The sequence below is a fragment of the Pandoraea captiosa genome (assembly GCF_902459775.1).
In the GTDB taxonomy this organism is placed as follows: domain Bacteria; phylum Pseudomonadota; class Gammaproteobacteria; order Burkholderiales; family Burkholderiaceae; genus Pandoraea; species Pandoraea captiosa.
On record NZ_CABPSQ010000003.1, the window covers coordinates 400,153 to 614,074 of the forward strand.

The window sequence follows — 213,922 nt, forward strand, 5'->3', positions numbered from 1 at the left end:
ATGATGTGGCCGCAATCCGGGCACGCTGCCACGTCACCGTGAGGCGTGCGCCGCCGACCGAAGACAGGCTTCCAGTGGAACCCCATCCGCATCCGCACGCGGCCCAGGACGAAGAACTCCTGGGCCTGAGCGGGCACGCCCAACTGCTCGCGCAGTTTCAGCAGCTTGACCAGCGTGTCCGGGCCATTGAGCACCCAGACCTTGGCGCCGGCCACCGTCTCCTGGATTTCGCGCCGCCACTTGTACACCAGGTGGGGTGGCGAGAGCACCAGGGTGCGGCGGTAGCCTTCGGCGTTGAGCACGGCGGCCGTGGCGATGCCGACGGTCGTCTTGCCGCAGCCCATCTCGCCATTGACGACCGCGGCGCGTTCGCCGCGATCGACCAACAGCTCGGTGACGGCGTGGACCACATCGGCTTGCGCCGGGAACAGCTTGCGCTTGAGCGCGGCGAGGATCAGTTGCCGATGCACCCGCACCTGGCCGGTGTAGACCGGAGGATTGGCGCGGTTGAGTGAGTCGAGCAGTTCGTCGCCGAACTCCGATACGAAGTCCTGCAGGCTGAGCGTGAGGGGTGAAGCGGCCGCTTCGAGCAGGTCGCCCTGCACAGCGGTTTCGGGAACGGTTTCGAGATCGAGGGACATGGTGATGCTCCAAAGCAATGGGGGCATGCACCTCCCCCACGGGGCGGTGACATGCCCCTGGGTGGGAAGAAAGAAGCGGCGCGAGGCCGCTGGATGCGGATCAGTATTCGCTGGGCAACAGCAGCGTGGTGACGCTGCGATCCCATTCGGTGATGATCCAGAGCTTCAGGTCGCGCGTGACCTGGTAGGACGAGAACAGACGATCCTCGCCAGACTTCAGCGCGGCGTCGTTCTGCCGCCGATCGCTGTCGCTCAGGTCGCCCCATTCGCCATGAAGATGGCGGCGCAGGTACGGCGTGGGGTTGAGCCGGCCCTGTCGGACCAGCTCGTCGACGCCGGCGGTCATGACCACCTGCCCGGGCGAAAAGCGTGCTTGTGACGCGAGGTTGAGGACTGCGAGTGCCATGGTGGTTTCTCCTTCTGGAAGAAGGGGTCACGGCACCCCATCGGGGCGACGTGACCCCGGTGGGTGGATGAGGGCGACGGCGAACCGTCAGGGAACAGCGATCAGCGGATGGTCAGCACTTCGCCCCACGTGGGCGAGCCCAGCGTCAAGTCCCATGCACGAATGACCGGCACGAACTTGTCGGTGAGGATGCGCGTCTCGGCCACGGAGCCGTCGTCGCGTTCGGTGTATTCCGTCTGGAGGGTCTTCTCCTTGTGGGTATCACCTTTGACGACGAGCACGCGCCCGCTCTTGGACGTCACCACGCCGGAGATCGCGCCTGCGGCCAGAGCCAGGGCGAGATGCCAGTGCGACAAGGCCCGCGCGGGCGGACGCAGCGATTGCTGCGCGGCGCCCAGGTGGGTATCGAGCGCCGGCCAGAGCCCTTGCAGCCGGCCGACTTCATCGGCGAACTGCTCGGGCTCCATCGTCACGCGATAGAAGTGCTCCGGCTCGACCGGGCTGGCAGGGACGGTGTACGGCAGGAACGGCCATTCCAGCGGCAGCTCCTCGGCTTCGGCGTCGCCCTGTCCGATCTGCAGCAGCAGACCGCGCACGGCTTTGACCGACTCCGACGCCTGGTCGCGTTGACGAATCCTGCGACCGAAGATCACCACCTGCTTGAACTGCGTCTCCACCGCACGGTAGATACGCAGGTCGGCGAAGTGGCGCGTCAGCCATCCGACCAGCTCGGCGTCGAGCACGTAGGACGGCACGATGAAGATCAGCACGCCGCCGTACTGCAGCAGCGGCAGCGCACGCTGATAGAACAGCTTTTCCAGCCGCGCACGGCCCTGGCCCTGATAGCCGATGTTGCCGTTCACGTCCTTGCTCAGGTCGCCATACGGCGGGTTCAGCCACAGCAGCCCGAAGGACTGGCGCGAGATCAGCGTGTCCATCAGGTCACCGTGGATGCAGCGATCGACCAGTTGCCGTGCGTGGCGGGCACGCTCGGCGTCGTACTCGACGGCGAAGGCCTGGACCTGCTCGCGCCCGAGGGCGTGGGCGGCTTCGGCGATCGCCACGCCTTCGCCGGCGCAGGGATCGAGGATGGACATGGCGCCGGAAGACGGCGCCAGCGCGGACAAGGCCCGCTCCAGCGTCGGTTCGTCAGTGGGGAAGTAGCCGTTACGAATGAAATTGCGCGCCAGGCGCGGAAACATGAGTGCCATGGATTTCTCCTGATGATGGATGAGGGAAGGCGGGCACGCGCGGCGCGCATGCCCGTGGGGATGGCTCACGCCACACGCCGAAGCGGTGCGTTCGCGGCCAGTTCGTACTGCGTGGCGCCGAGGGTGCCGTTGCGGATCAGCTCGCCCAACGCCTTCGTCAGCGCCGGGACATCGAGGGCCAGCCGATGGCCTTCCAGCGGCCCGAGGGCCAAAGGAAGACCGGTCAGCATCCGCCGTGTCTGCAACAGCTCCAGCACGGTGTCGCGCCAGTGGTCGAGCAGTGGCAGCGGGCAGGTGTCCTGCACCAGCGTCCACAGCCGGTCGAGCCGGTGAGCGGAATCCCTGGGCAGAAGCGCCAGCGCGCTGGCGTTGGCCTTGTCTGGCTTCACGCAGCGACGATCGAACAGCCACACATTCGTCAGCGAACCGAACAGCGTTCGCCGATAGGCGCGGGTGATGCGCTTTTCCAGGTTTTCGACATTGCCGACGAAGACCGGGATGGATGCGCCCTGCTCGGTGATGACGTGGAACTGGTCGAGCCCCTGTTCATCCCGGCCGAGGGTCAGGCGGGCAAGGAACTCCTGAACGGCGGTGTCGCGCGCCCAGATCGAGAGAAAGACGAGATTGCCCTGCTCGTCACCGACGCAACCGTCGGCCATGAGGTCGGGACATTCGTCGATGCGGTACAGCGGTTTCGCGGAAGAAGGTGCAGGCATGGTGATGTCCTCTTGGAAATGAAGGAGCAACCACAGCCCGCGGGGCCGTGCTCGCCCCGGTTGGGTGAAGGAAGATGCGTGCCGCTAGACAGCGCGCCCCGCGTGGAAGCGGTGAACCCGCTCGCGCCACTCGGAGCTTTGCACCGGCGCCATGTCGAGATAGCGCAGCGGGCACGAGTAGTAGTACGGATGCACGGACTCATCGAGGGACTTGTAGCCCCAATCGCCGCCCGAGCTTTCCAGCAGATGGCAGCCGATGTAGCAGACGGACTCACCGGCCGCGAGGCCCATGACGCCCGCCTGCTTGGCGGTGACGCGAACCACGGTCCACAGAACGTCGCCGTCCAGCGTGTGGTCGATGATTTCGCAGCAGGCGCGTTCGGACGCCTGCGGAGCGAGCAGCTCGCGGATCAACTGATCACGCGTCTGACGAACGAAGGTCCAGCCCATGAGGGTCTCCTTGAAGAAAAGGCCAGAGCCCTCCCCGTCGGGGGAGAACCCCGGCGGGTGGCGGAATGCCGCGCAAGGCGGCGGATGGATCAGGCAGCTTTGAGGTGCCAGTCCTGGGACAACGGAGCGAACTCGTAGCCGAGCTTGTCGAGGCGGTCGCGCTGCTGACGCAGCACACGACGATCCACGGTCGCATCGAGCTTCACGGTCTCGCCCAGGGGCCACAAGGCACCGAACAGCGCCGCGTCGTCTGCCTCGGCCGAGGCCGCAGCGGACACGGGAGCCGGTTCGCTGCCGAACGGCGTGGTATCGACCAGGGGATCACGCGGACTGCGCGACTTCGCCTTCGGCTTGGCCGGGGGCGATGCCGGCGCGGGCGTCTGCGCTTCCTCGTCGATCGGATCGACTTCCTGCGGACTCAGCCGGCGGGCTTCGTCGCGGCTCAGGGCGTCGATGTTGGACAGCGTCATCCCGCCCAGATGGGCGCGGATCTCGATGACCATGCGGCCGTTGGCGTTGTACGTGGAGGGGCGAATCTCGACGATGACGAAATCACCGTCGTACTTGCCCTCGCGGTACTGATCGAGTTCGGCGTTCTTCACGACGAACTCGCCGATCGAGGTCGCCAGGCGGCCGACGTTGAAGTCGCCGTTCCTGCCGTGGATGGTCTTGATGGCCAGTTGGCCGGGAATGGTGATCATGAAGGTCTCCTGCGGACGAAGAGAAGACAAGGCCCCGGGGATGGGGCCTTGCGGATCAGAACGACTCGGCAACGGCCAATGCGGGGGCATCGGCAGCGTCGTCGGCAGCATCGGCGACGGGCCTGGAAGGCTCCGGTGCCGAGGCTTGCTGCGCGGCGGGCGCGTCGGACGTCACAGGGACTTCCGGGTCGCGCTCATCGGTCTCGGTCGGCTTGGGTTCGGCCTTGTAGACGAACTTGCCGTCGACCTTGATCCAACTGACGAACAGCAGGCGGGCCTTGAGGCTCACCCCCTGTTCGCCGGCACGCTTGCCCTTGGAGTAGGTGAAGGTGTCGGTCCACAGGTCGCCCAGGCGGAAGCCGATCATCACCTTCTTCTCGGCGTCGACCGCCTGAATGCAGCGGCGCACCAGGTGCTGCGCCTCCGATCCCGATACGCGCGTGTCGAAACGCACATACGAGACGTCATCGCTGGGACCATTGAGCGCTGCGATATCGCAGGCCAGGAACGCATCGCCTTTCTTGGGCTTCACTTCGCGGATGCGATTGAGGTACCCGAGGCCGGTGATGTGCAGATCGAAGTAGGACTTTTCGGTGGAAGTGGTCATGGTGAATCTCCTGAAGAACAAAGACGCGGAGACACACCCGACCCAAGGCGGGGAAGGTGTGAACCCCCCGCGTGGGTTGATGGAACAGCTTGGTGGCATCGCCATCGAGAACCGATGGCCGTTCGCGCATGGATGCCGGTGCGAACTGGAGTGATCAACGCGGTCGGAACCGCGTCGCAGCCTTGAAGATCGTGGCTGCCTGGGCATGTCGCTGACGGACGTCAGCGGAACATGGCCGGAAGCGTGGCGCCGGGACGGCGCGCAGGCGAGCGGCAATCGGCACTCGCGGCTGTCCGCATTGCCGGGAAGAAAGAGGCCCCGGAGCGGGGGCCAGGGATGGGCGGTCAGTTACCGCTGGGCGTGGAAGGAACCGCCTGCAGCGACAGGTGTGTCGCGGTGGCGGACACGTCGAGGTCGTCCTCGCTGTGCAGGATGCGCGCAAACACGCCCTCCTGCGGATCGAAGAACTCGCCGAAGTCGTCGCCACCGAACTCGGCGCGCGCCAGCTCCCACCAGTCATCGAACGCATCGACATCCGGGTTGCAGCCGGCGGTATAGGCGATGGTCTTCAGGCGACCATCGGGTCGGCGCTCGCCGCGCTCGGCCAGGAAGTACACGCCCTGATCCTTGACCAGGATGATGCGGCATTGATTCGCCACCGCTTCGGCGAGCACGGGCCGCAGCTCCGTGCCTTTGAATCGAACAGTCATGGGTGGGATCTCCAGGAAGGCAGGAAGAGAGGCTTCCCGCCGCGAGGGCGGGAAGCTGCTGGGAGGTCAGTGCCGGACAGCCTTGCGGCCCGACAGGCACTGCACGCGGATGCGCCTCCAGCTCCCGTCGTCGATCAGCCGTTCCAGCGTCTCGCCGAGGCTGTCGAAGAACACCTCATCGACCCGTTCGATCAGCTCGCCGTCGCGGCGCAGCTCCACCGCGTAGAGGTCGAGGCCACGCTCATACAGCACGGTGACGCGACCCTGGAACTTCGTCGTGGCGACGGTGAAGCCGATGGCCGGCGGCGTGCGGATGATGTCGGCGGGCAGCGGATCGACCCAGGTGATGTCCCGCGCACCGGCATCCACCAGCATGTGGGTGATGCGCCGGAAACCATCGGGAGCGGGCAACTGCTCAAGTTGGTCGACCAGCTCCTGCAGCTCGGGGCAGCGCGCCTCGGGAATCGGCAGCTTCGCTGGTGCGGACCCGAGCACGAACCGCTTCACCGTGTAGGGCTGGCCGTCGGCGGTGAACTCGGTCTGCTCCTCGGGCGTGTCCGCCCGCTGACCGTCGAAGCGGCGTCTGACATACGGTTCGACCTGCACCTTGGCGCCCTCGTCGGGCACTTCGGTCACGAGCGTGCGATCGAGCACCGCGAACTCGGCCCGTCCCGTCTTGACGACGATGGCCTCGTCGGTGGTGGCGATGACCTTGCCCTCAAAGGGCTTCGGGTCGATGTGAAAGCCCAGCGTCGAAACCTTGGGCTGGCCGTCGAAGATGTTGAACTTGAACGAACGAACGTTGGAAGGCACATGACCGACGACAAGCGTCGGCATCTGTGCACGGATGGCTTGGGTATCCATGGGGAGACTCCTTGTGGCAACCAAGGGACTCCCGCCCGCAAGGGAGGTCTGTCCCTTGAGGGTGAGGTGGATGGACGCGGGTGCGCCCGGAGAACGAAACAACCAGCACGGCGAACCGTGCCGCAGTCTTGAAGGTCTCGACTGCCTGGGCATGCTGCCGGCAACGCCAGCAAACATGCGGCCAGCGTGCGGCACATGGCGACGGCCGTCCGCCGGGAATCGGCAACGCGCCGCCACCGCGTTGCGCGAAAAAGAAGAGCCCCGCAGGGGGGCTCAGGAGGGGGTTACTCGTCGTCGTAGAGCGTCAGCCCGTCCAGCACGGGCGCGTCGGCATCGAACACCAACATGCGAACGTCGGCGTGCGCAGCCAGGTGCAACACTTCCACGAGGGACTCCGGCACGCCCTTGGCCCGGTGCTCCTGCCGCAGCTCTTCGGCGGTGATGCCCTCGACATGCTGCAGGTTCGCATCCGTCCAGGGCGTGGCGATCAGCTTCAAGCCGACCGCCGGGCTGTAGGGAATGCGGAAGGCGACGAACAGAAAACCGCTCGGCGTGGCGATGTCCGCCAGTTCGGCGAGGAAGCGGCCGGCCTCCTCGGTGATGTGCGCCGAACTGATTTCCCAGGCACGGCTGTAGAACCCGGTCTCGAAGCGCAGGCGGCGTACCACCTCGCGCGCGGCTTCCTCGGAGTAGGTGTCGCCGACGTGCAGCGGCTTGCCGGCTTCTTCGGCCATGACGGCGTAGACGAGGTTTCGGGCGATGCCGTGGCTGGGACACTGCGCGTCCAGTTCGGGCGGCACGTTCTGGCCTTCCGTGATCAGCGCGAAGTCGTCGCAGAAGACGCAGGCATGGCGCTCCACCTGGCTGTCCGGCAGGTGCGACTGCGAGACGTGCAGCGGCAGATAGCTCAGCGGGCAGTCGTCGTCGCAGGAAATGGCGAGCAGCCGCTGCACGGACAGGCCACCGTAGCCGCGGACGAAGGGATTGTTGGAATGGGACATGGGATTCCTCCAGCAGAGGATGGCCGAGGCAATCCCCTGCCGGGGATTGAACCCCAGCGAGTGGATGAAGTGGCAGCCGGTCAGCCGGCCGCGGCGTCGGGCCGCCCTGGTGGCGGGCGGTGCAGATCAGTGGAAGATCATGATTCGGGACATGGCCGCTCCTGCGAAAAGAAGGAGGGACATGGCCCCGAACGGGGACGCATGTCCCTCGTGGGGTGGGATGAAAAGACGGTGGGTTGCCAGGCGCGGCTCACCAGCCGTTGTAGTGCAGCGTGAGGTCAGCGATGACCTGGCGCCGTTCCAGATCGAGGCCGCCGAAGTCGGACAGCCCCTCGAAGCCGCAACGCTTGAGCATCGCGCCGCCCTCGCGGGAGTTGTAGAAGCTCACCATCGCGGACAGGAACATGCGTTGACCGCTGCTCAGCACGCCCAGGGCGTCGTTGAGCATCAGCATGTTGGGCCGCAGGTCCCACTTGGTGGTGGCACGCTGCAGACCTTCGCGTGTGCCGTCGCCGAACCACTCGTGGCTGGCGATCTGCGCGCCGCGCTTCCAGGCCTCGAAGAAGGCCTGCGGTGCAGCGTCGAAGTGCGCCTGTTCCAGCGCCATCTGATCGAGCACGTCTTCGGGTAAAGACAGATTCATGAGAGAACTCCTTGAAGGGTGGGAATCAGGGGTGAGCGCGCTGTGTCCAGGCATGGGTATCCAGGGCGCGCTGTGCTGCGAGGTGGTTTGGGAAATACTCGACGGACTCCCGCGATACCGGGCCTTCGTCGTCTTGCGTGCCGATGTAGTGGCCGGCCGCGCTGCGCAGCACCTGTAGCGGCAAACGCTTGCCGGTCCAGGCCAGCGCCAGCGCACCACTGCGCACTGCGGTTGCAGAGGAGGATGCAGAAGGTTCAGACATGCCGTGCTCCTTGGTGGGTCGAGGAGCACGCATCCCGTAGAGGATGGAGTTCCCCTCGGGTGGTTGAGAAAAGTGCATCGTCGCCAGGCCGGCGAGCGTCCGCGGTGGGCGATGCGAAGCGGACTGGATCGGTCAACGCGGCGAACCGCGTTGCAGTCTTGAAGACCGGGACTGCCAGGGCATGCCGCTGACGACTGTCAGCAACGCATGGCGTGAGGATGGGCGCGAAGCATGGCTGCCGTCGCAGGGAAAACCGAATCGCGGACGGCCCGCTTTAGGGCAGGCCCGCTCACGGGACAAGGCAAGGACCAGGGCGCCGAAGGCCACGCGGGCCTTCGGCTGGAGAGGAAGGAAAACCACCTGTGGGCTGCGTCAGCGCGGGCCGTCGTCAAAGCCGTTCGCTGCGTCAGCAATCGCACCCGGCCCGTTTCGTGGCTGGGGCCGGAATCCTCTGGCGTGCATCCACACACAAAGGGAGCCCGTTGTTCCGCCGGCGGGCACCGGCACGGAATACCCTCGGCCCAAGGGGCCTCCTCACGGCTCGCGCGGCGGCAAGGCGTCAGGAAGCCCCTCATGACCGAGGCAAGGCACACCGATCAAGGGAATGGCGGCGGGCGCGATTCGTGGGAGCAATGACCTTCTCGCCCCGTCGCCCGATGGCGGGCAGACGGGGCGCGCACACCGTTGCAGAAGGAGACGCGCGCTTTGGAGTCCCGCGCGGTGCGGGACGTTTGCCTCGCCGCCAGTGAAGGGCCGGCGCGGCAGGGGGAAGCGAGGATCAGGACGCCTTGGAGGCAGCGCGCCGCTTGCGCGGTGCGCTGCGCCGGCCCGTCGGGGACTCGATCGGCAACGTACCCATGCAGTCCGGGTAGCGCGAGCAGGACCAGAACGCGCCGCTCTTGCCCGTGCGCTGCTGCATCGGTGCGCCGCACTGCGGGCAGGCCGGCGCCGGCGGCAGCTTGAGCGAGAGCGTTGCGCCGCGGTACTGCTGCACGAGCTGGCCGACCCACACGGACTGCTTCTCGATGAAGGTGTCCAGCGCCATCTGGCCGGCCTCGATCATGTCGAGCGCCTGCTCCCACACCGCCGTGGTGCCGGGGTCGGCGATGGCCGAGGGCACCGCATCGATGAGCGTGAATGCCGCGTCGGAAGCGCGGACGGCGCGGCCTTTCTTGACCAGGTAGCCGCGACCGATCAGACCGTTGATGATGTTGGCGCGTGTCGCCTCGGTGCCGATGCCGGTGGTATCTCGCAGCTTCTGTTTCAGGCGCGGGTCGGTCACGAACTTGGCGACGGTCTTCATGGCCTTGATCAGCTCGCCCTGCGTGTAGGGTTTGGGCGGCAGCGTCTTCAGCGCCTTGAGATCCACCTTTCCGACCGGGCAGGACAGGCCCGCATGCAGGGCGGGCAGCACCTGGCTGCGCTGCGCATCCTCGCCATCGGCATCGTCCGGCCCCGGCGTCGCCAGCACCTCACGCCAGCCGATGACGGCAATCTGCTTGCCCACGGCTGCCAGCGACTGACTGCCGCACGAGAACTGCGCTACCGTCCGGTCGAACTCATGGTGCGGGAGGAACTGCGCGAGGTAATGAGCGCGGATCAGCCGGTAGACGGCCAGTTCCTTCTCGTTCATGGCCGACAGGTTGGCGGGCTCCAGCGTCGGGATGATGCCGTGGTGAGCCGACACCTTGCCGTCGTTCCATGCACGCGAGCGCTGTTGGCGATCCAGGCGCTCGATCAGCGGCCGCAGGCTGGGGTCGGTCTTGACCAGGCTGTCGAGTACGGTCGGTACCTCGGCCAGCATGCTCTCGGGCAGGTAGCCCGAATCCGAGCGCGGATACGTTGTCGCCTTGTGCGTCTCGTACAGCGCCTGGGCAATGTCCAGCGTCTCCTGCACGTCGAGGCCCAACTGCTTGGAGCACACCTCCTGCAGCGTGCCCAGGTCGAACGGCAGCGGCGGCCCTTCGCGAACGCGCTCGGTTTCTACCGACAGCACCTGGGCGGAGCCGGCCGTGCGCAGGCGCTCGGCGGCCTGCTGCGCCACCGGCTGTTGCAGGCAGCGGCCCGCATCGTCGGTGCTGCCTTGCGGCGGCGTCCAGCTTGCGACGAAGGACTGGCCTGCATGCGAAAGCGCAACCTCGATGGCCCAGAACGGTACGCAGACGAATCGCGCGATCTCGCGATCACGATCGACGACCAACTTCAGCGTCGGCGTCTGCACGCGCCCCACCGACAGCACGCCGGTATAGCCGGCCTGGCGCCCCAGCAGTGTGAACAAGCGGCTCAGGTTCATTCCGATCAGCCAGTCGGCGCGCGATCGGGCGAGTGCGGAGAAATACAGCGGCAGCGTCTCCGCCGAGGGCTTGAGCGCGCCCAGTGCCTTGCGGATGGACGCATCGTTGAGCGCCGACAGCCACAGACGCTGAATCGGCCCGCGGTAGCCGCATAGCTCGATGATCTCGCGGGCGATCATCTCGCCCTCGCGGTCGGCGTCGGTCGCAATCACCAGCTCGCCCGCCTTGGCGACGAGCTGCTGCACGACCTTGAATTGCGCTGCGGTCGCCGCCTTGGGCTCGACACGCCAACGCTCAGGAAGAATGGGCAGTTGCTCGATGGCCCAGCGCTTGTATTGCTCGCCGTAGCCTTCGGGTGGAACCGCCTCCACCAGATGACCGATGCACCAGGTCACGACGACACCGGCGCCGCTGTAGCAGCCGTTGCCGCGTAGACCGGCACCCAGCACACGGGCGATGTCCTTGCCCTGGGACGGCTTCTCGCACAGGAACACGCGCATGAAGCCTCCTTGGAAATGTGCGGTTCATCGGATGGGCGTCAGCTTGGCGGGGCCAGGAGATGCCGGCAGCAAGGAAGCCGATTGATGCAGACACCGCTTTGTGATCGGCAGGCGGTCCGTTGCCGCAGCGGTGCGCATAGACCGCAGGAGCTGGCACAGCAAGAGCGTCGTTTCTGGAGGGCGGCTGGAACTCTGTGGACGACCTTGGAGCTATCCCCTGGGGATAGCTCGCTGGTGCATCGCGGGCGTATGACGGTTGCTACAGCCGCCCTCGGGGGAACGGCGATGGGCGAATTACTGTCCGCCGGCGGGCTTGGCGCTGAGCGCCACCGACTCGATGCGGTACGGCAGGATGCCCACGCGCCGCGCCTCGACCTTGAACGTCACGCGCTCGTTCTCGTCGGCGTCCTCCCATTCGTCGCGCACGGTGCGGCCCTCGACCAGCACCCGCATGCCTTTCTGGTACAGCGTCTTCCAGTGCTCGGCGTCGCGGTGCCACAGCTCCACGGGCGCCCAGAAGCCGCCGCGATCTTCGTACTCGCCGTCCTTCTTCGGGATCGGGTTGTCGAAGTAGACGTTCAGGCGAAGCAGCCGGCGTGGCTCGTCGTTGCCGTTCGGAAATTCGCGGTAGTCCGGCGCAGAACCGATGTTGCCCTCGCCGACGAAGTGCGTGCTCATGGTGACTCCTTGGTGGTGGGTGGAACGGACGCGGTATGCCCGTGGACGCGCCGCAGGTAAGCCGCTTCGGCCTGCGCGGCCTTGTTGGCGCATTCCAGGGCTTGGCGAGCGATGCTGTGGGTCAGGCTGATCTGCATGTTCAGCACGATGCGCTGCAGTTCGATCGCGTACAGCTCGTCGATCAGCGAGGCCGGCGTCGCGGGGTTGGCCAGCAGGGCCTCCCACAACGCCACGCCCATGGAGGAACGGTCGAGGTTGCGCCAGCGCAGGAAGGTCGTCCCTGCGCCAGTGGCCTGCTGGGCCAGTTGCACGTCGAGCAGACTGAATGGATAGGCGCGCGCCTGGGGCAGCACGCGCCGCTGCGCCAGGCCAATCACGTCGTCGCGCAGCGCTGCGCACTGGCTGGCCCAGGTCTCCAGACTCCCCTTACCCTTAAAAGGCTGTAAAAGGCCTTTTAGGTAGCCTGCGTGTTCCAGCCGCTGGAAGTCCGCCTGTTCCAGCGCCACGAAGCGCGTGGAGTGGCTGATAGGGGGCGATGCTGTCATGCGCCAGCACCCTCATCGCCCGCCGCACCATCGGCTGCGCCACCCGTGGGAGCCTGCGCATCGGGCACGATGGCAGGCGCAGCAGGCGGCGTGCCGGGCTTGTTCGTCCGCCGCGCGATGGGTGGCGCGAAGCGCGAGCGGCGCGTGCCTTCCAGCACGTCCTGCGGCAACTCGCCGAACTTCTCCAGCGCCGCTCGCGCCGCCGCGTTCTTCGCCGCGAAGTCGTCGCGCGTCGTGCCCGAGTAGCGGTACTGCTGGGCCAGCGAGAACAGGCTGCGCAGCGCGTGCGCACCATCATTGAGCCAGCGCTCCAAGGTGCTGCGGTCGATCAGCGCCGTGTGGTGCGCCAGGATGAGTTTGCGTGCCAGGTCGTCGTAGTCGGCCAGCAGATACACCGCCATGAAGCCGAGCTGGGCGTTCACGAACAGCGGCAGCTTCACCGGCTGCACGTTCATGTTCTCGCCCAGCGACAGCGCCGCTGGCACGTCGGCCAAGGCCTGATCCACCTGGTCGCGCAGGGTCTGCAGACGGGTCTTGGTGTCGGCGAGCTTGTCCTCGATCCGCAACATCCACCAGTCCGAGTACGGGTCGTCCTGCTCGGCGCCGCGCTTCATCTTGTTCATGGCGCCGATGAAGCCGTTGAGACCGATGATGCCTGGGCGCCCCTCGGTCGGCGCGCGGCCGTGCCAGATGCGCGAAGCGTGGTGCGTGTGCAGCGTCAGCGACATCGCGCTGCGCAGCGATCCGAGATTCAGTTGCAGGGGTTCTGTGCGTTCGTTGGCCATGGGAGCGACTCGCGGTGAATTGGCGAGTCGCCAGCATCGGCATCGGCCGGAAGGCTGTCAGTCAACAAACCGCAGCCCATGCGCGCCCGGTTTGTTCCGCGCGGAAGGCTGTGTGTGCCGGCTATCCCCTGGGGATAGCTCGGCGGATGTGTTCGCGGCTCGCGCGGAGGTGAGACCGCGTTGCGGGGCTATGCTTCGCGAGGTCTGTACCAGGCGGCCCGTTGCCCCTCCACCTCACGGTAGCGAAGCTCGAACAGGCGGCACTCATGCACCACCTGCCGCCAACTGCTGCAGCCGTACTTGGCTGGAAGCTGCTCGGGATGCCGGTCCGCGATCCAGCGGCCAGCGGCGGCGATGGGTGTCCAGCCCTCGACGGCCAACTGCGCGGCGGCCTCGCCCAGCGCGCGGACGATGCCGGCGGCCGGCCAGTCCACCGTGCCGTCCGGCGCGATGCCATTGACCACCAGGTCGTGGAACACATCCGACTGGACGAACTCCGCTGCCAGGCGCCGCGCCTGATCCATGTGCTCGGCCCAGCCGCGCAGCTGCTCGAAGTGTTGATCGATGCGCGTGTAGGCGGAACCGAGTTCGTCCTGTGCAACGCGGCACCCGTCCACGGTCCATAGATCGTGCTGATCGATGAAGTGGTGCACCAGGGTGTTGCGCAGCGATACCAGGTCTTTGAGGTCGGCCTGGGTGTTGGCGTAGTCCTGCGCAGACAGGCTCAGTTGCACGCGCGTGCGAAAGGAAATCACGTCGCCGGGAAGATCGTCGTCGCGTTCCTCGCCGCCATTTCCATCGGTGACGACATACGAACCAAACAGTTGTCCGACCAACGTGCCCAGGGTCTTGGTCGCGGCATCTTCAATCCGCGCTGCGCGAATGGCCTCCAGCGAATGCGCCGGGCCTGAAATCTCGTGGTGGGCCACGATGGCTTTCATGAGGCGCTCGTATTGTTGAAGGCGCAACAGGCATCTGCCCAGCAAGCGCTGAACGTCTTGCTGTAGTGGTTGCAGTGCGTTTGTGGCGGGGGAAGTCGTCATGTCGATCGTCGGCCGGGCTCGTGCGTGGCTGTCCTCGTCTGATTCACAGGCGACAGTTTCGCCTGTCATTCGGCGGGCGACAATCGAGCGCGGCGGAAAGATGTCTGTTCCAGCTATCCCCTGGGGATAGTCAACATCAGCGATCACGCAAGGCTTCTCGGAGCTGAGCCAGGTAGGCTCGTGCGACCTCGGGGTCAGCCGCACGGGATGCCGGCGGTGACGAGGGCGCAGGTGACGGGGGCGCTGGCGGTGCCGATGCACTTTCTCCGGCCCAGGCCTTGAACTCCCCGCGGATCGCCTTCTGGATGATGCCAAACAGGTAGCCGGCCGGGTTGCGTACCGCGCTGTTGTGGCAACGTGCCGCCCACTCGTCGAGAACGGCCTGCCTCTGCGCCTCGTCCACCTGCTGCAGCGCCACCAGCGCGCCGGCCTGCTGCTCGTCCTTCAAGCGCAGGAAACGCTCGGGTAGCCGCAGGTTCTGCAAGGCCCTCGCGCGCGGTACTGTACGTACTTCATTTATACGATCATTACGTACTGTACGGCCCTCCTTCGGAATCCGAAGAGAGCCGTCCGGCGCGGGTTTCGGTCCTGCTTCGGATTCCGAAGACGGGCGCGCAGCATTCCGAAGAAGGGCTTCCTGGCCTTCTTCGGATTCGTGGTCCGCACCCTCCTGTGGATAACCTGGCGTCGTCCAGCCATGCAGCGCCATGCGCTGCGCCAGCACCTGCAAGCGGGTCGGCAATGTGCGGCCGCTGAGCAGCGGGTCTTCGGCAATCTCCTTGAGCGTGTTCATGCCCACGATCTGTACCGCCTTGGCGGCATGGGTCAGCGCCTGGCTGACCAGGCCGAGGTAGTCGGCATCGAGCTGCATCGCCTCGAAGGGCGACAGCGGTTCGTCGTGCAGCACGTAGAGGTTGCCTTGGATGCGGCCGGTCTTCGGGTCGCGCCGCCGCCGCACCAGGCTGAGCCAGCGCGTCAGCCGCAGCAGCGTCAAGGCGCGCGCCACGGTCTCGTGCGAGGCTTGCGCTGCACAGGGCATGGACGCCAGATAGGGGCGGAGCTGGTCGTAGGTGGGAAAGGCGGTCACGCCGTCGTCGTTGAGCTGCAGGCGGAACACCTGCCAGGCGTTGCGCTCCAGCGGCGTCAGGCGCCGGTCGAGGAACAGCCTGCGCGGCACGCTCTCATGGCGGTTGCCGCTGTAGAGGAAACCGTCGGCGGCCGGCGCCGTGCCCTGCGCCGGTTCCTTCGGCTCAAGGTGCCGCAGCGCCTCGTCGAACAACGCCGACAGCGCAACCGGGCCATCGCGCCGTGATGCGCTGCCCGTGGTCATGGCTACACCAGCCCCTGGTCGATCCAGTTCCGTATCGCCGACCAGATCACCGACATGGGCAGGGTCATGGCCTCGGCCAGGTCCATGGTCAGCGCCAGCATCGCCATGTCGTCGGTCAGGGCGATATGGCGCTCGGCGACGCCGGCCTTCCAGCGCTCCCACAAGGCCACGTCCTGCGCCTCGTCGAGCACCGGATGCCGGCCCTTGCGCTTGGGCAGCCTGAGGATGTCGCGGCGCAGCGCCACTTCCTGATGCGTGAGGCCGTAGAACTTGCTGACCATCTCCGTGCTCGCCCCCAGGCGCAGCATGCGGTCCACCGTGGCGATCTCCCGCTCCACGTCGTGCACCTGGCTCAGCAGCCGCTTCAACACTTCCCGGTTCACCGACACCGAACACCACGACACCGTGGCATTCACCAGCATGCTCACGAGCTCGGGGTGTTTCAGCGCATCCAGCTCCTCCTCGCCGAAGCCCATGGCCTTGCAGCGGCGCAACTGGCCGTTGCGCAGGTCATGCAGGGCCTGGGCGATCACGGCCTGGTTGAGCGGGTGCGGTGCCGACATACGGGAGCCTCCTGCGCTCAGGAATCCTGGCTCGCTACGCCGGCTTCCAGATCCAGCAGCCGGCGCGCCAGGCGCAGCAGACGGAACAGCTTCACCAGCGCAGCATCGCTCAGGCGTGTGGCCGAGCCGCCATGGCCATGGAGCAGCGCCGCCAGCTCGTCGGCCAGCCGCGCGCGGTCCAATCCGTTCGCGGCGGGCGGCGCCGCGCTCAGCGCATGCAGCAGGGTCAGCACCGCCCGCGCGAACGCCGGCAGCACCTTCGCCTGGCCCACGGCCGGCGCCACGCAGACGAAGCCGATGCCGCCGTCGCTGGCCTCGATGTAGTCGGCTACCGCCGCATCCCCGGCGATCTCGCGCGCGAACTGCGCGATGTGCACCCGCAGCCGATCCGGCGCGTCCAGCCCCGGCTCGATGTACCAGACGTCCGAGATGGGATAGAGCCCGCCCGCCTGCACAGGGATCGCACGCAGCGCATCGGCCTCGAAGTCGGGCAGCTTGTCGCCGAGCTGGTCCGCGACCATCCGCTGGATGGACTGCAAGCGCTCGGTGGTCGGTGCCGGTGTCACGATGTGCCCTTGCAGGCGCTCGTCGCGTTGCCCGTGCTGGTCCTCCGGCGCTTCGGGCCATGCAGGCGGTGTCGCTGCTGGCGCCGAAGGCGCGACCGGCGTGGTGTCGCGCGGCACAGACGAGGCGGGTGGCTGCTGAGGCGCGGAGACCGGCGGGAGAGGACCAGCAGGCGCGACAGGCGCTGCCGGCGGCGTCGGCGCCGCCGGTTCGCTGGTCAGCGCACGCTGGCGGCTTTCGCTGTCGTTGATCTCCAGCGCCAGCGTGTCGTAGTCCGCTTCCAGCAGCTCGGCCATCTGGCCGACCAGCTCGTCCTGCACCCGCTGCGGCGAGAAGTCGTCCGGCTGTGTGTCGAACTGTGTCAGAACGTCCTGAAACAAGGTGGCGAAGTCCACGGTCACGGTGCGGCCCAGTGCACGCCGCTCCCAGGTGCGCTCGCACGCCTTGCGCAGCACCGCGAGCCGGTCCACCTGATGCCGGCCCAATCCGCCGTACAACAGCGTCGGGATCGCCGGCAGTAGATAGCGCACCGCATCGTTCATGCGGCTGATGTGTGACTGCGGCACCGGATAGCCGTCGGCAGTAAGTCGCCGCGCGAGTTCGCTCTGCGACAGCGCCTGGCCGCTTTCCTGCTCGTAGAACTCGCGCGCCTTCTCGATGCCCAACGCCCGCTCGATGAAGGTCAGCCCGCCGCGCAGCTCGTTCTCGGCCAGATGCCCGGTCAGCGCCACAATTTCGCCGCGCGCCGGCCACGGGCGGAACAGGCACGCAATGCGGAAGAAGCGCTCCTCCTTGGTCTCGCTCCACAACTCGCGCAGGATCGCCAGCCGCGTGTTGCCGCCGTTGCGAATGATGTAGTGCGCCTCGCCCGGCCTGCGCGTGATCGCAGGGGGCGCGTCCAACCCGCGTTCGCGGATGGACGCCTTGATCTCCGCATAGGCCGGGTTGCGCGTCACGCGCGGGTCGTGGTCGTAGGGCCGCAACTGGTCCAGCGTCACCACCATCGGCGTGTCGGCGATGGGGTCGCTCAAGGTCGCGGCCGAAGGGCCGCTGCGCTCGAAGCCGGTGGCCAGCAGCTTGGCAGCCATGTCCTGCGGCGTCAGCTCAGCCACGGCCGTTCTCCTGCGCCAGCCGGTCGGCGCGGCGAAGTTGCGCGCGGGCATTGCGGTCAGCACGGTGGTCGCTCGCCGTCGAGCTGGTGTAGATCGACGCGCAGCCTTGCTTCGTGAATTTCAGGTGCCCGCCGGACGTGCGCACCACGCGCCAGCCTTCGCCCAGCGCGAACTCGATCAGCGCGCGCAGCCGTTCGCGGCCGCGCGCCAGTTCATGCGCGCTCGCCATGGCCGGCCCCTCCCGCATCGGCCCGGCCGGTGACCAGCGCGAAGCGCTCCCGCCACGCGGGGAACAGCTCGCCGGCCAGCGTGCGCATGGTCTCCAGCGCCGCGGGCGCCGTGCGCCCAGCCGGCTGCCGGTACTCCACCCGGTGCACCGGCAATCCTCGTGTCGCAGCGCGCGGATAGGCTTCGATGGCCGGCACGTCGGTGCCCAGCACCTGCACGCCGGCCTGTTCCTGGAACACCTGTCGCAGCGCCTGCTGGACCAGCCGCGCGTTCGACGACACCGGATGCACACGGTTGATGAGCAGGCGCAGCGGTGGCGGCTCGATGCCTAGGTGCCGATACGGCGCGATGTCCTCGATCAGTTGCAGGGTGCCGCGGCGCAGTTCGCGCGCGGCCAGAATCTCCGGCGTCACCGGCGACAGTGCCAGGTCGGACGCCAGCACCGCCATCTCCAGCAGCACACTGCGCGCGCCCTGCGTGTCGATCAACAGCAAGTCATAGTGCGTGCGGAAGACGGGAAGCAAATGGCGCAGTCGCAGGCGCCCATCCGGTGCGTGCAGCAGCAGCGTGTTCAGTTCGCCGCGGTCGTCGTTGGAGAGCACCAGGTCAAGGCCCGCGACCGCGGTGCGCGACACCAGTTGCTCGATGCGCCGCTCGTTGAAGGTCAGCATCTCGTAGATGCCGCCGGGCGCGCGCACGTCCAGCGTGAAGTAGCTCGACAGCGTGGGCTGCACGTCCAGGTCCAGCAGCAGCACGCGCAGCCCGGCATCGGCGATGAAGCCGCCCAGGTTGGCCGCCGTCGTGGTCTTGCCCACGCCGCCCTTGGTCGAAATGATGGACACCACCTGCATGGGCTTCTCCTCGTCGAATGGCATGAACCGAGAAGAAGCGTCAGGCGCGTTCTTTGAGGCGATCGGCGATCCACTGTTCGATCTCCACCGAGTCCCAGCCCACCGCGCGCACGCCCAAGCGAAGCGCCTTGGGGAACTTGCCTTCCTTCATCAGGCTGTAGATGTGCGCGCGCTTGAAGCCGGTCTTGGCTTCGACCTCGGCGCGGCGCAGGATGCGGTGCTCGGTCGGTGCCGCCGTGGCGGTGGTCTGCGAAGACATGAGGGTCACTCCTTAACGCTCAGTGGCGCTGATTGGCGTGACTCGCATTAAGGATGGTCTGAACAACGCTGCCTGATGTCTGGATTTCAGCGCCAAAGCGCCGGATCGACTTTGGGATGGTCTGAACAACGCTGCCTGATGTCTGGATTTCAGCGCCAAAGCGCCGGATCGACTTTGGTTTGATCATTCTTTCGCCATTTCTGGCGGTTTTGGATGGGTTTCCCCCTCCACCAGGCGGATTTACCCCGTCGGCTGCAGCAAACGTCGCCGCGCCATCCACAGGTTCGATAGCGCGAACAGTGTCAGCACCTGCGCCGTGTTCTTCGCCAAGCCGCGGTAGCGCACCTTCGTGTAACCGAACTGCCGCTTCACCACCCGGAACGGATGCTCCACCTTCGCCCGAACGCCGGCCTTGAAATGCTCCCAGCGCTCGGCGCAGGTGCGCTCGCGCTGGTTCTTCATCGCCTTGATCGTCGAGGGCTTGGCCGCGATCCAGAACGCCGCCTCTATGCCTTCCAGCTCCTCGCGCTTGTCCGCACCGGTGTAGCCGCTGTCGCCGCAGATCGTGTCTTCCTTGCCATGCAGCAGCTTGTGCACCTGGGTCACGTCGGCCACGTTCGCCGCCGTGCATTCGACGTGGTGCACCAGCCCGGAGTCGTCGTCCACCCCGATATGCGCTTTCATCCCGAAGAACCACTGATTGCCCTTCTTGGCCTGGTGCATCTCCGGGTCGCGCTCGCCATCCTTGTTCTTGGTCGAGCTGGGCGCGGCGATGATCGTGGCATCCACGATCGTGCCGCCGCGCAGGCTCATGCCCTTGTCCGCCAGCTTGGCATTGACCCTGGCCAGCATCTTCGCCGCCAGCCCGTGCTGCTCCAGCAGCCGGCGGAAGTTGAGGATCGTGGTCTCATCCGGCACCGCGTCCAGCCCGCCCAGCTGCGCGAAGCGGCGCATCACCGGGGTGTCGTAAAGCGCCTCTTCCATCGCCGGATCGCTGAGCGCGTACCACTGCTGCAGGAAGTGGATCCGCAGCATGGTCGCCAGCGGATAGGGTTGCCGACCCGGCCGGCCAAGCTTCGGGTAGCGCGGCTCGATCAGCGCCAGCAGCGCCTTCCACGGCACCACCTGCTCCATCTCCTCCAGGAACACCTCGCGCCGCGTGCGCTTGCGCTGGCCCAGATCCTCCGCATCACCGAACGTCAGCTGCATGATCGACATCCCACTCAGGTTGCGTCATTGTCGCTCAGGAAGGGGGAGTTGTTCAGACCTTCCTTAAGAACGCCGCGCTGAGGAAAGACACCGCAAATGCGGCATCCGCGACCGCAGATACGGTCTGGCATCGCTCAGGAAGTTGTGCTCTGCAGATTGCGCCGAGCCAGTGCGAACTTGGCCTGCAGCGTGCGCTCGGTGATGCCCATCGCGTTGCCGTGGTGCGCCACCATCGCGCTGATGATGGCTTCCTGCGTCAGGAAGCTGGAATACGGCATGCCGCTGGGAGACTTGCCCAGCAGTAGCGTCAGTAACCCGCCAACGATGTTCAGGTAGGTCGATTCGCTGCGCGGCCCAGGTGTGTTCGCACGCTCTGCGTCGGCTGTGTAGTCGGCGTGCGTTTTCAGCAGCGCCTCGTGCTCGGCGCGCAGCGTCTCGTGCACGCCCAAGTGTTCCGCCAGCCGCGCCTTGATCGCTTCCCGCTCGGCCAGCAATGCGCCCACTGTGTCCAGGCTGATCGCCGGGTGAAGCGCACGCTCGATCTCATCGAACAGAAACGCCGGTTTCTCGCCGGGGTAGTAGTGCGCCATCCAGGCTTTCAGGTCGACGTGCCGCACCGTCAGCGACAGGTCGTCCATCGTCAGGCCCTGCGTGTCCCGCACCAAACCCTCCTTGCCATACGGCATCTCGCCGTGAGCCAGCGCATCGAAGATTCTTTCGGTGTTCAACCGCAGCATCGGCCAGCGCGGAAACTCCGTTGCCTCCGGTAGAGGCCGCTGTCCCAAGGTCGCCAGGATGCGCCGCTCGAAGCGCAGCAATCCGCTCCAGCGGATTGCCGCCTCGATCGGGCGGTAGTAGGTCTTGGCACCATCGGCCAGGCTGCTCGACTTCGGCATATCGCGCGCCTCCATTCGTCATCGCACCGAGTCCACGCACACGCACCCGCCGTACAGGCGACGTGCGTGGCCGTCCAGAAGTCTCCGGGCGAAACGAGCAAGTGGCGAAGCGGCGAAGACTGTGGCATCGACGATGCCGCCGGTTTCGTTGCGAGATGTGCGTCTTGCCGCGCATGGCGCCATCACTCACAATTCGCAAGCCGCGAAACATGCTGTCACCAGCGTCATTCGCGGGCACCATGCCTGACCCGGATTACCAGGCCAAAGTCTTTGCAGGGGAAAACGCCCAGTAAAGCGCGATCAGCTCAACACGCCAGAGCCGATGCGCATACGGCAAGCACTGTTGCGCCGCGCGTCTTCGCTGTGACGCGACGCGATGGGCATGCAAGTATCATCGCAGGATGCCAACCGCAAGCGCGAGCAGCCTGAGTGCAGCACGCCCGTGCACCGCGTCAATGGAACCCCGCTATGACAAAACAGGTCTGGCACCTTGACCAAAATGGCATCGCCCCAACCCGCCTGAAGCAGCCTCATGCGAGCCGTTGCGTATCCAACGGCATATGGCCGACACGCTGAGCACGGTCGATGAAGTGGCGCAGCGGCTCCGACATCGCGCCCTCGGGATGTAGCAGGTAGGTCGTCAACGCCGCCGAGTCCTCATCCAGCGGCCGGACGATCACGTCCGCCTGCCGGCATGCCACCGCGTGCGCCGCGGTGGAAAATCCCACGCCATAGCCGGCCGCCACCAGGGCCAGCATCAACGAGTGGGTCGTCACGTACTCGGCCACGACCGGCGGTGTCTCCACCAGGCGCAGCAGGCGCTCGCATTGCCGGCTGCACTCCTGACAAACCTGCGGGTGACACAGCACCAGCGGGTAGCCCACCACCTCGTCCAGCGGTACCCGCTTGTGCGCCAGCAAGGGGTGCCGCGCCGGTATGGCCACCACCAGTGGATCTTGCCACACCGGCTTGGCGACCACCCCGGCCTCCATCTCGCCGGCCATCGCAAAGGCCGCGTCGTACAAGTCGTTGCCCAGGCCGCCCACCACCTGCGACAGCGGCGCCTCGAACAGCCGGATGCCCACTTCCGGCGCCTCCTCCCGGCACAGCGCGAGCAGCGCCGACAGCCGGGTCCGCCCGACGCCGCCGGCCAGGGCGATGCGTAGGGTGCCCCGGTGTCCCACCGCCACCGCCCGCGTCTTGGTCTGGGCTTGCTCAAGGGTCAGCAGCACGCGCCGGGCCTCCTCCAGGAACACCTGCCCGGCCGGGGTCAGGCGCACCCCGCGCGGCGTGCGCTCCAGCAGCGCCACGCCCAGGTCCGCCTCCAGTTGGCGGATCGTGCGCGACAGGGGCGACTGCTCCACATGCAGCCGCCGCGCCGCCCGGCCAAAGTGCAACTCCTCGGCCACGGCGATGAAACAGCGAAGATGGCGTAAGTTCATGTACTTCCCCCCAGAAAGTGGAGTCCATTGCTCTGGCCGTAGGGAACGGCATGAGTGCTTCCCGGTGGCGATGCCGGTCACAGAGGCCTTCCAGTTGCCGCCATCCGGCCTTCAGTCGCCGGCGAGGCGGCGAGTGTCCAGGCAAGGCCGGGTTATTCCATCGGTGTTGCCATATCACACAAAACCACGGACAATCAATAATAATTCTCATTAGCATCTGTGTCCGAATGGAGTGAAGCCGATCAAGCCCGACGTGGCGAACCTGTCCGTCACCACCCACGGCAGCGTGTTCTGGAACGACGAACGCATGGGCGACGAGCAGCTCGCGCAGCGGCTGCAGGCCTCCGCGCCGCGTCACCCGCAGCCCGAGGACTTCATCCGCGGCGACCGCCTGGTGTATCTACGAGCGCGTCGCCCAGGGGATGGCGGCTACGCAGAAGTCTGGGGTGTTGGAGCTGAGCTTCGTGACCGACCAGGCCATGACCGGGGTGAGCCGAAAGACACCCCCATGAAACTGCATCGGCACGCCCGCCCTGACGCCGGCGTGTCGTCGTCGGCTGCACCGATCGCGGACACCAGCCCGCGTGCGCGCCTGCGCGCGTGCCCGGCACACTGGCTGATTTACCAGCGTTGCGGACGCAGCACACTGACCATCAGCATTCCATGCCCGGGCTGTGTGCGCCGGCCTGTTCCGCGCGTGTCGGCGACGGGCCTGTTCCCGGCGGGCATGAGTGCTTCGACGCGATGCCATCGAAGGAGGTGCTAACGGGATGCGGATGAAGATGCTGGCGCCCGATAGGCCGAACCAGAAGAAGACAAACAGGAGGTGGCCTTGGATTTCAGGTTGCTGCGTTACTTCGTCGCAGTTGCGGAAGAACTGCATCTGGCCCGTGCAGCCGAGCGTCTGGGCATCGAGCAATCACCTGTGTCGCGTGCGATGCGCGACCTGGAAAGCCAGCTTGGCGTGCAGTTGTTCGACCGCAGCACACGCCTGACGCGGCTGACCTGGGCCGGCCAGGTGTTCCTCGGCGAATGCCGGCGCGTGATGGCCACCGTGGAGCAGGCAGTCAAGAGCGCCAAGGCGGCGGCACAGGGCTACCAGGGCCATCTGCGCATCGCGATCTGCGACAGCCTGGCGCAGCCCCGCATCGCCACCTTGCTGGCACGCAGCCGCGAGGATGAGCCCGAGCTGGAGATTCGCGTCTTCGAGCTGCCGTTCGCGCAGCAGCTCAAGATGCTGCACGACGATCTGCTGGACATCGGCTTTGCCTTGTCAAACGCGGTACATGATGGCCTCGTCGCCGAGCCGGTGTGGACCGATCCGCTGTCGGTGATCGTGCCCGCACGCCACCCCTTGCTGGCGCACGTGCAGGTGCCGCTGCCCGAAGCCCTGAAGTTCCCGTTGGTTCTGTGCCATCCCGAATCGGGATCGGGCTGCCGCCATCAGATTCAAGCGCTGCTGCAGGACGCAGGCGCGCCACTTAAGCTGGTCGATGAAGTGACCAGCCTGGGCGTGATGCTGACCTTGGTCGGCGCCGGCTACGGCATCGGCTTCGCCATCGCCTCGCAGGTGCAGACGCTACAGCGCCCGGACATCTCCATTCGTCCCCTGGCCGGCACCCCACCGATGCTCTCTACCTACCTGCTGCGCCGCCATGGCGAACCCTCCGAGCCCATGAAGCGGTTCATCGAGCGGGTGAAAGACGAGGCCGCACCGGTCGATGAAGAGCCAGTCCTTTGAGGACGCAGCTCGCCTGTTCGTTGCGACCTGTGGCGTGGTGTGCCAGTAGACAGATAGACTTCCGAATGAAATCCGATGCTCTGGCTGTTGATGGATGTGCTTGGCTCGCTTTGGATCACCCGCAACGGCTTGCGTTGACCAGGCCGAAGACTTGAGTCCACAATCGAGTCCATTCCGTGACGCTTGGATCGGAAAAGACGTTCGTAATAAACGAGTTAGCGACCGGGTGCTGTTCCCATCGCCCGCTCCAAGAATTCCTGAAGAAGCCGTCCTTGCGACGGCTTTTTCGTTTTCTGGCGTCGCCCGCCTTGTCCTCCGTCCCTGACCTTCCCCCTAATTCCACAACCGACATCCGGTTATTTGAACATTCAGTCAAAAATAACCTATAGTCACGCCATCGGACGGTGGCGTTGATACGTCCCCGCTTTTTCCATCCCTCCAGACCCAAGAGGCCCTTCATGAGCGGACGACCCAGAGAATTCGACGATGCTGCCGTCATCGACGCCGCCATGGACGTCTTCTGGACGAACGGGTACGAAGGGACGTCGGCTCAGGCGCTCGTCGAATGCACCGGACTCGGGCGCGGCAGCCTCTACAACGCCTTCGGCAGCAAGCTCAATCTGTATCACGAAGCGCTCGAACGCTATCAGACGCTCGGCCTTCAGAAGCAAGTCGACATTCTCAATGGCCCCGGCCTCGTCAAGGACCGGCTGCGCACGCTGCTGCAATCCGGTATCGACGAAGACCTCGATCCCGCCAAACAACGCGGCTGCATGTCCCTTTTCGCAGCGTTCGAGCGTGGCGCCAAGGACGAGAAAGTCCGGCAGATCAGTCAGGCTTACTTCATCCGCATCGAACAAGTGCTCGTGCACCTGATCGCCGTCGGCCAGCATAACGGCGAACTCTCCACCGAGCGCTCGCCCGTCGTGGTCGCTCGCACGTTCCTGTCGAGCTACTACGGTCTGCGCGCCCTGGGACGCACGGTTTGCGACCGCGCATTCCTCGAAGGCATCATGCAAGGCACGCTCGATCAGTTGTGACGCAAGGCCCCGCCGACGCATCGGCCCCGCGCCCACACCGCAACGAATTCCTTCTCGCGCAGCAAGCCACCCAAAACAACGGATAACCCCATTCACCCCCAGCGGGTCGCCTACGCATCCGCAAATATGGAATGATCGTTAAAGATATGACGCAAAAATCCACAATGCCACCGGTGGTCTATCTATTAGGACTCACCGTTTTTGCCATGACCACGGCGGAATTCATGGTCGCGGGGATGATGCCCGCGCTCGCCCACGCAATGAACGTTGGCATCGGCGACATCGGCAATCTGATCTCGCTCTACGCGCTGGGCATGACCATCGGCGGCCCGGTCCTTACCGCCTTGCTGCTCGCGCTGCGCACGCCACACAAGCGCGCGCTCGTCTGGCTGCTGACGATCAACGTTGCCGGTGGCGTGCTTGCCGCCGTGTCGACGCGCTATGAAGTGATGGCGCTCGCCCGAATCATCATGGGCGTGGCCAGTTCGGCGACGTTCGGTGTGGCGCTCACGCTCTGCGCCGATCTCGTTGCACCGTCGGTTCGCGGACGCGCCGCATCGTTCGTGCTCGGCGGTCTGATGTTCTCGCCCGTGGTCGGCGTGCCGCTCACCGCCTTCATCGAACAACACTACGGCTGGCGCGCCAGCTTCTGGCTCGTCGCCGTGCTTGCCGCGCTTTGCTCGATCGCCGTGGCGCTCTGGGCGCCGAAGGGGGAAAAGCAGGACGCAGAGGTCATCAGCCTGTCGGCGGAGTTTCGATCGCTGCTCAATCGTCCGCTGTGGGCCGCATTTGCGACCAGCGGGTTGATCATCGGCGCAACATTCGCTGCCTTCAGCTACTTCTCGCCGATCTTTTTGAATGTCGCCGGCGTGTCGGCCACGTCGATTCCGAATCTGCTGGCGATGTATGGCATCGCCAACATCATCGGCAACGCCGTCGTCGGACGTTTCGCCGACCGCCATACGCTGACGGTACTCGTTGCGGGTTTGTCAGTACTCGCACTCGCGTTGATCAGCTTCGCGCTTTGGGCACAGATCACGCCGGTCGGTATTGCCGCGTTCGCCGCCATCGGTCTGACGGGCGTGTCGCTCAATCCGGCCATGGTGGCTCGTGTCATGCGTGCCGCAGCGCCGGGGCCACTCGTCAATACGATGCACACGTCGGTGATCACGGCAGGCCTCGCCTTCGGCACGTGGGCCGGAGGTGCCGCCATCGATGCCGGTTACAGCATGCGTGCACCGCTGTGGATCGGCGCCGCCATGGCCGCCGTGGGTCTTGCCAGTCTCTTGCCTTACCTGCGCTCGGGTCTCGCGCAAGCGCCCGAGACGGTTTGCTCTGCGTCCTGAGCTGACGTCCAACCTCAGGCCCCGGTCGAGTCAACTCGATTGGTATCGATTCCGTGCGTCGCCGATCACATGAACAGGTCGGCGACGTCCGAGAAAAACTTGGCCACCGGCGCTGCCCGGCTCGCCCACGTCCCCAGCGTCACCAATCCGTCGCAAATCAGTCCCCAGCCCATGTCACACCTCCCGTGGTTCGTTTGAGTCGGCTGTTGCGGTTGATCAGAACAGCGCCATCACATCGTTGAGGAACTTCGCGACCGGCGCAGCGCGGCTCGCCCACGTGCCAACGGTCACCAGTGCGTCGCAGATCGGTCCAATTGCAGCCATGTCACACCTCCAGTGGTTCGTTCGATTGGGTTGTTACGGTCGATCAGAACAGCGCCATCACGTCGTTGAGGAACTTCGCCACCGGCGCAGCGCGGCTTGCCCACGTACCCAGCATCACCAGTCCGTCGCAGATCGGTCCAATTGCAGCCATGTCACACCTCCGGTTTCGTTTCGTTTGTTTCGCGTTTGTCGCGAGTTGGGTCAACGATAAACCTCGGGTCGGCACCTGAAAACTGAGATAAATCACAGTCGACCTCCTGACGGGCGATCGGCCCCGGCAAGATCGCCCGTCGGCATTCAGTCCTGCGACCGAAGGCCACGACCTCCTCTCGTCTGCCGCTCCCGGAATTCAAGCCCGAATGTGGCCTTGCGCACCCCACTGGTGCCCGCCCAGCCTCGCCGGACCGGTCAGTCGGGGGTCGAATGGCGCGCGCAGTGTAAACTGCTGGGTTTTCGACCCCCCAGTGGAATGGTGCAAGTGTCCCGGCGTCCCGTTATCAGCGCCCCAACACTCATACGCTCGCTGGCCCGTCTGAGCGCGTTCGTGCCCCCTGAGGCCCCGCCGTCGCTCTCGGACCGACTGAGCCAGTGGCTGGGCTGGACCGACGCCATCGCTTTGTCGTCGGCCCTCAAAGCCAACCCGTCGGCGGCAACGCCCGGCGCGCGTTCGGCTGCGCACGACCCGGCAAGCGAACTTGCGCGGATTCGCGTCGACCTGGCGGCCGCCATCGCCCGCGATTGCGGTCTGGCCGCCGCGCCGGGCGGGCAGATCCGCGCCCTGAGCGCCGCCGAGCGACAGCGCGCTGCGTCCTTCGCCGAATTTCCGGCGTATCGACAGCGTTACGCGACCTCGCAACAGACGATGGACACGGCAATCAGCGCCCTGCGCACCCGCCTGCGTGCCCAGTTGGCCACGCAGTCGTCGGCCGGGGCTCGCCTCGCCAGCGTCGATGCCGTCATGGAACGCGTGATGGGCGCACGTGAGCGCACACTGCTCGCGAGCGTGCCGAATTTGCTCGAAGGGCATTTCGTGCGGCTGCGCGATACGGAACAGGCAACGATGGCCGCCCCGCGCGTACCCGGCGCCCCACCGCTCGCGCCCGCCGGCACCTGGCTCGACACCTTCCACCGGGACATGCAGAGCGTTTTGCTCGCAGAACTGGATATCCGCCTGGAACCGATCGAAGGGCTGATCGCCGCCCTCGCCTCGGTTCCCCACGGCGAACACATGAGTGAACCCGGACAACATGACCCGCTACCTCGTTGATCTCGTTGCCTTCGTCGCAGGACTGGCCGTCGTCGGCTGGATCGCCATCGGCTATGCCGGCACCAACACCCTCGCGCTCGCCGTCGCGCTGCTGATCGCCGCCGTCTACCTCATCGGTGCGCTCGAACTCAAGCGGTTCCATCAGTCGACGAACGCCCTTGCCAACGCCGTTGCCGGCCTGAACGCTGCGCCCGCCTCGCTGCCGTCGTGGCTCGACACGCTGCCGGCCGGCCTGCGCACTGCCGTGCGACTGCGCGTCGAAGGCGAGCGCGTCGGCCTGCCCGGCCCGGCGCTCACGCCTTACCTGGTCGGCCTGCTCGTGCTGCTCGGTATGCTCGGCACCTTCCTCGGCATGGCCGCCACGTTGCGTGGCACCGGCATCGCGCTCGAAGGCGCCACGGACCTGCAAGCCATCCGCGCCTCGCTCGCCTCGCCGGTCCGGGGCCTCGGCTTCGCCTTCGGGACATCCGTCGCCGGTGTCGCAACGTCGGCCATGCTCGGCCTGCTCGCCGCCCTCGCGCGCAAGGAACGCGCACAGGTCGTCCAGTCGCTCGACGCCCGCATCGTAACCACACTGCGCGGCTTCTCCCAGCAACATCAACGCGAAACGACGCTGCAACTGCTTCAGCAACAAGCGACGCTCATGCCCGCGCTCGTCGACCGCCTGCAAGACATGATGGCGGCGATGGAGCGCCAGAGTCAGGCGCTCGGCGAGCGTCTCGTGGCGAATCAGGATGCGCTCCATGCGAAAACGGATGCCTCGTATGCGCAACTCACCAGCGCCATGCAGCAGTACCTGAAGGAGAGCGTCGCGACCACCGCGAGCGCGGCCGGTGCGGCGATTCGTCCGGAAGTGGAGGCCACCATGGCCAGCCTCGCACGCGAGACGGCCACATGGCATCAGACGGTGTCCGCCGCCGTGCAGGACCGCATGGACGGTCTGTCAGATCGCTTCGAAGCGACGACGGCGCGTGTCGCCAACGTGTGGAAGGATTCGCTGGACGCTCAATTGCGCACCAATGAATTGCTCGCAACCGATCTGCGCGCTGCCCTGGGCGACTTCACGCAAACCTTCGAATCGCGCTCGACGCGACTCGTCGACGATGTCGCCACACGCCTCGAGAGTGCAACGGAGAATGTGAGTCGCGCGCAGGCCGGTGTCGCCCAGACCTGGGAGACGTCGCTCGCCACGCAGCAGCGCGCCAACGATTCGCTCACCGAACGTCTGAGCACTGCGCTCACGCAATTCGCGCAGACCTTCGAGACGCGCTCGGCCCGCCTGGTGGATGAGGTCGCCGCTCGCCTCGAAGCCACGACCGGTCAGGTCAGCGCCGCACATGCCGGTATCGCGCAGACGTGGGAAACGTCGCTCGCCCATCAGCAGCAGACGAGCGATGCGCTCGCCAAGGCGCTGGGCACAACGCTCGCGCAGTTCACCGAGTCGTTCCAGACGCGCTCGGCCGGTTTGCTCGCAGACGTCGCCGCACGACTCGACAACGCTACCGGCAGCATCGCTACCGCGCAGACCACGGTTGCCCAGGCATGGGAACAGGCGCTGGGCCAGCAGCAGCAATCGCATGACGCGCTCACCCAATCGCTCGGCGCCGCGCTGGAGCGCTTCGCGCAGACGTTCGAAGCACGTTCCCATGCGTTGCTGGGTGACGTCGCCGCGAAGCTCGATGCTGCGAGCGGCAACATGAGCAGCGCCCACGAGCGCGTCGCGCAGGCATGGGACCAGTCGATCGCGTTGCAGCAGCACGCGAACGCCACACTGAACGCCGAACTCGCTGCCGCGCTCACGCGTTTCACGGATACCTTCGAGCAGCGCGCCGCGCATCTGATCGATGGCGTTAGCCAGCGCACGGAAGGCGCCATGCACAGCGTGTCGGAGACGGCCGCAGTGGTGTCCGGCGAATGGAAGCAGGCGATCACGGCGCAGCAGTCGGCGAACGATGCCCTCGCCCGCGATCTCGGCGCCGCGCTCGGCCGCTTCGCCGACACCTTCGAGGCGCGAGCGTCGCAACTGTTGCAGGACGTCTCGGCACAGATGGATTCGACGTCGACCCAAGTCGCGCAAACGTGGCGCGACGCGGTGGCCGAACACGCACGCACGAACGAACGTCTGGCCGACGGCAATCAACAGCTCGTCGCGGCCACGACACAAGCCTTCACCGAACACAGCGCCTCGCTGCTGCAAGCACTAAGCGCCGCCAATCAGGCGCACCACGACGCCACGGCCGAGCGCGAAACGCAGCGACTGTCCGCCTGGACGGACACGCTCGAAGGCACGCTCGCGACGCTTCGCTCGGAATGGCAGCAGGTCGGCGCGCAAACGGCCAGCCAGCAACAGGCGATCTGCGACACACTCGCGCGCACCGCTCTGGAGATGTCCGAGCAAACGCGGGCCAACGCGAGCGACACCATCGCGGAAATCTCGCGTCTGGTCCAAACCGCCTCGGAAGCGCCGAAAGCTGCCGCCGAGATCATCGGCGAGCTGCGCCAGAAGCTCTCGGACAGCATGGTGCGCGACAACGCCATGCTCGAAGAGCGCTCGCGACTGCTCGACACACTCGGCACGCTGCTCGACACCGTGAAGCATGCGGGCAACGAACAACGCGCGGCCGTCGACGAACTGGTGACGACCTCCGCACAACTGCTCGAACGCGCGGGGACGAATCTCGGCGACGCGATCGCGGCACAAACCGAAAAGCTCGCACAGGCCTCAGCGCAAGTCACCGGCAGCGTCATCGAAATCGCCAGCCTGGGCGACGCCTTCGGCGCCGCCGTGCAGTCCTTCGGCGAATCGAACACGCAATTGCTCGAACATCTGCAACGCATTGAAGCGGCGCTCGACAAGTCGATGGCGCGCAGCGACGAACAACTCGGCTATTACGTCGCGCAAGCGCGCGAAGTGGTGGAGCTGAGCGTGATGTCGCAGAAGCAGATTCTCGAGAACCTTCAGGAACTGGCAAAGACGCGTGCACAGGCCGGTGCCCAACCGGGTAGCGTGGCAGCATGAAGGACGATTTCGACGCGGATATCTCGGACGGCGACGTCGGTGCCGCCGCGCCGACGTGGGCCGTCTTCGGCGATCTGATGTCGGTGATGCTCGGCGCGTTCGTGCTCATCATGCTCGGCGTGATCGGCGTGCAGATCGAGCTGTCGGCCAAGCTGGAACGCGAGGTTAAGGAGCGCCAGGTCGAGACGCAGCGGCGCGAGACGCTGGAAAAAGCCCTTGCCGGACCACTTGCGGGCGGTCGTGTCACGCTGGTGAACGGGCGCATCGGCATTAGCGGCAACGTGCTCTTCGCGCTGAACTCGGACCAGTTGCAGCCGCAGGGGCGCGAGGTACTGCGCAGTCTGGCTGCACCGCTCGCCGCCTATCTGCGCGCAAGCGACGAGATTCTGATGGTCAGCGGCTTCACCGACGACCAGCAGGTGCGCGAGACGAACCGTCGGTTTGCGGACAACTGGGAGCTCTCGGCGCAGCGTGCACTGACCGTCACCCGCGAACTGATCGCCGCAGGTGTACCGCCCTCCTCCGTTTTCTCTGCCGCCTTTGGCGCTGAGCAACCCGTGACGTCCAACGCAGACGAAGCCGGGCGCGCCAAGAACCGTCGCGTGGAAATCGCACCGATGCCGCGCAGCAGCGCGAGCAACGCGGGGAAGCCGAATGCGTGACGAATCGGATGCGATGCGCGATCGGACGGACGACACGCCTCCGGAAGCGACTCCGGAAGTGCCTCCCGAAGCGCCGGCAGACACCGCCGGGCCGCGCGACAACGCGCACGCTATCGCGGCACAGCTCGATGCATGGCGCGCGCAGGGACTCCACAAGCGCGACCCGGTTCGCTTTCATCGCATCGAGGCGCTCTCGCGTCGTGCAGGCGCGTTCAGCGGCGACGTGCGACGCGTGCTCGACGAACGCCTCGCGGCACTCACACGTGAATTCTGCGGCGCGCTAGGTGCCGATGCGGACGTCGCACCGGTGACGTCCGACGCCGCTGACCGACCGAGCGCCGCTTCGCGTCAGACGACGACCGCGACTTCAGCCGCAACTTCAGCCGCAACGTCACCCACGACGGCAACTCTGGCCGCGCTCGCGCGCGACATGACGCAACGCGTCGGTGCGAGCGAGCGCGCCGCGACGTCCGACAGCCCTCGCGCCCTGACCCCGAGTCGCACATCGACGCCAAGCAGTCCGTCGGCCGGCCCCGCAATGGCGCACGGCGACGACACGCTACCGAAACGCCCTGTCACACAGCGAGCGCCGTCCGTGCCGCCGACCCTCGCCATCACGCCGACGGTCATCGCGACGGACGACGCCTTCGAAGACCTCGACGTCCTCGAATATTTCCGCGAGACGTGGTCCAAGCTGAGCACGGACGGCAACCTGCGCCAGTCGCTCGCGCAAGTGCCCGAGAACGCCGGACCGCTCAATTCGAGCCATCTCGTGCACCGCGCACTCTCGCTCATGCACGATGTCTCGCCCGACTATCTGCGCCACTTCCTGCGTCACGCCGATGCCCTTTCGTGGCTCGAAGACATGGAGACGACGGGCGTCTTCGGCGTGAAGGCCGCAGCACGCGCGCCCGCCCCGACCAGGTCGGCCAAGCCCGCGAAGTCGGCCACGCCGTCCAGACCGTCACGCGCCAAGGCTCGCTGACCCGCGCGGCATCGCGTGCAACGTTGCGGCCCAGAACATCAACGCAGTGACACTCACGCCTGCCCCGAGCACGCATACGCCGATCCAGCCATAGGCCGCATAAGTCGCTGTCGCCGCGACCGCGCCCAGCCCGCTGCCCATGGCATAGAACAGCATGTACGCGCCCACGAGTCGGCTCGGGGCATCCGTGCGTGCCGCGAAAATCAGGCTCTGATTGGTGACGTGGATCGCCTGCCCCGCCAGATCCAGCAACAACACCCCCAGCACCAGCCAGACCAGCGACGCATGCAGGCCCGCTAACGGCAGCCACGAGAGCGTGAGCACCACGAGCGAGACACCCGTCGTGCGTTGCGCCCATCCCCGGTCCGCCCACTGTCCCGCGCGCGCCGCTGCCAGCGCGCCCGCTGCACCGACAAGGCCGAACGCGCCCACCGTCGTATGCGAGAAATGGAACGGCGCGGCAGACAACGGCAACACCAGTGCACTCCAGAAAATGCTGAACGCCATGAACATCAACAGGGCAATCGCACCGCGAATCTGCAATGTACGCTCCGAGCGCAGAAGACCGAACATCGACATCAGCAATACGATGTAACGCTGTCGCGTGACCGATGCACCCGATGCTGCCGATGCGACCGATATCCCCGGAACGGCCTGACGCGGCAGCGCACGCCACAGCACCGCGCCGAGCCCGAGCATCGCCAGCGCCGAAGCGACGTACACCCCGCGCCACCCGGCGATGTCCGCGATCGCCCCCGACATCACACGCGCGAGCAGCAAGCCGACCACGACGCCGCCCTGCGTCGCCCCGACGACCCGCCCCCGCTCATGTTCGCCCGCTGCACTCGACGCGTACGCAATCAAACCCTGCGTCATCGCCGTGCCCAACATGCCGACGAACGTCATGCCCGCGAGCAGTGCCGCCGCCGAGGTCGACGCCGACACCGCCAGCAAGCTCACCGTGAGCAATGCGAGTTGCACCAGCATCAGACGACGTCGCTCCCATTGGTCACCCAGTGGCACGAGAAACAGCAGCGCCAGCGCGCAACCCACCTGTGTGGCCGTAATGACGCCGCCGGCCGCGCCCTGCGAGATGCCGAAGTCGTTGGCGAGGGCGTCGAGCAACGGCTGGGCGTAGTACACGTTCGCGACGCTCAGGCCCGCTGCGCACGCGAAGATCGACACGAGACTGCGCGGCATGCGACGAGAAGCGCCGGGCGAAATCGTCGCCTCCGTCGATAGGCATGCGGCGTTCGTGGAGGGATTCGAGGACATAGCGGCTCCCGGGGCGGATCGGTGCCCCAAACCAGTTTCAAATAAAGACTGGTTGGATCATAGCCAAACCAGTCTTAAAATGAAACTTAATTTTTGCCGATGTCCTTTCCGGGAAGACGAACACTCATGACCGAGACCCGCCCCGAGATCCGCGCCGTTATGCCCACGTCCCCCTTCGACACGTGCCCCGTGGCTCGCACCGTCGACGTGATTGGCGACCGTTGGAGCCTGCTCATCGTGCGCGACGCCTTCGACGGCGTGCGCCGCTTCGGCGATTTCCTGCGAAGTCTGGGGGTCGCCCGCAGCATGCTCACGACACGCCTGCGCGCACTGGTGGAGGCGGGCATTCTGTCGGTGCAGCCCGCGTCGGACGGCACGTCGTATCAGGAATACGTGCTCACGCCGAAGGGCCGCGAACTCTTCACGCTGATCGTGGCGCTGCGCCAGTGGGGAGAGAAATACCGGTTCGGCGAACAGGAGCGGCACTCGACGCTGATCGACACACGCACCGGCGAGCCACTGGCCGAGTTGCAGCCGAGGTCCGCCAGCGGGCAACCCGTCGCACCGGAACAGACGCAGGTCGTCCGCCCACGCTAGCGCCCGGTCACGGATCAGGCGGTGGCAGATGACGACGGAACGGGGCCGAGCGTCGCGGAATGCGGCGCGACGCCGTCGCCCGGGACGGGACCGACGTCGTTGCCGGGGCGCCCGCGCGGGCGTCGGCTTGCCAGTGGAGGGCGTTCCGGTAGATAATCGAGCCCGTTCCCGCTGCCGCAGCGCGGGACTTTTCCATTGAAAATCATCGTGTTGGGCGCTGACTCCGGCTTACCGCCGACGCTGCCGCCCGCCGCAGCATTCCTCGACAAGCCGTCGTCCAGACGGCTTTTTGTTTCCATGACGAACCACGGACATCCGCCGGCTGACGACGCGCAACCGGCTCACGACGACGACGATATCGGTACGTCGCCCACTCATGCCGAAGGCGGCGACGATGCGTACGTCGGCCCCGACGGCGTGGCGCACCCGCGCCGCATTCGCAGTTTCGTGCGTCGCGCGGGGCGCAGCTCGGAAGCGCAAAAGCGCGCCTTCGACGAACTCGGCCCGAAGTTCGTGCTGCCATACGCGCCCGAGACGCTCGACTGGCCGGCGGCTTTCGGGCGTGCCGACGCGCCGCGCATCCTCGAGATCGGCTTCGGCATGGGCGACGGCACGGCGCACATCGCCAAGTTGCGTCCGAACGACGATTTCCTCGGCGTGGAAGTCCACGAGCCGGGCGTGGGCGCGCTGCTCAAGCTCATCGGCACGACCCCGCTCGCGAACGTGCGCATCATCCAGCACGACGCAGTGGAAGTCGTCGAGCACATGCTGCCCGAAGGTTCGCTCGACGGTGTGCACGTGTTCTTCCCCGATCCGTGGCACAAGAAGCGCCATCACAAGCGACGTTTGCTGCAGCCGCCGTTCGTGGCGCTGCTCGCGTCGCGTTTGAAGCCGGGCGGCTATCTGCACTGTGCGACGGACTGGCAGGAGTACGCCGAGCAGATGCTCGAAGTGCTCGGTGGCGAAGCCTCGCTGGAGAACACGGCGGCCGATTACGCCCCGCGTCCGGACTATCGCCCCGTGACGAAATTCGAAAACCGCGGCTTGCGCCTCGGTCATGGCGTGTGGGATCTGGTGTTCCGCAAACGCGGGTGAGCGGCACCTGAGGGACGAAAGCGTGACGCAAGCGCGACGCAAGCGCGACGGTTGCACGCCGTCGCTGCGCAAAGACAAAGGGCACCCTGCGGTGCCCTTTTGTCATACGGCGTCCGGATAACGGACGACGAACTCAATCCGCCCAGACGACCAGCCCGCTGTACGCCGACGCCAGCACGATCAGACCGAACACGATCCGGTACCAGGCGAACGCCGTGAAATCGTGCGACGCGATGTAACGCAACAGCCACCGCACGCAGATGAAGGCGCTGATGAACGCGAAGATAAAGCCGATGCCGAACAGGCCGAAGTCTTCGACGGCCAGCATCGAGCGCGACTTGTAGAGTTCGTAGATCGTCGCGCCGAACAGAATCGGAATCGCGAGGAAGAACGAAAACTCGGTGGCTACGCGACGCTCCAGTCCGAACATCATGCCGCCAATGATCGTCGCCCCCGAGCGCGACGTACCGGGCACCAGCGCGAGGCATTGCGCGAAGCCGACCTTCAGTGCGTCGAGTGCGCTCAGGTCGTCGAGCGAGGTGACGCGCGGCAAGTTGCCCGCTGCCGCATTGCGGCGATTGTGACGCTCCACGATCAGAATGATCACACCGCCGACGATGAACGCCGTCGCTACAACCAGCGGGTTGAACAGCACCGCCTTGATGTGCTTGCCGAACAGCAACCCGAGCACGATGGCGGGCAGGCACGCGATGATGACATTCACCGCAAAGCGCCGCGCTTTGCTACTGCTTTTGCTGCTGCTAACCAATCCCAGTACGACCTGCGCGATCTTCGCGCGAAACTCCCAGCACACGGCCAGAATGGCGCCGAACTGAATCACGATGTCGAAGATCTTGCCCTTCTCGTCGTTGAAGTTCAGCAGACTGCCCACGAGAATCAGGTGTCCCGTCGAGGAGATCGGCAGAAACTCGGTCAGACCTTCGACGACACCGAGAATGACGGCTTTGAGCGCCAGCAACAAGTCCATGCAATGCGTTCCTGAAGAGGTTGAGTAATCGGAATTAGGGAATCGAGCGGATGACCGACGGTGGCGGCGAAGGCACGCCCGGGCGCGAGCCGCGTGAACTCATCGGGTGTCGAACTTCACGTTCACCCCATGCGCCAACACGGTAATCGCGCCGGGCTGGCGTATCGCGCCGCCGATATTGAGCTGCTCCGGCTTGAACGTGTAGATCGGCGCGCCTTGCAACAACTGCGTCGCGATCAGCGCACCGGCCGCATTCAACTGACGCGACCAGCGCTCGGGGAGTCCGTCGATGGTAAAGGTTTCGACCTCGGGGTCTCTCAGCACCACCGACAACGTCGCCGGGTCGTAAGCAAGTGCGCTGTCTATTGCGAGCGTGCCGGTGAGCGGCGCACCGCCGAGCGGGTGCGTCACCGTGGCGTCCACCGCCACCGCCAGACGGTTGCGATCGGGCAACAGCGTGAGGCGCGGGTGCGAGAGGTTGACGTCGAGCACCGCCAGCACACGGCGATCGAACGGAAACTTGCGCTCCAGCGCGCGCTGCAACTGACTCTCGGAAAACGTGTAGTCGTTACCGAACGGCAGCCCCGCGCAAGCGGCAAGTCCTGCCGCGACGGCCGCGGCGCCCGTCATCGTCAGCCAGCGGCGACGCGACACGCGACCGACGCGTGTTGACGGCGTTTGCGTTGCAAGCCCGTCGGTCTGCTGACGACAACCTGGATGGGAATAGGGGTTACCCGGCATGAGACGTTCCGCTTCAGGGCGCCAGACGCCCGACACGCGCGACTATAGCACTCGCCTGCGACACGACCCTACGTCTGCCTAATCAAGACTGGGACCGGCGCGGTCATCGCTTCCAGTGTCGATAACCACGCAATCGCCTGCGCGCGATCGTCACCGCACATCTCGCGCGAAGGCTGCAACGAACCGCATACGGCCGGGCGCAGCGGGCTGCCGAAGATCCGGCAGCGGTCGTCGTCGTCGAGCTGCACGCAGCGGGTATTCGCCGGCTTGCCGTTCGGCATGCCGGGAATGGGCGTCGAGATGGAGGGCGCGATGCAACAGGCCGCGCAATGAGGTCGGCAATTCATGGACGTGACTGGGAAGACGCTGGCCCGCCGGAGTTGGGCGTATGGCGCCGGCCGCTCGGGACGACACCCTGTCGGGCTGCGCATTTTACCGCGGGTGTTGCTTTGGACGTCCGAAGCGATGCGGACGTCCCGACAGCGCAAACTTACCAGGGCAGATCGCCCTTGAGGTCGAAGAAGCCGCCCGTGACCGGTCCGCGCTCGCCGAGCGCGAGCATCACCACGCTGCGCGTGCCTTCCGCCAGCCCCTGACGGCCGCGCTTGCCGTTCGCGTCGACGGCCAGATCGGCGGGTGCGCCTGGATCGACCGAATTCACCGTGATCGACGTGTCGCGCAGCGTCTGCGACAGTTGCACCGTCAGCATGTTCAGCGCGGCCTTCGACGCGTTGAAACCGATCTGCCGAAACGCGGCGTGCTCCCACGCCGGGTCGTTGTTGTGGGTCAGCGACCCCAGACCGCTCGACACGTTCACGATTCGCGCAGCCTCTGCACGCGCCAGCCACGGCAACATCGCCTGCGTCACGCGCAAGGTGCCGAAGAAGTTGGTCTGAAACACACGCTCCACGGCTTCGATGGAGGCCTTCTCCGGCGTGTCGTCGCGCGGATCGGTGACACCGGCGTTGTTCACCAGCACGTCCAGTCTCGCGTGATAGCGGCCGATGCGATACGCCGCGGCGTGCAACGTTTCCGGGCGCAGCAGGTCGATGACGAGCGTCTCCGCCTGAAAACCCGCTTTGCGCAACGGTGCGACGACCTCGTCGCCCTTCGCTTCCTCGCGCGCGCCCACGAGCACCGTCATGCCCGCCTCGGCCAGCTCGCGCGCCACTTCCAGTCCGATTCCCCGGGTCGCGCCGGTCACCAGCGCCACTTTTCCCACATGGCGTTCGGCATCGTCGCGCACCGCACTCTCGATAGCGTCCCGTTTCATCACTGCTCCCGTCGTATTGCCTGTTGTTCTGCGCCCGACCGCACGCAAATTTGTTAGCATCGAGTTTATGAAGAATCCTTCAGATTTTCTATTCGCATATGAAACCCGCCGCCCGATCCCCCGCAACGCCCCGTAAATCGCCGCAGCAGGCGCGCTCGCGCGTGACGATCGACGCCATTTTCGAAGCCGCGCTTCAGGTTTTGCTGCTCGACGGCGGGCGCCAGTTGACGACGACCCGTGTCGCCGAACGTGCCGGCGTGTCCGTCGGCACGCTCTATCAGTACTTTCAGAACAAGCAGGTGCTGCTGTATGCGGTGCTGGAGCGTCACATCGACCGGATCGTCGAGACGGTGGAGCAAACGTGTCTGGCCGCGCATGGCGAGTCGCTGGAAGTCATGGCGCGCGAGTTGGCGAGGGCTTATGTCGGCGCAAAGATGCGCGACATCGAGGAAGCGCAGGCGCTGTATCGGCTCTCGGAGGATCTGGACGGACGAGAGGTGTTCGCCAGCGCGTCGTCGCGCATGCATGCGGCCGTCCTCGCCATGCTGCGCACGGCGCACAACGCGCGCTTCGACGATCCCGAGACGGTGGCCTTCGTCTTCCTGAATTCGATGTCGGGGCCGATCAAGGCCATTCTCGAGAACCGCGCGCCCTCCGGCGTCTGCCACGAGACACTCTCCGGGCAGATTGCCGACCAGATGGCGACGATGTGCGGGGCCTATCTGCAATGCGTCGCGCAGGGCGGCACGGACGTTTCTCCCGCCGTGGCGCCGCCTGCCGAAAAGGCGGCCTGAGCCGAACCGGTCAGCGCGCCGCGATCGTGCCGATTTGCGGCAAAAGTTCACGCATCATGATGGCTGCCGCCCGGAACTGGTAAAATGCCGGGTTGTGTTTGCCTACTACCCACGAGTAATCGAAATGAATTACGAACAGGCCCGCTTTAACATGATCGAGCAGCAGATCCGTCCCTGGGACGTGCTCGATCAGGACGTGCTCAAGCTGCTCGAAGTCGTCAAGCGCGAAGATTTCGTGCCGGCGGCACTGCGCGATATCGCGTTCACGGACGTGGAACTGCCGCTCTCGGGCGCTGCCATCGCCAACAAGAGCCAGCACATGATGTTCCCGCGCGTCGAAGCGCGCATTCTGCAAGCGCTCGCGCCGAAGAAGAACGAGAATGTGCTCGAAATCGGCACGGGCTCGGGCTACATGGCCGCACTGCTCGCCTATAACGCGCACCACGTCACCACCGTCGAATTCGACGCCAACCTCGCGCAGACCGCTCAGCAAACGCTGCGCGCGAACGGCGTGACGAACGTGGAAGTCGTGAACGCCGACGGCGCCCAGGGCTGGAGCGCGGCCGCGCCGTACGACGTGATCGCCATTTCGGGCGGTCTGGCCGAACTGCCGCAAGCGTTCCTGAATCAACTGAAGGTCGGTGGCCGTCTGGCCGCATTCGTGGGCGGCAGCCCGGTCATGGAAGCCGTGCTCATTACGCGCGTGTCCGAGACCGAGTACCGTCGCGAAAATCTGTTCGAGACGCAAGTGGCCTATCTGGTCGCGCCGCAACCGTCGAGCTTCAAGTTCTGAGCCCGGCGACCGGGACGAGATTCGGTTCGTTCGCGAGCCGCGCCGGTCCCGGACGCCGTGAGCGGACCGGTCCCGCGCCTGTTTGTTTGGGGACGAACAGGCGGCAAGACGAGGACCGGACGCCATCGATTCGACACACGTAGAACATCATGCAAAACATTACACCGGCGCAATTGGCCCAGTGGCTCGCGGATGGGGAACGCAGCCAACCCACGCTCCTCGACGTGCGTGAGGATTGGGAAGTCCAGACCTGCCACATCGCCCAGAGCAAGAACGTGCCGCTCGGCGACGTGCCTGCCCGTCTGACCGAACTCGACGCCGACGCGCCCATCGTGTGCATCTGCCATCACGGCATGCGCAGCGCCCGCGCCGCAATGTTTCTGGAACAACAAGGCTTTACCCAGCTGTTCAATCTGGACGGCGGAATCGATGCCTGGGCTCGCCAGGTCGATCCGTCGATGCCGACTTACTGAGTCAGGGCCATGCGCCCCCCGAGGTTTGCCGCGCGGCTGCGCGCGGCCAGGCGTGCGCCTGCTCTGCGCACCGGCCGCGCGAGCGCCTTCGTCACCGCGACGGCGTTCTCCGCCTTTCTGGCCCTCATGGGTCACGCCGCCTGTGCCGGCGCGACCGATCTCCTCCAGCTCTACAGCGAAGCGCAGAATCGCGACGCGCTGATCGCCAGCGCCCGTTCGGCCTATCTCGCGAACATCGAAGCGCTACCGCAGGCGCGCGCCGCCCTTCTGCCGCAGGTCACCGCGCGCTGGGGCGCCATCAATACGCACTACGGTTCCGGCAACGTCTCGAATACGTTCGGCAGCAGCGGCTACAGCCTCGCGCTCACACAGCCCATCTTCCATTGGGACAGCTGGCAGTCGTACCAGCAGGGAAAGCTGACGGTCGCCAGCGCCGAGGCCGCGTTTGCGCAGGCGCAGCAGGACCTGATCCTGCGTGTGGCGACCGCCTACTTCGACGTGCTCGCCGCGCAGGACGATCTCGCGCTCGCCGGTACGCACAAGCAGGCCATCGCCGAACAACTGGCGTCCGCCAAACGCAACTTCGAGGTCGGCAACGCCACCATCGTCGACTCGAACGAAGCGCAGGCAAGCTTCGATCAGGCCACTGCCCAGGAAATTGCCGCGCAGAACACGCTCGATGTGCGGCGCGCCGCATTTGCGCGCATCGTCGGTCATCCGATCGGCTCGCTCGCGACGCTGCGTGCCGGCTCGACGTTGCCCTCACCCGAGCCGAACAACGTCGCGGACTGGGTCGCGCAGGCCGAGCAATCCAACTACGGCGTGCAGTTGCAAACGCTCGCGCTGGAGACCGCGCGGCGTGAAACGTCAAAGGCCAAGTCGGGTTACATGCCGTCGGTCGATCTGGTTGCCGCCGGGGCGCACTCGAATGTCGGCAACGCCAACAGCCTGCTGACGTCCGCCGTGTCCAGTCCGTCGAGTCAGGGCACCGGCCCCAGCTCCGCGGGTCAGATCGGCATTCAGATCAGCATTCCGATTTTCTCGGGCGGCTCGGTGCAAAGCAAGATGCGCCAGACGCTCGCGCTCGAAGACAAGGCGCAGAGCGATCTGGACGATGCGAAGCGACTCGCCGTGCTGGGAGCGCGCACATCCTACCTTGGCGTGTCCAGCGGGCTGGCCCAGGTCAAAGCGCTGGAAGCTGCCGAGCAATCGGCACAATCGTCGGTGGCGTCGAACAAGCTCGGCTATCAGGTCGGTGTTCGCATCAATGCCGACGTGCTCAACGCCGAGGACAAACTCTTCACCACGCGACGCGATCTCGCCAAGGCGCGTTACAGCACGCTGCTCTCGAGCCTTCAGCTAAAGGCCAGCGCCGCCACGCTCGTCGATACGGACCTGCAACTGCTCAACGCGCTGCTCACCGAGAATCCGGATGCCTCCGCCGCCATGGCGGGCGCTCGCGACACGGTACCGGCCAACGCCGGCGCCGGGCTGCCGGCGCGCGGTGTCCGCCCGGGCACGACGGCGCCGCTTCGTCGGTGACGGGTAGCGGCATTCGCTGACGGAAACGGAAGCCCATCGCCTTCGCACCTGCTCACCGCGCACCAAAGCAAAAAGCCTCGCATGCCGACATGGCAATGCGAGGCTTTTTTGCATGGCGACGTCCGAATACCTCGCCGGAGGTCCCCTGTCCTTCATTCCTGCGGCGTAACGAATCCCGTGTCGAGCCAGCGGCCAAGCGCAGTGACCGTGCGCGCGGTCGCTCCCTGATGTTGACGGGCGAACAACAACGCCGCCGTACGCATGGCAAGCCGCTTGTCGTCGTGGATCAGCAAGTCGGCCAACGTCGATGCAAGCTCGCCGGCATCGCTCACCCGTCGCGCCGCGCCCGCGCTCAAGGCGTTCTCGCTGGCCTGCGTGAAGTTGAACATGTGCGGACCGAAGACGACCGGGGTGCCTGCGGCGCAGGCCTCGATCAGATTCTGCCCCCCCAGTGGCAACAGACTGCCGCCGATGAACGCGACGTCGACCGCAGAAAAGTACGCGGCCATCTCGCCCATCGAATCGCCGAGCACGACGTCGACGTCGGCGGGAAGCGGCGTGTCGTCATCCGGCCATGCGCTGCGGCGCACGTAGTTTAGACGCACCTTGTCGAGCATGGCGGCCACTTCGTCGAAACGCTGGGGGTGACGCGGCACGAGCACCAGCAACGAACGGCGACCCACGTCGGACGCCGCCGAAAGCATCGCCCGCGCCTGAAGCACCAACGCTTCCTCACCGTCGCGCGTGCTCGCCGCGAGCCACACCTTGCGATCGCCGAAGCGCGCACGCCAGCGCGCCCCCAGCGCGAGCAGCGCGGGCGGCGGCGTCATGTCGAATTTGAGGTTGCCCATCACGTCGACGTCGGCGGCGCCCAGCATGCGCAGACGCTCGGCATCGGCATCGCTTTGCGCCAGCACGCGGCTGAATCCGCCGAACACAGGCTGGGTCGCACCGCCAAAGCGCGCAGCGCGCCGGAACGAGCGCGCCGACATGCGTGCGTTGGTCAGCACGAGCGGCACGCCGTCTTCACGGCACGTGAAGATGAGGTTCGGCCAGACTTCCGTCTCCATCACCACACCGACGCTCGGGCGCCAGTGCTTCAGGAAACGCCGGATCGGGCCGACCATGTCGTAAGGCAGATAGCAGCGCAACACACGATCGCCGAACAGCCCTTCGCCGGTGGCACGCCCGGTGGGTGTCATATGCGTGAGCAACACGCCGTGCGACGGATAGCGTTCGAGCAGCGCATCGATGAGCGGTTGCGCAGCGCGCGTCTCCCCCACGGAGACCGCATGCACCCAGATCAGCGGTCGGCCGGTGTACGGCGGTGTGCTGTAGAACCCGAAGCGCTCGCCGATATGACGGCGATAGCCCGGCTCGAACCGGCCACGCCACCACAGGCGCACCACGGCGAGCGGCGCGACGATCCACCAGAGCGCGCGATAGACGAGACGCAGCAACATTCAGATCAGCGTCCGGTGCGTGAGACGTTGCAACACCGCCAGCGGCGAGCACTCGGGGTGCACCATCGATTCGGCGGGCAGGAAGAAGGTCTGCTCCATCATGAACTGGCCCGACATCACGGCGTGCGACGTCTGATCCGAGAAGCAGATCCAGACGCTGCCGGGCGGGAACGGCATGGTCTGCTGGTCGGCCTCGCGCTGATAATTCATGTCGGCCTTCATGCCATCGTGCAGATGCAACATGATGTGGTCGTAGCCGCTGCGCGGGCGCTTGGTGATACCGACGGCGTTTTGCAGCCACGCGGAACCGGGCCACTGTGTCGGCACTTTCGGCAGAAAGCGCTTCGCCACGTCCTCGAACGGTTCGCCCACGCGCCACACGCGCGGCTGGCCCGCCGGGTTGATGTTGGTGAACACGCGCAAGATGCGCTCACCGTAATTCGGACGCGACGGGAATGCGTCCACGTGCAGACGGCTGTCGTCCTTGCGCCACGATGTCTGGCGCGTCTCCACCTGATGCAGACGCAGACTGGTCGGCGCGGCACGCAGCTTGCCGCGATACTCCGGCATCAGGCCGTCGATCAGGCTGCACGCCTGCGTGTAGTAGCGCTTGACCAGTGCGTGCACGGCGCGCTGCGTGGCGTCGTCGGCGGCCACGCCCACGAGCACGTCGGTATTCGGGTCGAGGCTGATGTTCTTTCGCTTCGGATCGGCGATCGTCGGGTCGAGCAGCCGCTGCTCGGCGGCGTCGAGGGCGAAGGCCAGATGCGGAAAGTAGAGCACTTTGCCGGCTTCGACGTCAGCCACCAGCGTCTCGCGCGAGACCGGCAGCTGGCCGCCCTGCCAGTCACCCGAGGCGACGGTGACAATCTGGCTGCTCTCGTTCGAACCGTTCCGATCGTTCACTGGGTTCGCTGGGTTCGCTGGGTTCGCTTGGTTCGTTCCATTCATGCGGATCGGTCCTCCTCAGGCTCGGCAGCGCCATCCGGCGCCGGTGCGAGCGACGGCGCGAGTTCGCGCACGGCGTCGCGTACCTGGGCGAGCGTGGGCTTGTGTTCGGCGTCGCCGAGATTGACGATGCGCGGCGACCAGAAGCCTCCGGTGCGCCACGCGGTGCTGAAATTGTATAGCTCGATGGTCGGGCGGTTCAGCGCTGCGGCGATATGTACCAGACCGGTATCCACGCCAACGGTGATCGCCCCACGATCGATGAGGCCAACGACCTGCGACAGATTCATCTTCGGCGGCACCCACGCCGCATCGCCCAGCGCGGCGGCCAGGCGCAGCGACACCTCGCGCTCCGCAGCACTGCCCCACGGCAGGACGATCAGGAACCCCTGCGACGCCAGATCACGCCCCAGCGCAATCCAGTTGTCTTCCGGCCAGGTCTTGTCGTCGCGCGAGGTCGCATGGACGAACACCGCATACGGGCGATCCGGACATTGGCTGTGATCGGCACGCTCGGTCGCAATGCCGAAATCGATCTCGCCCGGCAACTTGAAACCCAGCGCTTCGGCCACGAGCAGACGCGAACGTGTGACGACGTGCGTGTGCGGTTCGATGCGTACCATGTGCCGATAGAGATAGCGCACCGGCCACTCGTAACTCGCGCCCTCCGTGCGATTGCCCAGCCCCCACACGGCCCCGCGTGCGGTGCGTGCGATCCAGCCGGTCTTGACCAGACCTTGCGTATCGATCACGTAGTCATAGGGGGTTTCGCGCAAGGCACGGCGAAACGCACCGATCTCCTGCCAGGTGCGTGCCGCAAAGGGTTGCTTGCGCCAGCGGCGCAACGCAAAGGGAATGACCCGGCGCACACCGCGCACGAGTTTGACGAGGTCGACAAAGCCCTCTTCCACGACCCAGTCGATCTGGGCATCGGGATACTGGCGCAGGATGTCCTGCACCACGGGCATGTTATGGACGACGTCGCCGAGCGACGAGACTTTGACGATCAGAACCTGCAACCGAACGCCCCGGCGGTTCGGCCGGGCCTCGTGAGCAAAACCGCGATTTTACTCCGTCCCGGCCCGTCAATCATGAATGTTGCCCGCGCCGGGAAATCGGCCCCGCTCTGCCCAGTGCGCCGGGCGTGCGGGGCGGCTGCAATCGTCCCGACCGTCGCGGAGGCCGCGGGCGTCGCGGCCCCCCCGGGGAGACATCAGAACGGCAGCTTGGCGTCGGGCTTGACGGCCAGGATCGCGCGACGGAAGTCGTCCTGAATGCGCCGGATCGCAGCGTCGCTGTCGGCTTCGAAACGCAATACGACCACCGGCGTGGTGTTCGACGAGCGCGCGAGCCCGAAACCGTCGGCATATTCGACCCGGATACCGTCGATCTTGACGATGTCCTGCGCACCGTCGAACTTGGCGGTCTCGCGCAGCTTGTCGATCAGCGCGAAGTTTTCGCCCTCTGCCAGGGGAATCTGGAGTTCCGGCGTCGAGATCGAATTCGGCAGCGCATTGAGCACGGTGCTCGGGTCGGCTGTCTTCGAGAGGATTTCGAGCAGACGCGCGCCCGTATACAGGCCGTCGTCGAAGCCGTACCAGCGGTCCTTGAAGAACACGTGGCCACTCATCTCGCCCGCCAGCGGTGCGCCGGTTTCCTTGAGCTTCGCCTTGACCAGCGAGTGGCCCGTCTTCCACATGAGCGGCTCGCCGCCGTGCTTGCGCACCCAGCTTGCCAGGTTCCGCGTGCACTTCACGTCGTAGATGATCTTCTCGCCCGGGTTGCGGCTCAGCACGTCGGCCGCGAAGAGCATCAGCTGACGATCCGGATAGATGATCTGGCCGTCCTTGGTGACCACGCCGAGACGGTCGCCGTCGCCATCGAACGCCAGACCGATTTCGGCATCGGTCGTCTGCAGCGTGCGGATGAGGTCCTGAAGGTTTTCGGGATGCGCCGGATCCGGATGATGATTCGGGAACGTGCCGTCGACTTCGCAGAACAGTTCGACGACTTCGCAACCCAGCGCCTGAAACAGCGCCGGGGCGTAGGCGCCGGCCACACCGTTGCCACAGTCGACCGCGATCTTCATCGGGCGTGCCAGATGCACGTCGTTGGCAATGCGTGCGCGATACGACTCGCCGATCTCGTCGGCCGTGTACGTGCCCTGACCGGATTCGAAGTCCTGTGCCTCGATCAGTTTGGCCAGGCCCTGAATGGCGTCGCCGTAGATCGCACGGCCGCGCAGGACCATCTTGAAACCGTTGTAGTCGGGCGGATTGTGGCTGCCCGTGACCATGATGCCGGAGTCGACGATACGCCCGTGCAGGGTCACGTTCGTTGCGAAGTACACCATGGGCGTGACGACGACGCCGATATCGACCACGTCGACGCCCGCTGCGCGCAGACCGTCGGACAGTGCGCCGACCAGCTCCGGGCCGGAGAGGCGGCCGTCGCGGCCGACGACGACGGCATTGCCGCCCTCGCGACGCAGTGCCGTACCGAAGGCGCGTCCGATCAGGTGTGCGACGTTGGCATCCAGCGTCTTGCCGACGATGCCGCGAATGTCGTAAGCCTTGAAAATCGCAGGCGAAACTTGCGTGGTTTGCGTCATGGGAAAGAGTCTCTCGGAAACGAGGAGGAGAAGTTGCACAGAAAATGTCCGGGCGTACGGCGTTTGTGCATGGACGCCACAGACATCGAATCCCGGCGGAAGGCCCGGCCGGGAGCGGCTGCATTACGCTAAAATTATACGAGACTTCGCCGCACTGCGGCATTTCTCCAAACCCTTGTCAGCCAGCACCTACATTCGGTTCTGCCAAGCGCCGTCGAGCGACCCGACCCGCGCCGACAATCCAGTTTCGGTCCACACGCACCGGCCCTCGCAAGGCCGGTTTTGCTTATCCTGAGAACGAGTGAGACGCGCGAGCGCCCCATGCCCTACCGAACGTACCGGAACATTTTCCGCAACATCCTCTGGATGCTGACCGAGCGCGGCGCGCAGATCGCCGGCGGCATTGCGGTCTCCGGCCTGCTCGCGCGCAGCCTCGGCGCAGCCCAGTTCGGCCTGTTTCAGTACGCACAATCGCTCGTATTTCTTGCGGCGTCGCTCACCCTGCTATGCGGCAGCGAAGTCGTGGTGCCGCGCCTTGTCGGCAAGCCCGAGGCCGAGCAGCGCACCGTCATCGCGCACGCTTTCGTGTTGCGGCTGGCCGCGGCCGCCGTCGCCTACACCCTCCTCACGATCTATGTGCTCGGCTTCGCGGAATCGAACCTCGTTGCCGTTACGCTCTGGCTCGGTGTCGCGCTGTGGTTCCGTGAGCCGTCGGGTATCGTGATCGCGTGGCTGCAGGCCCGCACGTTCAACCGCCCCAGCGTGACGGCGAATCTGTGCGGGCTGGCGGCGAAGCTCGCGCTCGTGGCGGTGCTCTTCGTCACGCATGCGGATGTGACGGCGTTCGCCGTCGTCTATGCAGTGGAGGCCATCGTCGCGGCCGCGCTGCTCGTTCGCTATTACGTGACGCATTCGCCGAAGACCGTCATCGTCTGGCGTCGCTCGCTGTTGCTCGAACTGCTGCGCAGCGGCGCGGTGTTCTGGGGTGGGCTGATGCTGATGATTCTGTTCAAGCGCATCGACCAGCTCGTGCTCAAACCGATCATTCCATTGTCCGAACTCGGTGCGTATGCGGCTGCGATGCAAATCACCGAGAACTTCGTGCTGGTCGCACCGATCATCGCGAATTCGCTGGCGCCCCAACTGATTTTCCAGACCACGGACAATGCCACCGCGCGACGCAACACCGTGCGCGCCGTCTGGCTGATGGTGGCTGCCGGCGCGAGTCTGGCGGTGCCGATCGCCTGCCTCGCACCGTGGATCGTCCACCTGATCTACGGCGCAGGGTTCGCCGAGTCGGCACAGATCCTGCGCATCTCCGCGCTGATGGGGATTCTGGTGTTTGCCGACGCGGCGCTGAACCTGACGCTCATCCGGCGCGGCGCGGGACGCTGGGTTGTTGCGAAATGGCTGTGCGCGGCTGTCGTGGCCTTCCTGGTCGTGCGGGGACTGGCGCCGCAGCTCGGCGCATTCGCCGGGGCGCTGGGGTATGGCGCCGGTTACGCTGCGGCGCTGGTGCTCGGTGTCTGGCTGTTGCGACGGGATTGAGGCGATGACGATGATCGATTCGCGCAAGACGTCGCAGGCTTCACAGGTCCGCACGATCTGTCTGTTCACCGGCACGCTGGCGGCGTTCGCCGGGGCGGAACGCGCCACCGCGACGCTTGCCAACGCACTCGCCGCGCGCGGGCACCGCGTTCACGTTTTGTCGCTCTGGGGACATACGCCGGTGTTCGCCTTGTCGCCCGGCGTCGCGCATCACGCGATGTTCGCCGAACGCGTGGCGTTCAAGCGTCACTATCCGTCGATCGTTCGTCAGGTGCGGGCGTACGTGCGCGCACATGGCATCGAGGTGATGATCGACGTCGATCCGATGCTCGCGCTCTACACCCTGCCCGCCACGTTCGGTTTGTCGCTGCGGCGCATCGCGTGGGAACACAGCACGTATGCCAGCGACCTTGGGCGGCGCTCACGTCGCTGGGCGCGCACGCTGGCGGCCAATCGATACGATGCCGTGGCGGTGCTCACGCACGCCGATTGCCGGGCCTGGCAAGCCCATCATCCCCGCGCCCGTGCGAAGTTCGTGACCTTGCCCAATGCGCTCGGCCTGCCGATGCCCGACACCGCGCCCACGCCGAGCGCCGCGCGTTGCGTCCTCGCCGTCGGACGTCTCGTGCCCGAGAAGGGTTTCGACCGTCTGATCGACGCCTGGGCGCGCATCGCCCATGATGCGCCGGGTTGGCACGTGCGTATCGTGGGCGACGGACCGCTGCGCGACGACCTGCTCGCGCAAGCCCGCGACGCCGGCGTTGCCGATACGGTGCAGGTGCTGCCCGCCGTGGCGGATATCGCGCGGCATTACGCACAGGCATCCATTTACTGCCTGCCGTCTCGCCGCGAGAGCTTCGGGTTGGTGCTCATCGAGGCGAAAGCCTACGCGGTACCAATCGTCGCCTACGCCGCCGACGCCGGACCGCGCGCGCTGCTTCACCATGAAGTCGACAGTCTCGTCGTCGAGGACGGCGACATTCCTGCCCTGGCCAGCGCACTGCGCCGTCTGATCGACGACGACGCGCTGCGACACAGGCTTGGGCTGGCCGGTTACGCGCATGCGCAGACGTTGCGCGCCGATGTCATCGCGGCGCGTTGGGAAACGTTATGGCAAGACGACGCGCCGATGACAGCCCAGACGAGATAAGGAACGAGACAAGAAAGATGAGGATTGCCCTGTTTGTCACCGGCCTGCAACTCGGCGGCGCAGAGACGCAAGTGGCCGACCTCGCCCGGGGATTTCTCGCGCGCGGCCATGACGTCGCCCTGATCTCGCTCACGGGCACGTGCGCGATTGCCCTGCCACGATCGCCGCGCTTCACGCGTATCGAACTAGGCGCGGGCAAGTCGCCGCTGTCGTTGATGTGCGCCATGCGACGCCTCGTTGCCGACTTGCGCGCATGGCGACCCGACGTCGTTCACGCGCACATGGTCCACGCGAATCTGATCGCACGCGTGGCGCGATGGTTCGTGTCGATGCCGGTGCTGGTCACGAGCGCTCACAGCCGCAACGAAGGCGGACGGGCGCGCATGCTGGCGTATCGCCTGACCGACCGCTGGACGGACCTGACGACCAACGTGAGCGACGACGCCGTGGCGGCCTTCATTGCGCAGGGCGCCGCGCCGGCCGCGCGCATCGTCAGCATGCCCAACGGTATCGACACGGGACGCTACCGTCCCGATGCGCAAACGCGCTCGCAATGTCGCGGGCAATTGCCGGACTTGCCAGGCTTGCCGGGCTCGCCGGTGACCGGCGCCGAGCGCACGCCCATCGTCTTCGCGGCGGGCCGCATGGTCGAAGCGAAGGACTACCCTACGTTGATCGATGCCTTCACGCGGGTCGTCCAGGCGATGCCGGACGCGAAACTGTTCATCGCGGGCGACGGCCCGTTGCGTGCGTCGATGCAGACGCTCATCGAGGAGAAGGGACTCGCTCACGCGGCGACCTTGCTCGGACGCCGCAACGACATTGCACAGCTGATGTGCGCGGCAGACGTGTACGCGATGTCGTCTGCCTGGGAGGGGCTGCCGCTCGTGATCGGCGAGGCGATGGCCAGCGGCCTGCCCGTCGTATCGACGGACTGCGGCGGCGTTCGCGAACTGCTCGGCGATGCCGGCACGCCCACGCTGCACAACACGCTCGTGCCGGTTGGCAATGCCGCCGCCCTCGGCGACGCACTGATTCGCCATCTTCAGGCTTCGCCCCAAGACCGTGAGGCGCTCGGCGCTGCCAATCGCGAGCGGATCATCGCCCGTTATTCTCTCGACGCCGTCGTAACGCGCTGGCTCGAGACGTATGCCCGTTTGCGCGATGACGCCCGCGCAAACGCCTGACCTTCACCGCACACCGTCAATGACAGCTCCGGTCCTGCTCTGCTCCAACACGTTCTGGTCGATCTATAACTTCCGGCGTGGCCCGATTGCCGCTTTGCTCGCGGCAGGTCATCCGGTACACGTTGCCGCGCCGGACGACGAGTTCGCCAGCAAGCTCGCCGCAATGGGCTGCGTCGTGCATCGTGTGCCGATGGCGGCCAAGGGACAGAACCCGCTCCAGGACCTCGGGCTGATGTGGCGACTCTACCGCCTCTACCGGCAAGTGCGTCCCGCCGTGATCTTTCACTACACGATCAAGCCCAATATCTACGGCGCCATGGCGGCGCGCTTTGCCCGCATTCCCGCTGTCTCGATGACGACCGGCCTTGGCTATGTGTTCATTCGCGAGTCGCTCACTACGCGCCTGGCACGACAGTTGTATCGCGTGGCTTTCCGACACACGTTGGAGAACTGGTTCCTGAACGCCGAAGATCATCGTGCGTTTGTCGACGGCGGGCTTGTCGCGCTCGGCAAGACACGGTTGCTGCCGGGCGAAGGCGTTGATCTGACGCATTTCGCCAAGGCCGCGTGGCCGACGAAGCAAGCACCCGCCAATGCCCGGATGCCCGAGGTTGCCGCTGTTAGCGATGACGCCGCCTCGCCCTTTCGCTTCCTCCTGATCGCACGTTTGCTGCGCGACAAAGGGGTGCTGGAGTACGTGGAAGCCGCGCGTGCGATTCGGGCCGCAATGCCGCATGTCGTGTTCCAGATCCTCGGCGCGGCCGACGTGGAAAACCCGACGGCAATTTCCCGTGCCGAAGTGGACGACTGGCAGCGGGAAGGCGTGATCGACTATCTCGGGACGACCGGCGACGTGCGCCCCTTCATCGCGAACGCGCACTGTGTGGTGCTGCCGTCCTACCGTGAAGGACTCTCGCGCACGTTGCTCGAAGCGGCGGCCATGGGGCGCCCCCTGGTCGCGACCGACGTGCCGGGGTGCCGCGACGTGATCGATGATGGCGTCACCGGCTATCTCGTGCCCGCACGCGACGCCGCCGCCTTGACCGCCCGCCTGCGCGACGTGGCATGCACCCCCCTGACCACGCTCGTCCGAATGGGCGATGCCGGGCGTGCTAAAGTAGCGCGCGAATTCGACGAACATGTCGTCATTGCAGAGTATTTTCGGATTCTCGGATCCCTTCCCGCATCATGCTGAGCCTTGCCATCGCCCTCGTGGTGTCGTTCATTGCGACGCTGTTGATCGTTCGCTACGCGCACGTTCATGCCCGCTTCTCCGGCGATAGCGATGTCGCCGGCGTGCAGAAATTTCATGTGCGTCCGGTCCCGCGTATCGGCGGTGTCGGCATTCTGGCCGGACTGCTCGTCTCGGCCACGGCGCTCAGCCTGTCTTATCCCACGGTATCGCGCGACATTCTGCTGCTCGTCGCATGCGGCCTGCCCGCATTTTTGTCCGGTTTCATCGAGGATCTGACAAAGAAGGTCACGCCCACGGTGCGCCTCGTCTGCACGATGTTCGCCGCGCTGCTGGCTTGGCTGGTGCTCGATATTCATATCACCCGCGTCGATATCGGTGTGGCGGACCGCGCGCTGGTCATCGCCGCCGTGTCGGTGCCGCTCACGGTGCTGTGCGTCGCCGGCATGGCCAACGCCGTGAACATCATCGACGGCTTCAACGGGCTCGCGGCCATGGTCGCGATGATCATGTTCGCCTCGCTCGGCTATGTCGGGTTTCAGGTGCAGGACCCGATCGTGCTGACCACGTCCATGATCATGGTCGGCGCCATTCTCGGCTTCTTCATCTTCAATTTCCCCGGCGGGCTGATTTTCCTCGGGGACGGGGGCGCTTACTTCCTCGGCTTCATGCTGGCCGAAGTCGCCGTCCTGCTCGTGATGCGCAACCCGCAGGTCTCGCCCTGGTATCCCGCGCTGATGGTGATTTACCCGGCGTTCGAAGTCTGCTTTTCCATTTATCGCAAACGCTTCGTGCGCGGCATTTCGCCCGGCATTCCCGACGGCGTGCACCTGCACATGCTGGTCTATAAGCGGTTGATGCGCTGGGCTGCGGGCGCGCGCACGGCCAGCGCCCTCACGCAACGCAATTCCTTGACCTCCCCGTACCTTTGGCTGCTATGCTTGCTGGCAGTGATCCCGGCGACGGTCTTCTGGCGACATAGCGTAGTGCTGGCCCTGTGCTGCGTCGCCTTCATGGTGACCTACGTGTGGCTGTACCTGAGCATCGTTCGCTTCAAAGCGCCGCGCTGGCTGATCTACAAAAAATGAATGACCACGGGGGGCGTCGCACCGAGCGTGCGCGGCCGCGGCACACGGAATCCCCCTGATCGGGACAACAAGACAAGACAGCGCCACCAACGCGATGCGTGACATCTATGCCATCGGCGACCTGCAAGGTTGCCAAACGTCGTTTGAACAACTGCTCTCGCGCCTGCCTGGCGACGCAGATCTCTGGCTCGCCGGCGATCTCATCAACCGCGGCCCCCGCTCGCTCGATACGCTGCGTCAGGTCATTGCGCTGGGGGATCGCGTCACTGCCGTGCTCGGCAATCACGATCTGCACCTGCTGGCGGTCGCTGCAGGCGTGCGTCAGGCGCACGGCAGCGATACGCTCGACGACATCCTCAATGCCCCGGACCGCGATGCGCTCGTCGACTGGGTGCGTCGCCAGCCGCTGGCGCACTTCGCGCATGGGCATCTGATGGTGCACGCCGGCGTCCTGCCGCAGTGGGATGCCGAACAGGTGGTCGCCCTTGCGCGCGACGTGGAATCGCAATTGCGCGGTCCCGACTGGCAGGCGTTTCTCTCGCGCATGTTCGGCAATCAACCCGATCAGTGGCACGAGGGGCTAAGCGATGAAGACCGCAGGCGTCTTACGATCAATGCGCTGACGCGCATGCGTTTTTGCAGTGCCGACGGTCGCATCGACTTCAAGATCAAGGAAGGCGCCGATGCGGCGACCGACACCCTGAAGCCGTGGTTCGATGTCCCCGGTCGCCGTACGGAGAACGTGACAATGGTGTTCGGGCACTGGTCGGCACTCGGACTGGTGATGCGTGAAAACCTGCTCGGCCTCGACACCGGATGTGTCTGGGGCGGCAAGCTCACCGCCGTGAAGCTCGCCGACTCGCCCGCTGCGCGCGAGCTGATACAGATCGACTGCCCTCAGATTCGCGACCCGCTCGCCGCAAGCGACAAGAAGCGCAACAAGATCAAGACGGCGGAGAAGGCCGAAGACGCACTCAAAGCCGCCAAGGCCGAAAAGCTGGACAAGTTTGGCAAGGCTGCCCGCAAGCTGGAGAAAATTGCGAAGGCCGAGAAGGTGGAAAAAACCGACAAACCGGAGAAGGGAACGAAGCGCAAAGGCGAATGATGGCTGGCCGCGTGCGACACATTGCCCCTGCCTTCCCGACATCCAGAACGAAACGGCGCCCCGCAGGCGCCGTATTTCTTTCCCAGCTCGAATGCATTCCCGGCAGGCGTACGGTCCCCGGATGCGACGGTGACGCGGTGCTCACACCTGAACGGCCTGCGCCGCATCATCGGCTTCGTCGCCCATGGATGACGCGCGCGAGCCGACCGAACCATTCTCCGGCAGCACGGCTTCGGGCAGGAAACCCTGCAACGCCGCGCCCACAGCCTGCTGCGCCCCCAGCGTAAACTCTCGGCGATGCTGCCCTTCCTGCGGATACTGGGGCGCACCGATCGACAGGCGCACCGTCATCGGGGGCGCTTTCAGAATCATGTCGATGGATTCGATCAGGCTCGTCTCGCCGATATACGCAGGCGCCATCGTGTGGCGTCCACTCGCTTCATCCGTATAAAACAGACACATCGGCTGCACCGGTTTGCCTGTGGTGACCGGCGCTTGCAGAAGATTGGCGTGGAACGGCAACAGACTGCGGCCGTCGGTTGTCGTGCCTTCCGGGAAGACCGTGATGATGTCGCCGTCGCGCAGACAATCGGACAGGTAGTGCATGATGCGGCGCGCGTCGGCACGTCGCTCGCGTTGCAGGAAGATTGTGCGGGTCTGCACGCATAGCCAGCCCACGAGCGGCCAGTGACGAATCTCCGCCTTGGCGACGAAGCGCACCGGTTGCCACGCATTGAGCGCGAAGATGTCGATCCACGACACGTGATTGCACAACAGCATGACACCGCCTTCGGGCACCGACGCGTGCTGCTCGACTTCGAGACGCATGCCGCACAGCTTGAGCAGTTTCTGCGACCATGCACGAATACGACGGTCTTTCTGCGGTTGCGACAGAAACGGGAAAAGCACCGCGGCAGTCACCATGCCACGCGCGAGATGCAAACCCAGACGGAGTTTTTTGATCAACAACACGGTAGTCGCATCCTATGCGGCCAGGGCATCGTACGCCACGTGGCCACCGACCAGCGTGAGCCGTACCTGGCCCGGCAATTCGTATCCCAGAAACGGGGTGTTGTGACCGGCACTGCGCAACGCTTGCGCGGACACGGTCCAGTATGTCGACGGCGCCAACACACAGACGTCCGCCGGTTGCCCGGGCGCGAGTTGCCCCGCCCCCGAGACGACCGGCGCCAGACGCTGCCCCGGCCCGGACGTCACCCGTGCAAGCGCGTCGACGAGCGGCACACGCGACGCCTCGGCCCACTTGAGTACCAGCGACAGGAGCAGTTCGATCCCCGTGGCCCCCGGCTCGGCCTCGGCAAAAGGCACGAGGCGGGCATCGGCCGCCAGTGGCGTATGGTCCGAGCAAATGGCGTCGATCGTGCCGTCGCGCGCGGCGTCGCGCATGGCCTCACGGTCACGCTGGGTGCGCAACGGCGGGTCGAGCCGATACTGGGCGTCAAAGTACCCGATGTCCATGTCGGTGAGATGGAGGTGATGCGCGGCCACGTCGCAGGTGATCGGCAAGCCTTCCGCCTTCGCTGCCCTCACGAGGGCGAGCCCCGCAGCCGAGGACAGACGGCAAAGGTGCACGCGCGTGCCGGTCACTCTCACCAATTCGAAAATGGTATGCAGCGCGATGGTTTCAGCCGCGACCGGGATGCCCGCGAGTCCAAGCCGCGACGCGACCGCCCCGCTCGCGGCCACGCCGCCTGCCGCAAGCGCGGCGTCCTGCGCGCGCAACCAGACCGTGAGCCCGAACGTGCCCGCATATTGCAAGGCGCGCAGCAGCGTGCGGTTATCGGCCATGGCGGCATTCGCCTGCGACAGACCGATGCAACCGGCCCGGGAGAGTTGCGCCATCTCCGTCAGTTCGCGCCCGGCAAGCCCCACGGTCAATGCGCCGAGCGGATGCACCTGCGCATGATGCGTCGCGCGGGCGCGCCATTGCAGCATCTCGACCAGATCGGGTTCGTCGAGCACCGGATCGGTGTCCGGCGGACATACCATGCGCGTCACGCCACCGGCCAGCGCAGCCGACACTTCGCTCCCGTGCGTTACGCCTCGCGCCGACAGATCGACCAGTCCCGGCATGACAAGCAGCCCTGTCACGTCGACGGTCCGATCCGCCGAGAAATCGGCTGGCGAGGCACCCAGCGCGACGACGTGGCCGTCGGCAATGAAAACGTCCTGCACACGATCGGTACGGCTTGCGGGATCGATGACGCGGCCACCCTTCAGATGCAATTTCATGGCGCGCTTACCCGTTGTTCGCGGCGACGATACTCATCACCGCCATGCGCACGGCAATGCCGAACGACACTTGTTCGAGAATGACCGACTGCGGGCCGTCTGCTACGGCGGAGTCGATCTCCACGCCGCGGTTCATCGGGCCGGGATGCATGACGATGGCATCCGGCTTCGCGAGCGCAAGCCGTTCCTGCGTCAGACCGTAATACTTGAAATACTCGCTCGCCGAGGGCAGCAGCGCGCCGTTCATGCGCTCGTTCTGCAAGCGCAGCATGATGATCACGTCGACATCGCGCAGCCCTTCGTCCATGTCGTGGAACACCCGTACGCCGAGGTGTTCGAGTCCCTCAGGCAAGAGCGTGCGCGGGCCGATCGCGCGCACTTCCGGCACCCCCAGCGTCGTGAGCGCATGAATGTCGGAGCGGGCCACGCGCGAATGCAGAATGTCGCCGACGATCGCGACCGTCAGATTCTGGAATTCGCCTTTGTGATGGCGAATAGTGTACATGTCGAGCAACCCCTGCGTGGGATGCGCGTGGCGTCCGTCCCCGGCGTTGATGACATGCACATGCGGCGCGCAATGCTGCGCGATCAGGTATGGCGCGCCCGATTGCGCATGGCGCACCACGAACAGATCGGCGTGCATGGCCGACAGATTACCGATGGTATCGAGCAGCGTTTCGCCCTTGCTCGTCGACGACGCGTTGATATTCAGATTCAACACATCCGCGGACAATCGCGCGGCGGCGATCTCGAACGTCGTTCGCGTACGCGTGGAGTTCTCGAAGAACAGATTGAAGACGGATTTGCCGCGTAGCAGCGGCGTCTTTTTCACGTCGGCATCGTTCACGCTCACAAACTGCGTAGCGGTATCGAGAATGTGCATGAGCACGGCGCGCGGCAATCCTTCGACCGTCAGCAAATGCTTGAGCTCGCCGTTGCGATTGAGCTGGGGATGACCACGTCGGCCAAGCATGCCGTTAGCCATGCCTGGGCTCCGTGACGCGTGGCGTTGCGCGCTGGGGTACGAGGTCAGGCAGGCACATGCTCGTCGAAATACTGCTGGAGGATGATGCGGGCGGCTTCAGCGTCGAGCGACGTCTTTTGCGAGACCTTGACGCCCGCTTCGGCCAGCGCCGCGGCGGCGGCCACCGATGAATAGCGTTCGTCGACCCAGACCACCGGCACGTTGAACCGGCCGTTGAGCTGATTGCCGAAGCGCTTCGCCTGTTGTGTCATCTCGTGCGGCGTACCATCCGGGTGACATGGCAGGCCGACGACGATCAGTTCAGGCTGCCATTCGGCGATGAGCTTTCCCATCTCGGCAAAGCGAACGTCGCGATTGAGATTGGCGACAACGGTGAGCGCACGGGCCTCGCGCAGCATCAGATTGCCCATCGCGACGCCGATGCGGCGCTCGCCGTAATCGAAAGCGAGCACCGTGCGACTGCCAGCCGTCATGCGTGACCTGCGTCGGCGGAGAGCATGGACGACGTCACGCCGAGCAACGCCAGCGCCGCGTCGAAGCGCTCGGCCGGCGGCACATCGAACACGATGCCGGGATCTGCGGCCACCGTGAGCCAGCCGTTGCGGCTGATTTCGTCTTCCAGTTGACCGGCGCTCCACCCCGAATGCCCCAGCGTGAGCAGGAAGCGGTTCGGCCCCTGGCCGTTGGCGACGGCTTCGAGCACGTCCTTGGATGTCGTCATCTCAAGACCACCCGGCACCGACAGCGAGGAGCTGTATGACGTTCCCGTCGCTTCATGCAGCACGAAGCCTCGCTCCGTCTGCACCGGACCACCGAAGAAAACCGGTTGATGGGCGAGCGGATCGATTTCGAGCTTGAGGTCGAGCCGCTCGAAAAGCGACGCGAGATCGATGTCCGTGGGACGATTGATCACCAGCCCGATTGCGCCCTTTTCACTGTGCTCGCACAGGTAGACGACGGTGCCGGAAAAAGTGGGATCGGCCATGCCGGGCATGGCGATGAGGAACTGATTCGTAAGATTGATACGGTCGTTCGGCATAGGGCCAGAGTTTGTCGGAACCTGTTTGACGGTTTGCCGTCCGGCATCGCGCCACCGCGAGGCGCCGCCTCCCCGGAAGGCTCGCGTCGCCTGCTGGCGGCCGGTCAGCGGACGAACTTTTTCCGCATCGTGATACGGCCATCGGCTGCCAAAGGCAGCCTTTGGGCCGACTGTATCACGGAACGTCGCGAGCGGTGACTAGCCGCTGCCCGAACACGCTGGCATCCAGTGCGCGCTCGCGCCATAGGGCCATCTCCGCGATCAGATCGGGGCGTGACTCGGGATAAGTGTCCGCCGCAAACTGATGGAGCATGCCGCGCAGCGCCTTGACCGTCATCGCCAACGCCGCCGGCCCGCCCGGCTCCGCCGGTGGCGATACCGCCAGACGCTCGCCGGTGGCCGCGACAGCCGCCGCAAGCCTCGCAACCGGCGCCAGACCAATAGCCGCCGAGTATTGTGCGACCTGCGCCGCGACCGCCGGGTCGTTCAAATTCGGAAGGGCTTCATCGGCGAGACTGAGGAAAGTCTGGCAAACGTCCTGACGTACGGCCAGTGGGCCGATACGCAACCAGTCGCGCGAACTGCTGCCCGCGCCCTGCTTCTGCCCGGCTTGCGCAGCATCCGCCAGCGGCTCGGGCAAATGGCCGGGACGGCGCAATACGCCGAAATCGGCCAACAATGCCCCAAGCCAGGTGTCCGGTGCCTGCGCGTGCCAGGTCGCCAGGGCTTCGATCAGGTCGTGACCGGGTATAGCATCGCCTGACGCTCGGGCGCCGCCCGCGGTGGCCGTGGGGGCCACGGGAGTCGTCCCCGCGTCGGCGGGGTTACCGGGACGGGTGAGTTGCTTGCGCAGGGCCAGGTTCATGCGTCCGATCTGGCGTTTGTCGGCCAGGCTCAGCGGTGCTCGGGCAAAGCGCAGCCAGGCCGCTGCCAGACGCCAGTAATCGAGCGGAGCCGTCGCCCCTGCGCGATGCAGATCGGCCGCCAGATCGGCGAGTTGGCCGAGGGCGGCCGTGGTGTCGATCGCATCGGCGTCGGGGCGCAGCAGGCGCAGCAATACCCGTTCGACGTCGGCGCGCAGCGGCGCCGTGCCAGCCGGCAGGCCATGCAGACGCGGCTGCGCGATCACCCATCCCGCCATGCGAAGCTCGCCCGGCGAGGGCGCGCCGGTCCAACCGTCGGTCGCGGAAGGGGTTTGCGCAGCGGGGGCCACGGCGCCCGCTTGCCAGATATCGCGCTCGAACTGACGCAGGGCGTTGCGCTGCGTGTCCTGACTGCCGGGTTCGCCATATGCCGCCTCGGCAATCGCCTGCACCAGACGCTCGCCATGCAACGCCCAATCGGCGTGACCACTGGTCTGAAGCAGGCGATTGGCGCGACGCAGCGGTCCGAGCGCCGCTGCCGGACCGCTCGACCAGGCGTCGGACGCCTCGGTCAGCGCGTCCGCGACTTCCGGCAGACGCCACAGCGGTGTGTCGCGCGTGTCCCGGGCATCGCGGCCGTCGCGAGCGTCGCGGACATCACGCCCGGCAGGCGTGGCGTCAACGGCGGAATCAGTGGACGGTTGAGGCGATCCGGCCGTACCGGGCACGCCGGAGGTGCCGGACATGCCAGACGATTCAGGCGTCACCATAGGCATCTCCTGGCCGTTCGGCCTCAGATCTGCACCATCTCGAAGTCTTCCTTGCGAGCGCCGCACTCCGGGCAAGTCCAGTTGATGGGCACGTCTTCCCAGCGCGTGCCAGGTGCAATGCCCTCGTCGGGCAAACCTGCCTCTTCGTCATAGATCCAACCGCAAATGAGGCACATCCAGCTCTTGTATTCCATTCTTTCTTAGGCGACGAGCGTTCCGTTACAATGGCTTGTCAACCGCTTCGGGTCCCGTCGGCAGAGATGCCGGACGGTCATGTGGGAACCCTGCCGGTGCATTGTCCGGCGGGCGCTGCCCACGGCGCTTTCAAGCGCTCCGAAACGGGCATTTAAGGCGTGATGGTACCAACGAACCCAAAGCCTGACCAGATCGCCGTCTATCCTGCTTCCATGCAAACTGAATCCCCACCCATTCTCCTGACCTTCGGACTCTCCGACCCCACTTCGGCAACCGGCGTTCAGGCCGACCTGCTCACGTTCGCGAGCATGGGCGGCTACGGCGTGTCGGTGCTCACCGGCTACTCATCGCAGGACTCCCGCGCCTGCGATGAGGTGCAGCCCATCGACCCCGACTGGATTGCCGATCAGGCACGCATGCTGCTCGAAGACATGCCGGTCGCCGCCTTCAAGGTCGGTAGCGCCGTGAATGCCGATAACGTCGCCGCCATCGCCGAGATCGTCGCCGATTACGACGAAACGCCCCTCGTCGTTGCCCCCGACTTCGGACTTGCGGGCGAGCACCTGCTGTCGGCGGACGAATTGCGGGAAGCCACGGCCAGCCTGCTCGTTCCCCAGGCCAGCGTGCTCGTCGTGAGTCCCGCGAGCGCGGTCGCGCTTGCGCAAACGATCACCGAAAACGAAAACCTGTCGCAGGACGAAGCTGTCTCCGCCCTGCTGGAGAACGGCTGCGAATTCGTGCTGGTGAGCGACGGCAACGCGCCGCAGTTCACCCACACGTTGTACAGCGACGGCGGTGTCGTCCGCGAAGACGCCTGGGACCGTCCTGCGCATAACGTCGCCGGCGCCATGGATACGTTGGCGTCTGCGGTCACCGCCATGCTGGCCAATGGGCTCGCCGTGCCGGAAGCCGTTCGCGAGGCGCAGGAATACCTGCAACAGGTGCTCGAAAATGCGTTCCGCCCGGGCATGGGACGCCACTTTCCCGACCGCTTCTTCTGGGCGCGCACGGAAGAGACCGAACAGGACGACACGTCGCCGGACGCCTAACCCTTTCCCAAACCGGTCGAAAGCATCGCGCAAATTGCATTGCCCACACAACAACGCCCGCGACTTTGCGGGCGTTGTTGTCTATGTCGCGCCAGTCAGCGCACGATGTCAAACGTTATGCGAACGCATACGTGCCCTTCGACGGGGCCATCATCGCGTCCACATCCGAATCCGGCTCCCCCTTGGGTCGGCCCCATGCCTCGATAACCCGCCTGAGGAACGGCTTGAGTTCAGCACCTTGCTCGCGCAACATGCGCACGAGCGCCGCGTACTGTCCTTCGAAGATTCGCGAGTTGTAATTCTTGAGACGCTGAATGTCCTGCAATGCCTCGTCGTCGCGACCCGCGAGCGCCAGCAGCACTATGTAGCGCTTGATCATCGTCGGGCCGGCGCCCAGCGCGAGCGCCTCGCGATGCGCAGCCAGCTTTTCGTCGAGTTGATCGCGATTGAGATAAAGCGCGCCCGTGACGGCGTAATCGCCGTATGGCGCAAAGAACAACGCCGGGTCGGTGCGATACGTTTCGATCTTGCCTGCGCGGTAAGCCACTTCAACGCGCTGATAGTCGTGATATAGCCATGGGATCGCCACGCACGCGAACAGCACGATGACGCCGTTGATCGCCCCCGTGGCCGTCGGCGACACACTCTCGATGGGCTTCGTCTCGCAGAATCCGAGCAGGAACATCGCCGGGAGCAGGAAGAATGCGTAGTGCTGCGGATACTCCAGCAAGGCGTGAATCGCGAGCATGCCGAGCATGACAAAGGCAAGCGCAATGGGTGCCGTCTGGATCCCGCGCACCGCACGGACGAACCAGAATGCCAACGGAAGCAGCACCGCCAGCGTGCCGACAACGCCCGTCTTCGCCAGCAGGTCGAGCAACACGTTATGCGCGTTGTCCGCCATTTCCACCGGGCCGAGTTTGTCGACCAGCGCGAACTGCGCGTCGATGTAGTTCGACCAGCCGGCACCGAAGAACCAATGCTCGCGGAAGATCGCCAGTCCGTACTCCCACAGGTTCAGGCGCCCTGTGACCTGCCCCGCCTGCTGCATGCGGGCGACGGCACTGCCGTCGAGCTGCAACCCCCAGGCCACGTTCGCCCAGCCGACGAAGACCGTGGCGAGACCGAGTAGCGGCAGGAGCGCGACCGGCACGAACCAGCGCATCGAGCGACGCATGTTGCGCGTCGGCTCGCTACGCTCCATCCACACAAGCCACAGCCCGAAAGCAGACAGCAGCGCCAGTTGCAGCCACGGCGTGCGTGAGCCCGTCAGGCAGATGCCGATGTCAAACGCGGCGCAGGCCACGAGCAACGCCCATGCCGGCAACTTGCGCTGATACCAGAGGTAAAACGCGCCGGCGCTGGCGAGCGAGAGATACGTCGCCAGGTGATTGGGCTGGTACATGTTGCCGAACAGGCGACGAGCCACCGTGACCGTGTACTTGGCGACCAGCCACGGCACCTGGGCTTCCAGGTGAAACGCCTGGACGATCTGTGCGCCCACGGCGTACAAGCCGCCCAGCGTAAGCGCCACCGCACTCCAGCGCATGAGCACACCGCGCCAACCCAGTTGCGCGAGCCAATAACCCGTGTTGACCGCGACGATCATCGCCACACCGTAGAGCAGCGCCGTCATCATCAACTGCGGCAACTCGGTCGGAATCGTCGCGCGCTGAATCAGCACGATCGCCACAAAAGCGAGCGGCATCCACGTGACGCGCGGCATGCGCAGCAGGCGCGCGTCGCGTTGCCACACGGCGATCATCGAGAGCACACCCAGCACTGCGAACAGCGAAAACGCCAGCGCTTCCGAATAGAACGTCGAAATCGGATAGGTGTGCTTGACGAGGTTGTAGGGCAAAGCCCAGATCAGGGCGAGTACAAGCCCGATCATCGAGAGAAGCAGAGGAGGAAACAAGGTCGCCGCCGTGCAATGCATCGGTTGAAAGATGCGCAAGCATAACCAAAAATGGCCACCCGGGGGGCAGCCATTTCATGCCTGACGCGCGTATTGACGCCGTCCGCAAATCCGCAGTGATCGCCAGGCCGGACGTCCTGTGGCTTGATGCGACCCGATGCAACCCGCTGCGATGCAACGTGACGTCATTCGGCCTGGTGCGAAGCGGACTCAGGCCCCCTTGGTCGCCGCGTCGCCGCGACATTCCGGCGGCGCGAGCTTACCCGGCAGCGTGGCACCGTTGGGCGCGCCTTCGCGGCCCTGCGCATAGCACGTCCAGACGATCTGACCTTCGGGGGCCTTGCCGACCGTCAGCGTCTCCGGCTTGCCGGTGGCGCCGGTGCTGGTCGGCACCAGCACGATCGCACCATCGCCCGCTCGCTGGGTGTACGCCACCGTAACGTTGCCGCTCACGGAATCGATGCTCACACCGCTCACGTTGTCCGTTGCGCTCGGTGCCTGCCACCCGCTATTGAACGGCGCGCCATGCATGGCATTCTCGCTCACGAGCGCCTTGGCCGAGGCCGCTGCGCCGAGTCCTTCGACGACACGCGCGCGGACCAGATAATTCTGCAGATACGGAACCCCTGCTGTGACCAGCACGCCGATGATCGCCAGCACGATCATCAGTTCGATCAGGGTGAAACCCCGGGATTTGGCGAGACCGGTAGTCCGGTGGCCGAAACGACGCATTGTGTAACTCCCTGCAAAAGCAATGAAAACAAAGGGGACATCGGGGGGAAGTGGGCGGAGTATGCCATACCCCCCATCGCGAATGCCCTGCCGCAGATCAAAATCGGCCGGCGCCGCATGAGGTGATCGGAATCGTCCGAGGGAACGCGAGACAAACGGTCTGGCGCCGACCGGTCCCGACGCCGATGAGACGTCAGGCAACGCCCCCCCACCGCATGACGCATCGGCATGGTCAGGCCGACCGAGCGCCTGGATCCTGTCGCGCCAAAGTCTCCGATCCCGGCAATGGACCCGATTATTTCGAAGAGGTTGCACGCATTTGTCGTGCTTCGCTACGACGCTTGAGCGCGAGCCCTACGACCAGAACGAACACCGCCCCGATCGCCGAGGCCACATAGTGGGTGTATTTCGCGGCATCGCCGGGCAAGTGCAACAGATGGCCGATGCCCGGGTCGGTCACGATCAGGCCGCCGGCGATCCATCCGAGCAGCGCCGCACCCGCCATCACGATCACGGGGAAACGGTCGAGCGCCTTGAGCACGAGCTGCGAGCCCCAGACGATCAACGGAATGCTCACGAGCAAGCCGAAGATGACGAGCGGCAGCTGGTGATGATCGGCCGCGCCTTCCGCGGCACCGGCGATCGCGATCACGTTGTCGATGCTCATCACCAGATCGGCAATGATGATGGTTTTGACGGCAGTCCAGAGCTTGTCGGCCGGCTTCACGCTGTCGTGCGCGTCGTGGTCGGGCACCAGCAGCTTGGTGCCGATCCAGAGCAGCAGCAGCCCGCCCACCGCCTTGAGATAAGGCACGGCGAGCAGCGTCACGGCAAACGCAATCAGGATCACGCGCAATACGATGGCCCCGATCGTGCCCCAGACGATGCCTTGCAACCGTTGCTTGGCCGGCAGATTTCGGCACGCGAGCGCAATCACCACGGCATTGTCGCCACCCAGCAGGATGTCGATCATGATGATCTGGGCCACGGCGGCCCAGTTTAGCTCGGCAAAAAACGCAAGCATGGCGCGGATATCCTCGGCAACGATTGAGACGGTAAAGACAGTTCAGACGCTGAAACGGCTGAAGGGGTGAGACGAATGCAACAAAGGATGGCGCAAACGCAATAGCAAAAGAGGGAGCCCGATGTCCTGGGCTCCCTCTTTCATGACTCGTTATGCGGCCACCGGTTCCGGCGGCCGCGACGAAGTCGTCCGGCGGGAATTACAGCACCGACTTGAGCAGGCGGCCCATTTCCGACGGGTTCTTGGTCACCTTGATGCCGCAGGCATCCATGATGGCCAGCTTGGCTTCGGCCGTATCGGCACCGCCCGAGATCAGCGCGCCGGCGTGGCCCATGCGCTTGCCCGGAGGCGCCGTCACGCCTGCGATGAAGCCGACGACCGGCTTCTTCATGTTGCCCTTGATCCACTCGGCGGCGGCAGCTTCGTCCGGACCACCGATTTCACCGATCATGATCACGGCGTCCGTTTCCGGATCGTCGTTGAACATCTTCATGACGTCGATGTGCTTCAGACCGTTGATCGGGTCGCCACCGATACCGACGGCGCTCGACTGGCCCAGACCCAGTGCGGTCAGCTGGCCCACGGCTTCGTACGTCAGGGTACCCGAGCGCGACACCACGCCGATGCGACCCTTCTTGTGGATGTGACCCGGCATGATGCCGATCTTCAGTTCGTCCGGCGTGATCACGCCCGGGCAGTTCGGGCCGAGCAGCAGGGTCTTGCGACCTTCGCGACGCATACGGTCCTTCACTTCGATCATGTCACGAACCGGAATACCTTCCGTGATACAGATCGCCAGATCCAGGTCGGCTTCGACGGCTTCCCAGATGGCGGCAGCAGCGCCTGCGGGCGGCACGTAGATCACGGAGACGGTCGCGCCGGTTTGTTCCTTCGCGTCCTTCACCGAACCGTAAATCGGAATCCCTTCGAAGTCTTCGCCAGCCTTCTTCGGGTTCACGCCGGCGACGAACGCGTTCTTGCCGTTCGCGTATTCGCGGCACATACGGGTATGGAACTGGCCGGTCTTGCCAGTGATACCCTGGGTGATGACCTTGGTGTCTTTGTTGATCAGAATCGACATTGCTTGATTTCCTTCGTCCTGTTGCCTGGCGGTGTGCGCTCAGCCTCTCGGGAGCAGCACGCCGCGACGGCTTCGACTGTTCTGGTTACTTGCCTGCGGCAGCCGCGACAACCTTCTGGGCAGCTTCTTCCATGCTGTCCGCAGAGATGATCGGCAGGCCGGATTCGGCGAGCATCTTCTTGCCCAGGTCTTCGTTCGTGCCCTTCATGCGCACGACGAGCGGCACCTTCAGCGACACAGCCTTCGACGCCGTGATCACGCCTTCGGCGATCACGTCGCAGCGCATGATGCCGCCGAAGATGTTGACCAGAATGGCCGTCAGGTTCGGGTTCTTCAGCATGATCTTGAACGCTTCGGTCACCTTCTCTGCCGTGGCGCCACCGCCCACGTCCAGGAAGTTGGCCGGCTCGCCGCCGAACAGCTTGATGGTGTCCATCGTGGCCATGGCCAGACCGGCACCGTTCACCAGACAGCCGATGTTGCCGTCGAGCGAGATGTAAGCCAGATCGAACTTCGAGGCTTCGACTTCAGCCGGATCTTCTTCGTCCAGATCGCGGTAAGCCACGATTTCCGGATGACGGAACAGGGCATTCGAATCGAAGTTGAACTTGGCGTCCAGTGCCGTGACCGTGCCGTTCTTGCTCACGTTGAGCGGGTTGATTTCGGCCAGCGACGCGTCCGTTTCCCAGAAGGCCTTGTACAGACCTTGGAGAATCGTGCGGGCTTGCGAGATCGAACCTTCCGGCACGCTGATCTTCTTGGCGAAGTCGTCGGCTTGCGCGTCCGTCAGGCCAACCGACGGATCGATCACGACGTGGTGGATCAGTTCCGGGTGCTTTTCGGCGACTTCTTCGATGTCCATGCCGCCTTCGCTCGAACCCATCATCACGATCTTCTGCGTGACGCGGTCAACCACCAGGCTGACGTACAGTTCGTTGTGGATGTCGGCGCCTTCTTCGATCAACAGGCGATTGACCTTCTGGCCTTCCGGGCCCGTCTGGTGCGTGACCAGTTGCATGCCGAGGATCTGGCCGGCGTATTCGCGCACTTGCTCGATCGACTTGGCAACCTTCACGCCGCCGCCCTTACCGCGACCGCCTGCGTGAATCTGGGCCTTGACCACCCAAACCGGACCGCCGAGTTCTTCGGCTGCCTTCACGGCCTCGTCCACGGAAAACGCCGGAATGCCGCGGGGCACCGCGACTCCGAATTTCCGGAGGATTTCCTTGCCTTGATACTCATGAATCTTCATGCGTGATTCCCTTCTTGCTGAGTTGGAAGTTTGGGTTCGAGCTCGCGAGTCGAGGCCGCATCGCGCACCGCTTCTGATGTGACGGGCGTCGTGGGCTCGTTCGCTCGATCGTTTGCGCGGCCGTTGAACCAGCGCGGGTAAAACCGGCGCACCGCCTCGCCATCAAACCGCAGGGCGTGACAATGTCCGAGTTGGAAAGGAGGTGCCGAATCTTCGGCATCGTTGCTCGCCAGCGCCGTATCGGGTGTGTCGATCACCACTCCGGCGAAAGCCTGAATCGCTGCCGTCGGCAGGACGCTGCACAGTTCTGTCAGGTGGGTACAGCCCGCCGCGCCGCCAAGGCGCTCGCGAACCCCGCGTCGGAAGCCGCGCCGCAGGTTAAGACCAATCAACTGACGGTATTGGGGGCCGATCTGGTCGCAAATACCGGGATAAGGCACCCAGTCGGACACAGCCTCGGCGTCATGGACTTCAAACGCTTCGTCGATCGTCAGCCGCAGCCATAGTTCGTGAATTGGCGTGCCCTCCTTGCGAAGGCCGGTGGCCAATGCAAAATCCCGATCCTTGTGATCGGTCAGTCGGGCTTCGATGTCCCATAGGCCATCGTCGCGCGAATACGCTTCAACAGCGATCGTGCGACGGTGACGCAAGGTACGAGAGGCAGGCGCGGAGAGCGGCATGCGGAAGTGTGCAATGCATGAACGCAGAAAGATCTTGATTCTAGCATAGGCGACGGCCCCGTCTGCCGCAGCGCAGCAGAAGCCCGCCGCATAAGGGGGAATTACCCGACCCATCGGTCGGGCAATCAAATTATCGCCGCTGCCCGCCGGTATGGTGCAACGCCATAACGCGATAAGCGAGGATTGACGTGTCACGTGAGTTACCGCGTCGTGTCACGCGAGCGATGACGCTGGTTGCGCGACGATACGCGTCGTTAGGCGCACACGGATAAATGGACACGCATCCATGAGGAAAACGGTGAGACTGACCTCAGACGTCATCCAAAAATTCGTCGGCGCCCCGCACGATTTTGCTGATAACGGTACGCGAGAAGCCACGGGCGGCAAGAAAACGCATCTGTTTGGCGCGTGCTTCGGGGGTCGTGGCGACCTCGCCGAACTTCTTCTGCCACACGGCATGCGCCCGCGCCAGTTCGGTTTCGCGCAGTTGCTCCGAAATCGCGGCGACGGTGTCGGCGTCGACCTGATGCTGCTTGAGTTCGCCCACGATTCGCGTGGTGCCCATGCGCGAAGCGCGACGGTTCACCACGCTTTCGGCGAACCGCTCATTGGACAGCCATCGTTCCTGTTCCAGACTGTCGAGTAACCGATCGAGCGCTTCGGGATCCTCGGCGTCGGCGTAGGGCGCCAGCTTGCGACGCAACTCCGCACGACTGTATTCGCGACGCGCAAGATACGACAACGCGCGACCTTTCAGGCTCAACGTGGGTTTGCGGGAGGGTTTGACCGCGACGGCCTCATCCCCCGGCGGGGGTGGCGGCACATTCGGGGTGCGGGGAGGACGGCGATTGATCATGAATTCATCGTAGCGCGATCAGTGGCAGTCGCAAGTCCACAAAGCAAAAACGGCAGCGCGATGCCATGAGGCCTCGCGCTGCCGCTCCGACAACACAGGCGATTACGCCTCGTCGTCTTCTTCGATCTCGCCGGTTTCGTTGATCGCCGTAACGCCCAGCGATGCACGCACCTTGTTCTCGATTTCGTGGGCGATATCTGGATTTTCGCGAAGGAACTCACGCGCGTTGTCCTTGCCCTGGCCGATCTTCTCGCCGTTGTAGCTGTACCAAGCGCCGGCCTTTTCGACGATCTTCGCGTTGACGCCCAGATCGATGATTTCGCCTTCGCGCGAGATGCCCTGACCGTAGAGGATGTCGAAGATCGCTTCGCGGAACGGCGGCGACACCTTGTTCTTCACGACCTTGACGCGGGTCTCGTTACCGACCACCTCGTCGCCCTTCTTGATCGAACCGATACGGCGGATGTCCAGACGCACCGACGAATAGAACTTCAGTGCGTTACCGCCGGTTGTCGTTTCCGGGTTGCCGAACATCACACCGATCTTCATGCGAATCTGATTGATGAAGATCACCGTGCAGTTCGTGCGCTTGATCGTGCCGGTCAGCTTACGCAGTGCCTGCGACATCAGACGCGCTTGCAGACCCGGCAGCGAGTCGCCCATTTCCCCTTCGATTTCGGCCTTCGGCACCAGGGCCGCGACCGAGTCGATGATGATGAGGTCGATCGAACCCGAACGCACCAGCGCGTCGGCGATTTCCAGCGCCTGCTCGCCCGTGTCCGGCTGCGAGATCAGCAGTTCCGGCACCGAAACGCCCAGCTTGCTCGCGTAGCCGACGTCGAGGGCATGCTCCGCGTCGATAAACGCGCACGTGCCGCCGATCTTCTGCATCTCCGCCACGACTTGCAGCGTGAGCGTGGTCTTACCCGACGATTCCGGACCGTAGATCTCAATCACACGGCCGCGCGGCAGGCCACCGACACCGAGTGCGATGTCCAGACCCAGCGAGCCCGTGGAGACGACCTGGATGTCCGCTTCGACCTCGCCGTCGCCAAGACGCATGATCGAGCCCTTGCCGAATTGCTTCTCGATCTGCGCGAGGGCGGCGGCGAGCGCCTTGCCTTTCTCGGCCGACAGATTGGCAGACCCTTTCTTGCTTTCTTCCATGAATCGTCCTTTGATATGATGAGCGAGACGGCTCGAGTGAGGCGTGACTGCCGGTACTGTATAAAAAACCAGTGCTCTTTGCAAGTGCCTGTTGTCCGAAAGCGCCGAAACGACAAAAAAAGCCGCGAACCACGCGCCGCAACATCACAGGAGACACACCGCTGCCGTCAGGCGCCGGTGCCTACACAAGCCTATCACGCCCATGCGAATTCTCATCGCAGAGGATGACAGCATTCTGGCCGACGCCCTGACCCGTTCCCTGCGTCAGGGGGGCTATGCCGTCGATCACGTCAAGACGGGGCTCGAAGCGGATTCCGCACTCTCTGCCCAGACGTTCGACCTGCTGATTCTCGACCTCGGTCTGCCCCGCCTGCCCGGTCACGAAGTGTTACGCCGACTGCGCGCCCGCAACTCCCACCTGCCCGTGCTGATCCTGACGGCCTCCGACAGCGTCGATGCGCGCGTAAAAGGCCTCGATCTCGGCGCGGACGACTACATGGCCAAGCCGTTCGCGCTCGCCGAACTTGAAGCGCGCGTGCGCGCCCTGACCCGGCGCGGCGCAGGCGGCGGCTCGACGGTCATCCGTCACGGCCCGCTCAGCTTCGATCAGGTCGGGCGTACCGCCTATATTCACGAGCAGATGCTCGATCTGTCCGCACGCGAACTCGAATTGCTCGAAGTGTTGCTCCTGCGTACCGGGCGACTCGTCTCGAAAGAACAGCTCGTCGATCACCTGTGTGGCTGGGGCGAGGAAGTCAGCAACAACGCCATCGAGGTGTACATGCACCGGCTGCGCAAGAAAATCGAGCCCAGCGGCGTACGCATCGCCACGATTCGCGGCTTGGGGTATTGTCTGGAGAAGCCGGCGGCAACGCCCGCCAATGCAGCCTGAGCATGATGCCTGAGCGCCCTGCTCGACGCACTTGCGACGTCGGCGCACGCCACGCATAGCGGCGTGCAGGCCCCGGCGTATCCCGCCGCCTCGGTCACCCTGGCCGCCTCAGCCTCTTTAGACTTGCTACCCGATGCGTCTGAGCTTTCGCCCTCCCCATCGCGCCGTGCCTGCCGATCCCGACGCATCGCCCCATCCCGCAGACGCCGCCGATCCGTTCGACCCCTACGCGGATCCCTTCGTGCGCCCGGGCTTCGGCGCGCCGCTGGAGCGCGAAGCGGAGCCGCCGCCACGCTCGCTGTTCGGGGAAATCCTCGACTGGATGCTCGCCCCGTTGCTGCTGCTCTGGCCGATGAGCATTGCCGTGACGTATCTGGTCGCGAAGTCGATCGCCAACGGCCCGTTCGACCGGGCGCTGGAAACCAATACCTATGTCCTCGCCCAGCAAGTCCACTCGGATCGCGGGCAGGTCACGCTCACCCTGCCGATGCCCGCCCGGGACCTGCTGCGGGCGGACGCCACCGACAACATCTACTTCCAGGTCCTTGGCGCGAAGGGGGAACTCGTCGGCGGGACGGCCGAACTGCCCTTGCCGCATGAAGACGACCGGCCGCAGCCGGGGGTCGTCCAGTTCCGCGACGAAACGCTCGGCGGCAACGACATTCGCGTCGCCTTCACCTACGTCGATCTGCCGCGCATGGCGCCCCCCGGCAGCATGGCGCTCGTTCAAGTCGCCGAAACGCTCGACAAGCGCAGCCAACTGGCCAACGAGATCATCAAGGGCGTGATCCTGCCGCAGTTCGTGATCCTGCCGCTTGCCATTGTGCTCGTGTGGTTCGGGCTGTCGCGCGGTCTGGCGCCGCTGCATGCGTTGCAGGAACACATTCGCGCCCGGCGACCCGACGATCTCTCGCCGCTCGAAGCGCGTCAGGCGCCACCGGAGATCGCGCCGCTCGTCAACTCGCTCAACGATCTGCTCGGACGCCTCGAACAAAACATGAAGCTCCAGCAGCGCTTCATCGCAGACGCGGCGCATCAGCTCAAGACACCGCTTGCCGGTCTGCGCATGCAGGCCGAACTCGCGTTGCGTCAGACTTCGCCGGACGAGTTGCGGCGCTCGCTCTCGCAGATCGCCGTCAGCTCGGAGCAGGCGGCGCGTCTGGTCAACCAGTTGCTGGCGCTCGCACGCGCGGAGAACAGTGCGAACGACGCCGCCGCATTCACGCCGCTCAACCTGAGCCTGCTCGCACGCAGCGCCATGCAGGACTGGTTCCAGGCCGCGTTCGCCAAGCGCATCGACCTGGGCTTCGAGGAGCCGCCGTTCCCGGTGCATCTGTCCGGTCAACCGGTGATGCTGCGCGAGTTGCTCAACAACCTGATCGACAACGCCATCCGTTACACGCCTGCCGGCGGCAAGGTGACGGTGCGCCTGCGTCATGAGGCGTCCGACGGATTCGTCCATCTCGAAGTCGAAGACACCGGCCCGGGCATTCCCGTTGCCGAGCGTCCGCGCGTGTTCGAGCGCTTCTATCGCATTCTCGGCAGCGACAGCGACGGTAGCGGCCTCGGGCTCGCGATCGTGCGTGAAATCGTGCAGATTCATCGCGGCGATGTGAGCGTGCTCGACCATGTCGACGCGCAGCACCCCGAAGCAACCGGCACCCTCATTCGGGTGACGTTACCGCTCGCCGAGGTGCCTATCGAAAACCCTCATGCGTGACGGAATCACGCAAAATACGCCCCATTTAGGGCCAAAGTCGAGGGTAAGTCCCTAGCAGCGTAAGGTTCGAGTCAGTTTGGCGTCAGACGGCGGTAAGGTTGCGCTCCAATAATCAGTTGCAACGGCCCGGGTACGTCCCAGGGGCGTGCTTACATTACAGGAGACAACCGCATGGCTACTACAACGGCAGCCACCACCCATGCGCCGATGACCAAGGAAGAACGCAAGGTCATTTTCGCGTCGTCGCTGGGCACGGTGTTCGAGTGGTATGACTTTTACCTGGCCGGTTCGTTGGCCGCCTTCATCAGCCGTCACTTCTTCTCGGGGATCAATCCGACGGCAGCCTTCATCTTCACGTTGTTGTCGTTTGCCGCCGGTTTCGCGGTGCGCCCGTTCGGCGCCATCGTGTTCGGCCGCATCGGCGACCTGGTGGGTCGCAAGTACACGTTCCTCGTGACCATCACCCTGATGGGTCTGTCGACGCTGGTCGTCGGTTTGCTGCCGGGCTATGCCTCCTGGGGCATCGCGGCACCGGTGATCTTCATCGCCATGCGTCTGCTCCAGGGTCTGGCACTGGGCGGCGAATACGGCGGTGCTGCCACGTACGTTGCCGAGCACGCGCCGCATGGCCGTCGCGGCTTCTACACGTCGTGGATTCAGACGACCGCAACGCTGGGTCTCTTCCTCTCGCTGCTCGTGATTCTCGGCACCCGCATGGCGATGGGTGAAGAGGCATTCGGCGACTGGGGCTGGCGTATCCCGTTCATTCTGTCGATCGTGCTGCTGCTGGTCTCGCTGTGGATTCGTCTGCAACTGAGCGAATCGCCGGCGTTCCAGCGCATGAAAGCGGAAGGCAAGGCTTCGAAGGCGCCGCTCAAGGAGTCGTTCGGCCAGTGGAAGAACCTGAAGATCGTGATTCTGGCGCTGGTTGGCCTCACGGCAGGTCAGGCCGTCGTGTGGTACACGGGCCAGTTCTATTCGCTGTTCTTCATGACGCAGGTCCTCAAGGTCGACGGCAACACCGCGAACATCATGGTCGCGCTGGGCCTGTTGATCGGTAGCCCGTTCTTCGTGTTCTTCGGCGCCCTGTCGGACAAGATCGGCCGCAAGCCGATCATCATGGCGGGCTGCCTGCTGGCTGCGCTGCTGTACTTCCCGATCTTCAAGGCGCTCACGCACTACGCCAACCCGGCGCTCGAAGCGGCCACGGCACGTTCGCCGATCACGGTCATCGCCGATCCGAACGAGTGCTCGTTCCAGTTCAACCCGGTGGGCACCTCGAAGTTCACGAGTTCGTGCGATATCGCGAAGAGCTACCTGTCGCGCGCCGGTCTGAACTATCAGAACGAAGCGGCGCCGGCGGGCACGATGGCATCGGTGAAGATTGGTGACAAGGTGATCCAGTCGGTCGATGGCAAGGCAGCAGACGCCAAGGACAAGACCAAGGCATTCGAGACGGACATGTCGGCCACGCTCAAGGCGGACGGCTATCCGGCGAAGGCCGACCCGGCCCAGATGAACAAGCCGATGGTCGTGATCCTGCTGGCGATTCTCGTGATCTTCGTGACGATGGTGTACGGCCCGATCGCAGCGATGCTGGTCGAACTGTTCCCGACGCGCATTCGCTACACGTCGATGTCGCTGCCGTATCACATCGGTAACGGCTGGTTCGGCGGCTTCCTGCCGGCAACGGCCTTCGCAATCGTGGCAGCCAAGGGCGACATCTACTCCGGCCTCTGGTATCCGATCGTGATTGCGTTGATTACCTTCGTGATCGGCATGCTGTTCATCAAGGAAACGAAGGACGTCGACATCTACGCCAACGACTGAGCCTCAATAAGTCGCTGCGCTTAAGAAACGTCGGAAGACAGACGCCGGGGCCTTCGGGCTCCGGCGTTGTCGTTTGTGGAGGACGAAGTGGGCAGGAAGGCCGATGGGGTGTGGTGTAAAAGCGTTGGCGCAGAGGACGCGCGTCGGCCAGCGCGCAAACATTTTCATAGTTTTCGCAAAATACCTGTTGACAGCCCACAGGGGTCTACCTATAATCTTTCTTCTACGGCGAATTAGCTCAGTCGGTTAGAGCGACGGAATCATAATCCGCAGGTCCGGGGTTCGAGTCCCTGATTCGCCACCAAATGCAAAAAGCCGCTGTTCCGAAAGGTTCAGCGGCTTTTTCTATTGTGCGTTCGCACGTGCAACTGGCATGGGACGACGTCGGTCGTCGCACGACGCTCAGTCGAAGTCGAACATCTCGAACAACGACTTCTTCTTTCGCGGACGGTCGTACTGCCGTCGACGGTCGTCATGGCCGTGATGGGCGCTTCGATGCTCGCCGTGCTCGCGATATTCACGGTCATCGCGCCGGTCATCATCGTGGGCGTACCGGCGCATACCCTGCATACCCTGCCCACCACGTGTATCGCGCGAATCGTATCCCGACCGTCCGAACCCGCCTTGCGCCATCTGCCGCGACGCACCCTGCATGCCGTCGGTTCGCTCGATCAGCTTGTCCAGTTCGCCCCGGTCCAGCCACACGCCGCGACAGTTCGGGCAGTAATCGATCTCCACTCCCTGACGCTCGGTCATCAGCAAATCCGGGGTACCGCACACAGGACATTTCATCGTTTCGCTCCGTCACGTAAAAGACAACGCCTTCAATGTATCGGGCGAGACGAAATGGAAAAACCTGCATTTGCATTCATCAAACTTCGGAAAATTCGAACCACGCTGGCACCCGTCCCCCTCTGTCCTCACCGTCCCCGCGATCTTTGCCGACATACAACGGAAAACGGCGCCGGTTCTCACCGGCGCCGTTTGCACCTTGCACCTCTCGCGACGACGCTGCGAATCAGTGCAGCACGCGCGCCTTCTCTGCCTCACGACGGGCTTTCGCCCGGCGCGTCAGCATGTTCAGCCCCTCGACGAACGCCGAGAATGCCATCGCCGCGTAGATGTAGCCCTTCGGAATATGCGAGCCGAAACCTTCCGCGATCAGCGTCATCCCGATCACGAGCAGGAAGCCCAGCGCCAGCATCACTACCGTCGGGTTCGCGGCAATGAAGCGTGAGAGCGGCCCGGCCATGAACAGCATCGCCGTCACTGCCGCAATCACGGCAACGAACATGATCGGGATGTGCTCGGTCATGCCCACCGCCGTCACGATACTGTCGATCGAGAACACCAGATCCAGCACCAGAATCTGCATGACGGCCGCACGCGCCGTGATCGTCGCCAATGTGCCCGCGCCCGACGCGCCGTCGCCATGCGCCTCGTCTTCGACGCCGGTCGCCACGTGGTGATGCATCTCCTTCGTCGCCTTCCACACGAGGAACAGACCGCCCGCGATCAGAATCAGGTCGCGCCACGAGAAGCCATGATTGAACAATTCGAACAGCGGCGTGGTGAGTTTGGCGATCCAGGCGACCGTGCCCAACAACGCCAGGCGCATGACCAGCGCCAGTGCGATACCCATGCGCTGCGTACGCGCGCGCATCGCCAACGGCAGCTTGTTCGTGAGAATCGAGATGAAGATCAGGTTGTCGATGCCAAGCACGACCTCCATGACCACCAGCGTAACCAGCGCCGCCCAAACCGCAGGGTCGGCCGCCAAAGCAAGTAGATAGTCCATATGTGCGCCAGAGTTTCCGTATGGTTATTGGTGCGTCCGCGACCGGCAACTCGCAAGCAGCGGACCTCTCCCCTTCATATCCCGCACACAACGTAGTGCCGGGCTCAGGACAGCATCATCGTCGAACGCTTGCTTCGCAAAAACCAGCTATATACTTCAGCTTAGTTCGGTTTTTCCGAAGTTTTGACTAACATGCTGAATTACCGCCATCTCTATTACTTCTGGGTGGTCGTCAAGGAAGGCGGCTTCGCGCGTGCCGCCGAGCGCCTCGACATGGCCGTGCAGACAATCAGCGCGCAGGTTCGCGAGCTGGAAAAGTCGCTCGGCCATCAACTGCTCAAGCCCGCCGGACGCGGCGTCGCCATGACCGACCCCGGTCAGGCCGCATTTCGTCGTGCGGAGGAAATCTTCCGCCTCGGTCAATCGCTTCCCGACGAGGTCCGCGAGGCGGCGAGCGGCCGGGTGGCGCGTCTGGCCGTCGGCCTGGCCGACGGCATCTCGAAACTGGCCGCTCACGCCATTCTCGCCCCCATCCTCGACACACCGTCGTTGCGGCTCGTTTGTCACGAAGGCGAACACGAGCAGCTCCTTGGCGAACTCGCGCTGCACAAGCTGGACCTCGTGCTTGCGAGCCAGCCCGCGCCGTACAACCCGACCTTGCGGCTGGCGAGCGAACGTCTGGTCGAGTCGCCGGTCGACTGGTATGGACCCGCCTCGCTCGTGCGCAACGTCGCGCGCGACACCTTCCCGCAATGTCTGACGGCCCTGCCGGTATTATTGCCGACCGGCCATTCTGCGCTGCGAGCCCGACTCGATCAGTGGTTCGAGGCGCAGGGCATTCGCCCGAACATTGTCGGGGAGTTCGAAGACAGTGCGTTGATGGCGGTATTCGCCACGCGCGGCATGGGCGTGTTTGCGCTGAGCGAGGCCGGTGCGGGCGACGTGTCGCTGCTGCGCGGTCTGCGCTGGCTGGGTCGGCCGGACGGGGTGCACGAGGACATTCACGCCATTCGCTCGCGACGCGGCGAAGGCCACCCACTCGTCACCCGCATTCTCGAGGACCATAAGGACGGTAAAAACGGCAAGGGCGGTACGGACGGTACGGACGGTAAGGACCGTCAGGCCGCGACCCAGACGCACGAGGCAAGCGAGAATCGATTCGCCCCGACCGGAGCGCCATCCACATCTGCTATAAGAACGACTGACGCGCATTCCCGTGCGTCGTCATCTGCGAGGAAACCTCATGTCGAGTCGTAGCGACCAGCGCAAGTTCTTCCACCTCATGCTGTTCGTGGTGACGGTCGTCTTCGGATGGATTTTGTTCCCGCTGTTCGGCGCCGTGTTCTGGGGAACGATCCTCGCCGTGCTGTTCCAGCCGGTGCAGCGCCGCATGCTCGCTCGCATGCGCGGGCGCCCCAACCTCGCCGCCCTCACCACGCTGGCCCTGATTCTCCTGATCGTGATCCTGCCCCTCACGCTCGTCGTGGGCATGCTCACGCAGGAGATCAGCACGGCGCTCGTGCGCTTCAAAACCGATCTGCCGCAACTGACCGTCTCGTTCCAGCAACTGCTCGACCGCTTGCCGGCCAGCGTTCACCGCATCATGGATCTGGCCGGTGTGCAGGACGTCAATGCCATCCAGCAGCGCCTGGGAGACGGCGCGGCGCAGATCGGTCGTCTGGTCGCCGTCTACCTCGTGAGCATTGGCCAAAACACAGCCCAACTCGTCGTGAGCTTCGGCGTGATGCTCTATCTGCTGTTCTTCCTGCTGCGCGACGGTACGGTGCTCGGCGCGATGGTGCGCCGTGCGCTGCCGCTCGACGAGCGCCACAAGAGCCAGTTGATCCGACAGTTCACGACGGTCGTGCGCGCCACGGTCAAGGGCAACATCGCCGTTGCCGTGGCACAGGGGGTACTCGGCGGCTTCATCTTCGCCGTGCTCGGAATTCAGGGATATGTACTCGCAGCCGTCGTGATGGCGTTTCTGTCACTGCTGCCGGCGGTGGGCGCCGCAGTGGTGTGGGTGCCCGTGGGAATCTGGCTGCTGCTCGCCGGGCATGTCTGGAAAGCGGTGATTCTGTTTGCGTTCTGCGGCACTATCGTGAGTCTGGTGGACAACGTACTGCGCCCGATTCTCGTGGGCAAGGACACCAAGCTGCCCGACTGGGTCGTACTGATCTCCACGCTTGGCGGCATGTCGCTTTTGGGACTGACGGGCTTCGTCATCGGGCCGCTCATCGCCGCCCTGTTCATTGCGAGCTGGAACATTTACACACGTCTGCGCGACGACGACGATGCCGCCGATGCCGGGTGACGCGCCCCGCATTCACACGATCTCCCGGCAACGCTCGCGCCCGCGAAAGAACGTTCGTCGGCACTGACTACCGACTACTGCACCGCCTCGGCGTCCGATTGTCGGCACACCATCGCCCCAAGGTCCTCGCCAATGCGCGTCACGACCGCATCCCAGTCGCCGCGTGACGGCTGGCGGTACAAGGTCACCGACGGATACCAGTCGCTGTCGCGACGCGCCAGTTGCCAGCGCCAATCCGGCGTGAAGTTCAGCGGCACCCATACCGGCTTGCCCAACGCGCCGGCCAGATGCACGACCGCCGTGTCGACGGCAATGACCAGATCCATCTGCGCAATGACGGCCGCCGTCTCGGCGAAATCGCTCAGCTTCGCGCCAATGTCGTGTACGTTGCCGTGCGCCTTGCGGTAAGTCGCCAGTTCGGCGTGCTCGTCGTCGGTCGCATCGACCTGCAACGAATACCACTGTGCGTTCGTCGCAAACAGCGGCGCCCAGTGCTTGAGCGCGACGTCGCGGTTCGGCGGGAACGGACGCGCGCGCCATGCAAACCCGACGCGCAGCGCCCCATCGGGCCTCTCACCAAGCATCGAGCGCCAGATCATCTCTCGCCCCGGGCTTGCCCGCAGATAAGGGGATGTCGTCGCCACGTTGCCCCCTGTCCCGAGCAGATGCGGCAGGCTGAGCAGTGGCATCTGCCAGTCGAACGACGGCACCGGCATATGCTCGCCCAGCACCGTCACGCCACGCGCAAAGCCGCCCAGCAACGTCACGAGCGGCGCCTGCACCGAGAGTACGACCGTTGCGCCCATCTCCACCAGACGCGGCACGAAGCGCACGAACTGCAACGTATCGCCAAAGCCCTGCTCGCTGTAGACGAACACCGTCTTGCCGGCGAGCGGCGCCTTGCCGTCCCACAGACGGTCGCTAAAGCGCCGCGTCTGAACGCCGTCCTGCCAGCGCCATTCGTAGTCGTGCCAGCCGTGCGCGAAGTCGCCCAGCAGCAGATTCGTCTGCGCCCGGTTGGTCCGCGCCCCCGCGTGATCGGGTGACAGTCTCACCGCTTCGTGCAGGCATTTCAGCGACTCCTCGAATGCATGCTGCTCGCGCAGCGCCACACCGAGATTGACCAGCGGGTCGGGCTGCTGCGGGGCGATGGCGTGGGCGACCCGGTAAGCGGCGATCTCGTCTTCGAAACGACCCAGCGCACCGAGCGCGCGCCCCTTGTTGAAATGCGCCTGCCACAGCGCGGGCGCCTTGGCGGCCGTGCGCTCGAACCAGGCCAGCGCACGTGCGTTATCGCCCGCCCGCGCCCAGGTCAGGCCGATGGTATGCAGCGTGCCGATGACGTCCGGCGATTGGTGGACCGTCGCCTCGAACAGCGCCTCGGCCCGCATCGGACGCCCGGCTTGCAGGCTCGCCATCGCAGCGTCGAAGGTCGCCTGCGCGCCGGGGCTGGGCGCGAGCGCGAGCAGACGGTCGAACGCGTCGGCTGCCGCCTCGAATGCGCTCATGCGCAGCGAGACGTAGGCAAGCCCTTCGAGGGCAGGAAGAAACTCAGGGGATTGTTTCAGAACTTGTCGTAACTCGGCGATCGCCTCGTCGAGCCGGCCGGCGGCACTCAGTTGTCGTGCACGCTCGCAACGCGCGTCTAATGGCGTCGTCATGCGGCGCATCCTTGCTTGTCTTGGAATGGGAGGGAGACGGGCCGGCAAGCCACTTATTCGCCGGAGCATGCAAGCATCCCCCACCGACAGGCGCCGTAGCCCGAGCAAGCGGTGCACACTACACGACCGCACGGCGCGAAGCAAGCCGCGGGAATTGGTCTGCGCAACGCAAATAAAGTTCACACCTTCAATGTGCCATTTTTCCCTGCGATCGCCGCGAATGGGTGCACCGCTGCCTGAACGAATTTGCCGCGCCAGTCGCCCGCCCACTTAGCCCGCTTCGACAGGCGATTTACGCAAGCGTCGGCGTCGCGTTTTGCCTTCGGTATCACCCAACGAAACCACACCCTCCCGCAGTGCAGCATAAAAACCACAATCACGTTTCGACCGCGCCGTTTGCCAACGTCCGGCACGCGCTTTAACATCTTTTTACGGGGCAATCTGGTAGCATCCGCTGCCGTCATCGCACGCGCGCAACGTCGCTGCCGCGCTGCACATTTGACGCTTCAGTCCTGTTGTCCGTCCGAACCCTCATCCAAACGAGGTCCTGATGACGCGCGTAGCCCGTCCGTTCATCCCCGCCACCGCGCGACGCCTGCTGCCCAACCGCTGGGACTTCATTGCGTTCCCGATCATCATCGGTTTTCTGATGGTCAGCTCGTCGGGCATTCGTCAGACCTGGGCACCGCTGGCCGACCTGCATACCGAAGTCATTTCGCTGGACCCGGCCAACCTGCCCGAGTATGCGCTGCGCACGACGTTGCGGATGCTGGCCGCCATGCTCGCCTCGCTCGTCTTCACGCTCGTCTACGGCACGCTTGCCGCCAAGAGCCGCCGCGCAGAGAAGCTGCTCGTGCCGATGCTGGACATTCTCCAGTCGGTGCCGGTGCTCGGCTACATCTCGTTTACCGTCACGTTCTTCCTCGCCCTCTTCCCGGGACGCGTGCTCGGCGCCGAATGCGCCGCCATCTTCGCGATCTTTACGAGCCAGGCGTGGAACATGACGTTCTCGTTCTACCAGTCGATGCGCACGCAGCCGCGCGACCTGTCCGAAGTCGCGGTCAACCTGCGTCTGTCCCCGTGGCAGCGCTTCTGGAAGCTCGACGTGCCGTATTCGATGCCGGGCCTCATCTGGAACATGATGATGAGCATGTCGGGCGGCTGGTTCTTCGTGGTGGCCTCCGAAGCGATCACCGTGGGCGACAAGACGGTCACGCTGCCGGGTATCGGGGCGTATCTCGCCACCGCCATCGTTCAACGCGATCTCGGTGCGGTGGGCTGGGTGATTCTGGCGATGGTCGTCGTCATCATCATTTACGACCAGTTTCTGTTTCGCCCGATGGTCGCGTGGTCGGACAAATTCCGTCTGGAAGACACCGTCTCGCAGGCGGCCCCCGAATCCTGGGTGCTCAACGTCATTCAGCGCACGCGTGCCATTCAGCTGCTGCTGCGCCCCTTGGGCAAGCTGTTGCACACGGTGGCCCGCCTGCGCATGCCGGTCTCGCTGCCGGCCGCGATTCACTCCGAGTCCAACACCCCGCTCTCGCGCGTGATCGACTGGGTGTGGGCCGCGCTGCTCGTCGTGCTGGGCGTCTTCACCGCGTGGAAGATCTGCACCTTCGTGCTGGCCGAAGTCGGCGGCCCGGAGATCCTGCGCGTGTTCGGCCTCGGTCTCATCACGCTCGTGCGCGTGGTCGTGCTCATCGCCATTGCCTCGGTGATCTGGGTGCCGCTGGGCGTACTGATCGGCTTGCGACCGAAGCTTGCCGAGCGCATCCAGCCGCTCGCACAGTTCCTCGCCGCCTTCCCGGCGAACCTGCTGTTCCCGATCTTCGTGGTGCTGATCGTCCACTTCCGTCTGAATGCGGACATCTGGCTCTCCCCGCTGATCGTGCTCGGCACGCAGTGGTACATCCTGTTCAACGTGATTGCCGGCGCCACGGCGTTTCCGAACGACTTCAAGGAAGCGGCGACCAACTTCCGCATTCGCGGCTGGCAGTGGTGGCGACAGGTCATGCTGCCCGGCATCTTCCCCTATTACGTGACGGGCGCCATCACGGCCTCCGGCGGCGCATGGAACGCGTCCATCGTCTCGGAATACGTGCAATGGGGCGACGACAAGGTCGCCGCGCACGGTCTGGGCGCTTACATCGCACAAATGACGGCCGCAGGCGACTACCCGCGTATTTTGCTCGGCATTGCGGTGATGGCGCTGTTCGTCGTGCTGTTCAACCGTTTGCTGTGGCGGCCGATGTACGCCATCGCCGAAAACAAGCTTCGTCTGAATTGAAGGGAACGTGATGCCGAACGATACGAACACTGGCCAACCGATCGCCGGAAAAGAGATCTTCTCGCTCGCCAACGTCAGCCGTGGTTTTCGCAAGGGCAGCGACGAGCGTCAGGTGCTCGACGGTGTCAACCTGCAACTGCACGAAGGCGAAATCGTCGGCCTGCTGGGCCGCTCGGGTTCCGGCAAGTCGACGCTGTTGCGCATCATCGCCGGCCTGATCCAGCCCAGCTCAGGCGACATCCGGTATCTGGGACAGCCGCTCGAAGGCCCGCCCGAAGGCGTGGCGATGGTGTTCCAGACCTTTGCGCTGTTCCCGTGGCTGACGGTGCTGCAGAACGTGGAAGCCGGTCTCGAAGCGCTGGGCGTGGAGCCCAAAGAACGCCGCAAGCGCGCGCTCGCCGCGATCGACCTGATCGGTCTGGATGGCTTCGAGAACGCCTACCCGCGCGAACTATCGGGCGGCATGCGCCAACGCGTGGGCTTCGCGCGCGCGCTGGTGGTCAACCCCACGCTGCTGCTCATGGACGAGCCGTTCTCCGCCCTCGACGTGCTGACGGCCGAAACGCTGCGTACCGATTTGCTGGACCTGTGGAGCCAGCGTCAGTTACCCATCAAGTCGATCCTGATCGTCACGCACAACATCGAAGAAGCTGTGTTCATGTGCGACCGGATTCTCGTGCTGTCGTCGAATCCGGGCCGCGTGGTCGCGGAAATCAAGGTGCCGTTCCCGCATCGCCGCAATCGTCTCGATCCGGCCTTCCGCAAGATGGTCGACGATATCTACGCGCTGATGACCTCGCGCCGTAACGCGCACACCACGCAGAAGATGCCGCTGGAGCTGTCCAGCCCGTTGCACGAAGTCTCGACCAACCTGATGGCCGGTCTGCTCGAAGCACTGGCCGTGCCGCCCTACAACGGACGCGCCGATTTGCCGGATATCGCGCAAACGCTGCTGCTGGAGGTCGACGATCTGTTTCCCGTTGCCGAAATTCTCGATCAGCTGGGATTCGCTGAACTCAAGGAAGGTGACATTCTGCTCACACCGGCAGGCAAGCGATTCGTGGACGTGAGCACGCAGGAGCGCAAGGTCCTGTTCGCCGAGCATTTGCTGCGGCATGTGCCGCTCGCGGCAAAGATTCGGGCCGTATTGCAGGAGCGCCGTGGCCAGCGTGCGCCACGCGTGCGTTTCGAACAGGAACTGGAAGACTCGATGTCGGACGATCTGGCGCAGGAAACGCTCGATACCGCCATCAACTGGGGGCGCTACGCCGAGATCTTCTCGTACAACGACCACACGGAAACGTTCAGTCTGGAAGACATGGAAGGCGCGTCCTGATCGACGGCCATCAGAACGCGTAACCCGCGCCGATCATCCAGGTCTGGTTGATGGTCTTCGAATCGGGCTCGTAAGCGGTGACGCCAGGGCCGACCTGCGTCACGCTCGAGCGGCCATACTGGAAGCGCGACCATTCGTAGCTGGCATTGATGTGGAAATTGCGCGCGACCGCGTAGTCGAGCCCGAACCCCGCGACGACGACCGGCTTGTTGCCCAACGAAAAGGTGTTCTGCGAACCGGCCAGCGTCATCGACGCACCGACCATTGCCCCGGCGCGAATGTCGGCGGTAGCCACCAGTTTCGGCGTCAACTCCATCTGCCCCATCAGCCCGCCGCCGATCACGTGGTGGCGGTAGCGTTCGTAGAAACCATAGGGATCGCGGCTACTGTCGCGAATCCAGTCGCGGTAACTGTAGCTCACGTAAGGAATCAGTTGCGCATTCCACGTGCCCAGATGGAACGGGATGGCCTTGCCGGCCTTGAGCGTGAGGTCCGTGGCGGTCGAGCGGGTTTTCATCTGGTAGTCGGGCTGCAACACACGACCGGCGGCGTCCTGCAAATAGCCGCCATAGTCCACGTTGCCATGCGCGACGCGCACCGATCCGCTGAAATACAGATTCGAGATGCCGAACAACTGGCGTTGTGTGGAGGCCGTCAGCGCGAAGGCGGCGGTCGTTCCTTTCTCGGAATCGCTCTTGCCCGGCCCGATGGACTCCCAGTAGTCCAGGTGTTGTGCCCCCACCCCGAGCCAGACCTGATTGTTGGCTCGCAGCATGGCTTCCTGCGCGTGGACATTGGTCGCAGACAATGCGAGCAAACCCGTAACGCCGGCGACGGCGACGAGAAGCGCGGTGCGCCTGAAGGCGACTGCGCGAAGGCCGCAAGCGATGGTGCGGCGCGTGTTCGGCGTCATGGCACGTCCCTCCCCAGGCGTGATCGCAACGACGACTTGGAAGCGGCCATTCGCGTGGCCACCGTTTTCCGGCATTGTTTCAGCGCCCACGACGCCACGCAAGCGGGCAAATGTGGATTCTTTGTGTCTCTCGACAATCGAGATATCTGCACGGTCGGGCACCGGCATGGGGAATGGTCGCGGGCGGGCCGTCGCAATTGGGCAGCGCGCCCAGGTCAAGGGCGGCGGTGGGTGCTGCAAGCCGCTTTGGAACCCTTCGTCGAAACGATTCGTGGGACACAGGACCGTGTCAAAAAGACCACACCTATCGGTGTAGATACTGATTCGTGGTCGGTTTTGTGCGGTCGCATAATCGATTCAGAACCTGTGTGTCGTGGGCCGGGGGGCACCACGACCGTGGCTTGCGCAGGTTCTCTTTGCGGCGAAGACCGTGTACCAGATCCAGAAGGCGCAATATGAGCTACTACCATTCGAAGGAAGAAGGCCGCACGCGAGCCATCAGTTTCACCCCGGCCTACCGTTGGCGCCGCCGCGCGCTCGCCGTGACGTGCGCGGTACTTGCCGCCATGGCGTACTACGCGATGCACCACCCGAAGTAAGTTCGCAGCAGGCCGTTCCCGAACGGCCTGCGCCTTCCACGACTTCCACGTCCTCCACGCATCCTTCTACCTTGCCGGGCTTTGCCCGTCAGGCCGCGTTTCCCAACGCAGGCTTGTGCCAGTCGAGTGGAACGTTGGCGAGCATGTCGTCGACCATGGCGTCCAGATCGTACGCCGGCTTCCACCCCCAGTCGTAGCGCGCATGCGTGTCGTCGAGCGTGTGCGGCCACGTCTCGGCAATCGCCTGACGGAAGTCCGGTGCGTACTTCACCGTGAAGCCCGGCACGCGACGCGCAATCGCCTCGGCCAGCGTTCTGGGATCGAAACTCACACCGGCCACGTTGTATGACGATCGCACCCGCAGCTTCGAGGCGTCGGCATTCATCAGTTCGAGCGTGGCGCGCACGGCGTCGGGCATGTAGATCATCGGCAGCGTGGCGTCTTCCTTCAGAAAGCAGGTGTACGTCTCGCCACGGCGCGCCGCCTGGAAGATGTCGATGGCGTAGTCGGTCGTGCCGCCGCCGGGCGGTGTCTTGTAGCTGATCACGCCGGGGTAGCGCAAGCTGCGCACGTCCACTCCGAACTTCGTGAAGTAGTACTCGCACAGCCGCTCGCCCGCCTGCTTGCTGATGCCGTACATCGTCGTCGGGTCCATGATCGCCAACTGCGGCGTTTCGACGGCCGGCGTGTGCGGGCCGAACGCCGCGATCGACGACGGCCAGAACACGCGCAGTCCCTTGCCCCGGGCCTGATGCTCACGCGCCAGTTCCAGCACGTTGAGCAGGCCGTTCATGTTGAGTGTCCACGCCTGCAGCGGACGGGTTTCACCGGTGGCCGAGAGCAGCGCCGCCAGATGGAAGATCTGCGTAATGCCGAAGCGCTCGACGAGCGCCGCCAGACGCGAGGCATCGAGCACGTCGAGCGCTTCGTAGTGCACCGGATGGCGCGACGGTCCCGGCGCAATATCCGTCGCGATCACGTTTTCCGTACCGTACTGTGCCGCAAGCGCCTCGACGAGTTCGCTGCCGATCTGCCCGTTAGCGCCAATGATGAGAATACGTTCCATGATCAACCTTGCTTGAGAATGCCGAGTTCGTTGCCGGCCTGGGCGAACGCGGCCAGCGCACGGGTCAGGTGTTCGCGGGTATGCGCCGCCGAGAGTTGCACGCGCACGCGTGCCTGGCCTTGCGGCACGACGGGATAGAAGAAACCGGTGGCGATCACGCCGAGTTCATACAGGCGCTGCGCGAAACGTTGCGCCAGCGTAGCGTCGAACAGCATGACGGGGACAATCGGGTGCGTGCCCGGCTTGATCGTGAAACCGAGCGCCGCCACTTCCTGACGGAAGAAAGCCGTGTTCTCGTGCAATTGCTCGCGACGCGCCGACGAATGCTCCAGCTCGTCGAACACGGCGAGCGACGTGCCCACGATGGCGGGCGCCAGACTATTGGAGAACAGATAGGGGCGTGAGCGCTGGCGCAGCGTCTCGATCACTTCGCGTCGCCCCGCCGTGAAACCGCCCATCGCCCCGCCGAGCGCCTTGCCCAGCGTGCCGGTAATGATGTCGATCTTGCCCAGCACGCCGTGATGCTCGTGCGTGCCGCGTCCCGTCGGCCCCATGAAGCCGGACGCGTGACATTCGTCGATCATGATGAGCGCGCCGTACTGTTCGGCCAGCGCCACGATACGGTCGAGCTGCGCAATCGTGCCGTCCATGGAGAACACACCGTCCGTCACGATGATGCGGTGACGCGCACCGGCGGCAGCCTGCAACTGGCGCTCCAGGTCTTCCATGTCGTTATGGGCATAGCGCAGGCGTTGCGCCTTGCACAGACGCACGCCGTCGATGATCGAGGCGTGGTTCAGGGCGTCGGAAATGATCGCGTCCTGCTCGTCGAACAATGGCTCGAACACGCCGCCGTTGGCGTCGAACGCGGCGGCGTAAAGGATTGCGTCCTCGGTGCCGAGAAATGCCGCGATGCGGGCTTCCAGCGCCTTGTGCGGTCCCTGAGTGCCGCAAATGAAGCGCACCGACGACAGGCCGAAGCCGAAGTCTTCCAACGCCTTCTGCCCCGCCTTCACCAGCGCTTCGCTGCCGGACAGACCCAGGTAGTTGTTGGCGCACAGGTTAATGCGCGTTTGCCCGTCGTCGCACATGACCTCCGGCCCCTGCCGCGACATGAGCACGCGTTCCTGCTTGAAAAGGCCCTGACGGCGCGTGTCTTCGAGTCGTTCGGTCAGTTGACGGTAGAAGCCCTCGCGGGCCTCCGGGGTTTGTGCGGTCATCGGGGGCATCTCCAGAATGTCGAACCTTGGGGCTCTGCTACCATCACGGCATACAGCTTATCGGAAACTATACTTTATATTGAACTAGTTTCAATATATTGAAAAATTCTAATATCCCGGAATTCATATGGCAAGTATTCCCGCAGCTTCTGCGATGTCCCCGATTGCGCCGCCGCCCGTCGGCGACATGATCCAGCAGCTACGCAAGGAGCGTGGCATGACGCTGGAGACGCTTTCCCGTGCGTCCGGCGTCTCGAAGTCGATGCTCTCGCAGATCGAACGCGACAAGGCCAACCCGACGATCGCCGTCGCGTGGCGTCTGGCCAACGCGCTCGGCGTGCGGCTCGACCAGTTGCTCGGCGCGCCGTCGGGTGATCCGGAGCCGGTGCGCATCTTCGGCAAGCACGAGACGCCGACACTCGCCGGCGCCGAACAGGCGTATCAGTTGAAGATCCTTGGCCCGATGGAACTCGCCGGCAAGTTCGAGTGGTACGAATTGACGCTGCAGCCGGGCGCGGCGCTCGTCTCCGAGCCCCACGATCCCGGCACGCGCGAACATTTCACTGTCTTCGACGGACAGGTCGACATCGAGGTCGAGCACATCGCCCGGCGCGCCAAGCCGGGGGAAACGGCGCGTTACCCTGCCGACCGCGCCCACGCCATCCGCAATGTCGGCAAATCGGTCGCTCGCGGTCTGATGGTCGTGATTCACGGCTGAACGGCCACGCCTTCATCACACCTTCATCACGCCTTCAATTCGCCACTTCACAGTCTTCCCCTCACCGCCTCACGGCCTTACCGCCTTACCGCGTCGCATCGGCGCCCGCCCGCACGGCTGCCCCCGGCACGCCGGCGGGATGCATACCACCGCAGGCAAAGCTCAAGTCCTCCGCAAGACTGCCGTTAGCACACGTTTGGTCCGTGTCTTCATGCGAAGACGCCGACGACTCGATAACCGGACCGCCCGAACGTGCCTGCACGTCACGCGCGGCCGCCGCAAGCGCAACACCAACGCGGAATCAGTGAGGATGACGAAGGAATGCAGCGATTGAGTTTGAAAGCGAAGTTGTGGTCTGCGGTCGCATTGATGTGGGTCAGCCTGCTGGCGATGGCAATCTGGGGGGCGTGGGCGCAGCGCGACACGATGCTCGCCGAGCGCCGGGCCGGGCTAACCCACGTGGTCGATGCCGGTCTGAGCCTGGCGCAGCACTACGCCGCCCGCGCCGAGCGCGGCGAAATGAGCGTGGCGGACGCGCAGAAACTGGCGCGCGAACAGATCGGCGCGATTCGCTACGACGGCGACAACTATTTCGGCATCTTGAACTCACAGCGCGTGATCGTGCTGAATTCGGTCAATCCGAAGCTCGAGGGCAAGGACATGAGCCAGTTCCGTGACCCGTCGGGCAAGCTCATGTTCTCGGATATCGTCGCCGCCGCCCGCACGGACAATCCGTTCGTCACCTATCTCTGGCCGAAGCCCGGCTCGGACAAGCCTGTCGAGAAGATCAGCCGCGTGGGCGTGTTCTCGCCCTGGGACTGGTATCTGACCACTGGCGTCTACGTCGACGACATCAATGCCGCCTTCCTCGGCGCCCTGGCCCGCTGGGGAGCGATGCTCGCCGTCATCGGCCTGGCGGTGTCGGGCGTCATGCTGCTCATTATTCGCAACGTCCAGCACAGCCTGGGCGGTGAACCCGAATACGCCGCCGATATCGCCACGCGAATTGCCGACGGGGATCTGCTCACGCAAGTGCGCCTGCGCGCGGGCGATGGCGCAAGCCTGCTCTACGCCATGCAACGCATGCAGGGCAATCTTCAACAGATGATCGGGCGCATTCGCAGCGGCACGAGCGCCATTACCCTGGCGTCTCGCGAGATTGCGGAAGGCAATACCGATCTGTCCGCGCGCACCGAACAGCAGGCCGCCGCGCTCGAAGAAACGGCGTCGTCCATGGAGCAACTCACCTCGACGGTGCGCCAGAACGCCGACAATGCGCGGCAGGCAAGCCAACTGGCGGAGAACGCCTCGGCCATCGCCGTACGCGGTGGGCAAGTCGTGGATCAAGTGGTCGCCACGATGGAAGGCATCTCACACAGCTCGAGCAAGGTCGTCGATATCATCAGCGTGATCGACGGCATTGCCTTCCAGACGAACATCCTCGCGCTCAATGCCGCCGTGGAAGCGGCGCGCGCCGGCGAGCAAGGGCGCGGGTTTGCGGTCGTTGCCGGTGAAGTTCGCACGCTTGCCCAGCGCAGTGCCGCTGCGGCCAAGGAAATCAAGGAGTTGATCGAGTCGTCGAACAGCCGGGTCCAGGACGGCTCCGTGCTCGTCGCGCAAGCCGGTCAGACGATGCACGACGTGGTGCAGGCGGTGCGGCGCGTGACCGACATCATGGGTGAGATTTCCGCCGCGTCGGAGGAACAGAGCCACGGGATCGAGCAGGTCGGCCGGGCGGTCACGCAGATGGACGAGGTCACGCAGCAGAACGCCGCACTGGTCGAGCAGGCCGCTGCCGCTGCCGCATCGATGGAAGGCCAGGCCCGGCTGCTCGATCAGGCTGTCGCCGCGTTCCGCATGAATGGAACTCCGGGAACGTCGGGAACGTCGGGCACACCGGGCGCGCAGGCGCCGCTGACACAGACCTCCGCAGCCGTCGCGCTTCAGCGGCTTGCCGCGTGATGGCGGGTCAGATCACCGACACGTTCAGGCAGTCAGTTCGCCCGCCATTCCCGCCTCGATGATCCGATGCGCCACGGTCGGCAAGATGCGCAGCGGCGGCGAGCCGGGTCCGAAAGTCTGGCTCGCGGCGTAAGCCCCTTCGAGAATCAGCGATAGCGCGTCGACCAACGGCGCCGGCTCCTTCAGGCCGGCAGCCGTGACAAGCGTCGTAAAGCGTCGCACCACTTCCGCCTTGTAGTTCACCACCGACACCCGCGCGGCATGCGCCGGGTCGGGAAACTCCGCCGCCACGTTCACGAACGGACAACCGCGATAACCGGGCCGACTCGCGCGCTCGGCCAGATCCACGAAAATTTGCAGCATCTGCGCACGCGGCTCACCCGGGTGCTTCGCGATGCTCTCGTCGATACGGGCAAGGCTCGCCGTCTGCATGTGATCGAGATACGCCAGAATCAGATCGTCCTTCGAGGCAAACTGGCGATACAGGCTCATCTTGTTCACACCGGCGCGCTTGACGACGGCATCCACTCCCACGGCACGCACGCCTTCCGTATGAAACAGCTCGACCGCGGCGTCGAGCAAATGCTGTTGGGCGATGGGCGCGGGCGTCACCTGACGCGCCGTCTTGCCCGCACGCGGCGCCGTGCCCCGCCGGGCTGCGGCACGCGCTACAGACGCCTCATGCACATCAGGCGCATCAGGTGCCGTGGCGGGCAGAGAAGACGTTGTCGATTTGGCCATGATCCGGCACTCCCTGAACTGTGGTTTTGCGTTGCACGCGGGCCATGCCAAAGCCCTATCGTCGCAAAGGAATACTTGACATGTTACCGATCGGTTCATAACATGGCAACCTCATGTTACCGAGCTGTCACAAGTCTATCGATGAACGTAGACCGCCCGGTTCCCGCAAACGTTCCCGCATCGGCCACAACACCGAGCCTCAGCAAGGATTTCCGCCATGAAGGCTGCACTTGCCAAGCGCATCGACGGACGCTTCCACTACGGGTGGATTGTCGTCGGCGTCATTTTCCTGGTTCTGCTCGCCTCGGCGGGTATTCGCGCAACGCCCAGCGTCATGATGGTGCCGCTGGAGCAGGACTTCGGCTGGAGTCGGGCGACGATCTCGCTGGCGATTTCCGTCAATCTTGCGCTTTACGGCCTCACCGGCCCGTTCGCCGCCGCCGCGATGCAGCGTTTCGGCATTCGTCCGACGGTCATGGTGGCCCTGCTGCTGCTGGCATCGGGCACGGCGCTATCGTCGTTGATGACTGCGCCCTGGCAAATGGTGCTGATCTGGGGCGTGATGGTCGGCGGTGGGACGGGCGTAGCGGCGGTGACGCTTGCGGCGACCGTGTCGAACCGCTGGTTCCATACGCATCGCGGTCTGGCCATGGGGATCCTCACGGCAAGCTCGGCGACCGGTCAGATGGTCTTCCTGCCGATCATGGCAGCGATCACCGAGCATTACGGATGGCGTCCGGTGGTGCTGATCGTGGCGCTGGTCGCCGCGATCGTGTTGCCGCTGGTGGCATTTCTCCTGCCGGAGCGTCCCGGCTCGGTGGGGCTACGTCCGGTCGGCGCCCCTGAAGACGCCCCGGACGTCCCGCTCACGCAAGGCAATCCGCTCACGGCAGCGTTGTCTGCCCTGCGCATGGCCGCAGGAAAGCGCGACTTCTGGCTGCTGTTCTTCAGCTTTTTCATCTGCGGTGCGAGCACCAACGGTTACATCGGCACGCACTTCATCGCGATGTGCGGCGATTACGGCCTGTCCGAAGTCAAGGGCGCGGGCATCCTGGCGGCGATGGGCATTCTCGATCTCGTGGGCACCACGGCGTCGGGCTGGCTCTCGGATCGTTACAACAGCCGCGTGCTGCTGTTCTGGTATTACGGCCTGCGCGGGTTGTCGCTGATCTATCTGCCCTACGCCTTCGGTCTGGACTTCTTCGGCTTGCCGCTCTTCGCGCTGTTCTACGGCCTGGACTGGATCGCGACGGTGCCCCCGACGGTGCGCCTAACGACAGACGTATTTGGCAAGACGATGGCCCCGATCGTGTTCGGCTGGATCGTTGCCGGCCACCAGTTGGGTGCCGCGACCGCTGCCCTTGTGGCCGGTTCGCTGCGCGCAACGCTGGGCAACTACACGATGGCCTCGATGCTGTCGGGCGGTGTGTGCATCATCGGCGCGATCATGGTGTTGCGCATTGCGCCGCACGCACCGAAGCGCCCTACGGTGGCGAACGCGTGAAACGTGGGATTTCGGCGAGTTCCTCGAAGCAATTCGCCGCAAATCCCGCGACAAATGCATGCCAAACCCGCCGCCATGATGTGTCATGACGCCCTATTTCGGTGCAGCGCGTCGCACACCGTTCGCGGCGCATGCCACCTTGGCCGAAACACCGAGGCGGTGCTCAGCAAGGCCATGAGAATTGCCGTAATCTGAGCGGGTTTTGTGCAGCACAGCATCCCCCCACTTTCACAGGACCTTCAGCAATGACGGACTCGCAAACGCATCTCGCCGCGCTCGATACCGATCTGTTTTCGTCGTATCAGCTCGGCCCGCTCCAGTTGAGCAACCGCATCGTGATGGCGCCGCTCACGCGCAGCCGCGCGGGTAAGGGCGATGTACCCGGCCCGCTGGTCGCCGAGTACTACGCGCAGCGTGCATCGGCCGGCCTCATCATCAGTGAAGCCACCAACATCTCGCAGCAGGGCAAGGGCTACGCCTTCACGCCCGGCATTTACACGGACGAACAGGTCGCCGGCTGGAAACAGGTGACCGACGCCCTGCACGCCAAGGGTGGCAAGATCTTCTGCCAGCTGTGGCATGTCGGTCGCATCTCGCATCCGTCGCTGCAACCGAACGGCGGACTGCCGGTGGCTCCGTCGGCGATCCAGCCGGCGGGTAAGGCGTTCACGGAGCATGGGTTCGAACCGCACCCGGTGCCGCGTGCGCTGGAGACGTCCGAGATTCCGGGCATCATCGAACAGTATCGTCACGCTGCACAATGCGCGAAGCGTGCCGGGTTCGACGGCGTGGAAATTCACGCTGCGAACGGCTACCTGCTCGACCAGTTCATGCGCGACAAGACGAACCATCGCACGGACCAATACGGCGGCAGCATCGAGAACCGCGTGCGCATCGTGCTCGAAGTCACGCAAGCCGTCGTGGACGTGTGGGGGGCCGACCGTGTGGGCATTCGCCTGTCGCCGATCAGCCCGGCGAACGATTGCGGCGACAGCAATCCGGAACCGGTGTTCACCTATGCCGTCGAGCAACTCAACCGTTTCGGTCTCGTCTATCTGCACGTGGTCGAGGGCGCGACGGGCGGCCCGCGTGAAGTCGAAGGTGGCTTCGATCTGAAGAAGCTGCGTCACCTCTTCAAGGGCACGTTCATGGCGAACAACGGCTATGACCTCGCCCTTGCGATCAAGGCGCGCAAGGAAAATCTCGCAGACCTGATCGCCTTCGGCAAGCCGTTCATCGCCAACCCTGATCTGGTCGAACGCCTCAAACGCGGCGGTCCCTTCAACACACTCGATCGCGACACGCTTTACGGCGGCGACGCCCGGGGTTATGTCGACTACCCGACACTCGACGAGTCGACCGCCTGACGCTTGGATAGCTTGCTGGTAGCCTGGTAGTAGCTTGGTCGTGTTGGGTTCGCGCTGCTGGCGCTGGACAGCCATAGCGTCTTGCGCCGGCACCGAACGACGAAGGGCTCCTGCGGGAGCCCTTTTGCGTGCGCCGCCCGCTTCACTGCGACGGCCGTGGCCCTTCAATCATCGGCTTCGTCCGCTGCTTCCGAGAAGACGTCGCGCAGTTGCGCCATGGCGTCTCGCATGGCTTGTCGATCCAGAGCGCCAGAACGCCTGACCAGCCGCCTGCGGTCCATCGACCGGAGATGACTCAACTGCATCGTCCCGTGGCGTCCGGCATATGTCGTCGGCACGCTATATCGGGACGCTTCTGACGACGTTAGAGGGGCGACGATCACCGTCTGTAAGCGCCTGTGCATTGAAGAGGGCGACACAATGACGCACGGCCGCGTTTTACCGATTTCACATCCAATTGCCGGATCGAACGATGCGACCCAGACTTCGCCTCGCTTCACCACGTCCCGTCCTCCAGGTCGGCATCATTGGGGAAGCTCCACAATCGCATCAACTCCTCCTCGGTGTCGTCGACACACACGTCCTCAACCGACGCGTCAGCATCGGGGTACCACACAACCTCTACCTTGAACTCATCCATCTTTCACTCCAAATCGTCACCCCGCTCCCCCTCTTCCGTGGATTCCGAGATATCGTCGCAGCGCGATACATCGAAGTAAACAGACGCCAAAGCTTTCCGGATTTTTCCTGAAGCAAGAAATCAGCGCTCGATCAGCACTCACGTCAGGCCGCGAGCTGCCCTTGCCAGCGCATCAGATCGGCCCCTGCGGGGTTCTGGTACATGCGCAGACCGAACTCCGGCAAGATCGCCAGCAGATGATCGAAAACATCGCCCTGCACGCGCTCGTACTCGGCCCACACGATGGTGTTGGTAAAGCAGTACAGCTCCACGGGGATACCGGTTGCCGACGGTTGCAGCGAACGCACCATGCACGTCATGCCGTCGTGAATGTTCGGATGGGCCGTCAGATAGGCCAATGCATAGGCGCGAAACGTACCGAGGTTCGTCAGGCGGCGCGTATTCGCGGGCACGCCCGCCGCAATGCCCAAGGCGGCGTTGGCATCCGCCAGCGAGCGCTGTTTTTCCGACAGGTAGTCGCCCAGCAAATGCAGCCTCGAAAGCCGTGCGATCTCCGCCTCATCCAGAAAACCGACGCTGCCCGCATCGATGCATAACGTACGTTTGATGCGACGCCCACCCGACTGTTGCATCCCGCGCCAGTTGCGGAAACTCTCCGAGATCAGGCGCCACGTCGGAATCGTCGTGATCGTCTTGTCCCAGTTCTGCACTTTCACCGTGTGCAACGCGATATCCACCACGTCGCCATCGGCGCCCACCTGCGGCATCTCGATCCAGTCGCCCACGCGCAGCATGTCGTTGGACGTGAGCTGCACGCTTGCCACGAACGACATGATCGTGTCCTTGAACACCAGCAGCAGCACGGCGGACATCGCGCCCAGCCCCGAGAGCAGCAGCCACGGCGACCGGTCGATGATGGTCGCGACGATGGCGATTGCCGCCACCACGTACAGCGCGATCTTGCCTAACTGAACGTATCCCTTGATCGAACGGGTACGTGCGTGCTCCGACATCGCGTAGACGGTCTGTGCGGCGTCCAGAATGCCCGCGATGGCCAGCGTGGCGTAAAGCAATGTCGTGGCAAGCGCGACATTGCCGACGACGAGCGCCGCCTTCGCCGGCAAGTCCGGCACGAGGTCGATGCCGAACTGCACGACCAGATACGGCAGGATGCGCGCGGCACGCTGGAACACGCGATGCGCAAGCAACGCATCGTCCCAGCGATTGGCCGTGCGCTGCACTACGAGACGCACCACGCGCACGATCACGAACTGCGCCGCAGCCTGCACCACCATCGCTGCAACGACCAGCGTCGCCAGCGACACGGCCATCCGCGCCCAGGGCGCATTGCCGAACCATGCCATTACCGCTTCCCACGTCATGCCGCCACTCCTTGATTCAAAGACTTCAACGATTTCACCGCTTCCCCCCGGTCTCCGGTCCCCATTCCCATTAGGCGCCCTCCTCACAAGGCCAATGCACCGTCGCAGACAAACGACAGCTCCGGAAAAAACGAATGCCGAACGTAAAAATGACGACCGCGACGGGCCGTCATTCTTTGATCCGATGCGCAAATGTCGTTCCGCGCATGCATCGAAACTCACGCGGCGTCATGCCATTTCAGATGCCCTCACCATGGCTGAGGCATCCGGCATCCACCGACGCACCGATCGCATGCATCGCCTGCATCACCACCTATAGCGACACGCCGAAGGGCACGCTGGCCACCACGCTTGGCGTACCCGGCAGCGAGGGCGCCATGATCGTGCCGCCGCCGTTACCGCGCGACTTGCCCGAGCTCAGATAATCGGCGATGGAATCCTGTGTGACTTCGCCGAGATACTGATTGTCATCGCCGAGCACCGGCAGCGATGCCAGGTTGTGCTCGTACATCCGCGAGAGCAGCACACGCAGGTTGTCGCCCGCCACTGCCGAAGCCTTGAAGTCGCGCACCCGCTCGCCGCAAGTCCCCTGCGCGTGACGCGTATCGCGCCGCGCAATGTAACCGAGCGCCCGGGCGTTTTCATCCACGACCACGAGCGAGCGCGTATCGAGCTCGTCCATCAGACCATAAGCCTCGGCCAGCGTGGTCTGCGGTTTGACGGTCGGTTGCGGGGTGGCCGCATCCTCGGCGCGCACCAGCAGCAGACGTTTGAGAATTCGGTCATGTCCCACGAAGCTCGCCACGAATTCGTCGACCGGGCGGGCCAGCAGGGCATCCGGCTGCGCGTATTGCACCAGGCTCCCTTGACGGAAGATCGCGATGCGATCCGCCAGTTTGATCGCCTCGTCGATATCGTGGCTGACCATGATGACGGTCTTGCCCAACTGACGCTGCATCTGCAAGAACTCGTTCTGAATCGATTCGCGGTTGATCGGGTCGACGGCGCCAAACGGCTCGTCCATGAGCAAGACCGGCGGATCGGCGGCGAGTGCGCGGATCACGCCGATACGCTGCTGCTGCCCCCCCGAGAGCTCACGCGGATAACGCGAGAGGTAACGCTTCGGATCGAGGGCTACCATGCCCATGAGCTCGGTAGCGCGCTCACGGCAGCGTTTCTTGTCCCAGCCGAGCAGGCGCGGCACCACCGTGATGTTCTCCTCGATGGTCATGTTCGGGAACAGGCCGATCTGCTGGATGACATAACCGATGTGACGGCGCAGTTCGATCTCGTTGATGTTGCCGGTGTCCTGACCGTTGAGCAGAATGTGCCCGGACGTCGGTTTGATCAGCCGGTTGATCATCTTGAGCGTGGTCGTCTTGCCGCAGCCCGAGGGGCCGAGAAAGACGCAGATTTCGCCCGGCGGCACCGCGAGGCTGACAGAGTTCACTGCGGTCACGCGCGTGCCGTCCTTCTGGACGAAGCTTTTGGTGAGATTGTCGAGTTTGATCATACGGTTCGGATTCCTTTCGGTGTCAGCACGCGCTGAAGGCGGTGCAACAGGGTGTCGGCAACGATGGCGAGCAAGCTCACCATGACCGCACCCACGACAAGCTGCCGGGTATCGCTCTGGCTGATCCCCTGGGTGATCAACACCCCGAGGCCGCCCGCCCCGACGATGGCGCCAATGGCCATCACGCCAATATTCATCACAACGGCAGTGCGCACGCCGCCGAGCACCACCGGCACCGCCAGCGGCAACTCCACCAGGCGCAGACGCTGCCAGAACGTCATGCCGATGCCGATCCCCGCTTCGCGAATGCTCGGATCGATCTGCCGCAAGGCGAGACTCGTGTTGCGCATGATCGGCAGCAGCGAATACAGGAAGACGGCGGCCACCGCCGGTGCGGGGCCAATGCCCATGCCGTAGACGGACAGGGCCGGGATCATCAGGCCGAACAGGGCAATCGACGGGATCGTGAGCACGACGGTCGCCAACCCCAGCACGGCGCCGGACAACCAGCGAAAACGCGTGACCAGCACGCCCAGCGGCACACCGACCACGATGGCCGCCCCAACCGAGGCGGCCACCAGCCACGCGTGCTGACCGGTGAGGGTCAGAATGCGGTGCCAGTTATGCGTCAGAAATTCAATCATGAGACTCCTCAATCAGTAACCATGGGGGCAACGACGGACCTGCGCCGTCACTGCACCAGCCCTTCCTGCTTGAGGAAGTCGCTCGCCACGCGCGACACGGCACGGTGATCGATGTCGACCTGCGCGTTCATGTCGCGCATGTTGTCGTCATTGATCTTCGCGGACAGCGCATTGAGTTCGTCGGCGAGTTTGGGATTGGCATCGAGCACTTCCTTTCGCACCACCGGCGTGGCCGCGTACGCCGGGAAGAAGCCCTTGTCGTCGGTCAGCACCTTGAGATCGAAGCCCTTGTTGCGGCCATCGCTCGTGTAGACGAGCCCCGCATCGATCTGCTCATTTCTGAGCGCGGTGTAGACCAGCCCGGGGTCCATTTGCTTGATGTTGCTGCGCTCGAGGTGGAAGTCATAGAGCTGCTCCATCGGACCGAGACCGTCGGAGCGGCCAACGAACTCCATGTCGAAGGCGAACTGCATTTTCGGATTCGCATGGAATTTCGCGACGAGTTGAGAGACCGTCTCGATGCCCTCCTCGCGCGCGATCTTGCCCGGCATGGCGAACGCATAGGTGTTGTTCAGTGCCGCCGGATCCAGCCAGACGAGGCCGATCTTTGCGTCGAGCGCCTTTACGCGTTCGTAGGTTTGCTGCGGGTCGAGCTTTTCGGTGACCTTGTTGTAGACGATCAGCGACGTGCCCGTGTACTCCCAGACCACGTCGAGCTGACGGCTCTCCATGCCCTGGCGCATCACCACGCTACCCAGCCCGTTTTTGAGTTCGACGTCGTAGCCCTTGCTGCGCAAGTATTGCGCCGTCATCTCGGAGAGGATCAGTTGCTCGGTGAAGTTCTTGCCGCCGATGGTGAGCGTGGCGGCTTGTGCCGTAGCGCTCGCTGCCGTGACACCCAGCGCTAGAAAGGCGGCGCCGATGAGTCGCATCCAGCGCGGCATCATATGTGAAAACGAAATTTGCATAGGTTTGGGTCTCCTGAAGTCTCAGCGCGCCGGAGCGCCGTGACGGGCGAACCAGAGCCCGCTCGCAAAGGCGACGATGCCGTCGAGCACGAGGGCAAGCAGTGCAGTGCCGGCGGCGCCGAGCAAGAGCTTGGTCGGATCGTTGAGGTAGATGCCCGGGAAGATCAGTTGTCCCAGACTGTCCGCGCCGATCAGGAAGGCCAGCGGCGCGGTGCCGACATTGATCGCGAGTGCGGTGCGAATGCCGCCGACGATGACCGGCATGGCGTTGGGCAAGTCGACGCGGAACAACACTTGCGCAGGCGTCATGCCCATGCCGCGCGCCGACTCTCGCAGGGCGGGCGGCACCTGACGCAGCCCTTCGTACGCATTACGCACAATTGGCAACAGCGACGCGAGCCACAGCGCCAGAATGGCCGGGCGGTCGCCAATGCCAAGCACCGCCATCGACAAAGCCAGCACCGCAAGCGAAGGCAAGGTATTGCCGATGTTGAAAACCTGCACCGCGCGCTCGGCGTGTTTCTCGAACATCGGCCGCGAGATCAGCACGCCTGCGGGCACGCCGACCACAATGGCCAATGTCATCGATATCGCCACGAGCTTAAGATGCTGCTGGGTGTAGTACACCAGGTCGCCCCGGTATTTGACGAGCGAATCGACGCCCAGCCAATACACCAGACCGGTGACTGCGGCGGCAACACCGAGCAGTCCGAAGCCGGCCAAATAGAGAATGCGATACTGCTTCGCCACGTTCATGCTCCCTTTGAATGGGTTGGCAGCGCTGCGCGCGAGGCAATAGCAATCGCCCCGCGTGACAACGCGGTCAATCAAGCATGACAACTGTTAGCTGCCTTGCGAATTGTGATGTGTTCGATTCCGAAGGTCTGTGAAAGACAACGGTGACGAACAAGGCGTCGCGGAATGCGACTTGAGAGACGAGCTTTCGACGCCGTGGGCGCCTGGGCCTCTCGGTGCACGCTTATTGAAAGCGCGCGAAAGTTTTACTGCTGAAACTCATTGCGTGGTGGTAAGGACGCCGGCGCAACGAGGAACACCGGCAACGCTTTTGATTCTATGGGCCAACCGCAGCGATTGGCTTTTTTTATTCTAGTACAGATAGTGCGTCGATGCCAACCCGTAGCATGTTTTTCGTGGGAAATATGGCACTTTTACACGTAATTACACGAGATATTTTTCATATGAATAGGACTACAGATTAATTGCACACACGGCAATCCCCCGTCAGCGCAGGCGTCACGGGGAAGGGAAAAGTTACCTTTGCGACGCCTCTTTATCTCGTCCCGAAATCCGCATTTTGCGTGTTTCGTAGAGTGGATCAACGTGCCGCGGGAATTATTTTCCGATCGGCGGCGCCGGGGGAGCACTACGTCCGAAGCATCGGAAAAAACGTTCACAACCCGCATGCCGACGCGTTGCAAACCCGGAATTGAAGGGGGTATGCGGAAACGACTCGAAAACGCTTCGGAAACGTTCTGGAAACGGGTGCGAAGCCGGAAAAACTCGTGTATTCTCCGAGGTTTATCTTAGTTATCAATCATTTAGCGCAAAATCGGGGAAACGCGGGCGTCACGTCGGGCTATGACCTTGGCGGCGATTCGCGGGCGCGATGGTTGAACGGTAAGAAAGCGATCGTGCGCGGGCACGAGGTCGTTGAATGGCGAATAACAACTATGAAAAGTACCATCAGCCGTACCGAACAGGGCAATCGCGTTGCCGCGACCACCATTCTGGTTGCGTGCGCCGCGCTCACACTCGCAGGATTTCTTGCGCGCGCGCTCGAAGGCGCGGTCAATCCGCTGCTCACGTTCTTTCTTGTTTCGGCCGGCGGCATTCTGAACTTGTCGACGGCGTGCCTGCTGGGCGTTCAATACCTCTACAACGGTAAGCGTTACTTCGCACAGTTCGGCTGCGCCTTTTTGTTGCGCGGTCTGTTCATGTTCACCGAGGGCGTGTTGCTCGCGAACCAGCTCGCCGGCATCTCGACGCACGTGACCCGCGCGCCGTTCTGGCTCTGGCTGGTGGCCGAAGCGAGCTTCGCCGCCTACGTCATGCTGAGTGTGCGCAGCTACTCGCGAACGCGCATGGATCCGCACACGCGCCCGGGCTACTCGGAAGCGGCACGTTACGGCGCGACCGTGCTCATCATCTGGGTGACGGTCTCACTGTCGCTCGTCGGGGCGGGACGCACGCTCGTCACGCCGCATCTGGCCGGTGGCATCGACATCGAAACGCTCGCGTTGGGCGCGCTATTCGTCGCCTATGTCGCGCTGTGGTGGCGTATTGCCGCCGTCACGCGCCTGTCGCACAAGCTGTTTCTTCTCGTGTGGGTCGTCGTCACGATTTCGCTGTGCCAGTTGCTGCTTTCGCTGACCGCGCCGAGCGAGGCGTCCTACCAGTGGTATGCCGCCCGCCTGCTTGCGCTAGCCTCGCCCGGCGTTGCGACGCTGGCGCTCGTGTGGGAGATCACGCGTCAGTACCAGTCGCTCGCGCTCACGAACACCGATCTCGTCGAGAAGGTATTCATCGATCCGCTCACGCATATCTACAACCGGCGCTACTTCGACAACCGCATTCGTCTCGTCGCGGAGCGAGTGCAGCAACGCGCCATTCCATTGTCCGTCCTGCTCATCGACATCGACTTCTTCAAGCAGGTGAACGACCGCTACGGGCATCCGTTCGGCGACGCCGTACTGCAACGCATCGCCACGACGATCCAGCATTGCATTCGCCTGCCGAGCGATTTTGCGGTGCGTCTGGGTGGGGAGGAGTTTGCGGTGGTGCTGCCTGAGATCGATCAGCACGCAGCGCTTCGCGTCGCCGACCGTATTCGCGAGTCGGTCAAGCGGGCTAGTTCGGACCTGTTGCCGCAAGCCGCACGCGACGAAGGCGAGGCAATTACGATCAGCGTGGGGATTGCGTCATGGCAGCCGGGAGAGCCGCTCGTGATCAGCGCCATGCTCGATCGCGCGGACAAGGCGCTGTATCAGGCCAAGCACAAGGGACGGGATCAGAGCGTGCTGGGACAGATGGCCGCGTGAGCCGACGCTAGCGAGAGGGCGGTCCTTTAAGTTCCACCGTGTTGCCGTCGGGATCGTCGAGATAGCACGACGGCCCTTCCCCATGCGCGCCATAACGCTGCACCACCTCCCCCAACGTCACCCCGTGCGAGGCCAGCGCCTGGCGGATCGCCGCGTCGTCGAAGGGTTCGACACGCAGACAGAAGTGATCGAGGTTGCGCCCTTCAGGGCCTGGCGCCGCACCGCCCTGGCGACCTATCGTCCCGGCTACGTCCACCAGATCGATGAGCGAATCGCCGGCGCGCAACTGCACCAGCCCGAGCTCGGGCTGCACCTTCTCCAGCGTGCAGCCCAATACGTCGACATAGAAGTGCTGAAGGCGCGCGACATCGGCCGTTCGCAATACCACGTGATCGAGTGCGACGAACGGGATCTTCATCCGGCCCACGCTCGCCGTCAGGCGCTCAGCGCGTAGCGCCGACGCTTCTCGACCTTGGTCTCGTGCGTCATCTCGCTGCGGCCGTCTTCGAACACGGTCTCCAGCCGTACCGTGAAACCCCACAGACGCGCCACATGCTTGAGCACTTCCTCGAAGCTGTCGTCGAGCGGCTTGCGCTCGCTTTGCACATGACGCAGCGTGAGCGAGCGATCGCCATGCAGGTCGACGTGCGCGACCTGAATGTTGGGTTCCAGCTGGCTGAGGTTGTACTGCTGCGCGAGCATCTCGCGGATCTCCCGATAACCCGCATCGTTATGGATGGCGGTCACGCGCAACCGGCTGTCGCGATCGTCGTCGAGTACGGAGAACAGCTTCAGATCGCGAATCACCTTGGGTGAGAGGAACTGCTGAATGAAGCTCTCGTCCTTGAAGTTGCGCATGGCGAAGTCGAGTGTCTTCAACCAGTCCGAACCGGCAATATCGGGCGCCCACTGGCGGTCCTCTTCGGTGGGGTCTTCGCACATGCGGCGAATGTCCTGGAACATCGCGAAGCCCAGGGCATAGGGGTTCAGGCCGCTGTAATACGGGCTATCGAACGACGGCTGATACACCACGTTGGTGTGCGCGTGCAGGAACTCCATCATGAACGCGTCGTTGACGAGCTTCTCCTTGTAGAGCTGCTGGAGAATCGTGTAGTGCCAGAACGTCGCCCAGCCTTCGTTCATCACTTTGGTCTGACGCTGCGGATAGAAGTACTGTGCGAGCTTGCGCACGATGCGCACGATTTCCCGCTGCCACGGCGCGAGCTTCGGCGCATTCTTCTCGAAGAAATACAGCAGGTTCTCCTGCGGCTCACCCGGAAACGGCGGTTCGTCCGAGTCCGTGGGGTCGAGGCCGTCGTCCTCATCGTCGTCATGCAGGGCGTGGTTCGGCAGCGTGCGCCACAGATCGTTGATCTGCATTTGCAGATAGTTCTCACGCTCCTTTTGCCGCGCCTGTTCCTGCGCGAGCGACAACCGCTTGGGTCGCTTGTACCGGTCCACGCCGTAGTTCATGAGCGCGTGGCAGGAGTCGAGCAACAGCTCCACGGATTGCTCGCCGTAGCGTTGCTCGCACTCGGTGATGTAGTTTCGCGCGAACAGCAGATAGTCGACGATGGCGTCGGCACTGGTCCACGTGCGAAAGAGGTAGTTCCCCTTGAAGAACGAGTTGTGACCGTAGCTGGCGTGCGCGATGGTCAGCGCCTGCATGGTCATGCTGTTCTCCTCCATCAGATAGGCGATGCAGGGGTTCGAGTTGATGACGATCTCGTACGCCAGCCCCATCTGCCCGCGCTTGTAGCCGCGCTCGGACGACAGAAAATGCTTGCCGTAAGACCAGTGGTGGTAGCCGATGGGCAGACCGACGGTTGCGTAAGCGTCGAGCATCTGCTCGGCGGTAATGATCTCGATCTGATTCGGGTACGTGTCGAGCTTGAAGTCCGAGGCGATGCGCGCGATCTCGTGCTCGTATCGCTGAATCAGCTCGAACGTCCATTCCGATCCGGTGGAGATATACGCCATGATGCGTCCTCGTTGTAGTACCGGCGGGACGGTTTTCAGGCCGCCTTCTTCTTGAACAGGTCGTGCAGCACCGGGTAGATTTCCGCCGCTTCCATGATGCGTTGCATCGCGAAATTCGGATGTTGCTGCTTGACCGACAGATACTCGTTCCACAGATTCTGCGGCTCGGCGCTCGCCACCTCCACGTAGGCGAAGTACTGCACGGCCGGCATGATCGATTGCATCAGAATGTCGCGGCAGATGGGCGAATCCCCGTCCCAGTTGTCGCCGTCGGAGACCTGCGCGCCGTAGATGTTCCAGTCGCTTGGCGAGTACCGGTCCGCGATGATCTCGTTCATCAGCTTGAGCGCACTGGAGACCACGGTCCCCCCCGACTCGCGCGCGTAAAAGAAGTCGTCTTCATTGACCTCTTTCGCCGTCGTGTGGTGTCGAATGAGCACCAGGTCGATGCGTTCGTAGTTATGCCGCAGAAACAAGTAGAGCAGCATGAAGAACCGCTTGGCCAGATCCTTGCGGCTCTGATCCATGGAACCCGAGACGTCCATCAGGCAGAACATAACGGCCTGTGCCTGCGGACGCGGCTGCATGATCCGGTTCGAATACCGCAAATCGAGTTTCTCGATGTACGGAATCGCCTCGACACGCGTGCGCAGATGGGTGATCTCATGCGCGAGCGCCAGCGCACGCGGCGACGTGTCGCCCTCGCGCGAGACGATGTCCTCGTACTCGGCCTCGAGCTCACGCAACTGCTTGCGATAGGGCGCGGTAAGCGCGATGCGGCGGCCCAGCGAACTGCGCATCGTGCGAATGACGTTGAGGTTCGACGGCGTGCCGTCAATCGAATAGCCCGCGCGAACCTTGCGGAACTCCGGGATCTGCGCGAGCCGGCGTTTCGCGAGGTCCGGCAGGGCCATGTCCTCGAAGAAGAATTTCAGGAACTCCTCTCGCGAGAGGTTGAAGACGAAGTCGTCCTCCCCCTCTCCCGAGTCGCTGGCGCGGCTGCCGCCGCCACCGGCGCCCGACGGCGGACGCTCGAAATTGTCGCCCACCACGAACTCGCGATTGCCGGGATGCACCATCTCCCGCCGCCCGCCGGGCCCGTGGTGGAACAACGGTTCCGAAATGTCCTTCACCGGGATCGAGACCTGTCCGCTGCCATCGATATCGGTAATCTTGCGCCCAGCCACCGCCTTCGCTACCGCGCGACGAATCTGATCGCGGTAGCGTTTGATAAAGCGCTGCTGGTTGATCGCGCTTTTGTTCTTGCCGTTTTGCCGTCTGTCGATGATTGCTGACATAGTGGCCCCGATTGGTTGCAACGGTTGCTACGGTCGTTACGAGGATTTGCGCACGCGCAGGTACCATTCCACCAGCAGGCGGACCTGCTTGGGCGTATAGCCCTTTTCCACCATGCGATTGACGAAGTTGGCGTGCTTTTCCTGATCCTCCTTCGAAGACTTCGCGTTGAAGGAAATCACCGGCAGCAGGTCCTCGGTGGTCGAGAACATGCGTTTTTCGATGACCGCACGCAACTTTTCGTAACTCGTCCAGAGCGGATTCTTGCCCGCGTTGTTGGCGCGCGCACGCAGCACGAAGTTGACGATCTCGTTGCGGAAGTCCTTCGGGTTGGTGATCCCGGCCGGCTTCTCGACCTTTTCCAACTCGTCGTTGAGCGCCGTGCGGTCCAGAATTTCGCCGGTGTTCGGATCGCGGTACTCCTGATCCTGAATCCAAAGATCGGCGAAGTTCACATAGCGATCAAAGATGTTCTGGCCGTACTCGGAATACGACTCCAGGTACGCGGTCTGAATCTCCTTGCCGATGAACTCCACGAACGGCGCCGTCAGATACTCCTTGATATAGGCCAGATAGCGCTTCTCGACTTCACCCGGATACTGTTCGCGCTCGATCTGCTGCTCAAGCACGTACAGCATGTGCACCGGGTTGGCCGCGACTTCCGTGTTATCGAAGTTGAAGACTTTCGAGAGCACCTTGAAAGCGAAACGCGTGGACATCCCTGTCATCCCCTCGTCCACCCCGGCATAGTCGCGATACTCCTGATACGACTTGGCCTTCGGGTCAATGTCCTTGAGGTTTTCACCGTCGTAGACACGGACCTTGGAGAAGATGTTGGAATTCTCGGGCTCCTTCAGACGCGTGAGCACGGCGAACTGCGCCAGCATCTTGAGTACGTTCGGCGCGCGCGGGGCATTGGCGAGCGAACTGTTCTTGACCAGCTTCTCGTAGATCTTCACCTCGTCGGTCACGCGCAGGCAATACGGCACCTTCACGATGTAAATACGATCGAGGAAAGCTTCGTTATTGCGGTTGCCCTTGAAGCTTTGCCACTCCGCTTCGTTCGAGTGCGCGAGCACGATACCGTCGAACGGAATCGCACCGAACCCCTCCGTGCCCTTGTAGTTGCCTTCCTGTGTGGCAGTGAGCAACGGGTGGAGCACCTTGATCGGCGCCTTGAACATTTCGACGAATTCGAGCAGCCCCCGGTTGGCCAGGCACAAGCCGCCCGAATAGGAATACGCGTCAGGATCGTCCTGCGGATACTCCTCCAGTTTGCGAATATCGACCTTGCCGACCAGCGACGAGATGTCCTGGTTGTTTTCGTCTCCCGGCTCGGTTTTGGCGATGGCGATTTGTTGCAGCACCGAAGGCCGCACCTTCACCACACGGAACTTGGTGATGTCGCCGTTGAATTCGTTAAGCCGCTTGGTGGCCCACGGTGACGGGATCGTATTCAGATACCGTATCGGGATGCCGAAGTCCTCTTCCAGAATCTTGCCGTCTTCCTCAGGCGAGAACAGACCCAAAGGCGACTCGTGCACTGGCGATCCCTTCAGGCAATAGATGGGCACGTCTTCCATCAACGCCTTGAGCTTCTCGGCCAGCGACGACTTGCCGCCGCCCGGGGGCCCGAGCAGGTACAGAATCTGTTTGCGCTCTTCGAGTCCCTGCGCCGCGTGTTTGAAGAACGAGACGATTTGCTCGATCGTGTCTTCCATGCCGTAGAAGTCACGGAAGGCAGGATAGATCTTGATAATCTTGTTGGAGAACAGCCGCGAGAGTCGCGGGTCGTGATGCGTATCGATCAGCTCGGGTTCGCCGATCGCGCGCAACATGCGCTCGGCTGCCGTCGCATACGCAGTCGAGTCCTTCTTACAGATCTCCAGATATTCCTGGATGCTGTATTCCTCTTCCCTGCGTGCTTCGAAACGTGTCGTGTAGTGGCTGAAAATATCCATATGCCTCACCCCCGCTTCATCGGAAAACATCGCGACGCGATGCCCGCTCTGTTGCCTAAGACCCGGATGACTGCGCAATGGTTTCGACCTGGCTCACTGCATGCCGGAGCGACTGACGCGAAACCTTTCGCACTGTCTCCTCCCTTACATGAACGACTCAAAATCGGTTTAGGTTGACTTTAAACTTGTCAGTAAAAATTGCAACCGTTAACTCATCATATGCACAAACAAAAAAACTGTCGCTACATATTTTCCGCAGCGCTAAGCATTCTCGATAACCCGCACGCCACAAGGGTTTCCGCGCACTCTACGCAATGCGCACGTCAAGCGAGATAGGTCAAAAATCGAGCGAGTTTTGGCGCCTTCACCCACGCAAAGCGCACTCGGGTTTGCCTGCATCGAAAACCGTTTTAGCTTGACGGCCATTTATTAAGGATTCCTATGTATCAAGAAAATTACACGAACGAATTCGAAGCACGGTATGCGAAGTTTTCGGGAAAAAAAGTGGGAGGCCCGACGACGTCGACGAAGCCGAAGACGTGGGCGCGAGATGAGTGCTTTCCTGTCGAGGCGTCGCGGCTGCGCAAAGTCGCGAAGGTCGTGCGATCGACATGCGGCTGCACATGTTCGTCGCCAGCGGAAAGTCGACGATGGACGGTTGTCTGAACGGACTACCTCCTCCTTGCAAATCGCCGATCTCTGGAATGAAGCGAACAACGTGCCAGACGAGCGGCCTTGAAAGCATGTTACGCCGGTTCACCGAAATCTGCTGTGCGGAATATGTAACGTGTTGTGAGTCGTCCTCGCGTGCCCACTCGGGCACTTACCCGGACTGGCCGATGGCAAGCGACGTCCGACCGATTCATGCCATAATGCAACCTTGTTGCATTTAGGACATATCTGAGACACAGTTGCTCAGTGTGTCCGGGCGTCACCCGACTTATTCATGATTCGCTTCTCTGTTTGGCTCTACCGTCTCGCTGGCTGGGAACGCACGGCACTTATGCTGCTCGTGCTTGTCCCCCTCTGGGCGCTCGTTTTCTGGGCACTGAAAGGAGTCGCCTCGTGATCGGATGCCAGGACCTTTCGGTCCATTTCGGGCCGAATGTCGCGCTCGAGGGCGTGAGCGCCACCTTCGCGCCGGGCGTGCTCTCTGCGGTCGTGGGCCCCAATGGGGGCGGCAAGACTACGCTGCTGCGCGCACTTGCCGGGCTGCAAAAGACGTCACGCGGCAAAGTCGTGTGCGACGGGCCGGTGGCCTATCTGTCGCAACGCCCCGAGACGGATCACCGTTTCCCGATGTGCGTGGAGGAGTACGTCCTCACGGGCACGTGGCGTCGCACGGGCGATGCCGGCCGCCTGGGGCGCGAGGAGTTCGCGCGCGCCATCGATGCGCTCGCCCGCGTCGGCCTGGCGGACAAGCGCGCGCAGGCGCTGGAAGTCTTGTCCGGCGGTCAATGGCAGCGTGCCCGCTTCGCGCGCCTGATCGTCGAAGATGCGCCCATCGTTTTGCTGGATGAACCCCTGACCGGCATCGACGTGCCCTCGGCGGAACTGTTGCTGGCCCTGCTGGATCAATGGCGCAACGAGGGGCGTACCGTGGTGACCGTTCTGCACGACCTGCCGCTGGTGCTCGAACGTTTCGCGCACGTGGTCGTGATGGCGGGGCGCCTGGTGGCGTCGGGCGCACCGGCGGACTGCCTGCACAGCGGATTTGCGTCCGCGAACGGCGCAGGTGGAGGCGCCCTCGGCGGGCTGGCGGGCGCGGGGGGGTACACCGCTTTCGCGGCAAACCCGCCGCTGCCGAGCGTGCCGAACCTGCCGCCGTCCCAGCCGTCCCAGCCGTCGCGGGCGGCCAGCGTCGTCCTCCCGTTGCCGGGAGATCGTCAATGAGCGCACTGCTCGACCTGATCGTCGGTCCGTTCGCGGAATTCGACTTCATGCGGCATGCCCTCGTGGGCAGTCTGGCGCTATCGCTCGGCTGCACGCCCGTCGGGGTGTTCCTGCTGCTGCGCCGCATGAGCCTGATGGGCGACTCGCTCTCGCACGCGGTGCTGCCGGGCGCGGCCGTCGGCTATCTGATCGGCGGCCTGTCGCTGCCCTGGATGGCCGGAGGCGGCATGATCGCGGGGCTGCTCGTCGCCCTGCTTGCCGGCCTTTCGAGCCGACGCACCCGACTCGACGAAGGGGCGTCGTTTGCCGGTTTCTATCTACTGGCGCTCGCGGGCGGCGTGGTGATCGTGTCGAAGTGGGGGAACAGCGTCGACCTGATGAATCTGCTGTTCGGCTCGGTCCTGGCCGTGGACGACCCGTCGCTGATTCTCGTGGCGGCAATTACCACGGTAACGCTGCTCTGGTTCGGCTGGCACTATCGCGGTCTGGTGCTCGACAGCGCGGACCCGACGTTCCTCGGGCAGGGTCAGGGCAGGGGGGTGATGCGGTATCACCTCGGCTTTACCGTGCTGACGGTGATGAATCTCGTCGCGGGCTTTCAGGCCATGGGCACGCTCATGGCCGTGGGCCTGATGATGCTCCCCGCCGCGACCGCGCGCCTGATTGCGCGCACGCTGCCCGGCATGCTGCTGGCCGCGTGGCTGGTCGCCAGCGCGTCGAGCGTGATCGGATTGCTGGTTTCGTACTATCTGGCCTGCCCGTCAGGGCCGGCCATCGTTTTGACGGCAGGTGTCGCCTACTTGAGCGCGCTGCTTGTTTCGCCGGGCACGACCAATACTGCAAAGGCTTCGGCGCTTTAAGAGAGGGAAACAATGTTCGGATTGAGTCAACGGGGCAAGCCGCAAGGCAAATCGCGGCCCGGCGCACGATTTTCTGCCGCGCTCGTCGGTGTTTTTGCCGCCATGTTCGCGCTGGCATTGACGTTCGCCACACCGGCGCGCGCGCAGGACACGCGGCTACCGGTCGGCGTGAGCTTCAGCATTCTGGCCGACATCGTGAAGTCCGTCGGCGGCGACCGTATCGATGTCACCTCCCTCGTCGGCCCGGATCAGGACACCCATACCTACGAACCGACCCCGGCCGACGTGGCCAGGCTGTCGGGCACCAAGCTGTTCTTCGTCAACGGTCTGGGTTTCGAAGGCTGGCTGCCTCGCCTGATGAAATCGAGCCACTATCCCGGCCAGCTCGTCACGGTCACCAAGGGCCTGAAACCCCGTACGATGGTCGACGACGGCAAGACCGTGACCGATCCGCACATGTTTCAGGACCCCGAGCGCGTGAAGACGATGGTGGACAACATTGCCGCCGCACTCTCGCAGGCCGACCCGGCTGGCGCCAGCTACTACGCCGAGCGCGCCAAAAACTACCGTGGCGCGCTGGACGACCTGATCAAATGGGCCGACAAGCAGTTGGCAGCCATTCCGCCCTCGCGGCGCGTGGTGCTCACCTCGCATGACGCTTTCGGCTATCTCGGCCAGCGCTTCAGCATAAAGTTCCTCGCGCCGGAAGGCGTGTCGACGGAGAGCGAAGCGAGCGCCAAGGACGTGGCGAACCTGATTCGCGTGATCCGCCGCACGGGCATCCGGGCGGTATTCATGGAAAACATTTCCAATCCGCGTCTGGTGCAACGCATTGCGCACGATGCCAAAGTCACGGTCGACGGCAAGCTGTACTCCGACGCCCTGTCGAAGAACCCGGAAGCGACGACCTATCTGCAGTTGTTCCAATACAACATCCGGGCGCTCGCCACGGCCATGAAGGACAACCGCTGATCGGCGGCAGGCTCTCCCGCCCCCGCACGGTGCACGCGGTATAATGCGTGCACCACACACCGGCCCCGCTACGGAGGTCCGGACAGGCCGGCCATGCCGGCTTTTGCGTTTGGGTCATCCCATTTCTCGCATGACCCGAGACTGAACCCCTGAAACACTCAATACGGACGCCCCCAGGTCAACCACTGCGAACGGCGCACACTCAATGGCAAAAAAGATTTACATCAAGACGTTCGGCTGTCAGATGAACGAGTACGACTCCGACAAGATGGCGGACGTGCTCGGGGCTGCCGAAGGCCTCGAAAAGACGGATACCCCCGAAGACGCCGACGTCATTCTCTTTAACACCTGCTCGGTGCGCGAAAAGGCGCAGGAGAAAGTGTTCTCGGATCTGGGCCGCATGCGCGCCCTCAAGGAAATCAAGCCGGATCTGGTGATCGGCGTCGGTGGGTGCGTGGCCAGCCAGGAAGGCGCGGCCATCGTGCAGCGCGCCCCGTACGTGGACGTCGTGTTCGGGCCGCAAACCCTGCACCGACTGCCGCAGATGCTAGAAGCGCGCCGCGCCACGGGCCGCTCGCAGGTGGACATCTCCTTCCCGGAAATCGAGAAGTTCGATCACCTGCCGCCGGCCAAGGTCGAAGGCGCCACGGCATTTGTCTCGATCATGGAAGGCTGCTCGAAGTATTGCAGCTATTGCGTGGTGCCCTACACGCGCGGCGACGAAGTCTCACGCCCGTTCGAAGACGTGCTCACCGAGATCGCCGGACTGGCGGAACAGGGCGTGCGCGAAATCACGCTGCTCGGCCAGAACGTGAACGCCTATCGCGGTCTGATGGCAGACGGCGAAATCGCCGACTTCGCGCTGCTCATCGAGTATGTGGCCGAAGTGCCGGGCATCGAGCGCATTCGCTACACGACCAGCCATCCGAAGGAATTCACGCAGCGTCTGATCGACACCTACGCCAAGGTGCCCAAGCTCGTGAGCCATCTGCACCTGCCCGTGCAACACGGGGCCGATCGCGTGCTCTCGGCCATGAAGCGCGGCTATACGGTGCTGGAATACAAGTCGATCATCCGCCGTTTGCGCCAGGTGCGCCCGGACATGTCGATGTCGTCGGACTTCATCGTCGGCTTCCCCGGCGAGACGGAAGAGGACTTCGACAAGCTCATGGCGATGATCCACGAGATCGGTTACGACACCAGCTTCTCGTTCATTTACAGCCCGCGCCCGGGCACCCCGGCCGCGAACCTGCCGGACGACACGCCGCGCGAAGTGAAGCTGCGCCGCCTGCAACACCTGCAGGCCGTGATCGAGGAGAACGCCGCGCGTATCAGCCAGAGCATGGTGGGGTCGCGTCAGCGTATTCTGGTCGAAGGTGTTTCGCGCAAGGACCCGAACGAGCTGCAGGGCCGCACGGAAAACAACCGCGTGGTCAACTTCCCCGCGCCCGAGGCGCAACGCGCAGGGCTCATCGGGCAGATGACCGACGTCGTGATCACTTTCGCCTACCCGCACTCGCTGCGCGGCGAACTGGTCACCACGCACTGAACGACGGAATCACAGAACGATTGCGACAAAAAGACAGCGACAGAAAGACAGCGCGAAACTGAACGGACCGGCGGCAGACAGGCATGCCTGCCCGCCGCACCCGCGCCATCGAACGACCTGAACAGGCAACCGACCGGATCATCTTGAAAGCACCCGTCCAAGAATTCACCGCCCCGCGCGACGACAATCGCCGTCTGGCCAATCTCTGCGGCCCGCTCGACGAAAACCTGCGTCAGATCGAACAGGCGCTCGACGTCTCGATCACCCGGCGCGGCCATCGCTTCTCCGTGCGCGGCAAGAGCGCCGCCGTCGCCACCCAGGCGCTCGAGAGCTTCTACAACCGTGCGACCGAGGCGTTGTCCGTGGACGACATCCAGCTCGGTCTCGTGGAAACACGCCAGGGCCTCGCGCCTACGGTGCGTCACGGCGACGACAACCCGTTCGCCGCCGGGCAGACGGAAGACGGCTCGCCGGTGTTGCACACGCGCCGCAGCGATCTGCACGGGCGCACGCCGGCGCAACGCGAATACCTCAAGCAGATCCTCTCGCACGACGTGACGTTCGGCATCGGCCCTGCCGGTACCGGCAAAACGTACCTCGCGGTGGCATGCGCCGTCGATGCGCTCGAGCGCGACGCCGTCAAGCGCATCGTGCTCACGCGCCCGGCGGTCGAAGCCGGCGAGCGTCTGGGCTTTCTGCCCGGCGATCTGGCGCAGAAGGTCGACCCGTATCTGCGCCCGCTTTACGACGCGCTGTACGACCTGCTCGGCTTCGACAAGACGCAGAAGTATTTCGAGAAGCAGATGATCGAGATCGCACCGCTCGCGTATATGCGCGGCCGCACGCTCAATCACGCGTTCATCATTCTGGACGAGGCGCAAAACACCACGCCGGAACAGATGAAGATGTTCCTCACGCGAATCGGCTTCGGCAGCAAGGCGGTGGTGACCGGCGACACGACACAGGTCGACTTGCCGCGCGGCCAGAAGAGCGGTCTGATGGAAGCGCAGGTCATTCTGAAGAACGTGCGCGGAATCGCCATGACGCGCTTCACGAGCGTGGACGTCGTGCGTCACCCGCTTGTCGCACGCATCGTCGAAGCATACGACGAGCACGCGCAGCACGTGGAAGCCGGACTCGACCTGCCCGCATCGGAGCGCCCCGCGCGCGCGTCGCGCGCCGCCGGAGGCAAGGCATGAGCATCGGGAGTCCCCGTGCGCCACGCCACGCGCTCACGCTGACGAACCAGTTCGTGGCGGGCGCCGCATTCGCGTCGCACAAGGCCTTGCTCACGCGTACCGCCGTGCGCCGCTGGGTGCAGGCCGCCCTGCTGGCCGACGCCGAACTCACGCTGCGCTTCGTCGACGCCGAAGAAGGCCAGACCCTCAATCGCGGCTATCGCGGCAAGGATTACGCCACGAACGTGCTCACGTTCGCTTACGCGCAGGACGAGAACGATCCGGTGACGGGCGACATCGTGCTGTGCTGCCCGGTGGTCGAGCGCGAAGCGAACGAACAGGGCATTTCGCTCGAAGCCCATTACGCGCATCTGATCGTGCACGGTGTGCTGCACGCACAAGGCTACGATCACGAGGAAGACGACGAAGCGCAGGAAATGGAAAGCCTGGAAACCGAGATTCTCGCCGGTCTGGGCTATGCCGATCCCTACGCCGCGGAGAAATCGCCGACCTCGACACAGGCCGTGCCATCCCCCCAACCGCCCGACGCTCGCAAGCCGGCCAAATCGCGCCGCGCCTGACCGACATCCCATGGACCGTATCCCCGATCGACCGACCGCCCCTGACGCCAGCGAAACCGCACAGGCCAGCCTCTCGAGCGGGCCCGGATGCACGCGATATCCGCCCGACCTCGGCGTATCGCGTCACCTGACGCAGGAAGAGATGAGCGCATCGCTGGACGCTGCGCTCGTCGACTGGGACGGTCGCGAGGATCTGTGGATCTTCGCGTACGGGTCGCTCATCTGGAATCCCGGCATGCCGGTCGAGGAAAGCCATCGCGCTCGCGTACACGGCTATCACCGGGGGCTGTATCTGTGGTCGCGCGTCAATCGCGGCACGCCCGAGCAGCCGGGACTCGTGCTGGCGCTCGACCGGGGCGGTTCGTGTGCGGGCGTGGCGATGCGGCTCGCGGCCCGGCATGCGCGCGCGGAACTCGAAACGCTCTGGTATCGGGAGATGGCGATGGGCTCGTACCGCCCGATGTGGCTCAATTGCCAGTTGGCGGACGGTCGGACGAAACCCGGGCTGGCGTTCGTCATGCGGCGCGAAGCTGTGAGCTACGCCGGGCGTCTGCCCGACGCCATCATCCGCCAGGTCTTCGATCAGGCGCAGGGACGCTACGGCACTACGCACGACTACGTCGCCCGCACGGTCAAGGCGCTGCGCGAAGCCGGCATGCCCGATCCGGCGCTCGAAGCCTTGCTGCACCGCTGCGGTGCAAAGTGATTCCGGAGGCGCGTGATAGCCGGTCCGTTTCGGGTGACCACGACGCGATTGCGGGCCACCTGACGAACCACCGAAATGTCCTGAAATACGCACATCGTCGCGCGCGCCCCCGGCGATACCGGAATGCGGGCCGTCTGACGCGGAGATGCCGCACATCTGGTGTATCCTTGAGCTTCCTGTAACAGCTCGGCGTCCGCCCAACTTGGACGCGCCGTCATGAACGACCCTTATCCCAGTCGACCCGGTCGAAAAAACACCGAAAAACCTCGCTCTCTGCTCGAACGCCTCACCGATCTGATTTCCCCGGAGCCGGAGTCGCGCGCAGAGCTGCTCGAAATTCTGCAAGACGCGCACGCCCGCAACCTGATGGACGCCGATTCCCTGGCGATGATCGAGGGCGTATTCCAGGTGGCCGACCTGTGCGCCCGCGACATCATGGTGCCGCGCGCGCAAATGGACGCCATCAACATCGAACAGATTCCCGAAGAATTTGTCCCCTTCGTGCTGGAACAGGCGCACTCGCGCTATCCGGTCTACGAGGGCAATCGCGACAACATCATCGGCATTCTGCTCGCCAAGGATCTGCTGCGTTACTACGCCAATCATGACTTCGACGTGCGCGACATGCTGCGCCCGGCCGTGTTCATTCCGGAGTCGAAGCGCCTGAACGTGCTGCTGCACGACTTCCGCGTCAATCGCAACCACATCGCCATCGTCGTGGACGAATACGGCGGCGTGGCAGGACTCATCACGATCGAAGACGTGCTGGAGCAAATCGTCGGCGACATCGAAGACGAGTACGACTTCGACGAAGAAGAAGACAACATCATCGCGGCGCCCGACGGCACGTATCGCATTCGCGCGCTCACGGAAATCGAGCAATTCAACGAAGCGTTCGGCACGCAGTTCCACGACGACGAAAACGACACGATCGGCGGTATGATCACGCACCAGTTCGGCCGTGTGCCGCGCCGGGGCGAGCGCATGCGCATCGGCAATCTCGTGTTCGAAGTGCTGCGCGCCGATGGCCGTCAGGTCCACATGCTGCTGTTGCGACGCGTGGAACCGGCACCGGCCGTTCAACCCGAATAACGCCCGCGTCACTCAACTCAACGATCCATGCAGGAAATGACCGTCCACGCGCCCGAGCGGCGCTCGTGGCCGGCCTGGCGTGCCCGAGCGCTCGCCGGTCTGGCCGGCCTCGCGCAAACCCTGGCGTTCGCGCCGCGCGACTTCTGGTGGCTGCAACTGCTCGCGATGGCGGGACTGTTCGCGCTCGTCGAGCGCAGCACCTCGTCACGTCAGGCACTCTGGCTGGGCGGCAGCTTCGGCGCCATGTCGTTCGTGAGCGGTATCTGGTGGCTCTACGTCAGCATGCACACCTACGGCGGCATGCCCGGGGTCATGGCGGGCGCGGCGGTCGTTCTGTTCTCGCTCTATCTCGCGATTTATCCCGCGCTCGCAGCGTTCGTCACGCGCATCGTCCCGGCGCCCGGTCCGTGGCGCGCCCTTGCCTTTGCCGGGGCGTGGACGCTGGCCGAATGGCTGCGCGGCACCGTCTTCACCGGCTTTCCCTGGCTCTCGCCCGGCTACGCCCACGTGGACGGCCCGCTCGCTGGCTTCGCACCGCTGCTCGGCGTCTACGGCATCACGGGGCTCGCCGCACTGGCCGCCGCCTGGGTTGCCCGTGCGATTCTGCCTGTCGTCGAGACTGCACCGATCGCACGACGCCTGGGCGCCATCGTCGGCGTGCTCGCCCTCATGGGGATCGGTGCGGGGCTGGCGCGTCATGCCTGGACCGCGCCATCCGGCCAGCCGATCTCGGTGCGCCTGCTGCAAGGCAACGTGCCACAAGACATGAAGTTCGAGCGCGCGGGCATCGATCACGCCATGGCGATGTATCGCGACATGATCGTGGCGGCCCCTGCCGACCTCATCATCACGCCGGAAACCGCGTTTCCGGTGCTGCTGCAAGGCATCCCGCCCGAAGTCGCCACACCGATCCGCGAGTTTGCGGATCGCACCGGCTCACATGTGGTGCTCGGCGCGGTCGGGGCAACGCTGACCGATCGCGGCCCGACCGATCTGACGAACAGTCTGTTTGGGGTGACGCCGCGAGACCAGACGCTTTACCGTTACGACAAACACCACCTCGTGCCCTTCGGTGAATTCGTGCCGTGGGGCTTTCGCTGGTTCGTCGACATGATGCACATCCCGCTGGGCGATTTCCTGCGCGGCACCGCCACGCCGGGCGGCTTCCCGGTCCGCGACCAGCGCGTGGCGCTCGACATCTGCTACGAGGACTTGTTCGGCGAGGAAATCGCGCAGGCGCTGCGCAATATGCCGGCGCCCGCGACCGTGCTTGCGAACTCGACCAACCTCGCGTGGTTCGGCGATACCGTCGCACTCGATCAGCACTTGCAGATCGCCCGCATGCGCACGCTTGAGACGGGGCGTCCAATGCTGCGCGCCACCAACACCGGCGCGACCGCCATCATCGACGCACACGGCAACGTGCAGGCGCGCCTGCCGGCGATGACCGTCGGCGCGCTCACCGGCAACGTCCAGCCATATGGCGGCCTTACGCCTTACGTTCGCTTCGGCAACCTGCCCGCATTGGGCCTCGCGCTCGTGGCGCTCGGGTTCGGGGTCGGTGTGGCGATGAAGCGCCGCTCGCGCTGAGCGCGAAAGCCTCCGTCGCGGGCGCGCTTCGACGTAGCAAAACGACACCGGGGGATGCCAAAATCCCCACGTCGTACTCGCCCGCGGCCATCAGCGCCCCGCGCGAGTCGAATTCCCGCTAAAATTCAACGTTTTAGTCTTTCGGCCGCGCTCGCGGCCGGGCCGAAAGACTGCGCAAAATCCGCATTTTTTCCTGTTCGTCCGCGCGAATTCATCATGCTTACCTTTCAACAAGTCATCCTGACGTTGCAGGATTACTGGGACAAGCAAGGCTGTGCGTTGCTCCAGCCTTACGACATGGAGGTCGGCGCCGGTACCTCGCACACCGCCACGTTCCTGCGCGCGATCGGCCCGGAGCCGTGGCGCGCCGCCTATGTGCAGCCGTCGCGCCGTCCCAAGGATGGCCGTTACGGTGAGAACCCGAACCGCATGCAGCATTACTACCAGTATCAGGTCGTGCTCAAGCCGGCGCCGGAGAACATTCTCGACCTGTATCTGGGGTCGCTGCGCGCGCTCGGTCTCGACCTGACCGAGAACGACGTGCGCTTCGTGGAAGACGATTGGGAAAACCCGACGCTCGGCGCCTGGGGTCTGGGCTGGGAAGTGTGGCTCAACGGCATGGAAGTCACGCAGTTCACCTACTTCCAGCAGGTCGGCGGACTCGATTGCAAGCCGGTGCTCGGCGAAATCACGTACGGCATCGAGCGTCTGGCCATGTATCTGCAACAGGTGGAGAACGTCTACGACCTGGTGTGGACGGAATGGGAAGAGCAAACGGCCGACGGCCCGGTCAAGCGTCGCCTGACCTACGGCGACGTGTTCCATCAGAACGAAGTCGAGCAGTCGACCTACAACTTCGAGCATTCGAACCAGCCGATGCTGTTCAGCTTCTTCGACAACTACGAGAGCGAAGCGAAGCGTCTGATCGAAGCCGAACTGGCGCTGCCGGCTTACGAGATGATTCTCAAAGCCGCGCACACCTTCAACCTGCTCGATGCGCGCGGCGCCATCTCGGTGACCGAGCGCGCGGCGTACATTGGCCGTATCCGCGCGCTGTCGCGTCTGATCGCACAGGCCTACTACGCGTCGCGTGAAAAACTCGGCTTCCCGATGCTGAACGCGCCGGCCGCCTCGAACCCAACATCCGCCCAAACGCAAGCCGCATGATGAGCACCGCACAACGCACCCTGCTGGTCGAACTGCTGACCGAAGAACTGCCGCCGAAGGCGCTGGCGCGTCTGGGTGACGCGTTCGCCGACGGCATCGCCAACGGCCTGCGCACGCGCGGGCTCGTGACCGACGCCAGCGTCGTCACCCCGTACGCCACGCCGCGCCGTCTGGCCGTCTCGATCACGAACGTGCTCGATCGCGCTCCCGACGCCACCATTCGCGCCAAAGTCCTGCCGGTGTCCGTCGCGCTCGACGCCAACGGCAACCCCACACCACCGCTCGCGAAGAAACTCGCCGCGATGGGCTTTGCCGACCTGCCGGTCGCGAGCCTGGAGCGCGCCATGGACGGCAAGGCCGAAGCCTTCTTCCATACCTATACGGCACCGGGCGCCCAACTGGCCGACGCATTGCAGGCATCGCTCGACGAAACACTGGGCAAGCTGCCGATTCCGAAGGTCATGAGCTACCAGCGCCCGGACGGCGAGACGGTGCAGTTCGTGCGTCCGGTGCATGGCCTGATCGCCCTGCATGGCGAAACGCTCGTGCCGGCCACGGCGATCGGTCTGGCCTCAGGCACCAAGACGCAAGGACATCGCTTCCTGTCGGCAGGCGAAGTCGCCATTGCCAACGCAGACGCCTACGCCGCCACGCTCGAGCGCGAAGGCAAGGTGCTCGCGAGCTTCACGGGCCGTCGCGATGCGATCCGCGCGCAATTGCTCGACGCCGCCGGCAACGACCACGTGGTGATGCCGGACGCGCTGCTCGACGAAGTGACCGCACTCGTCGAATGGCCCGCGATCTACGCCTGTCACTTCGAGTCGGAATTCCTCGCCGTGCCGCAGGAATGTCTGATTCTGACGATGCAGACGAACCAGAAGTACTTCGCGCTCACCGACAAGCCGCTCGCCGACGGGGGTCGCCTCACGAACCGCTTCCTGATCGTCTCCAACATCGCGACGGACAAGCCCGAACAGATCGTCACGGGTAACGAACGGGTGGTGCGTCCGCGTCTGGCCGATGCGAAGTTCTTCTTCGAGCAGGACAAGAAGAAGCCGCTGGCCGATCGCGTGCCGCTGCTCGCCAACGTCGTTTATCACAACAAGCTGGGCTCGCAGTACGAGCGCACGCAACGTCTGGTGAAGCTCGCCGGTGCGATCTCGCACATGATCGGCGCAGACGCTGACGGCGTGAAACTGGCCGAGCGTGGCGCCTTGCTCGCCAAGGCGGACCTGCTGACCGACATGGTCGGCGAATTCCCCGAACTGCAAGGCACCATGGGCACCTACTACGCGCGCAACGACGGTGAAGCCGCCGATGTCGCGCAAGCCTGTTCGGAACACTATCAGCCGCGCTTTGCGGGCGACGCCCTGCCCGCCAGCCCGACCGGCACGGTGGTCGCGCTGGCCGACAAGCTCGAAACGCTCGTCGGCATCTGGGGCATCGGCCTGCAACCGACCGGCGAGAAGGACCCGTTCGCACTGCGTCGCCATGCCCTGGGCATCGTGCGCATGCTCATCGAGAAGCGTCTGCCGGTGCTGCTGCCGGAACTGCTGCATGTGACGTACAAGCAATTCACGACGGGCGTGGCCGATGACGGTTATCTGGGCGACGTGTATCAGTTCGTGCTCGATCGTCTGCGCGGTTATCTGCGCGAGCGTGGCTACGCCGCCAACGAGATCGAAGCCGTGCTGGCAGAGCAGCCGAAGTATCTGGGCGATCTGATCGAGCGTCTGGATGCCGTGCGCGCGTTCTCGGCACTGCCGCAAGCCGAGGCCCTCGCCGCAGCCAACAAGCGTATCGGCAACATCCTCAAGAAGACGGCGCCGCCGGCTGACGGCACGATCTCGCCGGATCTGTTGCTGGAACCGGCCGAGAAGGCGCTTGCTGCCGCACTCGAGAAAGTGACGCCGGCGGTCGAGCAGAAGTTCGAGGCGCGCGAGTACGCCCAGGCGCTCTCCGCGCTTGCCGAACTGCGCGACGCGGTCGACGCCTTCTTCAACGACGTGATGGTGATGGCCGACGAGGAGGCGCTGCGCAACAATCGCCTCGCGTTGCTCAAGAACCTGCACTTCCAGATGAACCGCGTGGCCGATCTCTCGAAGCTCGCCGCCTGATGTTCCCACGAGTCAACTGAGCTCCTCATGGATTCGCGCAAAGATCGCACACCCGGCCCCGCCGCCCGCAAACTCGTGATTCTCGACCGGGACGGCGTCATCAACGCCGACTCGGATCAATTCATCAAGTCGACGGACGAGTGGGTACCGCTGCCCGGTAGTCTGGAGGCCATCGGCCGGTTGAATCAGGCCGGGTATCGTGTGGTGGTCGCGACGAATCAGTCGGGTGTCGGGCGCGGTCTTTTCGATATGGCGACGCTCGGCGCCATGCACGCGAAGATGTCGAAGCTGGCGGCCGCCGCCGGTGGACGCATCGACGCGGTGTTCTTCTGCCCGCATACGTCGGTCGATGCGTGCGATTGCCGCAAGCCGAAACCCGGACTCTTCCAGGAAATCGCGCGACGCTACGAAGTCGACCTGACCGGCGTGCCGGCCGTGGGCGACTCGTTGCGCGATTTGCAGGCCGCGGCGGCCGTGGGCGCGATGCCGCATCTGGTGCTCACCGGCAAGGGCAAGAAAACACTCGCGGCCGGTAACCTGCCCGAAGGCACGCGCGTACATGACAGTCTGGCGGCCTTCGTCAACGATCTGCTCGCCGACGAGGACGCTTAACTACGGCGCGCGTCGCCATGCCCCGCATATCACGAATATCGTGAATATGGCGAATATGGCGACGAACGCTCTCAGGCCAGAACCCATGCAGCAACTTCGCTCGATCCTTTTCTTCATCTTCCAGATCGTCTGGACGATTCCGTACGCCATCGCGTGCATCGTGTCGTTTCCGTTCCTGTCGCGCGTGCAGCGTTACTGGTTTGCGGTCGGCTGGTGCAAGGTGGTGATTCGCGTGGGCGACAAGCTGTGCGGCATGCGGTATCGCGTCATTGGCCGGGAGAATCTGCCCGAGACGTCGGCGATTCTGCTCTCGAAGCACCAATCGGCCTGGGAGACGGTGGCGTTGCCTGCCCTGATGCCGCGACCGCTTTGCTACGTTTTCAAGCGCGAGTTGCTGTATGTGCCGTTCTTCGGCTGGGCGCTGGGTCTGCTGAGCATGATCCACATCGACCGCCGCAAGGGTACCGACGCCTTTGCATCGGTCGTGACGCAGGGGCGCGAACGTCTTGCCGAGGGAAACTGGATCATCATGTTCCCGGAGGGCACGCGTACGAAGACCGGCTCGCGCAACAAGTACAAATCGGGTGGCGCTCGTCTGGCGACGGCAACGGGCACGCCGGTCGTGCCGATTGCGCACAATGCCGGACGCGTTTGGCCGCGCAACTCGTTCATGAAATTTCCCGGGGAAGTGATCGTCTCGATCGGTCCGGTCATCGAGACGGCGGGCCGCACGGCCGAGGCCGTCAATGCCGATGTCGCCGAGTGGATCGAGCGCGAGATGATACGCATCGACCCGGCCGCCTATACGTCTAAGCCGAGGACGGGGGCGTCGAATATGTCGGATACGTCGAATACGTCGGATAAGTCCGACACTGCGCCCCGGACCTGAACGCGCAATCACGCGAGACCGTCTCATGTCGAAAGCTCTGCCTGCCACTCGCGATCCTCGCGACACCCGCGCCCCCCGGCATGAGACGCCAGCACCGCAAATGGAACTCGATCTGTTCGGCAGCCCGGCGGCGGAAGCGAACGGCGTAGCCACGGATGCGCCCGGCGCGACCGTACCGCTGGTTGCCCCTTCGGCATTACCCCCTGCCGCAGACACACCGCCCTCCACGACCGCCCCAACGCCTGGCGTCGGTCCGCGACGCGCACCGGCCGCCGGCGAGCGTGTCATCGTGCTCGACGGTCACGCGCTCTACTACCGCTTCAAACGTTCCTCGCGCCGGACCATCGGCTTCATGATCGACGAATCGGGCCTCGCGGTCACAGCGCCGCGCTGGGTCACCATCGCGGACGTGGAAGCCGCGGTCACCGAAAAGAAGCGCTGGATCTTCAGCAAGATCGCCGAATTCCGCGAGCGCGCCGCGCGACGCGTCATTCCTCGTGTCACATGGATCGACGGCGCAACGCTGCCCTATCTCGGCCATACGCTGACCGTGCGGCTCGGCGGGCGGGCAGGTGTCGCCCAGTACGACATCCATACGCACACGCTGTGGCTCGATCTGCCGCCGCAAGCGGCGCCGGAACAGATGCGTGACCGCGTACAGGGTTGGCTGCAACAGGAATCGCGCAAGCTCTTTACGACACGGCTGGAAGTCTATGGGGAACGGCTTGGCGTGCGCTACACCGCGCTGGGGTTGTCCTCGGCCACCACCCGGTGGGGCAGTTGCAGCGCCGACGGTCGTATCCGGCTGAACTGGCGTCTCATCCACTTCCCGCTCGGTGTCATCGATTACGTGGTGGCTCACGAACTAGCGCACCTCAAGGAAATGAACCACGGGCCGCGCTTCTGGCAGGCCGTGGCGTCGATCTTCCCGGAATTCGAAGCGGCACGCGACACGCTCAAGTCCCATGCGCCCGAGTGGCTGCCGGAGTTCTGAGCGGACTGTCTCTGTCGTGCATCCGAACGAATGCTGGGGTCGCATTTCAAGTTAAAAATTGCTCAACGCACCATGAATGATGTTCATTTTCATGGTGACGAGTACAATTGAGTTTTCGTTGTCCCCACACTGAAAACACCATGCGAATGCTCCATACCATGCTGCGCGTCGGCGACCTGCAGCGCTCGATCGATTTCTACACGCGCGTACTCGGCATGCAGTTGCTGCGTCAGAGCGAGAACCCCGAATACAAGTACACGCTGGCGTTCGTCGGCTACGGTGCCGAGTCGGAGAACACCGTGCTCGAACTGACCTACAACTGGGGTGTGGACAAGTACGAGATGGGCACGGCCTTCGGCCATCTGGCCGTGGAAGTCGACGACGCGTACAAGGCCTGCGACACGATCCGCGCCGCCGGCGGCAAGGTTTCGCGCGAAGCCGGTCCGGTCAAGGGGGGCACGACCGTCATCGCCTTCGTGGAAGATCCGGACGGCTACAAGATCGAGCTGATCCAGAAGCACTCGACGAAGGGCGGCCTGTAAGTCGACATCGACTGCGCTACGTCCGCGAGCCACCCTTGGGTGGCTCGTTTGCATTGGGACGGCCGATTTTGCCGGACACGCCCCAATTACTCGATCGCGCGTTGCGCCAGCCAGGGGTGAGGCTTGTCGATGGGCAGATAGTGCCCGTCGTCGACGCCCACCTCCTGCGCGATGAGACGATTGAGCTTTTCGTTCATCGACATGACGATGTCCCGATGTGCCGTCAGATCGCGGGCCAGATTGTTCATCTCATGGGGATCGGCCTGAAGATCGAACAATTCGAGATCGTTCATCGCGGTCAGCTCGTCGAGCGTGCGTGGCACGTGGTGATGACGCAGCGAAAAATAGCGGGCGAACTTGTAGCGTCCGTCGTTGATCGCGCGAATCGCGGAGCGCTTGTTCAGATCGATGTGCAGCGCCGCCGTGCGCTTCGCCTTCTCCTGCGCCGACAAGCCCCGCGCGCGCCGGATCGCCTGCACCTGGCCGATGTAGTCCGCATCGGCGTACAGCATCATGCTGTAGCAGTAAAGGCTCGACTCGCGCACCGCATGCACGGAAGCGCGATCCGGCGCCGCCAGTAGCGGCGACGCATCCTTGCCCTTGCGCTCGCCCAGGATCTGGCGACGCAGCCCTTCGGGCGCCCCCGTCAGACCGAGCAATGTCGGCGCCAGATCGAGGTGGCAGGTCATCGCGGAACATGTCTTCCCGCCCAGGTACGCGGGGTGACGGATAACGAATGGCACATGCATCTGTTCGCGATACACCGACGATCCTTTGCCATGCATCTGATGATGCCCGCCAAGCTCGCCGTGATCGGCCGTGAAGACGACGATGGTCCGCCCGGCGATACCGAGTGCGTCCAGTTCGCTCAGCAATCGCGCGACATGGGTGTCGCAATCCCGAATGCAATTGAAGTAGTAATCCTGGAGTTTGCGCCAGCGACGATCTTCGTCCGGAAACTGACCGACGAGCGCCGCGCGCGCGCGTTGGTACTCCAGATGCGCCGGGGGCCGACCCGGCTCGGAAAACGATTGATGACGGCTCGCAGGAAGAGGGACATCCGGCCATGTGGCCTGATACAACGCATGTTGTGGCGGCTGCGCCGGCGCCATGCCCACACCGCCGTCATTGTCCTGTCCGGTCCATTGCACCGGCGCGCCGGGCTGGTCCGTGTCGAGGAACATCACGTCGTGCGGATTGACGAGATTCACCGCAAGAAACCACGGCTTGCCCGCACTCCGGAGTTGTTCGGCGGTGCTGCGCAACCAGTTGACGCTCTCGCCCGTCGTCACGGCGTCGTACAGGTAACCGCCTTGCGACAGGCCGATCACGTCGCCTACGCCGTGGTAGTCGCGAAAACCGTATTGCTCCATGATGCGATGGAGTTCCGGCCTCGGCTGGAGTCCGAGATCCTCCGGATGCACCACCGCATCGATCTTGTCGTTGAGGTGCCACTTGCCCTTGTAGGCGGCGTAGTAGCCCGCGGCGTGCATCATCGTGCCGAGCGTGCCCAGCTTCGGGTCGAGACTCAGACCTTGTGTGAAGGGCAGCCCGAGATTGTCGAACATGCCCGTCTGCGGCATATGCAAGCCGGTGTACATCACCGAGCGCGACGAAGTACACACGTTCGTATTGTTCTCGTGATGCAGGAACGTGACGCCCTCACGCATGAGACGCTCTCTGCCCGGCACCGGAAACGGATAGCCGCCATCGAAGTGGCGCTCCTGATCCGTCACGATCAGGAGGATGTTGTAGCCAGCGGGAAGTTGGGCCGGGATGGGGGCAGCCGGGGTCGAATCGAATGCGGAAGCGGAGGCAGAAGCGGAATTGCGGCCGGAGGGCGGATTGTCGTCACTCGACGCCGCTTGGGCGACGGTGCCCGTCAATGCCCCCGATGCAGCTGCGACGCCGGTCGCCAGCAAGAAGCGCCGTCGTTCGGCGCTCGCGGGATCTCGCGGGTTGTCGGGCGTTTCGTCATCTCTGGCGTCCACCATTGCATCCTCCCAATCGACCGGCGTTTATCGGAATGCATCGACGTACTTAGCAGTGTCAGAACTCTACCATCGCGAAATCTTCCTTGCCGACATCGCATAGCGGGCAGCGCCAGTCGGTCGGAACATCTTCCCAGCGCGTGCCCGGCGCAATGCCGTCTTCGGGATAGCCGGTGGCTTCGTCGTAGATCCACCCGCAAATGACGCAGACCCATTGACGCGACGCCGCTGCGGCCTGGCCACCTGCGGCATCGAACGCCGTCGCCGCTTCGCCGGCCTCGTTCCCCTCATCATGCATCGTCCCCGCTTGTGCGTCCGATCCTTGCACGGCGCCCGGATCGAGCAATGTGAAGATCATCGGCGACTCGGTGCCCGGGGTGTCGGCCGCCGAGCGGGCCAGATGCGATTGCAGGGATTCGAGAAGCGCCTGCGCTTCGTCGCGGGTCAGGTCGATCCAGAACGGATCGCCCGCGCCGTCATTGAGCCGCGACGGGGAAAATTGCAATTCGACGGCAGAGCCTTTCTTGTACATACGCGTTGATGCTGGTGATGGGCACGATCGAAAGGGCGAGCGCCCCCTCGCGGAGCATTGTATCGGCGCACGATCGCGGAATAAATCAGCGATTCGGGGAGACATTGTGCCGTATTACGGAACAATGGCAACAATGAACGCACGCTGGCAGCGCCATTACCCGCACTGACTGCACCAGTATGATGCGTACGGTGTCAGGATCGGTGACAATGGCCGACACTGCGCAGCGCGTGCGCGATACGTCGCCATCCGAATCAATCTCATGAAAACCTCCCCGCGTCCGGTCGACGCCACTGCACTGGCCATCATGTTGGGCTTGTGCATGATCTGGGGCGGCCAGCAGGTCGCCGTCAAACTGGCGGTGCCCGTCGTGCCTGCCGTCTTGCAAGCGGGCCTTCGCTCTGTCGTCGCCACCGTGCTCGTCGGCGCCTGGATGCTATGGCGGCGGCAGCGCCTGATCAGCAGCGACGGCACCCTCGGTGCCGGTCTGCTCGCCGGCGCGCTGTTCTCGCTGGAATTCCTGTGCATCTTCGTCGGTCTCACGCACACGACCGCCTCACGCATGGCCGTCTTTCTGTATTCGGCCCCCTGCTTCACCGCCATCGGCCTGCACTGGACCGTGCCCAGCGAGCGGCTGCGTCCCATGCAATGGCTTGGCATGGCGCTCGCATTTTGCGGCATCGTGGTGGCATTCTCGGACGGCAGCAATACGGACCTGGCGAAGACGTGGCCCGGCGACCTGCTGGGCATCCTCGCCGGCGCATTCTGGGGGATGACGACCGTTGTCGTACGCGCCTCGCGTCTGGCCACGGCCGCCGCTTCGAAGACACTGCTCTACCAGCTTGCGGTCTCGGCGGTCCTGTTGTGCGCGCTGGCGCTCGCGACGGGGAACGTGCAGATCGGGCCGATGACACCCACGGTCTGGATCAGCCTCGTCTACCAGTCCATTGGTGTGGCGTTCGCCAGCTATCTGATCTGGTTCTGGCTGCTCACCCGTTACAGCGCCGCGCGTCTGGCCTCGTTCTCGTTTCTGAGTCCGCTTTTCGGCGTGACGTTCGGCGTGCTGATTCTCGGCGAATCGGTCGGCTGGCGCTTCGGTTGCGCCGTCGTGCTGGTATTCGTGGGTATCAGCCTTGTGAACCGGCGCCGCTGATCGCGCGCGACAGATTCACGTATTCGTCGACCGGCACATCTTCGGCGCGACGCGTGAGGTCGAAGCCGAGCGCGTCGAAATCGATCCGGTCGCGATAGCTGTGCAGCGTATTGCGCAGCATCTTGCGACGTTGGGAAAACGCCTGCGCCACGACCGCTTCGAACACATCCAGATCCACCTCGGGCAAATCGGCCACGGCGCGCGGAATCATGCGCACCACGGCCGAGTCGACCTTCGGCGGCGGATTGAAAGCGTCCGGCGGCACATCGAGCACCTTGTCCATCCAGTAACGGTACTGGAGCATGACCGACAGACGGCTGTAGTTGCTCGACCCGGCGGGGGCGACCATGCGCTCGACCACTTCGTCCTGCAACATGAAGTGCTGGTCGCGCACGAGCGCGGCGTAGCGCATGAGATGGAAGAGCAGCGGGCTGGAGATGTTGTACGGCAAGTTGCCGACGATGCGCAGCGGCGCTTCGTCGCGACGATCGTCCGGCACCAGCGAGCCGAAGTCGAAATCGAGCGCATCGCCGGCATGTACGGTGACGCGCTCGCCGAACTTGCGCGTGAGGCGTGCGACCAGATCGCGGTCGAGCTCCACAACGTGCAGATGCGCGAGCCATTCGGTCAGCGGCGTGGTCAGTGCGCCGAGCCCCGGTCCGATTTCGACCATCAGATCGTCGGTACGCGGTGAGATCGCGCTGATGATCGCGTCGATCACGCCCATGTCGACGAGAAAATTCTGACCAAAACGTTTGCGCGCCACGTGGCCCTGTTGGACGCCCGTGCGCTTCGATGCGCTACTCATGTGAATTCCTTATGAACGCGGTTGGGCAGCGTGCGAATCGCCGCTCGTGCCTGCGCTCAGTTGTGCGTGCGTTGCCGCATTGGCGGCCATTGTCGCTGCGGTGCGCAGCGCTTCTAGCAGGCTGCCGCTCTCGGCCTGGCCCGTCCCCGCGAGATCGAGCGCCGTGCCGTGATCGACCGAGGTCCGGATGATCGGCAAGCCCAGCGTGATGTTCACGCCTGCGCCGAAGCTCGCATATTTGAGCACCGGCAGGCCTTGATCGTGGTACATGGCCAGTACTGCGTCCGCGCCTTCGAGGTGACGCGGCTGAAACAGCGTATCGGCCGGATAAGGCCCGCGGGCGTCGATACCGGCAGCCGTAGCATCCGCCAATGCGGGTGTGATGACGTCGATCTCCTCGCGACCGAGATAACCCGATTCGCCCGCATGCGGGTTCAGGCCGGTCACGAGAATGCGCGGGCGCGCCACGCCGAAATGACGCATCAGATCCTGATTGAGGATGACGAGGGTGTGCAGCAGTTCGTCGCGACGGATAGCGCCGGGCACCTGCGCGAGCGGCAGGTGCGTGGTCGCCAGCGCCACGCGCAGGCCGCCGCCCGCGAGCATCATCACCACGCGCGGCGTACCCGTGCGCTCGGCGAGATACTCGGTGTGTCCGGTGAACGCAACGCCGCAGTCGTTGATCGTGCTCTTCTGCAAAGGCGCCGTGACAATGGCGTCGTACGTTCCCGCAAGCGCCCCGTCGATAGCGTCGTCCAGCAAGGCCAGCACGTATCGGCCATTCGCGGCGTCGAGCCTTCCGGGCGTCACCGGCACGGCGAGCGGGTGATGCACGACGCGCACCGCGCCGCTGGCGAGCAGGTCCTGCCACGCATCGCCCAGTCCGATCGCCTGCGCTCGCGACGCGAGCAGCGACGCATCGCCCAGCACGGCAAACCGGCAGTTGGCGAGCGAGGAGACATCGGAAGGAGAGCCGGGCGACGCGGCGAGGCACTTCACGAGTGCCTGCACCGTCAACTCCGGCCCGACGCCCGCCGGCTCACCCGTGGTGATGGCAAGAACGAAGGGCCGGTCGGAAGTCATGCTTGAAATGGGGCGAAGGATCGAGTCACGGAGTTACGTCTGGCGCGGCGCTTACTGCTGCGCGTTGCTCAGACGATAGTCGACATAGGCGCTGTCGCGCAGTTGCTGCAACCAGTCGCGGTATTGCTGGTCGGCCTTGCGCCCGCGCAATTCCTGCATGGCGAGGTTGCGTTCCTGATCGCCGGAAACCTGCGACTCGCGATGGCCCAGCACCTGAATCAGGTGATAGCCGTACTCCGAGCGCACCGGATCGCTGATCTGACCGTCCTTGAGTTCGGACATGGCGCGCTCGAACGCGGGCACCGTCTCGCCCGGGGAAATCCAGCCCAGATCGCCGCCTTGGGAGGCCGATCCGTCTTTCGAGTTCTCACGGGCAGCAACGGCAAAGTCGAGCTGCCCCGCTTCGATCTTTGTCTTCAGATCGAGCAGTTTCTTGCGTGCAGCCTCTTCCGAGACTCCGTCACCCACGGGAATCAGGATGTGACGCGCATGGATCTGCGGCACCGTCATGCCCTGATCGCCGCCTTGTTTGCGGGATTCGACCAGCTTGATGATGTGGAAACCGTTGTTGCTGCGAAGCACCTGCGGCACGACAGTGCCCGGCTGCAACTTCTGAATCTGGTTCAGGTACAGGTCGGGAATACGCTCCGGAATACGGAAGCCCATGTCACCACCGTTCGCGGCATCCGAAGCGTCCGAATACTGTTTGGCCAGCGCGGCGAAATCACCACCGGCCTTTGCCTTGTCCAGCGCCTCGGCAGCCTTCTTCTGCGCGGCGCTGACCTGGTCGGCGGACGCACCGTCCGGCACCTTCACCAGAATCTCGCTCAGACGGTATTCCGTCTCCGTCGGCGTAGCCGTGGCGCCGCGTTGCGCGGCGAGATACGAATTGATTTCGGAGTCGCTCACCTGCACCTGGCTGTCGACCTCGCGATCACGCAGTCGCGCCATGATGATCTGCTCGCGCACTTCCTTGCGGAAGGCGTCCCACGGCACACCGGCCTGTGCCAGACGCGCCTTGTACTGATCGACGCTCAGACGGTTGTCGGCCGCGATACGCTGCAAGGCCTGTTCGACGTCGGCGTCCTTCACCACGATGCCGACTTCCTTGGCGCGCTGGAGTTGCACCTGCGTGACGATCATCTGTTCGAGCACCTGACGCTGCAACAGGTCGGCGTCCGGGATCGGGCGCTTGGCGAGCGTCAGTTGATGTTTCGCTTCCTCGATACGCGTGTCGAGTTCCTTGCGGGTGATCACGCTGTCGTTGACCACGGCAACGATGGAATCGACCGGACGTGCAGAAGACGCCGGCGCGCCTGCCGCGCGGGCACTGATCGGCGCGGGCTGAGCCACCGCCACCCCGGCGGCGAGACACAGGCTCGCCAGCAGCGAGGCACGCTTCACAAACATGTCATTCATAGTTGCTGAATCGAGAAGGAATCTGGTTCGTCGGCGGCGGCTGATAGCCCGGCACCCCGACCTTGAAGGCTTCTGTGGCGCTATTGCCGGACTTGGTCAAGCCCTTCAACTCCAACTGCGCAAAGATGCGCGAAGTTGTCGTCGTGGCGTTGGTCGCGTAGCGCTGGAGCCCCACCCGGAAGGCCCAGCAGTCGGCATCATACTCGAAACCCGCCAGGGCATCGATGAACGTCTTGTCCGTAATGCTGTAGTTCAGGCGTCCCACGATGCCGAATCGCGGTGTGATCGGCCACTGCCCCGAAAGTTCGATCTGGTTGATCGGTGTGACGCCCAAAGTGGTTTGTCCCACCACCGGCGCAGGGTTTCGCAGGTACCGGTAATAGAGATTGAAAACCTTGCGCTCGCCCGGCCGCCACGTGACGCCGACGTCCGACCGGTTGAACTGCGACGTACTCGGGCTGTACTGAACGGCAGAGCTGAACGTGATGTTGCTGTACAGCAATGCCGAGCCGCCTACCAGGAAGTCGGACACTCCGGCATCTTCCGGCACGCCGCCCGGCATCGTCACGCGCGACTGCTGAATGTTGTACCGCTGGGCGTACCAGATACGCCCGCGCTCCACCCCCGTATCCGCATCGATCAAACGCGAGGTCAGCGCGGCGGTGACACGGTTCGCATCCTGAATCCGATCGACGCCGATGAACGAGTTCTCGCTGAAGATTTCTGCAAGGTTGAAGTCTGCCACCGCGCTATCGAAAATCGGAATCGAGCTCTGATCGCGATACGGCGTGTAGACATAAAAGAGGCGCGGCTCCAACGTCTGCTTCATCGCCGTGCCGAACAGCGTCAATGGACGCTCGAACGTCAGTCCCGTATCGAGACTGACCGTCGGCAACGTACGCGTGATCGACGACTGCATCGTCGAGCCGTTCGGATAATTGACGTTGTACGCCGCCGCGTTGAATATGACCTTCGGGACGATGAAATAGCCCGGCGTCAGAATCGGATAGCTCAACGTCGGCTGTGCGTATATCCGCTCGCCGTTCGGCTGCCCGGTCCACGAGGCGATCTGGAAACGGTTGTACCGGATCGGCATCGTGAGATCAAAGCCGTGGAAATCGAGCTTGTTATACGTCGCCGACAGTTCCGGCACCGACTCGTATTGCGGCACACTGGGCGCAAGCGTCTGGTACTTGAGCACACGTGCAAGGAACGACCAGTCACCGTAGTTCCACGTCAGGCCGGCTTCGCGATTGTAGACGCGTTGCACCCCGGTCTGGAAGTTGGTGCCTGCGCCGAAGTCGTCCGGGTAGGTGTCGTCCGATACTTTGGTGAAGTTGACGTAGCCGTTCACACCATACCCGAGGGCCTGGCTATGCTGGAACGTGAACGTGTAACGTGCGTCGCCCGTGACACGATCCTTCGGCAGATACTCGATGTGAAACAGCCCCGCGTACGTCGGCTCGAGATACCGAAAATCTGCCACGCCCATCACCCCGCGCTTGGTCATGATGCGCGGCGTGATCGTCAGATCGCGGTTCGGGGCGATGTTGAAATAGTACGGCGTGGCCAGCTCGAACCCGGTGCGGCTCGACTGCGTGAACGTCGGCGCCAGAAAGCCGGAGCGACGCTCGTTCGACGTCGGAAACGACAGATAAGGGCTGGCGAGGATCGGCACGCCCTGGAAGAACAGAATGCCGTTATAGGCCGTGCCCTCCTGCTGCTCCTGATCGAACTCGAACTCGGATGCCTTGATGTACCAGGCTGGTGTTTTCCCTTCCTCCGAACATTCGCATGCGGAGTAAGTGCCGCGCTGGAGCGTGACGACATTGCTCGCCTCGACATCGGCACGCTCGGACTTACCGCCGCCGCCCGACACGAGGCGGTAGGTCGGCGTCAGCATGTAGCCGTCGCCCGCGCCCGTATACATATGCGCTTCGGGGCCGACAAAGAGATTGCCGCCCTGCGACAAGCGCGCGTTGCCGTGCGCCACCACCTCGTCGGTATCCTGATCGTAAGTCAGACGATCGCCCTTCACGAACGAACGGTACTTGCGCGCCTCGGCATCGCCGTCGACCGTAGCGTCGACATTGGTCCGGCCGGTGAGGCTCATGCCGCGCACGTACATCGGTACGTCTTCGCCGTTCGCGAGCGGGTTGTCGACGAGGGCGGGCACCGTGCGCAGCACGAGACCATCGCTCTTTGCAATATCGGGAGGGGGGGCTTCCTGCGCACCGGCGAGCGAACACCACACCCCCGGCAAGGAGAGCAGGATCGCCAGTGGCTTGCGTCGCGTGCGCATCATGCGACGCAGCGAAGAGACTTCATTCGTAAGGACTTGTTTATCCGGCATGTACGCAAACAGCGTGACAATCGTGGCGCCGCTTGCGGGCAGCCAATCCCGCCTGCCCGCAAGGCTTTGCCGGGACATTCGGGACGGTCGATCGAGGTCGAGAAACAGGGCGTCTGGAAAACATGATCGGGTATTATATGGCAAGACGTTTACCGCCCCCATCATGACTGCACACCCCACCGCTTCCGCGAGTGTTTCGAACGCTTCCAGCGCCCTCGCCGACACCACCGATCCCCGCCTGCAAGCGCTGTCGCACTGGCTCTCAAGCCTATCCGCCTCCTTCTCGCTCGACATGGCCAACTGGGCACCGGCATCCGCCGACGCGAGCTTCCGGCGCTACTTCCGCATCGGCAGCTCCGACCCGGCGCATCCGAGTCTGATCGTGATGGACGCGCCGCCGCCGCAAGAGGATTGCCGCCCGTTCGTGCATGTTGCCGGTTTGCTCGACGAGGCGGGCCTGCAAGCGCCGAAGGTGCTGGCGGAAGATCTCGCGCAGGGATTCCTGCTGCTCACGGATCTGGGCCGCGAGACGTATCTCGACGTGCTCAACGACGATAACGCGCGCGCCCTCATGCGCGCCGCGCTCGACGCGCTGATCGTCTGGCAGAAGAGCTCCCGCGCCGACGTCCTGCCGGTCTACGACACGGCGCTGCTCCAGCGCGAACTGGATCTGTTCCCCGACTGGTATATCGGCAAGCACCTCAAGGTGACACTGAGCGAGACACAGCGCGCCACGCTCGATCGCGTCAACCAGTTGCTCATCGAGAGCGCGCTCGCACAGCCCAGGGTGTTCGTGCACCGCGACTACATGCCGCGCAACCTCATGCCGGGCCTGCCGGGCACCACCGGACCGGGCATTCTCGACTTCCAGGATGCGGTCTACGGCCCGCTCACCTACGACGTCATCTCGCTCATGCGCGACGCATTCCTCAGTTGGGACGAGGAGCGTCAGCTCGACTGGCTCGCGTACTACTGGGAACGCGCGCGCAAGGCCGGCCTGCCGGTCGATGCCGACTTCGGCGAGTTCTATCGCCAGGCCGAGTGGATGGGGCTGCAACGTCACCTCAAGGTGCTCGGCATCTTCGCGCGCATCAACTACCGCGACGGCAAGCCGCGCTATCTGGCCGACACGCCGCGCTTCATCGAATACGCCCGCAAGGTCGCGGACCGCTACGCGCCGTTGCGGCCGCTGGCCAAGCTGCTCGACGAACTGACCGGCCAGCAGGTCGACGTCGGTTACACGTTCTGAGGCCCGTAGCATGAAGGCGATGATCTTCGCCGCCGGACGCGGCGAGCGCATGCGTCCGCTCACGGACACGACCCCGAAGCCCCTGCTGTGCGTCGGCGCAAAGCCGATCGTGGTCTGGCAAATCGAGGCGCTCGCGCGCGCAGGCTTCACCGATATCGTCATCAATCACGCGTGGCTCGGTGCACAGATCGAGGCCGCCCTTGGCGACGGCAGCGCCTTCGGCGTGCGTCTCGCCTATTCGGCCGAGGCGCAAGCCCTGGAGACGGCCGGCGGCATTGCGAAGGCCCGGGATCTGCTCGAAGGCGACGGCAACATCTTCCTGGCGGTCTCCGGCGACATCTTCACCGCCTTCGATTACGCGACGCTCGCGGCGCCAGCGCAGCGCCTGGCGGCACAGCCGGTACCCGGCATGCATCTGGTGATGGTGCCCAACCCCGCGTTTCATCCGACCGGCGACTTCGCGCTTGACGCCTCGGGCCGTCTGTACGCACGCGAGGGTGCGCCCGCCACCGCCGTACCGCTGACGTTCGGCAACATTGCGCTCTACGACCTGCGGCTGTTCGACGGCATTGCCCCCGGCACGCGCATGGCGCTCACACCGCTGTACCAGCGTGCGGTCGCCGCCGGGCAAGCCAGTGGCGAGCGCTTCGACGGCGTCTGGGAGAACGTCGGCACGCCGGCACAGCTGGCCGCGCTGGACGCCGAAGTACGCGCCCGGCACGACCTCGTTCCCGGCAGTAGAATCGCCTGAATACGCGACAGGTCAAACGACCCTAATACGATCGTTGGACGATCTTTGAACGATCTATGAACGACCTTCGAACGATCCTCGATCGAACGCCGAACGAACTTCAACCCATCCCCGACAATGGAGCCCGCGATGTCTGATTCCCCGTACCGAGCCCGCCGCGAGCGAGTCATCGAACAGATGCGCAAGGCCGGTGGCGGCGTCGCCATTGTGCCGACGGCGCCCGAAGTGCCACGCAATCGCGACAGCGACTACCCCTATCGTCACGACAGCTACTTCTATTACCTGTCGGGCTTCACCGAGCCCGAAGCCGTCGTCGTGCTCGATAGCCGTACGGGTCAATCGATCCTGTTCTGCCGCGCGAAGAACGAAGAGCGGGAAATCTGGGACGGGTACCGTTATGGCCCGGAAGCCGCACGCGAGGCCTTCGGTTTCGACGCCGCTTACGCCATCGACGACATCGACACGCGCTTGCCGCAACTGCTCGCCGATGCCCCCGCCCTCTTCTACGCGCTCGGCGCCTCGGCACAGCAGGACCGTCAGGTGCGTCACTGGCTCAATGCCGTGCGCGCGCAGAGCCGCACCGGCGTGAGCGCGCCGTCGGCGGCCCACGACATCCGCGCGATTCTCGACGAGATGCGGCTGATCAAGGACAGCACCGAACTCGACATCATGGCCCGTGCCGGCAAGATTTCGGCCGACGCCCACGTGCGCGCGATGAAAGCGTCGCGCGTGGGGCTGCGCGAGTACCATCTCGAGGCCGAATTGCTTTACGAATTCCGCCGTCAAGGCTCGCAGTTCCCGGCGTACGGCTCGATCGTCGCCACCGGCGCGAACGCGACCATCCTGCACTACCGCGCGGGCGACGCAGAACTGCGCGACGGCGACCTCGTGCTGATCGATGCGGCCTGCGAGCTCGACGGCTACGCTTCGGACATCACCCGCACATTCCCGGCCAACGGCAAGTTCACCCCCGCGCAGCGCGAGCTGTACGACATTGTGCTGGCGTCGCAGCAGGCAGCCATCGACGCCACGCGGGCAGGCGCACGCTTCGACGCCCCGCATGACGCCGCCGTGCGCGTGCTCGCGCAGGGCATGCTCGATACCGGCCTGCTCAAGCGCGACGCCGTGGGCAGCCTTGACGATGTCATCGCCAACAAGTCGTTCAGCCGCTTCTACATGCACCGGACGGGCCACTGGATCGGCATGGACGTGCACGACTGCGGCGAGTACCGCGAAGACGGGCCGAACGGCGAGCGCCCGTGGCGAACGCTGGCGGCGAATATGGTCACGACCATCGAGCCGGGCATTTACGTACGTCCCGCGCCGGACATCGACGAGCGTTACTGGAATATCGGCATCCGGATCGAGGACGATGCGGTCGTCACCGCGAACGGCTGCACGCTGCTCACGCGGGACGTGCCGGTCGACGCCGACGAAATCGAAGCCCTCATGCGCGGTTGACGCCGGGCGCCCCGCCACCGATGACGAACGCCCAGACCTCCGGCAAGCTCGACGCACGCGATGCACTCGATGCACCCGACGCACTCGGCACGTGCCCACCGGCCCCGCGTCCGGCCGGGCGCTTCGACCTCGCGATCGTGGGCGCAGGCCCTGTCGGCACGACGCTCGCCCTGCTGCTCGCGCAACGCGCCCCGCACCTGCGCGTTGCGCTTGTGGATGCGCGCGGCCCCCAAACCGGGTACGACGATCCGCGCACGCTCGCCCTCTCGCACGGCAGCCGGGAAATCCTCTCGCGCGCAGGCGCGTGGCCGCACGACCGGGCAGCGCTTGAAGCCACGCCCATCGAGCACATCCACGTATCGCAGGCGCAGCGCTTCGGCAGCACCGAAATCGACGCGCGCGAACACAACGTGCCGGCCCTCGGCTATGTCGTGCGATATGGCGCGCTCATGCGCGCGCTCGACAACGCGACGACACAACTGGCCTCCCGCGTCGAGCATCTGCCGGTCGACACCTTGCCGGCGGTGCTCGATGACGGCGCCCCGGGCCTGCATCATTTCCGGGGGTTCCGTGCCATCGCGCTGCGTCAGGACCCGCAACAGGTCACGATCACGCTCGGCACGTCCGGCGACGATCATGCCTACACCCTTCACGCCGCGCTCGCCGTCAACGCCGAGGGCGGTCTGTTCGAAGGACAGGCCGCGCGCCCTCGCGCCCGGGATTACGGTCAGACGGCACTCGTCGGTTTCGTGCAGTGCGAGCGCCCCCGCATCGGCTGGGCCTGGGAACGCTTCACGCCGGACGGCCCGCTCGCCCTTTTGCCACAGGAAAACGGCTATGCGCTCGTGTGGTGTTGCGCTCACGACGAGGCCAAACGGCGCCGTGAACTGGACGACGCCTCGTTCCTCGCCGAGTTGCACAAGGCGTTCGGCGACAGAATGGGCCGATTCACATCGATCGGTGCGCGCGCAGGTTTCCCGCTCGGGCTGAACGCCCTGGGTCAGGTAGTCGACGCACGCGTCGCGGCCATTGGTAATGCCGCGCAAACGCTGCATCCGGTCGCCGGCCAGGGGCTGAACCTCGGTCTGCGCGACGCCTTCGACCTCGCCGACACCCTCGTTCGGGACGCCCGTACGGCCACGACGCCGCATGGCGTGCCGGGCCCCGCCGCGCTGCGAGCCTTCGCCCGCCGCCGTCGTACCGACCGGGGAATCACGATTCGTATCACGGATGCGCTGCCGCGCGTCTTCGGCATCGACGCCACACCGGTCGCCCTGCTGCGCGGCATGGCGCTCGCCGGTCTGGACCTCGTCCCGCCACTCAAAACGGCCTTCGCCCGTCAGATGATGTTCGGCCAGCGGGGCTGAGTCTGAGGCATTTCCGACGGGATCTCCGGGAAGATTGCACAATTTTTAGGCGACAAGGACGGGTTTTCGCCGTAAAATAGCGATCTTTTTCCCCGGCTGTTCCCCGACATCGTGCGTATCGGTCCTCACGAACTCCGCAATAACCTGTTCGTCGCCCCCATGGCGGGTGTGACGGACCGGCCTTTCCGCCAGTTGTGCAAACGACTGGGCGCGGGCTATGCCGTCTCGGAGATGGTGGCCTCCAACGCCCAGTTGTGGAAAAGCGAGAAGACGATGCGCCGCGCCAACCACGCGGGCGAAGTCGCGCCGATCTCGGTGCAGATCGCCGGGGCCGACCCGGCAATGATGGCCGAGGCCGCGCGCTACAACGTCGAGCGTGGCGCCCAGATCATCGACATCAACATGGGATGTCCGGCCAAGAAGGTCTGCAACGTGGCCGCAGGTTCGGCGCTATTGCAGAACGAACCGCTCGTCGCCCGTATCGTGTCCGCCGTGGTCGGCGCCGTAGGCGACGTCGTGCCGGTCACGCTGAAGATTCGCACTGGGTGGGACCGCGAGCACAAGAATGCACTCACCGTCGCGCGGATCGCCGAGGAATGCGGCATCAGCATGCTTACGGTGCACGGTCGCACGCGTGCCGACCTCTACCATGGCGACGCCGAGTACGAAACCATCGCGGCCGTGAAGGCGGCGGCGCGCATTCCGGTCGTGGCCAACGGCGACATCACGTCCGCGCAGAAGGCCAAACACGTGCTCGACGTCACGGGCGCCGACGCCATCATGATCGGCCGGGCCGCGCAGGGGCGGCCATGGCTGTTCCGCGACATCGAGCTCTTTCTCACGACGGGCGAGATCGCATTGCCGCCGCGCGTCGACGAAATCCAGCAAATCATGAACGAACACCTCGAGGACCATTACGAGTTCTACGGGGAGTACACCGGTGTACGTACCGCGCGCAAGCACATTGCGTGGTACTCGCGTGGCCTGCCGGGGGCAGCCACATTCCGCCAGCGTATGAATACGCTGGACACCACGCAGGAACAGTTGGCTGCGGTCAACGCGTTTTTCGAAGAGCAGAAGGTGCACTCGGACCGCCTCTGCTATGAACAAGAATCTCCGAGGGAGCTATTAGCCGCATGAGCAAAGCAAACATAGAACAATCTGTGCGCGACAGTCTGGATATGTATTTCCGCGATCTGGACGGCGCACGACCGCATGATGTCTACGACATGGTCGTTTCCGTCGTCGAAAAACCCCTGCTCGAGTTCGTGCTCGGCAAGGCCGACGGCAACCAGTCGCTCGCCGCGGAGTATCTGGGGATCAACCGCAACACGCTGCGCAAGAAGTTGCAGCAGCACGGTCTGCTGTAAAAGCAGCCCCCGCCCGGGCTGCCGGCCCGGCCGGTCCCGCCCGTCCGCGTTCACCCGCCCGTTTTTGCCGCTTCACTACCGTCCGTCATGATCAAGCAAGCTCTCATCTCCGTCTCCGACAAGACCGGCATCGTCGACTTCGCCAAGTCGCTCGCCGCCCAGGGTGTGTCGATTCTCTCTACCGGCGGTACCGCCAAACTGCTGGCCGACGCCGGTCTGAAAGTGACCGAAGTGGCCGACTACACCGGCTTCCCGGAAATGCTCGACGGGCGCGTGAAGACGCTGCATCCGAAGGTGCACGGCGGCATCCTGGCGCGTCGCGATCTGCCCGAACACATGGCAGCGCTCGATCAGCACGGCATTCCGACGATCGACCTGCTCGTGGTGAACCTGTACCCGTTCGTGCAGACGGTGGCCAAGGACGACTGCTCGCTCGAAGACGCCATCGAGAACATCGACATCGGCGGCCCGACCATGCTGCGCTCGGCGGCCAAGAACCATCGTGACGTTACCGTGATCGTCGACCCGGCCGACTACGGCGTGGTGCTCGACGAAATGAAGGCAAACGGCAACACCGTCGGCTACGCCACGAACTTCCGCCTGGCGACCAAGGTGTTCGCACACACCGCGCAATACGACGGTGCGATCACCAATTACCTGACGAGCCTGGGCGAGTCGCTGCGTCACAGCGAGCGCTCGGCCTACCCGGCAACGCTGAACCTCGCCTATACCAAAGTGCAGGACATGCGTTACGGCGAGAATCCGCATCAGAGCGCCGCGTTCTATCGCGACATCACCACGCCCGAAGGCTCGCTGGCGAACTATCGCCAGTTGCAGGGCAAGGAATTGTCGTACAACAACATTGCCGATGCCGACGCCGCCTGGGAATGTGTGAAGACGTTCGAAGCGCCGGCCTGCGTGATCATCAAGCACGCGAACCCGTGCGGCGTGGCCGTGGCGGCATCGCCCGCCGAAGCGTACGCCAAGGCGTTCCAGACGGATCCGACCTCGGCGTTCGGCGGCATCATCGCCTTTAACCGCGAAGTCGACGAAGCCGCAGCGCAAGCCGTGGCCAAGCAGTTCGTGGAAGTGCTGCTCGCGCCGTCGTTCAGCGAAGCCGCGAAGCAGGTCTTCGCCGCCAAGCAGAACGTGCGTCTGCTGGAAGTGCCGCTGGGCAATGGCGTGAACCAGTACGACTTCAAGCGCGTTGGTGGCGGCCTGCTCGTGCAGTCGCCGGACGCGAAGAACGTGGCACCGCACGAACTGCGTGTCGTCACGAAGCGTCACCCGACGCCGAAGGAAATGGAAGACCTGCTGTTCGCATGGCGTGTGGCAAAGTACGTCAAGTCGAACGCCATCGTGTTCTGCGCCGGCGGCATGACGCTGGGCGTGGGCGCAGGCCAGATGAGCCGCGTCGACTCGGCCCGTATTGCGAGCATCAAGGCGCAAAATGCCGGTCTGTCGCTCAACGGCTCGGCCGTGGCCTCCGACGCCTTCTTCCCGTTCCGTGACGGCCTCGACGTGGTGGTCGATGCCGGCGCGACGTGCGTGATTCACCCGGGCGGTTCGATGCGCGACGACGAAGTCATCGCCGCGGCCGACGAGCGCAATGTCGCCATGCTGATGACGGGCACGCGTCACTTCCGCCATTAAGCGGCCACTCAGCCGCCACCAAGCCCTGCCGGACTTCCCCGCGCTGGCCCTCACCTGGCCATGCGCGCAGACGGAAGACCGAAACGCAAAAAGGACATCCTCGGATGTCCTTTTTGTTTAGCGCGCGACGCATGTGATGACAACCCGGATCGGGCTTGCGCCCGGCGCCGAACCGGCACCGGGCGCATCCGACACTTCCGGCGACGCTGCCCCCCCGGGTCGACGTCGCACGACGAAGCGGTGACGGTTCCGCCTCAGAAGCCTTGAGTGAGTTGCCGTCAGAAGTAGTGCGCGAGACCCACGGCCACGCCCACCTGATTGCTGCCCGGCACGATAGTCATGCCGTAGCCCGTCACACCGAGGTTCGAGCCGTTCTGGTTGCGCGAGAAGCCGACTTCCGCAAACAGCTGCGTACGCTTGGAGATCAGATACGCCGCGTTGGCCGCCAGCAGGTACGGATGCTGATTCGCCGAGGTGATGTTGTTGTAGTAGATCGCGCCCGAGAGAATCACTTCGGTCACCGGTCGGTATTGCAGCCCCGCGAAGTACAGCTCGTTGCGCCCGGCCACGCCCGGCACTTTGCTCAGGTACCACTGATAGCCGATGTACGGTTTCCAGTTGCCGATGGCATAGCTCGCGCCTGCGGCCACGCGTTGCGTCGTGGCACCCTGCGTCGCGACGGACGTACCCTGTTGCTGGTCGTAGGCCACCGAAACATTCAGGGGACCGTTGGCGTAGCCAAGCGAGACGCCATACTCCTTGCCGACGCGCCATTCGCCTGGCACCTGTCCGCCGTTGGCAATGCTCGCGTCATAGCCCGTCGAAAACAGCCCGGCAATCTTCACGCCGCTGAAGTTGCCCGCGTACTTGATCGAGTTGTCCGCCTTACCGACGAACTGGGGATCGAGCGCCGGGAGCGCGTAGCTGTAGTAGCTCAGCGGATCCAGTTCGAGAAAGGCGTCGTAAATCAGATTCTTCTGACGACCGAGCGTCAACGCGCCCCATTCGTTCTGCAAACCGACGTAGGCCTGACGGCCGAACATCCGCCCCCCTTGTTGCAACTGTCCCGTGTTGAGGTTGATACCCGCCTCAAGTTGCATGATGGCCTTGAGGCCACCGCCCAGATCTTCGGAACCTTTGAAGCCGAAGCGATTCGGTGCCTGCGAGCCGTTACTGGCGCGCAGCAACGACGACTTGCTTCCGTTGGCGTTGCCCCCCGCGTTGCTCAGGTATTCCACGCTGTTATCCAGAATTCCGTAGATCTGCAACCCGTCGGCCTTGGCGCCGCCTGCTGCGAGCGCCAACGCCATCGCCATCCAAACCTTGCGCTTGCTGTGTTTCATGACATTCCCTTGTTTATATTGGACTACGAATTACACTGCCGTCATGCACTGCGAGACGACCGCGCCTTGCGCCTCATGAGGGCGCTTCGGCACACAGCCGCTGGGGGGAGCGTTACGATCTCAGGCCGCGCATATCTGTGGCGAGGGATCGGCGCGACGCGCCGACTGGCTGCCCGACTGGCTGCCCGACTGAATGCACGACGAAAGGTGCACAGAAAGGTCAACGCCATTTCTCAATGCCGTCATCTCGGCGAGGATGGCCAGCGCGATCTCCGGCGGCGTGCGCGCACCGAGCGGCAAACCGACGGGGCCATGCAGACGGTCGATCTGCGTGCTGCTCAGATCGAACATCGCCAGCCGTTCGCGGCGCGACGCCTGATTGCGCCGTGAACCGATCGCGCCGATATAGAACGCATCGGACTTGAGCGCTTCGAGCAACGCCATGTCGTCGAGCTTGGGATCGTGCGTGAGTGCGACGATGGCCGTATTGCCGTCGGGCCGCAGACGCACGATCAGGTCGTCCGGCATCTCGGTCGAGCGCATAACGTGCGGTGTGTGCGGTGTGTGCGATGTGTGCGTCGCGTCAATCGTCACGTCGTGGATATCGCGCGGATCGCAGATCACGATCTGATAGCCGAGCGGCACGGCCATGCTCACGAGGTGTCGGGTCAGTTGTCCGTCGCCGATCACGATGATTCGCCAGCGCGGTCCGAACGGCACGCTCAGACGCGCAGGCGTGTACGCGAACGCCATCGGTTGCGAAGCGGTTAGCACACGCGCCTGTCCGGTACGCAGATCGAGCTCGCGCACCCCGAGACGCCCGGCGGCGATGGCTTCACGCATGGCATCGAGTTCGCTGCGCGGCGTCACGTGTTCGATGACGAGTTCGAGCGTTCCCCCGCAGGGCAGGCCGAATCGGTGAGCTTCATCCGCACTCATGCCGTACGTCTGCACATGCGGACGCAAGCCCGGGCGAAAGCCGGCGGCGACCTTGGCGAGCAGGTCGTCCTCGATGCATCCGCCGGACACCGAGCCGGCCACCCGGCCACGCGTGGTCAGCGCCATCAGGGCGCCGACCGGACGCGGGGCCGAGCCCCACGTGCGGGCGACACTCGCAAGCAGCACGTCGTCGCCCTGCGACTGCCAGCGCGCCACGGCGTCCAGCACCTCGGCGTCGAGCCCGTCCATTACACGCGGCCCTTTTCGGAGGGTGACGGCGAGGGCGAGGACGCCGCCGTCGCCAACGCGCGTGCCTCGGTCACCGTCTGCGGCAACGGCATGGCGCGCGCACGCACGCCCGTGGCACGCCGGATCGCCTGCGCCACGGCCGGCGCCATCGGCGGCAGCGAGACTTCCCCGCAGCCCTGCGGCGGACGGTCGCTGGGCAGGATGACCGTTTCGACTTTCGGCATCTCCGCGAGATACAGCAGCGGATAGTCGCCAAAGTTGCTTTGCTCGACGCTGCCGTTGGCGAACGTGATCTGACTCTTGAAGGCGTTGGTCAGCGCGAAGCCGATACCGCCTTCGATATTCGCCCGGATGAGGTTCGGGTTGATCGCACGGCCGCAATCCACGCCGCACACCACGCGTTCGATCTTGAAGCGATCGTTCACGACACGCATCTCGAGCGCGATGGCAACATACGTCGAGAACGCCGCGCCGCGCCCGGTGTAGGTGCAATAGCCGAAGCCGCGATGCACGCCGGGTTTCGCCTTCGCGTGCCACCCTGCCGAGCTCACCGTGGTGTCGATCACACGCGTAGCAAGCGGATCGTGCCGAAGCAGGCGCTTGCGATAGTCGATGGGATCGACGCCCGCCGCTTCGGCCATCTCGTCGATGAAACTCTCGAGAAAGAACACGCTGGAGGTCGACCCGACCGAGCGCATGAAGCTCACGGGAATGTTCGGTTGCGGCACGTCGACGCCTTCGACGAGCAGGTTCGGCACCGCATAGGCCAGGTCGTAGAGACCGTCGAGCATGGTTTCGTCGTAACCGGCCTTCTCGTAGTGGTCCTTCTTGATGACGTTGTACATCGACTGCCCGGCCACGCGCATATGCATGGCCTTGGGCAATCCGTCGTTGCCGAGCACCGCCTGGAAGCGTCCCGACGCACACGGGCGATAAAAGCCGTGACGAATGTCGTCTTCACGCGAACGAATCACCTTGACGGGACGCCCGACGGCAGCCGACGCCACGGCCGCGTGAATGACGAAATCCGGCACATACTTGCGCCCGAAGCTGCCACCGAGGAACGTGGTGTGCACGATGACCTTTTCCGGCGGCAATTTGAAAATGCCCCCGAGCGCCCAGCGGACCTTGTCCTGCCCCTGAATCGGACCCCAGACTTCGATCTCGCCCTTGTCCTTTCGCACATGCACCGTGGCGTTCACGGGTTCCATCGTCGCGTGGACGATGTAGGGCGAGTGGTATTCCCCGGTGACGACCTTGCCGCCCGCTGCGATCAATTCCTTCGCGTCGCCGATGTGGGTGGCAACGCCGCCCTTGGCGTGCAGCAACGCCTCGCGACGTTGCGCGAGAATCGTCGCGCTGTCGGCGGCAGGCCCGGCCTTCCATTCCACGTCGAGTGCGTCGCAGGCCTTCTTCGCGCGCCAGTAGTCTTCGGCCACGACAATCACGGCGTCCTTGGCGAGCACCACGTCGTGCACGCCTTTGCGTGCCTTGATCTCGTCGCGATTGCGCACGGACAGCGGCGCACCGCCGGAGGTCGGCGCCATTCGGATCGCGCCGACGAGCATGTCCGGCACTTTCACGTCGACGCCGAAGACGGCCGAACCATCCACCTTCGATGGCGTGTCGAGACGCGCGACCGATTTGCCGATCAGCGCGTGTGCCGCCTCGTTCTTGAGACGGGGATGCGGGTTAAGCGGCAGCTTCGCCGCTTCAGCGACGAGCTCGCCGTATCCGAACGAGCGACCCGATTGCGGATGCATGACGCGGCCATCGCGCGTGACGCAGTTGGTCGTGCGAACGCCGAAGCGGCGGGCAGCGACGCTCACGAGCGCTTCGCGCGCCTGTGCCCCGGCGATGCGCAGGCGCTCGTAGAACAACGTGGCGGACATCGACGCGCCGACGAACTGCTGTAACGCTTCGTTCGCCGCAGCGGTCCGGTACGCGTCGCGCCCCGTCACGAATTCCACTCGCACACGCCGCCAGTCGGCGTCGAGTTCGTCGGCCAGGACCTGCGGCAAGCCGGTGTACACGCCCTGCCCCACTTCGCACTGCGAGAGGCCCAGGACGGTCGTGCCGTCGGCGTCGATGCGAATCCAGTCGTTGATTTCGACAAGGTTGTCCCCGGCGGCATGTGCCTCGGGACTGGCCAGCCACGATGCCGAGAGCGGAATCATGAGGCTGCCGGCAGCCAGCGACATGCCTTTGAGCCACTGGCGGCGTGAGCGTGAGGTCGGTGAGTCCATGGGGCTGGTGGTTGTGGCGAGCGCGGTGGCGGGCGTCGTCGTGTCAGCGTTTTGCTGCGTCATGGATCGCCTCCCGGATACGGTGATAGGTGGCGCAGCGGCAGAGGTTGGTCATCGCCTCGTCGATTTGCGCGTCGGTCGGATGCGGATGTTTGTCGAGCAGTGCAGCGGCGGCCATGACCATGCCGGACTGGCAGTAGCCGCATTGCGGCACGTCCTTGGCGATCCATGCCTGCTGAATCGGATGCGAGCGCGCGGGCGAGAGCGCTTCGATGGTCGTGATGCGTTTGCCGGCCACCGCCGAGACGGGCATGACGCACGTGCGTGTGGCCACGCCGTCGATATGCACCGTGCAAGCGCCGCACGCGCCGATGCCGCAACCGTATTTGGTGCCGGTCAGGCCCGCAGCATCGCGAATGACCCAGAGCAAAGGCGTATCGTCGTCGCCATCGAAGACGAAGGGCCGCCCGTTGAGTTGGAATTCCATTGACTCTCCCGTTGTGTCTGCCCGCTGCCGCGGTGCGCCTCCAGGGGCACCGGCAGACGGCGAGTGAATTCTCACAACGAGGAAATTGTCGGACAACGGCCGCGCGGCCCGAAAAGGATGCCGTTCGTCCAGAGACGGGAAAACCCTCACGGGTGGCGGTTGTCGCGGGTGCGGTGGGTGTCGCGGGGGTCGCGACTGTGGTGGCGGTGGCCGCTTTGCCGCTTTGCCGCTTTGGTATATGTAAGGCGTATGTGCGGCCCGACTCAGCCGCCGAGTTCGCAGCTTCGCAGGTATTCGCGAGGTGGCAAGCCGTAGCAGCGACGAAACGCGCGGGTGAAGGCCTTTTCGGACGCATAGCCGACGGCATCCGCCACGTCGCCGATGCGTGCGCCCGCCCCCGCGAGACGCTCGGCCGCCAGATACATGCGATGCGTGGTGAGGTACGTCATCGGCGACTCGCCGACGAGTTCGCGAAAACGCAGACAGAACTTCGAGCGCGACATGCCTGCGATCACGGCGAGTTGCTCTACGGTCCACGGCCGCTGCGGTGCTTCGTGCATGGACGCAATGGCGCGCCCCAGTTGCGGATCGGTCATGCCGCGCAACCAATGCGTGCTGGCGCCACCGTGCTTGCTCAGATAGGCGCGCAGAATCTGCACGAACAACACGTCGGCCAGACGTGCGACGGCGACACGCCATCCCGCCCCCCTCTGCATCGATTCTTCGATGAACCCCGCAATGGTGGTGGTGAGCAAGGCAGGGACGGCGGGATCGCCGGCACGAATGTGAATGAGCGGCGGCAGCGACGCGAGCAGCGGATTACGAACGCGGTCACGGAACATCACGACACCGGTGTACAGATCGCTTACCGGACCGTCGCCGCCGGCGCGAAACGCCAGCGGCGTGTCGAGGCGAGGCTCGATGCCCTGCGCCGACATCATCGCTTCGAAGACGATCGGCACCTCGTCCAGCGACGAGCACATCACGTGCTCGTGCCCATGCGGGAGCAGCACGCAATCTCCCGGCTCGACACGCACCGGCGCCATGCCCGCCACGACGAGATAGAACGGTTCGCCCATTGCCGTGCGAAACGGCGCACCGTCGAGCGCCGGTTTGCGTAACGACCAGGGGGCGCCGAACGTGAAGCGGCCCGTGACGACGGCATCCGCGCGCAAGTCGCCCAGCACGTCGCTCAGCGGGTCCATCGCGTCCCGCCTTGCGCTCCACTTTGCGCCCCACAGCCGCACTTTTGTTTCATGGGTGGAACCTTGATTTACTTATGGATAACCGAAGTATGCCGTTTTGCTGACCGGAAAAATATTGGGATTGTCCTGAGGGAGCGGTAGGAAGGTTGGCGGGACCGCCTGGACGCGCGCGCGAGCGCTACGGGGGAAGTGGGGAAAGTGGAGGAAGCGGGCGCAGGATCCGGCGGGCATTGGCGCGTCGCGCGGGCGGGGATGCTGACGTGCGAGCCTGTGCCCGGCGGGGCCGGGCACAGGCTGCGATGTGGCGCTCGCGGATCAGTGACGTCGAGGACGTCAGTGGCGTCAGTGCGACGTCAGTGGCGCGCGAGGGTGGTGAGGAAGACGTCTGTGGCCGCGCCGACGGCCTGCAATTCGCAGTTGAGGCCACCTTCGGTACGGTCGATCTCGTTCATCTCGTTGATCAGCAGCGCATGACCCGCCGCGATCGTCGTCTGCGCATCGCCGAAGGCGACGCGCACCTCGCCGTGTGCGCAGTAGAGAAACGCCACGGCGGTATGCACCGACAGCGTCCAGGTCAGCGTCTGCCCTTCGAGACGATGTTGTGTCAGCGTGTGCCGCCATTCGCCGCGACGTGTCATGACGTTGAAGTCGTCAATCGGCACGCCGGGCACATCGAGTACCGGCGTGCTGCTCACGGCCAGTTCCCCGGCGAAGGCGTAGGGCGGCGTGTGCGTCGTTAACGTGACATCCGGATGCCCCTGCACGTTGAGCGTAAGCGTGCCGCCCCGGACGATAGCGAGCGACCGGTCAATGCCAGCAAACACAGAGAACGGGCCGGGTGCAGCCACCGTGGCCGTGCTGATACGCCAGTCGAAACCGTCTTCGCCGGGTCGACGCGCCACGGCGAGTTCCGTCGTGACACCCTGACCGTTCTTCCACGGCATTGTCAGAAAGTCGGCCGGGCCGAGCACTTGTCGTTTCATTGGCGGACTTCACCGTGACCGAACACGACATACTTCAGGCTCGTGAGCCCTTCGAGACCCACCGGGCCACGTGCGTGCAGCTTGTCGTTGGAGATACCGATTTCCGCACCGAGACCGAACTCGAACCCGTCGGCAAAACGCGTGCTCGCGTTGATCATCACGCTGGCCGAGTCTACTTCGCGCAGGAACTGCATGGCGTCGGTGTAGTTCTCGGTCACGATGGCGTCGGTGTGATGCGAGCCATAACGGTTGATGTGGGCGATGGCCGCTGCCATGCCGTCGACGATCCGGATGGCCAGCACCGGCGCAAGGTACTCCGTCGACCAGTCTTCCTCGGTTGCCGCGATGGCGCCGCTCACGCCGGCTTGCGCCAATGCGGCGAGCGTGCGCTCGCACCCCCGCAATTCGACCTGCTTGCTCTGGAACATGCGCGCGATGGCGGGCAACTGGTCGATGGCGCGCTGATCGATGAGCAACGTCTCCATGGTGTTGCAGGTGCCGTAGCGATGCGTCTTCGCGTTCTCGCAGATCGCCAGCGCCTTGGCCGGGTCGGCCTGCGCGTCGACATAGACGTGACAGATGCCGTCGAGGTGCTTGATCATCGGCACGCGCGCGTCCTGCATCAGACGCGCGATCAGGCTCTTGCCGCCGCGCGGCACGATCACGTCCACGTATTCCGTCATGGTGATGAGCTCGCCGACCGCCGCACGATCCGGCGTGCTCACGACCTGCACGGCGTCGCCGGGCAGGCCGGTGGCGGCCAGCGCATCGGCGATAAGCGCCGCCAGCGCCGTATTGCTCTCGATGGCCTCCGAGCCGCCGCGCAGGATGGTGGCGTTGCCCGACTTGAGACAAAGCGCAGCGGCGTCGATGGTCACATTGGGACGCGATTCGTAAATGATGCCGATAACGCCCAGCGGCACCCGCATCTGGCCGACCTGAATGCCGCTCGGCTGCACACGCACGTTGCCGATTTCACCGATCGGGTCCGACAGGCTCGCAATCTGGCGCAACCCTTCGATCATCGTACGCAGGGCTTTGTCGGACAGCGTGAGACGGTCGATGAACGCAGCATCCTGACCGTTGGCCCGTGCGCGCTCGAGGTCGCGGCGGTTCACTTCCTGCAAGCTCGCGCCTTCACGCTCGATGGCGTCGGCAATCGCGAGCAAGGCGCGGTTCTTGGCAGCGGTATCGGCGCGCGCCATCGCACGCGAGGCTTCGCGCGCGCGTTGGCCCAGCGACTGCATGTAGGCTTTGATATCCACGTTGATATCCATATCGTCGGCTTCAATGGTGGCGATCGTCTCGCCGATGGGTTCTGTTGACGCTTGTTCTATTGACTCTCGGTGCGCACCGCGTTCGATAAACGCGGAGGGCGCCGCTGGCATGTCGCCTGCGTTGCGCAAGATTGTCCGTCAATTACGCAGGCCTTGCTGGCGCGTCTCCCGTGTCTCGGGAGCCATGGCGGCCCATGACGGTCCAAGACGGCCCAAGACGGCCCAAGACGGCAATACGCTCAGATGGGAATGTCGGGCGCGATCTACGCGTGCGCCGGGCGAGGCGCGCGCGCGGAGCGCGCCATCGGCGGTCGCTCGCCGGCGAGCAGCAAGCCAAGTTGCAGCATGCCGTCCCACGGGTCGCCCGGCAGCCCGTCGGCGCGCAGGCCCTTGACCTGCCGGTCAAGACGGGCAGCCAGTTGCAGCGCCTGCGCGAGCATGGGGGCGGTGACGCGATTGGCCGCCTGTTCCATCAGACGCTCGCGCGGGCCCCAGACGCGGTACTCGCGCAGCAGCATGGCAAGCGGTTTGCCCGACGCCATGCCACGCGTGATCTTGGCGAGCGTCCGGACCTCTTCCGTCAGCGCCCACAACACGAGCGGTGCGGCCTCGCCCTCCCCGCGCAGGCCGTCGAGCATGCGCACCAGACGCGCCACGTCGCCCGAGAGCACGGCTTCGCTGAGCTTGAAGACATCGTAGCGAGCAACGTTGAGCACGGCATCCTGCACTTGCTCGAATGTCAGCACCCCCGACGGATACAGCAGGCCCAGCTTCTGAATTTCCTGATGCGCGGCGAGAAGGTTGCCTTCGACGCGATCCGCAATGAATTGCAGCACGCGCCGTCCCGGCTCACCGGCTTCGACCCGCTGCCCTTGCGCACCGAGTCGCTGGGCGATCCAGTCCGGCAAACGCGCACGGTCGACCGGATCGACCTTCACCGTCACACCCACGCGATCGAGCGACGTGAACCAGTCGGACTTGCTGGCGGCCGCGTCGAGTCGGGGAAGCGTGATGATGGTCAGTACATCGCTATTGGCGGCATCGGCATGCGCCTTGAGCGCCGCGCCGCCGTCCTTGCCCGGCTTGCCGCCGGGAATGCGCAGTTCGATGAGCTTGCGATCGCCAAAGAGCGACATCGATTGCCCGGCATTGGCGAGCGCCCCCCAATCGAAGCTGCGCTCGACACTCAGCACGTCGCGCTCGGTGTACCCGCCCGCTCGCGCCGCCGCACGCACGCGATCCACCGCCTCCTGCACGAGCAGGCTCTCGTCGCCGTAGATCGTGTAGACCGGCAAGAGGGTTTTGGCGAGGTGCGCGTCGAGCGCGTCGGGCCGCAATTGCATGATGACTGTCGGTGTGTGCCTGCGAACGGTTCGGAATTACTCTTCGCGCTTGGTTTCCGGCATGGACTTCACCGCTTCCATGCGTCGAATGATCTGATCGACGGCGTCCTTCTGCATATCGCGATTGAGCAGCGCCGCTTCGGTGTCGCGCGCGGTCGTCTCGTTGTCGCTGTACGGCAGGTTGCGCACCAGGCGAATCGTCGTCAACGGAATGATGGGGCGGCCGTCCGGCGTTACGAGCTGGAACGTGAACGCGCTGCGCATTTCATACTCGCGCGCCTGACCGTTCGAATCCAGACTGACCGCGGTACGGGTGTTGCTAATGCCCACGATCTCCAGTCGCGCGTCCGCATCTTTCGGATCGGTGACGACCACGGTGCCTTTGCTGCCGTAGCGGATGTATCGCGAGATATCGACCGCCATCTGACCGCCGCCCGAAATGTACAGACGATGGAACGCGTACTCGCTCGCCCCGCGCAACTGGAAGCCGCAAGCGCTCAGCGTCAATGCGGTCGCCAGTAACGCGATCCAGCCGAAAACCCTGCGCGTCACGCCGACGCTTCGTTGCCCGGATGTCATTTGCACGGAGTGTGCCCTCTTCTGGCCAAACTTGAACTTCACCGGTGGCGGCGGCCGCCGCCCCGGGGCTTGCGAATACACGATTACGCGACTGCGCAACTATCAACGAATACCGACGGATCAGACCACGACGTTCACAAGACGGCCCGGCACGACGATCACCTTCTTCACCGGCTTGCCTTCACCGAACTTGGCGGTCATTGCGTGTGCGAGTGCCGCCTGTTCGATGGCTTCACGCGAGGCGTCCTTCGCCACGCGCACCGCGCCGCGCACCTTGCCGGCCACTTGCAGCACGAGTTCGATTTCGTCCTGCACCAGCGCCGCTTCGTCGACTTCCGGCCACGCGGCGTCGAGCAGATCGCCCGATTGTGCGGCGTAGCCCAGCTCCACCCACAGGCCATGCGTGACGTGCGGCACCACGGGATACAGCACGCGCAGCAGAATGCCGTAGCACTCGCGCACTGCACCGGCACCGGCCGCCCCCTTGTCGCTCTCGATGGCGTTGAGCATCTTCATCGCTGCCGACACGACCGTGTTGTACTGCACCCGCTGGTAGTCGTAGTTGGCTTGCTTGAGCACGCTGTGGATTTCGAGACGCAGCGCCTGTGCCGCCGGATTGGCCGTGTCGATGGCCGCATCCGCCTGACGCAGCAACGCGGCGTGCGACTGACCGAAGCCCCACAGACGACGCAGGAACCGGCTGGCGCCCTCCACACCGGCGCCCGACCATTCGAGCTGTTGCTCCGGCGGGGCGGCGAACATCACGAACAGACGCGCCGTGTCCGCCCCATACGAATCGATCAGCGATTGCGGATCGACGCCGTTGTTCTTCGACTTCGACATCTTCTCGATGCCACCGAGCGTCACGTCCGCACCGTCGGCCTTCGAGGTCGCACCGACCGGACGGCCCTTGTCGTCGAACTGAACCTGCACGTCGAGCGGGTTGAACCAGGTCTTCTTGCCCGCGGCATCTTCGCGATAGAACGTCTCGTTGAGCACCATGCCCTGCGTGAGCAGGTTCTGCGCCGGTTCCTTGAAGCTCACCAGCCCCAGATCGCGCATGACCTTGGTCCAGAAGCGCGAGTAGAGCAAGTGCAGAATCGCGTGCTCGATACCGCCGATGTACTGATCCATCGGCATCCAGTAATCGGTGCGCTCGTCGACCATGGTCTTGGCGTCCGGGCAGGCGTAGCGCGAGAAATACCACGACGAATCCACGAACGTGTCCATCGTGTCCGTCTCACGGCGCGCCGGCTTGCCGCACTTCGGGCAATCGCACTTGAGGAACGCTTCGGACTTGGCCAGCGGGTTGCCGGTGCCGTCCGGCACGAGGTCTTCGGGCAGCACGACCGGCAGGTCCTTTTCGGGGACCGGCACGGCGCCGCACGTCTCGCAGTGAATGATGGGGATCGGCGTGCCCCAGTAGCGCTGACGCGAAATACCCCAGTCGCGCAGGCGGAACGTGACTTGCTTGTCGCCCACGCCCTGCGCCTTGAGGTCGGCAGCGATGGCGTCGACGGCGGCCGCAAAGCTCAGGCCATCGTACTTGCCGCTGTTGATCAGCGTGCCTTCCTTCTCGCCGTACCAGGCTTGCCAGGCATCCGTGGAGTACGTCTGGCCTTCGACGGCCACCACCTGACGAATCGGCAGATCGTACTTGCGGGCGAACGCGAAATCGCGCTCGTCGTGGGCCGGCACGCCCATCACGGCGCCTTCGCCGTAGCCCATCAACACGTAGTTGCCGATCCAGACTTCGACCTTGTCGCCCGTGAGCGGATGCGTCACGAAGAAGCCCGTGGGCATGCCCTTCTTTTCCATCGTGGCGATGTCGGCCTCAGCCACGCCGCCCTGCTTGCACTCGGCGATGAACGCCTGCAAATCCGGGCGATCCGCAGCCAGACGCGTTGCCAGCGGGTGCTCCGCTGCGATGGCGGCGAACGTCACGCCCATGATCGTATCGGCACGCGTGGTGAACACACGAAGCAGCTTTTGCTCGCCGTCGAGTTCGTACGGGAAGCCGAAGTTCACGCCGAAGCTCTTGCCGATCCAGTTCTGCTGCATCACCTTCACGCGCTCGGGCCAGCCGAGGTCATCCAGGTCGCCGAGCAGTTCGTCGGCATACTCGGTGATACGCATGTAATACATCGGAATTTCGCGCTTTTCGACAAGCGCGCCCGAGCGCCAGCCACGACCGTCGATCACCTGCTCGTTGGCGAGCACGGTCTGATCGATCGGGTCCCAGTTGACCGTGCCCGTCTTCAGATACACGACGCCCTTTTCGAGCATCTTCAGGAACAGCCACTGGTTCCAGCGGTAGTACTCCGGCTTGCAGGTGGCGACTTCGCGCGACCAGTCGATCGCCAGGCCCATCGCCTGCATCTGCTTCTTCATGTACTCGATGTTGTCGTACGTCCACTTGGCCGGCGGCACGCCGTTGGCCATCGCGGCGTTCTCCGCAGGCATGCCGAAGGCGTCCCAACCCATCGGCATCAGCACGTTGTAGCCGCGCATGCGCATCTGACGGTACATCACGTCGTTGATGGTGTAGTTGCGCACGTGCCCCATATGCAGCTTGCCCGACGGGTACGGCAGCATCGAGACGCAATAGAATTTCGGTTTGTCCGCGCGTTCGGTGGTCTTGTAGGCATCGATGGCCTGCCAGTGTGACTGGGCGGTGGCTTCGACGTCGGCGGGAACGTATTTTTCTTGCATGATGGGTCGGCGGATAGGATTCGGCTCGGCTTCGGCTCCGTCGGTACGCGGCATCAGGTGCGCGGTACGCAGAATTTACGGGGCGGATCCGGGGAAAACGATGATTATAACGCCGCCGGAGGTCGATTCGGCGTGACGTTGGCGAGGGGGCGTGACGTTTGCGTCACTTTGGCTTCCGGTCTGCGGGCAAGGCGCCGCCATCCGGCGTGAAGTCGGCCACGAGGCGTGGCCGCCGGGTTCTGCGTCGGGGTTGCGCCGAGGGTTGCGTCGGGTAGGTAAAGGACCGTTGACCGGAAGATGCTACCGGTGGCACCGACAACGCGTCATCCGACACGCTGCCACACCACCGGCTAACCGGCCACCCCGGTGCAACACCCTGCGGGATCAGCGCAGGCCCAGCACGTCCTGCATGTCGAACAGACCGGTCTTGTGTTGCGCGAGGAAGCGCGCGGCGCGCAGCGAGCCCTGCGCATACGACAGTCGGCTCGACGATTTATGCGTGATTTCGATGCGCTCGCCGATGCCGGCAAACAGCACCGTGTGATCGCCCACGATATCGCCGCCGCGCACGGTGGCGAAACCAATGGTGGACGGATCGCGCTCGCCGGTGACGCCCTCGCGGCCGTAAATGGCGCATTCCTTCAGGTCTCGGCCCAGCGCCTGCGCCACGACTTCGCCCATGCGCAACGCCGTGCCCGACGGGGCATCGACCTTGTGACGGTGGTGCGCTTCGATGATCTCGATGTCGTAGCCCGTGTTCAGGATCTTGGCGGCGATTTCGAGCAGCTTGAACGTCGCATTCACGCCCACGCTCATGTTCGGCGCAAAGACGACCGCAACACGCTCTGCGCCCTTGGCCAGCAGCGCCTTGTCGGCGTCGGAGAAACCAGTCGTGCCGACAATCATCTTCACGCCGTGCTTCTCGGCGGCCGCCAGATGGGCCAGCGTGCCTTCGGGGCGCGTGAAATCGATCAGGTATTCGGCATTGGCCAGCGCGGCGTCGAGGTCCGACGTGATCTTCACCCCCGTGTCGCGACCCAGGAATGCCCCGGCATCGATGCCGAGCGCGGGGCTGCCTTCGCGGTCGAGCGCGCCAACGAGTTCGGCATCGTCCGCCGCGAGTACGGTTTCGATCAGCATCCGGCCCATACGGCCGGAGGCGCCAGCAATCGCAATCTTCATCATGGTGAGTCTTTCGTCTACTTTCTACGGTCGTTCTGCGGCTTACCGGGGCTTACCGAGACTTATTGCGGGGCAGTGAACAGGCCACCGCCGGACGTCACGCGCGGCGAGGGAACGAGGCCGGAACCCATCCCGGCACCGGCTGCGCCGGTCACGGGTGCCGTCGGCGTCGCTGACGGGGTCAACTGCGGGGCCGGCTTGGCGGCAGCGGCGACGTTGGCTGCCGCAGCGTCCGTCGATACGGTGGCAACGTCGGTCGGCGCTGCGCTCGGCACTGCAGCTTCAGCCGCTGCGGCACTAGCGGTCGACGGGGCCGGCGCTTCGGTCTTCACTGGCTTTCCCTTCTGGCCGTCGATTTCCTGCACCAGCTGATATTCGGTCGGCAGGTTCTCGCCACCTTCCCAGCGAGCGAGCGCATCCCCTTCGAAATACACCTTCAGGTGACGCTCCTGCACCACCGACGCGTTACCGCGCTTGAAGTAGAAGACGTAATCCCAGCGATTCGCGTGGAAGATATCGGTGAGCAGCGGTGTGCCGAGCAGTTGACGGACCTGATCGCGCGTCATGCCCGCCTGGAGCTGCTCGTAGGCTTCCTTCGAGACGAAGTTACCCTGAACGATGTTGATTCGATACGGCGTGACGACGCCGATCACTTTGTCGGTCACGCTGTCGTACGTCGAGCAGCCCGCCAATGCCAGAAAGGCTGCGGCCGCGCAGACGGAGAACGGAAGGGAGAGATAACGACGCAAATCTGACTCGCTTTCAAAAAAATCGAACTTGAATCCGGCACGCCGGGCGCGCCGCCACATCGCCCCCGTTGACGGCACAACCGTCCCGTTTGCCCCGGTTTGCGCCCGGGCAAGGCAAAAAGGCATTATTATTGGGGCTGTATTGTACTCTAGGGACGTAGAGCGATGCCGAATCCCGCCGATCTGAAAAATATCGGACTGAAAGCCACGCTTCCGCGCCTCAAGATTCTGGAAATCTTCCAGAACAGTGAGGTGCGCCACTTGACCGCTGAAGACGTATATCGTCATCTGCTCGGCGAAAATCTCGATATTGGTCTGGCCACGGTTTACCGTGTGCTGACGCAATTCGAGCAGGCCGGGCTATTGTCGCGCAGCAACTTTGAATCCGGCAAGGCCGTTTTCGAGCTGAACGAAGGCCACCACCACGACCACCTCGTATGCATGGATTGCGGCCGGGTCGAGGAATTCTTCGACGCGGAAATCGAACGCCGCCAGAAGCTGATCGCCAAGGAACGCGGTTTCGCGCTCCAGGAACACTCGCTCGCCATGTATGGCAGCTGCACGAAGGATCCCTGCCCGCATCGTCAAAAAAATTAAAAGAGACTTTGCCAGAGTGCTTTCCCGCGAAGGCATTCTGGGATTTTTCCTATCGCGCGCAATCTAAGTGAACTGAGCGCCGAAGCGCATCGTCTACAATATTCCCCCGTCAATAACGTTGAGACGCGACTTGCGTCTTCACGGGACCGCATTAACGCTTGGCCTCCCTATGACCCACGAAGATTTGCCCAACGACATGGCACAGAATGACGCAGACGAAATTTCGTTCGCAGATGTTCTCGGATTCATTCGCGAAAATCTGAAAATGATCGCCGGCCTGGCTGTATTAGGTGCTGTGATCGGGATTGCCGGCACTTTTGCGATTCACAAGCAGTGGCAGGGCACGGTGACTCTGCAAATCGGCCGCGCCGCGGGCTCGCCCGTCGTGGGTCCCGACGGCCCACTGATCGAATCGCTTCAGCAAACCGTCGGTCGAATTCAGCTCAGCACCTTCCGCGACAAGGTCATGGCTGACGTATTCCCGAAAATGCAAGGCGACGTGGACGCCTTGCGTCGCATGACGGCATGGGGCGCGCTGAAAGCGCGCACCATGCCGGGCACGGCCTACGTCGAGATAACCGCGCGCGGACGCTCGCCTGAAGAAGCACAACAAGTGTTGACGGTGGCCGCACAACATGTCGAAACCGAACACGCCGCCATTCTCGAGCGCGCTCGCGCGTTGCCCAGGCAACAGCTGAGCGTGATCGATGCTGCCATCGAATCCAACACAAAAGCGCAAGAGCAGTTGAATGCGGCGCTTGCGCACTCCAAGAATACGGATTCGCTGCTGGCACTGGGCGCATTGCAAAGTAGCCGCACTGAGCGGGCGGCATTGAACGACAGCCGCTATCGGGTCTCTCAGCTCCTCGCGCCGGATCAGTCGTACAACACTCGTGTTGTGAGCAATATCCAGATCGACGCGAGCCCGGTGTTTCCGCGCAAGTTGTACTTCGGCATCGGCGGCCTGGTCGTCGGCGCCATCTCGGGCGTTCTCCTGGGCTTGCTACGTACGACGCGCGCACGCCGCACCTGACATTGCGTCGCAGCCCGAGGCACATCGAATGCATCTCTCGCACGCGAACCGTCCACGGCAAGTCCCGAAATAAGCTGACAGTAAGTTATGCGTAAAACGCTCGATGCACCGCATCGGGCGTTTTGTATTTGAGCGCTGTATGTGGCCGCTCGTTGTTGTAGATACGCACAGACTGTTCGTGCCATTTGGGTGGTGCTTACGTAACCATACCTGCACTGTAGAGCGGCCCTGAATTCCATAGCGTCGTTGGGCTTCTTTGTACGTCAACTCGCCCTTTTTCAACCTGCTCCACCACCGACAACTTAAAAGCCAAGCTGTAGTCCCGCTGCGTTTGCTTGATCCCTTGCTCCATTTGCCACCTCTTCGATGTGTCGAAAAAGTGTCAACCTATTTCAGGACGGGTCACCACAATAAAAAAAGCCGCTGTCTCTCGACAGCGGCTTTTTTGCTTCCGTACCGCCGATTACTTCGCAGCCATCAGCGCGACAGTGGTGTCGAGCATACGGTTCGAGAAGCCCCACTCGTTGTCGTACCACGAGCTGACCTTCACCAGACGACCCGAAACCTTCGTCAGCGTGCCGTCGAAGTTCGACGATGCCGGGTTGTGGTTGAAGTCGACCGACACCAGCGGTGCCGTGTTGTACGTCGCGATGGCCTTGAGCGAACCCTCAGCGGCTTCCTTCAGAATCGCGTTGACTTCGTCCACCGTCGTGTCGCGCTTGGCGATGAACGACAGATCGACGATCGAAACGTTGATCGTCGGCACGCGGATGGCGTAGCCGTCGAGCTTGCCATTGAGTTCCGGCAGCACCAGACCGACAGCCGAAGCGGCGCCCGTCTTCGTCGGGATCATGCTCATCGTGGCCGAGCGGGCACGACGCAGGTCTTCGTGGTAGACGTCGGTCAGCACCTGATCGTTCGTGTAAGCGTGAACGGTCGTCATCAGACCCGTTTCCAGACCGATCTTGTCATGCAGCGGCTTGACCAGCGGTGCCAGGCAGTTCGTGGTGCACGAAGCGTTCGAGATGACCGTGTCGGTCGACTTGAGCACGCCTTCGTTCACACCGAACACCACGGTGGCGTCCACATCCTTGCCGCCCGGGGCCGAGATGATGACCTTCTTCGCGCCGCCCTTCAGGTGAGCGCTGGCCTTTTCCTTCGTGGTGAAAAAGCCCGTGCACTCGAGTACGACGTCCACGCCCAGCTCGCCCCACGGCAGTTCGGCCGGGTTGCGGTTGGCCAGCACGCGGATCTTGTCGCCGTTGACGACCATGTAGTCGCCATCGACCGTCACGGTGCCCGGGAACTTGCCGTGCGCCGTGTCGTATTGCGTGAGGTGAGCGTTGGTCTGCGCGTTACCGAGGTCGTTGATGGCAACGATTTCGATGTCGTGCTTCTTACCGCCTTCGTAGTGGGCACGCAGTACGTTGCGGCCGATACGGCCGTAGCCGTTAATAGCGACGCGAATGGTCATGGGGGTATCTCCGTAGGGTCTAACGAAATCAGCCAAGCACGGACTTGACCGTCGCGACCACATGGTCGACGGTGAAGCCGAAGTGTTTGAACAGCACGCCGGCCGGAGCCGACTCGCCAAAGGTATCGATGCCGACCACGCCGCCTTCCAGGCCGACGTACTTGTGCCAGAACGCCGTCACGCCGGCTTCGATGGCCACACGCGGCACGCCGCGCGGCAGCACGCTCTCGCGATAGGCCTTGTCCTGACGGTCGAACACGTTGGTCGACGGCATGGACACCACGCGCGCAGCGATGCCCTCGGCAGCCAGCACGTCGGCGCCCTTGAGGGCCAGATCCATTTCCGAACCGGTCGCAATCAGCACGATCTGCGCGTTGGCTGCGTCACGCAGCACATAGCCGCCACGACGGATATCCGCAATCTGCGCATCGCTGCGCGACACGAATGGCAGATTCTGACGGCTGAGCACCAGGCTCGACGGACCGTCCTGACGCTCCACCGCGGCCACCCAGGCGGCCGCCGTTTCCGTCGTATCGCACGGACGCCACACGTCCATTTGCGGGATCAGGCGCAGGCTCGAGACATGCTCGATCGACTGGTGCGTCGGGCCGTCTTCACCCAGGCCAATCGAGTCGTGCGTGAACACGAAGATCGAGCGCAGCTTCATGAGCGCCGCCATGCGCAGTGCATTGCGGCTGTAATCGGAGAACGTCAGGAACGTGCCGCCGAACGGGATGTAGCCGCCGTGCAGTGCAATGCCGTTCATGATTGCGCTCATGCCGAATTCGCGCACACCATAGTTGATGTGGTTGCCGAACTGCACGCCTTCCGCATTAGCGCGAACGGCCTTGCTGGCCTTCCAGTTCGTCAGGTTCGAGCCTGTCAGATCGGCCGAGCCGCCCAGGAATTCCGGCAGCACTGCGGCGAGACCTTCGATAGCCAGTTGCGAAGCCTTGCGCGTCGCCACCGTCTCTGCTTTTTCGTTGGTCTTGGCGATGAGCGCCGCCGCAGCCGACTTGAAGTCGCCCGGCAGTTCACCCTTCATACGACGCTCGAATTCGGCAGCTTGCTCGGGGAACTCGCTGCGATAGGCAGCGAAACGCGCGTTCCAGGCGGCTTCGGCTTGTTGACCGGCGGCCTTCGCATCCCACGCGGCGTAGACTTCGGCCGGCACTTCGAACGGCGGCAGATTCCAGCCCAGCGCAGCACGCGTCGCCGCGATTTCGTCGGCGCCCAGCGGCGCGCCGTGCACGTCGTGCCCGCCTTCCTTATTCGGCGCACCCTTGCCGATCAGCGTCTTGCAGCAAATCAGCGTCGGACGATCCGACTTCTTGGCTTGCGCAATGGCGGCATCGACCGCGTCGGCATCGTGACCATCGATACCGCGAATCACGTTCCAGCCATATGCCTCGAAGCGCTTCGGCGTATCGTCGGCAAACCAGTACTCGACGTCACCATCGATCGAGATGCCGTTATCGTCGTACAGTGCGATGAGCTTGTTCAGACGCAGCGTGCCGGCCAGCGAGCAGGCTTCGTGCGAGATGCCTTCCATCAGGCAGCCATCGCCGAGGAATGCATACGTATAGTGGTCGACGACGTCGTGGCCGGGACGGTTGAATTCCTTGGCGAGCAGTGCTTCGGCGAGTGCGAAGCCCACGGCGTTGGTAATGCCCTGCCCCAGCGGCCCCGTGGTCGTCTCGACGCCCGGGGTGATACCCACTTCCGGGTGACCCGGCGTCTTGCTGTGCAACTGACGGAAGTGCTTGAGCTCTTCGATCGGCAGGTCGTAACCCGTGAGATGCAACAACGAGTAGATCAGCATCGAGCCGTGGCCGTTCGACAGGACGAAGCGGTCGCGATCGGCCCAGTGCGGATTGACCGGGTTGTGCTTGAGATGGCGGCCCCAGAGAGCGACCGCGATATCGGCCATGCCCATCGGCGCGCCAGGGTGACCGGAGTTGGCCTGTTGGACCGCGTCCATGGAAAGGACGCGAATGGCGGAGGCCATCAGCGCAGCCGTAGCAGGAGAGGAGTTCGTCATGGTGACCAGCCGGAAGAGCGGGCGTGCCCCGTTGCCGCGAGCTGCCGCGCGAAATTCAAATGCGGGAAAAGACCAAGATTTTACCAGAATCGCTCCTTGCCCGGGTCGATCGCGGCGAACTTCCTCAAAGCACGGGAACGTGGAATCATGCGAAGAAGTGACGTGATCGACACAAATTAGAGGAAGTTGTCTTACCGATGCCCACCAAACGCGACACCCTCACCGCCGATTCCGGCCATGAAACGCCCGGCCCGACACTTGCGAGCGCGTCGTTTGCCGCGCCGCTCGGCCCGTGGGCAGGCTATACGTTCGCAGGGCGCACCGTCTACGCGGCGACATCGGCGCATCAGCACATCGAAATCGTGAATTTACCGGCGTTCGGCGATCTTGGGCGGGCATATCGGCTCGACGGCCGCTTCATGGCGTCGCTGGCGGACGCTCACATCTGCCATGAATGCATGGTGCACCCGCTCCTGCTTGCGCATGGCGACGCGCAACGCGTGCTCATCCTCGGCGGGGGCGATGGCGGCTCGGCGCGGGAAGTCCTGCGTCACGCCAGCGTCAAGGAAGTCGTAATTGCGGAGCTCGACGCACAGGTGCCCACAGCCATCCTGCACCACATGCCGACGCTGCCCGATGGCGCGTTCGACGATCCGCGCACGACACTCGTCGTCGGGGACGCACGGGATCTCGTGGAGGCCGCCATGGCGAAGGGCGAACGATTCGACGCCGTGATCTTCGACCTCACCGAAGCCGATGGCGACGCCGCTCCCCTGCACGACGCGCCGTTCTTCAGCAACGTCCGCTCCCTGCTCGCCCCACGCGGCGGCATCGCGCTGCAACTCGGCGCCCCGTGGTTCGAAGGCGCTCGGGTGCGTCGCATGCTCGACGCGTTGCGCTCGGTGTTCGTCCATGTGCAGCCGATGACTGCCTACGTGCCGCTCTATGGCACGCAATGGGCGCTCGCACTGGCCAGCGACACGCTCGGCATGCGCGAAATTGGCGCACTGGCGTCCACCCCGCTGCCCGCTCCGCTTCAACGGTTGCGGCATTACTCACCGTTGCGCCACGCAGCACTCTTCGACATCGCGCCTGAATTACGCGACGTCCTCGGGCAAGGGTGACGGAAGACGCGACGGAGGAGACGACAAAAGCGGTGACGGCAGCGGCCATGGCACCAGCACGTTAGCGTATCGGGGACCGGCGCGCATGACCGCGACATGGGTGAAGTGCCTACGCGTTCCTTGTATATTGGGAACTCGTCTCGACTCGTCGGCCTCCCCCTCGATCCGCCCGGCCGGCGACTTCACCGGAGCACCGTCATGTCCGATCCCCGTCCATCCCACGTGCCATGGCTCACGCCCTACCTGACCGTACGTGACGCCAAAGCCTCTGCGGCGTTCTATGAACAGGCGTTCGGCTTCACCGTTCACGACATGGTGGACGACGATGGCGCCGTCATGCACGTCGAAATGTTCTATCAGGGACAACTGATCCTGATGTTCGCGCCCGAAGGCGCCTTTGCGACGACGGCACGCACCCCACGCACCGCCGGCATTGAGGCACCTCAGAGTTTTTACGTCTATACGGAGGACGTCGACGCGCTTTACGCCCGCGCGACAGCGGCTGGCGCCAAGGGACTGATGCCTCCGAGCGACCAGTTCTGGGGCGATCGTTTCTGCCAGCTGGAAGACCCGGACGGCTATCGATGGGGCTTCGCCCGGCCGGTCACGCCACGCAGCTAGACACCTTCCGGTATGAGCCTTCGGGGCGTTGGGGTATGCTTCCTCCCCACGGTCCCCGCGCCACCCACGGCAAACCTTTTTCCTCCTTTGCCCGAATGCCTCGCTTTTTCATCGATGCGCCGCTGCACGCCGGCGCTCTTCTCGATCTTCCCGATGCCGTTGTCCGTCACGTGCAGGTATTGCGCCTGAAGGCGGGCGATGCCCTCACCGTGTTCAACGGCACAGGCGGTGAATATCCGGCAGTCCTGACAACGCTGGAGAAGCGCCACGCCACGGCGCAACTCGGGGAACACAATACGCGGGAGGCCGAACCGCCGTATCACATCACGCTGGCCCAGGGCATCGCCGGTGGCGACAAGATGGACTGGCTGATCGAGAAGGCCATTGAGCTTGGCGTAGCGGAAATTCAGCCGCTGGCGACGGAGCGCTCGGTCATTCGGCTCGATGGTGAGCGCGCCGCGAAACGCGTCGCCCATTGGCAGGCGCTCGTCCAGGCGGCATGTGAACAATGCGGGCGCAATCGGGTGCCGCGCGTGCTGCCCATCCGCCCTCTCGCGGCATGGCTAAGCGATCCGGAAGTGGGCCGAAAGTCCGATCGGAGCGGTGATCGGGACGTCATAAAAGGGGACGTATGGCGTGTGCTATTGTCACCTAGAGCAGACAGCGGATTCGATTCGCTGCCGCTGGAAGCGCCATCTCAGCCCGGCGTGCTGCTCTTCGGCCCGGAAGGCGGGCTGGCGCCTGACGAGGAAGCGCTCGCGCGGAAAGCCGGATTCACGGCGATTCGACTTGGGGAGCGCATTCTTCGGACCGAAACGGCGGGCATTGCAGTGCTCGCCGCGTTGGCTGCCCGCTGGGGCGGCTGGTAAGCATCGATGATTCAGAAAATGGCCTCACAAGCCTAAAGGAGTAATCGTCATGGGTATCCTCGATAACATTCTCGGTGGTGGGTCCGGCGCTCAGGCCGGTGGCGGCGGGTTCAACACGAAGACATTACTTCTCATGGGCTTGCTCGCGATGATTGCGAGCCGTTCCGGCAACGCACAGGGACAAAACGGCGAAGGCGGTGGTTTGCTCGGCTCACTGGGCGGCGCCCTTGGCGGCATGCTGGGTGGCGGTGCAGCGGCGGGCGGTGGGTCGGGGGGTCTTGGCGACCTGCTGGGGGGACTCCTCGGCGGTGCGCAATCGCCTGCGGCCGGTGCGGGCACGCCGACGACGTCTCCCGGCGATCTAATCGGCTCGCTCGGCGGACTCGGCGGTCTGACGCAGATCCTCAGCCAGGGCGGACTGGGTGACGCCGTGAACTCGTGGGTCGGTACCGGCGCCAATCAGCCCGTGACGGCAGATCAAGTCACCCAGGCGCTCGGCCCGGGTGGCCAACTGCAGCAATTGGCCGGCACGGCGGGTATTTCGGAGAGCGAGGCGGCACAGGAGTTGTCGGCCCTTCTGCCTCAGGTCGTCAACCACCTCACACCGAATGGCGCGGTCGCCCAGGATCAGCCGCTCGATCTGGCGTCTCTGGCTCAGCAGTTTCTCGGAGGTGGACGCGCTGGCTGACGGGTCCGCGGCTGCCAACAAAAAAGGTCCGCATGGCGGACCTTTTTTATTGGACGTCACATCGTTTCCGCCGTCTCGAACGACGGCATCGATTCAAGCGAAGGAATAGAAAACGCGGAAGCTCACACGCCGCTCCGCCCAGAATTCGGCGGCATCGCGAAAGACTTCCAGCAGCGTTTCACGCCCGTCCTTGTCGAACTTCGTGGCGATCGGCAGACCTTCGAGTACCACCACGAACCCCGGCTGCGGCCCACAGTGGCTCACGAGATCCGTCAGACAGTCGTGCAAGGCGTCGTAGTTCTTCCCGAAATGCTTCGGGAACAGGAACGATGTGGCGATCGTTTCCAGTACCTCGGCCTTGCTCTGCGCTTGCGAACAATTGGCGTAAAGGAAGTGTTGCCCGAGTCGCTCGGCCTCCGCCGCCAGCTCCGGCACGCGGAATGCACGGATCGACTGCACGATATTGGGCCTGACGGCCTGGAAAAGACTCATATCTCCCTCTTCCGATAGGCTACGGCGATGGCCGGCCCGCGCAACAGCATGCAGGCCCAGCACCTGCTTGAACAAGTTACCCTCGCCCGCACCGAATGGATCTGCCATAAGATCTTTCCCGCGTTCTTGTGCGAAAACCGGCTCACTCATACTGCTGTCATTCCCTTATGCGTTCAAAGCTGTTGTAGTGGTCTTGGGTGTAGTAACACGGATCCACCGCACGTTGGTTGCCCCCGCAGATGATGCGCCTGGCACCTCTATTGCGGGCACCGGGAGTTGGCACCGTATATTCATGGTAATAGCCACGCGGCATTTTGGGCAGGCGCTTCTCGTAGTTTCCGAACGTGATGCCATCTTTGGCATAAGGAAACGGCCCGCCCTGGGCAATCAGCGTCAGCGTGCGCTGCGCTTCACGTGGCAATTCGGCAACGGAAACCGTCGCCATTTGATCCGTGACGGAAGGCGCGGTTTCACGCGCCGTCGCGTTGGCCCCCAGAAACACGCTACTCGCCGCAGTCAGTGCCACGATGCTCCGGTGAAGCCAACGTGCCATTGTCATAGCTAGCTGTCGCCCGGCGTCGGTTTGCGCTGCGGGCCCGTTCTGGTGGGTGAAGCCGTAAGGTTATCGCTATTGCTCACGAGAATCAATGTCGGCTTACATTTTGCAACCAAACTACTCAACAAATTCATGAAAACACAAGGTTTTTCACGACAGTAAGCACACACATGAAGATATACGATGCAGAAAAAGCGTCGCCGAAATAGCAAAACGCCGCCCTGAATCGGGCGGCGTTTTGCGCGTTTCGTCGGCTAATTGCCGACTAAATACCGGCCAACCATCGGCTAACCCGAGCGAACCCAGGCGAACCGACGTCGGCTCGCCGCAACTCGGCAGCCAAATCAGCGCACCGGTTGCTGCGCCGCCGAGTCGGCCACGACGAGCGCCGCCATATTGATGATTCGGCGCACCGTGGCCGATTCGGTCAGGATATGCACGGGCTTGGCCGCGCCCAGCAGGATCGGCCCGATCGCCACGTTGTTGCCTGCCGCCGTTTTGAGCAGATTGTAGGCAATATTGGCGGCGTCGATGTTGGGCATCACCAGCAGGTTGGCCGCACCGATCAGCGTCGAATCCGGCATGATCCGCGCACGCAATTCCGGGTCCAGCGCGCAATCGCCGTGCATTTCGCCGTCCACTTCGAGTTCTGGTGCACGTTCTTGCAAAATGGCCAGTGTGTCGCGCATCTTGCGTGCGCAATTCGCATCACTGGTCCCAAAGTTCGAGTGCGACAACAATGCGACCTTCGGCTGGATGCCAAAGCGGCGAATTTCTTCAGCGGCCATCAGCGTGATTTCCGCGAGTTGTTCAGCCGTCGGGTCCTGATTGATGTGCGTGTCGACGAGGAAAATCTGACGATTCGGCAATACCAGCGCGTTCATCGCTGCATAGACGTTCCCGCCCTCGCGTTTGCCGATGACGCGATCGATGAAATGCAGATGGCGACCGGGCGTCGACACCGTACCGCAAATCATGCCGTCCGCTTCGCCCTTGCTCACCAACATGGCAGCGATCAGCGTCGTACGGCGGCGCATTTCGACGCGCGCATATGAAGCCGTCACCCCCTTGCGGTTGGTCAGACGGTGATACGTCTCCCAGTAGTCGCGATAACGCTCGTCGTGCTCGGGGTTGACGATGGTGAAGTCGACACCTGGCGTGAGGCGCAGGCCGTACTGCTGGATGCGATGCTCGATCACGGCCGGACGCCCGACCAGAATCGGCGTGGCCACACGTTCGTCAACGAGCACCTGCACCGCGCGCAATACGCGCTCTTCCTCACCTTCGGCGAACGCGATGCGCTTCTTGTCGGCCGGCACGCTGCGTGCGACCGAGAATAGCGGCTTCATCAACCCACCGCTGTGGTAGACGAACTGCTGGAGCGATTGCGAATAGGCGTCGATATCGGCAAGCGGACGCGTTGCCACGCCTGCGGCCATCGCGGCTTCCGCCACCGCTGTCGCCACCTTGACCAGCAGTCGCGGATCAAAAGGCTTCGGAATCAGATACTCCGGCCCGAACGACAAATTCTTGATGCCGTAGGCCGACGCAACGATGTCGCTCTGTTCCTGACGAGCCAATTCCGCGAGCGCATTCACGGCGGCGATTTCCATCGAACGCGTGATGGTCGTGGCCCCCACATCGATGGCGCCGCGGAAGATGAACGGGAAGCAGAGCACGTTGTTGACCTGGTTCGGATAATCCGTGCGGCCCGTCGCCATGACGCAATCCGGACGCACTTCCTTGGCCAGCTCCGGCGTGATTTCCGGGTTCGGATTGGCGAGCGCGAAGATCAGCGGCTTATCCGCCATCGTCTTGACCATTTCCGGCTTGAGCACGCCAGCGGCCGACAGCCCAAGGAATACGTCGGCACCGCCGATGACATCGGCCAGCCCACGGGCTTCGGTCTTCTGCGAGAAGCGGATCTTCTCCGGGTCCATCAACTCCGTACGGCCTTCGTAGACCACGCCCGCAAGGTCCGTCACCCAGATATTTTCGATGGGCAGCCCCATGTCGACGAGCAGGTCGAGACAGGCAAGCGCCGCAGCGCCAGCGCCCGACGTGACGACTTTCACCGACGACAGATCCTTGCCCACCACCTTCAGACCATTGATGAGCGCCGCTGCCACCACAATGGCCGTGCCGTGCTGATCGTCATGGAAGACGGGGATCTTCATGCGCTCGCGCAGCTTGCGCTCGACGATGAAGCATTCCGGGGCCTTGATGTCTTCGAGATTGATTGCGCCGAACGTCGGTTCGAGCGCTGCAATGATGTCGACCAGCTTCTCCGGGTCCTTCTCGGCGATCTCGATATCGAACACGTCGATATTGGCGAACTTCTTGAACAGCACGCCCTTGCCTTCCATCACCGGCTTGGAGGCGAGCGGACCGATGTCCCCGAGGCCGAGCACCGCAGTGCCGTTAGTGATCACGCCGACCAGGTTGCCGCGCGCCGTATAGCGCGACGCATTGAGCGGATCGACGACGATTTCCTCACACGCGGCGGCTACGCCCGGCGAGTAAGCCAGCGCCAGATCGCGCTGGTTCAGCAACTGCTTGGTCGGCGCGATGGCGATTTTGCCGGGGGTGGGAAATTCGTGATACTCGAGCGCAGCTTCGCGCAGTTTCGGATCGATCGGCGTGGGCATGAGGGGAAGCTCTTGGCGAACAGAAAAGATCAAATTTTCAGTGCGAATTGTAGCCCTATTTATTCACGCCATTTATGCAAAAAACGGATAAGGGCCGCACCTGCGCTGAAGCTATTTCAAGCCGATAGTGGCGAAAAATATATTGGAATACAACGCTGCATCGCACCATCGGCCGGATTTTCAGACAACGCATGCGTTTTGATCGAGGGGTTGTCCGAGACCAGCATCGGACTCGCCTGAAAACGGGAAACGCACCCGTTTGTCTGCTTGGGAAAGCGTGAACTGCCTCTTAGAATAGGGGTTTGCATGGCATCGCATGCCATCCCGGGTCAGATCCCGGGTCAGATCCCGACGCGCAGCTGACTGAAATTGCCTCTCGCTTCGTCGCATTCAGTCCTTTGTTCTCTCATTTTCTGGCCGTTCGCCTGACTGCCTGACTTCTTGTGCCCATGACCACGACATCCCCGACCGGTTCGTCAACACTGTCCGAGTTCTCGCTGATCGAGCGCTTCTTCGCAGGCGCGACGCGTCAGGGCGAGCACGTTACGCTAGGCATCGGCGATGACTGCGCACTGCTGCGCCCGCCGTCGGGAGAGCAACTGGCAATATCGTCCGACATGCTGGTGGAGGGTCGGCATTTTTTTGCGGACGTCGATCCACGTTCTCTCGGTCACAAGACCCTCGCCGTCAACCTCTCGGATCTCGCCGCCATGGGGGCGCGCCCGCTGGGTTTCACGCTGGCGCTCGCACTGCCTGAAAGCGATCCGGCGTGGTTGGGGCCGTTCGCGCAAGGACTCACCGAACTGGCAGATCGATTCGCCTGCCCCCTGGTGGGGGGTGACACGACACGAGGCCCGCGAAATCTTTGCGTGACGGTCTTCGGTAGCGTGCCAACGGAACAGGCGTTGCGTCGCGACGCGGCGCAAGCGGGCGACGACATCTGGGTCTCCGGCACACTGGGCGATGCGCGACTGGCGCTCGGCGGGCTGCGCGGCGAATGGGCACTTGCAGACGAAGATCTCGCACTCGCGCGGCGTGCGATGGATCTGCCGGAGCCGCAGGTGGCGCTCGGTCTTGCGCTACGAGGCGTAGCGCGTGCCGCGCTCGACATCTCGGACGGTCTGCTCGGCGATCTCGGTCATATTCTCGAGCGCTCGGCGATGAGCGCGCGCATCAACGTCGATGCCATCCCCCGCTCATCGTTGCTTGCTGCGCAGTCGCCTGACGTTCAGCGCCTTTGCACGCTCGCGGGAGGCGACGATTATCAGCTTTGTTTCAGCGCAGATGCCGTACAGCGCGGGCGAATCGAGGCCATTGCCAACGAACTCGGCATACGGGTCACGCGTATCGGTACAATAGCGCTTCCCGACGCGCGCCGAACGAAGCTGCATCTCCATGACAAGACTGGCGCGAGCGTCGTTGCCGACTTCAAAAGTTTCGACCATTTCCAATGAGCACTGATCAAACGGCCGCCGTCAATCCGGGCAGCGGCCCGCGCCGGCCGAACTCACGGTTCCTGCTGTCGCATCCCGCACATCTGTTTTCCCTCGGCTTCGGCACGGGTCTGTCGTCGTTCGCGCCCGGCACGGTAGGGACGCTTTTCGGATGGGCGTCGTATCTGGTGCTCAATCTGTATCTGACGGTCACGGACTGGGCAGCATTGATCGCCGTATCGATCGTCGGCGGCATCTGGATTTGCGGTTTCACCGCCCGCAAGCTCGGCATTCAGGATCCCAGCGCCGTCGTCTGGGACGAGATCGTGGCGTTCTGGATCGTGCTGCTGCTGATCACGCCAGCGAGCTTCGTCGGGCAACTCGTTGCCTTCGTGCTGTTCCGCTTCTTCGATGCAGTCAAACCGCCGCCGATCAGCTATTTTGATCGCACAGTCAAAGGCGGGCTGGGCATCATGCTGGACGACCTCGTTGCAGCGTTTTGCACTTTGCTCGTCATTGCGCTGTGGCGCTCGATCTGAGCGTCGTGTTGCGCGGCGCCGCCGTTTGTCGTGCTGCGCCGGCGCCCTGAATGGCATGGGAAGGTTGGTTGCAAACCACCCCCTGCGGATTTACCCGTTTTTTGTTGGTTTCGCGTTCGTTCCGTACTCGTTCTGCACTCGTTCCGCACTCGTTCCGTATTCGTTGCATCGACTTCTTGAAGGCATCGTCCCGTGGTCTCCGAACAAAATCTTTTGGCCCAACTGTCGGTGAAAGTCGGCAACCGTCTGCGCGACGAACGCTTGCTGCTGGCGACCGCCGAGTCGTGCACCGGTGGCCTTGTGGCCGCCGCGATCACCGACATTTCCGGCAGCAGCAACTGGTTCGAGCGCGGTTTTGTTACCTATTCGAATCAAGCCAAGTCGGAGATGATCGGCGTGCCCCCTGAGCTGATCGAAAAGCATGGCGCGGTCAGCGAGCCCGTGGCACGCGCCATGGCCGAAGGCGCCCTGCTCAATAGTCGTGCGCAAATCTCCCTGTCGATTACCGGCGTCGCCGGTCCCGGCGGTGGCACCCCGGACAAGCCGGTCGGCATGGTTTGCTTCGGGTGGAGCAATCGTGTCACCACAATCGTCGAGACGAAACACTTCAAGGGCGATCGTACGCAGGTTCGCAGTCAAGCGGCGCAGCACGCCTTACGCGGTGTCATTGAACTGCTGGACAAGGAAGCCTGAGACTTCAAGCCGCGCGCAAAGACGTCGAATACGTCTGCGGATTCACCGGGTCTCAGTACAAAAAAACAGCGCTCGCGTAATGCGAAGCGCTGTTTTTTTTGGGGAGCTCATCACGTCGCGACGTGAATCGCGACATTTATCACCCATGCGACAAGCGCCCGTCGGCGCGTGCGTCGACGATCAACGATAGGCGTTGATGCTATCGCGCGTCTTTTTCGCAGCCTCTGCGGCCGCTTGTGCAAAGTTCTCGTCGCGACCGGCATAAATGATGGCGCGCGAGGAATTGATCATCATGCCCGTACCGTTGGCCGTACGCCCGGCGCTCACCGTCGCTTCGACATCTCCGCCTTGCGCTCCGACGCCCGGAATCAGCAACGGCATATCGCCGACAATGCTGCGCACGGCCGCAATTTCCGCCGGGAATGTGGCGCCGACGACCAGACCGATCTGGCCACTCGTGTTCCACGGCCCTGCCGCCAGTCGCGCCACTGTCTGATACAGCGGCTTGCCGTCGACATCCAGAAACTGCAGATCGCTGCCGCCCGGGTTGGACGTGCGGCACAGCACGATCACCCCTTTTTCCGCGTGCGCCAGATACGGTTCGAGCGAGTCGAAACCCATGTAGGGGTTCACCGTCACGGCGTCCGCGCGATATCGCTCGAATGCCTCACGGGCATATTGCTCGGCAGTGCTGCCAATGTCCCCACGCTTCGCATCCAGAATCACGGGCAGGCCGGGGTGATTGGCATGGATATGCGCGATCAGTTGTTCGAGCTGGTCTTCGGCGCGATGCGCTGCGAAATAGGCGATCTGCGGCTTGAACGCACTGGCGTAAGGGGCGGTGGCATCCACGATCTGTCGGCAAAACTCGAAAATCGCGTCCGATTTGCCTTGCAGATGTGCGGGAATACGCGACGGCTCGGGGTCGAGACCCACGCACAACAGCGAATTGTTGCGCGTCCAGGCGGCGTTGAGAACTTGGGTGAATGTCATGACGGTGTTCCAGCGGGGTTCCGACGGTGGTAAGCCGGCGGCAATGATTCGAGACGGGTCCGATCCAGCAAGGCCGCCATTTTACCTGCTCGGCCGCCTTGCTTCGTCAGGTTCCCGTCGCTCGCGTCGGAAACCGTCGTTGACACAACGTCATGTCGACGCGCTCGCACGCCTCAGGCAACTCAGTCGAGCCAGCCGCGATGGCGGAAATACAAGAACGGCGCGATCGCCGAGAGGATCATCAGACCAATCGCAAAGGGGTACCCCGCCTCCCAGCGCAGCTCCGGCATCATCTGGAAGTTCATGCCGTAGATACTGGCGATGAGCGTCGGCGGCAAAAACGCGACTGCCGCCACCGAGAAAATCTTGATGATCTTGTTCTGGTTGATGTTGATGAAGCCGATGGTGGCGTCCATCAGGAAGTTGATCTTGTCGAACAGATACGCCGTGTGGTTATCGAGCGACTCGATGTCACGCATGATCTGTTTGCCTTCCTGATACTGCTCATCCTTGAGCATGCGGGCGCGCATCAGGAATGAGACCGCACGTCGCGTATCCATGACGTTGCGCCGGATACGACCGTTCAAGTCTTCCTGGGCGGCAATGCTCTCAAGCGCCTTGGCAGCGTCGGCGTCGGTGAGGTTCTTGCCGAGCACGCGCTTGCTCACCTCTTCGAGCGCGGCATACACGCCTTCGAGCGAGTCGGCCGAGTACTCGGCGTCCGTCGAATAGAGATCGAGCAGCACATCCATCGCGTCACGCACCGAGCCGGGACGAATCCGCGCGCGCATGCGCACCAGACGGAACACCGGCAAATCTTCGTCGTGCACCGAAATCAGCAGATCCTTGACCACGACGAAAGCCACCGGCACGTTGCGCGACTGTTCTTCGTCGTCAAGCAGGAAATCGGTACGGATATGCAATACGCCGTCATCGTCCTCGTAATAACGCGCGGATGCTTCGATGTCGGTCACTTCGTCCCGTGACGGCAGTTTCACCTTGTAGGCGTCTTCGACCCAGCGGCGCTCCTCTTCGGATTCGCTGTGCAGGTCGACCCAGACCGGCGTAACGCTGGCCAGATCACTGGGATGGTCGCAAGTCACCTGTTGCAGGCGGCCGTGGTGGATGACGAAAGCGTTGATCAAACGAAGTTCTCCCTGCTTCAAGGCGACGCCAAGTGTAGCAGCCGCGCCACAGTCACGCCAATGGCGGCACGCTGCGGCACAGCGACGGCATGCCGCCCATTGTCGGTCGCCACCGGAATCGTTCGTAGGAATGGTCCTAAATTGAGTGAATTCGGAGGTTTCGGCAAGCCACCGTCGCGGGGACGTCGAACCAATCTACGCACTTTGCGTCAACCTTGATATCGACCATAGGGATCGACATCCTCTCCGGCATCCTGCAAGGCACGCACGCCATGCCAACGACGCCAATCACTGCAATCCACAGGGAGACATGATCCATGACGGAAGTCACCACCCCGCTCACGTCCTTCGACGCCGTGATGGGTTTCCTCGCGGCCAACGCCGTTCACTACGGCCTGACATTCGTGCAGGCCGTACTGATTCTGCTGCTCGGCTTCTGGATCGCGAAACGCCTGTCCCGCCTGATTCACAAGACGCTTAGCCGCTCGCAGCATTTCGACGCCACGCTCAAGCCGCTCATCGAGTCGGTCGTCTTGTGGTCGGTACGCATCATCACGATCATCGCGGTACTGGCGCAATTCGGCGTGCAGACCGCCAGCATCATCGCGGTACTGGGCGCCGCCGGTCTCGCCATCGGCCTCGCTTTGCAAGGCACGTTGCAGAACATAGCCGCCGGCACCATGCTGCTGGTGTTGCGCCCGTTCCGTAATGGCGACTATGTGACCGCAGGCTCGGCAGTCGCCGGCACGGTAGAGGAAATCGGCCTCTTCACCACCACACTCACGAATGCCGACGGCATTTATGTCTGCGTGCCCAACAACCAGATCTGGGGTCAGCCGATCACGAACTACAGCCGTAACGCGACGCGTCGCATGGAAGTCACCGTGGGCATCGCGCTCGACGACGATCTCGATGCCGCCATGCAGGCATTGCGCCAACATGTGACCGACGACGAACGCGTTCTCGACACCCCCGCCCCGGAAATCATGGTCAAGCAAGTCAGCGACAGCGCCGTGATCCTGAACGTGCGCGTCTGGTCGTTGCTGGGCAACTACTGGGGTCTGTACTGGGACCTGCAACGTAGCGTGAAGGAAACCGTGGAGGGTGTCGGTTGCTCACTGCCCTACCCGACGCGCACGGTGGTGCAGGTGCCGCCGCAGGTCATCCCCGACTCGGCGCAACCGCGCCACTGATCGCCATTGATCGCCGGTATTCTGCCAATCGAGACGACTACTGCGGCAACTCCGCCGCGCCCATACGTCGCGCAATCACGCCTGCGCGTTGCGCGAGATACGGCGAATTGCGGTGTGAGTCGAAATAGCGCGGGCGCGGCAACATGACCGCGAGCCGCGCGGCCTGCCAGGGCGAGAGCTTTGACGCCGGAATGCCATAGTAGTAACGTGCGGCCGCCTCTGCGCCGAACACGCCCTCGCCCCACTCCACCGAGTTGAGGTAGATCTCGAAGATGCGCTGCTTGTCCATCCAGAATTCGAGCATCCACGTGATCGTGAACTCCTCGGCCTTGCGCAGATAGCTCTTCTCGCTGGACAGAAAGAGGTTCTTCGCGAGTTGCTGCGAGATGGTCGATCCGCCTGCGACGATACGTCCCTTCTTCTGATTTTTTTCCCACGCACCGAGCATCGCGTCGATCTCGTAACCATCGTGGTTCACGAAATTCGCGTCTTCACTCGCAATGATCGCGCGCTTCAGATTGCGCGAGATCTGGTCGTACGGCACCCACTGATGCTTGAGGGTCGCTTTCGGGTCGGTCTCGTGCAGGCGCGCTTCGGCCGCACGCATGAACGCCGTCGATTGCGGATCGAAGCGCACCCACCAGCCGATTTGCAGGAAGTAATAGAGCTGTGTCGCGAGTACCCCGGCGATCAACAAGGTGACGAAGTAACCTGCCCATTGCCAGGGTCCCCACGTACGCTTGCGCGCCGCGCGGGAGGAACGGGAAGTGCGTCGCTGGGCAGCCATCGCCGACGTTCAGCCTTTGGCGTTCAGGCGCGCGCGCAGCGCGGCGCGCACGGTGTCGGTCGACGGACGCACGCCCCGCCACACGGCGAACGCCTCCGCAGCCTGCTCGACGAGCATGCCCAGACCATCTGCCGTGCGGGCAGCGCCAGCTGACAGCGCGTGCGACATGAAGACGGTCGGCTGTGCGCCGTACATCATGTCGTATGCGAGCGACCCGGCAGCATACGTGCCCGCCGGCAACGGCGGGACTTCGCCCTGGAGGCTCCCGGCCGTGGCATTGATCACGACGTCGAATCCCTGCGGCACCGAGGTCCACCCGCCGCCGGCGAGCGCCACATGGTGACGGCTGGCTGCGTCGGCAAATCGCGCGACGAGTTCGTCTGCACGCGCCGCCGTCCGGTTGGCGACGAAGAGCGAGGCGGGCTTCGCCTCGATCAGCGGCAGCATGGCGCCGCGCGAGGCGCCACCGGCGCCGAGCAGCAAAACGCGGCGACCTGCGATCGATACCCCGAGCGGTCCTTCGATATCGCGTACCAGCCCGACACCATCGGTGTTGTCGCCGGTAATGCCGCGCGCATCGAACACCAGCGTGTTGACGGCGCCCGCCGCCTGGGCTCGCTCGGTCAGCCGATCGGCCAGTGCATGCGCTTCCAGTTTGAAAGGGACAGTGACGTTGGCGCCGCGCGCCCCTTGCTCGATGAAGACGCGCACCGTAGCGGCGAACGCATCGAGCGGTGCAAGCAGACGTTCATAGGTCAGGCGCTGTCCGGTCTCGCGCGCAAACGCCGCATGAATGAACGGCGACTGGCTATGTTCGACAGGATGACCGATCACAGCGTAACGATCGGTGGGCGATTCCCCGGCAGGCGTTTGGTTTGTCATCTTTTTTCAAAGACGCGGCGCCTGGCATTACGCTCAGGCGCCGCGATGTCATGCAGCAAATAGGGTCGCGGGTCAGTGGCGACGATCTAGCGGGCGATGATCACAAGAGGATCCAAAGCAGGATACCGCCGAACAACGCCCATTTCACCGCATAGTACACGTAGCGGTTCCACGCCTTGAGGCGTTTGCCGACGAGGCGGATCGAGTAAATGTACTTGAACGCCCGGTTCAGCCCGCCGGTGCGGTCCCCCGCCTCGTTCGGCGACGCCGCCGCCCCCACCAGATGGCGGCCGAACCAGTGGTTCACGCACTGAGCCCAGCGATACTTCATCGGACGCTCAACGTCACAGAACAGGATGATACGGTTGCGGCCGCTCTGGTTCTCGGCGTAGTGAATGTAGGTTTCGTCGAACACCACGCCTTCGCCGTCGCGCCAACTGTATCGCTGCCCGTCCACGTCGAGATAGCACCGGTCATCGTTCGGCGTGACCAGTCCGAGGTGATAACGCAGCGATCCCGCATACGGATCGCGATGACGCACCAGCCGACTGCCATGCGGCAATTCGGCGAACATGGCGGCCTTGACCGTCGGTATCTTGCGCACGAGTTCCGTCGTTACCGGACACAGATCGCTCGCTGACGGGTGCGCATCGTCATACCACTTCAGGTAGAAGCGCTTCCAGCCACTCTTGAAAAACGAATTGAAACCGACATCGTTGTACTGATCGGACGCTTTGATGCGGCGGGTGTCGAGCAGCGACATCGCTTCGGCACGGATCGCTTCCCAGTTCTGGCGCAACGGTTCGAGCTCGGGGAAGTGATCGGTCTTGAGATAGGGCGTCGTCGGCACGCGAGAAAACGCGTACATGAACACGTTCAGCGGCGACAGAAACGTCGAATGGTCCGAGAGCTGGCGGAAGAATTTATGGCGAACCTTACCGCGGAAATGCACGTATACAGCACAAGCAGCAATGATCGCCAGAACAATCCATTTCATGGCGGACTTTCCAAATCGAGGCAAACCTCGCAATTATAAAAACGTTTGGAAAGTTTTTCCGTGCACGATCCCTGCGTATGGACACACTGTGCCGATGTGCGAGAGGCGCTTCCATGCTTCCACGCCATGCTCGGCCATCAGACGCCCCTCTGACGACCGATTTGCGGCGGGCAAGCGAACGGGAGCGGTCTACTGAACGTTGCCGCTTGCGGGAGCGCCGAGCGTTTGTGCCTGCACGCCCTGCCGCGAGAAGGTCATACGCGTGACGATCTCCAAAATGTCGTATCGCTGCTTCATTTCCGGCGAGAAATCGCCGAACGGCGCACTGGCCTGCACGATGGCGACGGCGCGCCGATCCAGATCGCGATTGCCCGAGCTACGTGTCACCTCGACACCTGCGACGTTCCATCCGTCTTTGTGATACCCGAGACCACCGCGCTGATTCACATTGAGCGTGACGATCAGTTCACCGTAGAGACGCTCATTGCCAATCTGTGGAAAGTGTTCTGTGCCGTAACGCTCCACCCGGTGGCGGAGTGCGTCGAAATAGCGTGCGTACGCGACTTCACGCGTGTTTGCCGTCACCTGACCGCGTTTGGGACGCGTCTGATACGCACGCAACTGCTTGTCGATTTCGGCCTGCAAACGTGCGATCTGTTGGTCGACGGTCTGGTCGTCCAGACCCTGGCCTCGCTGCGGCGAGTCCGTGCGGTGACGCTGCGCCTCCGGCGAGGCGGCGTACTGGCTGCGAAGCTGCGAGAGCAGCTTCTCCTGCATGGCTTCCAGATCGCTCACATTGCGCTGAATCTGCGCGACCGGCGCTCCATCACGCTCCACCGCACGCGACGGCAACGGCGAGGTCGCACGTTCGCCGTCGTGTTCGCCGCCACCCACGAGATTGGCTTGCGCCAGCGCGGTGGCCTTCTCCGGTGCGGCGGCCGACTTGGCGTTCACGAGCACCACTTCGAGCGGGGTATCCGCGCTGTGCAATCGGAAGCTGTCCGGTGCTACGAAGTGCACGGCCAGCGCGAGCAGATGCACCGCGGCCGAGAAGAGCAGGCCGGTGGCAAGCGGATGGGCGCGCATGAGGGACCAGCCGCGGCGACGCGCCGCGACCGGATTACCGGAAGGCAGTGCGGGTTTCAGCACGCGGGACTGGCCGACGCGTCGAGGGCGCCCGCGGCCATCAGCGCCGCCGAGCGTGGCGATGCCTCGTGCGAGATGCCGCCGGTCAACGCCTGTGCCGAAGCGTGGGCATCGGTGGTGTCGTCGACTCGCGCCATCGCCGAATCGTCACCGGCGTCGGCATTGCCCTGCGCGCGGGCGTTGCCACGCGCCTCGTTCGTGTCCGTGCCATCATCGGTATCGTCAGCGTCATCGGAACTATCGATACCCTCAGTACCCTCCGGCGCATCAGCGCCGTCAGTACGCTCGCCGCCCTCGCCACCGTCACCCGCACCGCCATCGCCGCCATCGCCGTCATCGTCGTCATCCGCGAGCGCGCTCTGGCTCGCGCCGAGCACCTGCGCGACACGCACCGAGATACTGAGCGTGACGACATCGAACGACAGTACGTCGAGCATGATCTGCGTGCCCCGGGCATGCAGACCGAGCCCGGGCACGATCAACGTAAGCGGAATGTCGTTCAGACGAACGGTGTCGCCCTTGAGCACGCTCGCCTGCACCTGCGACTTGTTTTCCTGAATCAGCCAGCGCATGCACCAGTACCGCTCCATGCGGCTCTGATGCTCGCCATACGCCGCGTATGCAGCTTCGAAGCTCGACACGGTGGCATACAGGTCGGCATCCTTCGGCTTGAAGGGCGCTGCGAGCTTGGCGGTCACACCGTGGCGCACACAGGCGATCAATTGCCACTGATTCACCAGATCGACATAGCGACGCAGCGGTGAGGTGCTCCATGCATATTGCTCGACACCCAGCCCTTCGTGCGGTGCGGGCGATGTCTGCATGCGCGTGCGGTTCACGCCATAGGCCCGCTGTGCACGGTAAATGCCCGGCACGCCGCATTCGGCCAGCAGACGCCCCCAGCGACTGTTCGCAAGGATCGCCATTTCAGCAACGATCAGATCGAGCGGCGCGCCACGCAGACGCTGCCTGATCGTGATGTGCTCGCCGTCGACGTAGAAATTGAAGTCGGTCTTGTTCTGCACTTCCGGGCGCAGGCCATAGCCCACGCGCGCGGCCTGACGCTTGTCATACAGCGACTGCGCGAACGGCCACAGCAAACGCAGCGCTTCCTTGTGCGGATAGTCGCCGGTGCCGTCGGCCAGCGTTTGCGCCGTAATGACCGAATCGAGCTCGTCGTGACGCAGGTTCGCGGCGATGGGCACGCGTTCGGCGCGCGTCTCGGTCGTCACGATGTCATACGTATCGGCCTTCACGACGACGTATAGCGACAGCGCAGGACGTGCACCGCCCTCGGCGAGCGTATAGGCCTCGACCACCGAATCGGGCAGCATCGTGATCTTTTCGCCCGGCGCGTAGACCGTGGACATGCGCGCGCGCGCAATCTCGTCGATGGCGTCGCCCCGCGTGATGCCCAACGCCGGCGCCGCGATGTGGATCCCTACGCGCAGCAGTCCATCGGGCAATACCTGCACCGAGAGCGCATCGTCGATTTCCGTTGTCGTCGAATCGTCGATGGAGAACGCCTGCACGTCGGCAATCGGCAGATCGTCGCCCGGCAGCGGGATCGGTCCCACGTCGGGGAAGCCGGTGCCACGCGGAAAGTGTTCGTAGAGAAACGCTGCTTCGTGATAGGCACGCGGCGACGCGATGCCGCCGCAAGCCAGCATCACCTCGGCATGCGTCTTGCCCATGGCAATGCCGGCCGCCTCGAGGGCCTTCCATTCGATGGTGTTCTTGTCGGGACGGAACAACAGTTGCAGTTCCTTGCCCTTGAGCGCGTCCGGCAGCGTACCCGCGATCATCTGCTCGACGTACGATGCCTGCAACTCGGCTTGTTGCTGCTTGCGCGCGAGGCCCGCAAGCGCGGCTTCGAGCTGCTCCTGACCGGCGCGCTGGTACTGTCCCCGGCCCTTGCGACGGAAATAGATCGGCGAGGCCTGCAAGGCCAGCGCCAGACCCGCCTGCTGTGCGACGCTCGCCCCTTCGCCGAAGTATTCGGCGGCGAGCACCGGAAACGCAAACTCATCGGCCGGCGCGCATTCCCACAGGAAACTCATGTCGATGTCCTGTGCGGCAGCCTGCGCCTGCGCGATCAACTCGGCGGGGGTGGGCGACTCGAAACGCAACAGGACATCACGTCCCTTGATCTTGCTGCGACGCCCGCCAGGCAATTCCACCTGATACGACTCGCCCTGCTGCGACAACACCGTGCCAGCCTTGAAGCCGCCGGATTCCTCAAAAAAAATGTTCATGAAACAGCCATCGATCGCAATAGGCGATATTGTAGCCCGCCAATGTACGGCGGTTTAGGGCAGAACGGGCAAACGTGTCAGTCGCCCGCGCAAGGGCTTGCTGTGTCTGGCGCCGCAGGAATGTCGACGCCAGCAAAGCGCAGCACGTCGTCCATATAGTTCTCGAAATCGGAAATCCCGTGGTCACTGCCCTCGATCAGCGTAAGCTTCGCGCCCGGAAACTTCGCGACCATGTCACGGTAGTCCAGCGTCTGGTCGCCCGTAGCCGCCACAAGGTAGTAGCGTTCGGGGCGCGTGATCCGTGCCACGTCGATCATGCGTAGTTCGTCCAGATGACGGGGTTCGACGACGATCGTTCCGCCACCGTGCCACAGCGGTTGTTCGCCGAGCCACTTCCCCAGATCGTCGTACGGGTGCGTGGCGGGATTGAGCAGCACGGCACGGCAACGCAGTTTTTCCGCCAGATACGTGGCGTAGTACCCGCCCAGCGAGCTGCCCACGATGGTCAGCTCGTCGGCGCTCACGCCGGCCAGCAAGCGCTGCGCATCGACGACCGCAGCCAGCGGCGACGGCGGCAGCTGCGGGCACGCCCAATGCTGGCCGAGGCCCAACCGATGCATGCGTGCGGCCATCAGTTGCGCCTTGAACGAACGCGGCGACGAACGAAAGCCGTGCAAATAGAGAATCATGTCAGTCCCGAGAGAACCCAGTCAGTATGCGCATTCGCGCCGACTCCGGGCAACGTTGCCCGAAGTTGCCCGCGATTGCGTGCTCAGCCGCGCGCAGCCAGCGCATCCAGTAATTTCTGATGGATCCCGCCGAAGCCGCCATTGCTCATCACCACGATCTGGTCACCCGGTTGCGCAGCGGCGCCGACAGCGCGCACCAGGCCGTCGATGTCGCTGAATGCTTGCGCGCGGGCTCCCAGCGGCGCCAGGGCTTCTGCAAGATTCCAGCCCAACGCGTCCTTGCCGGTCGGTGCACCATAGCCGAACACGAGATCGGCGTCGGCCAGACTGGCGGGCAACTGCGCCTTCATCACGCCCAGCTTCATGGTGTTCGAGCGCGGCTCCAGCACCGCAAGGATGCGGGCGTGGCCGACACGCCGACGCAATCCGGCAAGTGTCGTCTGAATCGCCGTCGGATGATGCGCAAAATCGTCATAGACGGTCACACCGCCCGCTTCGCCGCGCACTTCCATACGACGCTTCACATTCTGGAATTTGCCCAGCGACGCAGCGCCCTGCTCCGGCGGCACGCCCACGTGACGTGCGGCAGCCAGCGCTGCCAGCGCATTCATCCGGTTGTGCTCGCCCTGAAGCGCCCATTTCACCTCACCGGCGGCCTTCGGCCCGTGATGCACCCAGAACGCCTCCTGTCCGGGTGCAAGCGCCTCGTTTGCCTGCGCGACATGCCAGCCATCGGCCACGCCGAAACGCTCGACCTCGCTCCAGTATCCGCGTGCCAAAACACGCTCGAGCGCCGGTTCGCGACCGTTGACGATCAGGCGTCCCTGCCCCGGAACGGTTCGCACGAGGTGATGAAATTGCGTCTCGATCGCCGCAAGATCCGGGAAGATATCAGCGTGATCGAACTCCAGGTTATTCAGAATGGCCGTGCGCGGATGGTAGTGCACGAACTTCGAACGCTTATCGAAGAACGCCGTGTCGTACTCATCCGCCTCGATCACGAAGAAATCGCTGTCGGTCAGCCGCGCCGAAATACCGAAGTTCATCGGCACGCCGCCCACGAGAAATCCCGGTTGGTAGCCGGCATCTTCCAGAATCCAGGCGAGCATCGAGGTTGTGGTGGTCTTGCCGTGCGTGCCCGCCACTGCCAGCACCCATTTCTTGGACAGGACATGCTCGCCAAGCCATTGCGGGCCGGACGTATATGGCAGATTCCGGTTCAGGATTTCTTCCATGAGCGGATTGCCGCGCGACACGACGTTACCGACCACGAACAGGTCCGGTGCCAGCGACACCTGGTCGGCGTCGAAACCCTCGATCAGACGAATGCCCTGCGCCTCGAGCTGTGTGCTCATCGGCGGATAGACGTTGGCGTCGCAACCCGTGACGGTGTGACCGGCCTGACGTGCGAGGACTGCCAGACCGCCCATGAACGTGCCGCAGATGCCAAGAATATGAATATGCATGGATGGGGAGCGTGGTGAGAACGGGTCGAGCCCGTGCGGGAAATGGGAGTAAATGGAAGTGCCGAAAACTGAGGGTTCCATTGTACCTGCGGCGCGAAGCCCAAGGCCTTTCGGGTATCATCGTCCGCATGACACGCAAATCCTGGACCGATGCCCAACGCTTGCGCGAGGAGATCGCGCTGGCCGCCGCGCGCCTCATCGCCGAAGAGGGAGCCGACTATGCGAGCGCGAAGCGCAAGGCAGCGAAACAAGTCACCGGAGAGACGCGAATTGCGGGCGAATTACTGCCGGATAACGACCAGATCGAGGCGGAAGTGCGCGAATATGTGCAAACGTTCCTCTCGGACACGCAGCCGGACGAGCTCGCACACCTGCGCCAGGTCGCCCTGACGGTCATGACGGAGTTCGCGCGTTATCGCCCATACATTACCGGTGCGGTATACAACGGCACGGCAACAGCGCTATCGGACATCTACTTGCAGGCTTTTTGCGACAACCCGAAGGAAGTCGCGATCGACATGCTTAATAGAGGGATTGATTACGAAGTGTCGGAGAGCCGTCATTTCAATGGCCGAGGCATGGTCGAAACGCTGAGTTTCCTGTGGCGCGAGCGCGGTCAGCGCGGCGAACCGGCCGGGGTGCATCTGTCCCTTTACGGCACGGACGACATGCGCGGGGCGCTCAAGGCTTCCGACGGGAACGGTCGCCCGGTCCGGACCGACGCTGAGGGACTACGTGCCCTGATGGCCGAGGCCGAAGCCTCACGTCACGAACACAGCCAATGATTTCGTCGCGGTCCGCCGCAGGTTCGCAGCGGGTTCTGTGCGAGATGGCGGCAAGATCGCGGCTAAATCAGTGCCAAATGAGTGCAAAGTCGCCACCGGATCTCCACTAATGCTTCGCAATTGACGTTCCTGTTTCGTTTACCGTTGATTCCCGAATCTTCCGCCCCCTACATATCATGGCAAAACGCATCGCTATTCTCGTGATCCTGGCATTGATGGGACTGGCGGCCGGTTTCTGGCTCGGCCACCGGAACCAGCCGACGCCCAACGCGTCGGACGCCGCCGTCGCCCAGTTGCTCGCCACCCGCCTGCCAGACCTGAAAGGCAACGATCAGGCCATATCGCAATGGAACGGGAAGACGCTCGTCGTGAATTTCTGGGCGCCGTGGTGCGGGCCCTGCGTGGAAGAAATGCCCGATTTGCAGGCGCTCTCGACGGAATTTGGTACCAAAAACGTTCAATTCGTCGGTATCGGCATCGATACGGCGCAAAACATGATCGCGTTTGAGCAAAAGGTGAAAGTCGACTACCCGTTGCTGGTGGCAGGCTATGCGGGCACCGACCTCGCACGCGCGCTGGGGAACAAGGCCGGTGCGTTGCCTTTTACCGTCGTGATCGACCCGCAGGGGCGAATGCACTACGAGAAGCTGGGCCGCATTACGTCGGACGAGGTCCGCTCGGCGCTCAAGCCGCTCATCTGACCCTACGTCGAAAAGCGCCCTGCCTCGGGAAGCCCCGCCGGACGTGACTGGCGGGGGCTGCATTTTCGCCCCACTGGACAAAATCCACCAACTGGCGTTTAATTGCGCCCAATTTCGTGAAATTTGATTCGCCGATGCCTCACCGCATTCTCGTGCTACACGGCCCCAACCTGAACCTGCTCGGTACTCGCGAGCCGGAGGTGTACGGTCGCACGACGCTGGCCGACATCGACTCCGCCCTTGTGGCGCAGGCCCAGACGGCGGGTGCCGAGGTGGCGACATTCCAAAGTAATCACGAAGGGGCACTGGTTGACCGGATTCAGGCGGCACGCGGCGAGTCGATCGACTTCATCGTCATCAACCCTGCGGCCTACACCCACACAAGCGTGGCAATTCGCGACGCGTTGGCCGGGGTAGGCATCCCGTTCGTCGAGGTTCACCTCTCGAACGTTCATGCGCGCGAAGCCTTCCGGCATCACTCGTATTTTTCCGATATCGCGCAAGGTGTCATCTGTGGCCTGGGCTGGCGCGGGTATACCTACGCACTCGATTTTGCCCTGCGGCGACTCGCCGGCGGGTAGTCCTCTCTCATCCCCATTTCCTCTCGCGGGACGTTGCGCCCGCGTCGATACAGAATCAAGGAGCTTCCTTCATGGATTTGCGCAAACTCAAGACGTTGATCGACCTCGTGGCCGAATCGGGTATTTCCGAGCTCGAAGTCACCGAAGGCGAAGGCAAGGTCCGTATCGTCAAGGCGCCCCCGCAAGTCATCGCCGCCCCGATGCAGATGGCCATGCCGGCCGCCATGCCGCAGGTCGCTGCGCAAGCGCCCGCCGCCACGCAAGCGCCCGCAGCGCCCGCAGCACCGGCCACGCCCCAAGGCCATATCGTGACATCGCCGATGGTTGGCACGTTCTACCGCGCCCCGTCGCCGGGCGCCGATCCGTTCGCGCAAGTTGGCGACTCGGTCAAGGAAGGCCAGACGCTGTGCATCATCGAAGCGATGAAGCTGCTCAACGAGATCGAGTCGGACAAGGCCGGCGTGATCAAGGAAATCCTCGTCGAGAACGGTCAGGCCGTGGAATACGGTCAACCGCTGTTCGTGATCGGCTAATGCCGGTTGTCGGACGCCCCGCCCGCACGGTCTTGCGCCATTGCGCGGCATCGGGCGTCCGGCCCCGCTCCTCTCCCCATTCGGGCAGGACTGCACATAATGTTTGAAAAAATTCTCATCGCCAATCGCGGCGAAATCGCCCTGCGCATCCAGCGCGCGTGCCGCGAGATGGGCATCAAGACCGTCGTGGTCTATTCCGAAGCCGACAAGGAAGCGAAGTACGTCAAGCTCGCCGACGAAGCGGTCTGTATCGGCCCGGCCCCGTCGCCGCTGAGCTACCTGAACATGCCTGCGCTCATCAGCGCGGCCGAAGTGACGGACGCCCAGGCGATCCACCCGGGTTACGGTTTCCTCTCCGAGAATGCCGATTTCGCCGAGCGCGTCGAGCAATCGGGCTTCACGTTCATTGGCCCGCGCCCCGAGACCATTCGCCTGATGGGCGACAAGGTCTCGGCCAAGCAGACCATGATCAAGACCGGCGTGCCGTGCGTGCCCGGCTCGGAAGGCGCGTTGCCCGAAGATCCGAAGGAAATCGTGCGAATTGCACGCCAGGTCGGCTATCCGGTGATCATCAAGGCCGCAGGTGGCGGCGGTGGTCGCGGCATGCGCGTGGTGCACACGGAAGCGGCGCTCGTGAACGCGGTCAACATGACGCGCGAAGAAGCTGGCCGCGCCTTCGGCAACCCGGAAGTCTATATGGAGAAGTTCCTCGAGAACCCGCGCCATATTGAAATTCAGGTCCTCGCCGACAAGCACAAGCAAGCCATCTGGCTGGGTGAGCGCGACTGCTCGATGCAGCGTCGTCACCAGAAGGTGATCGAAGAGGCGACCGCACCGCTGATTCCGCGTCGTCTGATCGAGCGCATCGGCGACCGCTGCGCTGACGCGTGCAAGAAGATGGGTTACCTCGGGGCCGGTACGTTCGAATTCCTGTACGAGAACGGCGAGTTCTACTTCATCGAAATGAACACGCGCGTGCAGGTCGAGCATCCGGTCACGGAAATGATCACCGGCGTCGACATCGTGCAGGAACAGATCCGCATCGCGGCTGGCGAGAAGCTCGCCTATCGCCAGCGCGACATCCAGTTCCAGGGGCACGCCATCGAGTGCCGTATCAACGCCGAAGACCCGTTCAAGTTCACGCCGTCGCCGGGCCGCATCACCGCCTGGCATATGCCGGGCGGCCCCGGCATTCGCGTCGACACGCACGCTTACAACGGTTACTTCGTGCCGCCTAACTACGACTCGATGATCGGCAAGCTGATCGCCTACGGTGCAACGCGTGAGCAGGCGATTCGCCGCATGCGTGTGGCGCTGTCGGAAATCGTGGTCGAAGGGATCCAGACGAACATTCCGCTGCACCGCGAATTGATGCTCGACGCCAAGTTCGTCGAAGGCGGCACGAGCATCCACTATCTGGAACACAAGCTGGCGCAGAAGTCTGCCGTCGGCGGTAATTAAGTTATTTAGCTGGAAACACTCGCCATGTATCGCGAACTCGTCGTAGAAGTTGCCCGCGCGCAGGCCGAAGCCCTGTCGGACGCCCTGCTCGATCTGGGCGTTCTGTCGGTCTCGGTGGAAGACGCGGACGCCGACACGCCCGACGAGCAACCGATGTTCGGCGAGCCGGGTCTGACCCCGCCCGACACCGCGTGGCAACGCTCGCGCGTGGTGGCTCTGGTGGGCGAAGATCAGGACGCCGCCGTGTTGCTCGCGGCGGCGGTCAACGAACTGGGCCTCGCCGAGTCACCGGCTTTCACATTGCGTGACGTGGAGGAGCAGGACTGGGTGCGGCTCACGCAATCGCAGTTCGAGCCGATGCAGATCGGCCAGCGGATCTGGGTCGTGCCGTCATGGCACGACGCCCCGGACACCGACGCCCTCATCCTGGAACTCGATCCCGGCCTGGCGTTCGGCACCGGCAGCCATCCGACCACGCGCCTTTGCATGGAATGGCTAGAGCAGCACGTGCAGGCCGGTCAGTCGCTGCTCGACTACGGTTGCGGCTCGGGCATTCTGGCAATTCTTGCGCGCAAGTGCGGCGCCGACCCGGTCATCGGGATTGACATCGACCCGCAAGCCGTGGAATCCGCCCGTTACAACAGTGAACGCAACCACGCCCCGGTCGAATACGGTCTGCCCGACGACCTGCGCGATGGCCGGTTCAATATCGTGGTCGCGAACATTCTGTCGAATCCGCTCAAGCTGCTCGCGTCGATGCTGACGTCCCGCGTCGCACCGGGCGGGCGGCTTGCACTGTCCGGCGTGCTGGAACGGCAGGCTGACGAAGTGATCGCGGCTTACGCGCCCTATATGAAGATGTCGGTCTGGCGCGCTCACGACGGCTGGGTCTGCCTGCACGGGCAGGCCTCAGGCTAAACAGCGCAACGCGCGCCGAGTCTCCCGAGTCTTCCATCCATGACCCAGTCCTCGCGCGTTCTCGCCACCCGCTGCCCGCACTGTCACACGGTCTTTCGCGTCGTCGCGGATCAGCTCAAGCTGCGCGACGGCCTCGTGCGTTGCGGCCATTGCCGTGAGGTGTTCGACGGCCGCGCCTATCTCTGCGATCCGCCAGCCGAGGAACACGAAACGCCGGTAAGCCATGGCGTTGCTGCGCCGTCGAACGCCGCAGCGCACGAAAGCGCCCCCGTCGCATCGAATGCAACGTCCTCTCCCGCGGCGGGGTCAGCGTCCGGCAGCGACAAGCCGATCCCGGAAATGCTCACGCCCACGGCCATCGCCGCCCTGCTCGGCACGCCTGACGAGAGCCGTGCGCAGATGCAGCACGGCCCGGGCCGTTATATGGACGATGTGGACGACGATCCCACCGTGCTGAGTGCGCCGACGGCAACGCCGTCTCGCATCGAAACTTCATCGCCCCATCGCAGTGAAGCCCAACGGCGCCCCGGCGCCGCTCGCGCGATCTGGCGCGTGTTGATGGCGCTCGCCGTCGTCGGTCTGCTCGGTCAGTGGGCGTGGATCGAGCGCGCCGCGCTCGTGGATCGCGTCCCCGCGTTGCGTGGCGTGTTCGCCGCGATCGGCAAGCCCCTGCATGTGATGATCGGCTTACCGCGTGTGCCCGATCAGATCCAGATTTCGAGCGTGACGCTCGTGACCGACACCGCGGGATCGGGGGGAGCGGTGGATGGCGATGACGCGGCGGCGTCCGCCGTCGAGGCAACGGCCAGTGACGCGGTGGCCGCGTCCGACGCGCCTGCCCCCACCGACGCGGTCCCGATGACGCTGACCGTCTTCGTGCGCAATCAGGCCGACTACGCGCTGGCGTGGCCATCGCTCGAACTCACGCTCTCGGACCTCGACGGCAAGCCCGTGGTGCGTCGCGTTTTTTCAGCGAATGAATACGTCACCGGAGCAAGCATGCGCGAAGCGGGTCTGGCACCACGCAGCGAACGCACGATTCGGTTACGATTGTCGGCGCAGGCAGCGCTAGCCAGTAATTACCGGGTGCTCGCGTTCTATCCCTGATAGCGCTGTTGCACTCAACCTAGGAGAGATAGATGTCCCAAGTCACGCTCGGGGGCAACCCCATCGAAGTCGGCGGTCAGTTCCCGCAGAAGGGTCAGACCGCACCGGCACTGAAGCTGGTCAACGCCAAGTTGCAGGACGTCACGCTCGATGACTTCGCAGGAAAGCGCAAGGTCCTCAATATCGTGCCGAGCCTCGACACGCCGACGTGCGCCACGTCGACCCGCAAATTCAACGAAGCCGCGGGCAAGCTGGAGAACACCGTGGTGCTCGTGATCTCGGCCGACCTGCCGTTCGCCATGAGCCGCTTCTGCGCCACGGAAGGTCTGAACAATGTCGTCACGCTCTCGACGATGCGCGGCCGCGAGTTCCTCAATCACTATGGCGTCGAGATCAAGACCGGCCCGCTCGCCGGTGTGGCCGCACGTGCCGTGGTCGTGCTCGATGCCGACAATCGTGTCGTGCACGCCGAGCTGGTGCCGGAAATCAAGAACGAGCCGAATTACGACGCCGCGCTTGCCGCGCTCTCGTAATTTCGCGAGCGCGTGATGCGATCACGCGCTGCTGCGGTCTGACGCATGCTGCCTGCGCGGCATCCGTCGGATCGCGCAAACGCCAGCATTCGCAGGCCCGTAATTCCCGCGCCGATGCACGACACGCACCGGCTCGTTTTTTGTCCAGCGGCGCAGGACAGCATGACCGGTCATCACCGTCGGCGATCCTCCGTTGGCTCTTCCCCCGCTTACTTTTCGCAAGGAAATTCCCGTGACTACCGTGATCTGCGGCTCGCTGGCCTACGACAACATCATGACGTTCGAAGGGCGCTTCGGCGAACATATCCTGCCTGATCAGGTGCACATCCTGAACGTCAGCTTCCTCGTGCCGACAATGCGCCGCAACTTCGGCGGTTGCGCCGGCAATATCGGCTACAGCCTGAAACTGCTCGGCGGCACGCCCGTCGTCATGGCCACGGTCGGCGAAGATGGCGCGGCATACCTGGAGCGATTCCAGTCGCTCGGCATGACGACGGAATTCGTGCGCACGGTCACGGACAGCATGACGGCCAATGCGATGATCACGACCGATCTGGACAATAACCAGATCACCGCCTTCCACCCCGGCGCGATGATGTTCTCGGCGCGCAACCGCGTGGCCGATGCCAAGGGCGCCACGCTCGGCATCGTCGCCCCGGACGCCCCGGATGCCATGCTCACCCACGCCGAAGGTTTCGCAGAAGCCGGCGTGCCCTTCGTCTTCGATCCGGGTCAGGGCCTGCCGTTGCTCACGCCCGAGGCACTGCGTCGCATGGTGGAACTCGCAACGTATCTTGCGGTCAACGACTACGAAGCCAAGCTCCTCAGCACGAAGACCGGACTGTCGATGGAAGACCTTCAGTCGCGTGTCGAGGCACTTGTCGTCACGCGCGGAGAACACGGGGCCCAGATCTTCGCCGGCGGCAAGCAACACGACATTCCTGCCGTGACCGCCAAGCGTGTCGTCGACCCCACCGGGTGCGGCGACGCATTCCGTGGCGGTTTGCTCTATGGCATCGAGAAGGGCCTCGACTGGCCGACCACTGGCCGCCTGGCCAGCCTGATGGGTTCGCTCAAGATCGCCGAGCAGGGCCCGCAGACCTATGCACCCACGCGCTCGGAAATCGAAGCGCAATATGAAGAAGCGTTCGGCCACCGCTTCGAATGATTTAAGGAAAGGCACAACGATGGCACGACTCACCACACCGCTCATTCTCATCGCCGCCGCCGCGTCGCTCTCGCTGTCCGCCTGCACGGCGTTCGGTCCGAGCAACTCGGCAAGCGTCTACAGCAGCCGTCAGGCACAACGCGAACAGGTCGTGCGTATGGGCACGGTCGAATCGGTGCGTCCGGTCACGATCGACAGCAGCAACGGCGACCCGGGCATTCTCGGCATTGCCGGTGGCGGTGCGCTGGGCGCTATCGGTGGTAGCGCCATCGGCGGCGGCCGCGGCTCGATTGCGACGGGTATCGTCGGCGGTCTGCTCGGTGCAGTGGCGGGTCAGGCGATCGAGAGCCGCATGAGCAAGAAGGCCGGGCTGGAAATCACCGTGCGCCTCGACAACGGCGAGTTGCGGGCCATTACGCAAGATGCCGACGAGGCATTTCAGCCGGGGCAGCGCGTGCGTCTGCTCTCGAGCGGTGGCGTGACACGTGTGACGCACTGACCTGCGTCGATGTCCCGACATCGCGGGCGGCTTCGGCCGCCCGTTTTCGTTTCCGCATGAAAAAACCCGCTGTGACGATCGCTCATCACAGCGGGTTTCGGATCGAGTAGGCCTACTCGATCAAAAGACACCTAAGTGCCTTGGTTCCTGCATCGGCACTCGAATTACGGACGGCTGCCGGTCGGGAACGGCCATGCCGCTGCCGGGTTCAGCGTCGTCTTTGCAGCTGCGGGTGCAGCGGCCGGTGCTGCGGGAGCAGCAGCAGGCTTGGCGGCAACCTTCTTCGCGGCCGGCTTCTTGGCAGCAGGCTTCTTCGCAGCGGCAGGCTTCGCAGCAGGCTTGGCGGCAGCCTTCTTGGCGGCCGGCTTCTTCGCAGCAGCCTTCTTCGCAGCAGGCTTGGCAGCGGCCTTCTTCGCAGCAGGCTTCTTGGCAGCGACAGCCTTCTTGGCGGCCGGCTTCTTGGCAGCTGCCTTCTTGGCGACGGCCTTCTTGGCGGCCGGCTTCTTGGCGACAACCTTCTTCGCTGCTGCCTTCTTCGCGACCGGCTTCTTGGCGGCGACCTTCTTCACTGCTGCCTTCTTGGCGACCGGCTTCTTGGCGGCAACCTTCTTCACTGCAACCTTCTTGGCTGCCGGCTTCTTGGCGGCGACCTTCTTGGCTGCCGGCTTCTTGGCGGCAACGGCCTTCTTCGCTGCCGGCTTCTTAGCGGCAACAGCCTTCTTGGCGACAGGCTTCTTGGCAGCAGCAGCCTTCTTCGCTACCGGCTTCTTGGCAACAGCCTTCTTTGCTGCGGGTTTTTTCTTAGCAGTAGTAGCCATCACATTACTCCTTAACGTGAAAGATCACTCAAACGAAACTACCTGAGAAGGAAACCCGACCACCGTGCGGGAACCGCCGGCGAGCGGGCTATTCATCGGCGTACGCATCGGACTTCGACGGCTTACGCTAATGAATTCGGCGCTGCGCGCATGACGCGGACCGTGTGTGGTCACGCGCGCAAAAAAATTGCCGGCGACATTGCCGCCAGCAATTCGATTGTCTTGAGAAAGGGAGTTCGCCAGATTCTTCGGGGGGTAGCTTGCCTGTCCCGTCATCGGGATGGAGGAGTTTGCGATAGCGGATAAGCGATACTGCTTGCTATGCACCAAGGTTTTTACGCTCCGTAACTACCAGCTCTCTGTCGCGGGAGGAAAGCAGTGAGTGCTTTCGTGTGTTCATCGAGACTGCAATTTATTTGAGCGAATAATAATTCTTTTGTGATGCGATGTTAATACTTTGTGCGTAAAAAAGCGCACATCAATCGTAACGAAGAAGTCAATCTGTTGTATTTGATGCACATCACACTCGCATGTCGATGCGCGCGATGCGTTTGTCGAGAGGCAACTTCAACGTGCGAGTGAGGATGATGTGCGTGACTCGCGCCACATCTTCGACTGCTCATTGCGTCAGTCGCGCGTGCAACGCACGCACACACCACCCTCTTGAAACCCGCATGGATGCTCGCGTTGCGCGACACATCCATTTTTCGTTCGGTGCTCACTCGCACGTGAGCGAACACCGGGTCAACACTTAGTCCCAGCTCAGCGCGCCACCGGTCTGGTACTCGATCACTCGCGTTTCGAAGAAGTTGCGTTCCTTCTTCAAGTCGATCATCTCGCTCATCCACGGGAACGGATTTTCTTCGTTCGGGTAGAGCGCTTCGAGACCGATTTGCGCGCAACGACGATTCGCGATGAAGCGCAGATAGCTCTTGAACATGCCCGCGTTCAGACCCAGCACGCCGCGCGGCATCGTGTCTTCAGCATAGCGATACTCAAGCTCGACGGCCTTCTTGAACAGCTCGCGAATCTCTTCGCGGAACTCCGGCGTCCAGAGGTTCGGGTTTTCCAGCTTCACCTGGTTGATCAGGTCGATGCCGAAGTTGCAGTGCATCGACTCGTCGCGCAGGATGTACTGATATTGCTCCGCAGCACCGGTCATCTTGTTCTGACGACCCAGCGCCAGAATCTGCGTGAAGCCCACGTAGAAGAACAGACCTTCCATGATGCAGGCAAACACGATCAGCGAACGCAGCAGCTTCTGGTCGGCTTCCTGCGTCCCCGTCTTGAACGACGGATCGGCGACCACTTCGATGAACGGCAGCAGGAATTCGTCCTTGTCGCGAATCGACGCCACTTCGTGATACGCGTTGAAGATCTCGGCTTCGTCCAGCCCGAGGCTCTCGACGATGTACTGATATGCGTGCGTGTGGATCGCCTCTTCGAACGCCTGACGCAGCAGGAACTGGCGGCACTCGGGCGCGGTGATGTGGCGGTACGTGCCCAGCACGATGTTGTTGGCGGCGAGCGAGTCTGCCGTCACGAAGAAGCCGAGGTTACGCTTGATGATGCGGCGCTCGTCTTCGGTCAGGCCGTTCGGGTCTTTCCACAGGGCGATGTCGCGCGACATGTTGATTTCCTGCGGCATCCAGTGGTTGGCGCAACCGGCCAGATACTTTTCCCATGCCCACTTGTACTTGAACGGCACCAGCTGGTTCACGTCCGTCGTGCCGTTGATCACGCGCTTGTCCGAGGCGCTCACGCGGCGCGTCGACTGCGAGGCGATCGTGTGCGGTGTGTCGTCTTGCGTGCCCAGAATGTTCGAAGCAGGCGCAGCCGGCGTCACCGGTGCGGCGGGAGCAGCGGGCTTGGCGGTGGTGGTGTCTTCTTCCCAGTTAAGCATAGGGTCTCGGTCCGTTCAGGTTGATGCAATACACGCCGCGAGACGCGCATCGCCGAATTGACAGATCAGCCGTTCGGTGACGAAGGGCCGACGAAAAAATTGCCGATAGTGCAGCCGTCAACTTGACGATGACGACGAAAAATCCGCTGAAGGTAACGCTTGGTGTTGGGGGTAAAGCAGATTCGCTTTCGCGCTAATTTGACCGATGACGCCGGTGTGGGAGCTGCAACCGTTGTCTTGCAACATCATGACCTCCCGACGTCGATCGAATGACTCCAATTTAGCACAATACTGTCACTCATTCCACCCCGTCGACACCATATATTGTGGTGGGTTATGCCACCACCACAATACCTAGTGTTTTCGAGTATTCCGCATGGGGCGGGCCTCCAGCCTTGCGGGATCGGCATCTTGCCATGAAACCGCCGCGCGCGACAGCGTTTGCACTGCATCAAAATGACACGCCCTCGCATTGGCGTATGCTGTGCGGCAGGCGTCACGACGCGAGACCGCAGCGACAGATTCCGGCCCGCGCCACCTCACCATCTCTCGACGCCGATGAAGGAGATACCGACGATGACATCCACAGGCGCCGAAGGCGCACAGCACCGGGCTGGCCAACCGGATTCGCCACCGCTCACCCCATCCACCCTCACGCCCGGCAAACCGGTTCGTCTCGCCAGAGGCGCCCTGATCGCCGAGGTGCAGCCCGGTTGTGGCGCTCGCCTCTCGCGACTCGCGCGACGCGACACGCGCGGCGACCTGTTCGACTACCTCGTGCCGCTTGGCGATGCGCCATTTTCCTCCGACGAATGGCCGAAGGCCGGTGCGTTTCCCATGCTGCCGTATACCAATATGTTGCGCGACGACACGCTGCACTGGCGCGGGCGCACGATCGCCGTTCACGAAGCGCCGGTCGCATCCAGTTCGCTGCACGGCTGGGGGCTGCGGCGCGAATGGGAGGTCGTCGACGAAAGCCCGCATTGCTGCGTGCTGCAACTCGACTGTCCCGCACAGCCGGCGTGGCCCTGGCACTATCAGGCGTATCTGTCGGTCACGCTCGACGAGCATGGCGTCGACATGCAGCTCTCGCTGACGAATCTCTCGACGCAGGAGATGCCCGCCGGGCTCGGCCTGCATCCGTACTTCCGCTGGCCCGCGGGCGCGCGCCTGACCTTCGAGTCCGAGGCGCTCTGGCGCTCCCCTTCGGAGGAGATTCGCTGGCCCAGCGAGCAACGCGTGCACGTGGGGCCGATGGAGGTGGTGTCGGTCGGTGGCGGCCTCGATACGGGCGGACGCTCGACCTGGTTTGCCGAAGTGCCTGCCGAGTCGGGTCGCTTCGAAGCGCGCATCGACTATGCCGGCGGCCTGCGCGCCGCCACGGTGCGCAGCGACGACGCAACGTGGCTCGTGCTGCACTCCCCCGCCGGACGCCCCTACCTCTGCCTGGAACCGTCCACGCATCGAGTCGGGGAGTTCGACAACGATCACGTCGTGCTCGGTCACGGCCAGACGCTGGATCTGTCGATGCGAATCGACTTGGCGTGACCCGGCGTGATCTGGCGTGGCCCGGCCTGACCTCATCCGGCCGGAATCCCGCAGGATCCACGGGCCGCCCAGGCCCCACAGGAATCCAATCCGAGTGTCCATGCAAAGCAAAACCCCGCCGTCCTTTCGGGCCGGCGGGGTTTTTCGATGGCGCGCCGCATGTCGAATGCGGCACGCATCACACCCGGCTTACTGGCAAGCCTCGCACTCTTCGAAGCCCGGGTCGCCCGGACGCATCGTGCAGACCGCGCCTTCGGCTTCCGGCATCGGCTGGGCCAGCGGCGAGGTCGGTTCGGCGGAGAAGCCGCCCGACACACCACCCGAGCTCGGCACCGCGTTGAGCGCACCATGGCTCACCGTCGACTTCTCGACGTGCGTGGCCGCCATCGTACGGAGGTAGTACGTGGTCTTCAGCGCACGCGTCCAGGCCAGCTTGTACGTCTCGTCGAGCTTCTTGCCCGAGGCGCCCGCCATATAGATATTGAGCGACTGCGCCTGATCGATCCACTTCTGACGACGCGACGCTGCCTCGACCAGCCACTTCGGCTCAACTTCGAACGCCGTGGCGTAAATCTCGCGCAGATCGGCCGGCACGCGGTCGATGCGGGCAAGCGAACCGTCGAAATACTTCAGATCGGCGACCATCACTTCGTCCCACAGACCGCGGGCCTTCAGGTCACGCACCAGATACTCGTTGACCACCGTGAATTCGCCCGACAGGTTCGACTTCACATACAGGTTCTGGAACGTCGGCTCGATACAGGCCGAGACGCCGATGATGTTCGAGATGGTCGCCGTCGGGGCGATCGCCACGCAGTTCGAGTTGCGCATACCGTGCGAGGCGATGTGCTTGCGCAGGCTGTCCCAGTCGAGCGTGCTCGACAGGTCGACGTCGACGTAACCGCCGCGCTCTTCCATGAGCAGCTTGAGCGAGTCTTGCGGCAGGATGCCACGATCCCACAGCGAGCCCTTGTACGACGAGTACTGACCACGTTCCTTTGCCAGCTCGGTCGACGCCCAGTAAGCGTAGTAGCAAACCGCTTCCATCGAACGGTCGGCGAACTCGACGGCGGCGTTCGACGCGTACGGCGTGCGCAGCAGGTGCAGGCAGTCCTGGAAGCCCATGATGCCCAGGCCCACCGGACGGTGATGCAGGTTCGAATTGCGCGCCTTCGCCACCGCGTAGTAATTGATGTCGATGACGTTGTCGAGCATGCGCATCGCCACACGGATGGTGCGTTGCAGCTTCTCGTGATCCAGCTCGTAGCCGTTGGCCGTCTGCTTCAGGTGAGCCACGAGGTTCACCGAGCCGAGGTTACACACGGCGATTTCCGTATCGCTCGTATTGAGCGTGATTTCCGTGCACAGGTTCGACGAGTGCACCACGCCAACGTGTTGCTGCGGCGAGCGGATGTTGCACGGATCCTTGAACGTGATCCACGGATGGCCGGTCTCGAACAGCATGCCCAGCATCTTGCGCCACAACGCTTGCGCCGGCACCTTCTTGAACAGCTTGATTTCGCCGCGCGCGGCCTTCTCTTCGTAGGCCGTGTAGGCCTGCTCGAACGCCTTGCCGAACTTGTCGTGCAGATCCGGGCAGGTCGACGGCGAGAACAGCGTCCATTCACCGCCTTCCATCACGCGCTTCATGAACAGATCGGGAATCCAGTTCGCCGTGTTCATGTCGTGCGTGCGGCGACGATCGTCACCCGTATTCTTGCGCAGTTCCAGGAATTCTTCGATATCCAGGTGCCACGTTTCCAGATAGGCGCAGACCGCGCCCTTGCGCTTGCCACCCTGGTTCACGGCCACGGCCGTGTCGTTGACTACCTTCAGGAACGGGACCACGCCCTGGCTCTTGCCGTTCGTGCCCTTGATGTGCGAGCCGAGTGCGCGAACCTGCGTCCAGTCGTTGCCCAGGCCGCCGGCGAACTTCGAGAGCAGCGCGTTTTCCTTGAGCGCTTCGTAAATGCCTTCCAGATCGTCCGAGACGGTCGTCAGGTAGCACGACGAGAGCTGCGAGCGACGCGTGCCCGAGTTGAACAGCGTCGGCGTGGAGCTCATGAAGTCGAAGCTCGACAGGATCTGGTAGAACTCGATCGCACGCGCTTCGCGCTCGACTTCGTTCAGGGCCAGCCCCATCGCCACACGCATATAGAATGCCTGCGGCATTTCGATGCGATGGTTTTCGATGTGCAGGAAGTAGCGGTCGTACAGCGTCTGCAGGCCAAGGTAGTTGAATTGCAGATCGCGGTTCGCGTCGAGCGCGGCAGCCAGCTTGCCCAGGTCGTACGAGAGCAGTTGCTCGTCGAGCAGTTCGGCGTCGACGCCTTGCTTGATGAAGCGCGGGAAGTACTCGATGTAACGCGCGGCCATTTCGGCCTGCGGCACCTCTTCGCCAAGAATCTCGCGACGGATCGTGTGCATCAGGATACGCGCGGTGACCTGGCTGTAAGCCGGTTCCTTCTCGATGAGGGTACGCGAGGCGAGGATCGCCGAATCGTAGACCTGCGACAGCGGCACGCCGTCGTACAGGTTCTTGATGGTTTCGGTCAGGATCGGCTCGGCGGTGACTTCACTGCCGAGGTTTTCGCAAGCCGCCTTCACCACGTTACGCAGCGCCGCCATGTCGAGCGGGCGCGTCACACCGTTGTCGGTGACATGCAGCACCGGGGTGTCGGGCGTTGCCGCCTCTTGCGTGGTCTCGCCCGCGCTCGCACGCTCTTGCGAACGCTTCTCGCGGTACAGCACGTAAGCGCGCGCCACGTTGTGCTCGCCTTCGCGCATGAGAGCGAGTTCGACCTGATCCTGAATGTCTTCGATGTGGAACGTGCCGCCGTTCGGACGGCTGCGCACCAGCGCGCGCACGACGTTCTGCGTCAACTGTTCCACGAGTTCGCGTACGCGCGCCGAAGCCGCACCCTGACCGCCGTTCACGGCAAGGAACGCCTTGGTCACGGCGATCGCGATCTTCGACGGCTCGAAACCCACCACCGCGCCGTTGCGTCGAATCACTTTGAAGTCGGCGTTGGTTGCCGGCTCGAATGCGCCCGTCGTCTGGGGCGCCGACGCACCCGTGCCGCTGCCAGCGTTCGTGGCGGGCGTCGGGTTCGGGCGGGTGAGGTTTTCGTTAGTCTGCATGTAAAAACTCCCGTTCCAATGAGATGGTGCTGTTAGCGCACTTCCACCAGCTAATACGAAGTACCAAGTCGGCAAAAATGCGCCCTGGGGGCGCCGATGGAGCGAAGTGCTGAACACCGCACGACCGACGGACGGCCAAGGGTTCGAGGTGTCCGCTGCACGGCTTTGCTGCTGTACCGCCCCATAAAACGCCGCGGGGCAAGCACGGTATTGATGGATCCTGCTTCCCGTCACCGACCACTATATGTAGTGGTCAGCGACCGGATTGGCACTAAGTATAGTGGAGATGACGCACTCCGCAAAATCAAAAATTTGTGTCCCGGGAAGGCCCGCGCCGTCTTCGTGTCAAGCAAAACCTGCCCCCGGGTGAGGGTTAATCGTTCGGCTGGAACGGCAACGCCTCCGGCGCCAACGCCGCCATTCGACGCAACCGCTGCCATTCGAAATGCGGCCCCGGATCCGTCTTGCGGCCAGGTGCTATATCGGCATGCCCGGCCACGGCTTGAATCGGATAACGCTCGCGCAAAACGCGGGTGAGCGCCGCCAGCGTTACGTACTGCTCGGCGGTAAAAGGCAGGTCGTCGGTACCTTCCAGTTCAACGCCAATGGAAAAATCATTGCAACGCGTGCGCCCTTCGAACGACGACGCCCCGGCGTGCCACGCCCGCGCATCGCACGACACGAACTGTTGCAACGCACCATCGCGCCGCACCAGAAAGTGCGACGAGACGTGCACGCCACGAATCTCGTCGAAGAACGGATGCGCATCGTGATCGAGCCGGTTCTGGAAGAACGCAGGAATTTCGTCGCCGCCGAATTGCCCGGGTGGCAGCGAAATGTTGTGCACCACGAGCAAGCCGATGGGCATGTTCTGCGGACGTCCGTCGAAATTCGGCGACGGCAGGCGCTCGGCTTGCCGGACCCAGCCTTCGGCGTCGAGCGTGAAGACCGGCAGCTTGTCCGGCGCGTTCACGCGTCACCTCGCCGCAAAGCCGACTCAGTCGACTCAGCCGACTCAGCCGACTCAGCGGAACGGTCTTTCGGTCGGTGCGCAACGTTAGGGGATGCAGATGACTGGAGCATGACGGGCACAGCGAACTCCCGTAGAGCGAGGGGTGGCATTGTAGCCCACTTGGCGTGACCCCGCCGGTAACCGACGCGGGGTGAGATCCGTTCGGCACGGGGCCATCGGGCCAGTGTCACGCGGGGCATCGTCTGAAACAAGTCAAAAAATAAAAGGGGAATTCCCAAAGAAGAAGCCTCTCGCCAAACCGGGCCGAGAGGCTTCCGTGGGCGTGTCCACGCCCGGGGATGGCGCTGCGCTCGTGTCCGGCATCGCCTGCAAGACACGCACACCATCCCGCGCCGCTCACAGGGGCGACGCCAATGGCCGTTGCCGGCCGGTAAAACACGTTGGTGGACGCCGTCGCATACACCGTCGTGTACACTTTTGCACTGCGCTTGCCGCGTCTCGCGCATCTCCCTCGCTTCGCTTTCTGCCTCGCTTCCTGTTTCGCTTCCTGCCTCGACTCCGACGTCGCTCCCAATCACGGGAACGCCGGAATCGCTGCCTCGACACCCTCCATGTGCGCCTCGGGGTGATGCTCCTTGAGCATGTCGCGAATCTCGTCCACGCGGCTCTCGCGCACGTCGACCATGAGCAGGATCATGCCGCGCTCCATCGGCTCACGAAATGCCTTGAGCCGCGAATTCGGCACGGAAACCCCGATCATGCTCGACACCCACGCGCCGAAAAGCGCACCGAGCGGGGCCGTCACAATCATCAGTTCCCACTGGGGACGCGTGCCCACGATGGGGAAAAACGCGGCGACTGCACCGACTGCCAGCCCACAGAAGCCACCGATCACGAGTCCGGCTTCTGCGCCGTGCACGATATCGGAAGTCTGTAGGAGGTTAGCCTCGTGCAGTCCCTCCAGGTCCATTTCGTCACGTGCCATGAAGTGGATGTGACGCTCCTCGATCCGGGCGAGCAACAAGTCGCTCATCGTGCGCTGGGCACTCGCCAGATCGGGAAGAAGGAAATACATCCGTTTGCGCATTAGCATATTGCGCCCTCCTGTCGTCGCGCCCCTTCGTTATGGCTGTTATGGACGGGGTCAGTTACTGTGTTTTAGTGCATGCGACACGCATGCGCAAGCCGCCGCATCCGAATGGGCGTCGGCTGATATCGCACAATGACAGACAGAAGATGGCGGCAATGCGAGGCGCAGCGCCATGTGACGGAAACGCTGCGCGAGCGGTTCGCGCAGCCAGGCTCAGACGCGGTGTTCGCGCGTCAGGTAAGCGTCGCGATGCGCGGCACTGCAAAAGTGCGTGCCGCCGGCGCCGGCCAGCGACTCACTTTCGGGAAGATAGGTATCGCACTCGCTGCAACGCACCATGCGCTCCGCGGGCGGCAACGACTGACGCGCGCTCGTGCGCCCCTCCCCGCCCGGTGGCGTACGCATGCGTTCGTTCTGCCCGGGACGCCCGGCATTGCGCTTGCGTTCGTTGTGACGCATCCACCACGTCCCGGCAATCAAGAGCAACAGTAACAGCAGGATATTGCGCATCGCGCTTCAAGTCTCCGTCATGCGATGCAGCACCACCTCAAGCACGAAGCGAGAACCGACATACGCCAGCAACAGCGCCACGAACGACGCCAGAACCCAACGCAGCGCGACCTTGCCGCGCCACCCGTAAAAATGCCGCCCGAGCAGCACCGCGCCGAACATCAGCCACGACACCACCGCGAACACGGTTTTGTGATCGATGCGCACCGCGCGCCCGAACAGCGCCTCGGAGAACATCACGCCCGAAATCAACGTCAGTGTGAGCAGGACGAACCCCGCGCCGATCAGGCGGAACAACAGCTTCTCCATCGTGAGCAGCGGCGGCAGGGTCTCGAGCCAGCGAGACAGCCAGCCGGTCGCCTCGAGGCCACGTGACGGGTGCAGTTGTCGCTCGGCATAGAGCATCAGCAACGCATGCAGCGCCGCCAGCGCGAACAGCCCATAGGCCATGTTCGCGATGATGAAGTGCGCCTTGAAAATCGGATCCGCCGCAAAGCCGAGAATCCGCACGTCCGGGAAGATCATCGGCAACAGGCACGCGACGGCGGCCACGGGTGTGACCATCAGTCGCAGGCTGTCGAGCGGAAAGAAGAAACTCTCGATCCAGTAGATGCCGACCGAGAGCCACAACATGGCCGAAAGCATGTACGCAAAACCGAAGTGCATGCTGTCTGCGCGGAAGATGGTCTGATGCAGCAGCACCCCGTGCAGCAAGAGCGCCGCGAACAGCGAGAGCTGCATCGGCCAGCGCGAGGGCGTGCCCGTGACAGGGGCAGGCGCGACCTGGCCGCCCGCGAGAGCGAGCGCGGCGTCGCGCCGGTATCCCTGCCACGAACAAACCGCCAACCCGGCGTAGAGGATGGCGGTCAGCGCATACAGTAAAATAGTCATGTTTGAAGTTTACACCAGCCCATGAGGGGCGCGCTGCCGTGCTTGTCACCGCCATGAATCCCAATTGACCGCACGGTCAGTCGGCCGGGGGACAGGCAAACAAGGCCGCTGTTGGTCTTACAGGATACGTTTCATGCTCGACAATCTCACTACGCGGCTTGCCAAAGTCGTCAAGACGCTGCGCGGCGAAGCCCGGCTGACCGAGGCCAACACGCAGGAAATGCTGCGCGAAGTGCGCCTCGCCCTGCTCGAGGCCGACGTCGCCCTGCCGGTGGTGCGCGATTTCATCGCCAAGGTGAAGGAAAAGGCCCTCGGCGAGGAAGTCATTTCCAGCCTTTCGCCCGGCCAGGCCCTCGTTGGCGTGGTTCAGCGCGAACTCACGGCGCTCATGGGCGGCGATTACGAAGGCCGCGCCGCCGAACTCAATCTCGCCACCACGCCGCCCGCCATCATTCTGATGGCCGGTTTGCAGGGCGCGGGCAAGACCACCACCGTCGGCAAGCTCGCCAAGCTGCTGCGCGCCCAGAAGAAGAAAGTCCTGACCGTTTCCACCGACGTCTACCGTCCGGCCGCTATCGCGCAGTTGGAAACGGTCACGAAGCAGGTCGACGCCGACTTCTTCCCGTCCCAGCCTGACCAGAAGCCGGTCGACATCGCCCGCGCAGCCGTCGACTGGGCACGTCGCCATCACCACGAAGTGCTGCTCGTGGACACGGCCGGCCGTCTCGGTATCGACGAAGCGATGATGCAGGAAATCAGCGCCCTGCATGCCGAACTGAAACCGATCGAAACGCTTTTCGTCGTCGACGCCATGCTCGGTCAGGACGCCGTGAACACCGCCCGCGCCTTCAACGACGCGCTGCCGCTCACCGGCGTGGTGCTCACCAAGCTCGACGGCGACTCGCGCGGCGGCGCCGCGCTGTCCGTGCGCCACATTACGGGCAAGCCGATCAAGTTCGTGGGCGTGGGCGAAAAGCTCGACGGCCTCGAAGTCTTCCATCCGGACCGCATGGCCAACCGGATTCTCGGCATGGGCGACATTCTCGCCCTCGTCGAGGAAGCGCAACGTGGCGTCGACGTCCAGGCCGCCCAGAAACTCGCGGACAAGGTCAAGAAAGGCGGCGACTTCGATCTGAACGACTTCAAGGCGCAAATCGGCCAGATGAAGAAGATGGGCGGCCTCTCGTCGCTCATGGACAAGCTGCCGGCGCAGTTTCAGGCGGCCGCGAGCCAGACCAACATGGATCAGGCCGAAAAGCAGGTGCGACGCATGGAGGGCATCATCAATTCGATGACGCCCGCCGAGCGTGCCAAGCCCGAGCTGATCAAGGCGAGCCGCAAGCGCCGCATTGCTGCCGGCGCGGGCGTTCAGGTGCAGGAAGTCAACCGTATGCTCAATCAGTACGATCAGATGCGCACCATGATGAAGAAACTCAAAGGCGGTGGCATGATGAAGATGATGCGCAGCATGAAGGGCATGATGCCCGGCATGCGCTGATCAGGTCTCATCCGGTCGCGCACTGGCGGCAGGGATTACGCTCGGGAAGTCTGCGCTGCGTTTTCCCGATATACTCCGGGCCGCAATTAGCGAATCACCCGCAACACCGTTCCACAGGGTCGCCCCATATGAACCGCGAAGAAGCCCTCGAAGTATTCCGTAATTCCGAAGAAATCGTCTCCGCCGACGAGGTCAACCGCTCCGTCGACACGATGGCCAAGGCCATCAAGGCAGCCGTTGGCGACGACTTTCCGATGGTGCTGTCGGTCATGGGCGGCGCCGCCGTCTTCACCGGCATGCTGTTGCCGCGTCTCGACTTCCCGCTCGAGTTCGACTACATCCATCTCTCGCGCTACAACAACACGACCACCGGCGGTGCAATGCAGTGGCGCGTGGCGCCGCGCGACTCCGTCCGCGACCGCGTCGTGCTCGTGCTCGACGACATCCTCGACGAAGGCGCCACCATGGCGGCCATTCGCGACCGCATTCTGGAGATGGGTGCATCGAAGTTCTACAGCGCCGTGCTGTGCGAGAAGCTGTTGACCAAGGAAAAGCCCTCGCATCCGGATTTCTGCGGCTTCACCGTGCCTGATCGCTATGTCTTCGGCTGCGGCATGGACGCCAAGGGCTACTGGCGCAATCTGCCGGCGATTCGCGCGCTGACGACGCCGCGCTGATTTCCGAGCGATGGCCGGCGCGGCATCTGCGCCCGTCAGGCACAGAAAGGGACCTTCCTCAGGTCCCTTTTCTTTTGGGCGCGTGTTGCTTCGCGCCCCTGCACTCGCCGGCGGGCGCGAAAACGGCCGTTAGCGAGACATCCGATCAGAACTGGTGGACGAACACCTTCACGCCTTTGAGGATCATCTCGACCGAAATCGCGACCAGAATCAGCCCCATCAGCCGCTCGAACGCCGCCACCACTCGCGACCCTAACCAGCGCTCGATGCGATCGGCCAGCAGCAGCACGACCGCACACACGAGCATCGTCACACTCAGCGCGGTGATCCACTCGAGCATGCGGCCCGGTTGCTGCGACACGAGCAGCATGACGGTCGCGAGCGCCGACGGGCCCGCCAATGCCGGAATCGCGAGCGGCACGATGAGCGGTTCACCGGCATCCGGCAAGCTGCCGCTGTCCGGGCGCGGAAAGATCATGCGCAGTGCGATGAGGAACAGCACGATCCCGCCTGCCAGTTGCAGCGACAGGTCGGTGAGACTCATCATGCGCAAAAAGCGCTCGCCGACCAGCATGAAAATCAGCAGGATCGCAAACGCAATCAACACTTCTCGCACGATCACCCGCGGCCGTCGGGCGGCCGGCACGTTCTTCAGTGCGTTTACGAAAATGGGGATGTTACCGAACGGATCGGTGATGAGCAGCAGCAGCACGGTGGCCGACGCGAACGTGTATTCCATACGAACGACGCTTTCCGAGTGGTCAGAAACTTCAAAGGTTCAGGGGCAACGGGCGAAAAAAACGGCAGCCGCCTACGCGACTGCCGTCAGGTGATGCCGTTCCGAGCCGGCGGGGAAGACGCCGTCGCCAACGTGCCTGATGCAATTAGCCTCAGGCATCGCGCATTAGGCATTAAGCATTAGCGTGACGTCATGCCGCGTCGCTCAAACACCCTTGGCGGCACGCACCTTGCCGGTCACGACTTCCGCGACGGTTGCCGCATCGAGGAGCTGGGCTTCCGTGTCGCGACGGCCCTGATACTCGATCTTGCCTTCCTTCAGGCCACGGTCACCGATCACCACGCGGTGCGGCACACCGATCAGTTCCCAGTCGGCAAACATCACGCCAGGACGCTCGCCACGGTCGTCCAGAATCACGTCGATACCGGCGGCCAGCAGATCTTCGTACAGCTTGTCGGCGGCCGCACGCACGGCCTCGCTGCGGTCGTAGCCCATCGGGCACAGCACCACTTCGAACGGTGCGATCGATTCCGGCCAGATGATGCCGCGCTCGTCGAAGTTCTGTTCGATGGCCGCCCCGAGAATGCGCGTAATACCGATGCCGTAGCAACCCATCTCCATCGGCGCGGGCTTGCCCGTTTCGTCGAGGAACGTGGCATTCATGGCGTCGGAATACTTCGTGCCCAGTTGGAACACGTGACCGACTTCGATACCGCGGCACAGCGCGATCTCACCCTTGCCGTCCGGCGAAGCGTCGCCCGGCACGATGTTGCGCAGATCGGCCACGATTTCCGGTTCCGGCAGATCGCGGCCCCAGTTCACGCCCGTGATATGGAAGTCCTTCTCGTTCGCGCCCACGACGAAATCGCTCATGTGCGCAACGCTGCGGTCGACCACAAGCTTCACCGGCTTCTTCGTGCCGATCGGCCCGAGGTAGCCCGGCGGCGTGCCGAACCATTCGACGATTTCGGCTTCGGTGGCAAAACGCAGATCAGACAGACCCGGCACCTTGCTTGCCTTGATTTCGTTGAGTTCGTGATCGCCGCGCAGCAACAGCAGCCAGACGGTGGTGCCCGCATCGCTGTCCGTGGCGAGCACGATCGACTTGACCGTGCGTTGCAGGGGGATCGAGAGCAGTTCGGCCACTGCCTCGCACTTTGCCTTGCCCGGCGTTGCCGTCTTGGTCATGGCTTCGGCAGGCGCGGCGCGCTCGCCCTGCGGGGGCAGCGCTTCGGCCATCTCGACGTTCGCGGCATAGTCCGACGTCGGGCAGTAGGCGATGGCGTCTTCACCCGTCTCGGCGATCACGTGGAACTCGTGCGAGCCCGAGCCGCCGATGGAGCCGTTGTCTGCCACCACAGCGCGGAATTCCAGACCCAGGCGGGTAAAGATGCGCACGTAGGCGTCGAACATCTTCTGGTAAGACGCTTGCAGGCCGGCACGATCCTTGTCGAAGGAGTAGGCGTCCTTCATGATGAATTCGCGACCGCGCATCACGCCGAAACGCGGACGGATTTCGTCACGGAACTTCGTCTGCACCTGATAGAAGTTCACCGGCAACTGACGATAGCTCTTGATTTCGCGACGCGCGATGTCCGTCACCACTTCTTCGTGGGTCGGGCCGACGACGAATTCGCGATCGTTGCGGTCCTTCAGGCGCAGCAGTTCCGGGCCGTACTTCTCCCAGCGGCCCGATTCCTGCCACAGTTCTGCCGGCTGCACGGCTGGCATGAGCAATTCGAGCGCGCCGGCGCGATTCATTTCTTCACGGACGATGGCTTCGACCTTGCGGATCGAGCGCAGCCCGATCGGCAGGTAATCGTAGATACCGCCGGCGACGCGGCGAATCATGCCGGCGCGCATCATCAGCTTGTGGCTGACGATTTCGGCGTCGGCGGGAGCTTCCTTGAGGGTGCCGATGAAGAAACGAGAGGCTTTCATGCAGATTTCCGGGAAAAAATAGGGTCAGCGGCGCACGCGGCGGTTCGGTCTGTTGCGCCGAAGCGGGGACCACGGAGTCACGATGCTGTCTTCGCAGCCCCTGAGACTCCCGCCGGCCGTACGCGCCGCCCCGGTTGCCCGAGCCGCCGCCGGCCGCCGCGCCGGTGATTATCTGTTTATAATCGAAGCAATTTTAAAGGATTCAAGGGTGGTTGTATGCTGGACCGTGAAGGCTTTCGCCCGAACGTCGGCATCATCCTCTTAAACGCACGCAATGAAGTGTTCTGGGGCAAGCGGCTGGGCGAGCACTCCTGGCAATTCCCGCAAGGCGGCATCAAGTACGGCGAAACGCCAGAACAGGCCATGTTCCGAGAATTGCACGAGGAAACCGGGCTAAAGCCAGAACACGTCAAAATCATCGGTCGCACACGCGACTGGCTGCGTTATGAGGTGCCGGACAAATTCATCAAACGCGAAGTGCGCGGACATTACCGGGGCCAGAAGCAGATCTGGTTCCTGCTGCGCATGGTCGGACGCGACTGCGATATTTGCCTTCGCGCGACCGATCATCCGGAGTTCGACGCCTGGCGCTGGAACGAATACTGGGTGCCGCTCGACGCGGTGATCGAGTTCAAGCGCGAGGTCTATCAGCTCGCGCTGAACGAACTCTCGCGCTATCTGCGACGCTCGGCCGCGCGCGCCCAGCAGGACCGGCGACGGTTTCCGCGCGCCGGGGCCCGGGTCGGCGAGATGCCGCCGGGCGCCACGGACGCCTCGCACGGGCGGGACGACGGCCTCGGCAGCGCTGACTGCGGCGGCACGGTAGAGTCGGCCGCCACCCCAGGCAACGCGGGCAATGCGGACAGCGCCGACGCCCGGCACCGTCGGGAGCACTGAACCGCGCGGCTGTCGGCCTGTCTCAATACCGGTCGCGGGCATCATGCCCGCGCCCGCTTTTTTCTGATCACTCAACCACATTTCCATGCGCCCTTTCCTCGCCCGCCGCGCCCCGCGCCTGGCCACGCTCGTCTCTTTGGCCGCCCTTGCGTTGGTGGCCGCATGCAGCAGCACGTCGCAGCCCGTCCAGGACTTTGACGAGTACCTGGCTCAGCAGGAGGCCAACAAGGGCAAATGGAAGGAAGCGGAATTCAAGCTGCCGACCACTGCGCCGCAGGACGCAGATCTCATCAGTTTCCCCACGCTGCCGAATTCGTCGCTCGACTACGCCATCGACGCGAAGTCCATCGAAGTCACACGCGAAGACGGCGTGGTGCGCTATGTCGCCGTCATTCGCAGCAAGGAAGGCGCGCGTAACGTTTCGTACGAAGGCATGCATTGCGCGACGTTCGAATCGCGCCTTTACGCCACCGGCCGCCCGGATGGCACGTGGGTCGCTGCACGCAACAGCGAATGGCGTCCCATCAAGCCGTACGGCTCGACCGCCTATCAGGGCATTCTTTATCGCGACTTCCTCTGCCAGGACAAGACGCCGTATGGCACCGCCAAGGATATCGTGCAAAACCTGCGCTATCCGACGACGCCCGCCGCATATCGCTAATCGGCACCAATCCGGTACTAATCGGCGCCTGCTGGCACTTGGCGGCGCCGGTCGGTGCTGAGGGGCGCTGAAACCCGCCGATAGCCGATCTGGCGAAGATCGTATCTTCCACATCTTCGCCGGAAGGCCGCCATAAAAAAACGCCGGTCACGTCAAATCTCGTGCCGGCGTTTTTTCCTGGGCCGCGCTGCGCCTCGGTGCGAGAGGCTCAGCGCAAGATCAGGTTGTCGCGATGTATCAACTCCGGCTCGTTCGCGAAACCCAGCACCTGCTCGATATCGCTGCTTGGGTGACGGCGAATGAGGCGTGCCTCCGAGGCGCTGTAGTTCGACAATCCACGCGCGACCTCGTGACCGGCTTCATCCACGCAGGAGATGACCTCGCCACGCGCGAACGTGCCTTCGACGTCGATCACACCGATCGGCAACAGGCTCTTGCCCTCTTCCACCAGTTTCTTGCACGCGCCCGCGTCGATCACGACGCGACCACGCACCTGGAGATGATCGGCCATCCACTGCTTGCGCGCAGTGAGTACCGCCGTGCGTGCGACCAGTTGCGTGCCGATGGCTTCGCCGCCGGCCAGCCGCACCAGCACGTCAGCCTCCCGGCCCGAAGCGATCACGGTATGTGCGCCGCTCGTCGCCGCGCGCTTGGCCGCCAGGATCTTGGTCAGCATGCCGCCGCGGCCGATATTGGTGCCCGCGCCGCCGGCCATCGCCTCGAGACGTTCGTCCCCGGCTTCGGCCTCATGCACGAATTCGGCATCCGGGTGCTTTCGCGGATCGGCGGTATACAGGCCCGACTGGTCGGTGAGGATGACGAGCGCGTCGCCGTCGATCAGGTTCGTGACGAGCGCGCCCAGCGTGTCGTTGTCGCCGAACTTGATTTCATCCGTCACGACAGTGTCGTTCTCGTTGATGATCGGCACCACACCGAGGCGCAACAGTGTGAGCAACGTCGTGCGCGCGTTCAGGTAGCGTTCGCGATCGGCCAGGTCGGCATGCGTGAGCAGAATCTGCGCCGTTCGCACGCCATGTTCGGCGAAACGCGTCTCGTAGACCTGCGCGAGGCCCATCTGGCCCACGGCAGCGGCGGCTTGCAACTCGTCGATGGCCTTCGGGCGTCGCGCCCAGCCCAGGCGCTGCATGCCCTCCGCGATCGCACCCGAACTCACGAGCACGACCTGCTTTGGCAGGCGACCATCGCCCCCGTGCCGCAAAGCGGCGATCTGCTGCGCCCAACGCGCAATGGCAACATCATCCAGACCGCGACCGTCGTTGGTCACGAGACTGGATCCCACTTTCACCACGAGCCGCTTGGCATCGGCGATGACCGAACGCATGGAACTGGATTCTCCTGCGGATGTATTGGGAAGACGGGACCGCCGAGGCCGGAATGACGCGGCGCACCGGTCATCTCTCATCGGGCCACAGCAGCCGGATCGCTGGCGTTGGCGCTCCATATCCGGAACGTCAGCGCCAGCGTTTGAGTGATGTGGAGTTTACGCCTTTGGCGTGTCGTCCGTTGGGCTTTGTGGTGCTACAGCACCTTCCGGCGCTGCGCTGCCTGCGCGAAAACGCGGGTCGGCAGCGGCATCTTCGATCGCCTCTTCGACGGCGCCACGTTGCTGATACAGGTATTCCTGCACCGCGAGACACAACTTCTCGCAACCCTCGCCCGTCAGCGCGGAGATTTCAAAGGTCGGGCCATCCCAGCCGAAACGCTTCTTGAAGTCGGCCACGCGCTCGATGCGCTCCGCTTCGGGCACCATATCGACCTTGTTGAGCACCAGCCAACGCGGCTTCTGGAACAGTTCCTCGTCGTACTTTTGCAGTTCGAGGACGATGGCCTTGGCATCCGCGACCGGATCGACACCCTCGTCGAACGGTGCAATGTCCACGATATGCAGCAACAGACCGGTGCGCTGCAAGTGACGCAGGAACTGGTGACCGAGGCCGGCGCCTTCCGCCGCACCTTCGATCAACCCCGGAATGTCGGCGATCACGAAACTCTTGCCCGGCGCGGTACGCACGACGCCCAGGTTCGGGTGCAATGTCGTGAACGGATAATCCGCGATTTTCGGACGCGCATTCGACACCGACGCGATGAACGTCGACTTGCCCGCATTGGGCATGCCGAGCAAACCGACGTCCGCGAGCACCTTGAGCTCGAGCTGGAGCATGCGGCGCTCGCCGGGTTTACCGTCGGTCTTCTGACGCGGCGCCCGGTTCGTACTCGACTTGAAGTGGAGGTTGCCCAGACCGCCCGCGCCGCCTTGCGCGAGCACGACTTCCTGACCGTGCTCGGTCAGGTCGGCAATGGTCTCGCCGGTGTCCATGTCGGTGATGATCGTGCCGACCGGCATGCGCAGGAAGATGTCGTCCCCGCCCTTGCCGTAACAGTCCGAACCGCGACCGGATTCACCGTTCTTCGCCAGATGCTTCTTCGAATAACGGTAATCGATCAGGGTATTGATATTGCGATCCGCCACGGCAAACACACTGCCGCCGCGACCGCCGTCGCCGCCGTCAGGTCCGCCGAACGGCACGAATTTCTCACGGCGCATCGATGCCGAGCCGTTGCCGCCGTTCCCGGCGATCACCTCGATTCGTGCTGCGTCTATGAATTTCATGTGGGTCCGCCCCGCTTAACGACCGTCCGCAGACGATCCTGAATACTGTTCAATGACCCGCTTCGGGCGCGACAAGTTCGCTGCGCGCCGGCGGGACAAACAAAAAAGGCTCCGCATGAGAGCGGAGCCTTTTGGTGGCAAAAGGCTTAGCTTACGCTGCCGGCACCACGCTAACCACTTGCTTCTTCGCTGCGCCCTTGACGGCGAATTGCACGTGGCCGTCGGCCAGTGCAAACAGCGTGTGGTCCTTACCGATGCCGACGTTTTCGCCAGCATGCATACGAGTACCACGTTGGCGAACGATGATGCCGCCAGCCAGGATCGCCTGACCGCCGTACACCTTCACGCCAAGGCGCTTCGACTCGGAATCGCGGCCGTTACGGGACGATCCGCCTGCTTTTTTGTGTGCCATGACTTAACTCCTTACCTAGCTCGATCGATTAGCCGTTGATGCTGTCGATGCGCAGCTCGGTGTAGTTTTGGCGATGGCCTTGACGCTTTTGGTAGTGCTTGCGACGGCGCATCTTGAAAATCTTCACCTTGGGGTGACGACCCTGGGCGATAACGGTAGCCTTGACGGAAGCCCCACTGACCAACGGCGCACCGAACTTAATCGATTCACCCTCGCCGACGGCGAGAACCTGGTCGATGGTGATTTCAGCGCCAATGTCAGCCGGTATCTGTTCTACTTTGAGCTTTTCGCCAGCAGCAACCTTATATTGCTTACCGCCGGTTTTTATGACCGCGTACATTGTTGAACCTCACTCATAAACAAGAGAATTTCCGCGCAGACCGAGGGTCCCGAAAGGACTCGACTTACCGGTCGATCGCACTGCCGCAGCCCGTCATACCTAAGTATTTTCGGACCTTGCGCAGCGAATGCGCGCACGAAAACGGGGAATTATACAGACTTTCTCCTTTTGCGTCAAAGACTTCCATGACGCCAGTCATTCCGCGGCTCTGGTGCCCGAAAGTGGCCGCACCCACTATATAATTTGGGGCGAATTTTTCCTCACCCGAGCCTTGTCTTGACTGCTTCGACTTCTTCCCAGAACGTACTGGCCGCCATCGCCGACGACATGCGTGCCGTCGACCAGCTTATCCGCCACCGGCTGGCCTCCGAGGTGGTCCTGATCAATCAGATCTCGGAGTACATCATCAATTCGGGCGGCAAGCGACTGCGCCCGGCATTGCTGCTGCTCGTCTCAGGCGCGCTTGGCGTGAACTCGCCGGCGCGTTACGAGCTCGCCGCAGTCATCGAATTCATCCATACGTCCACGCTGCTGCACGACGACGTCGTCGACGAATCGGACTTGCGTCGTGGCAAGCAGACGGCCAACGCGCTGTTCGGCAACGCCGCTTCGGTACTGGTCGGCGACTTCCTGTATTCGCGCTCCTTCGAGATGATGGTGAGCGTGGACAACATGCGCGTGATGCAGATTCTGGCGCGCGCCACCAACGTGATCGCCGAAGGCGAAGTGCTGCAGTTGCTGAACATGCACGACCCGGACGTGGACGAGGCCCGTTACCTGCAGGTCATCAAGTACAAGACGGCCACGCTGTTCGAGGCAGCCACGCAGCTCGCCGCCGTGCTCGCCAACGCCGACGCGCAGACGGAAGCCGCCGTGCGCGAGTATGGCGGTCGTCTGGGCACCGCCTTCCAATTGATGGACGACTGGCTCGACTACGCCGGCGACACCGACGCGATGGGCAAGAACGCGGGCGACGATTTGCGCGAAGGCAAGCCGACGCTGCCGCTGATCCATGTGCTTCAGCACGGCACGGACGAAGAACGCGCTCTCGTGCGCGAAGCGATCGAGAACGGCGGCACGGACAAATTCGAGCCGATCCTCGCTGCGATCACGCGCACGGGTGCGCTCGACTACACGCTGGCACGCGCGAAGGAAGAGGCAGATGCGGCCGCGCAAATAATTTCTGCACTTCCCTCTTCCCATTACAAAAATAGCCTGCTAGAATTATGTTCTTACTCGATAGCGCGACGCACTTAGCGAAGTAGCAGTATCGAAGCGGGGTGTAGCTTAGCCTGGTAGAGCGCTACGTTCGGGACGTAGAGGCCGGAGGTTCGAATCCTCTCACCCCGACCAGAATTTCCTTAGAAAACAGCGGACTATAA

196 protein-coding genes, 2 tRNA genes and 4 pseudogenes (1 of these 202 cut by a window edge) are annotated in these 213,922 nt (G+C 63.8%); 86 read left to right on the forward strand and 116 right to left on the reverse strand.

The genetic code is table 11. The features are described from left to right. From PCA31118_RS12380 to PCA31118_RS12410, 7 genes are all read right to left on the reverse strand, one after another. Positions 1 to 641, reverse strand: partial view of a helicase-related protein gene (locus tag PCA31118_RS12380; RefSeq protein WP_150625500.1) — the 5' end (the start) only. 1,633 nt of this gene lie to the left of the window's left edge; 641 of the gene's 2,274 nt are visible here — the first part of the coding sequence; it begins with the start codon at positions 639 to 641; its stop codon lies off the left edge, out of view. Positions 642 to 741: 100 nt separating this feature from the next. Continuing rightward, the gene (locus PCA31118_RS12385; protein ID WP_016851994.1) at positions 742 to 1,047 is read right to left on the reverse strand and encodes a hypothetical protein; all 306 of its coding nucleotides are present in this window, start codon (positions 1,045 to 1,047) and stop codon (positions 742 to 744) included. A gap of 101 nt (positions 1,048 to 1,148) precedes the next feature. Further along, positions 1,149 to 2,258, reverse strand: coding sequence for a DUF6094 domain-containing protein (locus PCA31118_RS12390; RefSeq protein ID WP_150625501.1), 1,110 nt, complete (start codon positions 2,256 to 2,258; stop codon positions 1,149 to 1,151). A gap of 65 nt (positions 2,259 to 2,323) precedes the next feature. Beyond that, positions 2,324 to 2,974, reverse strand: coding sequence for a hypothetical protein (locus PCA31118_RS12395; RefSeq protein ID WP_003141029.1), 651 nt, complete (start codon positions 2,972 to 2,974; stop codon positions 2,324 to 2,326). An 84-nt stretch (positions 2,975 to 3,058) separates the two neighbouring features. Continuing rightward, positions 3,059 to 3,424 carry a hypothetical protein gene (locus tag PCA31118_RS12400; protein WP_150625502.1) on the reverse strand — a complete coding sequence of 122 codons (366 nt, stop codon included), beginning with the start codon at positions 3,422 to 3,424 and terminating at the stop codon, positions 3,059 to 3,061. An 89-nt stretch (positions 3,425 to 3,513) separates the two neighbouring features. Next, positions 3,514 to 4,125, reverse strand: a complete 612-nt coding sequence (locus PCA31118_RS12405) for a DUF3275 family protein (RefSeq protein WP_033990364.1) — start codon at positions 4,123 to 4,125, stop codon at positions 3,514 to 3,516. 55 nt (positions 4,126 to 4,180) lie between these two features. Next, positions 4,181 to 4,732 carry an STY4534 family ICE replication protein gene (locus PCA31118_RS12410; protein ID WP_150625503.1) on the reverse strand — a complete coding sequence of 184 codons (552 nt, stop codon included), beginning with the start codon at positions 4,730 to 4,732 and terminating at the stop codon, positions 4,181 to 4,183. Between PCA31118_RS12410 and PCA31118_RS27020 the strand changes: the two genes are divergently transcribed. Then, positions 4,731 to 4,886 (forward strand): hypothetical protein, encoded by a 156-nt coding sequence (locus PCA31118_RS27020; protein ID WP_174990438.1) that lies wholly within the window; start codon positions 4,731 to 4,733, stop codon positions 4,884 to 4,886. The two genes, PCA31118_RS12410 and PCA31118_RS27020, sit on opposite strands and share 2 nt — an antisense overlap. Positions 4,887 to 5,076: 190 nt before the next feature. Here the strand turns inward: PCA31118_RS27020 and PCA31118_RS12415 are convergent, their stop codons facing one another. The 20 genes from PCA31118_RS12415 to PCA31118_RS12515 all read right to left on the reverse strand — a co-directional run bounded on the left by PCA31118_RS12415 (position 5,077) and on the right by PCA31118_RS12515 (position 22,511). Continuing rightward, entirely contained in the window at positions 5,077 to 5,442 is a 366-nt protein-coding gene (locus tag PCA31118_RS12415; protein ID WP_150625504.1) for a DUF3085 domain-containing protein, read from the reverse strand. A gap of 66 nt (positions 5,443 to 5,508) precedes the next feature. Beyond that, a complete protein-coding gene (locus PCA31118_RS12420) occupies positions 5,509 to 6,306 on the reverse strand; it encodes a GTPase (protein WP_150625505.1) in 798 nt (265 codons plus the stop codon). A gap of 284 nt (positions 6,307 to 6,590) precedes the next feature. Next, positions 6,591 to 7,307 carry a DUF5983 family protein gene (locus PCA31118_RS12425; protein ID WP_150625506.1) on the reverse strand — a complete coding sequence of 239 codons (717 nt, stop codon included), beginning with the start codon at positions 7,305 to 7,307 and terminating at the stop codon, positions 6,591 to 6,593. Between the two features lie 250 nt (positions 7,308 to 7,557). Further along, entirely contained in the window at positions 7,558 to 7,950 is a 393-nt protein-coding gene (locus PCA31118_RS12430) for a hypothetical protein (RefSeq protein WP_150625507.1), read from the reverse strand. Between the two features lie 25 nt (positions 7,951 to 7,975). Continuing rightward, entirely contained in the window at positions 7,976 to 8,212 is a 237-nt protein-coding gene (locus tag PCA31118_RS12435) for a hypothetical protein (RefSeq protein ID WP_013982118.1), read from the reverse strand. 778 nt (positions 8,213 to 8,990) lie between these two features. Further along, the gene (locus PCA31118_RS12445) at positions 8,991 to 11,006 is read right to left on the reverse strand and encodes a DNA topoisomerase III (protein WP_150625508.1); all 2,016 of its coding nucleotides are present in this window, start codon (positions 11,004 to 11,006) and stop codon (positions 8,991 to 8,993) included. 294 nt (positions 11,007 to 11,300) lie between these two features. Beyond that, positions 11,301 to 11,684, reverse strand: coding sequence for a single-stranded DNA-binding protein (locus PCA31118_RS12450; protein ID WP_004362284.1), 384 nt, complete (start codon positions 11,682 to 11,684; stop codon positions 11,301 to 11,303). Beyond that, positions 11,681 to 12,229, reverse strand: a complete 549-nt coding sequence (locus tag PCA31118_RS12455; RefSeq protein ID WP_004362273.1) for a DUF3158 family protein — start codon at positions 12,227 to 12,229, stop codon at positions 11,681 to 11,683. The genes PCA31118_RS12450 and PCA31118_RS12455 overlap by 4 nt, the downstream gene beginning before the upstream one ends. After that, positions 12,226 to 13,014 (reverse strand): PFL_4669 family integrating conjugative element protein, encoded by a 789-nt coding sequence (locus tag PCA31118_RS12460; RefSeq protein ID WP_150625509.1) that lies wholly within the window; start codon positions 13,012 to 13,014, stop codon positions 12,226 to 12,228. Before PCA31118_RS12460 ends, PCA31118_RS12455 begins: the two co-directional genes overlap by 4 nt. A 188-nt stretch (positions 13,015 to 13,202) precedes the next feature. Next, a complete protein-coding gene (locus PCA31118_RS12465) occupies positions 13,203 to 13,955 on the reverse strand; it encodes an OST-HTH/LOTUS domain-containing protein (RefSeq protein WP_174990439.1) in 753 nt (250 codons plus the stop codon). Between the two features lie 238 nt (positions 13,956 to 14,193). Beyond that, positions 14,194 to 15,387: an STY4528 family pathogenicity island replication protein gene (locus PCA31118_RS12470; RefSeq protein ID WP_150625511.1), complete on the reverse strand. Its 1,194-nt coding sequence runs from the start codon at positions 15,385 to 15,387 to the stop codon at positions 14,194 to 14,196. A gap of 2 nt (positions 15,388 to 15,389) precedes the next feature. Beyond that, positions 15,390 to 15,950 (reverse strand): DUF2857 domain-containing protein, encoded by a 561-nt coding sequence (locus PCA31118_RS12475; RefSeq protein WP_150625512.1) that lies wholly within the window; start codon positions 15,948 to 15,950, stop codon positions 15,390 to 15,392. A 17-nt stretch (positions 15,951 to 15,967) separates the two neighbouring features. Beyond that, positions 15,968 to 17,626 carry a ParB family protein gene (locus tag PCA31118_RS12480; protein WP_150625513.1) on the reverse strand — a complete coding sequence of 553 codons (1,659 nt, stop codon included), beginning with the start codon at positions 17,624 to 17,626 and terminating at the stop codon, positions 15,968 to 15,970. Next, positions 17,619 to 17,855, reverse strand: a complete 237-nt coding sequence (locus PCA31118_RS12485; protein ID WP_150625514.1) for a type II toxin-antitoxin system HicA family toxin — start codon at positions 17,853 to 17,855, stop codon at positions 17,619 to 17,621. Before PCA31118_RS12485 ends, PCA31118_RS12480 begins: the two co-directional genes overlap by 8 nt. Then, positions 17,839 to 18,705 (reverse strand): ParA family protein, encoded by an 867-nt coding sequence (locus tag PCA31118_RS12490; RefSeq protein ID WP_150625515.1) that lies wholly within the window; start codon positions 18,703 to 18,705, stop codon positions 17,839 to 17,841. Before PCA31118_RS12490 ends, PCA31118_RS12485 begins: the two co-directional genes overlap by 17 nt. Positions 18,706 to 18,745: 40 nt before the next feature. Beyond that, positions 18,746 to 18,964, reverse strand: coding sequence for an AlpA family transcriptional regulator (locus tag PCA31118_RS12495; RefSeq protein ID WP_016446183.1), 219 nt, complete (start codon positions 18,962 to 18,964; stop codon positions 18,746 to 18,748). A 19-nt stretch (positions 18,965 to 18,983) separates the two neighbouring features. Continuing rightward, the gene (locus PCA31118_RS27025) at positions 18,984 to 19,151 is read right to left on the reverse strand and encodes a hypothetical protein (RefSeq protein ID WP_174990440.1); all 168 of its coding nucleotides are present in this window, start codon (positions 19,149 to 19,151) and stop codon (positions 18,984 to 18,986) included. A 53-nt stretch (positions 19,152 to 19,204) separates the two neighbouring features. After that, complete coding sequence (locus PCA31118_RS12500; protein ID WP_150625516.1) at positions 19,205 to 20,173, reverse strand: IS5 family transposase; 969 nt, start codon at positions 20,171 to 20,173, stop codon at positions 19,205 to 19,207. 134 nt (positions 20,174 to 20,307) lie between these two features. Beyond that, positions 20,308 to 21,069, reverse strand: a complete 762-nt coding sequence (locus tag PCA31118_RS12505; RefSeq protein ID WP_049284943.1) for an ATP-binding protein — start codon at positions 21,067 to 21,069, stop codon at positions 20,308 to 20,310. A 530-nt stretch (positions 21,070 to 21,599) separates the two neighbouring features. Then, entirely contained in the window at positions 21,600 to 22,511 is a 912-nt protein-coding gene (locus PCA31118_RS12515) for a LysR family transcriptional regulator (protein WP_174990441.1), read from the reverse strand. A 232-nt stretch (positions 22,512 to 22,743) separates the two neighbouring features. Here PCA31118_RS12515 and PCA31118_RS12520 point away from each other — a divergent pair, with 232 nt between their 5' ends. The 8 genes from PCA31118_RS12520 to PCA31118_RS12555 all read left to right on the forward strand — a co-directional run bounded on the left by PCA31118_RS12520 (position 22,744) and on the right by PCA31118_RS12555 (position 32,895). Next, complete coding sequence (locus tag PCA31118_RS12520; RefSeq protein WP_150625518.1) at positions 22,744 to 23,277, forward strand: ExbD/TolR family protein; 534 nt, start codon at positions 22,744 to 22,746, stop codon at positions 23,275 to 23,277. 66 nt (positions 23,278 to 23,343) lie between these two features. Then, positions 23,344 to 24,252 (forward strand): LysR family transcriptional regulator, encoded by a 909-nt coding sequence (locus tag PCA31118_RS12525; protein WP_174990442.1) that lies wholly within the window; start codon positions 23,344 to 23,346, stop codon positions 24,250 to 24,252. 458 nt (positions 24,253 to 24,710) lie between these two features. After that, a complete protein-coding gene (locus PCA31118_RS12530; RefSeq protein ID WP_150625520.1) occupies positions 24,711 to 25,292 on the forward strand; it encodes a TetR/AcrR family transcriptional regulator in 582 nt (193 codons plus the stop codon). A 164-nt stretch (positions 25,293 to 25,456) separates the two neighbouring features. Further along, on the forward strand, positions 25,457 to 26,638 hold the full coding sequence (locus tag PCA31118_RS12535) for an MFS transporter (protein WP_150625683.1): 1,182 nt from the start codon (positions 25,457 to 25,459) through the stop codon (positions 26,636 to 26,638). Between the two features lie 793 nt (positions 26,639 to 27,431). Beyond that, positions 27,432 to 28,229, forward strand: coding sequence for a DUF3348 domain-containing protein (locus PCA31118_RS12540; RefSeq protein WP_150625521.1), 798 nt, complete (start codon positions 27,432 to 27,434; stop codon positions 28,227 to 28,229). Beyond that, positions 28,210 to 31,248, forward strand: coding sequence for a DUF802 domain-containing protein (locus PCA31118_RS12545; RefSeq protein ID WP_150625522.1), 3,039 nt, complete (start codon positions 28,210 to 28,212; stop codon positions 31,246 to 31,248). The genes PCA31118_RS12540 and PCA31118_RS12545 overlap by 20 nt, the downstream gene beginning before the upstream one ends. After that, positions 31,245 to 31,910 (forward strand): OmpA family protein, encoded by a 666-nt coding sequence (locus tag PCA31118_RS12550; RefSeq protein WP_150625523.1) that lies wholly within the window; start codon positions 31,245 to 31,247, stop codon positions 31,908 to 31,910. The genes PCA31118_RS12545 and PCA31118_RS12550 overlap by 4 nt, the downstream gene beginning before the upstream one ends. Then, positions 31,903 to 32,895 carry a DUF2894 domain-containing protein gene (locus PCA31118_RS12555; protein ID WP_150625524.1) on the forward strand — a complete coding sequence of 331 codons (993 nt, stop codon included), beginning with the start codon at positions 31,903 to 31,905 and terminating at the stop codon, positions 32,893 to 32,895. Before PCA31118_RS12550 ends, PCA31118_RS12555 begins: the two co-directional genes overlap by 8 nt. On the opposite strand, the gene PCA31118_RS12560 is transcribed toward PCA31118_RS12555, so the two are convergent. Beyond that, positions 32,875 to 34,095, reverse strand: coding sequence for an MFS transporter (locus tag PCA31118_RS12560; RefSeq protein WP_150625684.1), 1,221 nt, complete (start codon positions 34,093 to 34,095; stop codon positions 32,875 to 32,877). The two genes, PCA31118_RS12555 and PCA31118_RS12560, sit on opposite strands and share 21 nt — an antisense overlap. Before the next feature lie 201 nt (positions 34,096 to 34,296). Here PCA31118_RS12560 and PCA31118_RS12565 point away from each other — a divergent pair, with 201 nt between their 5' ends. Continuing rightward, positions 34,297 to 34,767, forward strand: coding sequence for a winged helix-turn-helix transcriptional regulator (locus PCA31118_RS12565; RefSeq protein WP_246190203.1), 471 nt, complete (start codon positions 34,297 to 34,299; stop codon positions 34,765 to 34,767). Between the two features lie 297 nt (positions 34,768 to 35,064). Next, positions 35,065 to 35,862 (forward strand): tRNA (guanosine(46)-N7)-methyltransferase TrmB, encoded by a 798-nt coding sequence (gene trmB, locus PCA31118_RS12570; protein WP_150625525.1) that lies wholly within the window; start codon positions 35,065 to 35,067, stop codon positions 35,860 to 35,862. A 133-nt stretch (positions 35,863 to 35,995) separates the two neighbouring features. Here trmB and PCA31118_RS12575 read toward each other — a convergent pair whose 3' ends face one another. The 4 genes from PCA31118_RS12575 to PCA31118_RS12590 all read right to left on the reverse strand — a co-directional run bounded on the left by PCA31118_RS12575 (position 35,996) and on the right by PCA31118_RS12590 (position 38,864). Further along, a complete protein-coding gene (locus PCA31118_RS12575) occupies positions 35,996 to 36,850 on the reverse strand; it encodes an undecaprenyl-diphosphate phosphatase (protein WP_150625526.1) in 855 nt (284 codons plus the stop codon). Between the two features lie 99 nt (positions 36,851 to 36,949). Next, positions 36,950 to 37,591: a DUF1439 domain-containing protein gene (locus PCA31118_RS12580; protein WP_150625527.1), complete on the reverse strand. Its 642-nt coding sequence runs from the start codon at positions 37,589 to 37,591 to the stop codon at positions 36,950 to 36,952. A gap of 68 nt (positions 37,592 to 37,659) precedes the next feature. After that, positions 37,660 to 37,938, reverse strand: coding sequence for a YkgJ family cysteine cluster protein (locus PCA31118_RS12585; RefSeq protein WP_150625528.1), 279 nt, complete (start codon positions 37,936 to 37,938; stop codon positions 37,660 to 37,662). Positions 37,939 to 38,081: 143 nt separating this feature from the next. Continuing rightward, the gene (locus tag PCA31118_RS12590; protein ID WP_150625529.1) at positions 38,082 to 38,864 is read right to left on the reverse strand and encodes an SDR family NAD(P)-dependent oxidoreductase; all 783 of its coding nucleotides are present in this window, start codon (positions 38,862 to 38,864) and stop codon (positions 38,082 to 38,084) included. 161 nt (positions 38,865 to 39,025) lie between these two features. Here PCA31118_RS12590 and PCA31118_RS12595 point away from each other — a divergent pair, with 161 nt between their 5' ends. The 4 genes from PCA31118_RS12595 to PCA31118_RS12610 all read left to right on the forward strand — a co-directional run bounded on the left by PCA31118_RS12595 (position 39,026) and on the right by PCA31118_RS12610 (position 42,466). Next, positions 39,026 to 39,658: a TetR/AcrR family transcriptional regulator gene (locus tag PCA31118_RS12595; protein ID WP_174990443.1), complete on the forward strand. Its 633-nt coding sequence runs from the start codon at positions 39,026 to 39,028 to the stop codon at positions 39,656 to 39,658. 124 nt (positions 39,659 to 39,782) lie between these two features. Beyond that, on the forward strand, positions 39,783 to 40,451 hold the full coding sequence (locus tag PCA31118_RS12600; protein WP_150625531.1) for a protein-L-isoaspartate O-methyltransferase family protein: 669 nt from the start codon (positions 39,783 to 39,785) through the stop codon (positions 40,449 to 40,451). A gap of 149 nt (positions 40,452 to 40,600) precedes the next feature. Continuing rightward, positions 40,601 to 40,924 carry a rhodanese-like domain-containing protein gene (locus PCA31118_RS12605; protein WP_150625532.1) on the forward strand — a complete coding sequence of 108 codons (324 nt, stop codon included), beginning with the start codon at positions 40,601 to 40,603 and terminating at the stop codon, positions 40,922 to 40,924. A gap of 9 nt (positions 40,925 to 40,933) precedes the next feature. Further along, a complete protein-coding gene (locus PCA31118_RS12610; RefSeq protein ID WP_246190204.1) occupies positions 40,934 to 42,466 on the forward strand; it encodes a TolC family outer membrane protein in 1,533 nt (510 codons plus the stop codon). Positions 42,467 to 42,618: 152 nt separating this feature from the next. Here PCA31118_RS12610 and waaA read toward each other — a convergent pair whose 3' ends face one another. The 4 genes from waaA to PCA31118_RS12630 all read right to left on the reverse strand — a co-directional run bounded on the left by waaA (position 42,619) and on the right by PCA31118_RS12630 (position 47,488). Continuing rightward, complete coding sequence (waaA, locus tag PCA31118_RS12615) at positions 42,619 to 43,926, reverse strand: lipid IV(A) 3-deoxy-D-manno-octulosonic acid transferase (RefSeq protein WP_174990457.1); 1,308 nt, start codon at positions 43,924 to 43,926, stop codon at positions 42,619 to 42,621. A gap of 3 nt (positions 43,927 to 43,929) precedes the next feature. After that, the gene (gene kdoO / locus PCA31118_RS12620; RefSeq protein ID WP_150625534.1) at positions 43,930 to 44,835 is read right to left on the reverse strand and encodes a Kdo hydroxylase KdoO; all 906 of its coding nucleotides are present in this window, start codon (positions 44,833 to 44,835) and stop codon (positions 43,930 to 43,932) included. Positions 44,836 to 44,876: 41 nt separating this feature from the next. Then, positions 44,877 to 45,845, reverse strand: a complete 969-nt coding sequence (gene waaC / locus PCA31118_RS12625; RefSeq protein ID WP_246190220.1) for a lipopolysaccharide heptosyltransferase I — start codon at positions 45,843 to 45,845, stop codon at positions 44,877 to 44,879. Between the two features lie 245 nt (positions 45,846 to 46,090). Continuing rightward, positions 46,091 to 47,488: a phosphomannomutase/phosphoglucomutase gene (locus PCA31118_RS12630; RefSeq protein WP_150625536.1), complete on the reverse strand. Its 1,398-nt coding sequence runs from the start codon at positions 47,486 to 47,488 to the stop codon at positions 46,091 to 46,093. Between the two features lie 321 nt (positions 47,489 to 47,809). Here PCA31118_RS12630 and PCA31118_RS12635 point away from each other — a divergent pair, with 321 nt between their 5' ends. From PCA31118_RS12635 to PCA31118_RS12660, 6 genes are all read left to right on the forward strand, one after another. After that, on the forward strand, positions 47,810 to 49,036 hold the full coding sequence (locus PCA31118_RS12635) for an oligosaccharide flippase family protein (protein WP_150625537.1): 1,227 nt from the start codon (positions 47,810 to 47,812) through the stop codon (positions 49,034 to 49,036). Between the two features lie 4 nt (positions 49,037 to 49,040). Beyond that, complete coding sequence (locus tag PCA31118_RS12640) at positions 49,041 to 50,186, forward strand: glycosyltransferase family 4 protein (protein ID WP_246190205.1); 1,146 nt, start codon at positions 49,041 to 49,043, stop codon at positions 50,184 to 50,186. Between the two features lie 17 nt (positions 50,187 to 50,203). Further along, on the forward strand, positions 50,204 to 51,373 hold the full coding sequence (locus PCA31118_RS12645) for a glycosyltransferase (RefSeq protein WP_150625538.1): 1,170 nt from the start codon (positions 50,204 to 50,206) through the stop codon (positions 51,371 to 51,373). A gap of 19 nt (positions 51,374 to 51,392) precedes the next feature. Further along, on the forward strand, positions 51,393 to 52,568 hold the full coding sequence (locus PCA31118_RS12650) for a glycosyltransferase family 4 protein (protein WP_150625539.1): 1,176 nt from the start codon (positions 51,393 to 51,395) through the stop codon (positions 52,566 to 52,568). Beyond that, complete coding sequence (locus tag PCA31118_RS12655; RefSeq protein ID WP_150625540.1) at positions 52,562 to 53,653, forward strand: MraY family glycosyltransferase; 1,092 nt, start codon at positions 52,562 to 52,564, stop codon at positions 53,651 to 53,653. The genes PCA31118_RS12650 and PCA31118_RS12655 overlap by 7 nt, the downstream gene beginning before the upstream one ends. Positions 53,654 to 53,747: 94 nt before the next feature. Further along, the gene (locus PCA31118_RS12660) at positions 53,748 to 54,758 is read left to right on the forward strand and encodes a symmetrical bis(5'-nucleosyl)-tetraphosphatase (RefSeq protein ID WP_150625541.1); all 1,011 of its coding nucleotides are present in this window, start codon (positions 53,748 to 53,750) and stop codon (positions 54,756 to 54,758) included. A gap of 141 nt (positions 54,759 to 54,899) precedes the next feature. On the opposite strand, the gene PCA31118_RS12665 is transcribed toward PCA31118_RS12660, so the two are convergent. The 7 genes from PCA31118_RS12665 to PCA31118_RS12695 all read right to left on the reverse strand — a co-directional run bounded on the left by PCA31118_RS12665 (position 54,900) and on the right by PCA31118_RS12695 (position 60,862). Continuing rightward, on the reverse strand, positions 54,900 to 55,730 hold the full coding sequence (locus PCA31118_RS12665) for a lysophospholipid acyltransferase family protein (protein WP_150625542.1): 831 nt from the start codon (positions 55,728 to 55,730) through the stop codon (positions 54,900 to 54,902). Between the two features lie 12 nt (positions 55,731 to 55,742). After that, entirely contained in the window at positions 55,743 to 57,011 is a 1,269-nt protein-coding gene (locus PCA31118_RS12670; protein ID WP_150625543.1) for a dihydroorotase, read from the reverse strand. 7 nt (positions 57,012 to 57,018) lie between these two features. Then, entirely contained in the window at positions 57,019 to 57,996 is a 978-nt protein-coding gene (locus PCA31118_RS12675; protein WP_150625544.1) for an aspartate carbamoyltransferase catalytic subunit, read from the reverse strand. Between the two features lie 44 nt (positions 57,997 to 58,040). Continuing rightward, positions 58,041 to 58,469 carry a Holliday junction resolvase RuvX gene (gene ruvX, locus PCA31118_RS12680; protein WP_044457037.1) on the reverse strand — a complete coding sequence of 143 codons (429 nt, stop codon included), beginning with the start codon at positions 58,467 to 58,469 and terminating at the stop codon, positions 58,041 to 58,043. Then, complete coding sequence (locus PCA31118_RS12685) at positions 58,466 to 59,035, reverse strand: YqgE/AlgH family protein (RefSeq protein WP_044457038.1); 570 nt, start codon at positions 59,033 to 59,035, stop codon at positions 58,466 to 58,468. Before PCA31118_RS12685 ends, ruvX begins: the two co-directional genes overlap by 4 nt. Positions 59,036 to 59,210: 175 nt before the next feature. Next, complete coding sequence (locus PCA31118_RS12690; RefSeq protein WP_150625545.1) at positions 59,211 to 60,668, reverse strand: hypothetical protein; 1,458 nt, start codon at positions 60,666 to 60,668, stop codon at positions 59,211 to 59,213. Between the two features lie 23 nt (positions 60,669 to 60,691). Next, entirely contained in the window at positions 60,692 to 60,862 is a 171-nt protein-coding gene (locus tag PCA31118_RS12695; protein ID WP_006400971.1) for a rubredoxin, read from the reverse strand. A gap of 213 nt (positions 60,863 to 61,075) precedes the next feature. Between PCA31118_RS12695 and thiD the strand changes: the two genes are divergently transcribed. Continuing rightward, positions 61,076 to 61,912 (forward strand): bifunctional hydroxymethylpyrimidine kinase/phosphomethylpyrimidine kinase, encoded by an 837-nt coding sequence (gene thiD / locus PCA31118_RS12700; protein ID WP_150625546.1) that lies wholly within the window; start codon positions 61,076 to 61,078, stop codon positions 61,910 to 61,912. Between the two features lie 115 nt (positions 61,913 to 62,027). On the opposite strand, the gene PCA31118_RS12705 is transcribed toward thiD, so the two are convergent. The 8 genes from PCA31118_RS12705 to recA form a co-directional block, all read right to left on the reverse strand. After that, on the reverse strand, positions 62,028 to 63,830 hold the full coding sequence (locus PCA31118_RS12705) for an O-antigen ligase family protein (RefSeq protein WP_174990444.1): 1,803 nt from the start codon (positions 63,828 to 63,830) through the stop codon (positions 62,028 to 62,030). Positions 63,831 to 64,040: 210 nt separating this feature from the next. After that, entirely contained in the window at positions 64,041 to 64,562 is a 522-nt protein-coding gene (locus tag PCA31118_RS12710) for a pilin (protein ID WP_150625548.1), read from the reverse strand. A 295-nt stretch (positions 64,563 to 64,857) separates the two neighbouring features. After that, positions 64,858 to 65,586 carry a TerC family protein gene (locus PCA31118_RS12715; RefSeq protein ID WP_150625549.1) on the reverse strand — a complete coding sequence of 243 codons (729 nt, stop codon included), beginning with the start codon at positions 65,584 to 65,586 and terminating at the stop codon, positions 64,858 to 64,860. Positions 65,587 to 65,785: 199 nt separating this feature from the next. Then, complete coding sequence (gene sucD, locus PCA31118_RS12720) at positions 65,786 to 66,667, reverse strand: succinate--CoA ligase subunit alpha (RefSeq protein WP_044457042.1); 882 nt, start codon at positions 66,665 to 66,667, stop codon at positions 65,786 to 65,788. Between the two features lie 85 nt (positions 66,668 to 66,752). Continuing rightward, entirely contained in the window at positions 66,753 to 67,919 is a 1,167-nt protein-coding gene (gene sucC, locus PCA31118_RS12725; RefSeq protein WP_044457043.1) for an ADP-forming succinate--CoA ligase subunit beta, read from the reverse strand. Then, a complete protein-coding gene (locus tag PCA31118_RS12730; protein WP_150625688.1) occupies positions 67,916 to 68,599 on the reverse strand; it encodes a DUF2889 domain-containing protein in 684 nt (227 codons plus the stop codon). The genes sucC and PCA31118_RS12730 overlap by 4 nt, the downstream gene beginning before the upstream one ends. Positions 68,600 to 68,909: 310 nt before the next feature. After that, positions 68,910 to 69,455, reverse strand: a complete 546-nt coding sequence (gene recX, locus PCA31118_RS12735; RefSeq protein WP_150625550.1) for a recombination regulator RecX — start codon at positions 69,453 to 69,455, stop codon at positions 68,910 to 68,912. 102 nt (positions 69,456 to 69,557) lie between these two features. Then, positions 69,558 to 70,622, reverse strand: a complete 1,065-nt coding sequence (gene recA / locus PCA31118_RS12740) for a recombinase RecA (RefSeq protein ID WP_044457046.1) — start codon at positions 70,620 to 70,622, stop codon at positions 69,558 to 69,560. A 202-nt stretch (positions 70,623 to 70,824) separates the two neighbouring features. On the opposite strand from recA, the gene PCA31118_RS12745 reads away from it, so the two are divergent. The 4 genes from PCA31118_RS12745 (at position 70,825) to PCA31118_RS12760 (ending at position 75,368) form a co-directional block, all read left to right on the forward strand. Continuing rightward, a complete protein-coding gene (locus PCA31118_RS12745) occupies positions 70,825 to 71,514 on the forward strand; it encodes a response regulator (RefSeq protein WP_044457047.1) in 690 nt (229 codons plus the stop codon). A gap of 133 nt (positions 71,515 to 71,647) precedes the next feature. Further along, on the forward strand, positions 71,648 to 73,234 hold the full coding sequence (locus tag PCA31118_RS12750) for a sensor histidine kinase (RefSeq protein WP_150625551.1): 1,587 nt from the start codon (positions 71,648 to 71,650) through the stop codon (positions 73,232 to 73,234). A gap of 171 nt (positions 73,235 to 73,405) precedes the next feature. Continuing rightward, positions 73,406 to 75,064 (forward strand): MFS transporter, encoded by a 1,659-nt coding sequence (locus PCA31118_RS12755; RefSeq protein WP_044457049.1) that lies wholly within the window; start codon positions 73,406 to 73,408, stop codon positions 75,062 to 75,064. Between the two features lie 227 nt (positions 75,065 to 75,291). Then, positions 75,292 to 75,368, forward strand: a tRNA-Met gene (locus PCA31118_RS12760). A 98-nt stretch (positions 75,369 to 75,466) separates the two neighbouring features. Here the strand turns inward: PCA31118_RS12760 and PCA31118_RS12765 are convergent. Together PCA31118_RS12765 and PCA31118_RS12770 are read right to left on the reverse strand one after the other, a co-directional pair. Further along, positions 75,467 to 75,856: a TFIIB-type zinc ribbon-containing protein gene (locus tag PCA31118_RS12765; protein ID WP_150625552.1), complete on the reverse strand. Its 390-nt coding sequence runs from the start codon at positions 75,854 to 75,856 to the stop codon at positions 75,467 to 75,469. 226 nt (positions 75,857 to 76,082) lie between these two features. After that, on the reverse strand, positions 76,083 to 76,862 hold the full coding sequence (locus PCA31118_RS12770) for a TerC family protein (protein ID WP_150625553.1): 780 nt from the start codon (positions 76,860 to 76,862) through the stop codon (positions 76,083 to 76,085). 192 nt (positions 76,863 to 77,054) lie between these two features. Between PCA31118_RS12770 and PCA31118_RS12775 the strand changes: the two are divergent. Both PCA31118_RS12775 and PCA31118_RS12780 read left to right on the forward strand, forming a co-directional pair. Beyond that, positions 77,055 to 77,918: pseudogene (locus PCA31118_RS12775) on the forward strand (LysR family transcriptional regulator); the annotation flags it as partial. 187 nt (positions 77,919 to 78,105) lie between these two features. After that, positions 78,106 to 79,176 carry an AI-2E family transporter gene (locus PCA31118_RS12780; protein ID WP_150625554.1) on the forward strand — a complete coding sequence of 357 codons (1,071 nt, stop codon included), beginning with the start codon at positions 78,106 to 78,108 and terminating at the stop codon, positions 79,174 to 79,176. A gap of 74 nt (positions 79,177 to 79,250) precedes the next feature. On the opposite strand, the gene PCA31118_RS12785 is transcribed toward PCA31118_RS12780, so the two are convergent. Continuing rightward, positions 79,251 to 80,837, reverse strand: coding sequence for a tetratricopeptide repeat protein (locus tag PCA31118_RS12785; RefSeq protein WP_174990445.1), 1,587 nt, complete (start codon positions 80,835 to 80,837; stop codon positions 79,251 to 79,253). Between the two features lie 550 nt (positions 80,838 to 81,387). On the opposite strand from PCA31118_RS12785, the gene PCA31118_RS12790 reads away from it, so the two are divergent. Next, the gene (locus PCA31118_RS12790) at positions 81,388 to 83,127 is read left to right on the forward strand and encodes an ABC transporter permease (RefSeq protein ID WP_150625556.1); all 1,740 of its coding nucleotides are present in this window, start codon (positions 81,388 to 81,390) and stop codon (positions 83,125 to 83,127) included. A 10-nt stretch (positions 83,128 to 83,137) separates the two neighbouring features. Beyond that, positions 83,138 to 84,463, forward strand: a complete 1,326-nt coding sequence (locus PCA31118_RS12795; protein WP_044457056.1) for an ABC transporter ATP-binding protein — start codon at positions 83,138 to 83,140, stop codon at positions 84,461 to 84,463. 10 nt (positions 84,464 to 84,473) lie between these two features. Here PCA31118_RS12795 and PCA31118_RS12800 read toward each other — a convergent pair whose 3' ends face one another. After that, complete coding sequence (locus PCA31118_RS12800) at positions 84,474 to 85,376, reverse strand: hypothetical protein (protein WP_150625557.1); 903 nt, start codon at positions 85,374 to 85,376, stop codon at positions 84,474 to 84,476. 455 nt (positions 85,377 to 85,831) lie between these two features. Between PCA31118_RS12800 and PCA31118_RS27030 the strand changes: the two genes are divergently transcribed. Then, positions 85,832 to 85,975 (forward strand): hypothetical protein, encoded by a 144-nt coding sequence (locus tag PCA31118_RS27030; protein WP_157123263.1) that lies wholly within the window; start codon positions 85,832 to 85,834, stop codon positions 85,973 to 85,975. An 88-nt stretch (positions 85,976 to 86,063) separates the two neighbouring features. On the opposite strand, the gene PCA31118_RS12805 is transcribed toward PCA31118_RS27030, so the two are convergent. Then, positions 86,064 to 87,041, reverse strand: a complete 978-nt coding sequence (locus PCA31118_RS12805) for an NAD-dependent epimerase/dehydratase family protein (protein ID WP_150625558.1) — start codon at positions 87,039 to 87,041, stop codon at positions 86,064 to 86,066. A 2-nt stretch (positions 87,042 to 87,043) separates the two neighbouring features. Next, the gene (gene kbl / locus PCA31118_RS12810; protein WP_150625559.1) at positions 87,044 to 88,261 is read right to left on the reverse strand and encodes a glycine C-acetyltransferase; all 1,218 of its coding nucleotides are present in this window, start codon (positions 88,259 to 88,261) and stop codon (positions 87,044 to 87,046) included. Positions 88,262 to 88,388: 127 nt separating this feature from the next. Here kbl and PCA31118_RS12815 point away from each other — a divergent pair, with 127 nt between their 5' ends. Continuing rightward, entirely contained in the window at positions 88,389 to 88,979 is a 591-nt protein-coding gene (locus PCA31118_RS12815) for a helix-turn-helix domain-containing protein (RefSeq protein ID WP_246190206.1), read from the forward strand. Positions 88,980 to 89,300: 321 nt separating this feature from the next. Next, positions 89,301 to 90,941, forward strand: coding sequence for a methyl-accepting chemotaxis protein (locus PCA31118_RS27505; protein WP_150625560.1), 1,641 nt, complete (start codon positions 89,301 to 89,303; stop codon positions 90,939 to 90,941). Between the two features lie 24 nt (positions 90,942 to 90,965). Here the strand turns inward: PCA31118_RS27505 and PCA31118_RS12825 are convergent, their stop codons facing one another. Next, on the reverse strand, positions 90,966 to 91,682 hold the full coding sequence (locus PCA31118_RS12825; protein ID WP_150625561.1) for a TetR/AcrR family transcriptional regulator: 717 nt from the start codon (positions 91,680 to 91,682) through the stop codon (positions 90,966 to 90,968). 217 nt (positions 91,683 to 91,899) lie between these two features. On the opposite strand from PCA31118_RS12825, the gene PCA31118_RS12830 reads away from it, so the two are divergent. Next, complete coding sequence (locus tag PCA31118_RS12830) at positions 91,900 to 93,186, forward strand: MFS transporter (RefSeq protein WP_150625562.1); 1,287 nt, start codon at positions 91,900 to 91,902, stop codon at positions 93,184 to 93,186. A gap of 245 nt (positions 93,187 to 93,431) precedes the next feature. Continuing rightward, entirely contained in the window at positions 93,432 to 94,553 is a 1,122-nt protein-coding gene (locus tag PCA31118_RS12835; RefSeq protein ID WP_150625563.1) for an alkene reductase, read from the forward strand. A 164-nt stretch (positions 94,554 to 94,717) separates the two neighbouring features. On the opposite strand, the gene PCA31118_RS27660 is transcribed toward PCA31118_RS12835, so the two are convergent. From PCA31118_RS27660 to PCA31118_RS12865, 7 genes are all read right to left on the reverse strand, one after another. Continuing rightward, positions 94,718 to 95,056, reverse strand: coding sequence for a type II toxin-antitoxin system PemK/MazF family toxin (locus PCA31118_RS27660; RefSeq protein ID WP_150625564.1), 339 nt, complete (start codon positions 95,054 to 95,056; stop codon positions 94,718 to 94,720). Further along, positions 95,050 to 95,193, reverse strand: coding sequence for a hypothetical protein (locus PCA31118_RS27035; RefSeq protein ID WP_174990446.1), 144 nt, complete (start codon positions 95,191 to 95,193; stop codon positions 95,050 to 95,052). Before PCA31118_RS27035 ends, PCA31118_RS27660 begins: the two co-directional genes overlap by 7 nt. Before the next feature lie 143 nt (positions 95,194 to 95,336). Then, a complete protein-coding gene (locus PCA31118_RS12845; RefSeq protein WP_150625565.1) occupies positions 95,337 to 96,575 on the reverse strand; it encodes a mechanosensitive ion channel family protein in 1,239 nt (412 codons plus the stop codon). A gap of 313 nt (positions 96,576 to 96,888) precedes the next feature. Next, positions 96,889 to 98,088, reverse strand: a complete 1,200-nt coding sequence (locus PCA31118_RS12850) for an osmoprotectant ABC transporter ATP-binding protein OsmV (protein ID WP_150625566.1) — start codon at positions 98,086 to 98,088, stop codon at positions 96,889 to 96,891. After that, positions 98,085 to 98,732, reverse strand: coding sequence for an ABC transporter permease (locus PCA31118_RS12855; RefSeq protein ID WP_039393117.1), 648 nt, complete (start codon positions 98,730 to 98,732; stop codon positions 98,085 to 98,087). The genes PCA31118_RS12850 and PCA31118_RS12855 overlap by 4 nt, the downstream gene beginning before the upstream one ends. Before the next feature lie 47 nt (positions 98,733 to 98,779). Continuing rightward, complete coding sequence (locus PCA31118_RS12860) at positions 98,780 to 99,700, reverse strand: glycine betaine ABC transporter substrate-binding protein (RefSeq protein ID WP_150625567.1); 921 nt, start codon at positions 99,698 to 99,700, stop codon at positions 98,780 to 98,782. Between the two features lie 21 nt (positions 99,701 to 99,721). After that, positions 99,722 to 100,456 (reverse strand): ABC transporter permease, encoded by a 735-nt coding sequence (locus PCA31118_RS12865; RefSeq protein ID WP_044457069.1) that lies wholly within the window; start codon positions 100,454 to 100,456, stop codon positions 99,722 to 99,724. Between the two features lie 935 nt (positions 100,457 to 101,391). Here PCA31118_RS12865 and PCA31118_RS12870 point away from each other — a divergent pair. Next, positions 101,392 to 102,759, forward strand: a complete 1,368-nt coding sequence (locus PCA31118_RS12870; RefSeq protein WP_150625568.1) for a GGDEF domain-containing protein — start codon at positions 101,392 to 101,394, stop codon at positions 102,757 to 102,759. A gap of 7 nt (positions 102,760 to 102,766) precedes the next feature. Here PCA31118_RS12870 and PCA31118_RS12875 read toward each other — a convergent pair whose 3' ends face one another. The 4 genes from PCA31118_RS12875 to PCA31118_RS12890 are packed head-to-tail and all read right to left on the reverse strand — an operon-like array spanning position 102,767 to position 107,996. After that, positions 102,767 to 103,177, reverse strand: a complete 411-nt coding sequence (locus PCA31118_RS12875) for a VOC family protein (protein ID WP_150625569.1) — start codon at positions 103,175 to 103,177, stop codon at positions 102,767 to 102,769. A gap of 17 nt (positions 103,178 to 103,194) precedes the next feature. Next, positions 103,195 to 104,739, reverse strand: coding sequence for a SpoVR family protein (locus tag PCA31118_RS12880; protein ID WP_150625570.1), 1,545 nt, complete (start codon positions 104,737 to 104,739; stop codon positions 103,195 to 103,197). Positions 104,740 to 104,774: 35 nt separating this feature from the next. Next, positions 104,775 to 106,037, reverse strand: a complete 1,263-nt coding sequence (locus PCA31118_RS12885) for a YeaH/YhbH family protein (RefSeq protein WP_044457073.1) — start codon at positions 106,035 to 106,037, stop codon at positions 104,775 to 104,777. Positions 106,038 to 106,073: 36 nt separating this feature from the next. Continuing rightward, positions 106,074 to 107,996: a PrkA family serine protein kinase gene (locus PCA31118_RS12890; protein ID WP_044457074.1), complete on the reverse strand. Its 1,923-nt coding sequence runs from the start codon at positions 107,994 to 107,996 to the stop codon at positions 106,074 to 106,076. Positions 107,997 to 109,061: 1,065 nt separating this feature from the next. Here PCA31118_RS12890 and PCA31118_RS12895 point away from each other — a divergent pair. The 15 genes and pseudogenes from PCA31118_RS12895 to gloA all read left to right on the forward strand — a co-directional run bounded on the left by PCA31118_RS12895 (position 109,062) and on the right by gloA (position 124,738). Next, positions 109,062 to 109,889 carry a metal ABC transporter ATP-binding protein gene (locus tag PCA31118_RS12895; RefSeq protein ID WP_174990447.1) on the forward strand — a complete coding sequence of 276 codons (828 nt, stop codon included), beginning with the start codon at positions 109,062 to 109,064 and terminating at the stop codon, positions 109,887 to 109,889. Then, positions 109,886 to 110,749, forward strand: a complete 864-nt coding sequence (locus PCA31118_RS12900) for a metal ABC transporter permease (protein ID WP_150625572.1) — start codon at positions 109,886 to 109,888, stop codon at positions 110,747 to 110,749. The genes PCA31118_RS12895 and PCA31118_RS12900 overlap by 4 nt, the downstream gene beginning before the upstream one ends. Positions 110,750 to 110,761: 12 nt before the next feature. Then, on the forward strand, positions 110,762 to 111,721 hold the full coding sequence (locus tag PCA31118_RS12905) for a metal ABC transporter substrate-binding protein (RefSeq protein ID WP_150625573.1): 960 nt from the start codon (positions 110,762 to 110,764) through the stop codon (positions 111,719 to 111,721). A gap of 205 nt (positions 111,722 to 111,926) precedes the next feature. Further along, complete coding sequence (gene miaB, locus PCA31118_RS12910; RefSeq protein WP_150625574.1) at positions 111,927 to 113,270, forward strand: tRNA (N6-isopentenyl adenosine(37)-C2)-methylthiotransferase MiaB; 1,344 nt, start codon at positions 111,927 to 111,929, stop codon at positions 113,268 to 113,270. Positions 113,271 to 113,413: 143 nt separating this feature from the next. Next, on the forward strand, positions 113,414 to 114,469 hold the full coding sequence (locus tag PCA31118_RS12915; RefSeq protein ID WP_174990448.1) for a PhoH family protein: 1,056 nt from the start codon (positions 113,414 to 113,416) through the stop codon (positions 114,467 to 114,469). Next, a pseudogene (ybeY, locus tag PCA31118_RS12920) lies at positions 114,466 to 114,939 on the forward strand (rRNA maturation RNase YbeY); the annotation flags it as partial. The gene PCA31118_RS12915 and the pseudogene ybeY, both read left to right, overlap by 4 nt. A 100-nt stretch (positions 114,940 to 115,039) precedes the next feature. Continuing rightward, positions 115,040 to 115,735, forward strand: coding sequence for a gamma-glutamylcyclotransferase (locus PCA31118_RS12925; RefSeq protein WP_150625577.1), 696 nt, complete (start codon positions 115,040 to 115,042; stop codon positions 115,733 to 115,735). A 216-nt stretch (positions 115,736 to 115,951) separates the two neighbouring features. Beyond that, positions 115,952 to 116,827 (forward strand): CorC family transporter, encoded by an 876-nt coding sequence (locus tag PCA31118_RS12930; protein WP_150625578.1) that lies wholly within the window; start codon positions 115,952 to 115,954, stop codon positions 116,825 to 116,827. A gap of 36 nt (positions 116,828 to 116,863) precedes the next feature. Next, positions 116,864 to 118,417 carry an apolipoprotein N-acyltransferase gene (gene lnt / locus PCA31118_RS12935; RefSeq protein ID WP_246190207.1) on the forward strand — a complete coding sequence of 518 codons (1,554 nt, stop codon included), beginning with the start codon at positions 116,864 to 116,866 and terminating at the stop codon, positions 118,415 to 118,417. 216 nt (positions 118,418 to 118,633) lie between these two features. Next, entirely contained in the window at positions 118,634 to 119,584 is a 951-nt protein-coding gene (glyQ, locus tag PCA31118_RS12940) for a glycine--tRNA ligase subunit alpha (protein WP_150625580.1), read from the forward strand. Further along, positions 119,581 to 121,701 (forward strand): glycine--tRNA ligase subunit beta, encoded by a 2,121-nt coding sequence (gene glyS, locus PCA31118_RS12945; protein ID WP_150625581.1) that lies wholly within the window; start codon positions 119,581 to 119,583, stop codon positions 121,699 to 121,701. The genes glyQ and glyS overlap by 4 nt, the downstream gene beginning before the upstream one ends. Before the next feature lie 27 nt (positions 121,702 to 121,728). Continuing rightward, positions 121,729 to 122,313 carry a D-glycero-beta-D-manno-heptose 1,7-bisphosphate 7-phosphatase gene (gmhB, locus tag PCA31118_RS12950; RefSeq protein ID WP_150625582.1) on the forward strand — a complete coding sequence of 195 codons (585 nt, stop codon included), beginning with the start codon at positions 121,729 to 121,731 and terminating at the stop codon, positions 122,311 to 122,313. Positions 122,314 to 122,398: 85 nt separating this feature from the next. Further along, positions 122,399 to 123,202, forward strand: a complete 804-nt coding sequence (locus PCA31118_RS12955) for a lysophospholipid acyltransferase family protein (protein WP_150625583.1) — start codon at positions 122,399 to 122,401, stop codon at positions 123,200 to 123,202. A gap of 100 nt (positions 123,203 to 123,302) precedes the next feature. Next, complete coding sequence (locus PCA31118_RS12960) at positions 123,303 to 124,196, forward strand: M48 family metallopeptidase (RefSeq protein WP_150625691.1); 894 nt, start codon at positions 123,303 to 123,305, stop codon at positions 124,194 to 124,196. Between the two features lie 140 nt (positions 124,197 to 124,336). Beyond that, the gene (gene gloA, locus PCA31118_RS12965; RefSeq protein WP_150625584.1) at positions 124,337 to 124,738 is read left to right on the forward strand and encodes a lactoylglutathione lyase; all 402 of its coding nucleotides are present in this window, start codon (positions 124,337 to 124,339) and stop codon (positions 124,736 to 124,738) included. 86 nt (positions 124,739 to 124,824) lie between these two features. Here gloA and PCA31118_RS12970 read toward each other — a convergent pair whose 3' ends face one another. Beyond that, the gene (locus tag PCA31118_RS12970) at positions 124,825 to 126,732 is read right to left on the reverse strand and encodes a sulfatase family protein (protein WP_150625585.1); all 1,908 of its coding nucleotides are present in this window, start codon (positions 126,730 to 126,732) and stop codon (positions 124,825 to 124,827) included. Between the two features lie 55 nt (positions 126,733 to 126,787). Continuing rightward, the gene (locus PCA31118_RS12975) at positions 126,788 to 127,261 is read right to left on the reverse strand and encodes a rubredoxin (RefSeq protein ID WP_150625586.1); all 474 of its coding nucleotides are present in this window, start codon (positions 127,259 to 127,261) and stop codon (positions 126,788 to 126,790) included. Positions 127,262 to 127,523: 262 nt separating this feature from the next. On the opposite strand from PCA31118_RS12975, the gene PCA31118_RS12980 reads away from it, so the two are divergent. Continuing rightward, entirely contained in the window at positions 127,524 to 128,414 is an 891-nt protein-coding gene (locus PCA31118_RS12980) for a DMT family transporter (RefSeq protein ID WP_150625587.1), read from the forward strand. On the opposite strand, the gene rsmA is transcribed toward PCA31118_RS12980, so the two are convergent. From rsmA to PCA31118_RS13000, 4 genes are read right to left on the reverse strand one after another with little or no spacing between them, the layout of a single operon-like run. Continuing rightward, entirely contained in the window at positions 128,389 to 129,222 is an 834-nt protein-coding gene (gene rsmA, locus PCA31118_RS12985) for a 16S rRNA (adenine(1518)-N(6)/adenine(1519)-N(6))-dimethyltransferase RsmA (RefSeq protein WP_150625588.1), read from the reverse strand. The two genes, PCA31118_RS12980 and rsmA, sit on opposite strands and share 26 nt — an antisense overlap. Positions 129,223 to 129,231: 9 nt before the next feature. Next, positions 129,232 to 130,305: a 4-hydroxythreonine-4-phosphate dehydrogenase PdxA gene (gene pdxA / locus PCA31118_RS12990; protein WP_150625589.1), complete on the reverse strand. Its 1,074-nt coding sequence runs from the start codon at positions 130,303 to 130,305 to the stop codon at positions 129,232 to 129,234. A 51-nt stretch (positions 130,306 to 130,356) separates the two neighbouring features. Continuing rightward, positions 130,357 to 131,724, reverse strand: coding sequence for a peptidylprolyl isomerase (locus PCA31118_RS12995; RefSeq protein WP_150625590.1), 1,368 nt, complete (start codon positions 131,722 to 131,724; stop codon positions 130,357 to 130,359). Then, entirely contained in the window at positions 131,717 to 134,155 is a 2,439-nt protein-coding gene (locus tag PCA31118_RS13000; protein WP_174990449.1) for an LPS-assembly protein LptD, read from the reverse strand. The genes PCA31118_RS12995 and PCA31118_RS13000 overlap by 8 nt, the downstream gene beginning before the upstream one ends. A gap of 85 nt (positions 134,156 to 134,240) precedes the next feature. Between PCA31118_RS13000 and PCA31118_RS13005 the strand changes: the two genes are divergently transcribed. The 7 genes from PCA31118_RS13005 (at position 134,241) to purH (ending at position 141,928) form a co-directional block, all read left to right on the forward strand. Continuing rightward, on the forward strand, positions 134,241 to 135,326 hold the full coding sequence (locus PCA31118_RS13005) for an aminoglycoside phosphotransferase family protein (RefSeq protein WP_150625592.1): 1,086 nt from the start codon (positions 134,241 to 134,243) through the stop codon (positions 135,324 to 135,326). A gap of 10 nt (positions 135,327 to 135,336) precedes the next feature. After that, positions 135,337 to 136,077, forward strand: coding sequence for an N-acetylmuramate alpha-1-phosphate uridylyltransferase MurU (murU, locus tag PCA31118_RS13010; protein ID WP_150625593.1), 741 nt, complete (start codon positions 135,337 to 135,339; stop codon positions 136,075 to 136,077). 129 nt (positions 136,078 to 136,206) lie between these two features. Continuing rightward, complete coding sequence (locus tag PCA31118_RS13015) at positions 136,207 to 137,538, forward strand: aminopeptidase P N-terminal domain-containing protein (RefSeq protein WP_150625594.1); 1,332 nt, start codon at positions 136,207 to 136,209, stop codon at positions 137,536 to 137,538. 20 nt (positions 137,539 to 137,558) lie between these two features. Further along, positions 137,559 to 138,905, forward strand: a complete 1,347-nt coding sequence (locus PCA31118_RS13020; protein ID WP_150625595.1) for a UbiH/UbiF/VisC/COQ6 family ubiquinone biosynthesis hydroxylase — start codon at positions 137,559 to 137,561, stop codon at positions 138,903 to 138,905. 111 nt (positions 138,906 to 139,016) lie between these two features. Beyond that, positions 139,017 to 140,045, forward strand: a complete 1,029-nt coding sequence (gene dusB / locus PCA31118_RS13025; RefSeq protein WP_072617518.1) for a tRNA dihydrouridine synthase DusB — start codon at positions 139,017 to 139,019, stop codon at positions 140,043 to 140,045. Beyond that, positions 140,042 to 140,275, forward strand: coding sequence for a Fis family transcriptional regulator (locus tag PCA31118_RS13030; protein WP_039393174.1), 234 nt, complete (start codon positions 140,042 to 140,044; stop codon positions 140,273 to 140,275). The genes dusB and PCA31118_RS13030 overlap by 4 nt, the downstream gene beginning before the upstream one ends. An 87-nt stretch (positions 140,276 to 140,362) precedes the next feature. Continuing rightward, positions 140,363 to 141,928, forward strand: coding sequence for a bifunctional phosphoribosylaminoimidazolecarboxamide formyltransferase/IMP cyclohydrolase (gene purH, locus PCA31118_RS13035; RefSeq protein WP_150625597.1), 1,566 nt, complete (start codon positions 140,363 to 140,365; stop codon positions 141,926 to 141,928). 278 nt (positions 141,929 to 142,206) lie between these two features. Here the strand turns inward: purH and PCA31118_RS13040 are convergent, their stop codons facing one another. The 12 genes from PCA31118_RS13040 to PCA31118_RS13095 form a co-directional block, all read right to left on the reverse strand. Then, positions 142,207 to 143,271 carry a porin gene (locus PCA31118_RS13040; RefSeq protein ID WP_150625598.1) on the reverse strand — a complete coding sequence of 355 codons (1,065 nt, stop codon included), beginning with the start codon at positions 143,269 to 143,271 and terminating at the stop codon, positions 142,207 to 142,209. 120 nt (positions 143,272 to 143,391) lie between these two features. After that, positions 143,392 to 144,459 carry an XdhC family protein gene (locus tag PCA31118_RS13045; RefSeq protein WP_150625599.1) on the reverse strand — a complete coding sequence of 356 codons (1,068 nt, stop codon included), beginning with the start codon at positions 144,457 to 144,459 and terminating at the stop codon, positions 143,392 to 143,394. Then, positions 144,459 to 146,705 (reverse strand): xanthine dehydrogenase family protein molybdopterin-binding subunit, encoded by a 2,247-nt coding sequence (locus PCA31118_RS13050; RefSeq protein WP_150625692.1) that lies wholly within the window; start codon positions 146,703 to 146,705, stop codon positions 144,459 to 144,461. The genes PCA31118_RS13045 and PCA31118_RS13050 overlap by 1 nt, the downstream gene beginning before the upstream one ends. Before the next feature lie 43 nt (positions 146,706 to 146,748). Beyond that, entirely contained in the window at positions 146,749 to 147,192 is a 444-nt protein-coding gene (locus PCA31118_RS13055) for a (2Fe-2S)-binding protein (protein ID WP_150625600.1), read from the reverse strand. A 263-nt stretch (positions 147,193 to 147,455) separates the two neighbouring features. Further along, complete coding sequence (locus tag PCA31118_RS13060) at positions 147,456 to 148,397, reverse strand: AraC family transcriptional regulator (protein ID WP_150625601.1); 942 nt, start codon at positions 148,395 to 148,397, stop codon at positions 147,456 to 147,458. 353 nt (positions 148,398 to 148,750) lie between these two features. Then, complete coding sequence (locus PCA31118_RS13065; protein WP_150625602.1) at positions 148,751 to 149,380, reverse strand: HutD/Ves family protein; 630 nt, start codon at positions 149,378 to 149,380, stop codon at positions 148,751 to 148,753. Further along, a complete protein-coding gene (locus PCA31118_RS13070) occupies positions 149,377 to 150,645 on the reverse strand; it encodes a glutamate-5-semialdehyde dehydrogenase (RefSeq protein WP_150625603.1) in 1,269 nt (422 codons plus the stop codon). Before PCA31118_RS13070 ends, PCA31118_RS13065 begins: the two co-directional genes overlap by 4 nt. Positions 150,646 to 150,920: 275 nt before the next feature. Continuing rightward, positions 150,921 to 152,000: a DNA polymerase III subunit delta gene (holA, locus tag PCA31118_RS13075; protein ID WP_150625604.1), complete on the reverse strand. Its 1,080-nt coding sequence runs from the start codon at positions 151,998 to 152,000 to the stop codon at positions 150,921 to 150,923. Between the two features lie 36 nt (positions 152,001 to 152,036). Beyond that, positions 152,037 to 152,552 carry an LPS-assembly lipoprotein LptE gene (locus PCA31118_RS13080; RefSeq protein ID WP_174990450.1) on the reverse strand — a complete coding sequence of 172 codons (516 nt, stop codon included), beginning with the start codon at positions 152,550 to 152,552 and terminating at the stop codon, positions 152,037 to 152,039. 147 nt (positions 152,553 to 152,699) lie between these two features. Then, complete coding sequence (gene leuS / locus PCA31118_RS13085) at positions 152,700 to 155,291, reverse strand: leucine--tRNA ligase (protein WP_150625606.1); 2,592 nt, start codon at positions 155,289 to 155,291, stop codon at positions 152,700 to 152,702. A 384-nt stretch (positions 155,292 to 155,675) separates the two neighbouring features. Beyond that, positions 155,676 to 156,473: a 4-hydroxy-tetrahydrodipicolinate reductase gene (dapB, locus tag PCA31118_RS13090; RefSeq protein WP_150625693.1), complete on the reverse strand. Its 798-nt coding sequence runs from the start codon at positions 156,471 to 156,473 to the stop codon at positions 155,676 to 155,678. Positions 156,474 to 156,535: 62 nt separating this feature from the next. Beyond that, a complete protein-coding gene (locus PCA31118_RS13095; protein WP_246190208.1) occupies positions 156,536 to 157,222 on the reverse strand; it encodes an outer membrane protein assembly factor BamE in 687 nt (228 codons plus the stop codon). 165 nt (positions 157,223 to 157,387) lie between these two features. Here PCA31118_RS13095 and fur point away from each other — a divergent pair, with 165 nt between their 5' ends. Then, positions 157,388 to 157,819 carry a ferric iron uptake transcriptional regulator gene (gene fur / locus PCA31118_RS13100; protein WP_039393197.1) on the forward strand — a complete coding sequence of 144 codons (432 nt, stop codon included), beginning with the start codon at positions 157,388 to 157,390 and terminating at the stop codon, positions 157,817 to 157,819. A gap of 130 nt (positions 157,820 to 157,949) precedes the next feature. After that, on the forward strand, positions 157,950 to 158,852 hold the full coding sequence (locus tag PCA31118_RS13105) for a GumC domain-containing protein (RefSeq protein WP_150625607.1): 903 nt from the start codon (positions 157,950 to 157,952) through the stop codon (positions 158,850 to 158,852). An 85-nt stretch (positions 158,853 to 158,937) separates the two neighbouring features. On the opposite strand, the pseudogene PCA31118_RS27665 reads toward PCA31118_RS13105, so the two are convergent. From PCA31118_RS27665 to tkt, 4 genes and pseudogenes are all read right to left on the reverse strand, one after another. Next, positions 158,938 to 159,024: pseudogene (locus tag PCA31118_RS27665) on the reverse strand (hypothetical protein); the annotation flags it as partial. A 20-nt stretch (positions 159,025 to 159,044) separates the two neighbouring features. After that, positions 159,045 to 159,204, reverse strand: a pseudogene (locus PCA31118_RS13115) (helix-turn-helix domain-containing protein); the annotation flags it as partial. A 111-nt stretch (positions 159,205 to 159,315) separates the two neighbouring features. Beyond that, complete coding sequence (gene gap / locus PCA31118_RS13120) at positions 159,316 to 160,326, reverse strand: type I glyceraldehyde-3-phosphate dehydrogenase (protein WP_044457102.1); 1,011 nt, start codon at positions 160,324 to 160,326, stop codon at positions 159,316 to 159,318. 28 nt (positions 160,327 to 160,354) lie between these two features. Then, complete coding sequence (gene tkt, locus PCA31118_RS13125; protein ID WP_150625608.1) at positions 160,355 to 162,367, reverse strand: transketolase; 2,013 nt, start codon at positions 162,365 to 162,367, stop codon at positions 160,355 to 160,357. A gap of 197 nt (positions 162,368 to 162,564) precedes the next feature. Here tkt and PCA31118_RS13130 point away from each other — a divergent pair, with 197 nt between their 5' ends. The 4 genes from PCA31118_RS13130 to PCA31118_RS13145 all read left to right on the forward strand — a co-directional run bounded on the left by PCA31118_RS13130 (position 162,565) and on the right by PCA31118_RS13145 (position 165,669). Continuing rightward, positions 162,565 to 163,491 (forward strand): spermine/spermidine synthase domain-containing protein, encoded by a 927-nt coding sequence (locus PCA31118_RS13130; protein WP_150625609.1) that lies wholly within the window; start codon positions 162,565 to 162,567, stop codon positions 163,489 to 163,491. A 198-nt stretch (positions 163,492 to 163,689) separates the two neighbouring features. Then, positions 163,690 to 164,112 carry a VOC family protein gene (locus PCA31118_RS13135; RefSeq protein ID WP_150625610.1) on the forward strand — a complete coding sequence of 141 codons (423 nt, stop codon included), beginning with the start codon at positions 163,690 to 163,692 and terminating at the stop codon, positions 164,110 to 164,112. A 95-nt stretch (positions 164,113 to 164,207) separates the two neighbouring features. Beyond that, positions 164,208 to 164,981, forward strand: a complete 774-nt coding sequence (locus tag PCA31118_RS13140) for a 16S rRNA (uracil(1498)-N(3))-methyltransferase (RefSeq protein ID WP_150625696.1) — start codon at positions 164,208 to 164,210, stop codon at positions 164,979 to 164,981. Between the two features lie 49 nt (positions 164,982 to 165,030). Further along, positions 165,031 to 165,669, forward strand: coding sequence for a YidB family protein (locus tag PCA31118_RS13145; RefSeq protein WP_150625611.1), 639 nt, complete (start codon positions 165,031 to 165,033; stop codon positions 165,667 to 165,669). 93 nt (positions 165,670 to 165,762) lie between these two features. Here the strand turns inward: PCA31118_RS13145 and PCA31118_RS13150 are convergent, their stop codons facing one another. From PCA31118_RS13150 to PCA31118_RS13160, 3 genes are all read right to left on the reverse strand, one after another. Next, positions 165,763 to 166,311: a barstar family protein gene (locus tag PCA31118_RS13150; RefSeq protein WP_044457107.1), complete on the reverse strand. Its 549-nt coding sequence runs from the start codon at positions 166,309 to 166,311 to the stop codon at positions 165,763 to 165,765. Between the two features lie 7 nt (positions 166,312 to 166,318). Beyond that, entirely contained in the window at positions 166,319 to 166,720 is a 402-nt protein-coding gene (locus PCA31118_RS13155) for a guanyl-specific ribonuclease (RefSeq protein WP_418303911.1), read from the reverse strand. Positions 166,721 to 167,061: 341 nt separating this feature from the next. Further along, positions 167,062 to 169,365, reverse strand: a complete 2,304-nt coding sequence (locus PCA31118_RS13160) for an NADP-dependent malic enzyme (RefSeq protein ID WP_150625612.1) — start codon at positions 169,363 to 169,365, stop codon at positions 167,062 to 167,064. Positions 169,366 to 169,814: 449 nt separating this feature from the next. On the opposite strand from PCA31118_RS13160, the gene thiL reads away from it, so the two are divergent. From thiL to PCA31118_RS13175, 3 genes are all read left to right on the forward strand, one after another. Further along, on the forward strand, positions 169,815 to 170,819 hold the full coding sequence (thiL, locus tag PCA31118_RS13165) for a thiamine-phosphate kinase (protein WP_150625613.1): 1,005 nt from the start codon (positions 169,815 to 169,817) through the stop codon (positions 170,817 to 170,819). Continuing rightward, complete coding sequence (locus tag PCA31118_RS13170) at positions 170,816 to 171,337, forward strand: phosphatidylglycerophosphatase A family protein (RefSeq protein WP_044457111.1); 522 nt, start codon at positions 170,816 to 170,818, stop codon at positions 171,335 to 171,337. Before thiL ends, PCA31118_RS13170 begins: the two co-directional genes overlap by 4 nt. A 192-nt stretch (positions 171,338 to 171,529) precedes the next feature. Beyond that, complete coding sequence (locus tag PCA31118_RS13175) at positions 171,530 to 172,030, forward strand: CinA family protein (protein ID WP_150625614.1); 501 nt, start codon at positions 171,530 to 171,532, stop codon at positions 172,028 to 172,030. A gap of 180 nt (positions 172,031 to 172,210) precedes the next feature. On the opposite strand, the gene pyrF is transcribed toward PCA31118_RS13175, so the two are convergent. Then, positions 172,211 to 173,023, reverse strand: a complete 813-nt coding sequence (gene pyrF / locus PCA31118_RS13180; RefSeq protein ID WP_150625615.1) for an orotidine-5'-phosphate decarboxylase — start codon at positions 173,021 to 173,023, stop codon at positions 172,211 to 172,213. A 182-nt stretch (positions 173,024 to 173,205) separates the two neighbouring features. Next, positions 173,206 to 174,168, reverse strand: a complete 963-nt coding sequence (gene corA, locus PCA31118_RS13185) for a magnesium/cobalt transporter CorA (RefSeq protein ID WP_044457114.1) — start codon at positions 174,166 to 174,168, stop codon at positions 173,206 to 173,208. Positions 174,169 to 174,485: 317 nt separating this feature from the next. Between corA and PCA31118_RS13190 the strand changes: the two genes are divergently transcribed. Beyond that, a complete protein-coding gene (locus PCA31118_RS13190) occupies positions 174,486 to 175,361 on the forward strand; it encodes a mechanosensitive ion channel family protein (RefSeq protein ID WP_150625616.1) in 876 nt (291 codons plus the stop codon). A gap of 37 nt (positions 175,362 to 175,398) precedes the next feature. Here PCA31118_RS13190 and mtgA read toward each other — a convergent pair whose 3' ends face one another. From mtgA to mpl, 7 genes are all read right to left on the reverse strand, one after another. Continuing rightward, positions 175,399 to 176,148 carry a monofunctional biosynthetic peptidoglycan transglycosylase gene (mtgA, locus tag PCA31118_RS13195; RefSeq protein ID WP_150625617.1) on the reverse strand — a complete coding sequence of 250 codons (750 nt, stop codon included), beginning with the start codon at positions 176,146 to 176,148 and terminating at the stop codon, positions 175,399 to 175,401. Between the two features lie 9 nt (positions 176,149 to 176,157). Next, complete coding sequence (gene aroE / locus PCA31118_RS13200; RefSeq protein WP_150625618.1) at positions 176,158 to 177,030, reverse strand: shikimate dehydrogenase; 873 nt, start codon at positions 177,028 to 177,030, stop codon at positions 176,158 to 176,160. 100 nt (positions 177,031 to 177,130) lie between these two features. After that, complete coding sequence (gene lpxO / locus PCA31118_RS13205; RefSeq protein ID WP_150625619.1) at positions 177,131 to 178,027, reverse strand: lipid A hydroxylase LpxO; 897 nt, start codon at positions 178,025 to 178,027, stop codon at positions 177,131 to 177,133. Positions 178,028 to 178,216: 189 nt separating this feature from the next. Next, the gene (locus PCA31118_RS13210) at positions 178,217 to 179,176 is read right to left on the reverse strand and encodes an energy transducer TonB (RefSeq protein WP_246190209.1); all 960 of its coding nucleotides are present in this window, start codon (positions 179,174 to 179,176) and stop codon (positions 178,217 to 178,219) included. Then, positions 179,170 to 181,428, reverse strand: coding sequence for a ribonuclease catalytic domain-containing protein (locus tag PCA31118_RS13215; protein WP_150625620.1), 2,259 nt, complete (start codon positions 181,426 to 181,428; stop codon positions 179,170 to 179,172). The genes PCA31118_RS13210 and PCA31118_RS13215 overlap by 7 nt, the downstream gene beginning before the upstream one ends. 77 nt (positions 181,429 to 181,505) lie before the next feature. Next, positions 181,506 to 182,117 (reverse strand): YqiA/YcfP family alpha/beta fold hydrolase, encoded by a 612-nt coding sequence (locus tag PCA31118_RS13220; RefSeq protein WP_150625621.1) that lies wholly within the window; start codon positions 182,115 to 182,117, stop codon positions 181,506 to 181,508. 83 nt (positions 182,118 to 182,200) lie between these two features. Then, positions 182,201 to 183,583, reverse strand: a complete 1,383-nt coding sequence (gene mpl / locus PCA31118_RS13225) for a UDP-N-acetylmuramate:L-alanyl-gamma-D-glutamyl-meso-diaminopimelate ligase (protein ID WP_150625622.1) — start codon at positions 183,581 to 183,583, stop codon at positions 182,201 to 182,203. Positions 183,584 to 183,711: 128 nt separating this feature from the next. Here mpl and PCA31118_RS13230 point away from each other — a divergent pair, with 128 nt between their 5' ends. The 10 genes from PCA31118_RS13230 (at position 183,712) to PCA31118_RS13275 (ending at position 191,869) form a co-directional block, all read left to right on the forward strand. After that, complete coding sequence (locus PCA31118_RS13230; RefSeq protein ID WP_150625623.1) at positions 183,712 to 184,368, forward strand: UDP-N-acetylmuramate--alanine ligase; 657 nt, start codon at positions 183,712 to 183,714, stop codon at positions 184,366 to 184,368. 176 nt (positions 184,369 to 184,544) lie between these two features. After that, a complete protein-coding gene (locus tag PCA31118_RS13235; protein ID WP_150625624.1) occupies positions 184,545 to 185,069 on the forward strand; it encodes a TlpA family protein disulfide reductase in 525 nt (174 codons plus the stop codon). A 134-nt stretch (positions 185,070 to 185,203) separates the two neighbouring features. Continuing rightward, entirely contained in the window at positions 185,204 to 185,650 is a 447-nt protein-coding gene (gene aroQ / locus PCA31118_RS13240; RefSeq protein ID WP_039393255.1) for a type II 3-dehydroquinate dehydratase, read from the forward strand. Between the two features lie 71 nt (positions 185,651 to 185,721). Continuing rightward, complete coding sequence (gene accB / locus PCA31118_RS13245) at positions 185,722 to 186,183, forward strand: acetyl-CoA carboxylase biotin carboxyl carrier protein (protein ID WP_150625625.1); 462 nt, start codon at positions 185,722 to 185,724, stop codon at positions 186,181 to 186,183. A 99-nt stretch (positions 186,184 to 186,282) separates the two neighbouring features. Continuing rightward, positions 186,283 to 187,644 carry an acetyl-CoA carboxylase biotin carboxylase subunit gene (accC, locus tag PCA31118_RS13250; protein WP_044457124.1) on the forward strand — a complete coding sequence of 454 codons (1,362 nt, stop codon included), beginning with the start codon at positions 186,283 to 186,285 and terminating at the stop codon, positions 187,642 to 187,644. A 24-nt stretch (positions 187,645 to 187,668) separates the two neighbouring features. After that, positions 187,669 to 188,562, forward strand: coding sequence for a 50S ribosomal protein L11 methyltransferase (gene prmA / locus PCA31118_RS13255; protein WP_150625626.1), 894 nt, complete (start codon positions 187,669 to 187,671; stop codon positions 188,560 to 188,562). 39 nt (positions 188,563 to 188,601) lie between these two features. Continuing rightward, on the forward strand, positions 188,602 to 189,669 hold the full coding sequence (locus PCA31118_RS13260) for a DUF3426 domain-containing protein (protein ID WP_150625627.1): 1,068 nt from the start codon (positions 188,602 to 188,604) through the stop codon (positions 189,667 to 189,669). A gap of 32 nt (positions 189,670 to 189,701) precedes the next feature. Beyond that, positions 189,702 to 190,202 carry a thiol peroxidase gene (tpx, locus tag PCA31118_RS13265; protein WP_150625628.1) on the forward strand — a complete coding sequence of 167 codons (501 nt, stop codon included), beginning with the start codon at positions 189,702 to 189,704 and terminating at the stop codon, positions 190,200 to 190,202. A gap of 232 nt (positions 190,203 to 190,434) precedes the next feature. Further along, positions 190,435 to 191,370, forward strand: coding sequence for a carbohydrate kinase family protein (locus PCA31118_RS13270; RefSeq protein WP_044457128.1), 936 nt, complete (start codon positions 190,435 to 190,437; stop codon positions 191,368 to 191,370). 19 nt (positions 191,371 to 191,389) lie between these two features. Then, positions 191,390 to 191,869 (forward strand): outer membrane lipoprotein, encoded by a 480-nt coding sequence (locus PCA31118_RS13275; RefSeq protein WP_150625629.1) that lies wholly within the window; start codon positions 191,390 to 191,392, stop codon positions 191,867 to 191,869. A gap of 164 nt (positions 191,870 to 192,033) precedes the next feature. Here the strand turns inward: PCA31118_RS13275 and PCA31118_RS13280 are convergent, their stop codons facing one another. After that, complete coding sequence (locus tag PCA31118_RS13280) at positions 192,034 to 192,687, reverse strand: histone H1-like repetitive region-containing protein (protein WP_044457130.1); 654 nt, start codon at positions 192,685 to 192,687, stop codon at positions 192,034 to 192,036. A 751-nt stretch (positions 192,688 to 193,438) separates the two neighbouring features. Further along, positions 193,439 to 194,590: a ribonucleotide-diphosphate reductase subunit beta gene (locus PCA31118_RS13285; RefSeq protein WP_150625630.1), complete on the reverse strand. Its 1,152-nt coding sequence runs from the start codon at positions 194,588 to 194,590 to the stop codon at positions 193,439 to 193,441. 576 nt (positions 194,591 to 195,166) lie between these two features. Here PCA31118_RS13285 and PCA31118_RS13290 point away from each other — a divergent pair. Beyond that, complete coding sequence (locus tag PCA31118_RS13290) at positions 195,167 to 196,138, forward strand: aldose epimerase family protein (RefSeq protein WP_174990451.1); 972 nt, start codon at positions 195,167 to 195,169, stop codon at positions 196,136 to 196,138. A 189-nt stretch (positions 196,139 to 196,327) separates the two neighbouring features. On the opposite strand, the gene PCA31118_RS13295 is transcribed toward PCA31118_RS13290, so the two are convergent. The 5 genes from PCA31118_RS13295 to PCA31118_RS13315 all read right to left on the reverse strand — a co-directional run bounded on the left by PCA31118_RS13295 (position 196,328) and on the right by PCA31118_RS13315 (position 202,743). Then, on the reverse strand, positions 196,328 to 199,279 hold the full coding sequence (locus tag PCA31118_RS13295; protein ID WP_150625632.1) for a ribonucleoside-diphosphate reductase subunit alpha: 2,952 nt from the start codon (positions 199,277 to 199,279) through the stop codon (positions 196,328 to 196,330). Between the two features lie 373 nt (positions 199,280 to 199,652). Beyond that, positions 199,653 to 200,252: a 1,6-anhydro-N-acetylmuramyl-L-alanine amidase AmpD gene (gene ampD / locus PCA31118_RS13300; protein WP_150625633.1), complete on the reverse strand. Its 600-nt coding sequence runs from the start codon at positions 200,250 to 200,252 to the stop codon at positions 199,653 to 199,655. A 574-nt stretch (positions 200,253 to 200,826) separates the two neighbouring features. Continuing rightward, complete coding sequence (locus PCA31118_RS13305; RefSeq protein WP_150625698.1) at positions 200,827 to 201,339, reverse strand: DUF1269 domain-containing protein; 513 nt, start codon at positions 201,337 to 201,339, stop codon at positions 200,827 to 200,829. Between the two features lie 216 nt (positions 201,340 to 201,555). After that, positions 201,556 to 201,852 (reverse strand): PP0621 family protein, encoded by a 297-nt coding sequence (locus PCA31118_RS13310; RefSeq protein WP_150625634.1) that lies wholly within the window; start codon positions 201,850 to 201,852, stop codon positions 201,556 to 201,558. A 6-nt stretch (positions 201,853 to 201,858) separates the two neighbouring features. Further along, complete coding sequence (locus PCA31118_RS13315) at positions 201,859 to 202,743, reverse strand: cytochrome C assembly family protein (protein WP_150625635.1); 885 nt, start codon at positions 202,741 to 202,743, stop codon at positions 201,859 to 201,861. A gap of 133 nt (positions 202,744 to 202,876) precedes the next feature. Between PCA31118_RS13315 and ffh the strand changes: the two genes are divergently transcribed. Next, positions 202,877 to 204,241, forward strand: a complete 1,365-nt coding sequence (ffh, locus tag PCA31118_RS13320) for a signal recognition particle protein (protein ID WP_069340961.1) — start codon at positions 202,877 to 202,879, stop codon at positions 204,239 to 204,241. Positions 204,242 to 204,369: 128 nt separating this feature from the next. Next, positions 204,370 to 204,918 carry a hypoxanthine-guanine phosphoribosyltransferase gene (locus tag PCA31118_RS13325; protein WP_150625636.1) on the forward strand — a complete coding sequence of 183 codons (549 nt, stop codon included), beginning with the start codon at positions 204,370 to 204,372 and terminating at the stop codon, positions 204,916 to 204,918. Positions 204,919 to 205,063: 145 nt separating this feature from the next. Here PCA31118_RS13325 and PCA31118_RS13330 read toward each other — a convergent pair whose 3' ends face one another. Then, positions 205,064 to 205,657 (reverse strand): MarC family protein, encoded by a 594-nt coding sequence (locus PCA31118_RS13330; protein ID WP_150625637.1) that lies wholly within the window; start codon positions 205,655 to 205,657, stop codon positions 205,064 to 205,066. Positions 205,658 to 205,861: 204 nt separating this feature from the next. After that, positions 205,862 to 207,598, reverse strand: a complete 1,737-nt coding sequence (locus tag PCA31118_RS13335) for a proline--tRNA ligase (RefSeq protein ID WP_150625638.1) — start codon at positions 207,596 to 207,598, stop codon at positions 205,862 to 205,864. A gap of 216 nt (positions 207,599 to 207,814) precedes the next feature. Between PCA31118_RS13335 and PCA31118_RS13345 the strand changes: the two genes are divergently transcribed. Both PCA31118_RS13345 and PCA31118_RS13350 read left to right on the forward strand, forming a co-directional pair. Beyond that, the gene (locus tag PCA31118_RS13345) at positions 207,815 to 208,495 is read left to right on the forward strand and encodes an RNA pyrophosphohydrolase (protein WP_425495354.1); all 681 of its coding nucleotides are present in this window, start codon (positions 207,815 to 207,817) and stop codon (positions 208,493 to 208,495) included. A gap of 85 nt (positions 208,496 to 208,580) precedes the next feature. Beyond that, positions 208,581 to 209,156, forward strand: coding sequence for a CNP1-like family protein (locus tag PCA31118_RS13350; protein WP_150625640.1), 576 nt, complete (start codon positions 208,581 to 208,583; stop codon positions 209,154 to 209,156). A 208-nt stretch (positions 209,157 to 209,364) separates the two neighbouring features. On the opposite strand, the gene proB is transcribed toward PCA31118_RS13350, so the two are convergent. The 4 genes from proB to rplU form a co-directional block, all read right to left on the reverse strand. Beyond that, positions 209,365 to 210,498: a glutamate 5-kinase gene (gene proB, locus PCA31118_RS13355; protein WP_150625641.1), complete on the reverse strand. Its 1,134-nt coding sequence runs from the start codon at positions 210,496 to 210,498 to the stop codon at positions 209,365 to 209,367. Between the two features lie 159 nt (positions 210,499 to 210,657). After that, entirely contained in the window at positions 210,658 to 211,788 is a 1,131-nt protein-coding gene (gene cgtA, locus PCA31118_RS13360) for an Obg family GTPase CgtA (protein ID WP_150625642.1), read from the reverse strand. Positions 211,789 to 211,939: 151 nt separating this feature from the next. Continuing rightward, positions 211,940 to 212,200 (reverse strand): 50S ribosomal protein L27, encoded by a 261-nt coding sequence (gene rpmA, locus PCA31118_RS13365; protein WP_010803931.1) that lies wholly within the window; start codon positions 212,198 to 212,200, stop codon positions 211,940 to 211,942. A 28-nt stretch (positions 212,201 to 212,228) separates the two neighbouring features. Then, a complete protein-coding gene (gene rplU, locus PCA31118_RS13370; RefSeq protein ID WP_010803930.1) occupies positions 212,229 to 212,540 on the reverse strand; it encodes a 50S ribosomal protein L21 in 312 nt (103 codons plus the stop codon). Between the two features lie 327 nt (positions 212,541 to 212,867). Between rplU and PCA31118_RS13375 the strand changes: the two genes are divergently transcribed. Together PCA31118_RS13375 and PCA31118_RS13380 are read left to right on the forward strand one after the other, a co-directional pair. Next, a complete protein-coding gene (locus tag PCA31118_RS13375; protein ID WP_246190221.1) occupies positions 212,868 to 213,797 on the forward strand; it encodes a polyprenyl synthetase family protein in 930 nt (309 codons plus the stop codon). Between the two features lie 19 nt (positions 213,798 to 213,816). Beyond that, positions 213,817 to 213,893, forward strand: a tRNA-Pro gene (locus PCA31118_RS13380). Positions 213,894 to 213,922: the final 29 nt, after the last annotated feature.

Coding starts and splice junctions, on each gene's coding strand:
- PCA31118_RS12385 (WP_016851994.1), bottom strand. CDS start 1,047: ATGGCACTCGCAGTCCTCAACCTCGCGTCACAAGCACGCTTTTCGCCC.
- PCA31118_RS12390 (WP_150625501.1), bottom strand. CDS start 2,258: ATGGCACTCATGTTTCCGCGCCTGGCGCGCAATTTCATTCGTAACGGC.
- PCA31118_RS12395 (WP_003141029.1), bottom strand. CDS start 2,974: ATGCCTGCACCTTCTTCCGCGAAACCGCTGTACCGCATCGACGAATGT.
- PCA31118_RS12400 (WP_150625502.1), bottom strand. CDS start 3,424: ATGGGCTGGACCTTCGTTCGTCAGACGCGTGATCAGTTGATCCGCGAG.
- PCA31118_RS12405 (WP_033990364.1), bottom strand. CDS start 4,125: ATGATCACCATTCCCGGCCAACTGGCCATCAAGACCATCCACGGCAGG.
- PCA31118_RS27020 (WP_174990438.1), top strand. CDS start 4,731: ATGGTGAATCTCCTGAAGAACAAAGACGCGGAGACACACCCGACCCAA.
- PCA31118_RS12410 (WP_150625503.1), bottom strand. CDS start 4,732: ATGACCACTTCCACCGAAAAGTCCTACTTCGATCTGCACATCACCGGC.
- PCA31118_RS12415 (WP_150625504.1), bottom strand. CDS start 5,442: ATGACTGTTCGATTCAAAGGCACGGAGCTGCGGCCCGTGCTCGCCGAA.
- PCA31118_RS12420 (WP_150625505.1), bottom strand. CDS start 6,306: ATGGATACCCAAGCCATCCGTGCACAGATGCCGACGCTTGTCGTCGGT.
- PCA31118_RS12425 (WP_150625506.1), bottom strand. CDS start 7,307: ATGTCCCATTCCAACAATCCCTTCGTCCGCGGCTACGGTGGCCTGTCC.
- PCA31118_RS12430 (WP_150625507.1), bottom strand. CDS start 7,950: ATGAATCTGTCTTTACCCGAAGACGTGCTCGATCAGATGGCGCTGGAA.
- PCA31118_RS12435 (WP_013982118.1), bottom strand. CDS start 8,212: ATGTCTGAACCTTCTGCATCCTCCTCTGCAACCGCAGTGCGCAGTGGT.
- PCA31118_RS12445 (WP_150625508.1), bottom strand. CDS start 11,006: ATGCGCGTGTTCCTGTGCGAGAAGCCGTCCCAGGGCAAGGACATCGCC.
- PCA31118_RS12450 (WP_004362284.1), bottom strand. CDS start 11,684: ATGAGCACGCACTTCGTCGGCGAGGGCAACATCGGTTCTGCGCCGGAC.
- PCA31118_RS12455 (WP_004362273.1), bottom strand. CDS start 12,229: ATGACAGCATCGCCCCCTATCAGCCACTCCACGCGCTTCGTGGCGCTG.
- PCA31118_RS12460 (WP_150625509.1), bottom strand. CDS start 13,014: ATGGCCAACGAACGCACAGAACCCCTGCAACTGAATCTCGGATCGCTG.
- PCA31118_RS12465 (WP_174990439.1), bottom strand. CDS start 13,955: ATGAAAGCCATCGTGGCCCACCACGAGATTTCAGGCCCGGCGCATTCG.
- PCA31118_RS12470 (WP_150625511.1), bottom strand. CDS start 15,387: ATGACCACGGGCAGCGCATCACGGCGCGATGGCCCGGTTGCGCTGTCG.
- PCA31118_RS12475 (WP_150625512.1), bottom strand. CDS start 15,950: ATGTCGGCACCGCACCCGCTCAACCAGGCCGTGATCGCCCAGGCCCTG.
- PCA31118_RS12485 (WP_150625514.1), bottom strand. CDS start 17,855: ATGGCGAGCGCGCATGAACTGGCGCGCGGCCGCGAACGGCTGCGCGCG.
- PCA31118_RS12490 (WP_150625515.1), bottom strand. CDS start 18,705: ATGCAGGTGGTGTCCATCATTTCGACCAAGGGCGGCGTGGGCAAGACC.
- PCA31118_RS12495 (WP_016446183.1), bottom strand. CDS start 18,964: ATGTCTTCGCAGACCACCGCCACGGCGGCACCGACCGAGCACCGCATC.
- PCA31118_RS27025 (WP_174990440.1), bottom strand. CDS start 19,151: ATGATCAAACCAAAGTCGATCCGGCGCTTTGGCGCTGAAATCCAGACA.
- PCA31118_RS12500 (WP_150625516.1), bottom strand. CDS start 20,173: ATGCAGCTGACGTTCGGTGATGCGGAGGATCTGGGCCAGCGCAAGCGC.
- PCA31118_RS12505 (WP_049284943.1), bottom strand. CDS start 21,069: ATGCCGAAGTCGAGCAGCCTGGCCGATGGTGCCAAGACCTACTACCGC.
- PCA31118_RS12515 (WP_174990441.1), bottom strand. CDS start 22,511: ATGAACTTACGCCATCTTCGCTGTTTCATCGCCGTGGCCGAGGAGTTG.
- PCA31118_RS12530 (WP_150625520.1), top strand. CDS start 24,711: ATGAGCGGACGACCCAGAGAATTCGACGATGCTGCCGTCATCGACGCC.
- PCA31118_RS12535 (WP_150625683.1), top strand. CDS start 25,457: ATGCCACCGGTGGTCTATCTATTAGGACTCACCGTTTTTGCCATGACC.
- PCA31118_RS12540 (WP_150625521.1), top strand. CDS start 27,432: ATGGTGCAAGTGTCCCGGCGTCCCGTTATCAGCGCCCCAACACTCATA.
- PCA31118_RS12545 (WP_150625522.1), top strand. CDS start 28,210: ATGACCCGCTACCTCGTTGATCTCGTTGCCTTCGTCGCAGGACTGGCC.
- PCA31118_RS12550 (WP_150625523.1), top strand. CDS start 31,245: ATGAAGGACGATTTCGACGCGGATATCTCGGACGGCGACGTCGGTGCC.
- PCA31118_RS12555 (WP_150625524.1), top strand. CDS start 31,903: ATGCGTGACGAATCGGATGCGATGCGCGATCGGACGGACGACACGCCT.
- PCA31118_RS12560 (WP_150625684.1), bottom strand. CDS start 34,095: ATGCCGCGCAGTCTCGTGTCGATCTTCGCGTGCGCAGCGGGCCTGAGC.
- PCA31118_RS12565 (WP_246190203.1), top strand. CDS start 34,297: ATGACCGAGACCCGCCCCGAGATCCGCGCCGTTATGCCCACGTCCCCC.
- trmB (WP_150625525.1), top strand. CDS start 35,065: ATGACGAACCACGGACATCCGCCGGCTGACGACGCGCAACCGGCTCAC.
- PCA31118_RS12575 (WP_150625526.1), bottom strand. CDS start 36,850: ATGGACTTGTTGCTGGCGCTCAAAGCCGTCATTCTCGGTGTCGTCGAA.
- PCA31118_RS12580 (WP_150625527.1), bottom strand. CDS start 37,591: ATGCCGGGTAACCCCTATTCCCATCCAGGTTGTCGTCAGCAGACCGAC.
- PCA31118_RS12585 (WP_150625528.1), bottom strand. CDS start 37,938: ATGAATTGCCGACCTCATTGCGCGGCCTGTTGCATCGCGCCCTCCATC.
- PCA31118_RS12590 (WP_150625529.1), bottom strand. CDS start 38,864: ATGAAACGGGACGCTATCGAGAGTGCGGTGCGCGACGATGCCGAACGC.
- PCA31118_RS12600 (WP_150625531.1), top strand. CDS start 39,783: ATGAATTACGAACAGGCCCGCTTTAACATGATCGAGCAGCAGATCCGT.
- PCA31118_RS12605 (WP_150625532.1), top strand. CDS start 40,601: ATGCAAAACATTACACCGGCGCAATTGGCCCAGTGGCTCGCGGATGGG.
- PCA31118_RS12610 (WP_246190204.1), top strand. CDS start 40,934: ATGCGCCCCCCGAGGTTTGCCGCGCGGCTGCGCGCGGCCAGGCGTGCG.
- waaC (WP_246190220.1), bottom strand. CDS start 45,845: ATGCCCGTGGTGCAGGACATCCTGCGCCAGTATCCCGATGCCCAGATC.
- PCA31118_RS12630 (WP_150625536.1), bottom strand. CDS start 47,488: ATGACGCAAACCACGCAAGTTTCGCCTGCGATTTTCAAGGCTTACGAC.
- PCA31118_RS12635 (WP_150625537.1), top strand. CDS start 47,810: ATGCCCTACCGAACGTACCGGAACATTTTCCGCAACATCCTCTGGATG.
- PCA31118_RS12640 (WP_246190205.1), top strand. CDS start 49,041: ATGACGATGATCGATTCGCGCAAGACGTCGCAGGCTTCACAGGTCCGC.
- PCA31118_RS12645 (WP_150625538.1), top strand. CDS start 50,204: ATGAGGATTGCCCTGTTTGTCACCGGCCTGCAACTCGGCGGCGCAGAG.
- PCA31118_RS12650 (WP_150625539.1), top strand. CDS start 51,393: ATGACAGCTCCGGTCCTGCTCTGCTCCAACACGTTCTGGTCGATCTAT.
- PCA31118_RS12655 (WP_150625540.1), top strand. CDS start 52,562: ATGCTGAGCCTTGCCATCGCCCTCGTGGTGTCGTTCATTGCGACGCTG.
- PCA31118_RS12660 (WP_150625541.1), top strand. CDS start 53,748: ATGCGTGACATCTATGCCATCGGCGACCTGCAAGGTTGCCAAACGTCG.
- PCA31118_RS12670 (WP_150625543.1), bottom strand. CDS start 57,011: ATGAAATTGCATCTGAAGGGTGGCCGCGTCATCGATCCCGCAAGCCGT.
- PCA31118_RS12675 (WP_150625544.1), bottom strand. CDS start 57,996: ATGGCTAACGGCATGCTTGGCCGACGTGGTCATCCCCAGCTCAATCGC.
- ruvX (WP_044457037.1), bottom strand. CDS start 58,469: ATGACGGCTGGCAGTCGCACGGTGCTCGCTTTCGATTACGGCGAGCGC.
- PCA31118_RS12685 (WP_044457038.1), bottom strand. CDS start 59,035: ATGCCGAACGACCGTATCAATCTTACGAATCAGTTCCTCATCGCCATG.
- PCA31118_RS12690 (WP_150625545.1), bottom strand. CDS start 60,668: ATGGTGACGCCTGAATCGTCTGGCATGTCCGGCACCTCCGGCGTGCCC.
- PCA31118_RS12695 (WP_006400971.1), bottom strand. CDS start 60,862: ATGGAATACAAGAGCTGGATGTGCCTCATTTGCGGTTGGATCTATGAC.
- thiD (WP_150625546.1), top strand. CDS start 61,076: ATGCAAACTGAATCCCCACCCATTCTCCTGACCTTCGGACTCTCCGAC.
- PCA31118_RS12710 (WP_150625548.1), bottom strand. CDS start 64,562: ATGCGTCGTTTCGGCCACCGGACTACCGGTCTCGCCAAATCCCGGGGT.
- PCA31118_RS12715 (WP_150625549.1), bottom strand. CDS start 65,586: ATGCTTGCGTTTTTTGCCGAGCTAAACTGGGCCGCCGTGGCCCAGATC.
- sucD (WP_044457042.1), bottom strand. CDS start 66,667: ATGTCGATTCTGATCAACAAAGACACCAAGGTCATCACCCAGGGTATC.
- sucC (WP_044457043.1), bottom strand. CDS start 67,919: ATGAAGATTCATGAGTATCAAGGCAAGGAAATCCTCCGGAAATTCGGA.
- PCA31118_RS12730 (WP_150625688.1), bottom strand. CDS start 68,599: ATGCCGCTCTCCGCGCCTGCCTCTCGTACCTTGCGTCACCGTCGCACG.
- recX (WP_150625550.1), bottom strand. CDS start 69,455: ATGATCAATCGCCGTCCTCCCCGCACCCCGAATGTGCCGCCACCCCCG.
- recA (WP_044457046.1), bottom strand. CDS start 70,622: ATGGAAGAAAGCAAGAAAGGGTCTGCCAATCTGTCGGCCGAGAAAGGC.
- PCA31118_RS12745 (WP_044457047.1), top strand. CDS start 70,825: ATGCGAATTCTCATCGCAGAGGATGACAGCATTCTGGCCGACGCCCTG.
- PCA31118_RS12750 (WP_150625551.1), top strand. CDS start 71,648: ATGCGTCTGAGCTTTCGCCCTCCCCATCGCGCCGTGCCTGCCGATCCC.
- PCA31118_RS12755 (WP_044457049.1), top strand. CDS start 73,406: ATGGCTACTACAACGGCAGCCACCACCCATGCGCCGATGACCAAGGAA.
- PCA31118_RS12765 (WP_150625552.1), bottom strand. CDS start 75,856: ATGAAATGTCCTGTGTGCGGTACCCCGGATTTGCTGATGACCGAGCGT.
- PCA31118_RS12770 (WP_150625553.1), bottom strand. CDS start 76,862: ATGGACTATCTACTTGCTTTGGCGGCCGACCCTGCGGTTTGGGCGGCG.
- PCA31118_RS12780 (WP_150625554.1), top strand. CDS start 78,106: ATGTCGAGTCGTAGCGACCAGCGCAAGTTCTTCCACCTCATGCTGTTC.
- PCA31118_RS12785 (WP_174990445.1), bottom strand. CDS start 80,837: ATGACGACGCCATTAGACGCGCGTTGCGAGCGTGCACGACAACTGAGT.
- PCA31118_RS12790 (WP_150625556.1), top strand. CDS start 81,388: ATGACGCGCGTAGCCCGTCCGTTCATCCCCGCCACCGCGCGACGCCTG.
- PCA31118_RS12795 (WP_044457056.1), top strand. CDS start 83,138: ATGCCGAACGATACGAACACTGGCCAACCGATCGCCGGAAAAGAGATC.
- PCA31118_RS12800 (WP_150625557.1), bottom strand. CDS start 85,376: ATGACGCCGAACACGCGCCGCACCATCGCTTGCGGCCTTCGCGCAGTC.
- PCA31118_RS27030 (WP_157123263.1), top strand. CDS start 85,832: ATGAGCTACTACCATTCGAAGGAAGAAGGCCGCACGCGAGCCATCAGT.
- PCA31118_RS12805 (WP_150625558.1), bottom strand. CDS start 87,041: ATGGAACGTATTCTCATCATTGGCGCTAACGGGCAGATCGGCAGCGAA.
- kbl (WP_150625559.1), bottom strand. CDS start 88,261: ATGACCGCACAAACCCCGGAGGCCCGCGAGGGCTTCTACCGTCAACTG.
- PCA31118_RS12815 (WP_246190206.1), top strand. CDS start 88,389: ATGGCAAGTATTCCCGCAGCTTCTGCGATGTCCCCGATTGCGCCGCCG.
- PCA31118_RS27505 (WP_150625560.1), top strand. CDS start 89,301: ATGCAGCGATTGAGTTTGAAAGCGAAGTTGTGGTCTGCGGTCGCATTG.
- PCA31118_RS12825 (WP_150625561.1), bottom strand. CDS start 91,682: ATGGCCAAATCGACAACGTCTTCTCTGCCCGCCACGGCACCTGATGCG.
- PCA31118_RS12830 (WP_150625562.1), top strand. CDS start 91,900: ATGAAGGCTGCACTTGCCAAGCGCATCGACGGACGCTTCCACTACGGG.
- PCA31118_RS12835 (WP_150625563.1), top strand. CDS start 93,432: ATGACGGACTCGCAAACGCATCTCGCCGCGCTCGATACCGATCTGTTT.
- PCA31118_RS27035 (WP_174990446.1), bottom strand. CDS start 95,193: ATGGATGAGTTCAAGGTAGAGGTTGTGTGGTACCCCGATGCTGACGCG.
- PCA31118_RS12845 (WP_150625565.1), bottom strand. CDS start 96,575: ATGACGTGGGAAGCGGTAATGGCATGGTTCGGCAATGCGCCCTGGGCG.
- PCA31118_RS12850 (WP_150625566.1), bottom strand. CDS start 98,088: ATGATCAAACTCGACAATCTCACCAAAAGCTTCGTCCAGAAGGACGGC.
- PCA31118_RS12855 (WP_039393117.1), bottom strand. CDS start 98,732: ATGATTGAATTTCTGACGCATAACTGGCACCGCATTCTGACCCTCACC.
- PCA31118_RS12860 (WP_150625567.1), bottom strand. CDS start 99,700: ATGCAAATTTCGTTTTCACATATGATGCCGCGCTGGATGCGACTCATC.
- PCA31118_RS12865 (WP_044457069.1), bottom strand. CDS start 100,456: ATGAACGTGGCGAAGCAGTATCGCATTCTCTATTTGGCCGGCTTCGGA.
- PCA31118_RS12870 (WP_150625568.1), top strand. CDS start 101,392: ATGAAAAGTACCATCAGCCGTACCGAACAGGGCAATCGCGTTGCCGCG.
- PCA31118_RS12875 (WP_150625569.1), bottom strand. CDS start 103,177: ATGAAGATCCCGTTCGTCGCACTCGATCACGTGGTATTGCGAACGGCC.
- PCA31118_RS12880 (WP_150625570.1), bottom strand. CDS start 104,739: ATGGCGTATATCTCCACCGGATCGGAATGGACGTTCGAGCTGATTCAG.
- PCA31118_RS12885 (WP_044457073.1), bottom strand. CDS start 106,037: ATGTCAGCAATCATCGACAGACGGCAAAACGGCAAGAACAAAAGCGCG.
- PCA31118_RS12890 (WP_044457074.1), bottom strand. CDS start 107,996: ATGGATATTTTCAGCCACTACACGACACGTTTCGAAGCACGCAGGGAA.
- PCA31118_RS12900 (WP_150625572.1), top strand. CDS start 109,886: ATGAGCGCACTGCTCGACCTGATCGTCGGTCCGTTCGCGGAATTCGAC.
- PCA31118_RS12905 (WP_150625573.1), top strand. CDS start 110,762: ATGTTCGGATTGAGTCAACGGGGCAAGCCGCAAGGCAAATCGCGGCCC.
- miaB (WP_150625574.1), top strand. CDS start 111,927: ATGGCAAAAAAGATTTACATCAAGACGTTCGGCTGTCAGATGAACGAG.
- PCA31118_RS12925 (WP_150625577.1), top strand. CDS start 115,040: ATGGACCGTATCCCCGATCGACCGACCGCCCCTGACGCCAGCGAAACC.
- PCA31118_RS12930 (WP_150625578.1), top strand. CDS start 115,952: ATGAACGACCCTTATCCCAGTCGACCCGGTCGAAAAAACACCGAAAAA.
- lnt (WP_246190207.1), top strand. CDS start 116,864: ATGACCGTCCACGCGCCCGAGCGGCGCTCGTGGCCGGCCTGGCGTGCC.
- glyQ (WP_150625580.1), top strand. CDS start 118,634: ATGCTTACCTTTCAACAAGTCATCCTGACGTTGCAGGATTACTGGGAC.
- glyS (WP_150625581.1), top strand. CDS start 119,581: ATGATGAGCACCGCACAACGCACCCTGCTGGTCGAACTGCTGACCGAA.
- gmhB (WP_150625582.1), top strand. CDS start 121,729: ATGGATTCGCGCAAAGATCGCACACCCGGCCCCGCCGCCCGCAAACTC.
- PCA31118_RS12955 (WP_150625583.1), top strand. CDS start 122,399: ATGCAGCAACTTCGCTCGATCCTTTTCTTCATCTTCCAGATCGTCTGG.
- PCA31118_RS12960 (WP_150625691.1), top strand. CDS start 123,303: ATGGAACTCGATCTGTTCGGCAGCCCGGCGGCGGAAGCGAACGGCGTA.
- gloA (WP_150625584.1), top strand. CDS start 124,337: ATGCGAATGCTCCATACCATGCTGCGCGTCGGCGACCTGCAGCGCTCG.
- PCA31118_RS12970 (WP_150625585.1), bottom strand. CDS start 126,732: ATGGTGGACGCCAGAGATGACGAAACGCCCGACAACCCGCGAGATCCC.
- PCA31118_RS12975 (WP_150625586.1), bottom strand. CDS start 127,261: ATGTACAAGAAAGGCTCTGCCGTCGAATTGCAATTTTCCCCGTCGCGG.
- PCA31118_RS12980 (WP_150625587.1), top strand. CDS start 127,524: ATGAAAACCTCCCCGCGTCCGGTCGACGCCACTGCACTGGCCATCATG.
- rsmA (WP_150625588.1), bottom strand. CDS start 129,222: ATGAGTAGCGCATCGAAGCGCACGGGCGTCCAACAGGGCCACGTGGCG.
- pdxA (WP_150625589.1), bottom strand. CDS start 130,305: ATGACTTCCGACCGGCCCTTCGTTCTTGCCATCACCACGGGTGAGCCG.
- PCA31118_RS12995 (WP_150625590.1), bottom strand. CDS start 131,724: ATGAATGACATGTTTGTGAAGCGTGCCTCGCTGCTGGCGAGCCTGTGT.
- PCA31118_RS13000 (WP_174990449.1), bottom strand. CDS start 134,155: ATGTCCCGGCAAAGCCTTGCGGGCAGGCGGGATTGGCTGCCCGCAAGC.
- PCA31118_RS13005 (WP_150625592.1), top strand. CDS start 134,241: ATGACTGCACACCCCACCGCTTCCGCGAGTGTTTCGAACGCTTCCAGC.
- murU (WP_150625593.1), top strand. CDS start 135,337: ATGAAGGCGATGATCTTCGCCGCCGGACGCGGCGAGCGCATGCGTCCG.
- PCA31118_RS13015 (WP_150625594.1), top strand. CDS start 136,207: ATGTCTGATTCCCCGTACCGAGCCCGCCGCGAGCGAGTCATCGAACAG.
- PCA31118_RS13020 (WP_150625595.1), top strand. CDS start 137,559: ATGACGAACGCCCAGACCTCCGGCAAGCTCGACGCACGCGATGCACTC.
- PCA31118_RS13030 (WP_039393174.1), top strand. CDS start 140,042: ATGAGCAAAGCAAACATAGAACAATCTGTGCGCGACAGTCTGGATATG.
- purH (WP_150625597.1), top strand. CDS start 140,363: ATGATCAAGCAAGCTCTCATCTCCGTCTCCGACAAGACCGGCATCGTC.
- PCA31118_RS13040 (WP_150625598.1), bottom strand. CDS start 143,271: ATGAAACACAGCAAGCGCAAGGTTTGGATGGCGATGGCGTTGGCGCTC.
- PCA31118_RS13045 (WP_150625599.1), bottom strand. CDS start 144,459: ATGGACGGGCTCGACGCCGAGGTGCTGGACGCCGTGGCGCGCTGGCAG.
- PCA31118_RS13050 (WP_150625692.1), bottom strand. CDS start 146,705: ATGGACTCACCGACCTCACGCTCACGCCGCCAGTGGCTCAAAGGCATG.
- PCA31118_RS13055 (WP_150625600.1), bottom strand. CDS start 147,192: ATGGAATTCCAACTCAACGGGCGGCCCTTCGTCTTCGATGGCGACGAC.
- PCA31118_RS13060 (WP_150625601.1), bottom strand. CDS start 148,397: ATGGACCCGCTGAGCGACGTGCTGGGCGACTTGCGCGCGGATGCCGTC.
- PCA31118_RS13065 (WP_150625602.1), bottom strand. CDS start 149,380: ATGAAACGACAAGTGCTCGGCCCGGCCGACTTTCTGACAATGCCGTGG.
- holA (WP_150625604.1), bottom strand. CDS start 152,000: ATGCAATTGCGGCCCGACGCGCTCGACGCGCACCTCGCCAAAACCCTC.
- leuS (WP_150625606.1), bottom strand. CDS start 155,291: ATGCAAGAAAAATACGTTCCCGCCGACGTCGAAGCCACCGCCCAGTCA.
- dapB (WP_150625693.1), bottom strand. CDS start 156,473: ATGAAGATTGCGATTGCTGGCGCCTCCGGCCGTATGGGCCGGATGCTG.
- fur (WP_039393197.1), top strand. CDS start 157,388: ATGCCGAATCCCGCCGATCTGAAAAATATCGGACTGAAAGCCACGCTT.
- gap (WP_044457102.1), bottom strand. CDS start 160,326: ATGACCATTCGCGTCGCTATTAACGGCTACGGCCGTATCGGCCGCAAC.
- tkt (WP_150625608.1), bottom strand. CDS start 162,367: ATGACGAACTCCTCTCCTGCTACGGCTGCGCTGATGGCCTCCGCCATT.
- PCA31118_RS13130 (WP_150625609.1), top strand. CDS start 162,565: ATGCCCACCAAACGCGACACCCTCACCGCCGATTCCGGCCATGAAACG.
- PCA31118_RS13135 (WP_150625610.1), top strand. CDS start 163,690: ATGTCCGATCCCCGTCCATCCCACGTGCCATGGCTCACGCCCTACCTG.
- PCA31118_RS13140 (WP_150625696.1), top strand. CDS start 164,208: ATGCCTCGCTTTTTCATCGATGCGCCGCTGCACGCCGGCGCTCTTCTC.
- PCA31118_RS13145 (WP_150625611.1), top strand. CDS start 165,031: ATGGGTATCCTCGATAACATTCTCGGTGGTGGGTCCGGCGCTCAGGCC.
- PCA31118_RS13150 (WP_044457107.1), bottom strand. CDS start 166,311: ATGAGTGAGCCGGTTTTCGCACAAGAACGCGGGAAAGATCTTATGGCA.
- PCA31118_RS13155 (WP_418303911.1), bottom strand. CDS start 166,720: ATGACAATGGCACGTTGGCTTCACCGGAGCATCGTGGCACTGACTGCG.
- PCA31118_RS13160 (WP_150625612.1), bottom strand. CDS start 169,365: ATGCCCACGCCGATCGATCCGAAACTGCGCGAAGCTGCGCTCGAGTAT.
- thiL (WP_150625613.1), top strand. CDS start 169,815: ATGACCACGACATCCCCGACCGGTTCGTCAACACTGTCCGAGTTCTCG.
- PCA31118_RS13170 (WP_044457111.1), top strand. CDS start 170,816: ATGAGCACTGATCAAACGGCCGCCGTCAATCCGGGCAGCGGCCCGCGC.
- pyrF (WP_150625615.1), bottom strand. CDS start 173,023: ATGACATTCACCCAAGTTCTCAACGCCGCCTGGACGCGCAACAATTCG.
- PCA31118_RS13190 (WP_150625616.1), top strand. CDS start 174,486: ATGACGGAAGTCACCACCCCGCTCACGTCCTTCGACGCCGTGATGGGT.
- mtgA (WP_150625617.1), bottom strand. CDS start 176,148: ATGGCTGCCCAGCGACGCACTTCCCGTTCCTCCCGCGCGGCGCGCAAG.
- aroE (WP_150625618.1), bottom strand. CDS start 177,030: ATGACAAACCAAACGCCTGCCGGGGAATCGCCCACCGATCGTTACGCT.
- lpxO (WP_150625619.1), bottom strand. CDS start 178,027: ATGAAATGGATTGTTCTGGCGATCATTGCTGCTTGTGCTGTATACGTG.
- PCA31118_RS13215 (WP_150625620.1), bottom strand. CDS start 181,428: ATGAACATTTTTTTTGAGGAATCCGGCGGCTTCAAGGCTGGCACGGTG.
- PCA31118_RS13220 (WP_150625621.1), bottom strand. CDS start 182,117: ATGATTCTCTATTTGCACGGCTTTCGTTCGTCGCCGCGTTCGTTCAAG.
- mpl (WP_150625622.1), bottom strand. CDS start 183,583: ATGCATATTCATATTCTTGGCATCTGCGGCACGTTCATGGGCGGTCTG.
- PCA31118_RS13230 (WP_150625623.1), top strand. CDS start 183,712: ATGACACGCAAATCCTGGACCGATGCCCAACGCTTGCGCGAGGAGATC.
- PCA31118_RS13235 (WP_150625624.1), top strand. CDS start 184,545: ATGGCAAAACGCATCGCTATTCTCGTGATCCTGGCATTGATGGGACTG.
- aroQ (WP_039393255.1), top strand. CDS start 185,204: ATGCCTCACCGCATTCTCGTGCTACACGGCCCCAACCTGAACCTGCTC.
- accB (WP_150625625.1), top strand. CDS start 185,722: ATGGATTTGCGCAAACTCAAGACGTTGATCGACCTCGTGGCCGAATCG.
- accC (WP_044457124.1), top strand. CDS start 186,283: ATGTTTGAAAAAATTCTCATCGCCAATCGCGGCGAAATCGCCCTGCGC.
- prmA (WP_150625626.1), top strand. CDS start 187,669: ATGTATCGCGAACTCGTCGTAGAAGTTGCCCGCGCGCAGGCCGAAGCC.
- PCA31118_RS13260 (WP_150625627.1), top strand. CDS start 188,602: ATGACCCAGTCCTCGCGCGTTCTCGCCACCCGCTGCCCGCACTGTCAC.
- tpx (WP_150625628.1), top strand. CDS start 189,702: ATGTCCCAAGTCACGCTCGGGGGCAACCCCATCGAAGTCGGCGGTCAG.
- PCA31118_RS13275 (WP_150625629.1), top strand. CDS start 191,390: ATGGCACGACTCACCACACCGCTCATTCTCATCGCCGCCGCCGCGTCG.
- PCA31118_RS13280 (WP_044457130.1), bottom strand. CDS start 192,687: ATGGCTACTACTGCTAAGAAAAAACCCGCAGCAAAGAAGGCTGTTGCC.
- PCA31118_RS13285 (WP_150625630.1), bottom strand. CDS start 194,590: ATGCTTAACTGGGAAGAAGACACCACCACCGCCAAGCCCGCTGCTCCC.
- PCA31118_RS13290 (WP_174990451.1), top strand. CDS start 195,167: ATGACATCCACAGGCGCCGAAGGCGCACAGCACCGGGCTGGCCAACCG.
- PCA31118_RS13295 (WP_150625632.1), bottom strand. CDS start 199,279: ATGCAGACTAACGAAAACCTCACCCGCCCGAACCCGACGCCCGCCACG.
- PCA31118_RS13305 (WP_150625698.1), bottom strand. CDS start 201,339: ATGCGCAAACGGATGTATTTCCTTCTTCCCGATCTGGCGAGTGCCCAG.
- PCA31118_RS13310 (WP_150625634.1), bottom strand. CDS start 201,852: ATGCGCAATATCCTGCTGTTACTGTTGCTCTTGATTGCCGGGACGTGG.
- PCA31118_RS13315 (WP_150625635.1), bottom strand. CDS start 202,743: ATGACTATTTTACTGTATGCGCTGACCGCCATCCTCTACGCCGGGTTG.
- ffh (WP_069340961.1), top strand. CDS start 202,877: ATGCTCGACAATCTCACTACGCGGCTTGCCAAAGTCGTCAAGACGCTG.
- PCA31118_RS13325 (WP_150625636.1), top strand. CDS start 204,370: ATGAACCGCGAAGAAGCCCTCGAAGTATTCCGTAATTCCGAAGAAATC.
- PCA31118_RS13330 (WP_150625637.1), bottom strand. CDS start 205,657: ATGGAATACACGTTCGCGTCGGCCACCGTGCTGCTGCTGCTCATCACC.
- PCA31118_RS13335 (WP_150625638.1), bottom strand. CDS start 207,598: ATGAAAGCCTCTCGTTTCTTCATCGGCACCCTCAAGGAAGCTCCCGCC.
- PCA31118_RS13345 (WP_425495354.1), top strand. CDS start 207,815: ATGCTGGACCGTGAAGGCTTTCGCCCGAACGTCGGCATCATCCTCTTA.
- PCA31118_RS13350 (WP_150625640.1), top strand. CDS start 208,581: ATGCGCCCTTTCCTCGCCCGCCGCGCCCCGCGCCTGGCCACGCTCGTC.
- proB (WP_150625641.1), bottom strand. CDS start 210,498: ATGCGTTCGGTCATCGCCGATGCCAAGCGGCTCGTGGTGAAAGTGGGA.
- cgtA (WP_150625642.1), bottom strand. CDS start 211,788: ATGAAATTCATAGACGCAGCACGAATCGAGGTGATCGCCGGGAACGGC.
- rpmA (WP_010803931.1), bottom strand. CDS start 212,200: ATGGCACACAAAAAAGCAGGCGGATCGTCCCGTAACGGCCGCGATTCC.
- rplU (WP_010803930.1), bottom strand. CDS start 212,540: ATGTACGCGGTCATAAAAACCGGCGGTAAGCAATATAAGGTTGCTGCT.
- PCA31118_RS13375 (WP_246190221.1), top strand. CDS start 212,868: ATGCGTGCCGTCGACCAGCTTATCCGCCACCGGCTGGCCTCCGAGGTG.